At 71.2% G+C, this 230686-nt stretch carries 193 protein-coding genes, 6 pseudogenes and 2 riboswitches (1 of these 201 cut by a window edge); of the genes and pseudogenes, 74 read left to right on the plus strand and 125 right to left on the minus strand.

Going from position 1 to position 230686, the window contains the following annotated elements; all coding sequences use genetic code 11:
* Positions 1 to 146: 146 nt before the first annotated feature.
* Positions 147 to 1124, minus strand: coding sequence for a hypothetical protein (locus ACH4U7_RS17065; RefSeq protein WP_398528701.1), 978 nt, complete (start codon positions 1122 to 1124; stop codon positions 147 to 149).
* A 395-nt stretch (positions 1125 to 1519) separates the two neighbouring features.
* Here ACH4U7_RS17065 and ACH4U7_RS17070 point away from each other — a divergent pair, with 395 nt between their 5' ends.
* Positions 1520 to 1972 (plus strand): hypothetical protein, encoded by a 453-nt coding sequence (locus ACH4U7_RS17070; protein WP_398528702.1) that lies wholly within the window; start codon positions 1520 to 1522, stop codon positions 1970 to 1972.
* A gap of 45 nt (positions 1973 to 2017) precedes the next feature.
* On the opposite strand, the gene ACH4U7_RS17075 is transcribed toward ACH4U7_RS17070, so the two are convergent.
* Positions 2018 to 3061, minus strand: a complete 1044-nt coding sequence (locus tag ACH4U7_RS17075; RefSeq protein WP_398528703.1) for a hypothetical protein — start codon at positions 3059 to 3061, stop codon at positions 2018 to 2020.
* 126 nt (positions 3062 to 3187) lie between these two features.
* On the opposite strand from ACH4U7_RS17075, the gene ACH4U7_RS17080 reads away from it, so the two are divergent.
* From ACH4U7_RS17080 to ACH4U7_RS17100, 5 genes are all read left to right on the plus strand, one after another.
* Positions 3188 to 3589: an NTP pyrophosphohydrolase gene (locus ACH4U7_RS17080; RefSeq protein ID WP_398528704.1), complete on the plus strand. Its 402-nt coding sequence runs from the start codon at positions 3188 to 3190 to the stop codon at positions 3587 to 3589.
* 67 nt (positions 3590 to 3656) lie between these two features.
* The gene (locus tag ACH4U7_RS17085) at positions 3657 to 4658 is read left to right on the plus strand and encodes a FecCD family ABC transporter permease (protein ID WP_398528705.1); all 1002 of its coding nucleotides are present in this window, start codon (positions 3657 to 3659) and stop codon (positions 4656 to 4658) included.
* Positions 4655 to 5716, plus strand: a complete 1062-nt coding sequence (locus ACH4U7_RS17090) for a FecCD family ABC transporter permease (RefSeq protein ID WP_398528706.1) — start codon at positions 4655 to 4657, stop codon at positions 5714 to 5716. Before ACH4U7_RS17085 ends, ACH4U7_RS17090 begins: the two co-directional genes overlap by 4 nt.
* Positions 5713 to 6564 carry an ABC transporter ATP-binding protein gene (locus ACH4U7_RS17095; RefSeq protein WP_398528707.1) on the plus strand — a complete coding sequence of 284 codons (852 nt, stop codon included), beginning with the start codon at positions 5713 to 5715 and terminating at the stop codon, positions 6562 to 6564. Before ACH4U7_RS17090 ends, ACH4U7_RS17095 begins: the two co-directional genes overlap by 4 nt.
* A gap of 37 nt (positions 6565 to 6601) precedes the next feature.
* Positions 6602 to 7639, plus strand: a complete 1038-nt coding sequence (locus ACH4U7_RS17100) for an ABC transporter substrate-binding protein (protein WP_398528708.1) — start codon at positions 6602 to 6604, stop codon at positions 7637 to 7639.
* A 61-nt stretch (positions 7640 to 7700) separates the two neighbouring features.
* Here the strand turns inward: ACH4U7_RS17100 and ACH4U7_RS17105 are convergent, their stop codons facing one another.
* From ACH4U7_RS17105 to ACH4U7_RS17160, 12 genes are all read right to left on the minus strand, one after another.
* Positions 7701 to 9161 carry an amino acid permease gene (locus ACH4U7_RS17105; protein ID WP_398528709.1) on the minus strand — a complete coding sequence of 487 codons (1461 nt, stop codon included), beginning with the start codon at positions 9159 to 9161 and terminating at the stop codon, positions 7701 to 7703.
* A 279-nt stretch (positions 9162 to 9440) separates the two neighbouring features.
* On the minus strand, positions 9441 to 11429 hold the full coding sequence (gene dxs / locus ACH4U7_RS17110; protein ID WP_398528710.1) for a 1-deoxy-D-xylulose-5-phosphate synthase: 1989 nt from the start codon (positions 11427 to 11429) through the stop codon (positions 9441 to 9443).
* 239 nt (positions 11430 to 11668) lie between these two features.
* Positions 11669 to 12958: a sugar ABC transporter permease gene (locus ACH4U7_RS17115; RefSeq protein ID WP_398528711.1), complete on the minus strand. Its 1290-nt coding sequence runs from the start codon at positions 12956 to 12958 to the stop codon at positions 11669 to 11671.
* Positions 12955 to 13743 carry an ATP-binding cassette domain-containing protein gene (locus tag ACH4U7_RS17120; RefSeq protein WP_014175708.1) on the minus strand — a complete coding sequence of 263 codons (789 nt, stop codon included), beginning with the start codon at positions 13741 to 13743 and terminating at the stop codon, positions 12955 to 12957. Before ACH4U7_RS17120 ends, ACH4U7_RS17115 begins: the two co-directional genes overlap by 4 nt.
* Before the next feature lie 388 nt (positions 13744 to 14131).
* A complete protein-coding gene (locus tag ACH4U7_RS17125) occupies positions 14132 to 15235 on the minus strand; it encodes a substrate-binding domain-containing protein (protein ID WP_398528712.1) in 1104 nt (367 codons plus the stop codon).
* Positions 15236 to 15514: 279 nt separating this feature from the next.
* A complete protein-coding gene (locus ACH4U7_RS17130; RefSeq protein WP_089509173.1) occupies positions 15515 to 16714 on the minus strand; it encodes an ROK family transcriptional regulator in 1200 nt (399 codons plus the stop codon).
* Positions 16715 to 17043: 329 nt separating this feature from the next.
* On the minus strand, positions 17044 to 17808 hold the full coding sequence (locus ACH4U7_RS17135) for a hypothetical protein (RefSeq protein ID WP_398528713.1): 765 nt from the start codon (positions 17806 to 17808) through the stop codon (positions 17044 to 17046).
* A gap of 3 nt (positions 17809 to 17811) precedes the next feature.
* Complete coding sequence (locus ACH4U7_RS17140; RefSeq protein WP_358633209.1) at positions 17812 to 18069, minus strand: phosphopantetheine-binding protein; 258 nt, start codon at positions 18067 to 18069, stop codon at positions 17812 to 17814.
* A gap of 19 nt (positions 18070 to 18088) precedes the next feature.
* Positions 18089 to 19372: an alanine racemase gene (locus ACH4U7_RS17145; protein WP_398528714.1), complete on the minus strand. Its 1284-nt coding sequence runs from the start codon at positions 19370 to 19372 to the stop codon at positions 18089 to 18091.
* Positions 19359 to 20366, minus strand: a complete 1008-nt coding sequence (locus ACH4U7_RS17150; protein WP_398528715.1) for a 3-oxoacyl-[acyl-carrier-protein] synthase III C-terminal domain-containing protein — start codon at positions 20364 to 20366, stop codon at positions 19359 to 19361. The genes ACH4U7_RS17145 and ACH4U7_RS17150 overlap by 14 nt, the downstream gene beginning before the upstream one ends.
* Positions 20367 to 20371: 5 nt before the next feature.
* On the minus strand, positions 20372 to 21643 hold the full coding sequence (locus tag ACH4U7_RS17155) for an acyl-CoA dehydrogenase family protein (RefSeq protein WP_398528716.1): 1272 nt from the start codon (positions 21641 to 21643) through the stop codon (positions 20372 to 20374).
* Positions 21640 to 22359 (minus strand): acyl-CoA dehydrogenase family protein, encoded by a 720-nt coding sequence (locus tag ACH4U7_RS17160; RefSeq protein ID WP_398528717.1) that lies wholly within the window; start codon positions 22357 to 22359, stop codon positions 21640 to 21642. The genes ACH4U7_RS17155 and ACH4U7_RS17160 overlap by 4 nt, the downstream gene beginning before the upstream one ends.
* A gap of 188 nt (positions 22360 to 22547) precedes the next feature.
* Between ACH4U7_RS17160 and ACH4U7_RS17165 the strand changes: the two genes are divergently transcribed.
* The 3 genes from ACH4U7_RS17165 to ACH4U7_RS17175 are packed head-to-tail and all read left to right on the plus strand — an operon-like array spanning position 22548 to position 25960.
* Positions 22548 to 22796 (plus strand): acyl carrier protein, encoded by a 249-nt coding sequence (locus ACH4U7_RS17165; protein ID WP_089508721.1) that lies wholly within the window; start codon positions 22548 to 22550, stop codon positions 22794 to 22796.
* On the plus strand, positions 22789 to 24414 hold the full coding sequence (locus ACH4U7_RS17170) for an AMP-binding protein (RefSeq protein ID WP_398528718.1): 1626 nt from the start codon (positions 22789 to 22791) through the stop codon (positions 24412 to 24414). The genes ACH4U7_RS17165 and ACH4U7_RS17170 overlap by 8 nt, the downstream gene beginning before the upstream one ends.
* Complete coding sequence (locus ACH4U7_RS17175; RefSeq protein WP_398528719.1) at positions 24401 to 25960, plus strand: class I adenylate-forming enzyme family protein; 1560 nt, start codon at positions 24401 to 24403, stop codon at positions 25958 to 25960. Before ACH4U7_RS17170 ends, ACH4U7_RS17175 begins: the two co-directional genes overlap by 14 nt.
* Here ACH4U7_RS17175 and ACH4U7_RS17180 read toward each other — a convergent pair.
* The 8 genes from ACH4U7_RS17180 to ngcE form a co-directional block, all read right to left on the minus strand.
* Positions 25935 to 26891: a hypothetical protein gene (locus ACH4U7_RS17180; protein ID WP_398528720.1), complete on the minus strand. Its 957-nt coding sequence runs from the start codon at positions 26889 to 26891 to the stop codon at positions 25935 to 25937. The genes ACH4U7_RS17175 and ACH4U7_RS17180 overlap by 26 nt on opposite strands.
* On the minus strand, positions 26888 to 27949 hold the full coding sequence (locus ACH4U7_RS17185) for a glycosyltransferase family 2 protein (protein WP_398528721.1): 1062 nt from the start codon (positions 27947 to 27949) through the stop codon (positions 26888 to 26890). Before ACH4U7_RS17185 ends, ACH4U7_RS17180 begins: the two co-directional genes overlap by 4 nt.
* Positions 27939 to 29654 carry a hypothetical protein gene (locus ACH4U7_RS17190; protein ID WP_398528722.1) on the minus strand — a complete coding sequence of 572 codons (1716 nt, stop codon included), beginning with the start codon at positions 29652 to 29654 and terminating at the stop codon, positions 27939 to 27941. Before ACH4U7_RS17190 ends, ACH4U7_RS17185 begins: the two co-directional genes overlap by 11 nt.
* Positions 29654 to 29902, minus strand: a complete 249-nt coding sequence (locus tag ACH4U7_RS17195; RefSeq protein ID WP_385617542.1) for an acyl carrier protein — start codon at positions 29900 to 29902, stop codon at positions 29654 to 29656. Before ACH4U7_RS17195 ends, ACH4U7_RS17190 begins: the two co-directional genes overlap by 1 nt.
* Positions 29902 to 31374, minus strand: a complete 1473-nt coding sequence (locus ACH4U7_RS17200; protein WP_398528955.1) for a class I adenylate-forming enzyme family protein — start codon at positions 31372 to 31374, stop codon at positions 29902 to 29904. Before ACH4U7_RS17200 ends, ACH4U7_RS17195 begins: the two co-directional genes overlap by 1 nt.
* Positions 31375 to 31662: 288 nt before the next feature.
* The gene (locus tag ACH4U7_RS17205) at positions 31663 to 32622 is read right to left on the minus strand and encodes a carbohydrate ABC transporter permease (RefSeq protein WP_398528723.1); all 960 of its coding nucleotides are present in this window, start codon (positions 32620 to 32622) and stop codon (positions 31663 to 31665) included.
* A gap of 61 nt (positions 32623 to 32683) precedes the next feature.
* Positions 32684 to 33715 carry a carbohydrate ABC transporter permease gene (locus ACH4U7_RS17210; RefSeq protein WP_398528724.1) on the minus strand — a complete coding sequence of 344 codons (1032 nt, stop codon included), beginning with the start codon at positions 33713 to 33715 and terminating at the stop codon, positions 32684 to 32686.
* A gap of 57 nt (positions 33716 to 33772) precedes the next feature.
* Positions 33773 to 35209 (minus strand): N-acetylglucosamine/diacetylchitobiose ABC transporter substrate-binding protein, encoded by a 1437-nt coding sequence (gene ngcE, locus ACH4U7_RS17215; protein WP_398528725.1) that lies wholly within the window; start codon positions 35207 to 35209, stop codon positions 33773 to 33775.
* Positions 35210 to 35554: 345 nt separating this feature from the next.
* Between ngcE and ACH4U7_RS17220 the strand changes: the two genes are divergently transcribed.
* Both ACH4U7_RS17220 and ACH4U7_RS17225 read left to right on the plus strand, forming a co-directional pair.
* Complete coding sequence (locus tag ACH4U7_RS17220; protein WP_398528726.1) at positions 35555 to 36082, plus strand: hypothetical protein; 528 nt, start codon at positions 35555 to 35557, stop codon at positions 36080 to 36082.
* Positions 36083 to 36415: 333 nt separating this feature from the next.
* Positions 36416 to 40291, plus strand: a complete 3876-nt coding sequence (locus ACH4U7_RS17225) for a GH92 family glycosyl hydrolase (RefSeq protein ID WP_398528727.1) — start codon at positions 36416 to 36418, stop codon at positions 40289 to 40291.
* 59 nt (positions 40292 to 40350) lie between these two features.
* On the opposite strand, the gene ACH4U7_RS17230 is transcribed toward ACH4U7_RS17225, so the two are convergent.
* The gene (locus ACH4U7_RS17230; protein WP_398528728.1) at positions 40351 to 40665 is read right to left on the minus strand and encodes a hypothetical protein; all 315 of its coding nucleotides are present in this window, start codon (positions 40663 to 40665) and stop codon (positions 40351 to 40353) included.
* Between the two features lie 199 nt (positions 40666 to 40864).
* Between ACH4U7_RS17230 and ACH4U7_RS17235 the strand changes: the two genes are divergently transcribed.
* Together ACH4U7_RS17235 and ACH4U7_RS17240 are read left to right on the plus strand one after the other, a co-directional pair.
* Complete coding sequence (locus tag ACH4U7_RS17235; protein WP_398528729.1) at positions 40865 to 41719, plus strand: helix-turn-helix domain-containing protein; 855 nt, start codon at positions 40865 to 40867, stop codon at positions 41717 to 41719.
* A 12-nt stretch (positions 41720 to 41731) separates the two neighbouring features.
* Positions 41732 to 41935, plus strand: a complete 204-nt coding sequence (locus ACH4U7_RS17240; RefSeq protein ID WP_398528730.1) for a DUF397 domain-containing protein — start codon at positions 41732 to 41734, stop codon at positions 41933 to 41935.
* Between the two features lie 36 nt (positions 41936 to 41971).
* Here the strand turns inward: ACH4U7_RS17240 and ACH4U7_RS17245 are convergent, their stop codons facing one another.
* The 5 genes from ACH4U7_RS17245 to ACH4U7_RS17265 all read right to left on the minus strand — a co-directional run bounded on the left by ACH4U7_RS17245 (position 41972) and on the right by ACH4U7_RS17265 (position 53181).
* Positions 41972 to 42499: an Imm1 family immunity protein gene (locus ACH4U7_RS17245; RefSeq protein ID WP_398528731.1), complete on the minus strand. Its 528-nt coding sequence runs from the start codon at positions 42497 to 42499 to the stop codon at positions 41972 to 41974.
* Positions 42496 to 47184 (minus strand): putative T7SS-secreted protein, encoded by a 4689-nt coding sequence (locus ACH4U7_RS17250; RefSeq protein WP_398528732.1) that lies wholly within the window; start codon positions 47182 to 47184, stop codon positions 42496 to 42498. The genes ACH4U7_RS17245 and ACH4U7_RS17250 overlap by 4 nt, the downstream gene beginning before the upstream one ends.
* Positions 47184 to 47768 carry a hypothetical protein gene (locus ACH4U7_RS17255; protein WP_398528733.1) on the minus strand — a complete coding sequence of 195 codons (585 nt, stop codon included), beginning with the start codon at positions 47766 to 47768 and terminating at the stop codon, positions 47184 to 47186. Before ACH4U7_RS17255 ends, ACH4U7_RS17250 begins: the two co-directional genes overlap by 1 nt.
* Positions 47769 to 48175: 407 nt before the next feature.
* Positions 48176 to 48487, minus strand: coding sequence for a hypothetical protein (locus tag ACH4U7_RS17260; RefSeq protein WP_398528734.1), 312 nt, complete (start codon positions 48485 to 48487; stop codon positions 48176 to 48178).
* 11 nt (positions 48488 to 48498) lie between these two features.
* On the minus strand, positions 48499 to 53181 hold the full coding sequence (locus tag ACH4U7_RS17265; RefSeq protein ID WP_398528735.1) for a putative T7SS-secreted protein: 4683 nt from the start codon (positions 53179 to 53181) through the stop codon (positions 48499 to 48501).
* Between the two features lie 388 nt (positions 53182 to 53569).
* Between ACH4U7_RS17265 and ACH4U7_RS17270 the strand changes: the two genes are divergently transcribed.
* The 4 genes from ACH4U7_RS17270 (at position 53570) to ACH4U7_RS17285 (ending at position 56814) form a co-directional block, all read left to right on the plus strand.
* Positions 53570 to 54070: a hypothetical protein gene (locus tag ACH4U7_RS17270; RefSeq protein WP_398528736.1), complete on the plus strand. Its 501-nt coding sequence runs from the start codon at positions 53570 to 53572 to the stop codon at positions 54068 to 54070.
* On the plus strand, positions 54067 to 55833 hold the full coding sequence (locus ACH4U7_RS17275) for an alpha/beta hydrolase (protein WP_398528737.1): 1767 nt from the start codon (positions 54067 to 54069) through the stop codon (positions 55831 to 55833). Before ACH4U7_RS17270 ends, ACH4U7_RS17275 begins: the two co-directional genes overlap by 4 nt.
* A 15-nt stretch (positions 55834 to 55848) precedes the next feature.
* Positions 55849 to 56385: a hypothetical protein gene (locus ACH4U7_RS17280; RefSeq protein WP_398528738.1), complete on the plus strand. Its 537-nt coding sequence runs from the start codon at positions 55849 to 55851 to the stop codon at positions 56383 to 56385.
* 198 nt (positions 56386 to 56583) lie between these two features.
* A complete protein-coding gene (locus ACH4U7_RS17285) occupies positions 56584 to 56814 on the plus strand; it encodes a hypothetical protein (protein WP_398528739.1) in 231 nt (76 codons plus the stop codon).
* Between the two features lie 7 nt (positions 56815 to 56821).
* Here ACH4U7_RS17285 and ACH4U7_RS17290 read toward each other — a convergent pair whose 3' ends face one another.
* Positions 56822 to 58042 carry an MFS transporter gene (locus ACH4U7_RS17290; protein ID WP_398528740.1) on the minus strand — a complete coding sequence of 407 codons (1221 nt, stop codon included), beginning with the start codon at positions 58040 to 58042 and terminating at the stop codon, positions 56822 to 56824.
* A gap of 64 nt (positions 58043 to 58106) precedes the next feature.
* Here ACH4U7_RS17290 and ACH4U7_RS17295 point away from each other — a divergent pair, with 64 nt between their 5' ends.
* The gene (locus tag ACH4U7_RS17295) at positions 58107 to 58505 is read left to right on the plus strand and encodes a MerR family transcriptional regulator (RefSeq protein WP_398528741.1); all 399 of its coding nucleotides are present in this window, start codon (positions 58107 to 58109) and stop codon (positions 58503 to 58505) included.
* An 11-nt stretch (positions 58506 to 58516) separates the two neighbouring features.
* On the opposite strand, the gene ACH4U7_RS17300 is transcribed toward ACH4U7_RS17295, so the two are convergent.
* From ACH4U7_RS17300 to ACH4U7_RS17365, 14 genes are all read right to left on the minus strand, one after another.
* Entirely contained in the window at positions 58517 to 59974 is a 1458-nt protein-coding gene (locus ACH4U7_RS17300) for an NAD(P)/FAD-dependent oxidoreductase (protein WP_398528742.1), read from the minus strand.
* 16 nt (positions 59975 to 59990) lie between these two features.
* Positions 59991 to 60311 (minus strand): (2Fe-2S)-binding protein, encoded by a 321-nt coding sequence (locus ACH4U7_RS17305; protein ID WP_398528743.1) that lies wholly within the window; start codon positions 60309 to 60311, stop codon positions 59991 to 59993.
* Positions 60301 to 61506 (minus strand): NAD(P)/FAD-dependent oxidoreductase, encoded by a 1206-nt coding sequence (locus ACH4U7_RS17310; RefSeq protein ID WP_398528744.1) that lies wholly within the window; start codon positions 61504 to 61506, stop codon positions 60301 to 60303. The genes ACH4U7_RS17305 and ACH4U7_RS17310 overlap by 11 nt, the downstream gene beginning before the upstream one ends.
* Positions 61503 to 62141: a GntR family transcriptional regulator gene (locus ACH4U7_RS17315; RefSeq protein ID WP_385617499.1), complete on the minus strand. Its 639-nt coding sequence runs from the start codon at positions 62139 to 62141 to the stop codon at positions 61503 to 61505. Before ACH4U7_RS17315 ends, ACH4U7_RS17310 begins: the two co-directional genes overlap by 4 nt.
* Positions 62142 to 62207: 66 nt before the next feature.
* On the minus strand, positions 62208 to 63209 hold the full coding sequence (locus tag ACH4U7_RS17320; RefSeq protein WP_398528745.1) for a proline racemase family protein: 1002 nt from the start codon (positions 63207 to 63209) through the stop codon (positions 62208 to 62210).
* Positions 63206 to 64114: a dihydrodipicolinate synthase family protein gene (locus ACH4U7_RS17325; RefSeq protein ID WP_398528746.1), complete on the minus strand. Its 909-nt coding sequence runs from the start codon at positions 64112 to 64114 to the stop codon at positions 63206 to 63208. The genes ACH4U7_RS17320 and ACH4U7_RS17325 overlap by 4 nt, the downstream gene beginning before the upstream one ends.
* Positions 64115 to 64175: 61 nt before the next feature.
* On the minus strand, positions 64176 to 65714 hold the full coding sequence (locus ACH4U7_RS17330) for an aminopeptidase P family protein (RefSeq protein WP_398528747.1): 1539 nt from the start codon (positions 65712 to 65714) through the stop codon (positions 64176 to 64178).
* Complete coding sequence (locus ACH4U7_RS17335; protein ID WP_398528748.1) at positions 65711 to 66598, minus strand: ATP-binding cassette domain-containing protein; 888 nt, start codon at positions 66596 to 66598, stop codon at positions 65711 to 65713. Before ACH4U7_RS17335 ends, ACH4U7_RS17330 begins: the two co-directional genes overlap by 4 nt.
* Complete coding sequence (locus ACH4U7_RS17340) at positions 66595 to 67443, minus strand: ABC transporter ATP-binding protein (protein WP_398528749.1); 849 nt, start codon at positions 67441 to 67443, stop codon at positions 66595 to 66597. The genes ACH4U7_RS17335 and ACH4U7_RS17340 overlap by 4 nt, the downstream gene beginning before the upstream one ends.
* Positions 67440 to 68435 (minus strand): ABC transporter permease, encoded by a 996-nt coding sequence (locus ACH4U7_RS17345; protein WP_398528750.1) that lies wholly within the window; start codon positions 68433 to 68435, stop codon positions 67440 to 67442. Before ACH4U7_RS17345 ends, ACH4U7_RS17340 begins: the two co-directional genes overlap by 4 nt.
* A complete protein-coding gene (locus tag ACH4U7_RS17350) occupies positions 68435 to 69394 on the minus strand; it encodes an ABC transporter permease (protein ID WP_398528751.1) in 960 nt (319 codons plus the stop codon). Before ACH4U7_RS17350 ends, ACH4U7_RS17345 begins: the two co-directional genes overlap by 1 nt.
* Before the next feature lie 5 nt (positions 69395 to 69399).
* Complete coding sequence (locus ACH4U7_RS17355) at positions 69400 to 71097, minus strand: ABC transporter substrate-binding protein (protein WP_398528752.1); 1698 nt, start codon at positions 71095 to 71097, stop codon at positions 69400 to 69402.
* Between the two features lie 134 nt (positions 71098 to 71231).
* Positions 71232 to 73175 carry a glycoside hydrolase family 127 protein gene (locus ACH4U7_RS17360; protein WP_398528753.1) on the minus strand — a complete coding sequence of 648 codons (1944 nt, stop codon included), beginning with the start codon at positions 73173 to 73175 and terminating at the stop codon, positions 71232 to 71234.
* A 185-nt stretch (positions 73176 to 73360) separates the two neighbouring features.
* Positions 73361 to 74104, minus strand: coding sequence for an RNA-guided endonuclease TnpB family protein (locus ACH4U7_RS17365; RefSeq protein ID WP_398528754.1), 744 nt, complete (start codon positions 74102 to 74104; stop codon positions 73361 to 73363).
* Between the two features lie 187 nt (positions 74105 to 74291).
* Here ACH4U7_RS17365 and ACH4U7_RS17370 point away from each other — a divergent pair, with 187 nt between their 5' ends.
* Positions 74292 to 74423, plus strand: coding sequence for a hypothetical protein (locus tag ACH4U7_RS17370; RefSeq protein ID WP_398528755.1), 132 nt, complete (start codon positions 74292 to 74294; stop codon positions 74421 to 74423).
* Here ACH4U7_RS17370 and ACH4U7_RS17375 read toward each other — a convergent pair.
* The 5 genes and pseudogenes from ACH4U7_RS17375 to ACH4U7_RS17395 all read right to left on the minus strand — a co-directional run bounded on the left by ACH4U7_RS17375 (position 74417) and on the right by ACH4U7_RS17395 (position 77784).
* Positions 74417 to 74551 (minus strand): hypothetical protein, encoded by a 135-nt coding sequence (locus ACH4U7_RS17375; protein WP_398528971.1) that lies wholly within the window; start codon positions 74549 to 74551, stop codon positions 74417 to 74419. The genes ACH4U7_RS17370 and ACH4U7_RS17375 overlap by 7 nt on opposite strands.
* Positions 74552 to 74584: 33 nt before the next feature.
* Positions 74585 to 74656: pseudogene (locus ACH4U7_RS17380) on the minus strand (hypothetical protein); the annotation flags it as partial.
* A gap of 214 nt (positions 74657 to 74870) precedes the next feature.
* Positions 74871 to 75056: pseudogene (locus ACH4U7_RS17385) on the minus strand (Tat pathway signal sequence domain protein); the annotation flags it as partial.
* 97 nt (positions 75057 to 75153) lie between these two features.
* On the minus strand, positions 75154 to 76212 hold the full coding sequence (locus ACH4U7_RS17390) for an alpha/beta fold hydrolase (protein ID WP_398528956.1): 1059 nt from the start codon (positions 76210 to 76212) through the stop codon (positions 75154 to 75156).
* 129 nt (positions 76213 to 76341) lie between these two features.
* The gene (locus ACH4U7_RS17395; RefSeq protein WP_398528756.1) at positions 76342 to 77784 is read right to left on the minus strand and encodes an aldehyde dehydrogenase; all 1443 of its coding nucleotides are present in this window, start codon (positions 77782 to 77784) and stop codon (positions 76342 to 76344) included.
* Between the two features lie 186 nt (positions 77785 to 77970).
* On the opposite strand from ACH4U7_RS17395, the gene ACH4U7_RS17400 reads away from it, so the two are divergent.
* The 4 genes from ACH4U7_RS17400 to ACH4U7_RS17415 all read left to right on the plus strand — a co-directional run bounded on the left by ACH4U7_RS17400 (position 77971) and on the right by ACH4U7_RS17415 (position 81864).
* Positions 77971 to 78459, plus strand: a complete 489-nt coding sequence (locus tag ACH4U7_RS17400) for a TetR/AcrR family transcriptional regulator (protein WP_398528957.1) — start codon at positions 77971 to 77973, stop codon at positions 78457 to 78459.
* A gap of 161 nt (positions 78460 to 78620) precedes the next feature.
* Positions 78621 to 80240 (plus strand): long-chain-fatty-acid--CoA ligase, encoded by a 1620-nt coding sequence (locus ACH4U7_RS17405; RefSeq protein WP_398528757.1) that lies wholly within the window; start codon positions 78621 to 78623, stop codon positions 80238 to 80240.
* Between the two features lie 48 nt (positions 80241 to 80288).
* Entirely contained in the window at positions 80289 to 80849 is a 561-nt protein-coding gene (locus ACH4U7_RS17410; RefSeq protein WP_385617470.1) for a RidA family protein, read from the plus strand.
* A gap of 16 nt (positions 80850 to 80865) precedes the next feature.
* Positions 80866 to 81864, plus strand: coding sequence for an aldo/keto reductase (locus ACH4U7_RS17415; RefSeq protein WP_398528758.1), 999 nt, complete (start codon positions 80866 to 80868; stop codon positions 81862 to 81864).
* 70 nt (positions 81865 to 81934) lie between these two features.
* Here ACH4U7_RS17415 and ACH4U7_RS17420 read toward each other — a convergent pair whose 3' ends face one another.
* A complete protein-coding gene (locus tag ACH4U7_RS17420; RefSeq protein ID WP_398528759.1) occupies positions 81935 to 82666 on the minus strand; it encodes an ArsR/SmtB family transcription factor in 732 nt (243 codons plus the stop codon).
* Between the two features lie 326 nt (positions 82667 to 82992).
* On the opposite strand from ACH4U7_RS17420, the gene ACH4U7_RS17425 reads away from it, so the two are divergent.
* The 14 genes from ACH4U7_RS17425 (at position 82993) to ACH4U7_RS17490 (ending at position 106535) form a co-directional block, all read left to right on the plus strand.
* A complete protein-coding gene (locus tag ACH4U7_RS17425; RefSeq protein ID WP_398528760.1) occupies positions 82993 to 83868 on the plus strand; it encodes a ThiF family adenylyltransferase in 876 nt (291 codons plus the stop codon).
* Positions 83865 to 84839: a methionyl-tRNA formyltransferase gene (locus ACH4U7_RS17430; RefSeq protein ID WP_398528761.1), complete on the plus strand. Its 975-nt coding sequence runs from the start codon at positions 83865 to 83867 to the stop codon at positions 84837 to 84839. Before ACH4U7_RS17425 ends, ACH4U7_RS17430 begins: the two co-directional genes overlap by 4 nt.
* Before the next feature lie 389 nt (positions 84840 to 85228).
* Complete coding sequence (locus ACH4U7_RS17435; protein ID WP_398528762.1) at positions 85229 to 86416, plus strand: class I SAM-dependent methyltransferase; 1188 nt, start codon at positions 85229 to 85231, stop codon at positions 86414 to 86416.
* A 149-nt stretch (positions 86417 to 86565) separates the two neighbouring features.
* Entirely contained in the window at positions 86566 to 87771 is a 1206-nt protein-coding gene (locus tag ACH4U7_RS17440; protein WP_398528763.1) for a CapA family protein, read from the plus strand.
* Positions 87768 to 88214: a RidA family protein gene (locus ACH4U7_RS17445; RefSeq protein WP_358633377.1), complete on the plus strand. Its 447-nt coding sequence runs from the start codon at positions 87768 to 87770 to the stop codon at positions 88212 to 88214. The genes ACH4U7_RS17440 and ACH4U7_RS17445 overlap by 4 nt, the downstream gene beginning before the upstream one ends.
* A gap of 13 nt (positions 88215 to 88227) precedes the next feature.
* Positions 88228 to 88932 (plus strand): ArsR/SmtB family transcription factor, encoded by a 705-nt coding sequence (locus tag ACH4U7_RS17450; RefSeq protein WP_398528764.1) that lies wholly within the window; start codon positions 88228 to 88230, stop codon positions 88930 to 88932.
* A 121-nt stretch (positions 88933 to 89053) separates the two neighbouring features.
* Positions 89054 to 91060 carry an FAD/NAD(P)-binding protein gene (locus tag ACH4U7_RS17455; protein ID WP_398528765.1) on the plus strand — a complete coding sequence of 669 codons (2007 nt, stop codon included), beginning with the start codon at positions 89054 to 89056 and terminating at the stop codon, positions 91058 to 91060.
* Positions 91057 to 92508 carry a 3-carboxy-cis,cis-muconate cycloisomerase gene (gene pcaB, locus ACH4U7_RS17460; RefSeq protein WP_398528766.1) on the plus strand — a complete coding sequence of 484 codons (1452 nt, stop codon included), beginning with the start codon at positions 91057 to 91059 and terminating at the stop codon, positions 92506 to 92508. The genes ACH4U7_RS17455 and pcaB overlap by 4 nt, the downstream gene beginning before the upstream one ends.
* A 72-nt stretch (positions 92509 to 92580) precedes the next feature.
* On the plus strand, positions 92581 to 93996 hold the full coding sequence (locus ACH4U7_RS17465) for an MFS transporter (RefSeq protein ID WP_398528767.1): 1416 nt from the start codon (positions 92581 to 92583) through the stop codon (positions 93994 to 93996).
* Positions 93986 to 95437: an FAD-dependent oxidoreductase gene (locus ACH4U7_RS17470; protein ID WP_398528768.1), complete on the plus strand. Its 1452-nt coding sequence runs from the start codon at positions 93986 to 93988 to the stop codon at positions 95435 to 95437. Before ACH4U7_RS17465 ends, ACH4U7_RS17470 begins: the two co-directional genes overlap by 11 nt.
* Entirely contained in the window at positions 95434 to 96573 is a 1140-nt protein-coding gene (locus ACH4U7_RS17475) for a 3-oxoacyl-[acyl-carrier-protein] synthase III C-terminal domain-containing protein (protein ID WP_398528769.1), read from the plus strand. Before ACH4U7_RS17470 ends, ACH4U7_RS17475 begins: the two co-directional genes overlap by 4 nt.
* Complete coding sequence (locus tag ACH4U7_RS17480; protein ID WP_398528770.1) at positions 96570 to 98132, plus strand: AMP-binding protein; 1563 nt, start codon at positions 96570 to 96572, stop codon at positions 98130 to 98132. The genes ACH4U7_RS17475 and ACH4U7_RS17480 overlap by 4 nt, the downstream gene beginning before the upstream one ends.
* A gap of 17 nt (positions 98133 to 98149) precedes the next feature.
* Positions 98150 to 105967 (plus strand): SDR family NAD(P)-dependent oxidoreductase, encoded by a 7818-nt coding sequence (locus tag ACH4U7_RS17485; RefSeq protein WP_398528771.1) that lies wholly within the window; start codon positions 98150 to 98152, stop codon positions 105965 to 105967.
* A gap of 37 nt (positions 105968 to 106004) precedes the next feature.
* Complete coding sequence (locus tag ACH4U7_RS17490) at positions 106005 to 106535, plus strand: chorismate--pyruvate lyase family protein (protein WP_398528772.1); 531 nt, start codon at positions 106005 to 106007, stop codon at positions 106533 to 106535.
* A gap of 9 nt (positions 106536 to 106544) precedes the next feature.
* Here the strand turns inward: ACH4U7_RS17490 and ACH4U7_RS17495 are convergent, their stop codons facing one another.
* Complete coding sequence (locus ACH4U7_RS17495; protein WP_398528773.1) at positions 106545 to 107573, minus strand: pirin family protein; 1029 nt, start codon at positions 107571 to 107573, stop codon at positions 106545 to 106547.
* Between the two features lie 160 nt (positions 107574 to 107733).
* On the opposite strand from ACH4U7_RS17495, the gene ACH4U7_RS17500 reads away from it, so the two are divergent.
* Entirely contained in the window at positions 107734 to 108243 is a 510-nt protein-coding gene (locus tag ACH4U7_RS17500; protein WP_385617585.1) for a carboxymuconolactone decarboxylase family protein, read from the plus strand.
* 32 nt (positions 108244 to 108275) lie between these two features.
* Here ACH4U7_RS17500 and ACH4U7_RS17505 read toward each other — a convergent pair whose 3' ends face one another.
* From ACH4U7_RS17505 to ACH4U7_RS17515, 3 genes are all read right to left on the minus strand, one after another.
* Entirely contained in the window at positions 108276 to 109280 is a 1005-nt protein-coding gene (locus ACH4U7_RS17505) for an NAD-dependent epimerase/dehydratase family protein (RefSeq protein WP_398528774.1), read from the minus strand.
* A gap of 110 nt (positions 109281 to 109390) precedes the next feature.
* Positions 109391 to 110458 (minus strand): sulfotransferase, encoded by a 1068-nt coding sequence (locus ACH4U7_RS17510; RefSeq protein WP_398528775.1) that lies wholly within the window; start codon positions 110456 to 110458, stop codon positions 109391 to 109393.
* Between the two features lie 227 nt (positions 110459 to 110685).
* Positions 110686 to 113991 carry a GH92 family glycosyl hydrolase gene (locus ACH4U7_RS17515; RefSeq protein WP_398528776.1) on the minus strand — a complete coding sequence of 1102 codons (3306 nt, stop codon included), beginning with the start codon at positions 113989 to 113991 and terminating at the stop codon, positions 110686 to 110688.
* Between the two features lie 279 nt (positions 113992 to 114270).
* Here ACH4U7_RS17515 and ACH4U7_RS17520 point away from each other — a divergent pair, with 279 nt between their 5' ends.
* The 6 genes from ACH4U7_RS17520 to ACH4U7_RS17545 all read left to right on the plus strand — a co-directional run bounded on the left by ACH4U7_RS17520 (position 114271) and on the right by ACH4U7_RS17545 (position 120123).
* Positions 114271 to 115149 carry a GNAT family N-acetyltransferase gene (locus tag ACH4U7_RS17520; protein ID WP_398528777.1) on the plus strand — a complete coding sequence of 293 codons (879 nt, stop codon included), beginning with the start codon at positions 114271 to 114273 and terminating at the stop codon, positions 115147 to 115149.
* Positions 115150 to 115209: 60 nt separating this feature from the next.
* Entirely contained in the window at positions 115210 to 116361 is a 1152-nt protein-coding gene (locus ACH4U7_RS17525; protein WP_398528778.1) for a hypothetical protein, read from the plus strand.
* Positions 116358 to 117536: a hypothetical protein gene (locus tag ACH4U7_RS17530; protein WP_398528779.1), complete on the plus strand. Its 1179-nt coding sequence runs from the start codon at positions 116358 to 116360 to the stop codon at positions 117534 to 117536. The genes ACH4U7_RS17525 and ACH4U7_RS17530 overlap by 4 nt, the downstream gene beginning before the upstream one ends.
* 129 nt (positions 117537 to 117665) lie before the next feature.
* Positions 117666 to 118847, plus strand: coding sequence for a helix-turn-helix transcriptional regulator (locus ACH4U7_RS17535; protein ID WP_398528780.1), 1182 nt, complete (start codon positions 117666 to 117668; stop codon positions 118845 to 118847).
* Positions 118848 to 119383: 536 nt separating this feature from the next.
* Positions 119384 to 119623, plus strand: a complete 240-nt coding sequence (locus ACH4U7_RS17540) for a hypothetical protein (protein ID WP_398528781.1) — start codon at positions 119384 to 119386, stop codon at positions 119621 to 119623.
* Positions 119620 to 120123, plus strand: a complete 504-nt coding sequence (locus ACH4U7_RS17545) for a hypothetical protein (protein WP_398528782.1) — start codon at positions 119620 to 119622, stop codon at positions 120121 to 120123. Before ACH4U7_RS17540 ends, ACH4U7_RS17545 begins: the two co-directional genes overlap by 4 nt.
* 77 nt (positions 120124 to 120200) lie before the next feature.
* Here the strand turns inward: ACH4U7_RS17545 and acnA are convergent, their stop codons facing one another.
* The 5 genes from acnA to ACH4U7_RS17570 form a co-directional block, all read right to left on the minus strand.
* Positions 120201 to 122918 carry an aconitate hydratase AcnA gene (acnA, locus tag ACH4U7_RS17550; protein WP_398528783.1) on the minus strand — a complete coding sequence of 906 codons (2718 nt, stop codon included), beginning with the start codon at positions 122916 to 122918 and terminating at the stop codon, positions 120201 to 120203.
* A gap of 152 nt (positions 122919 to 123070) precedes the next feature.
* Complete coding sequence (locus ACH4U7_RS17555) at positions 123071 to 123967, minus strand: NAD-dependent protein deacetylase of SIR2 family (protein ID WP_398528784.1); 897 nt, start codon at positions 123965 to 123967, stop codon at positions 123071 to 123073.
* Entirely contained in the window at positions 123964 to 124899 is a 936-nt protein-coding gene (locus ACH4U7_RS17560) for a protein-ADP-ribose hydrolase (RefSeq protein ID WP_398528785.1), read from the minus strand. Before ACH4U7_RS17560 ends, ACH4U7_RS17555 begins: the two co-directional genes overlap by 4 nt.
* Before the next feature lie 151 nt (positions 124900 to 125050).
* A complete protein-coding gene (locus tag ACH4U7_RS17565; protein WP_398528786.1) occupies positions 125051 to 125812 on the minus strand; it encodes a nuclear transport factor 2 family protein in 762 nt (253 codons plus the stop codon).
* Positions 125813 to 125839: 27 nt separating this feature from the next.
* Complete coding sequence (locus ACH4U7_RS17570; RefSeq protein ID WP_398528787.1) at positions 125840 to 126502, minus strand: DsbA family protein; 663 nt, start codon at positions 126500 to 126502, stop codon at positions 125840 to 125842.
* A gap of 128 nt (positions 126503 to 126630) precedes the next feature.
* On the opposite strand from ACH4U7_RS17570, the gene ACH4U7_RS17575 reads away from it, so the two are divergent.
* Entirely contained in the window at positions 126631 to 127527 is an 897-nt protein-coding gene (locus ACH4U7_RS17575; protein WP_398528788.1) for a helix-turn-helix transcriptional regulator, read from the plus strand.
* Between the two features lie 132 nt (positions 127528 to 127659).
* Here ACH4U7_RS17575 and ACH4U7_RS17580 read toward each other — a convergent pair whose 3' ends face one another.
* Positions 127660 to 127872 carry a hypothetical protein gene (locus ACH4U7_RS17580; protein ID WP_398528789.1) on the minus strand — a complete coding sequence of 71 codons (213 nt, stop codon included), beginning with the start codon at positions 127870 to 127872 and terminating at the stop codon, positions 127660 to 127662.
* Between the two features lie 81 nt (positions 127873 to 127953).
* Entirely contained in the window at positions 127954 to 128928 is a 975-nt protein-coding gene (locus ACH4U7_RS17585; protein WP_398528790.1) for a hypothetical protein, read from the minus strand.
* Positions 128929 to 129013: 85 nt separating this feature from the next.
* Between ACH4U7_RS17585 and ACH4U7_RS17590 the strand changes: the two genes are divergently transcribed.
* The 3 genes from ACH4U7_RS17590 (at position 129014) to ACH4U7_RS17600 (ending at position 131540) form a co-directional block, all read left to right on the plus strand.
* Entirely contained in the window at positions 129014 to 129910 is an 897-nt protein-coding gene (locus ACH4U7_RS17590; RefSeq protein WP_398528791.1) for a YhjD/YihY/BrkB family envelope integrity protein, read from the plus strand.
* Positions 129911 to 129968: 58 nt separating this feature from the next.
* A complete protein-coding gene (locus tag ACH4U7_RS17595) occupies positions 129969 to 130883 on the plus strand; it encodes a LysR family transcriptional regulator (RefSeq protein ID WP_398528792.1) in 915 nt (304 codons plus the stop codon).
* Positions 130884 to 130973: 90 nt separating this feature from the next.
* Entirely contained in the window at positions 130974 to 131540 is a 567-nt protein-coding gene (locus tag ACH4U7_RS17600) for a Uma2 family endonuclease (protein WP_398528793.1), read from the plus strand.
* A 17-nt stretch (positions 131541 to 131557) separates the two neighbouring features.
* Here ACH4U7_RS17600 and ACH4U7_RS17605 read toward each other — a convergent pair whose 3' ends face one another.
* Together ACH4U7_RS17605 and ACH4U7_RS17610 are read right to left on the minus strand one after the other, a co-directional pair.
* Entirely contained in the window at positions 131558 to 131920 is a 363-nt protein-coding gene (locus ACH4U7_RS17605) for a GntR family transcriptional regulator (RefSeq protein WP_398528794.1), read from the minus strand.
* 1 nt (position 131921) lies between these two features.
* Positions 131922 to 132908, minus strand: coding sequence for a hypothetical protein (locus ACH4U7_RS17610; RefSeq protein WP_398528795.1), 987 nt, complete (start codon positions 132906 to 132908; stop codon positions 131922 to 131924).
* Between the two features lie 229 nt (positions 132909 to 133137).
* Between ACH4U7_RS17610 and ACH4U7_RS17615 the strand changes: the two genes are divergently transcribed.
* Positions 133138 to 134667 (plus strand): UDP-N-acetylglucosamine 1-carboxyvinyltransferase, encoded by a 1530-nt coding sequence (locus ACH4U7_RS17615; RefSeq protein ID WP_398528796.1) that lies wholly within the window; start codon positions 133138 to 133140, stop codon positions 134665 to 134667.
* A gap of 35 nt (positions 134668 to 134702) precedes the next feature.
* On the opposite strand, the gene ACH4U7_RS17620 is transcribed toward ACH4U7_RS17615, so the two are convergent.
* From ACH4U7_RS17620 to ACH4U7_RS17630, 3 genes are all read right to left on the minus strand, one after another.
* Positions 134703 to 135500, minus strand: a complete 798-nt coding sequence (locus tag ACH4U7_RS17620; protein WP_398528958.1) for an ABC transporter ATP-binding protein — start codon at positions 135498 to 135500, stop codon at positions 134703 to 134705.
* Positions 135501 to 135592: 92 nt separating this feature from the next.
* The gene (locus tag ACH4U7_RS17625; protein ID WP_398528797.1) at positions 135593 to 136606 is read right to left on the minus strand and encodes a FecCD family ABC transporter permease; all 1014 of its coding nucleotides are present in this window, start codon (positions 136604 to 136606) and stop codon (positions 135593 to 135595) included.
* The gene (locus ACH4U7_RS17630) at positions 136603 to 137661 is read right to left on the minus strand and encodes an ABC transporter substrate-binding protein (RefSeq protein ID WP_398528798.1); all 1059 of its coding nucleotides are present in this window, start codon (positions 137659 to 137661) and stop codon (positions 136603 to 136605) included. The genes ACH4U7_RS17625 and ACH4U7_RS17630 overlap by 4 nt, the downstream gene beginning before the upstream one ends.
* A 53-nt stretch (positions 137662 to 137714) precedes the next feature.
* Positions 137715 to 137929: riboswitch (cobalamin riboswitch) on the minus strand.
* A gap of 95 nt (positions 137930 to 138024) precedes the next feature.
* Between ACH4U7_RS17630 and ACH4U7_RS17635 the strand changes: the two genes are divergently transcribed.
* On the plus strand, positions 138025 to 138603 hold the full coding sequence (locus ACH4U7_RS17635; protein ID WP_398528799.1) for a histidine phosphatase family protein: 579 nt from the start codon (positions 138025 to 138027) through the stop codon (positions 138601 to 138603).
* A gap of 38 nt (positions 138604 to 138641) precedes the next feature.
* On the opposite strand, the gene ACH4U7_RS17640 is transcribed toward ACH4U7_RS17635, so the two are convergent.
* From ACH4U7_RS17640 to ACH4U7_RS17655, 4 genes are all read right to left on the minus strand, one after another.
* Positions 138642 to 139406, minus strand: a complete 765-nt coding sequence (locus tag ACH4U7_RS17640; protein WP_398528800.1) for a CbtA family protein — start codon at positions 139404 to 139406, stop codon at positions 138642 to 138644.
* Positions 139407 to 139428: 22 nt separating this feature from the next.
* Positions 139429 to 139650: a CbtB-domain containing protein gene (locus ACH4U7_RS17645; RefSeq protein ID WP_147998663.1), complete on the minus strand. Its 222-nt coding sequence runs from the start codon at positions 139648 to 139650 to the stop codon at positions 139429 to 139431.
* Between the two features lie 36 nt (positions 139651 to 139686).
* Positions 139687 to 139838, minus strand: a riboswitch (cobalamin riboswitch).
* A 59-nt stretch (positions 139839 to 139897) separates the two neighbouring features.
* Entirely contained in the window at positions 139898 to 140299 is a 402-nt protein-coding gene (locus ACH4U7_RS17650) for a RidA family protein (protein ID WP_398528959.1), read from the minus strand.
* Between the two features lie 68 nt (positions 140300 to 140367).
* Positions 140368 to 141492: an acyl-CoA dehydrogenase family protein gene (locus ACH4U7_RS17655; RefSeq protein WP_398528801.1), complete on the minus strand. Its 1125-nt coding sequence runs from the start codon at positions 141490 to 141492 to the stop codon at positions 140368 to 140370.
* A 138-nt stretch (positions 141493 to 141630) separates the two neighbouring features.
* Between ACH4U7_RS17655 and ACH4U7_RS17660 the strand changes: the two genes are divergently transcribed.
* Together ACH4U7_RS17660 and ACH4U7_RS17665 are read left to right on the plus strand one after the other, a co-directional pair.
* Complete coding sequence (locus ACH4U7_RS17660) at positions 141631 to 143328, plus strand: AMP-binding protein (protein WP_398528802.1); 1698 nt, start codon at positions 141631 to 141633, stop codon at positions 143326 to 143328.
* A gap of 29 nt (positions 143329 to 143357) precedes the next feature.
* Positions 143358 to 144200: a PaaX family transcriptional regulator C-terminal domain-containing protein gene (locus ACH4U7_RS17665; RefSeq protein WP_398528803.1), complete on the plus strand. Its 843-nt coding sequence runs from the start codon at positions 143358 to 143360 to the stop codon at positions 144198 to 144200.
* 30 nt (positions 144201 to 144230) lie between these two features.
* Here ACH4U7_RS17665 and ACH4U7_RS17670 read toward each other — a convergent pair whose 3' ends face one another.
* From ACH4U7_RS17670 to ACH4U7_RS17680, 3 genes are read right to left on the minus strand one after another with little or no spacing between them, the layout of a single operon-like run.
* Complete coding sequence (locus ACH4U7_RS17670) at positions 144231 to 144779, minus strand: DinB family protein (protein ID WP_398528804.1); 549 nt, start codon at positions 144777 to 144779, stop codon at positions 144231 to 144233.
* A gap of 8 nt (positions 144780 to 144787) precedes the next feature.
* Complete coding sequence (locus tag ACH4U7_RS17675) at positions 144788 to 147454, minus strand: bifunctional salicylyl-CoA 5-hydroxylase/oxidoreductase (protein ID WP_398528805.1); 2667 nt, start codon at positions 147452 to 147454, stop codon at positions 144788 to 144790.
* Positions 147451 to 148278, minus strand: a complete 828-nt coding sequence (locus ACH4U7_RS17680) for an enoyl-CoA hydratase family protein (RefSeq protein ID WP_398528806.1) — start codon at positions 148276 to 148278, stop codon at positions 147451 to 147453. The genes ACH4U7_RS17675 and ACH4U7_RS17680 overlap by 4 nt, the downstream gene beginning before the upstream one ends.
* A 321-nt stretch (positions 148279 to 148599) precedes the next feature.
* Here ACH4U7_RS17680 and ACH4U7_RS17685 point away from each other — a divergent pair, with 321 nt between their 5' ends.
* The gene (locus ACH4U7_RS17685; RefSeq protein ID WP_398528960.1) at positions 148600 to 149094 is read left to right on the plus strand and encodes an ATP-binding protein; all 495 of its coding nucleotides are present in this window, start codon (positions 148600 to 148602) and stop codon (positions 149092 to 149094) included.
* A 3-nt stretch (positions 149095 to 149097) separates the two neighbouring features.
* On the opposite strand, the gene ACH4U7_RS17690 is transcribed toward ACH4U7_RS17685, so the two are convergent.
* From ACH4U7_RS17690 to ACH4U7_RS17720, 7 genes are all read right to left on the minus strand, one after another.
* Positions 149098 to 149478 carry a VOC family protein gene (locus ACH4U7_RS17690; RefSeq protein WP_398528807.1) on the minus strand — a complete coding sequence of 127 codons (381 nt, stop codon included), beginning with the start codon at positions 149476 to 149478 and terminating at the stop codon, positions 149098 to 149100.
* A gap of 106 nt (positions 149479 to 149584) precedes the next feature.
* Positions 149585 to 150589: an ornithine carbamoyltransferase gene (gene argF / locus ACH4U7_RS17695; protein ID WP_398528808.1), complete on the minus strand. Its 1005-nt coding sequence runs from the start codon at positions 150587 to 150589 to the stop codon at positions 149585 to 149587.
* A gap of 112 nt (positions 150590 to 150701) precedes the next feature.
* Positions 150702 to 151925, minus strand: coding sequence for an arginine deiminase (locus ACH4U7_RS17700; RefSeq protein WP_385617385.1), 1224 nt, complete (start codon positions 151923 to 151925; stop codon positions 150702 to 150704).
* A gap of 131 nt (positions 151926 to 152056) precedes the next feature.
* Entirely contained in the window at positions 152057 to 152812 is a 756-nt protein-coding gene (locus ACH4U7_RS17705; protein ID WP_398528809.1) for a hypothetical protein, read from the minus strand.
* Positions 152813 to 152826: 14 nt separating this feature from the next.
* Positions 152827 to 155070 (minus strand): hypothetical protein, encoded by a 2244-nt coding sequence (locus ACH4U7_RS17710; RefSeq protein WP_398528810.1) that lies wholly within the window; start codon positions 155068 to 155070, stop codon positions 152827 to 152829.
* Positions 155071 to 155461: 391 nt separating this feature from the next.
* Positions 155462 to 156154 (minus strand): Crp/Fnr family transcriptional regulator, encoded by a 693-nt coding sequence (locus ACH4U7_RS17715; protein ID WP_089508637.1) that lies wholly within the window; start codon positions 156152 to 156154, stop codon positions 155462 to 155464.
* A 223-nt stretch (positions 156155 to 156377) separates the two neighbouring features.
* Complete coding sequence (locus ACH4U7_RS17720; RefSeq protein WP_398528811.1) at positions 156378 to 157943, minus strand: MFS transporter; 1566 nt, start codon at positions 157941 to 157943, stop codon at positions 156378 to 156380.
* A gap of 72 nt (positions 157944 to 158015) precedes the next feature.
* Between ACH4U7_RS17720 and ACH4U7_RS17725 the strand changes: the two genes are divergently transcribed.
* Positions 158016 to 158993 carry a GlxA family transcriptional regulator gene (locus ACH4U7_RS17725; RefSeq protein ID WP_398528812.1) on the plus strand — a complete coding sequence of 326 codons (978 nt, stop codon included), beginning with the start codon at positions 158016 to 158018 and terminating at the stop codon, positions 158991 to 158993.
* A gap of 105 nt (positions 158994 to 159098) precedes the next feature.
* On the opposite strand, the gene ACH4U7_RS17730 is transcribed toward ACH4U7_RS17725, so the two are convergent.
* The 7 genes from ACH4U7_RS17730 to ACH4U7_RS17760 form a co-directional block, all read right to left on the minus strand.
* On the minus strand, positions 159099 to 161807 hold the full coding sequence (locus tag ACH4U7_RS17730; RefSeq protein ID WP_398528813.1) for a polynucleotide kinase-phosphatase: 2709 nt from the start codon (positions 161805 to 161807) through the stop codon (positions 159099 to 159101).
* Positions 161804 to 163315 (minus strand): 3' terminal RNA ribose 2'-O-methyltransferase Hen1, encoded by a 1512-nt coding sequence (locus ACH4U7_RS17735; RefSeq protein ID WP_398528814.1) that lies wholly within the window; start codon positions 163313 to 163315, stop codon positions 161804 to 161806. Before ACH4U7_RS17735 ends, ACH4U7_RS17730 begins: the two co-directional genes overlap by 4 nt.
* A 115-nt stretch (positions 163316 to 163430) precedes the next feature.
* Complete coding sequence (mmuM, locus tag ACH4U7_RS17740; protein WP_398528815.1) at positions 163431 to 164357, minus strand: homocysteine S-methyltransferase; 927 nt, start codon at positions 164355 to 164357, stop codon at positions 163431 to 163433.
* A gap of 59 nt (positions 164358 to 164416) precedes the next feature.
* The gene (locus ACH4U7_RS17745) at positions 164417 to 165340 is read right to left on the minus strand and encodes an LLM class F420-dependent oxidoreductase (RefSeq protein WP_398528816.1); all 924 of its coding nucleotides are present in this window, start codon (positions 165338 to 165340) and stop codon (positions 164417 to 164419) included.
* 18 nt (positions 165341 to 165358) lie between these two features.
* Entirely contained in the window at positions 165359 to 165832 is a 474-nt protein-coding gene (locus ACH4U7_RS17750) for a DUF6099 family protein (protein WP_398528817.1), read from the minus strand.
* Between the two features lie 160 nt (positions 165833 to 165992).
* The gene (locus ACH4U7_RS17755) at positions 165993 to 166298 is read right to left on the minus strand and encodes a nucleotide pyrophosphohydrolase (RefSeq protein ID WP_398528961.1); all 306 of its coding nucleotides are present in this window, start codon (positions 166296 to 166298) and stop codon (positions 165993 to 165995) included.
* A 106-nt stretch (positions 166299 to 166404) separates the two neighbouring features.
* Positions 166405 to 167574 carry an AAA family ATPase gene (locus ACH4U7_RS17760; protein ID WP_398528818.1) on the minus strand — a complete coding sequence of 390 codons (1170 nt, stop codon included), beginning with the start codon at positions 167572 to 167574 and terminating at the stop codon, positions 166405 to 166407.
* 137 nt (positions 167575 to 167711) lie between these two features.
* Between ACH4U7_RS17760 and ACH4U7_RS17765 the strand changes: the two genes are divergently transcribed.
* Complete coding sequence (locus tag ACH4U7_RS17765) at positions 167712 to 168248, plus strand: hypothetical protein (RefSeq protein WP_398528819.1); 537 nt, start codon at positions 167712 to 167714, stop codon at positions 168246 to 168248.
* Positions 168249 to 168510: 262 nt separating this feature from the next.
* Here the strand turns inward: ACH4U7_RS17765 and ACH4U7_RS17770 are convergent, their stop codons facing one another.
* From ACH4U7_RS17770 to ACH4U7_RS17795, 6 genes are all read right to left on the minus strand, one after another.
* Entirely contained in the window at positions 168511 to 168846 is a 336-nt protein-coding gene (locus ACH4U7_RS17770) for an SH3 domain-containing protein (protein ID WP_398528820.1), read from the minus strand.
* Between the two features lie 379 nt (positions 168847 to 169225).
* Entirely contained in the window at positions 169226 to 170026 is an 801-nt protein-coding gene (locus ACH4U7_RS17775) for an amino acid ABC transporter ATP-binding protein (protein ID WP_398528821.1), read from the minus strand.
* Complete coding sequence (locus ACH4U7_RS17780) at positions 170023 to 171036, minus strand: amino acid ABC transporter permease (protein ID WP_398528822.1); 1014 nt, start codon at positions 171034 to 171036, stop codon at positions 170023 to 170025. Before ACH4U7_RS17780 ends, ACH4U7_RS17775 begins: the two co-directional genes overlap by 4 nt.
* 95 nt (positions 171037 to 171131) lie before the next feature.
* On the minus strand, positions 171132 to 172067 hold the full coding sequence (locus ACH4U7_RS17785; RefSeq protein ID WP_398528823.1) for an ABC transporter substrate-binding protein: 936 nt from the start codon (positions 172065 to 172067) through the stop codon (positions 171132 to 171134).
* Between the two features lies 1 nt (position 172068).
* On the minus strand, positions 172069 to 172902 hold the full coding sequence (locus tag ACH4U7_RS17790; protein WP_398528824.1) for a nitrilase-related carbon-nitrogen hydrolase: 834 nt from the start codon (positions 172900 to 172902) through the stop codon (positions 172069 to 172071).
* Between the two features lie 52 nt (positions 172903 to 172954).
* On the minus strand, positions 172955 to 173932 hold the full coding sequence (locus ACH4U7_RS17795) for a hypothetical protein (RefSeq protein WP_398528825.1): 978 nt from the start codon (positions 173930 to 173932) through the stop codon (positions 172955 to 172957).
* Between the two features lie 187 nt (positions 173933 to 174119).
* On the opposite strand from ACH4U7_RS17795, the gene ACH4U7_RS17800 reads away from it, so the two are divergent.
* Entirely contained in the window at positions 174120 to 175541 is a 1422-nt protein-coding gene (locus ACH4U7_RS17800; RefSeq protein ID WP_398528826.1) for an aminotransferase class I/II-fold pyridoxal phosphate-dependent enzyme, read from the plus strand.
* Positions 175542 to 175655: 114 nt separating this feature from the next.
* On the opposite strand, the gene ACH4U7_RS17805 is transcribed toward ACH4U7_RS17800, so the two are convergent.
* Positions 175656 to 177308 carry an MFS transporter gene (locus ACH4U7_RS17805; RefSeq protein WP_398528827.1) on the minus strand — a complete coding sequence of 551 codons (1653 nt, stop codon included), beginning with the start codon at positions 177306 to 177308 and terminating at the stop codon, positions 175656 to 175658.
* A 169-nt stretch (positions 177309 to 177477) separates the two neighbouring features.
* Between ACH4U7_RS17805 and ACH4U7_RS17810 the strand changes: the two genes are divergently transcribed.
* Positions 177478 to 178113 carry a TetR/AcrR family transcriptional regulator gene (locus ACH4U7_RS17810; RefSeq protein WP_398528828.1) on the plus strand — a complete coding sequence of 212 codons (636 nt, stop codon included), beginning with the start codon at positions 177478 to 177480 and terminating at the stop codon, positions 178111 to 178113.
* Between the two features lie 41 nt (positions 178114 to 178154).
* A complete protein-coding gene (locus ACH4U7_RS17815) occupies positions 178155 to 178958 on the plus strand; it encodes a DUF2993 domain-containing protein (protein ID WP_398528829.1) in 804 nt (267 codons plus the stop codon).
* Between the two features lie 25 nt (positions 178959 to 178983).
* Here the strand turns inward: ACH4U7_RS17815 and ACH4U7_RS17820 are convergent, their stop codons facing one another.
* Together ACH4U7_RS17820 and ACH4U7_RS17825 are read right to left on the minus strand one after the other, a co-directional pair.
* Positions 178984 to 179634 carry a TetR/AcrR family transcriptional regulator gene (locus ACH4U7_RS17820; protein WP_398528830.1) on the minus strand — a complete coding sequence of 217 codons (651 nt, stop codon included), beginning with the start codon at positions 179632 to 179634 and terminating at the stop codon, positions 178984 to 178986.
* A gap of 15 nt (positions 179635 to 179649) precedes the next feature.
* On the minus strand, positions 179650 to 180285 hold the full coding sequence (locus ACH4U7_RS17825; protein WP_398528831.1) for a TetR/AcrR family transcriptional regulator: 636 nt from the start codon (positions 180283 to 180285) through the stop codon (positions 179650 to 179652).
* A 118-nt stretch (positions 180286 to 180403) separates the two neighbouring features.
* Between ACH4U7_RS17825 and ACH4U7_RS17830 the strand changes: the two are divergent.
* Positions 180404 to 181018, plus strand: a pseudogene (locus tag ACH4U7_RS17830) (3-(3-hydroxyphenyl)propionate hydroxylase); the annotation flags it as partial.
* Positions 181015 to 183011, plus strand: a pseudogene (locus tag ACH4U7_RS17835) (acetoacetate--CoA ligase). The pseudogenes ACH4U7_RS17830 and ACH4U7_RS17835, both read left to right, overlap by 4 nt.
* Here the strand turns inward: ACH4U7_RS17835 and ACH4U7_RS17840 are convergent.
* A pseudogene (locus ACH4U7_RS17840) lies at positions 182983 to 183795 on the minus strand (VOC family protein); the annotation flags it as partial. The pseudogenes ACH4U7_RS17835 and ACH4U7_RS17840 overlap by 29 nt on opposite strands.
* Between ACH4U7_RS17840 and ACH4U7_RS17845 the strand changes: the two are divergent.
* Positions 183792 to 184115: pseudogene (locus tag ACH4U7_RS17845) on the plus strand (4-hydroxy-2-oxovalerate aldolase); the annotation flags it as partial. The pseudogenes ACH4U7_RS17840 and ACH4U7_RS17845 sit on opposite strands and share 4 nt — an antisense overlap.
* A gap of 108 nt (positions 184116 to 184223) precedes the next feature.
* The gene (locus tag ACH4U7_RS17850; protein WP_043486606.1) at positions 184224 to 184619 is read left to right on the plus strand and encodes a molybdopterin-binding protein; all 396 of its coding nucleotides are present in this window, start codon (positions 184224 to 184226) and stop codon (positions 184617 to 184619) included.
* Positions 184620 to 184648: 29 nt separating this feature from the next.
* Here ACH4U7_RS17850 and ACH4U7_RS17855 read toward each other — a convergent pair whose 3' ends face one another.
* Positions 184649 to 185131, minus strand: coding sequence for a molybdopterin-dependent oxidoreductase (locus ACH4U7_RS17855; protein WP_398528832.1), 483 nt, complete (start codon positions 185129 to 185131; stop codon positions 184649 to 184651).
* Between the two features lie 184 nt (positions 185132 to 185315).
* Between ACH4U7_RS17855 and modA the strand changes: the two genes are divergently transcribed.
* From modA to ACH4U7_RS17870, 3 genes are read left to right on the plus strand one after another with little or no spacing between them, the layout of a single operon-like run.
* Positions 185316 to 186113 carry a molybdate ABC transporter substrate-binding protein gene (gene modA, locus ACH4U7_RS17860; RefSeq protein ID WP_398528833.1) on the plus strand — a complete coding sequence of 266 codons (798 nt, stop codon included), beginning with the start codon at positions 185316 to 185318 and terminating at the stop codon, positions 186111 to 186113.
* Positions 186110 to 186958: a molybdate ABC transporter permease subunit gene (modB, locus tag ACH4U7_RS17865; RefSeq protein ID WP_398528834.1), complete on the plus strand. Its 849-nt coding sequence runs from the start codon at positions 186110 to 186112 to the stop codon at positions 186956 to 186958. Before modA ends, modB begins: the two co-directional genes overlap by 4 nt.
* Positions 186955 to 188040, plus strand: a complete 1086-nt coding sequence (locus tag ACH4U7_RS17870; protein ID WP_398528835.1) for an ABC transporter ATP-binding protein — start codon at positions 186955 to 186957, stop codon at positions 188038 to 188040. The genes modB and ACH4U7_RS17870 overlap by 4 nt, the downstream gene beginning before the upstream one ends.
* 10 nt (positions 188041 to 188050) lie before the next feature.
* On the opposite strand, the gene ACH4U7_RS17875 is transcribed toward ACH4U7_RS17870, so the two are convergent.
* The 8 genes from ACH4U7_RS17875 to ACH4U7_RS17910 form a co-directional block, all read right to left on the minus strand.
* The gene (locus tag ACH4U7_RS17875; RefSeq protein WP_398528962.1) at positions 188051 to 192076 is read right to left on the minus strand and encodes a molybdopterin-dependent oxidoreductase; all 4026 of its coding nucleotides are present in this window, start codon (positions 192074 to 192076) and stop codon (positions 188051 to 188053) included.
* A 222-nt stretch (positions 192077 to 192298) separates the two neighbouring features.
* Entirely contained in the window at positions 192299 to 193642 is a 1344-nt protein-coding gene (locus ACH4U7_RS17880; RefSeq protein ID WP_398528963.1) for a class I SAM-dependent RNA methyltransferase, read from the minus strand.
* A gap of 76 nt (positions 193643 to 193718) precedes the next feature.
* The gene (locus ACH4U7_RS17885) at positions 193719 to 195830 is read right to left on the minus strand and encodes an APC family permease (RefSeq protein WP_398528836.1); all 2112 of its coding nucleotides are present in this window, start codon (positions 195828 to 195830) and stop codon (positions 193719 to 193721) included.
* Positions 195831 to 195906: 76 nt separating this feature from the next.
* Positions 195907 to 197400 (minus strand): cytochrome P450, encoded by a 1494-nt coding sequence (locus ACH4U7_RS17890; protein WP_398528837.1) that lies wholly within the window; start codon positions 197398 to 197400, stop codon positions 195907 to 195909.
* Positions 197397 to 198008: a GTP-binding protein gene (locus tag ACH4U7_RS17895; protein ID WP_398528838.1), complete on the minus strand. Its 612-nt coding sequence runs from the start codon at positions 198006 to 198008 to the stop codon at positions 197397 to 197399. Before ACH4U7_RS17895 ends, ACH4U7_RS17890 begins: the two co-directional genes overlap by 4 nt.
* Positions 197986 to 198342, minus strand: a complete 357-nt coding sequence (locus tag ACH4U7_RS17900) for a DUF742 domain-containing protein (protein ID WP_089508596.1) — start codon at positions 198340 to 198342, stop codon at positions 197986 to 197988. Before ACH4U7_RS17900 ends, ACH4U7_RS17895 begins: the two co-directional genes overlap by 23 nt.
* On the minus strand, positions 198339 to 198770 hold the full coding sequence (locus tag ACH4U7_RS17905) for a roadblock/LC7 domain-containing protein (RefSeq protein ID WP_014175850.1): 432 nt from the start codon (positions 198768 to 198770) through the stop codon (positions 198339 to 198341). The genes ACH4U7_RS17900 and ACH4U7_RS17905 overlap by 4 nt, the downstream gene beginning before the upstream one ends.
* Positions 198767 to 200272, minus strand: coding sequence for an ATP-binding protein (locus tag ACH4U7_RS17910; protein WP_398528839.1), 1506 nt, complete (start codon positions 200270 to 200272; stop codon positions 198767 to 198769). The genes ACH4U7_RS17905 and ACH4U7_RS17910 overlap by 4 nt, the downstream gene beginning before the upstream one ends.
* Before the next feature lie 608 nt (positions 200273 to 200880).
* Between ACH4U7_RS17910 and ACH4U7_RS17915 the strand changes: the two genes are divergently transcribed.
* Both ACH4U7_RS17915 and ACH4U7_RS17920 read left to right on the plus strand, forming a co-directional pair.
* Positions 200881 to 201549 carry a TrkA family potassium uptake protein gene (locus ACH4U7_RS17915; RefSeq protein WP_014175852.1) on the plus strand — a complete coding sequence of 223 codons (669 nt, stop codon included), beginning with the start codon at positions 200881 to 200883 and terminating at the stop codon, positions 201547 to 201549.
* 157 nt (positions 201550 to 201706) lie between these two features.
* On the plus strand, positions 201707 to 202381 hold the full coding sequence (locus ACH4U7_RS17920; RefSeq protein ID WP_385629204.1) for a potassium channel family protein: 675 nt from the start codon (positions 201707 to 201709) through the stop codon (positions 202379 to 202381).
* Positions 202382 to 202508: 127 nt separating this feature from the next.
* Here the strand turns inward: ACH4U7_RS17920 and ACH4U7_RS17925 are convergent, their stop codons facing one another.
* The 8 genes from ACH4U7_RS17925 to ACH4U7_RS17960 form a co-directional block, all read right to left on the minus strand.
* Positions 202509 to 203357 carry a DUF3159 domain-containing protein gene (locus tag ACH4U7_RS17925; RefSeq protein ID WP_398528840.1) on the minus strand — a complete coding sequence of 283 codons (849 nt, stop codon included), beginning with the start codon at positions 203355 to 203357 and terminating at the stop codon, positions 202509 to 202511.
* Between the two features lie 3 nt (positions 203358 to 203360).
* Positions 203361 to 203771, minus strand: coding sequence for an OB-fold nucleic acid binding domain-containing protein (locus tag ACH4U7_RS17930; protein ID WP_398528841.1), 411 nt, complete (start codon positions 203769 to 203771; stop codon positions 203361 to 203363).
* A gap of 88 nt (positions 203772 to 203859) precedes the next feature.
* A complete protein-coding gene (locus tag ACH4U7_RS17935) occupies positions 203860 to 204543 on the minus strand; it encodes a response regulator (RefSeq protein WP_398528842.1) in 684 nt (227 codons plus the stop codon).
* A 44-nt stretch (positions 204544 to 204587) separates the two neighbouring features.
* Entirely contained in the window at positions 204588 to 207167 is a 2580-nt protein-coding gene (locus ACH4U7_RS17940) for a DUF4118 domain-containing protein (RefSeq protein WP_398528843.1), read from the minus strand.
* Positions 207168 to 207381: 214 nt separating this feature from the next.
* A complete protein-coding gene (locus ACH4U7_RS17945) occupies positions 207382 to 208281 on the minus strand; it encodes a hypothetical protein (protein WP_398528844.1) in 900 nt (299 codons plus the stop codon).
* 303 nt (positions 208282 to 208584) lie between these two features.
* Positions 208585 to 209379, minus strand: coding sequence for a DUF3710 domain-containing protein (locus ACH4U7_RS17950; RefSeq protein WP_398528845.1), 795 nt, complete (start codon positions 209377 to 209379; stop codon positions 208585 to 208587).
* A gap of 1 nt (position 209380) precedes the next feature.
* Positions 209381 to 209908, minus strand: a complete 528-nt coding sequence (gene dut, locus ACH4U7_RS17955; RefSeq protein WP_385629189.1) for a dUTP diphosphatase — start codon at positions 209906 to 209908, stop codon at positions 209381 to 209383.
* A 189-nt stretch (positions 209909 to 210097) separates the two neighbouring features.
* Entirely contained in the window at positions 210098 to 210676 is a 579-nt protein-coding gene (locus ACH4U7_RS17960) for a PaaI family thioesterase (protein WP_398528846.1), read from the minus strand.
* Positions 210677 to 210735: 59 nt separating this feature from the next.
* Here ACH4U7_RS17960 and ACH4U7_RS17965 point away from each other — a divergent pair, with 59 nt between their 5' ends.
* Positions 210736 to 211182 carry a DUF3093 domain-containing protein gene (locus ACH4U7_RS17965; protein WP_398528847.1) on the plus strand — a complete coding sequence of 149 codons (447 nt, stop codon included), beginning with the start codon at positions 210736 to 210738 and terminating at the stop codon, positions 211180 to 211182.
* Positions 211183 to 211209: 27 nt separating this feature from the next.
* On the opposite strand, the gene ACH4U7_RS17970 is transcribed toward ACH4U7_RS17965, so the two are convergent.
* From ACH4U7_RS17970 to ACH4U7_RS17985, 4 genes are all read right to left on the minus strand, one after another.
* Complete coding sequence (locus tag ACH4U7_RS17970) at positions 211210 to 211920, minus strand: hypothetical protein (protein WP_398528848.1); 711 nt, start codon at positions 211918 to 211920, stop codon at positions 211210 to 211212.
* A 14-nt stretch (positions 211921 to 211934) separates the two neighbouring features.
* A complete protein-coding gene (locus ACH4U7_RS17975; RefSeq protein ID WP_014175864.1) occupies positions 211935 to 212237 on the minus strand; it encodes a DUF4193 domain-containing protein in 303 nt (100 codons plus the stop codon).
* Between the two features lie 491 nt (positions 212238 to 212728).
* Positions 212729 to 213973, minus strand: a complete 1245-nt coding sequence (locus ACH4U7_RS17980; protein ID WP_398528849.1) for a sensor histidine kinase — start codon at positions 213971 to 213973, stop codon at positions 212729 to 212731.
* Between the two features lie 6 nt (positions 213974 to 213979).
* Positions 213980 to 214633, minus strand: a complete 654-nt coding sequence (locus tag ACH4U7_RS17985; protein ID WP_089508583.1) for a response regulator transcription factor — start codon at positions 214631 to 214633, stop codon at positions 213980 to 213982.
* A gap of 326 nt (positions 214634 to 214959) precedes the next feature.
* On the opposite strand from ACH4U7_RS17985, the gene ACH4U7_RS17990 reads away from it, so the two are divergent.
* Positions 214960 to 215130: a hypothetical protein gene (locus tag ACH4U7_RS17990; protein ID WP_179285212.1), complete on the plus strand. Its 171-nt coding sequence runs from the start codon at positions 214960 to 214962 to the stop codon at positions 215128 to 215130.
* A 150-nt stretch (positions 215131 to 215280) separates the two neighbouring features.
* Here the strand turns inward: ACH4U7_RS17990 and ACH4U7_RS17995 are convergent, their stop codons facing one another.
* Positions 215281 to 216099, minus strand: a complete 819-nt coding sequence (locus ACH4U7_RS17995; protein WP_398528850.1) for an inositol monophosphatase family protein — start codon at positions 216097 to 216099, stop codon at positions 215281 to 215283.
* 212 nt (positions 216100 to 216311) lie between these two features.
* Positions 216312 to 217466 carry a ferrochelatase gene (locus ACH4U7_RS18000; RefSeq protein ID WP_398528851.1) on the minus strand — a complete coding sequence of 385 codons (1155 nt, stop codon included), beginning with the start codon at positions 217464 to 217466 and terminating at the stop codon, positions 216312 to 216314.
* A 182-nt stretch (positions 217467 to 217648) separates the two neighbouring features.
* Here ACH4U7_RS18000 and ACH4U7_RS18005 point away from each other — a divergent pair, with 182 nt between their 5' ends.
* The 3 genes from ACH4U7_RS18005 to sepH all read left to right on the plus strand — a co-directional run bounded on the left by ACH4U7_RS18005 (position 217649) and on the right by sepH (position 221792).
* Positions 217649 to 218914: an MFS transporter gene (locus ACH4U7_RS18005; RefSeq protein ID WP_398528852.1), complete on the plus strand. Its 1266-nt coding sequence runs from the start codon at positions 217649 to 217651 to the stop codon at positions 218912 to 218914.
* Positions 218883 to 220193, plus strand: coding sequence for a D-arabinono-1,4-lactone oxidase (locus ACH4U7_RS18010; RefSeq protein ID WP_398528853.1), 1311 nt, complete (start codon positions 218883 to 218885; stop codon positions 220191 to 220193). Before ACH4U7_RS18005 ends, ACH4U7_RS18010 begins: the two co-directional genes overlap by 32 nt.
* A 510-nt stretch (positions 220194 to 220703) precedes the next feature.
* Positions 220704 to 221792 (plus strand): septation protein SepH, encoded by a 1089-nt coding sequence (gene sepH, locus ACH4U7_RS18015; protein ID WP_398528854.1) that lies wholly within the window; start codon positions 220704 to 220706, stop codon positions 221790 to 221792.
* 120 nt (positions 221793 to 221912) lie between these two features.
* On the opposite strand, the gene ACH4U7_RS18020 is transcribed toward sepH, so the two are convergent.
* Positions 221913 to 222749, minus strand: coding sequence for a sulfurtransferase (locus ACH4U7_RS18020; RefSeq protein WP_398528855.1), 837 nt, complete (start codon positions 222747 to 222749; stop codon positions 221913 to 221915).
* A gap of 276 nt (positions 222750 to 223025) precedes the next feature.
* On the opposite strand from ACH4U7_RS18020, the gene ACH4U7_RS18025 reads away from it, so the two are divergent.
* Entirely contained in the window at positions 223026 to 223829 is an 804-nt protein-coding gene (locus tag ACH4U7_RS18025; RefSeq protein WP_398528856.1) for a VOC family protein, read from the plus strand.
* Between the two features lie 257 nt (positions 223830 to 224086).
* Here ACH4U7_RS18025 and ACH4U7_RS18030 read toward each other — a convergent pair whose 3' ends face one another.
* The 4 genes from ACH4U7_RS18030 to ACH4U7_RS18045 are packed head-to-tail and all read right to left on the minus strand — an operon-like array spanning position 224087 to position 229695.
* A complete protein-coding gene (locus ACH4U7_RS18030) occupies positions 224087 to 224791 on the minus strand; it encodes a thymidine kinase (RefSeq protein WP_398528857.1) in 705 nt (234 codons plus the stop codon).
* 58 nt (positions 224792 to 224849) lie between these two features.
* Positions 224850 to 226088: an alkaline phosphatase family protein gene (locus tag ACH4U7_RS18035; RefSeq protein WP_398528858.1), complete on the minus strand. Its 1239-nt coding sequence runs from the start codon at positions 226086 to 226088 to the stop codon at positions 224850 to 224852.
* On the minus strand, positions 226088 to 226684 hold the full coding sequence (locus ACH4U7_RS18040; RefSeq protein ID WP_385629160.1) for a DUF5998 family protein: 597 nt from the start codon (positions 226682 to 226684) through the stop codon (positions 226088 to 226090). The genes ACH4U7_RS18035 and ACH4U7_RS18040 overlap by 1 nt, the downstream gene beginning before the upstream one ends.
* Positions 226685 to 226743: 59 nt before the next feature.
* Positions 226744 to 229695: a GNAT family N-acetyltransferase gene (locus ACH4U7_RS18045; RefSeq protein WP_398528859.1), complete on the minus strand. Its 2952-nt coding sequence runs from the start codon at positions 229693 to 229695 to the stop codon at positions 226744 to 226746.
* 211 nt (positions 229696 to 229906) lie between these two features.
* On the opposite strand from ACH4U7_RS18045, the gene ACH4U7_RS18050 reads away from it, so the two are divergent.
* Positions 229907 to 230188, plus strand: a complete 282-nt coding sequence (locus ACH4U7_RS18050; protein ID WP_014175879.1) for an HPr family phosphocarrier protein — start codon at positions 229907 to 229909, stop codon at positions 230186 to 230188.
* Positions 230189 to 230384: 196 nt separating this feature from the next.
* On the opposite strand, the gene ACH4U7_RS18055 is transcribed toward ACH4U7_RS18050, so the two are convergent.
* On the minus strand, positions 230385 to 230686 hold the final stretch of the coding sequence (locus ACH4U7_RS18055; protein WP_398528964.1) for a GntR family transcriptional regulator. It continues 439 nt past the right edge of the window; only the last 302 of its 741 coding nucleotides appear in the window; its start codon lies beyond the right edge, outside the window; its stop codon occupies positions 230385 to 230387.

A 230686-nucleotide genomic window follows, 5' to 3' on the forward strand; every position in this document is an offset into this window, starting at 1 on the left:
GCCGCGGGGTTGGCCCCCCCGGCCCGGCGGCGGCGCCGTGGTGTGGTTTTTGTGTGTTTGTGCGCCCGCCCCCCCCCGCGGGGCCGGGGGCGCCCCCCTAAAAAAACCCACCACAAATCCACCGGCATTGACGTTGGAGAACAAGCTCACACCTGGTCGGCCCAGAGGAGACGGCCGTCGGCCTGGATGTGCAGCGTCGGTGAGTGCTCCCGGTACCCCCACGCGGAAGCGTTCGCCTCGGCCACCCAGGCCCTTGCCTGGAATGCCTGGGCGGCGACGATGGGTGCGGCGCAGCCGTCGAGCGGGCTGGTCACGGTGGCACCGGCCGGGACGGTGACGTCGCGCGCGGTGCCCCACGGCGCGGGGCAGTCGTGCTGGGCCCCGGCCTGGACGTAAGCGATCCTGGCCTTCACCGTGGCCGCCCGGGTCGAGGAGTTGCTGAACTGGACGACGAAGGACAGGGAGTCCTTGCCGACTTTGGTGCAGGGCCGCCATGACACGGCGCCCACCGCCCGCACAGGTCCGCAGCGGTGATTGCCTTTCAGATCGGCCATCCGCGCGACGTCCCCGCCGCCCGATGCCCCGTCTCCTTCCGAGGCGCCGCTGCGCAGCGCCATGGTGCCGGTGATCAGCCCCACGGCGATCGCCGTCGCCACGGCGAATTGCCATCCTCTCCGCTTCGGAAGAGCCTGCGTTTCGGGGGCGGTGTTTGACTCGGTGGCGGTGTTTGTTTCGGTAGCGGTGTTCGTTTCAGAAACGGCGTGCGTCGCGACGGTGGCCGCGGGGGCGAGACAGGCGAGGACTTCATCCCTCCAGCCGGGACCCGCCTCCTCTTTCAACCGCCGTGCGAGGTCCGCGATTTCGACGCCGATCTTCGGCAGCTCCTGAGCGCTGCGCGGCGCCTTTTGCGCGAGCGCCCGCGCGATTGCTTCGCAGTCCTCCTGGCTGGGCAGTCGGTTCTTCTTGCTGCCGGGCAGCAATTGATCGCGGCCTTTGAGCCAGTACGACAGCAGAGGCAGATCGATTCTCTTACGGCTCCGACCGGCACGCTCGAACTCCAGGCGCTCTCGCGTCAGCTCCGCGACCAGACCGGCCCGGGTGGGGCGTCGCGCGGTGTCGGTCACCTGGCCGACCGTGGCCGCCCATGCGTCGAGGGCTTGGACCAAGGCGTGCGCCAAGTCCCTGAAGAGCTCGGTCGGTTCCCCCATGAACACCCCCGCAGTGAATGCCGTTAACTATAGAACACCACTTCATCGCGGGCCAGTCAGCGGCGGCCGAGCCGGTTCCGGTTGCACCGCAACGCGAGGGTCCGCAGGTCAGAGCGGTGCACATGGCAGTGCAACGAGCCACGCCGTTGCACCACGTGCCCACCCTCCCGGACCGGTGCACGGTGGTCTCCGTCGGCGCGGTTCGCACCGCCGACCACCCCGGACCCGAACGGAAGGACCTCCACCATGTGCCGGCGATGCAAAGGCGACGGGAAGTGCACGACCTGCGGCGGCTCCGGATACCGCGGCGTATGGAAGTGCGACAGCTGCCGCGGCAGCGGCGACTGCAAGGCCTGCGACGGCCGCGGCTAGCCCACCCCGAAAACCTGGAGCATTTCATGATGTACGAAGACGCACTGCTGGAAAAGCTCGTCAGCCGGGCCGACGACGAAGACTGCGAAGCCCCGCTCCCCATCACCATCATGGTGGGCGGCGTCATCATCACCGGCGCCATTCTCCCCCGGGACGAATGGCTCAGGCAGCACATGAGCCTGCTGTCCGAGAAGAGTTCGCTGACCGAATTCGCCAAGGATTTCGCCGCGGATATGCTGCGCCATGAGCCCGAGACCACCCATATACATCTGACCTGGGCGCGGATCGTCACCGGCGGCCCCGCCGTCCCCATCGACGATTACGGGCTGCTGCGGGTGCCGCTGTCCGAGGTGGGCGCCTGGACCATCGGCGATCTCAACCCCATCGGCTGAGGTACGAACCCGGCTGCCCACGGGTGGGGTGGGCGGCTGCCCGCCTCACTCCCCCACCCGCCCCCACGCCCGGAGCGCCAGCCCCGGCTCGTCCGTCTTCTGGCGGGCCACCAGCAGCGCGCCGTCGCCCGCGAGAGCGGCGAGTACGACCAGGCCCAGGCCGTCCAGGGCCAGCGCGGGCCATCCCGTGCCCGGCTGGCCCGAGGACGTCCACCACACCCCCGCCGCCTCGTCCTCCGTGGGGTGCGCCGCGACTCCGAGACGTCCGCTCTTGGCGTCGCGGTGGGCCAGCACCGTGCAGTCGTGGCCGTCCACGGTGGTACGGATCACCGCGACCGGCCCGGTGCCCGACTCCCCGCCCAGCGGCGCCGCCTCGTCCGCACCGGGCCGCCAGGCCAGCACGCCGCGTCCCTCCGCGTCGCGCCAGTAGTGCGTGACCGTGTCGCGGCCGCTGGCGAGGGCGGCGGCGGAGGCGGCCTCGGGGCGGGCGGGAATGTCCTCGGCGCGCTCGTACGCGGCGCCGGACTCGGGCTGGTACCAGCGCAGGGCACCGCCGCCGGCCGGAGCGAGCAGTTCGACGCGCCCGTCGGCGGTCGCGGCCGCGGACAGCCCGTCCAGTACGCCGACGCCCTTGAGGTCGGTCCACCCGCCCCACTTGCCCTTGCCGTCCTGCCGCCGCGCGCTGACCCCGCGTCCGGCGTTGCGTACGAAGACGTGCACGGCCCCCGAGGAGTCCACGGCCGCCGCCGGGGCCCCGGTGCGCTGTGCCTTGCCCCGGTCCTTGGGGTGCGGGGTGCCGAGGGAGTGCCAGGCCGTCAAGGGTCTGGCGGTCTGGAACTGGGTGGCGTGGACGATGTCCACGTCCGGGCCGTCGCCGCCGCCCTGCCGGTGCCGCAGCCCCAGCAGATGGGCATAGCCGTCGGCGCCCTGGGCCACCGTCAGCGCGGTCAGGCCGGGCACTTCGATCAGCCGCGGCCCGGTCCACCGCGGGCCCCCGGGCCGCTCCTCGGTCCAGCGGGCGATGCCGCCCGCCACCGGTGCGTAGGCCGTGAGCCTGCCGTCCTTGCCGCGGAGCAACCGCAACGCCATGGCCCGCTGCAACCCTTCCCTGACGTCGTTCCCCCTGGGTGAGCCCGGGTGGGCCTCCACGAGGTCCACGAGGCTTGCGCGTCACCCCTGCTGACGCGATGCCACCCATAGTATTTTGCCTCCCTTATGGAAGGTCTTGTCGTCGTGGACGCGGCGAATGTCATCGGTTCGGTGCCCGACGGCTGGTGGCGGGACCGGCGCGGCGCGGCCGAGCGGCTGCGGGACCGGCTCGCCGCCCTCGCCGAGAGCGGGCTGCCGCCCCGTCCCGGGGTCCCGGAGTGGGCCGGGCGGCCGCCCGTGGACATCGTGCTCGTGGTCGAGGGCGCCGCGCGCGATGTGGCGCCCGTGCCGGGGGTGCGGGTGGAGCGGGCGCCGGGCAGCGGGGACGACCGGATCGTGGAGGTGGTGGCGGCCCGCGAGCCGGGGCGGCCGTGTCTGGCGGTGACCGCCGACCGGGAGCTGCGGACGCGGGTACGGGCGCTGGGGGCCGAGGTCACAGGCCCGCGCTCGGTCCGCCCCGCCGACTGAGCGGCCCGCCGGCCCCACGTACTCTTAGGCAAGCCTTGGCTAAGAGCACGGAAGAGAGAAGGGGCGAATGTCGGGAGTCGCGCGCCGCCGCGTCGGCTGGATATCCGCGGCGGCGCTGCTGCTCCTGGCCGCCGTGGTGCTCAGCCTCGCGGTCGGCAGCCGCCAGATCGCCATCGGCGAGGTGTACGACGCCCTGCTGCACGGCGGTACGAGCGACAACGCCCAAGTCGTACGGTCCCTGCGGGTGCCGCGGACCGTCATCGGCGTCATGGTCGGGGTGGCCCTCGCCGTGGCCGGCACCGTACTTCAGGGGATCACCCGCAACCCGATCGCCGAGCCCGGCATCCTGGGCATCAGCCAGGGGGCCTCGCTGGGCGTGGTCTGCGCGATCGCGTTCTTCGGGGTGCACACGCTGAACGGGTACGTCTGGTTCGCCTTCGCGGGCGCGGCGCTCGCGGCGGTGTGCGTGTACGCGGTGGCCAGCAGCGGACGCGGGGGCGCGTCGCCGGTCAAACTCGCCCTGGCCGGTGCCGCGATGAACGCGTTCATCGCCTCGGTGGTCTCGGCGATCGTCACCACCAACGCCCGGGTCCTGGACGAGTTCCGGTTCTGGGACGTGGGCTCGCTCGGCGGGCGTGACGCCACGATCGCCGGCCAGACCTGGCCGTTCCTGGCCGCCGGGCTGCTGCTGGTGCTGGCGATGGCCCGCGGGCTCGACGCGCTCGCCCTCGGCGACGACGTCGCGCGGGGGCTTGGCCGCAATGTCGCGCTGCTGCGGATGGCGGGCACCGTGGGCGCGACCGTGCTGACGGGTGTCGCGGTCGCCGCCGCGGGCCCGATCGCCTTCACCGGCCTGGCCGTTCCGCATATCGCGCGCGCCCTCGTCGGCACCGGCCACCGCTGGCTGCTGCCGATGGCCGCGCTGCTCGGCCCGGTGATGATCCTCACCTCGGATGTCATCGGCCGTATCGTCTTCCCGCCCTCGGAGGTGCCGGTGTCCGTGATGACCGCCCTGGCGGGCGTGCCGTTCCTGATCGCTCTGGTGCGCAGGAAGGCGGTCACAGCGTGAGCAGCATCCGGGCCGTGCACGCCGCCGGGTACACCGTGGTCAGGGCCGGGCGGGGCAGCTTCCTCGTCCACCGCAGGGCCGTTGTGGCGGCCGTCGTCCTCGCCGCCGCGCTGGCCGTGGCCGTTGTGGCGTCGCTGTGCGTCGGCGAGTCGTTCGTGTCGCCGACGGAGGTCGTACGGGTGCTGCTGGGTCAGCCCAGCCCCGACGAGCTGGTGGTGGGCACCCTCCGGCTGCCGCGCCTGGTGACCGGGCTGCTGGTCGGCGTGGCCTTCGGGCTGTCCGGAGCACTGATCCAGACCATGGCCCGCAATCCGCTCGCCAGCCCCGATGTCATCGGGGTGACGCATGGCGCGGGCGCGGCCACGGTCGCCGCCATGACCTTCGGCATCACCTCGTACACCGCCCTGCCGTATGTGTCGGTCGGCGGCGGTCTCGCGGCTGCCGCGCTGGTCTACGTGTTCGCCTGGCGCAAGGGGCTCAGCGCCTCGCGCTTCGTCCTCATCGGCATCGGGATCTCGGTGGCCCTGGGCTCGCTGTCCCGGCTGTTTCTGACCAAGGGCGACTATCTGGTGGCCCAGCAGGCCAAGGTCTGGCTCACCGGGTCGCTCAACGGCCGCGGTTACGACCAGGCCGCGCCGCTCGCGACGGCGCTGCTGCTCCTGCTGGTGCCGCTGCTGTGGGCGGCCCGGGCGCGGCGCGGGGTGTCGCTGGACGACGATACGGCCACCGCGCTGGGCGTGCGGCTGGACCGGGTCCGGCTGGGGTTGAGCGGCCTCGGGGTGGTTCTCGCGTCTGTCGCCACCGGCGCCGCCGGTCCGGTGGACTTCGTGGCACTGCTCGCCCCGCAGATCGCGCGCCGGGTCGCGCGCACCGAGCAGCCGCCGCTGCTGTGTTCGGCGCTGACCGGGGCGCTGGTCGTGGTCACGGCGGATCTGCTGGCCCGCAGGCTCTTCTCGCCGACCGAGCTGCCGGTCGGCGTGTTCACCGCCCTGGTGGGCGCCCCGTATCTGATGTGGCTGCTCATCCGCACCCGTAGCCGTTCCGGAGGCACCGCGTGACCGACAACCGCCTGACCGCGCGGGAGCTGACCCTCGCGTACGAGGACCGCACGGTCGTCGACGGCCTCGATCTGGAGATCCCGCACGGCAAGGTCACGGTGATCGTCGGCCCCAACGCCTGCGGCAAGTCCACCCTGCTGCGCGCGCTCGGCCGTCTCCTCAAGCCGCGGCGCGGGTCGGTGCTGCTGGACGGCGCCGAGCTGTCCCGCCTTCCGACCAAGCGGATCGCCCAGGCCATCGGGCTGCTGCCGCAGACCCCGGTGCCGCCGGAGGGGATCACGGTGGCGGATCTGGTCTCGCGCGGCCGGCAGCCGCACCAGAAGTGGTGGCAGCAGTGGTCGGAGGACGACGAGCGGGCCGTCGGCGAGGCCATGGAGCGCACCGGGACCGCCGAGCTCGCACAGCGCCCGGTCGACGAGCTCTCCGGCGGCCAGCGGCAGCGCGTGTGGATCGCCATGGCGCTCGCTCAGGACACCGATGTGCTGCTGCTCGACGAGCCGACGACCTATCTCGACATCGCCCACCAGGTGGAGGTGCTCGACCTGGTCCGGCAGCTCAACCACGACCGCGGCCGCACCGTGGTCGCGGTGCTGCACGATCTGAACCAGGCGGCGCGCTACGCCGACCACCTGATCGCCATGCGGGGCGGGCGGATCGTCGCGGAGGGCGCGCCGGGGGACATCGTCACCGCGGAGCTGGTGCAGGAGGTCTTCGGGCTGGCCTCGGTCGTCGTACCGGATCCGGTGACGGGCGATCCGCTGGTGGTCCCGGGCACTCCGTGGGCGGCGGCTGGGGGCGGTGCTACCGGGGGTGGCGCTACCGCCGCACCCGTACGCAACATAAGGTAAGCCTCGCCTAAGAACTGCCTGTGACAGGAGCCCTGCCATGTCCCCTCGACGCCGCGGTACCGCCGCCGTCGCCCTCGCTGTCGCCGCCGCGCTGTCCCTCGCGGCCTGCGGCGGCTCCTCCGACGGCGAGAAGGAAGGGAGCGGCGGGCAGGGCGACAAGAAGTCCGTGTCCAAGGACGGCAAGGACTTCGCGAGCGCGGCCAAGAAGACCGCCGCGATGGGTACGGACGCCAAGGCCGGCCAGTGGCCGCGCACCATCACCCACGCCATGGGCAAGACCGAGCTGAAGGCCCAGCCCAAGCGGGTCGTCGTACTGGACGTCGGCGAGCTCGACAACGTGGTGTCGCTCGGCATCAAGCCGGTCGGCCTGGCGCCGACCGAGGGCTCCCCGGAGCTCCCGTCGTACCTGAAGAAGGAGGCGGGCGACCCGAAGAACGTCGGCACCATCAACAACCTCAACCTCGAGGCGATCGCCGGGCTCAAGCCCGATCTGATCCTCGGCAGCCAGCTGCGCGCCGCGGACAAGTACGACGAGCTGTCGAAGATAGCGCCGACCGTCTTCTCCATCCGCCCTGGCTTCACCTGGAAGCAGAACTACCTCCTCAACGCCGCAGCGCTGGACAAGACGGCCGAGGCCAAGGCGGAACTCGCCGACTACGACAAGAAGGTCAAGGCGCTGGACACCAGACTGGGTGCCAAGAAGCCGACCGTCTCCATGGTCCGGTTCATGCCCGACGGTGTGATCCGGCTCTACGCCAACGCCTCGTTCATCGGCACGATCCTGAAGGACGCGCACATTCCGCGGCCGAAGAACCAGGACGTCGAAGACCTCGCCACCGAGATCAGCGCCGAGAACATCGACAAGGCCGACGCCGACTACATCTTCACCGGCGTCTACGGGGACCCGAAGGCCACGGACCGCTCCAAGGCGCAGGGCAACCCGCTGTGGAAGAACCTCAAAGCGGTCAAGGCCGGTCACGCCACCGACGTCCCGGACGAGACCTGGTACCTGGGCCTCGGGGTGATGGCCGCGGACAAGGTCGTGGCGGACCTGGAACAGCGCCTGACCGCATAGCAACGCCTCACCACGGAGCAGCGCCTCACCGCATTGCGATGGCGCGGGCCGGGGCGGGGCCTCAGCTCCGCCCCGCCTCGGCGGCCTGGCCCATCCGGCTGTGGCGGCGCCCGTAGAGGAAGTAGACGACGAAGCCGATCGCCATCCACACCCCGAACCGCACCCAGGTCTCGGCGGGCAGGTTCAGCATCAGCCACAGCGAGGCGGCGACCGAGGCGATCGGCAGCACCGGCACCCAAGGGGCGCGGAAGGCGCGGGGCAGGTCGGGGCGGGTTCGGCGGAGCACGATGACGCCGAGGGCGACCACGACGAAGGCGAAGAGCGTGCCGATGTTCACCAGCGCCGCCAGTTCGGAGATGCTGGTGAACCCGGCGACGACGGCGATGACTGCGCCGAGCACGACCGTCGAGCGGTACGGCGTGGCGTACTTCGGGTGCACCTTCGAGAAGACCCTGGGCAGCAGCCCGTCCCGGCTCATGGCGAAGAAGACGCGGGTCTGCCCGAGCAGCAGGATCAGACAGACGGTGGTGAGCCCGATCGCCGCGCCGAAGCTGATGAGGCCCGCGTAGAAGGGGTGTCCGGTCGCCTTGAAGGCGTCGGCGAGCGGGGCGTCCACCGACAGCTCGGTGTACTTCTGCATGCCGGTGACGACGATGGACACCGCGACGTAGAGCACGGTGCAGATGAAGAGCGAGCCGAGGATGCCGCGCGGCATGTCCCGCTGCGGGTTTCTGGTCTCCTCGGCCGTGGTGGCCACGATGTCGAAGCCGATGAAGGCGAAGAAGACCACGGCGGCGGCGGTGAAGATGCCCTGGACGCCGAAGGAGGTCGGCTGATACTCGGACAACACCTCGATCAGCGGGGCCTTGAGCCCGGCGCTGGTGGCCGTCTCCCGGGCCGGCGGGATGAAGGGGTGGTAGTTCTCGCCGTGGATGAAGAAGGATCCGGCGATGATGACCAGCAGCACCACGGTCACCTTGATGGCGACCACCACTGCCGTGACCCGCGCGGACAGCTTCATGCCCAGGACCAGAATCCCCGTCAGCAGCAGCACCAGCAGAAAGGCGAGGATGTCGAAGCCGAAGCCGTGGGCCACATCGGGGCCCGACAGCACATCCGGCAGATGCCATCCCGCGTTGTCCAGCAGCGAGCGCACATAGCCGGACCAGCCGACCGCCACCACGGCGGTGGCCAGGGCGAATTCCAGGACCAGGTCCCAGCCGATGATCCAGGCGGGCAGTTCGCCCAGCGAGGCGTACGAGAAGGTGTACGCGGATCCGGCCACCGGCACGGTGGAGGCGAACTCGGCGTAGCACAGCGCGGCCAGCGCACAGACGACCCCGGCGGCCACGAAGGCGAGCGCGGTCGCGGGCCCCGCCTGCTGTTTGGCCACCGCTCCGGTCAGCACGAAGATACCGGTGCCGATGATCACGCCGACGCCGAAGACGGTCAGGTCGAGGGCGGAGAGCGTCCTGGTCAGGGCGTGCTCGGGCTCCTCGGTGTCCTGGATGGACTGTTCCACGGACTTCGTCCGGAAGAGTCCTTTGGGTCCCCTGCCTCCGGCCCTGTTCCCGGCGCCTCCGCTGTCTGGTTCTTGTCCGTTCACCGCGCCACCTCCACGCCTGCCCGTGCGCGCCATCGTTGTGGTTACCGGGCATGCGGGATGTATGCACACTCTCCGGCATTCCCGATTCACCCGATGGGGCGCGGCGGCGGGAAAAGGACTGGGCCGGTCGGAGCACCGCGCGTGTCGCGCGGCGGCCCCGACCGGCCCGGGTCGGAGGTGATGGTGCGGGGGGGATCAGTCCCGTACGGGCTCGGCCGCGGTGGACTGCGCCGCCGCCCCCGTCCCGGCGGGCTCGGCCGCGGCGGCCGACGCTGCCGGGTCGACCGACTCGTCCTCGTATCGTCCGCCGATCCTGGAGACCAGGCCGGTGACCTGGCGGGCGATGTCCGGGGCGGTCAGCCCGATCTCCGCCATGACCTCCTTGCGGGAGGCGTGGTCGAGGAAGCGGGGCGGGATGCCGAAGTCGCGCAGCGGCATGTCCACTCCGGAGTCGCGCAGCGCCTGCGCGATGGCGGAGCCCACGCCGCCGACCCGGATGTTGTCCTCGACGGTGACCACGACGCGGTGCCGCTCGGCGAGCGCGGGCAGCTCCTCGTCCACGGGCTTGACCCAGCGCGGGTCCACCACCGTGGCGGAAATGCCTTGTTTGTCGAGAAGGTCGGCGACCTCCAGACACATCGGGGCCAGCGCGCCGACCGAGACCAGCAGCACATCCGGCCGGTCCGCGTCCGCCGGGGCGGGCTCGCGCAGCACGTCCATGCCGCCGATCCGGCCCACCGCCCGGACCGCCGGGCCGACCGCGCCCTTCGAGTAGCGCACCACCGTCGGGGCCCCGTCCACCTCCACGGCCTCGCGCAGCTGGGCGCGGACCTGGTCGGCGTCGCGCGGGGCGGCGATCCGCAGCCCCGGGACGACCTGGAGGAGGGACATGTCCCACATGCCGTTGTGCGAGGCGCCGTCCGTACCGGTGATCCCGGCCCGGTCGAGGACGAAGGTCACCCCGCACTTGTGCAGCGCCACATCCATCAGGACCTGGTCGAAGGCGCGGTTGAGGAAGGTGGCGTAGACCGCGAAGACCGGGTGCAGCCCGCCGGTCGCCAGACCCGCCGCCGAGACGGCCGCGTGCTGCTCGGCGATGCCGACGTCGTAGACCCGGTCCGGGAACGCCTTGGCGAACTTGTCCAAACCGACCGGCTGGAGCATGGCCGCCGTGATCGCGACGATGTCCTCGCGCTCATGGCCGAGCTTGACCATCTCCTCGGCGAAGACCGAGGTCCAGTTGGCGCCGGACTCCGAGATCGGCAGACCGGTGTCCGGGTGGATCTTGCCGACCTGGTGGAAGCGGTCGGCCTCGTCCTGGAGGGCGGGCTGGTAGCCGCGGCCCTTCTCGGTCAGGCAGTGGACGATGACCGGACCGCCGAAGCGCTTGGCGCGCTGCAGCGCGGACTCCAGGGCCTCGATGTCATGGCCGTCGATCGGGCCCACGTACTTCAGGCCCAGGTCCTCGAACATGCCCTGCGGCGCGATGAAGTCCTTCAGCCCCTTCTTGGCCCCGTGCAGCGTCTCGTACAGCGGCCGGCCGACGACCGGGGTGCGCTCCAGGAGGTCCTTGCCGCGGGCCAGGAAGCGCTCATAGCCGTCGGTGGTGCGCAGGGTGGCCAGGTGGTTGGCGAGGCCGCCGATGGTCGGCGCGTACGAGCGCTCGTTGTCGTTGACGACGATGACCAGCGGGCGGTTCTTGGCCGCGGCGATGTTGTTGAGCGCTTCCCAGGCCATACCGCCGGTCAGCGCACCGTCACCGATGACCGCGACCACATGATCCTGCTTGCCCAGCAGCTCATTGGCCTTGGCCAGACCCTCGGCCCAGCCCAGCACGGTGGAGGCGTGGCTGTTCTCGATGACGTCGTGCTCGGACTCGGCGCGCGAGGGGTAGCCGGACAGCCCGCCCTTGCTCTTGAGCTTGGAGAAGTCCTGGCGGCCGGTGAGGAGTTTATGGACGTAGCTCTGGTGGCCGGTGTCCAGGAGCACCTTGTCCCTGGGCGAGTCGAAGACCCGGTGCAGGGCGATGGTGAGCTCCACCACGCCGAGGTTGGGGCCCAGATGGCCACCGGTCTTGGAGACGGCGTCGACGAGGAAGGTGCGGATCTCCGCGGCCAGCTGATCCAGCTGCTCCAGAGTGAGCCGGTCCAGATCACGCGGTCCCCTGATGTGGGTCAGCAGCACCCGTGCCTCCTTGCTGTCGAGTTTGCCGTCGTGCGTCTTTGCACTTGTGCCTGTCGAGCCTTGCCGGTCCGCCTGAGTCTAATGTTCTGTCCGGCGGGCGAAGGCCCGGTCCGTGCGATACGCGTCACGCGTTCGGCGGCAGAACACGCGTGCCCGGCACCGCCTGCGCGAGGCGGTGCCGGGCACGTGAGAAACGGCACAGCGGGTAACGGGGCTCCGCGCGTACGAGGCCCCTTGGCTCAGCCGCGTCCCGCCGAGCGCTGGGTCCTCCGCGAAACCGAGTCGATCACGACCGCGGCCAGCAGCACCGCACCGGTGATCATGTACTGCACGGAGTTGGCGACGCCCAGCAGCGCCATACCGGACGCGATGGAGCCGATGACGAGCATGCCCAGCAGCGCCGACCAGACCGAGCCGCGGCCGCCGAAGAGGCTGGTGCCGCCGATGACCGCGGCGGCGATCGCCTCCATGAGCAGGTTGCCGGTGCCGGCCTGCTGGCTCGCGGAGCCGATCCGGGAGGCGATCATGATTCCGCCGAACGCCGCCATCAGCCCGGACAGGGCGAACACCGAGATCCGCACCGCCGCCACATTGATGCCCGCGCGGCGGGCCGCCTCGACGCTGCCGCCCAGCGCGATCACCTTGCGCCCGTACGAGGTGCGGCGCACCACGAAGTCGAGGGCGAGCAGCACCACCACGAAGATGACGAGCGCCAGCGGCAGACCCTTGTACTCGTTGAGCCGCCAGGCCGCGGCGTAGGCGATGACGGCCAGCACCGCGGTGCGCACCAGGATCTCGCTCAGCGGCCGGGAGGGTATGCCGGCCGCCTTGCGGCGCCTGGCGTCCAGGAACTGGGCCAGGAAGAACGCAGCCACGGCGACCGTGGCCGCCCCGTACGCGGCGATCAGCTGTGAGAAGTAGTGACCGGACAGGGTCTGCACAAAGCCGTCGTCGTCGAGGTCGAGGGTGCCGGTGGTGCCCAGCACCTGCAGCATCAGCCCGTTCCAGGCCAGCAGACCGGCGAGGGTGACCACGAAGGCCGGGGTGCCGATCTTGGCGAAGAAGAAGCCGTGCAGCGCGCCGAGGGCGGCACCGAGGGCCAGCGCGATGACCACGGCGAGCACTTCGGGCACCCCGTGCCTGATGTTGAGCACCGCCATGGTGCTCGCGGCCAGCCCGCTGAGCGAGCCGACGGACAGGTCGATCTCGCCGAGCAGCAGCACGAAGACGATGCCGACCGAGATCAGGCCGGTGCCGACGATCAGGATCGACAGGTCGGAGAGGTTCTTGGGCGACAGGAAGGCGTCGTCCTTGATCTGGTAGACCGCCCAGATGATGGCGATGCCCACGATGACCGGGAGCGCGCCCAGCTCACCGCTGCGCAGCTTGCGGCCGAACTCCTGGAGGTAGCCCTTGAAGCCCTCCTGGCGCACCAGCAGCCGGGGGTCGACCGCGGTGACCGCGTCCTTGGCGACCGGGGCCACGTCCTCGGTGTCGCCGCCATTGGTCTCGTCGATCTTGGTGGTCACTTGGCGACCTCCGCGTTACGCGCCTTGCGGCGGGTCACGGCGTTGTCCGTGGCGCCGGTGATGGCGGAGATGATCTCTTCTTGAGAGGTGGTCTTCACATCGAAGGTGCCGTTGTTACGGCCGAGCCGCAGCACCGCGACCCGGTCCGCCACGGCCTTGACGTCGGCCATGTTGTGGCTGATGAGGATCACCGCGAGGCCACGCTCGCGCAGCCGCTCGACCAGGTCGAGGACCTGCGCGGTCTGCTCGACGCCCAGGGCCGCGGTCGGCTCGTCGAGGATGACCAGCTTGGGCTCGCCGAGCATCGAGCGGGCGATGGCGACGGTCTGCCGCTGGCCGCCGGAGAGCGAGGCGATCGGGATCCGCACACTGGGGATCCGAATGGACAGGGTCTGCAGCAGCTCGCGGGAGCGGCGCTCCATCTCGACCTCGTCGAGCACCCCGGCGCGCAGGATCTCGCGGCCGAGGAAGAGATTGCCGACCACGTCGATGTTGTCGCACAGGGCGAGGTCCTGGTACACGGTCGCGATGCCCAGCTCCTGGGCGTCGTGCGGGCGGCTGACCTGGACCGGCCTGCCCTCCCACTCGACGACGCCCTCGTCGGCGGGGCCGACTCCGGCGATCGCCTTGACGAGGGTCGACTTACCGGCACCGTTGTCGCCGACCAGGGCGACCACTTCACCGGCGCGGACCTCCAGGTCTATGTCCGTCAGCGCCTGGACGGCGCCGAACCGCTTGGAGATCCCGCGCAACGCCAACACGGGTTCATTCGGCACGATGGCCATCTCCGATCTGAGCAGGGGTGGACCCCTGCGGTGTTACGGGGAGGAGAGAACGCTCTCTCCTCTCGCCTTCTTGTGGGGGCTGTGGTGGTGCCGACAGCAGCGGCGGGCCGCCCGTGGCTCACGGGCGGCATTGGACCATCCGGCAGTAGGGCCCGCGGCGTCGCGTGCCGATGGGCGGCTCCCCCGTAGCTCCGCACGGGAGGTGCCCCCAGCCGCAACCCGCTCGTCGCACGCAGGGGGCACCTCCCAGCGGTAGCCGGGGGAGCCGCGGAGCTCTCCTCACGGGGCACGCCCATGCTTGCCCCTCGACCCTCCCCCTCGGCCCTGCGGGCCTGGGAGGTACTCCCTCCTTCACCCGCGCTCCCTACTCCCGGACGGTCTGAGCGCACTACTTGATGCCGAGCTTGTCGCACTCGGCCTTGAACTTGGCCGTGCAGATGTCGGAGACCTTGTACAGGCCGTCCTTGACCACGGTGTCCTTGATGTTGTCCTTGGTCATCGACACCGGCGGGATCAGCGTCGCCGGGATGCCCTTCTTGGTCGGGCTGTCGGCCGTGGCCTCGGCGGGGACCTTCTCACCGCGGCCGAGCGCGAGGGCCATCTTCGCGGCGGCCACCGCCTCCTGGCCGTAGGGCTTGTACACGCTCATGTACTGCGTGCCCGCCAGGACCCGCTGGACGCCCGCGAGTTCCGCGTCCTGCCCGGTGACCGGGGGCAGCGGGTCGACGCCACCTGCCTTGAGCGCGGAGATCGCGCCGCCGGCCATGGTGTCGTTGGCCGAGTAGACACCGATGATCTTGTCCTTGCCGAGCGAGTTGATCGCACCGGTCATGGCCTTGTTGGCCTCATCCGCCAGCCAGCGGTCGATGTCGTACTTCTTGGCGATGTCGACCTTGCCCTCCAGAACCGACAGCGCGCCCTTCTTGAACAGCGCCGCGTTCGGGTCGGCCTCCCAGCCGTTGAGCATGACGACCTTGCCGGACTTGGCCTTGCTGCCGAGCGCCTTGAGCAGCGCCTCGCCCTGCACCTTGCCGACCGTCTCGTTGTCGAACGAGGTGTACGCGGAGACCGGGCCCTCGGCGAGCCGGTCGTAGGCGACGACCGGGATTCCGGCCTCGTCGGCCTTCTTGACCGAGCTGGAGATGGCCTTGGAGTCCACCGAGTCGAGGATGATCACGTCCACCTTCTTGGTGATCATCGAGTCGACCTGCTGCTGCTGGACCGAGGTGTCCGACTTGGCGTTGGCGTACACGATCTTGCAGTCCGCACAGCCCGCCTTGATCTCCTTCTCGATCAGGGGGTGGTCCATCGCCTCGTATCTGGCGGTCTGGTCTTCCGGCAGGAGCAGGCCGATGGTGAGGGGGCCGGTCTTCTTCTTGTTGTCGTCCTTGCTCTTGTCGCCGGCCTCCTTGGCGGAGCCACAGGCAGCGAGCGAGACGGCCATCGAGACGGCGGCCGTGGCGACGACGACGCGACGCATCGTTGCGTTCATGTTGGGGGTGACCTCCCTGACGAGGCCGCGTCGTTGCGGCCGAGGTGGCTGGAAGTCAACTCGGCCGCCCGCATGACGTCAAGAAGTAAATCCTTAACGAGATGGCAACGGTGCCATTCGTTATCTGAGTGAACGCAGCGTGATCCGGTCCAGACCAGGCAGAAAAGCCGGGGCTCCGGGCACATTCAGTGCCCGGAGCCCCGGCTCGTTCCGGCGGTGAAGCGGGTCAAGTGGCCAGGCCCGCGGCGGCGGTGAGGCCGGTCAGGCCGGCGGCCCGGCTCAGGTGAGGGCGGGCGTGCCCGCCGACAGGGCGCCGTCGAGCAGCGTCGAGTCGCCCATCTCGCTCAGCACCAGCGCCAACGCGCCCAGCACCTCGGCCCGGCCGCCCAGCGCCCCCGGCATCACCGACAGCCGGCGGGCCGCGCTCGGGATGGCGTACCGCGCGACCGACTCCCGGATCGGGCCGAGCACCAGCTCCCCCGCCTCGGCGAGATGGCCGCCCAGCACCACCCGGCTCGGGTTGATCAGATTGCACAGATTCGCCACACCGCTGCCGATGTGCCGCCCCACGTCCGCGATCACCCGGCGGCAGCCGGGGTCGCCGTCCCGGGCCAGCTGCACCATGCGCTCCACGGTCAGGTCCGCGCCATGGCTGGAGTACAGCAGCGGCAGCACGTACCGGGCCGCGGTGAACGTCTCCAGACAGCCGCGGTTGCCGCAGCGGCACACCGGGCCCGACTCGTCCAGCGTGATGTGGCCGATCTCACCGGCCGTACCGCCGGGCCCGCGGTAGATATGCCCGCTGATCACCAGGCCCGCGCCGACACCGTCGGCGACCTTGATGTACGCGAGGTCGGCCACCCCGCGCCCGGCCCCCCACACCAGCTCGCCGAGCGCGCCCAGGTTGGCATCGTTGTCCACATGCACCGGCACGCCGAGGCGCTGGGCCAGGTCGTCGCGCGGATTGGTGCCCGCCCAGCCGGGCAGGATCGCGGTCGACCCGAGCGTGCCGGTCTCGACGTCGATCGGGGCCGGTACGCCGAGGCCGACCCCGACCACCTTGTCCTGGCTGATGCCGGTCGCCGCGATCAGCCTGCTGACCAGGTGTTCCGCCCGGTCCAGGCCCTGCGAGGCCGAGGCGTCCACGTCCAGCGGCTCGGACTCCTCGGCCAGCACCTGATGGGCCAGATTGCCGATCGCCACACGCAGATGCGTATGCCCGAAGTCCACGCCGACCACGATGCCCGCGTCCCCGCTGAGCGAGACGCTGCGCGCCCGGCGGCCGCCCGCCGAGGTCGGGGTGACCTCGACCGTGCCGCCGTCCTTGAGCTCACGGACGATATTGGAGACGGTGGCCGCGGACAGCCCGGTGGTCCGTGCGATCTCCGCCTGGGTGAGCGAACCCGCCATGCGCACCGCGCGGACCACCCGCTCGAGGTTGGCCCGGTGCAGCGACGACTGCGATCCCGGAGTCTCCACGCCTATCCGCTCCTGTCTCCACGCCTCCACGGGCGACACGACCGCCGCTCCGCCGGCCGGGCCGCAGCAATGAGGCCCGGCTTGTCTCCAACATGTGAACTCTAAGCTGAGCCGCCTCGGTTGTCCCCCGTCAAGTCCTTGACAGACCATGACGGAGCCAAGACGACTCCTTGATCGATTGGTGTGTACCAGGCCGGACGGTTGCGCTCCGCCGCGTCAGTGTGACTTGAGGCTTCCCGTGCCCTGCACCCACAATCTCGATATCGCGCCAGCGTACGACGGGCGCCGCCAGGCGGTAGGGGGCGTCCAGCACCTGAGCGATCGGGCGATCATGCCCCGACGAACACCGCGACATGCAGCCGGCCCAGCCCCCGGTCGCGGTCCGCGATCACCAGCCGCTCGGCGCCCTCCCCCGCCGCGTCCGCCGACGCATCGCGCAGCGCCCGCCACACCCCGGCGCAGCCGTGCGCCGCCTCGGCGGTCCGTACCGTGGCCCCCGCCGCCTCCAGGGGCCCCGCCAGGTCGCGCAGCCCGTCGCCCAGGACGTACGAGGTACGCGCGGCAGGCCCGAGCAGCGACAGGCAGTCCGCCGCCTCCCCGGCCCGCTCCTCCGCCACCGTCTCCAGGGCCCAGCCGCCTGTCCCGCCGAGGGCCAGCACCACCCCGGCCGCCGGGTCGAGCACGAACAGCGCGGCATCGCTCAGGCCCCCGCTCCGGTGGATACGGTCGAGCACCTTCAGACCGCTGAAGGGGGCGCCGATCCCCTGATCGGCGATCGAGAAGGCGCGCGGCTCGCCGGGGCATGCCTCGGCGAGGAAGCCGGCCGCCAGCCCGGCGGGGGCCGCGTCATACGCCTCGTGGGCCACCACCAGATAGTCCAGGGACCGCGACAGCCCCGGCCATGGCCCCGATGCCCCAGGGACGTACTGCCCGTCGCCGCCACCGGGCGTTCCCGCCAGCAGCTCGCCGCCCATCGCGACGAAGGAGCGCTCGCCGGGCGGCCCCGGAAAGTCCAGCCCCCAGGTCGCGCCCAGGCGCAGCCCCGCCACCCCCGCGACCGCCACGCCCGCGTCCGCCACCCCCGTATCCGCCATCCCTCACCGCTCGGCCGGGAGGCCGCGCATCAGGAAGTCGACGAGCGAGCCGACGGTCTCGAAGACGTCCGGTTCGATGGCGTCCGTGTCGACGACGACCCCCGCGTTGTCCTCCAGGTCGATCATGAGCTCGACGATGCTGGTGGAGTCGAGCCCCAGGTCCTCGAAGAGCCGCTTGCCCTCGTCCACCGGGGTGTCGGAGTACGGCACCATCGCGGCCACCGCCTTGCCGATCGTCTCGACCATCTGTGCGCGGTCCATCCCGGGCCTCCCGTGTCACTTACTGAACGAACTGGTGGTGTCGCTGCTTGCGCAGCAGGTCGTCGGCGGTGTCCCGGTCGCGGACCAGCAGCGGGCGACCCTCGTGGACCAGCACCTCGGCCGGGAATCCATGGCTGAGGAAGAGTCCGGGCGACGCCGTCGGGCCGTACGCGCCCGACCGCAGCACGGCCAGCACATCGCCCGGTGCGAGGCCGGGCAGGGGCACGCCGCGGGCGAGGGTGTCCTCGGGGGTGCACAGCGGGCCGGTGATGTGCCAGCGGCGCTCGGGCCCCGCGCCGTCGCCCGCGCCGTCACCCGCGACCGCCGCGACGGGGAAGTTGCGGCGGGCGTACGAGCCGACGCCGACCGCCGCCATGTGGTGGTGCGTACCGCCGTCGGTGACGGCGAACCACGTGTCGCGGGATTCCTTCACGTACTGAACCCGCACCAGGTAGGCCCCGGCGCGGGCGGTGAGGAAGCGCCCGGACTCCAGCAGCAGCCGGGTGCGCGGATGGCGGCGCGCGAAGTCGCCCACGACGGGCGTGAGCCCCGCGCGCAGCGCGTCGAGATCGAGGTCCTGTTCGTTCTCGAAGTACGCGACTCCGAGCCCGCCGCCGACGTCCACCGCCTCCAGCTCGATGCCCGTGGCCGCCGCGATCCGTTCGGCCAGCGCCAGCACCTGGGCGGTGTTCTCCACGATCGCCGCCGCGTCGAGGATCCGGGTGCCCAGATAGACGTGTACGCCCAGGGGCACGGCGTGCGTGAGCGCGCTCAACCGGTCCTTTCCGGCCAGCACTTGCTCCTCATCGATGCCGAACTGCCGGGGCTTGCCGCCCATGGCAAGACGCGAACCGGCCCCGCCGAAGGAGGGGTTGATCCGCAGCAGCACCCGCTGCCGCAGCCCCGCCTGACGCGCCGTCGCCTCGATGAGCTCCAGCTCTTCCCAGGACTCGCAGACGATGGCGTACACCCGGCCCTGGACGCAGGCGCGGATGTCCTCGGCGTTCTTTCCGGGGCCGAGGAAGATGATGTTCTCGGGGCGGGCCCCCGCCGTGCGGGCGGTGCGCAGCTCGACGAGGGAGGAGACCTCGGCGTGGGCGCCGTGCGCGAACAGCAGTGAGCAGACGCTGCTGTTGGGGTTGGCCTTCAGGGAGTAGAAGATCTCCATGGGGCGCGGCAGCGCCTCCGCGAGCGACCGGACCGCGCCCGCCAGCAGCTCGCCGTCGTAGACATACAGCGGAGTGCCGTAGTGGTCCGCCAGATCAGCGGCCCGGATCCCCTGGACGGCCTCAAAGCTCTCCATCGCGTCCTCCCTCGCTCCCTCGCCCGCCTTCTCGTTGCAGGACCGCGGCGCCGAAGGTGGCGCCGAGGCCGACGGTGGCCAGCACATACCGGTCCCCCGGCGCGAGCCGCCCGGAGGCGCGCAGCGAGGCCAGGTTGAGATACGGGTCGGCGCAGTTGGCGTGGCCCAGGCGAGGCAGATTGTCGAGGAAGACCTGGGAGAAGGGGATGCCCAGCTCCTTGGCCACGCCTTTCCAGGACAGGCGGTTGACGTTGTGCGGGACGATCCACCGTACGCCGTCGAGCCCGGTGCCCGCCTCCCCCAGCGCCTCCTGGATCACGGCGGCGAGGGCGGGGGCGTAGAACCGGGTGTACTCCCGCTCCCGGTCGGGGTCCTGGCCGCCGAGGCTGCGGTAGAACCGCCCGTACGTACGGAACGCGGAGCCGAGCAGCAGATCGCCCGGCACCCGCGGGCCCACCACACACGCGGCGGCGGCGTCGGCGACGACCGCGATCCCGGGGATGACGCCCCGCTCCGGGCGGGCCACCCGGTCGCCGGTGAGCAGCAGCGCGCTCCCGCCGGTCTCGGGTGTGAGCAGCTGTCCGGCCAGGAAGAGCGCGAACAGCCCGGCGGCGCAGTTCATCTGGCCGACCGCGAAGGCGGGGGCGTGGTCGAGGCCGAGGGCGGTGCAGACGCCGTCGAGCAGCTGGGCCCCCGCCGGGTCGGCCCCGGCGGAATCAGCCCCCGCCGGCCCCTGTCGCGGGCCCGCCTCCTCGCCGATCCGCGCGTACAGCACCTGGCGTATCTCGCGCGGGTCCGTGCCGCGCAGCGCCTCGCGGCCCGCCGCCGTGAGCATGTCGGCGAGCGAATGGCCGGTGCTTCGGGGGATATCGCGGAAGCCGAGATAGTCGCGGTAGAAGCGGGCCTTGGCGTCCGGGAGCCCGGCGCCCGCGGTGACGTCCGCGACCGTCAGCGCGGTGTGCGGGACGAAGGTGCCGACGGGCCCCAGGCGCATCGGCGTCACCCGCCCTCGCCCGCGGGCACGACATCGCCGACCACGGGCACGCCGTCGCCGACCGCGGGCACCGGATCGCTGCCCGCGGGCACGGCGCCCGACCGGGCGTAGTCCTGGGCCAGCCGCAGCCGTTGGATATCGCTGGTGCCCTCCATGAGCTCCAGCGCGGCGGCGTCGCGGACCCACTTCTCCAGCAGCGGATGGTCCAGCAGCGCGCCGCGCCCGAGGAGCGCGGGCAGCCGGCGGGTGACGTCCCCGGCCAGGCGGACCGCCTCCAGTTTGCACAGGGCGGAGGCGTCGCCGCGCCCCTGGTCCGCCTCGACGAGGAGCGCGGTGCGGTGGACGAGCCGGGCGGCGGCCGCGATGCGCAGCGCGGCCGTCTCCAGCACCCGCCGCTCGGCGGCCGGGGCCGGCGTCCGGCGCTCGGCGCGTACGTAGTCGTACACCGCCGCGGCGAGCCCGACGGCGGTCGCGGAGATCTGCACGCGCGCGCCGTAGAAGGCCGTGACCGCGCCCCACATACCCCGGCGGGTGGCGGGCAGATGGGCGCCGAGCAGCCGGTCCCGCGCGATCGGCACCTCGCGGAAGGTCATCTCGCTGATACGCGCGCCCCGCAGCCCGATCATGTCCAGCGCCTCGCCGTGCGCACCGGGCGCCGGGAGCTCCAGGAGCGCGGCGCGCACGCTCAGCGGCGAGTTGCCGGTCTGTGCGAAGACCACGCCGACGCCGCCGCGCGAGCCGTTCCCGACGTGCTTCTTGGCGCCGCTCAGCAGCCAGTCGCCGCTCCGGTCGGCGGGGTCGGCGGGGGTGAGCGCGGTCTGCATCCGGGTGGCGTCGCTGCCCGCCTGTGGTTCGGTGATGGCGCAGAAGGCCCAGGTCGCGCCGTCGGCGACGCGCTCGTAGAACGCGGCCTGCTGCCGTTCGTCGCCGAGGGTGCGGACGACCACGCCGGCGAGGGCGGGGGCGGGGCCGGCGAACATGGCGCCCGCGTCGCCGCGCGCCAGCTCCATGGAGCAGATCATCTGCGCGAGGAAGTCCCGCGGCAGGCCCTTCACTTCGGCCCGGTACCGCTCGTCCTGGAACCGCTCGGGGATGCCCATGGCGCGGAAGAGGCGGAAGGCGGGGTTGTCGAGGTGGTCGTCCATACGGGACGGGTCTGCGTCGATGGCGAGCGCGGCCTCCCGCAGCGCGGGGGCGACCTCGCGCGCACGGGCGCGCATACGCCTGTGCGCGGCGTCCAGGACCGGGTCCTCGGCGTCCAGGGCCAGGGCCGTCACGACCACTCCTGTTCGGGGTCCCGCGGCGGCGCCACCCACAGGCTGCCGACGTACGCCGCGACGTACAGGGAGCGCACGGGGTGGTCGGCCAGATAGCCGGCGCCGCCGAAGAGGTTCGTCAGGGCGGCGTCGGCCGCGTCGAGGCGCCGGTGCAGTTCCGGTGCGGCGTACGAATCGGCCCCGGACGTGGTCAGCAGGAGCTCGCAGGCGCGGACGGCGGCGACACAGTCGGCGATCTTGGCGCGCACCAACTGCCGCTCGATCAGCGGCCGTTCGCCGGAGCGCCGCCCCGCCACATGCGCCACGGCGCGCTCCAGCAGCGCCTCGGCCAGCCCGGCGCGCAGCGCGGCGAACAGGGTCCCGGCGAACGCGAGCCGGTCGTGCTGGTCGGGCCCCGGCCCGACGGCGTCATCGAGACCTTCCCGCGGAACGACCTGAAGGACCTCAAGACCCTCGCGCTCGGCCAACTCATGGCGCGGGCCCGGCCGTACCGTGACCCGCTCGCCGGGCACCACGCGCCCCGCCATCAGCCAGCCGCGTATTTCCGGGGAACTGGCCGCCGACCCGTCGGGCAGGACACAGAAGCCCTTGTCGGAGCAGGGTGCGAGGAAATCCAGGTGTCGCACGGCGGCCGCCAAAGCCGCCGAGAGACCGCTCTCGCGGGCGGTGCGCAAGACGTCCAATGCGGCGGAGAGGGGGTCCGCTCCCGGGTTCACTCCGGGGTCCGCTCCTGGGTCCACTTCGGGGTCCGCGGAGGACAATTCCGCAGCTTTTGCCGCCATATCCCCCAACCCCATATACCCCGGCCCCCGGTGATGGTCAATCGTGCGGCAAGACCCTAGGAGCCACCAAGATCCACGTCAAGACCTTGACACCTGATGGCGTATCCACTTCGATCCGGACCATGCGAAAGTCCTCCGCCGAGCAGAGCGTTCTAGCGGCGCTGCGACAAGTTTTGGGACGCGGCGAGCTGCCCGGCGTCGACACCGGCACCCGGCTCTTCGAGGACCTCGGGCTCGATTCCACCTCGGTTATTGAACTGCTCATGCTCATCGAGACACAGACGGGCGCCGAATTCGATACGGAAAGCCTGGAACTGGAGCATTTCGCCACCGTGGGAACACTTACGGAGTTTGTGAGCTCGCATGGCTAGCGCTCATCCGGCCGACGGGGGCGGGCCGGTCGGCCGACAGGGTATGCACGGCCATTTCCTGGCCTCGGTACGGGCCCATCCGGACCGGATCGCGCTACGGGTGTCCACGCGGACCTGGACCTACGACGAGATGCACCGGACCGCGCTGTCCTGGGCCTCGGCCCTGGTGGACGCGGCCAAGGGCAGGCCGACCACGGTCGGCGTCCTCGCGGCGCGCGGCGAGGTGGCGTACATCGGCATCCTGGCCGCGATGTACGCGGGCGCCGCCGCGATGCCGCTGAATGTGGAATTCCCCGCGGCGCGCACCGACGCCATGCTGCGGGCCGCCAACACGGCCCTGGTCCTTGTGGACGACCAGGGTGCGCGGATCCTCGATCAGCTGACCGATCACCCGCCGGTCGTGCATGCGGGAAGCATCAATACCGGAGGTGTGAATACCGGAGATCGTGCCGAGAGCGGCGAAAGCGCCCCGGCCGGAAATGGCCCGGCGGAAAATCCGGGCGCGACCGCGCCGTTCGAGCCGTGGTGCGTCGAACCGGACGACCGCGCGTACATCATGTTCACCTCGGGCTCCACCGGCCGCCCGAAAGGCGTGCCCATCTCGCATGCGAATGGCGAGCACTTTTTGCGGTGTGTGCGAGACCTCTACGACTTCGGGCCGCAGGACGTCTTCTCACAGACGGTCGACATCACCTTCGACCCCCTGATCTTCGATCTGTTCTGCGCCTGGAGCGCGGGCGCGTGCGTCGCCCACGTCCCCGGCCTCGGCTATGCCGATCTTCCCGCGCTGGTGAACGAGCTCGGCATTACGGTCTGGTTCTCCGCCCCCAGCACGATCTCCGTCGTCCGCAGGACCCGGCGGCTCACCGACGCGGCCATGCCCGGCCTGCGCTGGAGCTTCTTCGCGGGCGAGGCGCTGATGGAACACGACGCGGCCGACTGGCAGCGGGCCGCCCCCGGATCCACCGTGGTGAACCTGTACGGGCCCACGGAAGTCACCATGAACGTCACCGTCCACAAGTGGCGCGCGACGGACGTCCCACACCCCGAGGCACACGGCGGCGTGCCCATGGGCCGGCTCCACCCCGGGATGCGCGCCACGCTCCTCGACGCGGAGGGGAACCGGCATCCGGAACGGGGCGAACTGTGCGTCACCGGGCCGCAGATGTTCGCGGGCTATCTCGATCCGGCGGACGACGCCGGGCGCTTCCTCGACCTCGACGGCGAACGCTGGTACCGCACCGGCGACCTGGTCACCACTGCCCCCGGCGGCACCCTGCTGTACTCGGGCCGGCTCGACCACCAGGTGCAGATCCGGGGCGTACGGGTGGAGATCCCGGAGGTGGAATGGGCGCTGCGGCGCTGCTCGGGGGTGGACGAGGCGGTGGTGGTGGCGGTGCCCGCGGGCAACAGCCATGCCCTGCACGCCTATTACACCGGGGCCGCCACCGAGCGGGGGCCGGTCGTCGAAGAACTCGGCAAGCTGCTCCCCCGGGCCGCGATTCCACGCGTCCTGAAGCAGGTGGCGCGGTTCCCGCTGAACGCCAACGGCAAGATCGACCGCAAGGCGCTGGCCGCGGAGGCCGCGCAGGAGGCAGGGCGGGATGCCCGCCGGTGACCTGCCCGCCGGCGAACCCGAGTTCGGGCCTCCGGCCGTACCGCACGACCTGCCCGACTCCGGGCAGCCGGCCGTACCGCACGACGTACTCGCCTCCCGGCAGCCGGCCGTATTGCACGATCTGCTCGACGCGGCGGCCCGCCGCCACCCCACCCGCCCGGCCCTCACCCACGCCAAGCTGACCTGGGACTACGCCCGGCTGCGCACGGCCTCGCTGCGGGCCGCCGCGTGGCTGCGCGAGCGGGGCGTCGGGCGCGGCGACCGGGTGCTGCTGGCCCTGCCGTCCGGCCTCGCCATGGCGGCCCTGGTGTACGGCTGTTCGCGGGTGGGGGCCGCGTTCTGCGTACTGCACGAGCAGGTACGCGGCCCCGCCCTCGCCCATGTCCGCGAGGACAGCGAGGCGGCCCTCCTGGTCACCGCGGACGATGGCCCACCGCTGCTGGATGAGGACGACGAGGACGGCGAGGACCCGTGGGAGACCACCGGCCCGCTGTCCGTCGACCCCGTCTGCCTCATCTACACCTCGGGCTCCACCGGACCGCCCAAGGCCGTCGTATCCACCCACGCCCAACTGCTGTTCGCTGCCCGGGCCATCCACGGCGAGCTCGCGTACCGCACCGACGACGTCGTCTACTGCGCGCTGCCGCTCTCCTTCGACTACGGCCTCTACCAGCTCTTCCTCAGCACTCTGGCCGGCGCCCACCTCTGGCTCGGCGGCACCTCGGACGTGGGACTGGTCCTGCTGAAGAACCTCCGCCGCTCCGGGGCCACCGTGCTGCCCGTCGTCCCGTCGCTCGCGCAGGGCCTGGCCCGTATGCTGCCGCGCTACGGCCCCGACGGCGTACGGCTGCGGCTGCTCACCAACACCGGCTCCGCGATGCCCCCGCAGGTGCTGGCCGGGCTGCGCGCCGCGCTGCCCGGGCTGCGGGTACAGCTGATGTTCGGCCTGACGGAGTGCAAGCGGGTGGCCATCATGCCGCCGGACGAGGATCTGCGCAGACCGGGCGCGTGCGGGCGGGCGCTGCCCGGTACGGAGGTCCTGGTGGTGGACGAGCGGGGGCGGCGGGTGGCGCCGGGCACCGTGGGCGAGATCGTGGTACGCGGCCCGCATGTGATGGCGGGTTACTGGCGGCGGCCGGAGCAGACCGCACAGCGGTTCCCGCGCGCCGAGGGGCTTTTCCCCGAGCTGCGCACCGGGGACTTCGGCCGGCTGGACGAGGACGGCTATCTGTATTTTTCCGGGCGCCACGACGATCTGTACAAGCAGCGCGGGTTCCGGGTGAGCGCCGAGGAGGTGGAGACCGCCGCCCGCCGGGTGCCCGGGGTGCGCGGCGCGGCCGTCCTGCCGCCGTCGGGGGACGGCGAGGAGGCGGTGCTGTGCGTGGCGGGCTCCTCGCTGCGCCCCGGCGAGGTGCTGACCGCGCTCAAAGCGGAGATCGAGGCGTACAAGGTCCCGGCCCGCTGTCTGGTGGTCCCGGAGCTGCCGCTCACGGGCAACGGCAAGACGGATCGCAAGGCGCTCAGGTCGATCGCCGCAGAATCCTGACGGAGGTCTTCACGGGCCGGCCGTCGCTCGCCGTCGCCAGGAAGCACAGATCCGCGTAGGGGCCGCAGATCTTCCACACCGTCCCCGCGACCGACCGGTGGGGCGGCCATCGCTCGCCGTCGAGCAGCCCGTATCCGGCCATGCTGATGAGGTAGTACGGATCGGCGGGCAGCCAGCGATCGCCGCGGCGCACCTCGAGCCAGGCGTGCGGCAGCGGGAACGCGCCGGCCAGCAGCAGCCCGCCGGCCGGCCGCACGGCCGCCCCGGCGTCCTCCGCGACGCGCGCCAGATAGGTGGTGCCGGCGCGGCAGTCGGCCAGCCGGGTCTCCCGTACGAAGCCGACGTCGTCGCGGAGTTCGTCGGGCACGAGGTAGTACTCAAGCCGTGCGGCTTCCGGCAGTACCGGCCCCAGTTCCCGCGCGCAGTCGGCCGCGCCCTCGTCCGCGCCCTCGTCCGCGCCCTTGTCCGCGCCCTTGTCCGCGTCCGGCGCGTTCTCGCCGGCGGACACATGCAGGTCCGCCTCGAACACATCGGGCCCCATCCGCCGCAGCGTGCCGTCCACCACCCCGGAGGCGAGCTGCGACGAGGGCTCCAGGACCGCGCCGCCCACCCGCCCCTGGAACCGCGTCCGGTAGGTGGTCGTGGCGACCGCCTCCGCGTTGAAGGGCTGGGCCGACAGCCGCACCTGAAGCCAGGCCGGGGACGGGATGCGCAGGCCGAGGCCGAGGTTCTTCAGATCGAAGTCGTCGAAGCGGCGGTCCGCGCCGCTCCCCTCGTACGCGAGGCCGAGGTCCAGCGCCTCGTCCAACAGCGCCCCGTCGATCCGGTGCACCCGGGCCGCGGTCTCGGCGCCCACCTCGAACCGCCGGAAGCGGTCCGGGACCCGCGCGGCCCGCTCCAACACCTGCTTGACCGCCTGCTCTCGGCTCATCGCTCACCTCGCTCGCCGCGCTCGCCGCGCTCGCCGCGCAGGATGTCGCGCAGCGAGGACGCGTCGCGCCGCATCAGCGGATCGGCTATCTCCACGGCCTCGTAGTTCCCGTCCTTCTCGACCACGTGCACGATCACCCGGGCGTGGTCGTCGGTGACAGCCACTTCGGAGTCGAAGGCGAGGACCCAGCCCAGGTCCTGATCGCGGTACGCCCGTGTCAGGGGCCGTTCATGCCCCGCGGCGAAGGCCCGTACGGGCTCGGGCAGCGGGCCGCTCACCGGCGTGAGCGCGCCGAGCGCGGCGAGGCCCGTCCGCTGCAGCAGGGCCACCTTCACGGCCTGCCGGTGGACGGGGTGCTCGGCTTCCTCAAGGAATCGATTCAGCACTTCGGTCTCCGCCTCGTTCCGGGCGAAGCCCCCCGCATAGCTGGAGGCCCGCACCCGGTAGACATACGACGGCTCGTCCGGCTTGCTCACCCGCGCCCCCGCCGCCACCAGCCGCAGCCACAGGTCCCACTCCTCGCCGTACGCCACATGGCGGTAGCCGCCGATCCGCTCGTACAGCTCGCGCGCGAACAACGACCCCACGACGACATAGTTCTGCGCCAGCAGCTGGATCAACTGGTCGCCCGGGACCGGGAGCCCGCCCTTGGTGTACGTGGCGGGGCGGAAGGGGCCCTGGCCGGTCCAGGTGAGCGGGCGCGGGCTGATCAGGCCGGGCGAGGCCGCGTAGGTCTCGCTCATCGCGGCCACATGGTGCGGCAGTACGACGTCGTCGCCGTCCAGCTGGAGCACCAGATCCGTCTCCAGCGCCTCGATCGCGGCCCGCCGCGCGCCCCACACCCCCAGGCGGCGCGGGCCGTGGTTGCGCAGCAGCGTCAGCGGCAGGATGGCGCGCCAGCGCTCGACGAGTCGTACGGTGTCGTCCCCCGAGTTGTCGTCGACCACCACCACCTGGTCGGCGAGCGTGGTCTGCATGGCCAGGGAGCCGAGCGCCTGGTCGATGAACGCCGCGGAGTTCATCGCGGCGATCACCACCCCGACGGTGTTACGAGACATGAGCCGACAGCCGCTCGTCGACGTCCCGGTCCCGCGCCTCTCCTCGCCGCTCACCCGGCCCGCCGCCCGCCGCCCCGTTCACCACCAGCTCCTCCACGCCGTACAGCAGCCCGCGGAGGTCGGGCGCGGGCAGATACCGGGTGTCGGCGGCCAGGCTGATCACCCGCTCGCCGCGGTCCGTGGTGCGTACGCTGCAGTAGAGCTTGACCGAGGGCAGCCGGAAGGGCTCGGCCCAGCGGAAGGAGGTCTCCGCCGCGGCGGAGCCGCGCGCCGGGCGGCCGCTGTCCTCCGCGGGGGGCGCGAGGGCGCCGAGGTCGTTGTGCAGCACCGACAGGTCCAGCTGCTCACCGCGCTCCCGGCCGACCTCCGCGACCAGCCGCTCCAGACGGGCGGGGTCGTACTGGGCGCGGGCGTATCCGCGCAGCTTGGCGAGGTGGGCGGCGCGGACGCAGTCGTCGAACGAGGGCCCGGAGACATCGAAGCAGAGCAGCACATCCGAGGCGAGCGGGGTCACCATCGCCTGCCGCTCGGCGCCGATCCGGTTCGCGAAGATCGTCTTGAGTACGCAGTGGGAGAGGCCCGCCCGACGCGCCAGCAGCGTGCCGACGGCCGCGAGATACACGGTCTCTTCGCCTGCCCGGCAGCGCTCGGCCACCTCCCGCGCCGCCGCCTCAAGCCGCCCCGACCGGAACTCGCCGTGGGCCCACCCCTGCGGCCCCGCGGTGCCGGCGGGCGCGGTCGTGGTCGCGGTCGTGGTCATGGTCGCGGTCGCGGTCGCGGTCGTGGGAGGCGTCGAGGGGCGGGCGGGAAACATGGTCCGGGGCGCGCGCCGCAGCAGCGAGCGCTGATACGCGTCGGCGCGCCGGTCCGCGGTCCGCCCGATCTCCGAACGCTCGGTCTCGGCGAGGTCGGCGGGCTGCGGTACGGGCGCGGTGGGTGCGGGCGGGGTAGGTGCGGGCGCGGTGGGTGCGGGCGGGGTAGGTGCGGGCGCGGCGCGTACGGCCTCGGCGGACGCGGCGTGGGCAGGCGCAGGCACGGCGAGCGCGGCCCCGGCAGGCGCAGCCATGGCGGGCACGGCCCCGGCGGACACGCCCTCGCCTCGCGCCGCCTCGGCGGACGCGCCCTGGGCGGCCGCGGGCCCAGCAGGCGCAGCCTCGCCGGCCACGGCCTCGGCGCGTACGGCGGCGTCGTCCGCCAACAGGCCCTTCAGCCGGCGCACGACCAGGCCCATCGCCCAGCCGTCCACCGCGACATGGGACACGTACAGCGCGAGCCGACGCGGTTCGCCGCCGGGCCCGGTCAGCACCGCCACGCGGATGCCCCACTCCCGCGACAGGTCGAAGTCCGTCACGGCCAGGGCGTCGAGCGCCGCGGCCGGATCGTCGCCGTGGACCACCCGGACCGTCAGCCGCCCCTCCCCCTGCACCTCCTGGTACGGGGCGGAGTCGGCGGTCCCGTCGCGGTACACGGTGCGCAGGCTCTCGTGGGCGGTGACCAACTCCCGTACGGCGTCGATCACCTCGCGCAGGGAGCGGCCCTCGGGCACCGGCAGCGACATGCGCTGGTTGTAGTCGTAGTGGGCCCGCTGGGCACGGCTCTGCAGCGCGCGGTAGATGACCTGCTGCCCCCAGGTGAGCGGGGCGCGTACGGCGCGCAGCCCGCCGAACTCGACGACCTCCTCGCCAGGGAACTCCGCGCCGGTCATCAACGCTGCCTCAGCACGAAGTCCGCCATCCGGCCGACGGTCGAGAGGTTGTCCGGCGACATCTCTCCGTCGGGGACGTCGATTCCGTAGTTCCCCTGGAGCCAGACCAGCAGCTCCAGCATGGCCATCGAGTCGAAGTCGGGGATCTCCAGCAGGTTGGTGCCGGGGCCGGGCGGGGCCTCGGCCAGCGCGGGCACCACCACGGTGATCTGCCGGGCGATCTCCTCGACCAGGCTCTCGCGGTCCATCACGCGCTTCCTTCCTTGTCGTACTCCGGCCCGGCCTCGGGCCCAGGCGCGGCGGGACGCGGGGCGAGGACCTTGCCGGTCGTCGAGCGGGGCAGTTCGGCGGTCACCTGGATGCGCCGCGGAATCTTGTGCTCCATCAGCCGCTCCTGGCACCAGCGGATCAGCTCGTCGGCCGTCACCGGCCCGGGGGCGGCGACCCGGGCCACCGGCACCTGGCCGCGGCCGCCGTCCGCCTCCGCGAAGACCTGCGCGTCGGTGACGGCGGGGTGCTCGGCGAGCACCCGCTCCACCTCCACCGGATTGACCTTCTTCCCGCCGACGTTGATCATCCGGGCGAGCCGGCCGATCAGCTTGATGGAGCCGTCGGGGCCCAGCTTCGCCAGGTCCCCGGTGCGCAGCAGGTCCCCGTTCAGGGACAGCGGGCGCACCCCGTCGACATGGGCGTAGCCGTCGGCCAACGTCTCCGTGGCCAGCTGGAGTTCGCCCGCGCCGTCCTCCTCGTCCGCCTCCCGGAGGGTCGCCACGATCCCCGGCAGCGGCTGCCCGACGTCCCCCGGGCGGTCGGCCTCCGGGTCGACGGGCTTCACGGTGATCGCCCCGGCCTCCGAGCATCCGTACATGTTGAGCAGCGCGAAGCCGTGCTCCTTCATCACCGCCGCCGCGGCGCCGCTGGGAATCGGGGCGCCGGCGGACAGCGCGCGCTCCAGGCCGTCGAAGCGGGAGGTGGTGTCGGCCGCCATGAGCCGGTAGTGGAAGGGCAGGGCGATCAGCACCCGCGCCCCGCTGTCCCGGACCGCGGCCGCGATCTGGGAGGGCACCACGCGCGATCCGCACAGCGTCACCGGCGCGCCGCTGAGCAGCGGGGCGAGCAGGCCGAGCGTATGTCCGTACAGATGGAAGACCGGCGCCGCGCACACCACGGGGGTCGAGGGGCCGTAGCCCATGGCCTCGGCGCACCGCAGCGAGTCCACGATCTGGGCGCGCATCGACCGTACGGCGCCCGAGGGCTCGCCTGTCGAGCCGGAGGTGAGGAAGATCCCCGAGCGGGGGGAGGGGAAGGCGGCGCCCCCGCCGTCGCCCCCGGAGGCGGAGACGGCGAAGGAGAGCCCGTAACGTTCCCACACAGGCCCGGGCTCGGCGTCGTCGGGCCGGGGGTCGGCCAGCAGCAGATGGGGGCCGAAGGCGGCGGTGACACGGGCGTACTCGGCCTCCGGCTGGCCGGAGTCCAGGTGCATCAGCGGCACCTGGAGCAGATCGCAGGCGAGGGTCGCGACGAGGGTCTGTACGGGCCTGCCCGTACGCACCGCCGCCAGCCGCAGCGGCCCCTGCGGCCCCCGCGGCCGCAGGCGCTCGGCCAGGTCCTCGGCCGCCCCGAGCAGCCCGTCCCAGCTCCAGGTGTGACCGGCCTGCTCCCCGACGGCGACGCGGCCCGGATCGGCGATCCGGCTCGCGATCTCCTCGCACAGCCCCATGGACACCGCGGCTCCTCCCCGTTGTAAGCCTCGTCGCCTGAATGCCCCGTCGCCCGGGGATTCCGCCACAGGACGCGCAATGCCGCCATTGAGGAATTGCCGCCCGGAAACGGCGACTTGTCGCCCGGGTCAGCGCCGGGAAACTACGGGCACCATACAGGCGCGTACCGCGCGGGTGAGAGGGATTGGCAGCAACATCATCGGCAAATCAGTGACACCGCGACAGACCAAGGCCCCGCCCTCCCCGTGCTGGGGAAGAGCGGGGCCTGGAACGCCTGGAACGCCGGGTTACTTGAGCGCCCCCGCTGTCAGACCCGCCTGGACCTGACGCTGGAAGACGATGTACACGCCGAGCACCGGCAGCATCGCCAGCACCAGTCCAGCGAAGAGCGCGGACCAGTCTCCCTTGTACTGCTGGCTGGCCGCCAGCTGCACCAGGCCCTGCGTCAGCACCCGCTTGTCCTCCTCCGTGTTGAGCACGGTGGGCAGCATGTACTGGTTCCACTGCCCCAGGAAGTTGAAGATGCCGACGCTGATCAGGCCCGGCTTCGCCATCGGCAGCATCACCTGGAAGAAGGTCCGGGTCTGCGAGGCCCCGTCGATCAGCGCCGCTTCGGCCACCGATGAGGGCAGCGTCTTGAAGAAGGACGTGAGGAAGAAGACGGTGAACGGCAGCGAATAGGCGATATAGACCAGAATCAGCCCGTGGAAGGTGTTGAGCAGGTCCATGTTCCGCATGACGAAGAACAGCGGCACCAGCGCCAGAATGACCGGGAAGCTCATTCCGCCCACGAACATGAAGTAGATGATCCGCTTGCCCGGGAATTCGAAGCGGGCCAGGACGTATGCCGCCATCGATCCCAGCAGCATCGTACCGATGAGCGAACACCCCACCACCAGAACGGTGTTGAGGAAGAAGTCGCCGATGTTCGACTTGTTCCAGGCCCGCGACCAGTTGTCGAAGTGCAGGCTGGACGGCAGACCCCAGGGAGAGGTGAAGATCTCCTTGTCGGTCTTGAGCGAGCTCATCACCGCCCACAGCAGCGGCAGGGTGACCAGCAGTCCCCAGAGCACCAGCATGCCGTGCGAGAAGACGTTGAGGACCTTCCCCTCGGCGCCGATGCGGCCCTTGGGGGTGAAGTCCGGCACCTTGCGCGTTCCCGTGCCCGGCACCTTGCCCGCCGCCCCGGGCGCCTCGTCTGTCTTGGTGGCGCCCGGGAGCTCCGAGGGCTGTGCTTGCGCGGTCACTGTGCTACCCCCAGGTCAGCGGAGATACGGCGGTTCCGGTGTGCGAAAGAGAGCCTGGCCATCAGTACTCCAGCCGCTCGCGCCGGCCGAGCCTGCCCACGATGACCGCGAAGATCAGGGTCACGATCAGCATCGCGACGCCGATCGCCGTCGCACGCCCGGCCTGCCCGTCGCGGAACGTCTTCGTGTAGACCATGTAGCCCAGCACCTGGGTGGAGTCCGCGGGTCCCCCCGGCCCCACGGTCATGATCTGCACGACGGCGAACGCGTCGAGGGCGAGTATGCCCATATAGATCCAGCCGGTCTGGACCGTGTCCCACAGCAGCGGCAGGGTGATCCTGAAGAAGGTCGTGATGCGGTTGGCGCCGTCCAGCAGCGCCGCCTCGTAGAAGTCCTTGGGAATGGCGCTCATTCCGGCGGAGAACAGGACGACATAGAAGCCGACGTTGCACCAGACCATGACCACCATGAGGCACCACAGCGCGAGCTTGGGATCGGCCAGCCACTCCTGCTGCAGCGAATCCAGCCCGATGCCCCCCAGAAACGCGTTGAGCGCGCCGTTCCGCGGGTTGTACGTGAACTGGAACAGCAGGGCGACAATCGCGATCGAGAGCACCTGCGGGAAGAAGTACACCACCTTGTAGATGCTCGACCCGCGCACCCCGGAGACGGCCGCGTTCTTCTTGCTACGGCCGCCGACATTGAGCATGAAGGCGAAGAACAGGCCCAGGCCGAGCGTCACCAGCGGCACGACCAGCAGCAGGAGCACATTGTGCCCCACCGCTGTCCAGAACAGGTCGTCGTGCAGAAGCCAGTCGTAGTTTTCGAACCCGACCATCTTGAAGTCGGAGCTCAGTCCCGTCCAGTCCGTGAAGGAGTAATAAATGGACTGGATGAACGGCGAAATCACGAAGATCGCATAAATGACCACCGGCAGGGCCAGGAATCCCAGGGGAAACCCGTACTGCCGATAGGCACGCTCGATCTTCTGCCGCGTGGACAGCTTGACGCGCGGTTGCCTGACGCCCGGGTGTTTACCGCCCGGGACCTTCGCGACCACCGCCGTAGCCGACTGGTGCTTACCGTGCTGCATCTCTACCGACCTCGGTCTTTCCCTGCGCACAGGGCCGCTGGTGACGCTCGAACCTCATCAGGCGTGCTTGTACTTCTTCACGGCCTTGTCCTTGGCCGTGTCATCGGCGAACTGCTGGATCTTCTTGATCGTCTCGGCCGGGGTCATCCGGCCCGCGATCATCTCACCCAGCGCGCTGACGCCGATCTGCTGCTTCTGCAGCGCCACGTACCAGTCTTGGAGGCGCGGGTTGACGACGTTCGTCCCGGCCTTCTTCAGCGCCTCCTGGGCGGACGCCAGGCCCGGCGGCAGGCTCAGGCCGTCGGTGCCGCCGTTGAGCGAGGTGAGCGAGGAGACCTGCTTGACGAAGTTCTTGGTGGACTTCTCGCCGAGCATGATCCGCAGCAGCTCCATGCCGCCCTCGGGGTTCTTCGCCGCCTTGGGCACGATGAAGGGCTCACCGCCCGACGCCCAGATGGTGCCGAACGGCATCTTGTCGCCGCTGTCCAGGCTGGAGGGCGCGCCGACGGACATCTGGAAGTCCTTCGGCGTGGTCTTCTTCGCCTCGTTCTCCACCCAGGAGCCGTTCGGGATGAACAGCGCCTTGCCCTGGTTCCACGCGGTCTGCGACTCGATGTGGGTCAGGCCGGGGCTGCCCTTGAGGATGTAGCCCTTCTTGTAGAGCTCGTAGTACGCCTCGAAGGCGGCCTTGACGGCCGGGTGCTTCCAGGCGTTCGGCTCCAGGTTGTCGATCGCGATCAGGGTCTCGGGACCGCCGATCTTCGCGATGAAGGGGTAGAGGCTGAACGGCAGGTAGTACGGGAACTTGCCCGGGTAGGTCCAGCCGGCGATGCCCTTCTTCTTCGCCTTCTCGCAGAGCTTGAGCATGTCGTCCCAAGTCTCCGGGTACTCAGCGTCCAGCTTCTCCAGGTTGGTCTTGGAGTACCAGACGCCGTAGACGGTGTAGGCGTAGTACAGGATCCACACCGGCTTGCCGTCGAACTGGCCCATCTCCACGACACCCGGGCGAAGCGTGTCGCGCACCTTCTTGCTCGGGTCGTCCACGGAGGGCGCGTCCAGCAGCGGCGTCAGGTCGGTCAGCTGGTTCTTGGCGACAAGGGTGCCGAAGTCCATCTGCTCGGCGCCGGAGTTGTCGATCAGGTCCGGCGGGGTGCCACCGTTGAACCGCGGCTGCAGCACCGTCTGGATCTTCTGAGTGGCGGAGTGCTTGACCTTGCCGGCCGTCTTTGGATACGCCTTCTCGTACTCGGCCTCGGCGTCCTTTGCGTACTTCTGGCCGAAACCACCATCAAAAATGACGACGTCGAGCGCGGCGCTCTCATTGACGGCGAGCGGGTTCTTGTCGCTCTTCTTGCCCTTGTCGACCTTGTTCCCGTCGTCGTCACCACCGCTCGCGCAGGCGGTCAGGGTGCTGATGGACGGCACGGCAACCAGTCCGAGCGCCGCGGACCGCTTGATCAGGTCGCGACGGCCGAAATCTGGGGTGGATCCCATGCTCAAGTCCTCGCCTTCGTCAGGACTCAGGCGGTGTAGCGGTTTCCCGTACATACTCGCCTCCGGCGAGGGGCCCGACACCGCGGGTCAGTTGAAGCGTGAAACGGAGTATTGCTGAGTGTGCGCCGGGGAGCACGGAGGCCCGCTAAGGCGGGCGCGACGTGGGGCCGCACAGCGGCCTCCCCCCGGGGCGACAGGTATAGTCCACTGGGCCTCAAGTGGGCAAGATCGAATGGTCATTGGGCCACAGTCTTTCCCGAGTTGAGACCTGTCCGACATACCGTAGGGGACACAGCCCGTACGGCACGCCGCCGTGCGCGTGAACCAACAAGAAAGGCGGCCCCTGTGGTCCGGAAGCAATTCCCCTTCGCCACCGCGCTTGTCGTGGTCGCGACACTCGCGTCGATATCGGCGTGCGGCTCCGAAGGGGGCGGGTCCTCCGCCGGCGACGCCAAGGGCGGCGCGGCACTCGGAAAGGGCATGGCCGAGCTCCCGGTCGAGCCGACCGAGTCCCCCAGCCCCACCGAAGACCCGACGGACTACCCGACCGACGACCCCACGGACACGCCGACCGGCGGCTCCGCACTGGTCACCGCGGACGCGAAGATGGGCACCTGCGGATGGGGCTCGACCGGCATCCCGTACGCCAATGTGAAGATAACCAACTCCGATTCGACCACGTCCTACTACTCGCTGATGGTCAGCTTCGTCGACTCCAATGACGACTCGGTGACGTCGGGCTTCGAGTCGAAGGCCCCGGTGGCCGGAAACTCCACCAAGACCATCAAGGTGCTCGGGCTGCTGGCGGACTCGTCGAAGAAGGCGAAGAAGTGCAGGCTGACCCTGGGCACCAAGTCGAAGACGGCGTCCTGAGCGGCGGAGGCCCGGGTCCCGCCCGCGGATGACCGTGCTCTGAGCCACCGATGGCCGTGGCGCGATGAGCACCGGTGACCGTGCCCGAAGCCGCGGACGACCGCGCCGTGAGCCGCCGATGAGCACGGGAGGCGGGAGCGGCCCCACCCCCACCGCGGCCGGTCCCGCCCCGCCACCCCGTCGGCTCACCCACCCACCCGCTCACCCACGCACCCCGGTTCGGATTCCCCCACACATCCGTGACACCGCCTTGACACCGCTGGGGCGCAGCCTCCCTACTTAACTCTGCCCGACGCAACTGACAACGTTGTCTAGCTCGTGGAGAGGCGGAGCATGCGACTGAGACGCCCCAGCCCCAGACCATGGCACGCACCCCGACGACCGGCCGCCCTGGTGGCGGCCGTTGTGCTGACGCTGACGGCCCAGGGCGCGGCGGCAGCCGCGCACGCCGAGCCCACCGCCACGTCCGCCAAGTCGTCCGCCAAGTCATCCTTCGCGTCGTCCTTCGAATCGAACGACCCGCAACCGGACTGGCGCAACACGGTGGAGACGGGCCCCGACGGCGAGAAGAAGGCCTCGGGGGTCGACGGCGGCTACAGCAACGGCATCCCCGGCAATGTCACCGACAAGGTGACCGCGGTCCGGGCCAACGGGGAGAACAGCGAGGGCGGCGAGGTGAAGGAGAACCTCGTCGACGGAGAGTCCAGCACCAAGTGGCTGGTCTTCGAGAAGACCGCCTGGCTGGAATTCGACCTCAAGGACCCGGTCAAGGCCGTCCGCTACGCCCTCACCTCCGCCAACGACGTCCCCGGCCGCGACCCCGCCGACTGGACCCTCAAGGGCTCCGCCGACGGCTCCGACTGGAAGACCCTCGACACCCGCGAGAACCAGACCTTCTCCGCGCGCCAGCAGACCCGCGAGTTCGCCTTCGACAACGAGACGGCGTACCAGCACTACCGGCTGGAGATCACCCGCAACGCCGGCGAAGACATCGTGCAACTCGCCGAGCTGCAGCTCGCCACCGCCGACACCGCCCCGCCCGCCCCCGCCGATATGCGCACGCAGGTCGACAGCGGCCCGGCCGGCTCCCCCACCGCCAAGGCGGACGCCGGCTTCACCGGCACCCACGCCCTCCTCTACGCGGGCACCCACAAGCCGGACGGCCGGGCGTACTCGTACAACAAGATCTTCGACGTGAACACGGCCGTCACCCGCGACACCCTGCTCTCGTACCGGATCTTCCCCTCGATGCCGGAGACCGACCTCAACTATCCGGCCACCCACGTCTCCGTCGACCTCGCCTTCACCGACGGCACCTACCTGAGCGACCTGCCCGGCGCCGTCGACCAGCACGGCGCCCGGCTGAGCCCCCAGGGCCAGGCCGCCTCCAAGACGCTGTACGTCAACCAGTGGAACCACAAGGAGTCGCGGATCGGCGCGGTCGCGGCGGGCAAGACGATCGACCGCGTCCTGGTCGCGTACGACTCGCCCAAGGGCCCGGCGAAGTTCCGGGGCTGGGTCGACGACATCTCCATCGCCGCCAAGGCCCCCGAGAAGCGCCTCAAGCACCTCTCCGACTACGCGGTCACCACCCGTGGCACCAACTCCAGCGGCAGCTTCTCCCGCGGCAACAACTTCCCGGCCACCGCAGTCCCGAACGGCTTCAACTTCTGGACCCCGATGACCAACGCGGGCTCACGCAGCTGGCTGTACGAGTACGCCCGCGGCAACAATGACGACAACCTCCCCACCATCCAGGCCTTCAGCGCCAGTCATGAGCCGAGCCCCTGGATGGGCGACCGGCAGACCTTCCAGCTGATGCCGTCCACCGCCACCGGCACCCCCGACGCCGGACGCACAGCCCGCGCCCTCCCCTTCCGTCACACCAATGAGACCGCCAGGCCGCACTACTACGGTGTGACCTTCGAGAACGGCCTCAAGGCGGAGATCACCCCCACCGACCACGCCGCGCTGATGCGGTTCACATACCCCGGCGACGACGCGAGCGTCATCTTCGACAACGTCACCGGGGACGGCGGGCTGAGCCTGGACGCCGAGAAAGGCGTCGTCACCGGCTACTCCGACGTCAAAAGCGACCGCAACCCAGGGTCGGGCCGCATGTTCGTGTACGGCGTCTTCGACGCGCCCGTGAGCGCGGGCGGCAAGCTGTCCGGCGGGGGCGGGCAGGACGTCACCGGATACTTCCGCTTCAAGCCCGGCGCGGACCGTACGGTCACGCTACGGATCGCCACGTCCCTGATAAGCCTGGACCAGGCGAAAACGAACCTGGACCGCGAAATCCCCGCGTCCGCGTCCTTCACCCAGGTCAAGGACCATGCACAGACGGCCTGGGACAACATCCTGGGAAGGATCGAGGTAGCGGGCGCGACCCGCGACCAGCTCACCACCCTCTACTCGAACCTCTACCGGCTGTACCTCTATCCCAATTCCGGTTTCGAGAACACGGGCACCACGGACAAGCCCAAGTATCAATACGCCAGCGCATTCTCCGAGCCGGTCGGCGAGAACACCCCGACCCACACCGGCGCCAAGATCGTCGACGGCCAGGTCTACGTCAACAACGGCTTCTGGGACACCTACCGCACCACCTGGCCCGCGTACTCCCTGCTGACCCCGGCCCGGGCCGGAAAGATGGTCGACGGCTTCGTCCAGCAGTACAAGGACGGCGGCTGGATCTCCCGCTGGTCCTCCCCCGGCTACGCCGACCTGATGACCGGCACCAGCTCGGACGTCGCCTTCGCCGACGCCTACCTCAAGGGCGTCCGCTTCGACGCCGAGGCCGCGTACGAGGCCGCCCTCAAGAACGCCACCACCGTCCCGCCCTCATCGGGGGTCGGCCGCAAGGGCATGGACACGTCCGTCTTCCTCGGCTACACCACGACCAAGGCCCACGAGGGCCTGTCCTGGGCGCTGGAGGGCTATGTCAACGACTTCGGCCTCGCGAAGATGGGCAAGGCGCTCTACGAGAAGACCAAGAAGGCCCGCTACAAGGAGGAGTCCGAGTACTTCCTGCGCCGCGCCCAGAACTACGTCAAGCTCTTCGACGACAAGGCGGGCTTCTTCCAGGGCAAGGACGCGGACGGCCAATGGCGCGTGGAGTCCGAGAAGTACGACCCCCGGATCTGGGGCTACGACTACACCGAGACCAACGGCTGGGGCTACGCCTTCACGGCCCCCCAGGACAGCCGGGGCCTAGCCAACCTCTACGGCGGCCGGTCCGGGCTCGCCAAGAAGCTCGACACCTACTTCTCCACCCCCGAAACCGCCTCCCCTGAATTCGCCGGTTCCTACAACGGCGTCATCCACGAGATGACCGAGGCCCGCGACGTCCGCATGGGCATGTACGGCCACAGCAACCAGGTCGCCCACCACGCGGCATACATGTACGACGCGGCCGGCCAACCCTGGAAGACCCAGGAGAAGGTCCGCGAAGTCCTCTCCCGCCTCTACCTCGGCAGCGAAATCGGCCAGGGCTACCACGGCGACGAGGACAACGGCGAGCAGTCCGGGTGGTACATCTTCAGCGCCCTGGGGTTCTACCCGCTGGTCATGGGCGGCTCCGAGTACGCGGTGGGCTCCCCCTTGTTCACCAAGGCCACGGTGCACCTGGAGAACGGCCGCGACCTGGTCGTCCGGGCCCCGAAGAACAGCGCGCGGAATGTGTACATCCAGGGCCTGAAGGTGAACGGCAAGCCCTGGAACTCGACCGCTCTGCCCCATGACGTACTCGCCCGGGGCGGGACGCTGGACTTCGACATGGGCGCTAAGCCCACGAAGTGGGGCACGGGGAAGGGCGCAGCGCCTAGATCGATTACGACGGACGACAAGGTCCCGACGCCGCGCCACGATGTGACGGTGCCGCCGGGCGGGGGTTCGGCGTTGCTGGATGACACGTCGGGGACGGAGGCGTCGTTCGAGTCGGTTGACCTTCCGGTGGCCGAGCCCTCCCGGGCGGTCCAATACACGCTGACGTCACCCGGGGATCGGTCGAAGGCCCCATCGGGCTGGGTACTCCAGGGCTCCCACGACGGCGAGAAGTGGACGGACGTGGACCGGCGCTCGGACGAGTCCTTCGCATGGGACAAGCAGACGCGGGTCTTCTCGGTGCGGTCGCCGGGGTCGTACGAGCGGTACCGGCTGGTGCCGGAGGGGAAGGCGACGCTGGCGGAGGTTGAGCTGCTGGCGTAGCGGATGCGTTCAGGCTCGGGCCGCGTCGCCCCGTGGGGGTGGCGCGGCCCGTCGGTGTCTCAGGCAGCCTCGGCCGCCTCGAAGCTGGGCGCGGAGGGCGCGGCGAACCAGAGCAGCCGGGCGGTGGTGTTGTCCTGACGGCCAAACCACCAGGTGGCGCGGTCGGGCGACTTGAGGCTGAGGCGGTGTCGGCCGTCCAGGGTGACGACGTGGGCGCTTCCGTCGCCGTAGGCCAGCCCCCAGGCGGCGATGGTCGCGTCGGGCTCGCCTGGGGCCACCTCGTACTGGACGGTGACGGCGAAGACGCGCGGGGCGTTGTCCAGGGCGAGTTCGCACAGCTCTTTGTCGATGTCGAACGGGGGTTCATTGGCCATGGAAGTCTCCCGATCAGGAGGGGAATTGGACCAAGGCGAAGCCGTGCACATACGGTGGCGCGACATCGCCAGCCGAAAGTGGCTTGGGTCACACCGTAGCGTGAAATGTGGACTGCATCCCATGCCTAGCGCGAATGGAGCCCAAGTACGCCCGTTAGGGTGACAACGTACGCCTCGACCGATCAGGGAGAGATCGCTCATGGCCCCGACCAGCCGCCCACCGACCGTGCGACAACGGCGCCTCGGCGCCGAGTTGCGCAGGCTCCGCGAACGTACGGACATGTCCGCCACCGAGGCCGGTACGCACTTCGGCGCAAGCCAGTCACGCGTCAGCAGCATCGAGGCCGGGCGCTATGCGGTGAGCGCGGACCGGGTCCGAGCACTGGCCAGTCTGTACAACTGCGGGGATCAGGAGCTGATCGAGGCGCTGACTCAGATGACCGGGAGACAGACCCGGGGCTGGTGGGAGCAGGACCGGGAGGTGCTGCCGACGGGGCTGCTCGACCTCGCCGAGCTGGAGCATCACGCCACTTTCGTACGCGTCGCCACCATGGTCCACATTCCCGGACTGCTCCAGACCAGGGACCATGCTCGCGCGCTCTTCGACTCCACTGTGCCGCCACCTCCGGCACACGAGGTAGAACACCGCCTGTCATACAGGATCAAACGACAAGGCATCCTTCACGGGGAGGACCCAACACCCTTCACAGCGATCATCCACGAAGCGGCCCTGCACCTGGAGTATGGAGGCCCTGCCGTAGCCCGCGCTCAGCTTCGACATCTCATCGACATGAGCGAACGGGACAACATCAACGTAGTAGTGATCCCATTCGGCGCAGGACCCCTGCCTGGTTCCGGCCAGCCTATTGACTACTTCGGCGGTTCAGTCCCTCAGCTCGATACCGTCTCACTCGACACGGACCTCGGCGCACAACTACTCGACGCGACGGCACATCTCGCGAAATACCGAAGCGTGCTGGAACGGTTCGAGAGCTACGCGCTCAAGCAAGACGCGTCCCGCGACCTCATCCACCACATCGCACGGAGTATCTGACAAGGAGAGGCCATGCCCGCCCTCGCTGCCTGGCGAAAATCGTCCTACAGCCACGAAGGATCCAACTGCCTCTATGTGTCCGCCCCCACCTCGGACGCCATCTTGATCCGCGAGAGCGACGACCCCGACATCATCCTCACCACCACCCCCGCCGCCCTCGGCGTCTTCATACGCACGGCCAAATCGGGCCGCTTCGACCACCCATTTGACCAGTAACTCACACACTCTCCAACGAGAAGGGACCGATCAACCTCAGTCGGAGTTGGCAGAGATGTCGTGGCGTTGCCCATCCATTTCCCCTGTGACCCATCGGATTCTTTGGGGCCTGTTTCCTGTGCCCTCGCGACAGAATTCCTCAAGGGCCGCACGCACCTGGGCGATAGGAAGAGTGCTCCGCGGATCGTGGAACTTTGGATAACCCGGGTCGGAGACAACTCGCGGATCGAAATCCGGGGGATTCGGGTTATCCGACACCCAGAAGTGCTTCGAGATCTCGTCGTCAGGTTCGGCATGGCGTTCCGCGCTAACAAACCAGACCAATGCCCCGTAACCGGTCTCCGGATTAACCGCGATGCGCAGGTAATTGTCGGGCCACCACGAGAACGTCTCAGCGCTATGCCGATCGCGGGCAAACATAAAACAAGCATCCTCGCCCGGATTGATGCCCGGCCCAGGCTGCTCCGGAATCGAGTTCTCGACAACCTCGGCGATCAGCTCTTCCATTTCCACCCACGTCTGGGCGTAGTGATACCGCCCATGAATTACGGCATTGAGGATCAAGACGCTGCCACTCCCTTCAGCACGATCGGTACGTCTGATCCTACGTACCACACAGTCATGGTCGAGCCGCGGGGCAGCACCGCCGACACCATCGTCTGACACCCCATGGGTGGACCGCACACATAGTTGTTGTTGATGACTACCTGCATCTCGGTGACGTTGTTCTGCCTCATCCACATGGCATATTTCGTCTCAACGTGCGCAGCTGAGGCAAACTTCGCGCCCGGGACCGGTAGCTTGGGAACATCTGGAGAGTGGGCCAGATACCGATTGACAGAATCGGCCAAATCGTCATTTCCGCTCGTTATCTCAGGAGCGACAGGGTTCCCATTCTGATCGAAGCCGCGTCCCGTCGTCACACGCTTGTTTGCCAGCTCCTGCTGAGTGTCGGTGACATGTTGCGGTTTGCCTCCGTCGCAGGACGCTGCAAGGCCTAGTGAATCTGTTGCATGCGTGGGGTTGACAACGTAGCTCTGCGGATTGGGCGCAGGTTTTAGCCCGAGAGGGTCCGGGGTGAGGTAGCGGGCGGTGGTGGGGTCGTAGTAGCGGTGGTGGTTGTAGTGGAGGCCGGTTTCCGGGTCGTAGTACTGGCCGGGGAAACGGAGCGGTGTGTACGTGGTGCTGGTGGCGGCCCAGGTGGTGGTGCCCCACAGAGTGGCGCGGGTGTGCCAGGCAATGTCGCCGGACTCGTCGATGAGTTCCGTGGGCGTGCCGACGAGATCCGTGACGATGGCGAAGAAGCGCTGGTCGATCTCCTGCTGGGTGGTGGCCTCGGTGATGCGCTCGGTCTGGGCGATGGGGTGCAGGCCGTCGTGGTCCCAGGTGAGGGTGACGGGATGAGGAAGGTCGGGCGTGGTGGTGGTTTGTTCGATGAGGGTAGGGCCGTCCCAGGTGAAGTCCACCTGTTCGGCGATCGTTTCGCCGTCGGCCGCGAGGCGTTGTTTGGCAGTGCGGCGGCCGAAAGGGTCGTACAGGTAGCGCCACACCGTTCCGTCGGGTGTGGTGACAGTGGTGAGGCGGTCCTCAGCATCCCAGGTGTAGCGCCAGGTGTCGGGCTTCTTGGACAGCCGGGTCTTCTGGCGAAGGGTGAGACGGCCCGTGTCGTCGTGTTCGTAGCGGATGTTGCCCGCGCGGGTGATGCGCGTGCCGGTGTAGGCGCGGGTGCCGGTTGCTTCCTGGGCGGGATGCGCGCTGGGCCAACCGGCGTGGGTCTGGTTGCCCGCCTCGTCGTATGCGTACCTTTCAGTCCAGTCCAGCGCCTGAACTGTGGTGACTCGGCCTGCCGCGTCAAGTTCGAAGGTGCGCAGGCCAGAGAGCTGGTCGTCGATCGCCGTGACGTAACCATCGGCACGGTAGGTGTAGGCGCGGCGCTGGACCGTTCCGACGGTCGGTCCCGTCAGGGCCTGTTCCGTGAGGCGGCCAGCTGGGTCCCAAATCTGGGACAGGGACAGCTCGTCCCCGATGCGGCGGTTGACCTCGCGGCCTGCGGCGTCATGGTCAAAGGCAACGGTGTGGCCGGAGGCGGTGAGTGTGGTGCGGTTGCCCGCCGCGTCGTAGGTGTACGTGGTGGTGGCGCCGCTGGGGGTGGTGCGCCGGGTGCGGCGGCCTAAGGCGTCGTAGGTGTGGGTCAGGACGCGACCATTGATCATTTCGGCCTTGACCCGGCCCATGCGGTCCCGCTGGTAGACCACCTCGGAATCGGGGCCGGTGGCCTGGAGGAGGCGGCCTGCGGGGTCGTAGGTGTACTGGGTGACGCGGCCTTCGACGTTCTTGCTGGCGACGCGGCCCGCACCGTCGTGCTCGAAGTAGACGGTCTGACCCATTGGGTTGGTGTGCGTCGTGAGGCGGTCTGCCGCGTCATGGGTGTAGGTCAGGGTGCGGCCGTCGAAGTCCGTCTCCGCGACTAGGCGGCCGGCCGGGTCGTACTCGTAGGACCAGGTCAGACCCTGGGGGTTCGTGACCTGGGTCAGGTGCAGGGAGGCGTCGTGCTCGAACGCGTAGCGGACACCGTCCGGTCCCGTTCGGGCCGCCAGCAGGTCGAAGTGGGTGTATTCGTACGAGGTCACCCCACCCACCGCATCAACCCCCTGCGTGCAGTTGCCCTCGCCGTCGTACGTCCAGCTCTCCGTCGTCCCGTCCGGGTTGATGCGAGCGGCCAGCATGCCCTCGACCGTCCACCGCAGGTGTGTGGTGTGGCCCAGGGGGTCGGTGAGGACCACCGGGCGCCCGAAGGCGTCGCGCTGGTAGCGGGTGGTGGCGCCAAGTGGATCGGTGATCTCCACCGGCAGACCCGCCAGGTCACACATCACGCCTGTGGTTTGCCCTAGCGCATCAGTGACGGCGATCAATTGGCCGTGGTCGTCGTAGGCGTAGCGGGTCGTGTGGCCGGCCGGGTCGGTGACGCTGGTGCGGTGGCCCGCACCGTCGTAGGTCTGGCTCCACGTAGCGCCGTCCGGGCCGGTCAGGGACGTTGGTAAGCCCAGGGCGTTGTACGTGGCGGTGCTCTCATGACCGTCCGGGCCCGTGATCTTTGTGAGGTTGCCTGCCTCGTCGTACGTGTAGGCAGTGGTGTGACCCAGGGGGTCGGTTCGGGTCAGGACCCGGTCGTGGCGGTCGTAGGTAGTGCGGGCGGTGTGACCGAGGGGATTGGTCTCGGCAACAATCTGGTAGGAGTCGTTGACCAGGTAGCGGGTGGCATGGCCGTCAGCCGTCGTGAGGGTCGTAATGCGGTGGCCGGTGGCCTGGTCGATCTGGTCGTAGTCGACGCGCAGGGCCATGTGGCCCGCTTCGCCGCCTTCCGCGATGCAGCGGTCGCGGTTGTCGTAGACGTAGTCGTAGCGGCGGTCGTTGGTGTCGGTCCAAGAGATGACCCGGCGCTCGTCGTCGTACTCGAACCGCAGCGGCAGACCAGAGGAGTTGATGACCTCGGTGAGGTTGCCGTCGGCGTAGCCGTAGCGGATCAGCTCCTGGTCCGAGCCGTCTGGAGCCGCGGCTGCCAGGTGGAGAGCCGTGATTCTGCCGTCCTGAGTGGTCAGCTTCAGGTGGTAGCCGGCGGAGTGAACGATGCTCGTGGGCACATCGTCCTCGTATTCGAAGGTGATGAAGTTGCCGAAGCGGTCCGATATCTGCTCCAGCCGCGCGGTTCCATCAGCTCCGCCGCTCGGGCCGGTGAAGTGGAGGACGTGACCGGCAGACGGGTCGGTCACGGTGTAGTCACCGCGCTCGTCCCGATCCAGCGGCCAGCGGGGGCCTGTGTCAGGGCGGGTCGGCAGGCCGGGGGCGGGGTGCGGGTAGGACAGCATCATGCCGTCCTCGGTCAGGAAGACGACACCTTCGGCGTCGATCTCCAGGCGCTGGTCTGTGGTGCTCGACCATGAGGGGCCGAACCAGCGGCCTTCGGTGTAGCCGGACTCCACGCGGCGGGTGAACACCAGCGGCAGCACACCGGGCAGCGTCACGTCCGTCTGCGGCAGGAACATCTTTCCCGTCGCCAGGTCGATCGGGTCCGACCCTCCGGTCTCTTTCTCTTTGCGGCCGAGCGCCTTCCTCCCCCACTTGCGCAGCGATTCCCGGATCCTGCCCCGCGGTCGGGCGTACTTGCCCGCCGTGGCACCCTTCCGGGCCGCGCCGATTCCCTTGGCGCCCACCGCCTCGGGGACGAGCCTGCCCAAGCCCTCCGCTGGATCCTTGGCGAATCCGTCCAGCGCCTGCTTGCCCGTGCCGTAGGGGTCGTTGGCCAGGTTGACCAGCCCCGCCGCGGTGTTGTTCAGGCCCGTCGCGTACTCGGCTGGGTGCGTGATGTTGTACGGGTCCAGCGGGTTGAGGCTGCGCGCGAAGCCGAAGATCCCCGCGCCGCCCTTGATAACACCCGCCGTGAAATGCGTCGCATCCAGCTTCAGGCCGGTCAGGCCGTCCTCGGCCTGCTCGAAGTACGACGGCTTGGGCGGCGCAGCGTCCCGCGCGGCCTTCACAGCCGTACGGGCCGTGTCCGCCGCCTCGTTGCGCTGGCGGCGGGCCTCGTCCAGCTTCTGCTGCGCCAGCTTGGCCTTGCCCGGGCCCGGGTCGTGGAACTTCTCCGGCTTGCAGGCGTCCTTGCCGTCCTCGACGGCCGCGTTGTACGCCACGACCTGCTCGTTGTAAGCCGTCACCGCGTCCTTCGACGCCTTCTTCGCGGCCTTGTAGGCGTCAATCGCCTCCTGCGCCTGGAGCTGCGCCCACTCCACCGTGCCCGCGAACGTCTCCATCGCGAGCGCGGCCTTCTCACACGCGTCGGCAGCCTTGAACCACTTCTTCGGCTCGACCGCCACCTCCTCGCGGAACGCGTCCGCCGCCTTGCCCTTCCAGTGCGCGGAGTCCAGCCGCTTCAGGCCGTCCCCGACGTCGTTGAACGCCTTCTTGAAATCCCGCAGATGGCCTGCCGTCGAACGGATCTTGCCCGCACTGCCGAAGATCAGCTTCTTGGGATCCTCGGTCTCGTCCAACTGCATCTCGGCGACATCCGCACCCAGTTGATTCGCCGCCGAGCGGGACTTGTCGCGGACCCAGTCCGCACCGCCCTCCAAGCCCACCTTGTCCAGGCCGTCGGCGACCTTGTTACCGCCCCACTCGATGCCGTTGCCGATGACCTCCGTGCCCTTTTCGACCGCGTCATCGACCCAGTCGGGCGTCAGGTCGAGTCCACCCATCAGCCCTCACCGCCAGCCTGGTCGCCACCTTGCTCAGCGGGCGGGACGGCGTACTGGGCGATACGGCTGGTGCCACCGATCTTGTCGCCCGTGGCCTGCCAGGTGCCCTTGATCTCCTCGCTCGCCTTCTCGTACGACTCCTTGCTGTAGTCCGGGCGCCAGGTGTCCCCCGAGAACAGCTCACCCCACTCCTTCTGGGTGACTTCCTCCTCGCTCAGATGCGGGTTACCGGCCACCGAGTTCGCCACGACCTTGTACGTGCCCTCGATGTACCGGTCCTCCTCCCACTGCATCCCCGCCGCGAGGCCCACCTTCTTGGCCAGCTTGTTCGCGTCCTGGATCAGGCCGCGCACCCCCCACTCCCAGCGCTCACAGAAGTCCTCGAAGTCCTTCGCAAGGCCGTTGTGCCCCGCCTCCATCGACGTCAGCGACAACTCCTCGAACCCCGACCCCATCACCGCATCCGTCGCCGACCCGATGTCCTTCAACTCGCTGATGGCCGCCCGCAGACCCTTGGTGATGTCCTGTAAGGCTTCCTTGTCCAGCTTGAGGTCCGGCTCCTTGCTGCCGCCCCCACCACTCATCGGGTGCCCTCCCCGGGCAGGGCGACCCCAAGGGCGGGTCTGGGCTCCGCTACTCGCGTAGCGAGCTCACAGCAACCGCCCCATCGCGTCGCAATCTGCCCCGGCAGGCCCATCACGCCCCCTCATCCTCCCTGGTCGAACCCCCGTGCTACGCAACGGTATTCGACATACGACGGAGTGTCACCGCCATTTGGGGGCGTGTCGCGACGGCAGCGCCCTGGGGTGGGCTTCGTCTCGCACCCTCGGCCCAACGAGGCCGGCAGCGAGGAGGGAGGGGGCGGAGAGCCGGTATTGCCGGTGAACGTCGAGACCGAGGGAGCCGGAGACAATAGCCACAACCACTGCCAATCACCGTAGACCCCCGACCGAAGGAATCAGCGGGGCTTCCAGGCTCACCGTGAAGACACTCAGCTCTCCGTGTCGCGCGCTCGCTGACGCGCAACAGAGGAAGCACGGGCCGACAGGCGGAGTTCGCCCCCGGGCATGAAGTCCAGGGTCACGGCGTCGAATACGCTGCCGACCTCAGGAAAATCAGCCGGCTTCGGGTGTCGAATATCGTCACTCAGCATCACGAAATCGATGAAGGCCGGGACGCTGGACTCCGGGTCAGTGATCGAAACTTCGACACCGAAACGATCTCGATGCCCCGTCACAACACAGCGCACCACCTGAAACCGATGGAGCCCGCTGACACGCCACATCTGGTCATCTTCTGCCATGACTCGCCACCTTAGAAGTCGACCCCCTGTTTCCAGCGTACCCATTCGGTCTTGCTGTGATCGATGAAGGAATTGAAATCACCGAAGTCAATGTCTTCGATGATCCACTGAAGCCCTCCATTATCATCATGGAACCGACGATAGACACTTGGATGGAATTCATCCATAAATCCGGGCTTCATCGTGAATATATGATACCCGTCTTCATATACACCTTGTCCGGCATACTGTCGAACAACAGAATCAGAATCTCCCAGGTAGGCAAAGTTGCGCCCATTCGCGTCGGTTGCCGTGTGGTTTGCCGCGTTCAGGCCATGCTCCTCTGAGGCACGATTTCCCCTCTGGGGAGACCGATACAGCCTCGTCTCCTCCCCGTCGTACTCCGGCGCGAGGCCCAGGGGGTCGGCCCAGGTGTGGGGGTTGTGGATGTAGGTGGCGGGGTTGGGAGCTGAGGTGAGGCCGAGGGGGTCGGGGGTGAGGTAGCGGGCGGTGGTGGGGTCGTAGTAGCGGTGGAGGTTGTAGTGGAGGCCGGTTTCCGGGTCGTAGTACTGGCCGGGGAAGCGGAGGGGCGTGTAGCCGGTGCTGGCAGCGGCCCAGGTGGTGGTGCCCCACAGGGTGGTGCGGGTGCGCCAGGCGATGTCGCCTGACGCGTCGACGAGTTCCGTGGGGGTGCCGACCAGGTCGGTGACGATGGCGAAGAAGCGCTGGTCGATCTCGCGCTGGGTGGCCGTGTCGGTGATGCGCTCGGTCTGGGCTACGGGGTGGAGACCCCGGTGGTCCCAGGTGAGGGTAATGGGGTGGGAGAGGTCGGCCGTGGTGGTGGTCTGTTCGACCAGGGTGAAGCCGTCCCAGGTGAAGTCCACCTGCTCGGCGACCGTTTCGCCGTCGGGCGCGAGGCGCTGCTTCGCGGTGCGGCGGCCGAAGGGGTCGTAGAGGTAGCGCCACGCCGTGCCGTCGGGGGTGGTGACGGTGGTCAGGCGGTTCTCGGCGTCCCACGTGTAACGCCAGGTGTCGGGCTTCTTCGACAGGCGGGTCTTCTGCCGCAGGGTGAGGCGGCCCGCGTCGTCGTACTCGTAGCGGAGGCTGCCCGCACGGGTGATCCGCGTGCCGGCGTAGGTGCGGGTGCCGGTCGCTTCGGCACCGGGGTGCCGGTCCGGCCAGGATGCCTGGGTCTGGTTGCCTGCCTCGTCGTACGCGTAGCTCTCGGTCCAGCCCTGCGCCCGGACCGTGGTGACCCGGCCGGCCGCGTCGAGGTCGAAGGCGCGGCGGCCGGTGCGCAGGTCCTCGATGGCGGTGAGGTAGCCGTCCGCGCGGTAGGTGTACGCGCGGTGCTGGAGTGTGTCGGCGGTCGGGCCCGTCAGGATTTGGTCGATGAGACGTCCGGCGCGGTCCCAGATCTGGGCGAGGGAGAGGGCACTGCCTAATCTGCGGGAGGTTTCGCGGCCCGCGGCGTCGTGCTCGAATTCGAGCACGTGGCCGGAGGCGGTCAGGGCGGTGCGGTTGCCCGCCGCGTCATAGGTGTAGGTCGTGGTCGCGCCACTCGGGGTGGTCCGGCGGGTACGGCGGCCCAGGGCGTCGTACTGGTGCGTCATCGCCCGGCCCGCCACCGTCTCGGACTTCACCCGGCCCATCCGGTCCCGCTGGAATACGATCTCCGCATCCGGGCCGGCGGCCGCGATCAGCCGCCCCGCCGTGTCATGCCTGTAGGTGGTGGTCCGGCCGTCGGCGTCCTTGATGACCACGCGTCCGAGCACATCGCGCCCCAGCGCGATACGCCGGCCCAGTGGTGTGGTCCGCGCGATGAGCTGCCCGGCGGCGTCGTGCTCGTAGCGGATGGTGCGGTCGTCGAAGTCGGTCTCCGTGATCAGCCGGCCCGCTGGGTCGTACTCATAGTTCCAGGTGAGTCCGTGCGGGTTGGTGACCTTGGTCAGGCGCAGCTCTGCGTCGTGCTCGAACGCGTAGCGCGCCCCGTCCGGGCCGGTCTGCGCGGCGAGGAGGTCGAAGTGGGTGTATTCGTACGAGGTCACCCCGCCGGCCGCGTCGACATGGTTCGTGCAGTTGCCCTCGCCGTCATACGTCCACGACTCCTCTGCCCGGTCGGGGCCGACACGGCGCAGCAGCTTGCCCTCGACCGACCATGTCAGACGAGTCGTCGCGCCGAGCGGGTCGACGATGGCGACGGGGCGGCCGAAGGCGTCGCGCCGGTAGGCGGTGACCGCGCCGAGGGGGTCGGTGATCTCCAACGGCAGACCTGCCGGGTCACAGCGCACTCGTGTCGTCTCGCCCAGGGCGTCGGTGATCGAGGTCAGACGGCCGAAGTCGTCGTAGGTGTAGCGGGTGGTGGCCCCGACGGGGCCGGTCTCGGCGACGCGATTGCCGCGCTCGTCGTACTCCCGCGTCCATGTCGTCCCGTCCGCCCCGGTCATCGCGGTGGGCAGGCCCAGATGGCTGTAGACGGCGCTCGACTGCTTGCCATCGGGGCGGATGAGGCCCACCCGGCGGCCCAACTCGTCGTAACGGCACTCGCTCCGGCGGCCGAGCGGGTCGGTGTGGGCCAGCACCCGGCCGTGGCGGTCGTACTCGGTCCGGGTGTGCGCGCCCAGTCGGTCGATCTCGCCGACGACCTGGCAGGCGTCGTCGATCAGGTACTTGGCGGTGTGGCCGGCGGCCGTGGTGACGGTGGTGATCCGGTGGCCGGTGTGCTGGTCGACACCGTGGTAGTCCAGCCGGATGGAGAAATGGCCTTCGGTGCCGCCCTCCGATATGCAGCGATCGCGGTTGTCGTAGACGTAGTCGTAGCGGCGGTCGTTGGTGTCGGTCCAGGAGATGACGCGCTTCTCGTCGTCGTACTCGAACCGCAGCGGCAGACCGGAGGAGTTGATGACATCAGTGAGGTTGCCGTCGGTGTAGCCGTAGCGGACGATCTCCTGGTCCGAGCCGTCGGGGGCGGCGCCCGCGAGGTGGAGGGCGGTGATCCGGCCGTCCTTCGATGTCAGCTTCAGGTGGTAGCCCGCCGAGTGCACGATGTCGGTCGGCGTGCCGTCGGGGGCGTAGTGGAAGGCGATCCGGTTGCCGTTGCGGTCGCGGATCTCCTCGATCGGCGCGATCCCGTCGAGTTCGTGCCGGGGCGCGGTGAAGGAGTACGTCCAGCCGCTGTCGACGTCGGTGACGGTGTAGTCGCCGTCGGCCGTGCGCTCCAGCGGCCAGCGCGCGACGCCCGCCGTGGGCAGGGTCGGGAGGCCGGGTGCCGGGTGCGGGTAGTCCAGCAGGCGTCCGTCCTCGCAGACGAAGACCACGCCCTCGGGGTCGATCTCCAGGTGCTGGTCGGCCGTGCTCGACCACGACGGGCCGAACCACCGGCCTGCCCGATACCCCGACTCCACCCGCCGCCGGAAGGCCAGCGGCAGTACGCCGGGCAGCGTGACGTCCGTCTGCGGCAGGAACATCCTGCCTGTGGCGAAGTCGATCGGGTCCGAGCCCTTGCAGGGCTTTCGACTGTCGGGCCTGCCGCGGTCGGCGCGCCCGTCATTTCGCAGCTGGCCACGGCCCGGCGTCCTCGTCTCGGCCACGCGCCTGGCGGTGGTCGCGGCCCTTCTCGCACCGCCCATGCCCCTGGTGCCGATCAGCTCCGGCACCAGCCGGCCGAGCCCTTCCGAGGGATCCTGCTGGAAGCTGTCCCACATGGCGCCCGCCGTCCCCCACGGGTCATTGGACATCCGCACCAGGCCGGCGGCGGTGCTGTTGAGATTGGTGACGTACTCCGCAGGGTGAGTGATGTTGTACGGGTCCAGCGGGTTGACCTGCCGCGCGAAGCTGACGACGCCCGCGGTGCCCCTGACTATGCCGCCGTAGAAGTGCGAATAGTGCAGGGCCACCCCCGTGAAGCCGTCGTTCACCTGCTCCGCGTACGACGGCTTGTCGGGCGCCGCGTCGCGCGCCGTCTCGACCGCTTCCTTCGCTGGCGTGTGTGCCTCGTTCCGCTGCCGCCGCGCCTCGCTCAGAATCTCCTGCGCTACGTCGACATCCGCGATCCCCGGGTCGCGGAACTCCCCCGGCCTGTCCGGCAGCGACGAACGGTCACGCTCGCCGGCGGGCGCGGCTCTGTACGCGTCCAGCGCCGTGTTGTACGCGGACACCCGATCGTTGTGCGCCGAGCGGGCCTCCTCCGACGCCTGTTTGCCCTGCTTGTAGCGGGCGATGGCCTCCGCGGCCTGCCCCTGCGCCCACTCCACCGTGCTCGCGAAGCTGTCCAGCGCCCCGGCGGCCCGCTCGCAGGCGTCCGCCGCCGTGAACCACTTCCTCGGCTGGATCGACACGCTCTCCCGGAAGGCATCTGCCGCCTCGCCCTTGAGGTGGTCGGCGTCCAGGCCACGTAATCCCCTTCCCACGTTGTCGAACGCGGTCTGGAAATCACTCAGATGATCCGCCGTGGAACGCAGCTTTCCGGGGCTGCCGTGGATCAGCTTCTTCGGGTCCTCGGTCTCGCCGAGCTGCATTTCACCGACATTCGCGCCCAGCGCGTTCGCCGCCGAATCGGACGTCTCCCGGACCCAGTCCGCACCGCTCTCCCAGCCGACGTCATCCAGCCGGTCCGCCGTCCAGTCCCCCACACCATCGACGATTTCGCCGACATCCTCGGCCCGGTCTTCGGCCCAGTCCTCAATCGGGTCCGGAATAAAGTCCCCGATTCCCATGATCGCTTACCCCCCGGTCGGCGCCCATATGAGCAACTCCCCACACCATAGGGTCAAGGGACGGCAAAGTCGCGGTCAAGAAGGCCGCCGTTGCGAATCCCGTACATTCGGTATCCGCCTGCATCAGAGATCGCGCCGCGCAACAGCCGTGGCGCGGCGAGCCGCGATCCCGGCGTCGGCCGTCCCTCGCACCTCGGCCGAGCTGCGGCGTGCGGTCCGCTCGGCAGGGCAGCGTGCCGCCGGGTCGCCGGGGGCGTCGGCGAGCGCGGCTCGTCGTGCGGCGTGGAACACCGGCGCGGGCCTTCGAGTTCGAACTCCGGGGAGGAGTTCCCCCGGCAATTTCGCTCTGTTACCTTCCTTGTTCTGCCATGAAGCACATGGTGTACGGGTGGAGGAAGGCAGCATGGGGGACACAGGACTGTCTGAGCGTTGGCAGGCGTATTACGACGCGGCGGGCGGAACGGATAGCGGCGACAAAGACGTCCAAACCAGGCTGGCCAGTGCGGATGGGAATAAAGGGGACGGCAAGGGCGGCTCCGATGGCGATCTGAAATCATCGAAGGGGCCGTGGAATGCCGCGTCAAACGCCCTGGACGATCTGCGCCGGAATGCCACGACCGCGCTGGGTGACCTCAAGCATGGCCAGGAGGGCGCGGGAGTCGCCAGCAAGGGCGTCGAGGGGCTGGAGAGTACGTCCATGCAGCAGCGGGTCTTCAACTCCTGGGAGGCCCGGCTGACGGTCGTACGCGACGAATGTGCCGAGATGTCCGAAAAGCTGAAGAAGGCGGGTACCGACTTCGCCAACCAGGACGACGCCATATTTGATCTCTTCAACACGCAGAAAACCCGGCCGATACCCCCGCCAGGCGGCCCGTCGGGGAGTTGGTGACCCGCGTCATGGTCACTTTCGCGCAGTTGAAGGCGGTCGACCCCGCGCAATTCGAGCAGGCAGCAGACGGTTGGCACAAGGTCAGCAGCTGCGCCAGCGCTGCGAAGGACCGGCTGGACAATGAGATCAATGCGAAGCTTCGCGGCGGGCTGAAGGGCGTGGGGGCAAAGCAGGCGGAGGCCCGGCTGAGGCGCCTGAGCGAGAACTTCCACTACATGCAGGTGGAGTGCGCGCTGATCCTGACGGCGTTGAACGGGCTGGCCGCGGAGCTGCGCGCGGCGAAGAAGAAACTGGACAACGCCGTCCAGGACGCCCAGGACGCGGGGATGACCGTCAAGGAAGACGGTTCGGTGGAGTACAAGCCCCCGTTGGTGCTGCTGCCGGGCCAGGAGTACGAGCCGGCCGGGAACGGCCGGACACCGTTTGTCGTCACCACGCCGAAGCAGCAGGCGCAGGGTTTCGCAGACCGGATCGGTGACGCGCTCAAAGACGCCACGGAGGCGGACGGCAAGTACGCGAAGACACTGGCCAAACTGATCACGGTAGCCGATCTATTGGTGAACGAAGACCGGTGGAGCGACGCCGAGCAAGACCGCAAGGCCGTGAAGAAATCCGTCGGCGATTATCTGCGTGATATCCCGAAGGACAAGTCACCCAAGGACAACGCGGCCTGGTGGAAGAGCCTCAGCAAAGAGCAGCAGGCGGAGTACATCTCTCTCTTCCCGGCGAGCGTGGGCAAGCTGGACGGCCTGCCCGCCGAGGCCCGTGATGAGGCAAACCGCGTGTTCTTCCTTGAGGAGCGCGCAAAGTACCTGAACGAGTACTTGAACCCTCCGCCCGAGCCGAAACCGAGTCACATCCTGGCCGGGCGGTCGATGGTGCCCACCTCGGAGTGGACGGAGTGGAACAACAGGAAAAAGCACGTGAAATCTGTTCTCATCGGCATGACCCGGATTAACATGCGCTTCGATGACACGGGAAAGGTCGACGCCTTCGACAACACCCGGCCCTCCGGTTACAAGCCGACCGGCGACGGGCTACCGCCGGCGTATCTGCTGGATTTCGACCCCGAGAACAACGGGCGCGCGATCATCGCCAACGGCGACCCGGACAAGGCCGATCACACCGCCGTGATGGTCGGCGGCACCAAGGGCACGCTCGGCGGCATCAACAAGCCCGTCATCGCCGGCACCAACCTCTGGCAGGCCGCCACCGCGATGCCGGGCGAGCCAAAGGTCTCGACCATCACCTGGTTCGGCTACGACGCTCCGCAAAGCTTTGTCCCGGAAGCCATGAAGGACAAGTACGCGGACAAAGCAGGGCCGGATCTCAATCAATTCCTGTCTGGGCTGCACACCGCCCACGACCCGTCGGCCAAGGACCATGTGTCGGTGCAGGGACACAGCTACGGGACGGTGGTGGTGGGCTCCGCCGCCCGCCAGGGCACCCTGGAGGCGGATGACGTGATGCTCAGCGGCAGCCCCGGCGTCCAGGTCGGGCGGGCCGAGGATCTGGACGTGCCCTCAGGGCATGTGTGGAACCAGAAGGCGCAGGACGACTGGGTGCCCAAGTGGGGGGCGCCCACCCATGGACACCATGAGGGTCTGACGCAGTTCATCACCCCCAGCGACCCCATCTTCGGCGCCAACCAGATGGCCACCGACACCAAGGGCCACGGAAACTACTGGCTGGCCGGTTCGGAGAGCCTGGAGAACCAGGCGAGAGTCGTGGTGGGACGCTACGACGAGGTCCAGTTGAAGTAGCGGGGGTAATTTTCGATGTCCGAATCCGACTCCGGCTCCGACTCCGGCTCCGAATCCGACTCCGGCTCCGGCTCCGCTGACCTCGGTCTCGGCTATACGCCGGAGGTGCGGGAGGTCTCCGCGCTCCGGGAGGAGGCCAGGCGGCTCTCCAGCGAGCTGTACGACCTGCTGCGGGTGAAGGGGAAGACGTCCGCGCCCGGCCCGGGCGTGGACGTATGCGGCGACTTGGACCCCGAGACGTTCTACGTCATCCGCCATCTGTGGTCGCTGTACGGCCTGCCGGCCGGGGACCTCGAGGCCGGCTGGCAGGGCCTCAGGGAGGACCTTCCCCGGCACGGCTGGGAGATCGTCCACGAGGGGCGGGAGTCGACCGTCGCCCAGTCCCCGTTCCTGATGGCCGACTCCACCCGGAAGAAGTTCACCCTGAAGGCCACCTTGCTGATCCCGACCGCGAGGGACGCCGAGAGGAGCGGTGCGGAGCCCGGGATCATGTTCCATCTCGTCTCCGCCTGCTTCCGGGTCCCCGACGGCACCACGGTGGACGAGTACTGAGCCCTCGTACGGCAGAAACGGCCCCGGTCGCCCGACGACCGGGGCCGCCAACTCCGTGGCGTATCGGGCATCATGGACGCCATGACCTCTCCGACCCCGGACGCCTGGGTCACCATCGCGTCCTATGAGAACCTGCCCGGCTGTCCGCGCCCCCAGGCGGCCACGCGCGCTTGACTGCGCGACCGCGGCATCGACTGGATGCCCTTCACGCTGGTTGAGATCCGCTGGGACTTGATGTGCGGCGTCGGGCCCGACGGCCGTCGGCGCGGCTGGATCCAGGTCCACGTCCACCCCGACGCGCTGCGACGCCTCGGGCTCCATCCCGACCAGTCGACCGCGGCAATCCTGGGACCGTCCCCGCCCGGCTGGTGGCATGCCGCCGCGGAGCGCCACGCCCGCCGGGGTGCCGCTCGCCGACGGGCTCCGTAACCGCCGCTCAGGTCGTACGCGAGCGCTCCGCGGGGAAGCCGTGCGCGCGGGCGGCGATCACCACGGCCAGTACGGGCGCCAAGAGCGCCAGGGCGCTCCAGGGGAAGGCGTCGGGGCCGAGGCCGTCGAGGAGGATGCCGCCGGCGACTCCGCCGCCGGCCATGGCCGCGTTCCACAGGGTGACGAGCATGGCCTGCGCGGAGTCCGCCGCGTCGCCTCCCGCGTCGGCCACCGCGGTCTGCAGCAGCGTGGGGACGCCTCCCCAGCCCAGGCCCCACAGCGCCGCCGCGAGGTAGACCAGGGCGCGGCTGCCGGCCGGGATCGCGAGGACGGCGGCCGCGGCGGCGAACAGGACCGTGGCGGCGATGGTCAGGACCCGCAGCCGGCGGTCGATGCGGGCGCCCACGATCCAGATGCTCGCCATGGAGGCGGCGCCGAAGACCAGCAGGACGAGGTCGGTGGAGCCGCCCATGCCGAGCCCGTCGAGGTAGGTGGCGATGTAGGTGTAGAGGATCGTGTGGGCCAGCACATAGACCAGCGTGACGAACAGGACCGGCGCCACGCCGGGGACGGTCAGGGCCCGCAGGATCGGGGCACGGCCGTCCCGCCGCTGCCCGGGGTAGTCGGGGACCAGCGCGGCGATCCACCCGATCAGGACGGCGGCGAGCGCGGTGATGAGGGTGAACGTCACCCGCCAGCCGAGCACTTCGCCGAGGAAGGTGCCCGCGGGCACCCCCAGCGACAGGGCGATCGGTATGCCGGTCATCACGACCGCGACCGCCTTGCCCTGTAGGGCGACGGGCGCCATACGGCGGGCGTATCCGGCCAGCAGCGCCCAGGCCAGGCCCGCCGCGACCCCGGCGACGAACCGGGCGGCCATGGTCAGGGGATAGCTCCCCGAGGCCGCGGTGACCGTGTTGGCGACCGCGAAGCCCGCCATGGCCGTCAGCAGCAGCCGCTTGCGGCGCCACCCCGCGGTGGCCGCGGACAGCGGGATCGCGGTGAGCGCGGTCCCGATCGCGTAGATCGTCACCGACTGCCCCATCGCGGATTCGCCGACCCCCAGGTCGGCGCCCATCGCGGGCAGCACGCCCGCGGGCAGTGTCTCGGTCAGGCTGGTGATGAAGACGGCGGTGGCCAGCGCCAGCAGCGCGGGCAGGGGGAGTTTCGGGTTCTGGTCCTCGGTTCCGAGGCGGGAACCGGCTTGTGGTGTGGTGTCGTTGCGCACGCCGCATATGCTCGAACCATCACACAGATGTGAAGGTCAAGCGAGTGTGTACGAGGTGGAGCACATGCGCATCGGAGAGCTGTCGGAGCGCACCGGCACCCCCCGCCGGCTGCTGCGCTACTACGAGGAGCAGGGGCTGATCGCCGCGGACCGTTGCCCGAACGGCTACCGCGACTACGACGAGCGCTTCGTGGACCGGGTCCTGCAGATCAGGGGGTTGCTCGACGCCGGGCTGCCGACCCGGATCATCAAACAGATCCTCCCCTGTCTCGACAAGCCCCGGATCATCCACTTCTCGGACGCGACACCGGAGATGATCGCCACGCTGGAGCACGAACGCGACCGGATGACCGAGCGCATCGGCTGTCTGGTGCGCAACCGGGACGCCATCGCGGAGTACTTGGAGACGGTGCTCAGCAACGACCGCGCGCGGGCCGCCACCCGGCAGGCGTCAGACGGTTGAGTGCGCGCGCGTCAGGACTCCTCGTCCAGGGCGGCGATTTCGCCGAGCGTCACCGGTGTGGCCAGCGGTCGGCGGGCCAGCGGAAGGAGATCGTCCGCGCTGGGCGTGCCGGGCGCGCTGGGCGTGCCGGGTGATCCACCCATGAGCGCCGCCGCCACCTGGGCGGTCGCGAAGCCGCACACCCGGCCCTGGCACATCCCCATACCGGGCCGGGCCAGCATCTTCAGTGTCCGAGGGTCCTTCGCGCCGAGTTCGCGGGCCGCGTGGCACAGATCGCCGTACGTCACCTCCTCGCAGCGGCAGATGAGCGTGGACCCGTCGAGCCAGTCGGTCCAGCCCGGCGGCACCGGAGTGGCGGTGTGCAGGGCGGCGGCGAAGCGCCGGCCCCTGCGGATCGCGCGCTGGAGCCGGCGCATCCGGCCCTCGTCGATGGCCCGTCCCAGGTCGGCTGCCGCGGCGAGCCCGCTCAGCCGGCCCTCGCGGACGGCGAGCACGGCGCCACCGACCCCGGTGGCCTCCCCCGCGAGATAGACGCCAGGGCCGCCGGGCACATCGGCCCGCTGCCGGGCGTCGACCACGGCGACCAGCGAGCCGTCGGTGTCCAGCCGGGTGCGCGCGCCGACCATCAGCGGCAGTTCGAGCGACGGGGTGAACCCCCAGCCCAGCGCGACCAGATCGGCATCCACCTCGATCCGCACACCGCTGCGCGGGCGTCCGTCGCGGTCCAGCGGCGCGATACGGACGGACCGCACCCGGTCCTCGCCGCGGATCTCGGTGACCACCGTCCTGGTGCGGTACGGGATGCCGTGCCGGGCGAGGAGCGCGGCGTACTGGGCGCCCTCGACCGCCTTGGCCGGTTCCCGTAGCGCGCCACCCGGGTCGCGCAGCCAGCCGCGGAGCGGATTGGCCTCGCAGACCATGACGATCTCGGCGCCCGCCGCGGCGAGGCCGGTGGCCACCGGCAGCAGGAACGGCCCCGTCCCCGCCACCACGGCCCGCCGCCCGGCCAGGGTGCCACTCCCCTTGAGCAGGGCCTGCACCCCGCCGGCCGCCATGACGCCGGGCAGATCCCAGCCGGGCACCGGGAGCTGGCGGTCGTACGCACCGGGGCAGAGGATCAGCGAACGCGCGGTCAGCGTCCTGGTCCCGGGCCCGGTCCCCGGCGCGCGGCCGTCGTGCGTGGGCCGCAGGTGGAGGGTGAACCGGTCGGTGTCGCGGGTGATGAGCCACACCTGGTGTCCGAAGAGCGTACGGGTCCCCGTACGGACCAGGCCCGCGCGCAGGGTGGCGAACGTACGGCGGCCGTGCTGACCTCGTACGGGTCCCTCGTCGTGCGGACCGTGCCGCCAGTACTGGCCGCCGGGCCGCTCGCCGGCGTCCACCAGGGCCACGGTCAGCCCGGCCGCCGCCGCCTCGACCGCGGCGGCCATCCCCGCCGGGCCTGCGCCGACCACCGCCACATCTGCCACTACCTCTGCCGTTACGTCACCGTTCCCGTGCATCGGCGTCCCTCCCCGTACGTCCGGACTCCAGCCGCATCCCGTCGGCCGCGGGCACCAGACAGGCCCGCTGGTCGGGGCGGCCGTCGACGGTGATCAGGCAGTCGTAACAGACGCCGATCCCGCAGAACAGCCCGCGCGGCCTGCCCTCCCCGCGGGTGGTGCGCCAGGCGACCACCCCGGCCGCGACCAGCGCCGCCCCGACGCTCTGGCCCGGCCGGGCGTGGATGGTCCGCCCGTCGAAGGACAGGTCGAAGGACGGGTCGAAGGACTGTGACATCTCAGGGGGCATCGGGTCAGGGGGCATCGGGGCTCACCTCGTCGCCGGGCAGGGCTTGTTCGAATCGTTCGGGCGCGAAGGGGCTCAGGTCCAGGCCGGTCGGGCGGTCCGTCATGGCCTGCGCGAGCAGCTTGCCGGTCCCCACCGACAGGCCCACTCCGGCGCCCTCGTGGCCACAGGCGTGCCAGAGCCCGGGGGCCCGCGGGTCGGGGCCGATCACCGGCAGGTGGTCGGGGCAGTACGGCCGGAAGCCCAGATAGCTGCGGATGGCCTGGACGGAGGCCAGGAAGGGGAAGAGCGCGATCGCGTTGCGGGCCAGTGCGGCGAGGACGGACGGCGGGACCTCGCGGTCGAAGCCGACCCGTTCCCGGGACGAGCCGATCAGGACGGTGCCCGCGCGGGTGCCCTCGACGACGGGTGAGGTCTGCAGCGCCGCGTCCGAACTGGCCACGTCGCCCACGTACTCGGCCGCGTACACCTTGTGCCGGACCATGACCGGCAGCGGCTGGGTGACCAGGACGCATCCCCTCCGCGGCAGCACCGGCACCCGCACCCCGGCCAGTTCGGCGACGGCGCCGGCCCAGGTGCCCGCGGCGTTGAGCACGGCGGGGGCGCTGAGCGGGCCGCGGATGGTGCGGACCCCGGTGATCCGGTCGCCGGTCCGGAGGAACCCGGTGACCTCGGTGTCCGTCCGTACCCGTGCGCCCGCCTGCCGCGCCATCCGGAGCAGATGCGCCACCACCAGCATGGGCTGGACCTGTGCGTCCTGCGGGTAGAAGGCGCCGGAGACCAGCTCGGGCGACAGATGGGGCTCGTAGTCCGGCAGTTCGTCCTTCGGTACGTCGACGGCCTCGATCCCCTGGGCGCGCTGCTCCAGGACGAGCTTGGCGAGCGCGTCCGCACCGCCCGGGGTGGCGGCCACCACCAGACCGCCCTTGGCCTCGAACTCCCACAACCCGGCGTGTTCGGCCAGGTCCTCGCGCCAGACCCGCTGGGAGAACAGGGCCAGATCGAGTTCGGGTCCGGCCTCCTTGTCGGAGACCAGCAGATTGCCCTCGCCGGCGCTGGACGTACCGCCGGCGAGCGGGCCACGGTCGACGACGGTGACGCGGAGCCCGGCGCGGGCCGCGAAGTACGCGGCGGCCGCGCCGACCACCCCGGCCCCGATCACCACCAGATCCGTGGTCTCGGCGCGCGGCGAGTGCCCGGTGGGCCCGGTCATGTGCCGCCCGCCCAGATGCCCCGTACGTGTCCGATGTGGCGGTGCATGAACAGCTCGGCCGCCTCGGCGTTCCTGGACTCGACGAAGTCCAGCAGCTGATGGTGTTCCGCCGCGGACTCCACCAGGTTGCCCTTGCGGACCAGCGGTGCAAGACCCAGCAGCCGGGTCTGGGCCCGGAGGCTGGACACCACGTCCAGCAGCCGCCGGTTGCCGCCGTGCGCCAGCAGGGCGAGGTGGAAGACCCGGTCGGCCTCGACATAGCCGATGAGGTCCCCCTTCTCGGCGGCCTCCACGATCCGCTGGGCCAGCTCCCGCAGCTCGGGGAATGCCTCCGCCGGGACCAGCGGCACCACGGCCCGCACCGAGGGCGGTTCGACCAGCAGCCGCACCGCCGTCACCTCGTCCAGGTCCTGCTCGGAGACCTCGGTGATGAGGAAGCCCTTGTTGGGCTGCGCCACCACCAGCTCCTCCTTGACCAGGTCGATCATCGCCTCGCGCACCGGGGTGGAGGACACCCCGAACTTGGCGGCCAGCGTCGGCGCTGAGTACACCGTGCCTGGTGTCAGCTCTCCGGAGATGATCGCGGCGCGCAGGGCGTTCCGCACCCGGTCACGGAGGATTTCACGCTTTCCCACGGTGCGGAGGTGCGTCGTCGACTCCTCCGTGACCGGCCGTTCGCCGTCCAACTGGGTTGCCTCTTTCTAAAGCAGGAATCCGGCCGGAAAGGGGTCGTCCGGATCCAGGGTGTACTGGGCGGTGCCGGTGACCCATGCCCGCCCGGTGATGGTGGGCACCACGGCGGGTCGTCCGGCCACCTCAGTCTCCTCGATCAGCCGCCCGATGAAGCGCGTGCCGATGAAGGACTCGTTCACGAACTCCGCCCCCACGGCCAGTTCGCCCCGGGCGTGGAGCTGCGCCATACGGGCGCTGGTGCCGGTGCCGCACGGCGAGCGGTCGAACCAGCCGGGGTGGATGCCCATGGCATGCCGGGAGTGGGCGGCCGTCGAGCCGGGTGCCTTGAGGTAGACGTGGTGGCAGCCGCGGATGTCGGGGCGCTCGGGGTGGACCGGCTCGTCCTGCTCATTGATCGCGGCCATGATCCCCAGGCTGGCCGCCAGCAGTTCGGCGCCGGCCTGCCGGTCGAACGGCAGGCCCAGCTCCGCCAGCTCGACGATGGCGTAGAAGTTGCCGCCGAACGCCATGTCGTAGCTGACCTTGCCGAGGCCGGGCACATCGACCGTACGGTCCAGGGCGTGGGCGAAGGAGACGACGTTGCGCAGGGTCACCGAGCGTGCGCGGCCGTCCTCCACCGCCACCTCGGCCGTCACCGGCCCGGCCGGGGTGTCCAGCCGGATGACGGTGACCGGTTCGCGCACCTCCACCATGCCGGTTTCCACCAGCACGGTGGCGACTCCGATGGTGCCATGGCCGCACATCGGCAGCAGGCCGCTGACCTCGATGAACAGCACGCCCCAGTCGGCCTCGGGGGTGGTCGGCGGCTGCAGGATGGCGCCGCTCATCGCCGAGTGGCCACGCGGCTCGTACATCAGCAGGGTGCGTACGTCGTCGCGGTTGGCCATGAACCACGAGCGGCGCTCGGCCATGGTCTCCCCCGGGATGACGCCCACGCCGCCGACCACCACCCGGGTGGGCATGCCCTCCGTATGGGATTCGACGGTGTGGAAGACGCGGCTGGATCTCACTTGTATCCCTTGGCGACAGCGGCTTCGGTGTCCCGGACGACCCGCTCGGCGATCTCGGGCCGGAGCGGGGTGCGCGGCGGGCGGCAGGGGCCGCCGCGCAACCCGACGACATCCATGGACAGCTTGATGGACTGGACGAACTCGGTCTTGGAGTCCCAGCGCAGCAGCGGGTGCAGATCACGGTAGAGCGGCAGGGCCTTGGCGATGTCGGCGGATTCGCCGGAGGTGGCGAGCCGGTAGAGCTCCACGCAGCTCTCCGGGAGGGCGTTGGGGTAGCCGGCGATCCAGCCGACCGCCCCGGCCAGGCCCAGTTCGAGCAGGACGTCGTCGGCACCGATGATCAGGTCGAGGCCGGGGGCGAGTTCGGCCAGCTCATAGGCGCGGCGGACGTCTCCGCTGAATTCCTTGACCGCGACGATCAGGCCCTCGGCGTGCAGTTCGGCCAGCAGGTCGGGGGTGAGGTCGACCCTGGTGTCATGGGGGTTGTTGTAGGCGACGACCGGAAGGCCGGCCGCGGCCACCTCGCGGTAGTGCGCCACCACGCCCGCGCGGTCGGCGCGGTAGGTGTTGGGCGGCAGCAGCAGCACCGAGTCGGCGCCCGCCTCGGCCGCCTGCTCGGCCCACCGGCGGGCCTCCACCGCGCCGTACGCGCCCACGCCGGGCATCACGGTGTGGCCCTCCGGGGACGCCTCGACGGCGGTGCGCACCATGCGGGCGCGTTCCTCGTCGGACAGGGTCTGGTACTCGCCGAGGGAGCCGTTGGGGCAGACGCCGTCACAGCCGCCCGCGGCGAGAAAGCGGACGTGCTCCGCGTAGGCGTCGTAGTCGACAGAGAGGTCGCTGCGCAGCGGCAGCGGTGTCGCGACATGGACACCGCGCCAGGGTGTGTCGGGGCCGACGGTCATGGATCCTCCTCCTAGGAACAGTGCAATGTTACATACCACTGATGGTTACGAGTAATGCGGCTCAGCGGGTCGTCATCCAGCGCTCCAGACCCGTGGCGTCCAGCGGCAGCGCCGAGGACAGCACCTCCGCGCCCTCCTCGGTGACCAGCAGATCGTCCTCGATGCGCATCCCGATCCCGCGGAGCTCCGGCGGGAGGGTGCGGTCGTGCTCGTGGAAGTACAGCCCCGGCTCCACGGTGAGCACCATGCCGGGCGCCATCTTCGCCCCCTGGTACGCGGCGTAGTCCGCCCGCGCGCAGTCGTGCACATCGAGACCGAGGTGGTGGCCGATGCCGCAGACCAGATAGCGCCGGTGGTGCTGGCCTTCCGGGGACAGCGCCTCGTCGACGGAGACCGGCAGCAGCCCCCAGTCGGCCAGGCCCCGCGCCACCACCTCCATGGCGGCGGTGTGGAAGTCGGCGAAGTCCCGGCCCGGGGCGACGGCGGCCAGGCCCGCCCGGTGCGCCCGCTCCACCAGGTCGTGCACGTCGCGCTGGGCCTGGCTGAACCGGCCCGAGGCCGGGAAGGTGCGCGTCACATCGGCGGTGTAGTAGCTGTTCGTCTCCACACCCAGGTCGAGCAGCACCGCCTTGTCCTCCGCCACCGGGCCGTCGCACCGCACCCAGTGCAGCGTGGCCGCGTGTGCGCCGCTGCCCACGATGGACGCGTAGCCGGGGCCGTTGCCGTGGGTGCGGGCGTAGCGGTCGAAGGTGCCCTGCAGCCAGCGCTCTCCGCCGCCCGCGATGGCCGCCGGGAACTCGCGCACCACGGCGGCGAAGCCCTCGACGGTGCGGTCCACGGCCTGCCGCATCTGCTCGATTTCCCAGGCGTCCTTGACCATGCGCAGTTCGGACAGGGTACGGCCCAGATCGGCGGACGCGGTGAGGCCGTGGCGGTGTGCGGTGTCGGGGTCGAGCGCACCGGTCAGCAGCGGCTTGCTGAGTCCGGCCAGCGTGGTGTCGAGCTCGTCGAGCGGGCGGACGTCCAGGCCCAGCGCCTCGCTCCACTCTTCAAGACCGGGTGCGCCACCGACCCACAGCTCGCCGTGCGCGGCGTCGGCGAAGAACCCCGTCTCCCCGGGCCGGGCCGGGGCGGGCAGGTGCAGGGTCGCGTCATGGCCCCCCGGTACGGGGCGCAGCACCAGTACGCCGTGCTCCACCCCGCCACACCCGGTCAGCCAGTAGAAGTCGCTGTCCGGGCGGAAGTCGTAGTTGGTGTCGTTGGAACGCACCGGAGCGCGCCCGGCGGCCACCACGATCGCCGCTCCCGGGTGGGCGGCGCTGAGCCGCGCCCGGTGGTGTGCGGCGGCGTCCGCGGCTCCCGGCACGGTCCGGGCGCTGCGGTCGGGGGTGTCCCAGCCCTCCGCCATGAACGCCGCGAAGGAGGGCAGCTCGGCCAGCCGGGGCATCCGCGGGTCCAGCTTCGTGGACCGCGGCGAGGACTGCGGCGCGGGGGACTCCGTGGCGGTGGCGGGGGTTTCCGTGGCAGGGGTGTCCGTGGCGATGGCGGGAGCCTCCGTGGCGGTGGCGGTACGGGAGCGGGTTGTCAGGTCGTCGGTCATGGCAGCTCCTCGGATGAGGCGGTGGTGGACGCGTGCTCAGTGGCGCCCTCGCGGCGCCGGCGGTCCCATTCCGGGTCGATACGGGGTATCGCGGCCAGCAGGGTGCGGGTGTACGGGTCCCGGGGGCGATCGAAGACCTCCGCGCAGGGGCCGGACTCCACGATGACACCCTGCTTCATGACGGCGATACGGTGCGAAATCCGGCGCACCACGGCGAGGTCGTGGGCGATGAAGAGGTAGGAGAAGCCGCTCTCCCGCTGGAGGCGCAGCAGCAGGTCCATCACCTGGGCCTGCACCGACACATCGAGCGCGGAGACCGCCTCGTCGCAGATCACCAGCTTCGGGCCGACCGCGAGGGCGCGGGCGATGCCGATCCGCTGGGCCTGTCCGCCGGAGAACTGCGCCGGGTAGCGGTGCAGATGGTCGGGGTTGAGGCCGACCCGTTCCATCAGCTCCCCGGCGAAGGCCCGCCGCCCTCCGGGGATGGGGAGCCCCTGGTAGACCAGGGGTGCGGTGAGGATGCGCTCCACGGTGTGGCGGGGGTTGAGCGAGGAGAAGGGGTCCTGGAAGACGACCTGGACGTCGTTGCGGAAGCGGGCCAGGTCGGGCCCGCGGGCATGGGTGACGTCCCGCCCGTCGAACTCGATGGTGCCCTCGGTGGCTTCCATCAGCTTCGCCACCAGCCGCGCGGTGGTGGACTTCCCGCTGCCGGACTCGCCCACCAGCGCCAGCGTCTCGTGCGGAAACACCTCGAAGCTGACCGAGTCCACCGCGGTGAACACCGATTTGCGCCCCAGCGGACCGCCGCCGCCCCGCGTGGTGAAGCGCTTGGTGAGATCGTGGGCGCGCAGCAGGGGCCGTACATCAGCTCGGCTGCCGGTCACCGGACTTCCTCCTGTGCTTCGTCGTCGATGCGCGGGATGCTCTCCAGCAGCATCCGGGTGTAGGGGTGGCGCGGCGCGGAGAAGACCCGTTCCGTGTCGGCGTATTCGAGCTGTTCGCCCTCGCGCATCACCAGCACCCGCTGGGCGATCGTGGCGATCACTGCCAGGTCGTGGGTGATGAAGAGCATGCCGGTGCCGGTCTGCCGCTTCAGCTCGGCCAGCAGCTCGAGGATCTGGGACTGCACCGTGACGTCCAGCGCGGTGGTGGGCTCGTCCGCGATGAGCAGGGCGGGTTCGCACATCAGCGCCATCGCGATCATGATGCGCTGCCGCTGTCCGCCGGAGAACTGGTGCGGATAGCGGTCGACCCGCTCGGCCGGGTCCGGGATGCCGACCCGGCCGAGTGCGTCGACGGCCATCGCTCGCGCCGCGCGGCGCGAGCCGCCGCGGTGGCAGCGGTAGACCTCGGCGATCTGGAGGCCCACGGTGTAGTACGGGTTGAGTGAGGACAGCGGGTCCTGGAAGACCATGGACATCACGTTTCCGCGCAGCCGGCGCAGCTCGGCGTCCGGGCGGCCGAGCAGTTCGGTGCCCCGGAACCGGATGCTGCCGCTGGTGCGCGCGCCCCGTGGGAGCAGCCCCATGACGGCGAGGGCCGTCATGGACTTGCCCGAGCCGGATTCGCCGACGATGCCCAGGGTTTCGTTGTTCCGCAGCGTGAAGGTGTTGTCGCGGACGACGTCCACCGGTCCTCGGGTGGTCGGGAAGGTCACGGTCAGACCCTCGACCGCAAGCAGGTCCGCGGACTCGGCCGAGTCAGCCCGGTGGGCTGGGGATGCGGTCATGACGCGGTGATCCTTACGCGCGGGTCCAGCGCCGTATAGAGCAGATCGACCACGACGTTGCCGATCACCACGAAGAACGCCGCCAGCAGCGTGACCGCCATGATCACCGGCTGGTCGTTCTTCGCGATCGCGTCCGAGGCCATCTTGCCCACGCCGTTGAGGCCGAAGACGGTTTCGGTGATGAGGGCGCCGCCGAGCAGACCGGCGAAGTCCATCCCGAAGATGGTGACGATCGGGGTGAGCGCCGGCCGCAGCGCGTGCCGGCGGAGGATCAGGACCGGTCCGAGCCCCTTGGCGCGTGCCGTGCGCATGAAGTTCTCGGCGAGGGTGTCGATGACGTTGGCCCGCGTCATCCGGGCGTACAGACACGCGTATCCGATGGCGAGCACGATCCACGGCATCAGATACGACTGGAACCAGGCCACCGGATCGTCGCCGAACGGGATCGCCGCGGGGAACGGCAGCACTTGCCACTTGACCACCAGCAGGTACTGGAGCGCCAGGGCGAGTACGTACGGGGGGATGCTGGAGCCGCCGAGCGCCAGCGCCATGGTGGAGCGGTCCCACCACGTACCCTCCTTGACCCCGCTCAGCAGCCCGATGGTGACCCCGCCGAGCAGCCACAGCACGGCCGCGCCGACGGCGACGGTGACGCTCACCGGGAGCCGCTCGAGGACCATCTCCCACACCGACTGGCCGCTCTGGAAGCTGTAGCCGAGGCAGGGGGCGGGGCAGTGGACCAGATTGGCGCCCGAGCCGTAGTCCCGTCCGGCCACGATGCCGCGCAGGAAGTCCCACAGCTGCTGGAGGAACGGGCGGTCGAGGCCGAGGGAGGTGCGGATCGTGTCGATGCGCTCCGGTGTGCAGGTCTTGCCGCAGATCATCACCGCGGGGTCGGGTGAGAGCTGGAAGAAGATGACGTAGGTGAACACACAGACGGACAGCAGGATGACCAGCACCCATGAGAGCCGGCCGACGACGTAGCGGAGCATCAGGAGGCCTCCCCCGCGTCCAGGGCGTGCCGCAGCCGGTCGCCCACCACGGTCAGCGCGAGCACGGTGCCGAAGAGGAAGGTTCCGGGGATCACGAAGTACATCGGGTCCACCTGGTACCAGCTGACCGAGTTGGCGATCATCTGCCCCCAGGAGGCGGTCGGCGGGGTGACCCCGACGCCGAGGAAGGAGAGTCCGGCCTCGGTGCCGATGTATCCGGGCACGGCGAGCGTGGTCATCACGATGATGGTGCTGCGCAGATTGGGCAGGATCTCCGCGAAGATCAGCGCCCGGCTGCTCGCCCCGGAGGACCGCGCCGCCTCGACGAACTCCCGGCCCGTCAGGGTCAGCGTCTGGCCGCGCACCACACGCGCCAGATACGGCCAGCCGAAGACGCTCAACACGAACACCAGCAGCACCGGACGGTTGCCGGCCGGCAGCGCGGACAGCACCGCGATCATGAAGATCAGGGCCGGGAAGGCCATCAGGAAGTCCATCAGCCGGGAGATGACCTGATCCACCCAGCGGCCGTAGAACCCGGCCAGCAGGCCGAGCACGACGCCGATGACGGTGGTCAGAAGGGTCGCGGAGACGGCGATCAGCATCGAGATCCGCGCCCCGTAGGCGATCCGGACCAGGATGTCGCGGCCGTTCTGCGGTTCCACGCCCAGCCAGTGGTCGCCGCTGATACCGCCGAGCGATCCCTTGGGCAGCCCGCCCAGGTCCTTGTCGACGGCCGCGCTGTCGAAGGTGTCCGGGCCGTGCCCGGTCAGCGTGCCGATCAGCGGCGCGCACAGGGCCATCAGCACCAGCAGGGCGAGAAACGCGGTGCTGAGCACGGCCCCGATATCGCGCCGCAGCTCGCGCAGGACACGTCGCCCGGTGCCCCCGGGCGGCGCGGCGCCGGCCGGGGGCGAGGGCAGTCCCGGCTGCGCCTCGTGGAGGGTGGTGGTCGCCATGCCGGTTACTTCTTCGGGTCCGCGAGGCCGACGCCGACCAGGTCGATCCCGCCGCTGTACGAGATCGAGGTGTGGGCGCCCGCGATATTGGTGCCGACCACCAGCACGGTCTTGGAGTAGTTGAGCGGCACGATCGGGGCGAGCTTCATGATCTCGGCGTCGAGCTTGCCGTAGGCCTCGTTCTGCGCCGTCTCGTCGTCCATCGCCGCGATCTCGTCGATGCGCTTCTGGATCTTCTTGTCGTCGAGCATGGAGAGCACCGAGTTGCCCTTGTCGGAGATGAGCCGTCCGTCGAACAGCGGCGGCAGGAAGGTGGTGCCGCCCGGCCAGTCCGGGCACCAGCCGGTGAGCGCCGCGTCGTGCTGCTGCGAGGGCGTGCCGATGACCTCGTAGAAGGTCGAGGTGTCAATGGTGTTGATCTTCACCTTGATGCCCACCCGCTTCAGCCCCTGCTGGACGGCCACCGCGACCGCCTGCTCGGTGGCGGCGGCGCGGGTGTCCACGGTGAGGGTGAAGCCCTTGGCCAGGCCCGCCTTGGCCAGCAGTTTGCGGGCGGCGTCCGGATCGCCGGTGCCGTCCTTGGAGGGATACACATCCGTGGCGTCCCGCCCGGGGATCGACGGGGGCTCGATGGAGGTGGCCGCGGTGGCCAGGGCGGAGCCGCCGAGCGCGTCCACCGTGGTCTGCTTGTTGACGGCGTACTCGATCGCCTGGCGCACCCGGACGTCCTTGAGCGGCCCCTTGGTGGTGTTCAGGCTCATGTATGTGGTGCAGCCGGTCACCCCGGCGAGCGTGCGCTGCTTGAGCTGCGGCGTCTGGAGCCGGGCGATGGTCGCGGGCTGCACCTTGGGGCCGATGGCGTTGATGTCCTTGCCCTGCCCCGCGATCAGGCGCTCGTCGATGGTCGCCGCGTCCAGGCCGAAGGTCCACACGAAACTGTCCGGGCGGGCGGCGCGCACCGTGTCGGTGGAGCGCTTCCAGTGCTTGTTGCGGACCAGCTCGAGCGAGGAGCCCCGCCGGTAGCTCGCCACCTGGTACGGGCCGGACGCGATCGGCTTGGTGTCGAAGGCGGCCTTGGCGCCGGTGCCCTTGGGGAAGGGGGTGAAGTTCGGCTGGGCGACGACGCTGGAGAACTGCGGGTAGGACTTCTTGAGATGGAAGACGATGGTGCGTTCGTCGGGGGTCTCGATGGTGTCCAGATCGCCCGACTGGTACGGGCCCTTGTAGTCGGCGGGTGCGGCGATGACCTGCTTGGCGTACGGCGAGCCGATGCCGGCGTCGGGGTCCCAGGCCCGCTCCACGCCGAACTTGACGTCCTGGCTGGTGATCGGGGCGCCGTTCTGGAAGAACAGCCCCTTCTTGAGGGTGAAGGTCCAGGTCTTGTTGTTCTCGGACGGCCGGCCGGTGTCGGTGGCCAGATCGCCGACGATCTTCGTCCCGTCGTTGTTCGGACCGGTCGCCTCGCGGGTGGTGAGGGTGCGGTAGATCAGGCGGTAGAAGTTGTTGACCCCGCCGTCGAAACCGCGTGCCGGGTCGAGGTGCGAGAAGTCGGGCTTCTCCAGGAAGTGCACGGTGCCGCCGGTGGCGGGGTCCGCGGTGGGCTTGGCCTGGCCGGAGGCGGCGGGGCCGCCTCCGCTGCAGGCGGTGAGGGTCAGGGGAATGGCGGTACACAGCGCGGCGCAGGACAGGACGGCTCTTCTCATGGCACCTTCTCCGGAAGTGAGGGAGGACGGACAAGGGACGTACGCAGGGGGACGTACGCGTGGGGGAGATACAGGCAGGGGGATGTACAGGCGGAGGGATGTACAGGCAGGGGGGTTGATCAGGCGGCGGTTGATCAGGTGTTTCTGATCCACACCCGCATGGGGCCGGGCTCCCGGTTGCCCCATGTGAAGTACGGGACGAGGGTCAGCTCGGCGGTGTCGGTGTCGGTGTCGGGCCGGTCCTGTTGCGGACCGGTCGCGAGCACGGGGTACAGCTCGGGTGAGGGCGGCGGCGCGACGTCCGCGGTGATCCGGATCAGCGGCGCTCCCGACGGCACACCGTCGGATTCCGGGGCGGCGACGGTCCGGGCGGCCGCGATGTGCTCGGCGCCGATCAGCACGTCGTCGACGCCGGCCGTGCAGTCCTGCTGCTCCACGCAGTAGACCAACGGCCCCCGGGCCACCGCGACCGTACCGCGCGTCGCGTCCAGGTAGGGATGGGAGACATGGCCGCGGACCGGCATGGGCAGGCTCAGCCGCAGTTCGTCGCCCGGGCGCCAGTGCCGCTCGACGCTCAGCCAGCCGTCCGCCACGTCCCCGGCCACAGCCTCTTCGCCCACCGAGCCCACCGTGAGCCGGACTTGTCCGGCGTCCGCCCAGCCGGGCACCCGGAGCGAGATCCGGTACGGCCGGTCGGGCGCCCGGCGCACGGTGAGCCGCACCTCGCCGTCCCACGGATAGCCGGTCACCATGTCCAGCGCGACCTCCTCCCCGTCCACACCGGCCTCGGCGTACCCCGCGACCAGCAGCTCTCCCTCCCGCTCCGCGACGAGGAAATCCGCGAGCTGGGCCATCCAGCGCACCACGTTGGGCGGGCAGCAGGGGCAGCCGAACCAGGCCTGGCGCAGCGGTTCGCCGCTCTCCTCGGCCCCGCTGCGCTGCTCGTGGTCGGGGCGCCGCTGCAGTGGGTTGTCGTAGAAGAAGGCGCGTCCGTCCGCTGACAGGCCCACGGCGAACGCGTTGTACAGGACGCGTTCCAGCACGTCGGGATAGCGGGCGTCGCCGGTGGCCAGGAACATCCGCCAGGCCCACTGCATGGTGCCGATGGCCGCGCAGGTCTCGCTGTAGGAGCGCTCGGAGGGAAGTTCGTAACGGTCACCGACAGCCTCGTCGGAGTGGCGGCTGCCAAGACCTCCCGTCACATACAGCTTGGTGGCCACCATGTCGTCCCACAGCCGCCGCAGCGCGTCGAGCAGTGTCCGGTCGCCGGTCTCCCGGAACACATCGGTGGCGCCCGCGGCCAGGTAGACCATCCGCACCGCGTGTCCGGTCACCGACGGGAGTTCGCGCAGCGGCAGATGGTCCTGGAAGTACGCGGAGCCCATGCCCCGCGATGGCACGGTTCCCCGGCCGCGGCGGTCGACGAACAGCCGGGCCTGGGTCAGATACCGCTCTTCGCCGGTCTCCCGGTACAACTCCACCAGGGCCATTTCGACTTCGGGGTGGCCGCAGACCGCATCCTCGCCCCGCGGTCCGTAGCGCTCGACCACCAGGTCCGCGAAGCGTACGGCCACGTCCAGCAGCCGTCTGTCCCCGAGCTGTCGGTGCGCGGCGACGGCGGCCTGGATGAGGTGGCCGAGGTTGTACATTTCATGGCCCCAGGAAAGGTCTTCCCAGGGGGCCTTGGCAGAGTCGGGGTCCTGGAAGAAGGAGTTGAGGTAGCCGTCCGGCGCCTGGACGCGCTCCAGCAGGTCCACGGTCTCCTCGTAGAAGTCCCGCATCGTCTGCCGGCCGCCGTCGTCGTCCGGCCGCGCCAGTTCGTAGACCAGCCCCTCCAAGGTCTTGTAGAGGTCGGTGTCCAGGAACGGGTACCGCCCGCGATAGGGCGTGGTCCGCCGCTTCTCCTCGGGCACCTCGGGCAGCAGTCGGCGGAGGTTGTCGAGATTGCCCGCCTTCCTCAGCTGCTCCAGCGTATGCGGCGCGGTGGCTTCGCGGTTGCGCCGCTGCCAGTCGGCCAGCAGCCCCCCGGTGATGCGCACGCGTGAGCCCCGCAGGGGCGCCACGGTCTGGTGACCCATCCGTCCTCCAGTGACATGTAGCATTGCACTGCACCATAAACAGTGTCGCGCGCCCTGCCAAGAGTCATACGGAAGGGAAACCTCCGCGCCCGTATCGATATGCGGTTCCGCCGCGTGGCGGTGGCCAACAGGTCGGCTGGAGAAGCAGGCCCCGGGAGAAAGGTGTGGTACGTGTTCCGACGTCCTCACCGACGTGGACGTGGGTGATTCCCGCCTGCCCCGCCGCCTGCGGCGGCGGGGCTTCGGGTGGGTTCCTGCTTCGACGAGCACTGCCCCTGCTTGCGAGGTCTGACGTGCTCTCCACAGGCGTTTCGACGCTCCGCCTCGTGCCGCATCACAGCAGCACGTTTCCGTCCAGCGGCGCGTATGTTGACCTCGGCGTTCTCGTCCCGGTCGTGGTGGGTGCCGCATGCCGTGCAGGTCCAGGTGCGGACGTTCAGCTGCTCGCGGCCCCTGGGACCGGTGCGGCGTCCGCACTGGGGGTTGGAGCACAACTGAGTGGAGGGGAACCACCGGGCGACCTTGACGAAGGTCCGCCCGTACCGCTTGCACTTGGCTTCGAGGGTGCGGGCGAAGGTACCGAAGGACTGGTCATGGCCGCTCTTACCGAACCGGCCGTGCCGGGTGGCCATGCCCTTCACATTCAGGTCCTCCGCATAGACCGCTTGGCTCTCGCGGACGATGCGGGTGGTCTCCTGCTCGATGAAGTCGCGCCGCTGGTCAGCGATGCGGGCATGGATCTTCGCGACGACCCGCTTGGCCTTGCGCCGGTTGTTCGGTCCTTTCTCCTTGCGGGACAGGGCCCGCTGGGCCCGCCTGAGTTTCCTCTCCTGACAGCGGAAGAACTTCGGAGAGGCGATCTTCCGGCCGCGCAGCACGGCATAGGAGGACAGGCCCAGATCGATCCCGGTGTCCGTCTCTCTCCGCATCCAGCGCGGGCCAGGGCTTGTTGTCCACCTCGACCACAAAACTGGCAAAATACCTGCCGGACGAGTCCTTGACGATCGTCACGCTGGAGGGTTCACAGGGCAGCTCGCGGGACCAGCGCACCTCGATGTCGCCGATCTTCGGCAGACGCAGCTTCCCGCCTTCGGTGATCACCAGCGGGCGTTCCCGGTGAACCGGATCGCCTGCCGGGAGGTCTTCCTCTTCATCTTCGGCGGGCCCATCGCCGGCCCCTTGCGGGTGCCGTTCTTCGAAGCGAAGAAGTTGCTGTACGCCTTCTCAAGATCCCGCAGGGACTACTGAAGCACCACCACGGACACCTCGCCCAGCCAGGCCCTCTGCACAGTCTTCTTGGCCTCGGTGATGACCTGTTTCGACAGCTCGGCCCCCGTCGGGCGCGGCAGGCCCTTCGCATAGGCATCGCGCCTCACGCGCAGGGCGTCGTTCCATACGACACGAGCGCACCCGAACGCCCGCGCCAGACTGCCGCGCTGAGAAGCACTCGGGCACACACGAACGTTGCACCGAAGCTTCATACCGATCACCGTACGACGGTTGATCTATGACTGAGTACGGATCCAGCAGAACCGGCAGATATTGCGCTTTCTCTTGCATGCGCACTTGGCTTTCGTGACGAAGTGCCAGCATCAAGTGTTCACTGACGCGCATGGAGGAGATCAGGCGCAGCATATGCGCGGACTTCGAGACCGAGCTGGTGGAGTTCAACCGCGAGGCCGACCAGGCGGGCTGTCCGTATTCGGTGAGGTCGCCGAGGTGGGACAGGAAGACGATGTTCTCCTCGCGTGCGCGGCGGAGGAGACAGCGGAAGGACGCCTCCACCGGCGCCGGGTGGATGCTCTCGCCGTCGAAGAGGTATTGGGTGTCCGGCATGACGGCGACGGTGAATCGCGGGCTGTCGGCGTCGGGGCGCCAGGCGGGGGGCCTGTGGGGAAGTGCTCATGAATTGCCTCGGCGGACGGCCGCCGTACGGGCCGGGCCGGGCCGGGCCGCGGTCGGTGGCGGGCGGATCCGGTCAGAAGTGGTCCACGTCGACGACTGCTTGGGCGAAGGCCGTGGGTGCCTCCTGGGGCAGGTTGTGGCCGATGCCCTCCAGGGTGCGGTGCTCGTACGCGCCCGTGAACCTGTCCCGGTAGGTGCTGCCGTTGCCCGGCGCGGTGAACGGGTCGCGCTCGGGGTCGAGGGTGATGGTGGGCACCTCGATATACGGCCGGGCGGCGAGCCGCTTCTCGAAACCGTCGTAGCGGCGCTCACCGTCGGCGAGACTCAGCCGCCAGCGGTAGTTGTGGATGACGATGTCCGCGTAGTCGGGGTTGTCGAAGGCCGCGGCCGTGCGCTCGAAGGTGGCGTCGTCGAAGTCCCATGTCGGCGAGACGGTCTCCCAGACCAGCCTGGTCAGCTCGAGGCGGTGGGTCCGGTCCTCCATGGCCTGCCGGCCTCGCTCCGTTGCGAAGTAGTACTGGTACCACCAGGTGTGCTCGGCCTTCGCCGCGATGGGCTCGAGGTTGGCCTTGAGGTTGGTGATCAGATATCCGCTCACCGACACCAGCGCTTTGCACCGCTCGGGGAAGAGCGCGGCGATGATGTCGGCGGTGCGCGAGCCCCAGTCGAAGCCGGCCAGCACCGCCTTCTCGATCTTGAGGGCGTCCATCAGGGCGATGATGTCGAGGGCGACGGCCGACTGCTGGGCGTTCCGGAACGTGCGGTCCGAGAGGAAGCGCGTCGTGCCATGGCCGCGCAGATACGGCACGAGCACCCGATAGCCCTCCTCGGCCAGGAGCGGAGCGACGTCCACGAAGCTGTGGATGTCGTAGGGCCAGCCGTGCAGACAGATGACCGCGGGACCGCGCGCGGGGCCCAACTCGGCGTAGCCGACGTCGAGCAGACCGGCCCTGACCTGCTTCATCCGGGGGAAGGCGGTATGTGTGCCAGGGGCGGCCGATGTCGCGGCCCGGTGCGGTGCGGCGGCGTTCGGTGCGGCGGCGGAGGCGGTCGGGAGGCCCAGCGGGCCGGTCAGCGAGGCGGCCGCCGCACCCGTGCCCAGGGCCGTGCCGAAGGTACGCCTGTTGATCATCTGGAAGCCTCCGCGTTGTCCGGTGTCGACCTGCTGTCGCAGGAGATCCACGGGATGACTGTCACACAGGTTTCGTCACCAGTCAAACAGGTGACGCCATTCCCGCCATGGAGGCCCTGTCGGCGGCGGTCACAGGGTGACGGTCTTGTACTCGACGTACTGAGCGAGCCCAACAGCCCCGTACTCGCGGCCGATCCCGCTCGCCTTGTAGCCGCCGAACGGGCCGTCGAAGGCGATGGGCGCGCCGTTGACGGTGACCGTGCCGGTCCGCAGACGGCGGGCGACATCGAGCGCACGGTCCTGGTCGGCGGACCACACCCCACCGGAGAGGCCGTACGCCGAGTCGTTGGCGATCCGTACGGCGTCGTCCTCGTCGTCGTACGCGATGACGACGAGCACCGGGCCGAAGATCTCCTCCTGCGCGATCCGCATCGAGTTGTCGACGTCGGCGAACACGGTCGGGGTGACGTAATTGCCCCGTTCGAGCCCCGGCGGGACCTGGGGGCCGCCGGTGACGAGTCGGGCGCCTTCCCCGATGCCGAGTTCGATGTAGTCCCGTACACGCTGCTGCTGATCGCGGCGGATCATCGGGCCGATGAACGTATCGGGGTCGCTCGGATCGCCGACCTTGAGCGATTCCACGAGGTCCTTGAGCGCGGCGACGACCTCTTCGTACCGGCTGCGCGGCGCCAGGACGCGGGTCTGCGCGATGCACGCCTCGCCGTTGTTGAGCAGGGAGGCGAACTTCAGCCCCCGCACCGCCGCCTCGATGTCGGCGTCGGGCAGGATGACGGCGGCCGACTTGCCGCCCAGCTCCAGGCTGAACCGCTTCAACCGGTCGCCCGCGATGGAGGCGATCCTGCGGCCGGCCCGGGTCGAGCCGGTGAACGCGATCTTGTCCACGTCGGGGTGTGACACCAGGTACTCACTGGTCTCCCGGTCGGCGGGCAGCACGCTGATCACTCCCTCCGGCAGACCGGTCCGCTCCAGCAGCTCGGCGAGGAATCCCATGCTCAGCGAGTTCTCCGGGCACACCTTGAGGACGACCGTGTTGCCGGCGAGCAGCGCAGGGATGATCTTGGCCATGGCCGCGGAGAACGGAGAGTTCCACGGAATGACGGCGGCCACGACCCCGATGGGCTCGCGGCGCACCACGCTCCGGGTGGGGGAAGCGGGGTCGGAGGGCGTCAGGGCCTCCTCCCAGCCGAACTCCTCGGCCGCCCTGAGGTAGGCGCCCGCCTGCCGGGTGAGCCCCGGCTGCCCGGCCCGGGTGAACCATCCGGCCGAACCGTTCTCGGCGGAGATGAGGGCGGCGACCTTCTCGGCGTCGGCCTCGCGCAGCGCGTTGAGCCGCCGGACGGCCGCGATCCGCTCCGCCGGCGCCGTACGGGGCCAGGGGCCCTCGTCGAAGGCGGCGCGGGCGGCGGCCACGGCACGGTCCACATCGGCGGGCCGGGCCTGTGCGGCGCGCCCGATGACCGCCTGGTCGTGCGGTGAGCGGATGTCTAGCAGTTCCGGGCTGCTCGGCGCGGTCCAGGAACCCGCGATGAAGAGTCGGTCGTAGGTGATCATGCGTTCACTCCCGAGGGTCTGAAGGGGCCACTCCGATTATCTGTCACTCCAATGTAGCAGTTACAGCTTGCATAGCCTCGCAAGCGAGGCAGTACCTGGGGTAGGTTCCACACGCCGGGCTATGCTCGCCCCGTGAGAGCAGACGCAGCACGCAACCTGGAAGCCGTCCTGACGACCGGGGCGCGCATGCTCGCCGACGATCCGGCCGCGAGCATCGCCGCCATCGCCGCCGAGGCCGGCGTCGACCGGCGCACCGTCTATCGGCGGTTCGCCTCCCGTGAGGAACTGCTGGCGGCCATCTACGAGGCACGTTACGAGGCCGTCGCGCGGGCCATCGAGGACTCCAGGCTGCGCGAGGCCCCCGTCGCCGTGGCCCTGCACCGGTATGTCGAAGGGATCATCGGCGTCAATCGCAAATGGCCCGTGGAGCTCACCCGGTTGCGGGCGGAGGAGACGATCCGTGAACGGCGCGACAGCCTGATCCGGGAGGTCGACGCCTTCCTCGAGCGCGCCGCCGCCGAAGGGCTGCTCCGCGCGGACACCCCTGTCGCCTGGGCGAGTTCGCTGCTGCCGCAGCTCATGCACCTGGCCGCACAACAGCTGCCCCAGCTCAGCGACGCCCAGGCCGCCGACATGGTGGTCGACACCTTTCTGCGCGGGCTCGGCGGGCGGTAACCCGCACGGTAACCCGCAGTCGCCGCGCCATCACCAACACACTTCGGCCCCGGCCAAACGGTAATTCCGAATACTTGGAACGGGCAGCCGGTACGCACCCCGTACCGGAGCTCAAGGACCGACCCCGCAGGCAGAGTGCTCTTCATGTGAAAGGTAGTCGGATGCAGCAGGCAGTGCCGGAGGTCCCGCTCACCATCCCGTCGATGATCATGAGTCGGGCCGAAAAGCTGTTTGCCGGCCGACCGGTGGTCAGCCGGGTCGGGGAGGGCCTGCACCGCTCGACGTGGGGCGAAGTGGTGGAGCGAGCCAGGCGGTTGGCCGGGGCGTTGCGGGAGCTGGGCATCCGGCCGGGCGACCGTGTGGCGACCTTCGCCGGGAGCACACACCGGCACGTCGAGACCTATCTCGCCGTACCGTCGATGGGCGCGGTGCTGCACACGGTGAACACCAGCCTCCCCGCCGAACAAGTCGCCTACATCGTGGACCACGCCGACGACTCGATCGTGCTCTGTGACCGCAGCCTCCTCCCCGAGTGGCGGCTTGCCGAGAAGTATCTGAGCCGCCCGCGACGCGTCATCGTCCTGCCGGACTCCACCGACACCGCTCGGGACGGAGACGCGCTGGACTACGAGGCGCTGCTCGCCGCGGCGGAGCCGGTGGAGACCTGGCCGGTGCTGGAGGAGAGCGCCCCGGCCCACACCAGCTATACGACCGGTACGACAGGGCGCCCCAAGGGCGTGGTCTTCAGCCACCGCAGCACCGTTCTGCAGAGTTTCTGCACCGGCCTCACCGACGCGGAGGGGCTTTCCTCGTCCGAGACCCTGCTGGCCCTGGTGCCGTTGGGGCTCAGCCAGGTCGGGCTGCCCTTCGCCGCCGCGCTGCACGGCTCGGCGCTGGTGCTGCCGGGCCGCGATCTGACCCCGGCCGGGGTGTGCGAACTGGTGGAGAAGGAACGCCCCACCGTCGCCGTCGGGTTCGGCGCCGCGCTGACCGGGCTGCTCGACCACTGGCGGGCCCAGCACCCGGACCTGTCGTCGCTCAAGCGCATGGTGTGCGGCGGCTCTCCGGTCGCCCGGCCGATTTCGCGCGCGTTCGACGAAGAGGTGGGGTTCCCGATCGTCCAGGTCTTCGGCATGACCGAGACCAGCGGCCACGGCAGCTTCAGCGGCCTCCCCGCGGAGGTGGGCGACGCGCCCACCGAGGAGACCCGCGGGTACTACGCGACCTCACAAGGCCGTCCGCTGCCGCTGGTGGAGATGAGGATCGCCGACGACGCCGGGACGGAGATGGCGCGGGACGGCCACACCATGGGGGAACTGCAGGCGCGTGGCCCCTGGGTCGCCCGTGAGTACTCCCGCGAAGGCGCCCAGCCCGACAAGTTCATGGACGGCTGGCTGCGCACCGGTGATGTGGCCGTCATCGACGAGCTGGGCTACATCCGCATCGTCGACCGGATGAAGGACCTGGTGAAGTCCGACGGTGAGTGGATCTCCTCGCTCAAGCTGGAGGAGCAGCTGCTCAACCACCCCGCCGTGGTGGAGGCCGCGGTCGTCGCGGTCCCCGATGCCAAGACCGGAGAGCGTCCGCTGGCCTGTGTGGTGCTCCGGGCGGAGGACGGCGAGTCGGTGACGGGTGAGCGGCTGCGCGAGTTCCTGGCCTCCCGGGTCGCGGCCTCATGGGTCCCGGACACCATCGAGCTGGTCGCCGCACTGCCCAAGACCAGCATCGGCAAGATCGACAAGAAGACCCTGCGGGCGCGGTACTCCGAGGGCACCGCCTGAGGTCGCACACACATCAGCCGCACAGAAGCCGAGAAGAGGAAACTCATAGTGGCGCAGAGCGCGACGACCAGCGAGGAAGTGCACCATCAGGTGCCGGCCGCCGATCGGGTGTCGAGCCAGGAGGTGTCCAAACGGCTTGCGGTGCGAGGACTGTCGCTGCCGGAACCCTGGCGCATCCCGATCAGCCCCGATGTGAAGATTCCGGCCCAGCTGGTGCGGGTGGTCGGCTCCCGGGTTTTCATCTCGGGGCATGTCCCGATCAGCAAGGAGGGGCAGCTCACCGGACCGTACGGCAAGATCGGTGACACCGTCGGCCTCCCCTCGGCACAGGACGCCGCGGTGCGGACGGTCCTGTCCATGGTCGCGAGCGTCGAGCGCACGGTGGGGGACCTGGACCGGGTGAAGGCGTGGTGCCGACTGCACTGCATGGCCAACGCGGTTCCCGGCTTCTTCGACTTCCCCGCCGTCTTCAACCCGGCTTCGCAACTGCTGCTCGACATGTTCGGCGAGGACATCGGCTACCACGCCCGGGTGGCGGTCGGCGTGGCCGGGCTGCCGTGGGACGTACCGGTGGAGATCGCGGCCGAACTCGAGTTGCACCCCGAGTGAGAGTGAGGACACCACGATGAAGACACGCATGCTGGGCGGACTCGAGGTCTCCGCCATCGGTCTCGGCTGCATGGGCATGTCGCAGAACTACGGTCCCGCCGACCGGGGTGAGTCGATCGCCTCCATCCACCGGTCGCTCGACCTCGGCATGACGTTCCTCGACAGTTCGGATATGTACGGGGTTTCGAGCGTGTCCGGGATGGGCCACAACGAGGAGCTGATCGGCGACGCGATCGCCGGACGCCGGGACGAGGTGACGATCGCCACCAAGTTCGGCATCAAGGGCTGGTCCAAGGACGGCAGCTTCGTTCTCGACTCCAGCCCGGAGTATGCGAAGCAGGCGTGCGAGGCGTCCCTGCGCCGGCTGAAGGCCGATGTCATCGACCTCTACTACCTGCATCGCAGGGACCGTTCGATGCCCATTGAGGAGATCATCGGCGGCATGGCCGAGCTGGTGGCCGAGGGGAAGGTCCGCCACATCGGCCTGTCCGAGGTCAACGAGGACACGCTCCGGCGCGCGCACGCCACCTATCCCCTGGCGGCCCTGGAGAGCGAGTACTCGCTGTTCGCCCGGCACAACGAGCCCGCCATTCTGCCGGCGTGCCTGGAACTGGGCATCGGACTGGTCGCCTTCTCACCGCTGGGGCGGGGCATGCTCACCGGCACGGTCCGCACCCTGGAGGGGCTGTCCGACGACGACTACCGGCACACCGACCCCCGGTTCCAGGGCGAAAACCTCGTCCGCAACCTCGCCCTGTTCGACCGTATCCAGGTCTTCGCCAAGGAGGCCGGAGCGACCCCCGGGCAGATCGCACTCGCCTGGCTCCTGGCCAAGAATGAGCACATCGTTCCGATCCCCGGCACCAAGCGAGTGCGCTACGTGGAGGAGAACGCGGCGGCGGCCGACGTCGTACTGACCGCCGACCAGGTCGGTGAACTGGACGCGCTGGTGCCCGGTGACGCGGTGTCGGGAGACCGGTATCCGGAGGGAATCATGCGGACGATCGACGCCTGACCGCTACAGGCGCGGCGTTGCCGCTGAATGGGCTGGGGCAAATGGACTGGGGCCTGGTCGATGACGGTGGTCATCGACCAGGCCCCAGTTCGCACAGTGTCAGACCGAAGGTGCGCCGTAACCCGGCCAGACCGACCCTCGTCGGGGCGACGGTGCGGTCGTCCTTGGAGGCCCGCGTCAGCCATCCGAGGCTGAAAAGACGCTGGGTCATGGCCGCGGCCAGACCGCCGGCGATGTGGTGGCTCGGCCCGCTCCAGTCTGCGCAGCCACGGACGATGGGCCGTCGGGAGTCCTTCAGCGGCTCACAGGTGATGCCCAGGGGGCGGCGTTCGTCCCATGTCTCGAATTCGACCTCCCATTGCTGGGCATCCCGGCGGATCAGGCCCTGTTCCTGCAGTGCTTCGGTGAGCGCCACCCCGAGCTTCCCGCCGAGATGGTCGTAGCACGTTCTTGTCTCGCTCAGAACACTCGAACCGTGAGCCGGCGGGGCGGGCGGCGTCAGATCCGGGGCCACCGAGGCCAAGGCGTCCAGCGCGGTGGCGACGTCGTGGCTCGCGAGCCGGTAATAGGCGTGCCGCCCGACGCGCTCGACATGCAATATGCCTCCTTCAACCAGCTTGCCCAGATGTTCGCTGGCGGTCGGCCTGGAAATTCCGACCAGGGCCGCCAGCGAACTGGCTGACAATGGCTGGCCGGTTGTCAACTCACCGACCATGAGGGCACGCGTCCGATCCCCTAACAACTGTGCCACCGTGGCGATATCAGGCCCGAACTCCGTTGGTCGTCCCATGTCGATCACCATAACCTCGGCCCCACAGAAGCCAACTGAGCGACACGCCGAAGTAGGGAATTCCACAGTCATTTTCGGCCTCGCCCACAGGAACGGAATCTTTACTTCCAACGAATCCAGAGAGATCGATGGATTCATCCCGCATCGGAACGGAATAGAGTATTCCGCTTGCCCAGTCGGGCCAACACCCTGCACCTTTCGCACACTTAGGCGGCTCCCTAACTGTTCTTCAGGTAACTTTTCTGCAGCAGGCGCCGCAGGGGAAAATGAGCAATCGATCCCCTTGGCCGCGCCCAGGTGCGTTGAGTTTTCCGCTCATTCACGAGAGGACCCACGCGATGGCTGACAGGATCACCTATCGGGGCACCTACGACGAGAAATTCTACTGGGAGCGCGTCGACCGCAACCTCGGCTGGCTCGGCAACACCCCAGAAGAGCAGCGGGCTCGCCAGGAGAAGCTTCGCGACTCCGTCATCGGAATCGTCGGCACCGGCGGAATCGGCGGCGCGGTCGCCATGCGGCTCGCCCGTATGGGAGTCCGCAATCTCAAGCTCGCCGACCCCGACATCTTCGAGCTCTCCAATGTGCAGCGGCAGATGGGGGCGGATGTCAAGACCATCGGCCGCAACAAGGCCGAGGTCGTCGCGGAAATGACGTACGACCTGACCAAGGACGTGAATATCGACGTGTTCCCCGAGGGGATCACGCCCGATTCAGCCGAAGAGTTCATGGACGGCTGTGACTACGTCATGGACCAGATGGAGTTCTACCAGGTAAAGAATCGGTATGCTCTGCACCGCGCCTTCCGAAAGTCCGACCGGTGCAAGTTCATGCTCAAGATACCGACGGTGGGCCACACGGTCATCGTCTACAAGTACACCAAGGACTCGATGACCATCGAGGAGGTGTACGACATCCCCGAGGACGCCGAGTTCACGCCCGAGGTCATCAACAAGCTGGTGGAGCGCGCCATCGCGGTCATGCCGCCCTATCCGGGGCGCGAGATGATCGACCACTGGTTCGTCGACATGGAGCGCATGCCCATCTTCGGCGCCTGTCCGCCGATGGCCGAGGGCATCCTGACCGAGCGGCTCGCCCTGGAGATCCTCGAGATCCCGGGCCTCGAACCCCTCCCCGTCCAGCCCGGCTACGCCATCTTCGACTCGGTGAGCTGGACGGCGAAGATGGTCCCGGGGAAGTGGTGGGCTGAGTGAGCGAGTTACACCCGATCCGGGTCGTACTCTTCTCCGAAGTCAACTCAAAGCTCGGTTCGCCGTTCCTGTCCATTCTCGCCGAGCACCCGCTGGTCCAACTCGTCGGTGTGGTCACCAGCCCGCCCGGAAAGCTCTGCCCCTACTTCATCGGGGAAGAGGATCAGGTCGACCTCGAGAAGCAGGCCAGCGAACGAGGCATTCCGGTGTTTCGCGCGGCCAAGGTCAACGACCCCGCGGTGATCAGTGAACTGGCGGCCCTGGAGCCGGATTACTTCCTGATCGGCAACTACCAGCAGATCCTCCGGCCCGACATTCTGGCGGTGCCGACCGTCACCACGGTCAACTTTCACCCAAGTCCGCTGCCGCGCTATGCCGGCTGGGCACCCTTCTTCTGGATGGTCAGAGAGGGAGAGCTCGACAGTGGGGTGACCGCGATCGATGTGACACCGGAAATCGACGGTGGGCCGGTCATCATGCAGAAGCCGATCCGGCTGACCGGCCATGAAACGGCCCTCGAGGTCAGGGAATCCCATACGATGGCCAATGTGGCGCTGCTGCGGCAGCTCCTCCCCCGGCTGATCGCACGGGATTATACGACCTCCCCCCAGGTGGCCGACTTGCGCAGCTACTTCAGCAAGCCGGAGGATCGTGACTACTGGCTGGACTTCACCCAGTCGAGTGCGGCGATCGCGAGGACCGTCCGTGCGGGATACCGCAGACCCGGTGCGTATGTCTCCACCGACCACGGGGACCAACTCACCATCCTGACCGTGGAAGACGTCGGCCGTAAATTCCCCGAGCCCGATGCTCCGGGAATGCTGCGGGTCGAATCCGGCGCGGTTTATGCGGCGAGCCGGGACGGCTGGCTGCGACTGTGGTCCATCGACGTCAAGGGTGAAGAAAGGCTCGCCCGAGTTCCGGACGGCACCGCGCGTTTCGACACCCGATTCCAGGCCCGCGACAACACCTAGCGGCGCCCTTCACCCCAGCGTGTCCGGCCGCGGCCGCGGCTGCGGCCGGGCGCGCCGTTCCCTGCCCGCACAGCGGCTGTTACATCCCGCCTGTCCCTTCCCGCCGGCCATTCCCCGGGGCCAAGCGACCCCGAGGAAGTAGAGGCAGGCCCCCACGCCGCCTGGCACGGCACCTCGCTGCGTTGTCGGAGTCGCCCGAGTAGGCCCTTCCCCAAGCTCTCGGCTTCGCTCGAGCAGGGGATACCCCATCCAAGGGCGATCCTCCGCCTTGCGATGCTCCCCCAGCTACCGCTGGGAGGTGCCCCCTGCACCAGACGACGCGGGAACCCACCCCTACTCCCCCCGGGGCCGCTTAGGCCCGTGTGGTCGGCAACGAGAGGAACACCCACATGGTTGAGCAATCCCCCACTTCTGTCATCGGACTCGACGACCGCGCGTACGCCTCCGGCGCCCCCACCCGCCGTGACGACAGCATCAGGACATTGGTGGACTTCAACTTTCTGTCCGCCACGACCGGCGAGCAGAAGACGGTCCGCGCGGCTCATCAGATATACGAGCATCTGATAGGTCTCTGGGCGCCCGCGGTCATCGAGGCCGCCCACGACCTCGGGGTCTTCTCCTGGCTGGCCAACCGGTCCGGCACGGTGGAGGAGATGTCCGCCGAGCTCGAAACCGATCAGCGGGCCACCCGCGTCCTCCTGGGCGGGCTCCTCGCCTACGGGGTGATCGAACGCTCCGAGCACGACGGCGAGGTCCGCTACTCCCTTCCGAGTGAATTCCGGCAGGCGCTGCTCCCCGGCGGGACCTTCAGCCTGGTGGGCAAGATGCTCCATGACCGGCATGTCGCCTGGGCCGGGTGGCGAAACCTCGGCGACGCCGTCCGGCACGGCACCCGCGACCAGTCGGGCAACGACCGTACGAACCAGATCTCGGAGGCCAACTACGAGGATCTGACCTCCGGCATCAATTTCTGGGCGCCGCCGATCGTGGACGTGCTGTCCGCCGCCCTCGCCGAGACCGGCTGGAAGAAGGACGAAGCCGTCTCGGTGCTCGACGTCGGCTGTGGGACCGGCCTTTACAGCCAGCTGCTGCTTGAGCGGTTCCCCGCCTGGAAGGCGGAGGGTATCGACGCTCCGCGCATCATCCGTCTGGCCACGGCGCAAGCGGAGCGGCTCGGCGTCGGCTCGCGCTTCACCGGCACGGTCCGCGACTTCTGGAAGGACGGCTGGGGCGAGACCGTCGACCTGATCCTGTTCGCCAACATCTTCCATCTGCAGACGCCCGACTCCGTGCAGAAGCTGATGCGCAGCGCCGCCGACGTCCTTGCCCCCGACGGCCTCATCTGCATCGCCGACCAGATCGTCGTGGACGAGGCGCGGCCGGTGACGGCGCAGGACCGCTTCGCCATGCTGTTCGCCGCCTCCATGCTGGCCACCGGCGGCGGTGACGCCTACACGCTGAGCGCCTACGACCAGTGGCTGGCGGAGGCCGGGCTCGAACGTGTGGCGGTGCTCGAGGCGCCGATGCACCGTCTCCTCCTGATCGGCCACGCGGGCCGGCACCCGTTGCCCGCCTGAACCCGCGCACCGCGGGGCAGTGACCGACCGCCGCGCCCGACGACGGTTAGGCCGCCCCCGAATCACGGAGCAACTAGGCTTATTCGGCAAAACGGAGTGGACACATTCCACGCCCGTCCCGCCCGTCTCCAGCGTCCGAAAGAGTGAGCATGGCAGTCTCCTTATTCGCGGTTGGCGATGTCTTCATCGACCGGGAGAATCCCGGGACCGCGTTTGATGTGGCCAAAAACGTACTGAGCGCCGGGGATGTCGTCTTCGGCAACTGCGAAGGAGTTTTCAGCGACACCTGGGAAAGGGCGCCGAGTTCCGGTTCTCCCGTCGTGGCCCCGACCAAAAACGCCGCACCGCTCGCGGAAGCGGGATTCCATGTGATGTCGCTGGCCAACAACCACAGCGTGGACGGCGGTCACCAGGCGCTGCTCAACACCCGGGACACGCTCCACGACCTGGGCATCGCGACGGTCGGCGCGGGCGCCAGCATCGCCGAGGCGCGTACGCCGGCGATCGTCGAGCGGGACGGGCTGCGCATCGCCTTCCTGGCCTACTCGTCGGTCTTCCCCCACGGCTATGAGGCCCGCGCCGGGGTTCCGGGACTCGCCCCGCTGCGCGCCCACACCCGCTATACGCCGTGGGAGCTCAACGAGTGGAATCCCGGGCTGCTCCCCCGCGTCACCACCGAGAACTTCCCCGAGGACGTGGAGGCTTTCACCCGTGACGTACGAGCCGCGCGCGAGCAGGCGGACATCGTCGCGATCAGCTTCCACTGGGGGGACTTCACCCGCCCGTTCGTACTGACCGACAACGAGCGCCGGCTGGCCCGGCTGGCCGTGGATTCCGGGGCGGACATCGTCCTCGGGCACCACCACCACATGCTGCGCGGCATCGAGTGGTACGAGGGCAAGCCGATCTTCTACGGGCTCGGGCACTACGTCTTCGATCTGCCCAACCTGCCCCAGCGCCTGGCCAAGGACGGCTACCTCAGCGCGGCGCGGCCGCAGGACGAGATCGAGCTGAGCCGCCGGTTCGGCGAGTTCCGTATCAGCCCCAAGGAGGAATACCCGCTGCTGCCCTTCCACCCGGATGCGCGGATGACCGGCGTGGCCGTGGTCCGCGTCGGCTCCGAGGGAGTGCTCTCCGCCGGGTTCTGCCCGGCGCTGATCGACGCCCGTAACGAACCGGTGCCGGTGGCGCCCGAGAGCGAGACCGGGCGCCGGATCGTCGAATACCTCACGGAATGCTGCTCCCAGGAGCGGCTGCCGACCCGCTTCAGCGCACCGCTGGACGGCTCGGGACTGCCCGCCGACAGCATCCAGGCCCTCCCCGTACCCGAGTCCGAGATCGGAGCCAAGGCATGACCACTGACCGTCGAGAAGCCGGAGCGGCGGCGGATGAGGAGGTCGTCCGGTATGTGGAGGTGCCCGGTGTCGGCGATCCGCGCAGGTTCGGGTACGCACAGGCGGTCAGCGCCGGCGGACTGCTCTTCGTCTCGGGTCAGCTCGGGATCGACGAGGACTACAAGCCGGTCAGTGACAGCTTCGACGAGCAGGCGTACCGGGCGATGGAGAACATCCGGCGCGTGCTGAGCGCGGCGGGCGGTGGCATGGAACACCTGGTGTCCATGACCATCTATCTGACGGATATGCGCAATGCCCCGCGTTTCTTCGACATTCGAAGGGAGATCCTTGGGGAAATTCTGGTCTCGAGCACCGCGGTGGCCGTTTCCGGGCTACCACTGCCCAACCTCCAGGTGGAGGTGCAGTGCGTAGCGCATATTCCCCCCTCACAACCCACGGCGTGACAACGGAGAAAACATGCTGGACCCCGGGCAGCCACGGCCCGATATCGCGACCGTAGCCGAGCTTTTGGGCAATACGACACGCGCCACGATGGTCAGCGCGTTGGCGGGAGACTTTGTGATGCCCGCCGGTGAACTCGCCTCGATCGCGGGCGTCTCCAGGCCCACGGCGAGCGAACACCTCTCGCGTCTGGTGGACCGCGGTCTGCTGTCCGTCGACCGCATGGGGCGGCACGCCTACTACCGGATCTCGAGCCCGCAGGTGGCCGAGTTGATCGAGGCGCTGGCGGTCATCGCACCGCTGCGGCCTCCCACCTCGCTGCGATCCGCGCGGCTGCTGAAGACCCTCAGCCACGCACGTACCTGCTACCGGCACCTGGCCGGGCGCATCGGGGTGGAGCTGGCGGGCGCGTTGCTCGACCGGGGGCTGGTGCGCCGCGAGGAGAGCGGCCTGGAGATCGACACGGAGCGCTGGGACGCGGACAAGCCGCTCGGCCTGGCCTCCGGCCCGTTGAAGATCGAGGGACAGCCGCTGATCAAAGGGTGCGTGGACTGGAGCGAGCGCCGCCACCACCTGGCCGGGACCGCGGCAACGGCCCTGACGGACCAGCTGTTCGAGCTGGGCTGGATCGCCCGAGCGCGTGAGCACAAGCGGGCGGTCGTGGTGACCCCCGCGGGCGCGGAAGGGCTGTCGAGAGAGTTCGGATTGAACCTCCTGTGAATCGCCCCTCGCCGCCCAGGACAACTCCCGGGCGGCGAGGCGGTGGAGTGTGCGCAGACGGCCGTCCACGCTCTGGGCTGCTGTCCGTCGGTTTGACGCAAGCAACCCATTGGAGAATGTGATGGCTGGCCGACGACTCGACATCTGCATCATCGGCATGGGGCCTCGAGGACTCTCGGTGCTGGAGAGAATCTGTGCCAACGCCCGGCACACGGGACCCGATACGCAGATCACCGTGCATGTCGTGGACCCCCACCCGGCGGGTGCGGGCAAGGTGTGGCGCACCGCCCAGTCGCGACACCTCTTGATGAACACCGTCGCCTCGCAGGTGACCATGTTCACCGACGACAGCGTGGACCTCGAAGGCCCGCTGGCGCCCGGTCCGAGCCTGTACGAATGGGCCAGGTTCCTCACGCTGATGGGGCCCTTCGACCGGTACCAGTACCGGCCCTTGATCCTTGAGGAGGCCGCCGCGCTGGGGCCGGACTCGTATCCGAGCCGGGCCTTCTACGGGCACTATCTGGAATGGGTGTTCCACCGCGTCGTGGGCGCGGCACCGGACCATGTCCTGGTCCAGGTCCACGAGGCACGCGCCGTCGCCCTGGACGACGCCGCTCCCCCGACGACAGCGGCCGGGGAGGACACCCGGACCGCGCAGCCCGGGGCCGGTGATCTGCAAACCGTGCAGCTGGACGACGGCAGCTGGCTCGACGGGCTGCACGCGGTGGTGCTCGCCCAGGGCCATCTGCCCACCGCCGCCACCGGACGCGAGGCCGCGCTGAGCCGGTTCGCGGCCGAGCGCGAGCTGCTGTACTTCCCACCGGCCAACCCGGCGGACGCGGATCTCGGCCAGGTGCGCCCGAAGGAGCTCGTCGCCCTGCTCGGTCTCGGCCTCTGCGCCTTCGACTACATCGCCCTGTTCACCGTGGGGCGCGGCGGGCGGTTCGAACGTGAGGAGGACGGCTCCCTCACCTATCTCGCGTCCGGCAACGAGCCGCGTCTGTACGCCGGTTCCCGGCGCGGCATCCCCTTCCACTCCCGGGGCGAGAACGAGAAGGGCCCGCATGGGCGGCACATTCCCGTCGTACTCACCCCCGAAGTGATCGACGGTCTGCGCGCCCGGGCCTCGAACGGTGGCATCGACTTTCGCCGCGACATATGGCCGCTGGTGGCGAAGGAGGTGGAGACGGTCTACTACACCACCTTTCTCGCCGCCGCACAGGGCGTACGGGCAGCCGAGGCATTCCGCAGACGCTATCTCGCCCTCCCCTGGGGCACGCCGGAGGAGACCCGGCTCCTGGACACCTTCGGCTTCCCCCGCGACCGCAGATGGGACTGGGAGCGGATCGCCCGCCCGTACGGCGACCGGCAGTTCACCAGCCCCACCGACTTCCGCGACTGGCTGCTGGACCATCTGCGCCAGGACATCGCCGAGGCGCGGGCGGGCAATGTCCGCGGTCCGCTGAAGGCCGCGCTGGATGTGCTGCGCGATCTGCGGAACGAGGTGCGGCTGCTGGTCGACCACCGGGGTCTCAGCGGACGCTCCCACCACCAGGACCTCGAACGGTGGTACACGCCGTTGAACGCCTTCCTCTCCATCGGCCCGCCCGTCCAGCGGATCGAGGAAGCCGTGGCCCTGATCGACGCGGGCCTGCTGGAGGTCCTGGGCCCCGATGTGACCGCGCACGCCGACGACGATGCCGGGGTCTTCGCCGTCAAAGCGGGGTCCGTACCGGGGTCCGAGGTGTGGACCACGGCCCTCGTCGACGCCCGGCTGCCCGATATCGACGTACGCAGGACCGCCGATCCCCTGCTGACGTATCTGCTGGTCAGCGGCGCGTGCCGACCGCACCGGATACCCAACCCCGACGGCACTGCCTACCAGACCGGCGGCCTGGACGTGACCGAGGGCCTTTTCCATCTGCTCGACGCGTCAGGCCGGCCGCATCCGAGGCGGTTCGCCTTCGGTGTGCCCACGGAAGCGGTGCACTGGGTGACCGCCGCGGGCATTCGTCCGGGCGTCAACTCGGTGACGCTCAGCGACGCCGATACGATCGCGCGGGCCGCACTCTCGCTGGCCACCGAGGTATCCGAGACGGAAACCGAGACCACGAAGGCCACGGTATGAGCGCGCAGGACGACCCCACTCCGGCCGTCGAATGCGGCCTGGACTCCGGACTGCTGTCCCCGGTGCGCGCGGGCGCGCCTGCGGAAGCCGCGACCTCCGACGAGGCATGGCTCCAGGCGCTGCTGGACGCGGAGGCGGGCCTGGTCCGGGCCCAGGCCCGGCTGGGTGTCGTGCCCGAGGATGCCGCCGCGGCCATCACCCGTACCGCGCAGGCCGGTCGGCTCGACCTCGTACGGCTGGCTCACCGCAGCCGCGGTGCCGCCAACCCGGTGGTGGCGTTGGTGGAGGAGCTGACCGCCGCCGTCGCCCTGACCGACCCGGACTCGGCCGAGTACGTCCATCGGGGCTCCACGAGCCAGGACATCATGGACAGCGCCGCGATGCTGGTCGCGCACCGGACCACGGGCCTGATCCTGGCCGACCTGGGCCGGGTGGCCGCGGCGCTGGCCCGGCTCGCCGAGGACCACCGGGACACCGCCATGCCGGGGCGCACCCTCGCGCTGCACGCGGTGCCCGTCACCTTCGGGCTGAAGGCGGCGGGCTGGCTGCAGGCCGTCCTGGAGGCCGGGGAGCGGCTGCGCGGGCTGCGCGCACAGCTGCCCGTTCAGCTCGGCGGTGCGGCGGGCACCCTGGCGGGCTATCTGGAGTACGCGCGCCTCGCGGAGTCGGGGTACGTCGCGGAGTCGGGGTACGTCGCGGGGTACGGGGACAGGCTCATCGCCGCCTTCGCCGCCGAGCTGGGGCTGGCCGAGCCGGTGCTGCCCTGGCATACGGCGCGCGCCCCCATCGCCCGGATCGGATCGGCACTCGCCGAGGTCACCGGCGCGCTCGGCAAACTCGCCGTGGACGTCCAGACGCTCTCCCGCACCGAGATCGCCGAGGTCGCCGAGCCGGCGGCGGCAGGCCGCGGAGTGTCGTCTGCGATGCCGCACAAGCGGAACCCGGCGCTGGCCACGCTCATTCGCTCCGCCGCCCTTCAAGTCCCCGCTCTGGCCATGGTGCTGGCGCAGGCCATGCTGGCCGAGGACGAGCGGCCCGCCGGGGTCTGGCACGCCGAGTGGCAGCCGATGCGCGAGTGTCTGCGGCTGGCGGGAGGCGCCGCGCACACCGCCGTCGAACTGGCCGAAGGGCTGAGCGTGCGCCCCGGGCGGATGCAGGACAACTTGGGGATGACCGGCAGTCTGCTGATCACCGAGCGGCTGGCCGCCGTGCTGGCGCCCGTGGTCGGCAAGGCCACGGCGAAGTCGATGATGAGCCGGGCCGCGGCGGAGACGACGCGCACCGGCAGACCGCTGAGCGCGGTCCTGCTGGACCTTCCCGATCTGGACGGCCACTTCGACGCGACCGAACTGGCCGAACTGCTCGACCCCGGCCGCTACACCGGTGCCGCCGGCGAACTCGTCGACCGGACCCTCGCCCACTACCGGGAGACCCGCCGGCCGGTCTGACGCCCCGACGCTCCCACAGTCCGGATCAACGCCCACGCACGCCCGTATCCGCACAGGCAAAGGGGTATCGCGATGTCTCGGCTCGACCCGGGATCCGGCACGGAAAACCGTGCGCAGATCCGCCGTGTCGTGCTGTCCGGCTGGCTCGGCAGCACGATCGAGTACTACGACTTCCTGCTCTACGGCACTGCCGCATCCCTCGTGTTCGACAAGCTCTTCTTCACCAACCTCTCCCCCGTGGCCGGGACGATCGCCTCCTTCGGCACCTTCGCCGTCGGCTATCTGGCCCGCCCCCTGGGCGGGGCGATCTTCGGTCACTTCGGGGACCGGCTCGGCCGCAAGGCGATGCTGGTGGTCTCGATGGCGATGATGGGCATCGCCAGCACGCTCATCGGCCTTCTCCCCACACATGACCAGGTCGGCAACCTGGCACCCACGCTCCTGATCGTGCTGCGGCTCATCCAGGGTGTCGCCGTCGGCGGTGAGTGGGGCGGGGCCGCGCTGCTCACCGCCGAGCACGCGTCGTCGCGCCGGCGCGGACTGCTGACCAGTCTGGTGCAGATGGGAGGGCCGGCCGGCACGGTGCTGTCCACGCTCGCCCTCATGCTGTTCTCCACCCTGCCCGACGACGAGTTCCTGTCCTGGGGCTGGCGGATCCCGTTCCTGCTGAGTGCAGCCCTGCTCACGATCGGCCTGTTCGTACGGCTGAAGGTGGCCGAGAGCCCGCTGTTCGCCGAGGTCCAGCGGAGCGAGTCCGTGGTGCGCAGACCGCTGGTCGAGATCCTGCGCAAGCCGGGGCCCCTGCTTCAGGCGTGCTTCGTGGTCTTCGGGGCCACCGTGTCCCAGGCCCTGACCAGTGTCTTCGCCATCAGCTTCGCGAAGGACGTGGGCTATGGGCGCACCGAGATCCTGATCGGCCAACTCGTCAACGGCGTTGCGGCGGCTATCGCGATACCGGTCTCCGCGGCCTGGTCCGACCGGGTCGGCCGGCGTCCGGTCCTGCTGGGCGCGGCGCTCACCCTCGGCGCCATGGCGTTCCCGGTCTTCGCCCTGATCAACACGGGGTCGCTGCCGCTGATGCTGATCGCGCTGGGAATCCTCGCGCCGCTGCCGATGGGCTCGCTGCTCGGCCCGGTGCCCGCGCTGTTCTCCGAGATGTTCGGCACCAGCACCCGCTACACCGGGGTGTCCATGGGCTACCAGCTGGCCGCCGTCGTCGGCGGCGGCCTCGCGCCGCTGATCGGAGCGCTTCTGCTGTCGGCCAACGGAGGCGACGACCCCTGGCTGGTCGCGCTGTACATGCTGGCCACCTGCCTGGTCAGCGCCACCGTGGTCTGGCACACCGCCGAGACCCGGGGACGGGATCTCGCGCTTGAGTCGACTGCTCCGCCGTTGGGAGAAAGTGTGGACAACGAGGCCAAGGCGGCAGTGCTCGCCGCTCCTTACAAGGCGCGTGGCGAGGTCGCGGGTGATCTCGATGCCCGGTAGCCAGGCTTGTCGCCACGCCGGCGAGGTGGCCATCGTCGGTGGCGGTATCGCGGGGGCCTGGCTGGCCTACCGACTGGCTCAGCGAGATGTGCCGACGGTGCTGATCTCCACGGAGGAGCATGCGCCGGCGACATCCCGGCAGTGGGCGTTCGGCCTGGTGGAACAGCGGGTTCTCGACTGTGCCACCGCGCCCGCGGCAGAAGTGTTCGCGGACGGCTCCGGCACCCAGGATCCGGGCTACGCCCCCATGATGGCCGAGTACTTCGCCGAGGAATTCGAGGAACTGAACCGGCTGGTGGAATACGGGCCCTTCGGTCCGTATCTGTACCCGCGCCTTGCCGAACCGGGTATTCATATGGGCGGCGGCGGCAGCGTGGTGGACGCGGTGCTGGCCCGGTTCGAGGCACTGGGCGGGACCACAATCCACGGCCGGGTGACCGATCTCGTCGTCGACGGTGACGTCTGTCTCGGCGTGCGTTATGAACACCATGGCGTGCCCGGCAGGATTCTGTGCACCCAATTGGTCTTCGCGTCGGGCGGGTTCTGCGGATTGTTCGCGGACGGGGTCGGCAGCAACACCGGGTATCTGCTGGGCACCTATGCGCGGCACGGCGGCCGTCTGGCCAGTCTCGAACTGTTCAACCGGTTCCCGCTGGGCCTCCCCGACCGCAACCGCCCCCTCTACCCCTCGGATTTCGACGGGGCGCCCCGGCTGCTGCGGGCCGGGGAACGGGCGGGCGAACTGGAGAAGGCGCTCGACGCGTACCAGGGAGACCGGTGCGACGTGGACGTCTTCGCGCACTACTGGACACGCAACCTCGATGTGCCGCACACCGTGGAGTTGGCGGACGGCTCGTTCCGGCTGGGGCCGGTCAGGGGATTCAGCATGGGGGGCATGGCGACGCGGTTGGCCCCCACCTTGCGGAACGTCCACGCCACCGGCGAATGCGCCTACGGCCTGGCCGTCGACTCGATTTCCGGTAAACCCTTCCCGTCGTTCCTCGCCAAGGGCCGTATGCTCGCCGACGCGCTGGCGCGACACTCGACCGGCGTCGCCGAGACCGACTTCGACTCCGGCGGGGCCCAGCCGGGTGCGGATGCGTCCTTGCGCCAGGAGACCCGGCACCGTCTGGACACCTTTCAGGACAGCAGATTCTCCACGGCCTCGGCCGAGGAATTCGCGCGGTGGTGCCGGAGTGAACGAGCGCGGCGCCGGACGGACGGCACGCCGGACAACGAAGACGTGGATCTGCTCATCCTGGCCGAGGCATACACACGGTCGACCCTGGCGCGCGGGGAGAGTCGCGGATTCTTCTTCCGCCCCGATCTGCCCACCGCCGATCACAGCCTGGACAACCAGGTGACCCTGGCCCATTACGACGCGGCCGACGACCGGATACACGTGACGCTCTCCCCCCGAGAAACAGGAGCGAGTGCATGACCGCCGTCACCGGAATCGATCCCCGACTCATCTCGATCGCCACCGAAATGCCTCGCCCCGAGTACTCGACCGAGGAATTACTCACGGCCGCCCGGGGGCACTGCTCCGACAAGCTCGCGGCGATGCTGGGCAGCCTGGGGGTGGAGAAGAGGCATTCAGTCCTCGCCAATTACACGGACGTCCTCTTCCAAGGTGCCGAACCGAAACTGGACACGCTCGCGGTCGACCTCGCGGTCGGCGCCGCCCGCAAATGTCTGGCCAAGGCCGATGTGCCGGTGGAGTCGATCGGCCTGGTGCTGGGCGTGAGCAGCACCCCCGGCCGACTGCTGCCCAGCCTGGTGTGCGATGTGTTCGCGCGGATGCCGGAACTGCCGCGGACCGCGGCAAATCTGAGCATCGAATACATGGGCTGCTCCGCGATGTCGAAGGTCGTCGATACGGCCCGTTGGTATCTGAGCTGCAATCCCGGCAAACGGGTCCTTGTCTGCTTCATGGAAGCGATCACACCGCTGTCCCCGGAGCTTCCGGGCTTCTACTCGCACTTCTCCGAGGTGGGCAAGGACGAGCACCAGGACACGGTGAACGTGCTGCACGGCTTTCTCTTCGCGGACGCGGCTGTGGCGATGCTGCTCGGCGCGGAGGGCGAGGGACCGTCGTTCGGGCCGGTGTCCAATCTGACGAACGAGCAGCCGGAGGACGCCGAACTCGGCACCGTCCCCGACGGCGGATCGGACATTCCGGTGGTGCACGGGCGGCGGGCCTACACGCTGGGCCCGGACGTCACTCCGCGCGGATCCTTCTACGCCCGGGAAACCGTCCGTATGGCGCTGGCCGACGAGTCCTGCACCCTGTCCGATCCCCGTGACGCCTCGGTGCTGCTTCTGCACACCGGCAGTGTGCGCATCCTGGACACCCTGTGCGAGCAGTTCGGCCATCCCAAGAACGCCGAATCCGTCGCCTCGTCGTACCGGGTGCTGCGCGACTACGGCAATACGCTGGGGTGTTCGGTCCCCCTGATGGTGGCCGACCCGGTGCACCGCCCGGCGGGACAGGGCCTTCTCGTGGCGTTCGGCCTCAGCTTCAGCTGCGGCGCGTTCACGATGACGGTTCCCGACGGCGGTTGGAGCCCCCGGTGACGGCCGTGGGGTGGAATGTCGACGCCGCCGTGGGGCAGCGGAACCTCGCCGACATCGTATGGGGAGCGGGGCAGGGCGACGGGGTCGCGCTGATCGAGCACCCGACCGGCCGGACCCACCGGTACCAGGATCTGCTGCTCGACAGCCGGCGGTTCGCCGCCGCCCTGCTGCGTCGGGGACTGCGCCCCGGCGAGAGTGTGGCGATCATCTGCGACAACAGCGGCGAATTCATCGCTTCCTACTACGGCACGCTGTGGGCCGGGGGCGTGGTCCTCCCCCTGGAGCCCCTGGGCAGCGGGAACGAGTGGCACATGGCGCTGGAGCACAGCCGCCCACGGTTCGCGGTCGTGACCGCCGCGGTGTGGCAGAAGCTCGAGGGGCAGGCCTTCGCGGACTCGTTCCAGCATGTCTTCGTCATCGGGGAAGGCGGCACACGGTCGGCGTCCCCCACGGTCGAAGCGGCCGACTGGGATCAGATGCTCGGCGCGGAGACAGATACCGCGGTGGCCGAGGGAGGCGGCCGGACGGCGGTGCTGGCCGCGTCCAGCGGCAGTTCGGGCATGCCCAAACAGATCGTGCTGACCCATCGCAACCTCGCCGCGAACATCCTCCAGGTCAACTACGTACACCGGCTGACGGCCGACGACGTGGTGCTGGGCATCACTCCGTTCCGGCATCTGTACGGGATGCAGATCTCGCTGAACCGCACCGTGCACGCACGCGGCACGCTGGTCTCCCTGGCCACGCCGTTCAGCGCCGAGAACCTGCTCGACGCCGTGCAGCGCCACCGCGTCACGGTCGCCTATGTGGTCCCCAGCGTGCTCGCCGAACTCGCCCGGTTCCCCGATATCGAGCGGTACGACACCTCCAGCCTGCGGATGCTGCACTCGGGCGGGGCACCGCTCCCCCTGGCGATCGCCGAGACCTGCGCACGCGTCCTGGGGGCCGAGGTCGTCCAGAGCTACGGCATGACCGAGGCCGGGGGCTGCACCCACGCTCCGCCCGACGGCAGCCCCAGCCCTCCGGGGTCGATCGGGGTCCCCATCCCGGGCACGCAGACGCGGTTCGTCGACCCCGACACCGGCCTCGACGTCGGAAACGGGGCAGCCGGCGAGATCTGGATCCGCGGTCCGCAGATCTCCCCGGGCTGCCTGCGGGGGCCGGACAGCATCGTCCCCGTGGCCGACGCCGACGGCTGGCTGCACACCGGTGACATCGGCCGCAGCGACGCGCGGGGGTACGTCACGATCACCGGTCGGTGCAAGCAACTGATCAAGTACAAGGGGCATCAGGTCGCGCCCGCCGAGCTCGAAGCGATCCTGCTCGGCCACCCGGATGTCGGCGACGCCGTCGTCGTGGGCGTACCGGACGAGGCCGTCGGAGAAATCCCCAAGGCATACGTGGCCCTCAGCGCTCCGGTCCCGCTCGACGAGGTGTTGGCGTATGTCGCGGAGCGGGTGGCGCCGTACAAGAAGATCCGGCGCATCGAAGCCGTGCCCCGCATCCCCAGGTCCCCCATGGGCAAGGTGCTGCGCGGCGCACTCGGGTCCGACCGGTGAACACCTCAGGAGCGAGCATGCGTTACACGCTTCCCTCACTGTTCGCCGCGGCCGCGGACGCCGCCGCGGACCAACCCGCGGTGTTCACCGACGACGGACACCGGACCTGGGCGCGGTGGCGTGCGGAGGCGGACGCGCTGACCCGCGGCCTCCAGGAGCTGGGCGTCGGGCGGGGTGACGTGGTCGCCGTGCACCTGCCCAACTGCTGGGAGTTCCTCACCGTCCACGTCGCCGTCGCCGCCACGGGGGCCGTGATGCTTCCGCTGCACATGGGCCTGGGGGTGAAGGAACTGCGCTCGCTGCTCGAACGCACCCGGGCCAGGACGCTGGTCCTCACCGCCGGCCACCAGGGCCTGCCGTGCGGTGAGTTCGTCCGGCGGCTTCTGGACGGATCGACGGCGCTCCAGCATGTGCTGGTCGCCGACGAGGCGGATGCCGATGGCGACGGGACCGGCGATGTGCTGTCCCTCGATGCGTTGGTGCGCCGGTGGCGGGGGACCGAGCCGCTGTCCGCGCAGGTCTCGCCGGAGGATCCTTTCGTGCTCCTCCCGTCCTCCGGTACGACCTCGCTCCGCCAGAAGATCTGCGTGCACACCCATGACGGCCTGCTGGCCAACGCCGCCGCCGTGGCCGCCGACGGCAAGGCGCTCGGCACCGACACGATCGTCAGCGGCAGCCCGTTCACCCATCTTTTCGGGCTCCTCTCGCTCCATCTCAGCCTGGTGACGCGGGGCAGGCAGACGCTGCTGCGCCGGTGGGACGTGTCGGACTTCCTCCGGTTGGCCGGGCAGAGCGAGCCGACCGTGCTCTTCGCCGTACCCGCGCAGCTGCGTGATGTCGTCTCCCGGCTGCGCTCGTCGGCCGACTCGGACGGAGCGGACAGACTGCGGCTGCGCGAGGTACGGGCCGCCGGCGCGGCCGTGCCCGCCACGCTGGTCGAGGACGCCCGGCGGCTGCTGGGCGCGCGGATGGTCACGCACTGGGGCATGTCCGAGTTGGGCGCGGGCCTGTACACCCGGCCCGATGACCCGCCGGAGGCGGCGACCGGCAGCATCGGCCGCCCGGTCTCCGGTGGCCGGGCGCGCGTGGTCGCGGCGGACGGCAGCCCGTGCGCCACGGGCGAAACCGGGGAACTCCAGTTCCGCGGGCCGTCCCTCTTCCAGGAGTACTTCGAGGACCCGGAGCTGACACGGAACGCGTTCACCGGCGACGGCTGGCTGCGGACCGGTGACCTGGCAAGCGTGAACGAGGACGGCACGATCGCCTTCCGGGGCCGCGACGCCGAGGTGATCAACGTCGGCGGGGTGAAGTTCAGCGCGGCGGAGATCGAGGCGCTGCTCGACGACCTGCCCGGTCTGGGGCTGCTCGCCGTCGTCGGCCGCCCGGACGACCGGCTCGGCGAGTATCCGTGCCTCGCCGTCACCTTGCGCGAGGGCGCATCCGTCACCTTGGACGAGATCACCGGGCATCTGGCCGCCAAGGGGGTGGCCGAGTACAAGGTCCCCGTCGAGCTGATCGTGCTCGACGACATGCCGTGCACCCCGACCGGAAAGATCGCCAAAAGCCGCCTCGCCACGATGCTCGACCACGAGGGAGCGGTTGAGCACACGCCGTGGGCCCGACGGGTCCTGGCGCTGCCCCCGTCCGACCGGCTCCAGCCGGCGCTGGACCTGGTGGCCGAACTCCTGTCCTCGGTGCTCGGGCGGTCCGACCGGATCGGCCCGGACCAGGTGTTCACGGAGTACGGCCTGAAGTCGCTGACCGCGGTCAGGCTGCGCGCCGCACTCGTCGAGGCCACCGGGCTCGATCTGCCGACGACCGTCGCCTTCGACCTGCCGACTCCGCATCTGCTGGCCCGGCATCTGACCGGCCTCCTCACCGGAGAGCGGCCCGAAGAGCGAGACGGGGATGGGGCCGAGGCCGGCGCCGCAGTCCTGTCGTGGTCCTCCGACGAGGAGGATCCGGTCGTCGTCGTGGGCATGGGGTGCCGGCTGCCGGGCGGTGGCGGGTCGCCCGAGGAGTTCTGGGACCTCCTGGCCGCCGGAGAGGAGGCGATCTCCGGGTTTCCCTCCGATCGCGGCTGGGATCTCGACCCGGATGCCTCGTTCACCTCTCGCGGTGGCTTCCTCCCGGCCGCCGCCTGGTTCGACTCCGACTTCTTCCGGATCGCCCCGCGGGAAGCCATGACGATGGATCCCCAGCAGCGGCTGCTGTTGGAGACGGCGTGGGAGGCGCTGGAACACGCCCGGATCGACCCCGACTCGCTCAAGGACAGCGAAACCGGGGTCTTCGTCGGCATGATGGCCTCCGACTACGTATCGCGCTGCGCCGGAACGGCCGAGGACGCCGACGGCGGCACGGTGACCGGAAACACCGGCGGCGTCGCATCCGGCCGGATCTCCTATGTGCTGGGGCTTCGCGGCCCGTCCCTCACCGTGGACACGGCGTGCTCCTCTTCGCTGGTGGCCCTGCACCTGGCGGCGCGCTCGCTGCGGGACGGTGAGTGCTCGCTGGCGCTGGTCGGCGGCGCGACGGTCATGTCGACCCCGGCCACCTTCACGGAGTTCACCCGGCAGCAGGCCCTCGCGGCCGACGGGCGGTGCAAGGCGTTCGCTGCCGCGGCCGATGGGACGGGCTTCTCGGAAGGGGTCGGGGTACTCGTCCTCGAACGCCTCTCCGACGCCCGCCGGACCGGCCATCGCGTACTCGGTGTCATCCGGGCCACGGCCGTCAACCAGGACGGCGCCTCGAACGGCCTGACCGCCCCCAACGGCCAGGCACAGCAACTGGTGATCCGCCGCGCCCTGGCGCAGGCCGGACTCCAGGGGGCCGACGTGGACGTGGTGGAGGCCCACGGCACGGGCACCAGGCTCGGCGACCCGATCGAGGCGCGGGCGATCCTGGCGGCCTACGGGGAAGACCGCGAAAGCCCGCTGCTGCTGGGCTCGGTGAAGTCGAACATCGGCCACACCCAGGCCGCAGCCGGCGTTCTCGGGACGATCAAGATGATCATGGCCTTGCGGCGCGGAATGGTGCCCAGGACCCTGCATGTGGACGAGCCCACCCCGCACGCGGACTGGACCGCGGGGGCGGTGCGCCTGGTCACCGACCCGGTGCCCTGGCCCAAGACCGGACGGCCGCGCCGTGCCGGTGTCTCCGCGTTCGGGATCAGCGGTACGAACGCCCACGTCATCGTCGAGCAGGCCCCACCGGATGACGAAACGGTGGCGGGGCAGGGAGCGGCCCTCGCCCGTCAGCCGGCCTCCGCGGTGCCACTGGTCCTCTCGGCAGCGACATCGCAGGCACTGAGCGACCAGGCCGCACGGGTGCTCGCCCTCCTGGAAGCGGGTGCCGCACCCGCGGATGTGGGCTACTCGCTGGCCGCCACACGCGCACGGCTCGACCATCGCGCCGTCGTGCGGGGCGCCGATCCGGCCGACCTGGCCGCGCTCGCCGCCGGGGCGCCCGGGGGCGCGGTGACCGGTCAGGCCGACCTGCGGGGCCGGACGGTGTTCGTCTTCCCCGGCCAGGGCACGCAATGGGTCGGCATGGGCATCGAACTGCTCGGCTCCTCCCCCGCCTTCGCCGCCTCGATGGCGGAGTGCGAGCGCGCCCTGGCCGAGTTCGTCGACTGGTCGTTGACCGATGTCCTCGGCGACGAGTCGGCCCTGCGCGGAGACGAAGTCGTCCAGCCCGCCCTCTTCGCGGTCATGGTCTCGCTGGCACGCCTGTGGCAGTGCCACGGCGTCGTGCCGGACGCGGTGGTCGGCCATTCGCAGGGGGAGATCGCGGCCGCTCACATCGCGGGCGTGCTGTCACTGCGCGACGCCGTCCGGGCGGTCGTCCGCCGCAGCACGCTCTGCTCCTCCCTGGCCGGTACCGGTCTGCTGCTGTCGGTCGAGTCGGCACATGACGTCGAGCAACGGATCTCCGGAATGCCGGGAGTGAGCGTCGCCGCGTACAACGGGCCCTCCTCCGTGGTCCTGGCGGGAGACACCGCGTCCGTCACCGCGCTGGCCGAGGAGTACCAGGCCGAGGGGGTACGGGCCCGGGTCATTCCGGTCCGCTACGCCTCGCACTCCGTCCACGTCGAGCCCATCCGTGACCGTCTGCTGGAAGAACTCGCCGACATCCGCCCGCAACCGGCGCGCATCCCCTGGTATTCGACGGTGACCGGCCGGGTGATGGCGGGCCCGGAGGCCGACGCCCGCTACTGGTACGACAACCTCCGCCAACCGGTGCGGTTCGCCCAGGCCGTGGAGACCCTGGCGTCAGCGGGGTTCAGCCACTTCGTCGAGGCCGGCCCCCGCCCCGTACTCGCCGCCGCGATCCACGAGACGGTGGGCGAATCCGGCCTGGCCCTGGCCACGTTGCGCCATGATCAGGGCGGCGCCGACCGGTTCGTGACATCGCTGGCAGAGGGGTACGTACGCGGGCTTGCCGTCGACTGGACGAGCCTGTTCGACGGCAGCGGAGCCCGCCATATCGACCTGCCCACCTACCCCTTCCAGCGCCGCCGCTACTGGGTCGACACGGCGGCGCGGTCGTCCGCGGCCGGACTCGGCCAGCGGACCGTCAACCACCCGCTGCTCGCGGCCCTCGTTGAGCAGCCCGCCCACGGAGCCGACGGCGGCGCGGTGTTCACCGGCCGGATCTCGCTGGCCGAGCACGCCTGGCTGGCCGACCACCGGATAGCCGGCACGGCGGTGCTCCCGGGCACGGCGCTGCTGGAGCTGGCGGCCCATATCGGGGACCACTTCGGCCGCGGGCGGGTGGAGGAGTTGATCCTCCAGGCCCCGCTGGCCATCCCCGACGACGTCGGTGTCCAGGTGCAGGTACGGGTGGGCGACACCTCGCCGGCGGAGCCGGGCGAGCGGCTGGCGCTGACCGTCCACGCGCGGAACGAGGGACAGGAGCCCTGGACGACCTGCGCGACTGGGGTGGTCACGCCGGACATGGAACCCCCCGGGGCCGCCGGGTTCGAGCCGGCCTCCTGGCCGCCCGCCGACGCACAGCCCGTGCCGCTGGACGCCGTGTACGCGCCTCTCGTCGAGGCCGGTGTGGTGCACGGGCCGGTCTTCCGCGGGCTGCGCGCGGTGTGGCGGCGGGGCAGCGAGCTGTACGCCGAAGTCACCCGGCCCGAGGACCTGCGGGACGGCCCGCTCCCCTTCGCCTTGCACCCCGCGCTGCTGGACGGAGCCCTTCACCCGACGGCGCTGGCCCACGACCACTCCGCCGGGCCCGCGCTGCCGTTCTGCTGGCGGGGCGTGAGCCTGTTCGCGACGGGGGCCACGGCGCTGCGGGTGCGCCTGTGGCCGGACGAGCGGACCGGTGGGACCGCCCTGGACATCGCCGACGACCGGGGTCTCCCGGTCGCCCGGGTGAACTCCCTGGTCACTCGCCGCCTGGCGGGCGGCCGTCTCCAGCAGGACACGGTCGCCCGGCAGTCGCTGTTCCGGATGGACTGGACAGCAGCCGCAGGCCGGTCGGCCGACGACCGCGAGGTGCTGGACGTGAGCGCCGAGCGGGACCCGCGGACCGCGCTCACCCGGGTGCTGACCGCGCTGCGGGACAAGGCGGCGCGAGGGGCCGGACTGGTGGTGCTGACCAGCCGTGCGGTGGCCACCGCGGACGGGGAGGACGTCGATCCCGCCCAGGCCGCCGTATGGGGCCTGGTCCGCTCGGCCCAGCGGGAGGACCCCGGACTCTTCCTCCTCGCCGATACCGACGACCCGGCGTCGTTCGAGCGGGCCGTGCCCCTCCGGGAGCCCGAATTCGCCGTCCGCTCCGGCTCAGTGCTGGTGCCCCGGCTGGCCCGGCAGGCGGCGGGCGGCGAACCGGTGACCGTGGACCCGGACGGCACCGTACTGATCACCGGCGGGACCGGGACGCTCGGCGGACTGCTGGCCAGGCACCTGGCCGACCGGTACAAGGTGCGCCATCTGCTGCTGGTCTCCCGGCAGGGGCCCGCCGCCCCCGGGGCGGCGGCGCTGCGCGAGGAGTTGGCCGCCGCCGACTGCCAGGTGGACATCGTCGCCTGCGACGTCGGCGACCGTGCCGCCCTCGCCGCCGTACTGGCCGGCGTCGACCCGGATCATCCGCTGACCGGTGTCGTCCACGCGGCGGCCGTGCTCGACGACGGCGTCATCGGCTCGCTGAGCGCGAAGCGGCTCGACGCGGTGCTGCGGGTGAAGGCCGATGCCGCCCGGCATCTCCACGAGCTCACCCGGGACCGCCCCCTGGACCTGTTCGTCCTCTTCTCCTCGGTCGCGGGCCTGCTCGGCAGTTCCGGCCAGGGCAACTACGGCGCGGCCAACGCCTATGTGGACGGGCTGGCGGCACACCGCAGGGCGCAGGGCCTGCCGGCCGTGTCCGTGGCCTGGGGCCTGTGGCAGCAGACCAGCGGTATGACCGGTGCGATGACGGACGCCGACCGGCACAGGCTCTCCCGGAGCGGTATCGGCGCCCTGGCCGACCAGGACGGGCTCGCGCTCTTCGACGCCGCCCTCACCGCCGGCCCGGCGCTGCTCGCGGCGGTGCGCGTCGACCTCACGGCGCTGCGGTCCGGCCTGCCGGCGCCGATCTGGCACGGCATCGTACGGCCCCCGAGCACACGGACCACGGCCGCCGCGGCCGGTACGGGGACGGGTGCCGGTGCCGAGACACCGGACTCGTTGCGCCGGCGGCTCGCCGGGCTCGACGAGGCCGAGCGGATACCGATCTTCCAGGAGCTGGTGCGGTCCCGTGCCGCCGCCGTGCTGGGCCATCGCGATGCGTCCGACGTGGATCTCCACCGTCCATTCCTGCAGAACGGATTCGATTCGCTCTCCGCGACCCAACTGCGCAACAGGCTCAACGAGGCCACCGGTCTGCGGCTGACCCCCATGACGGTGTTCGACGCCAAGACCCCCGCCGCACTCGCCGAGTGGCTGAGCGGCGCGATGAGCGGAGCAGCGGACCCGGGCCTCCGGTCGACGGATCCGCCGACGGCGGCACCGCACTCCGACCCCGGCTCCGACTCCGTCTGCCTGCTGATTCGGCGCGCGGCGGAGGAAGGGAAGACAGAGCGGGCCTTTCACCTCATGCGTGCGGTGGCGGACCTCAGACCGACGTTCGCCTCCGTCCCCGATCTCCAGCGGCTTCCCGCACCGACGGCCCTGGCCGAAGGGCCACCCGGCACCCGGCTGATCGCCCTGAGCTCGCCGATGGCGAACGGCGGGGTGCACCAACACGCACGGCTCGCCGCGCATTTCCAGAACTCCATGCCTGTCTCGGCGGTACCCCTGCCGGGATTCGCACCGGACGAGAGACTGCCCGAGACCTCTGAGGCGGCGGTCTCGGTGGCGGCCGAATGCGTACGGAAAGCCGCTGACGGCGATCCATTCGTCCTGCTGGGATATTCCTCGGGGGGAGCGCTGGCCTACGCCGTGGCCCGCCGTCTGGAGACGGAACACCAGGTCCGGCCCGCCGCGGTCGTCATGATCGACACATTCCGGCCCGGCGACGCCGCGGCCCCCGTCGGCTCCGTACTGCGCCGGATATTCGCCGATGGCCACGCCTTCGGCGGAATCACCGGCGACTCGCTGTCCGCCATGGGGCGCTGGCTCGCGGTGATGTCCGAGCTGAGCTTCGATCCGGTCGCCGCGCCGGTCCTGTTCGTCCAGGCCGAGCAGCCGCTGTCGGCGGATGACCCGGATACGGACCGCCGGCCGGCGGAGCCCTTCGAGCGGACACACGATCTCCGAACCGTACGGTCCGACCATTTCGCCATGGTCGGCACGGACTCGTCTCAGACCGCCCAGGTGATCCAGGAATGGCTCACATCCACACTCTGACCACACTGCACGGCTGCTCATGGAAAGGAGGTGGGTGGTGAAACTCTCATCGGTTTCACGTACTTTCAGCCCCGCGATAACCCGCATGCTCTTGGCCTCGGACGGTTCGACCACCTTGCTGCTCGAGGCGCTGACGGGTGGCGAGCTCACAATCGATGTCCTCTACCAGGGCAGGGCGTACGCCCGGGATTTTCCGCCGGAGATATCGGATTCCATCGGCGTCGGCACGGAATCCGAAATACTGGTCCGCCGGTCGCGGTTGCGGACCGCGACCGGGGAACCGATCTCCAAGAACCTCGTCGTGGCACGACGTGAGCACCAAAGCCCGATGCTGGGCCTGTTGAGCGACAGGCACGCGCCGCTGGGCCGCGGGCTGGTCTCACTCGGCCTGAGTCAGGCCCGTCACATCGTCGCGACAGGAGAGGACCGGTGGGACGAATCGCTGGACGGCGAGCCCTGCGCCTACAAGGCGTACGTCCTGGTCGAGCAAGGCAATCCCGTGTTGTACATCCACGAGAAATTCAACCCTTTGTACGTGCCGCTGAAGCAAGCGTCGTGCTGTGGCTAGGCTTATCCGTCAGCGCGCCTGACCCCGCGGTTTCAGCGGCGCATTCGGCAGCTCGGGCGCGGGCAGCCGGTCGCCGTCGTACCCCGTCACCTCGCCGAAGCGCGAGCCCGTCATCCAGTCCTCGCGGGCCTGCGCGATGTCCTCGTGCGACCGCCCGATGAAGTTCCACCACATCACGATCCGCTCCCCGAACGGCGTCCCGCCGAGCAGCACCATCCGGGCGGTGGAGTCCGTGGTGTTCGTCAGCTCGAGCGTCCCGTTCCCGGGGGCGAGGTAGCCGAGTTCGGCGGGGCGCAGGAGCGTATCGGCCATGCGGACCTCACCGCGGTCCACGAGGAGGCCGTGCTCGAAGCTCGTGTCGATGGTCAGGCAGACCGTGGCGTGCGGCTCGAGGATGATCTCGGCGCCCAGCAGGGGGCTGAAGGTGGGCACCGGTGAGGTGTCGCCCGCGAGGGAGCCGAGGAAGACCCTGGCCTCGCCCACGGGCCCGTCCGCGACCGCTCCGCCCTCGGCCGCCCCGTCCCCGGCCGCCCGGTTTCCGGGCAGGGCGATGGGGCTCGGCACATAGTGCTGGAAGTCACGGTCGGTGTGCCGGTGTGCCTCGGGCAGCGCCACCCACAGCTGTACGCCGTGCAGGATCGTGGTCCGGGCGGTGGAGACCTCGGAGTGGCTGATCCCGTGGCCGCCGGTCATCAGGTTCAGCTCGCCCGGCCGTACGAAGGCGTGGCTGCCCAGGCTGTCGCGGTGCTCGATCTCCCCGCTGAACAGCCAGCTCACCGTCTGCAGACCGGTGTGCGGATGCGGGGCGACGTCCATCCCGCCGCTGACGGAGACGTCGTCGGGGCCGTAGTGGTCCGCGAAGCACCAGGCGCCGATCAGCGACCTGGCCCGCTGTGGCAGGGTGCGTCGTACGGTCATCGCGCGCGGGCCGCCCAGCGGGACGTCGCGCGGGGTCAGCACTTCCACGCGCGGGGCGGCGTCTCCCTCGGGGGAGACACCGCAGCGCTGCACGGCGGGCTGGGTCTCGGTGTTGCTCATGGCGCGACGCCTCCCAAGCGGGCGATAGTTGTACGCTCAACAATAATAACGATGATAGATCGACACCTCGGTGAGGTGCGCAACATACCGGAAGCGGCCGACGCGGCCCGGTGAAGGAGTGCAGGTGACGGACACGGCAGCGACCTCCGCGGCGACCTCGATCGACAAGGCGGCCTCCGCCGGGGGGCGGGGGAAGCGGATCTTCGTCGACAAGCAGAGCCCGCAGGCCTATGGCGCGCTGGTGCAGACCGCCGAGGCGGTCCGGGAGACCGCCGCCGAGGCCGGGCTCGACCGGACGCTCGTGGAGCTGGTCAATCTGCGCGTGTCCCAGATCAACCGCTGTGCCTTCTGCCTGAACCTGCACACCAAGGCCGCGCTGCGGGCCGGTGAGACGACACAGCGCCTGGGCGTGCTGGCCGCGTGGCGCGACACCGAGGTGTTCACCGCGCGGGAGCGGGCCGCGCTCGGCCTCGCCGAGGCGACCACCACCCCCGCGGACGCCGCCGCGCAGGAGGCGGCCTACGGCGAGGCGCGCCAGGTGCTGTCCGACGACGAGATCTCGGCGGTGATCTGGGTGGCGATCGCCATGAACGCGTTCAACCGGGTCTCGATCATGAGCAAGCACCCCGTACGCCCGGTCCCGGGGCCGCGGCAGACGCCCTCCGCCTAGCCTCCACGGGCGGCGCAGTCGGCCGGACACCCCTATGCGTGTCCGGCCGCCCTCAGCAGCTTCGCCTCCCGCTCCGGGTCGAGGCCCACCGGCGGGCGGTCCGGGCGGTGGGGTGCCGGGCCGCCCAGCTGTCGCAGCCACTCCCAGGTGGCGGCCACGGTCTCGGCTACGGGACGGCAGTGCAGGCCCGCGGCGAGCGCCCGGGACACGTCCGCGCCGTACATCGCGTCGCACAGCTCCCCCGGTGGCAGCCACACCGGCAGCTCGGTCCACGGCTCGACACCGGCCGCCAGGACCGCCTCCGGGTCCGTCCAGCACAGCTCGGCGTCCGACCCGGTGACGGCCGCGCACGCCTCCAGCAGTTCGCCGAAGGTCGTCTGCCCCAGCGGGCTCACCAGGTCGTACGGGCCGCCGAGACCGCGCTCGGCCGCGTCCAGCACCCAGATGGCCAGGTCGCGGACGTCGATGTACTGCAGCGCCAGCTCGCGCGGCCCCGGCGCCAGGACCGGGCCGCCCTGGGAGATGCGCGTCAGCCACCAGGGCAGCCGGCCGACGTTCTCGTACGGGCCCAGGATCAGCCCCGCCCGGGCCAGCAGCGCCCGCTCGCCGAACGCCGCCTGCGCCGCCAGCTCCCCGCCCCGCTTGGCCTGGGCGTACTCAACCTCGCCCGCGTCCGGCGACGCCTCCACCACCGGGCCGTCCTCGTCGAGCCCGGCCGGGGCGGGGTAGGCGTAGACGGACCGGCTGGAGATGTAGACGTAACTCCCGGCGCGCCCGGCCAGCAGCCGGGCCGCGTCGCGCACGGCGGACGGCGCGCCCGACCAGGTGTCGACGACGACGTCCCACTCCCCCGCCCCGGGCGCCTCCAGGGCCGCCAGGCCGCCCACGGCACTCCGGTCGCCCCGCAGGGCGGCCACGCCCGGCGGCGGGTCGTGGCGTCCGCGGTGGAACGCCGTCACCTGCCAGTCGCGCGTCAGCGCCTCCTCGGCGATGGCGCGCCCCACGAATTCCGTACCGCCCAGCAGCAGAAGTCTCATGACGGTGACTCTGCCCGCCGGGTGGCGCCGGCGGAATCGCCGCATGCTGTGAGCAGAATCGCTGTGGGCGGAATCCCCGCGGGGAGCGAATCCCGCGGAGAGCCGGAGCGCTACGCCCCCGCCAGGACCGTGCGCAGCGCCTCGGTGCCCGGGGCGCAGGACTTCCGCAAGGCGGACAGCTCGTCCGGGGGGAGGCGGAGGGCGGAGCCGCGCCGGCCGTGGTCGAGCGTGGCCTCGGCCACCGTCAGCCACTCCTCCGTGGGCTCGACGCCGACGAACTCCGCCAGCCGGGTCAGCTCGGACCGGGGCGCGTCGAGCAGTCCCTCGTAGGACAGGGCCGTACGGGAGCCCTCCGGGACCCGTGACAGCGCCGTCAGGCCCCGGCTGATCAGGCGCGACCACATCTCGCCGAACCGGGCGACCGGCACGGGCGCCGCCATCAGCAGCGCGGGGTCGAACCGTTCGGCGAACAGCCCCGCGAGGTCCGGCGGCAGGGTCTTCAGGTGCTGGTCGGTGAGCCGGGGCACCAGCGGGCCCGCCCCGGACGCGCTCCTGGCGTCCATGGTGCGCAGGATCATCCGGAAGCCGGGGTGGCGGCTCATCGACAGCGCGCAGTCCGGCCCGTCCCGGAACATATGGACGAACCGCGCCTCGGGAAACGCCTCCCGGATCCAGGGCACCCAGTTCAGCGAGCCACCGGAGCGCTCGACGACCACACCGCCGCCGAACCGGTCGGCCAGCAGCTCGAACAGCGCCTCGTAGTGCCGGGCGACGGGGCGGCCGGGCCAGGCCGAGACGCGCGGCGCGAGCTCGTCGAAGAGCGCGTCCGGGTCGTCGGTGAGATGCGGCAGGACCATCATGCACAGGGCGGGGATGCCGGTGGTCTCGGCCGAGAAGCGGCCGGGGCGCCGGGGGTAGAGGAATTCCGGCGACGGGGTGCCGCTGCGGATCATCCGGTCGAAGTCCTCGTTCGGCCGGGTGATGAGCTGCCAGAAATCCGCGCCGGCCAGGACCCGCCCGGGCAGCGGATGACGGTGGGGCTCCGCGCCGAGGGAGGTGAACAGCTCGTTGACGCTGAGGATGCCGGGGTGCAGGTTCAGGACGTGCGACAGCGCGGTCGAGCCGCTGCGTCCGGTGCCGACGACGAACGTCAGGGGCCGCGTGCTGATGTGGTCCACCTCCGGTGTTGGCCTGCCGTCGCGGGAGGGCGGTACGGCGGGGCGGGCGGTACGGCGATACGGGTGGCGGCCGTCGCGCGGGCGGCCGCCGGGCAGCGATCAAGTAAAGGGCGTGGCGTCGCCGGGGCGCAAGGGCGTTGCCGGGACTGGGTGTTCACCGGCCGGGTGGGCCGGTGAACACCCCGTACGTCCCGTACACCCCGCCTCGAAGCCTCGACGCCCGGCCGTCAGCCGCGGGCGATCGCGAAGACGTGGAGGTCCGCGTTGTCCGGCAGCGTGACGCTCTTGATCGTCTTGCCGTCCGGCGCCCGGAACGCCTTCGTCGCGAAGATGTAGGCGTCCACGACGTCCTTGTCCCCGCCGCTGATGTTGCGGTACGGGGTCCTGGCGACGGTCACGTTGCCGTACTGGACCGTCCCTCCGCCGCCGCCCACCGTCCAGTCGGTGAAGGACAGCTCGGCGCTGTCCGAACTGCCGTCGGTGTAGGTGATCTTGGCGGTGGTCTCCTGGTTGCCGTTGACCGCGCTGCCGACGAACGACAGGGCGGTGGATGCCGGCAGGTCGATGGTCTGGCCGTCGGCCGAGGCGTTGTCGGGGCGGCCGGCGGGCGAGCCGGGCCAGGTGAACTCCAGGCCCTGGACGGTGCCCCGGGCGCCCGGCGCGAGACCGGCCTCGGTCAGGGCCTGGCGCGAATAGCTCCAGCCGCCGCCGTCGTAGTCGCCCTCGTCGTGCTCGCCCGCGTCGTCGGTGGCACCGACGTTGTTGTACGCGGCGAGCAGACTGCCGGGCCCGGCGACGGTCACCGTGACCGGCTGGACGACGTCCGTGCCCTCGCCGGTCACCGTCACCTTGGCGTCGTAGAAGCCCTCGGCGGTGTCCTTCCCCGCGCGCAGGGTGATCTCGGCCGTGCCGTCGGGTCCCACCGTCCCGGAGGCGGGCGAGGCGGTGAGCCCGTCCGGAGCGTCGGCGGTGAAGCGCACCTCGGGGCGGTCACCGTCGCGGACGGGGACGGCGGCCACCTTCACCGTCAGGCTCTCGCCGGGCGCGACGGTGCCGGTGGTGGGCCCCACGCCGATCTGGTACGGCTGCTCGCCGTCACGGAACGACGGGGGCGCGTCGGCCGCGGCCGAGCCCCAGGAACGGTTGGGCGCCTCGCCGAGGGCGTACTCCAGCGTGCCGCCGCGCCTGACGAACGACTCCGGCAGCCAGGGCCGGCCGCTCGCCCGGCCGTCGACCTTCAGCGACTGGACGTACGGCGCGTCCGGCGCCGCCTGCGGGGCCCGGATGGAGATGTCACGGCCGCCGCGCTCGATCTCCACGCGCGGGAACAGCGGGGAGGCCAGCACCAGTTCGGCGCGGGAGGGGACCTGCGGATACATGCCGAGGGCGGAGAACACGTACCAGGACGACATCTCGCCGAGGTCGTCGTTGCCGGGGATGCCGCCGGGCTCGGTGCTCCACAGCTGCCGCATCGCCGCGCGGACGGTCTCCTGGGTCTTGTACGGCGCTCCGGCGTAGGCGTACAGATACGGCACGTTGATCGACGGCTCGTTGTCCAGTTCGGCCTTCTCGCCGCCCGCGCCGGTGAGCGCCCAGCCGCCGTCGGCGTCGTGGAAGAAGGAGTCCAGGCGCTTGACCGCGGCGTCCCTGCCGCCCAGGGCGGCGAACAGGCCCGCCGGGTTGTGCTGCACCATCCAGGTGTACTGGGCGCTGGTGCCCTCGACGAAGCCGTTGCCGGTGGCCGGGGTGAAGCCGGTGACCCAGCTGCCGTCCGCCTTGCGGTTGGCCATGTATCCGCCGGTGTCCGGATCGGCGGCCGCGTTGAAGTTGTTCTGCCACCACTGGGCGCGGGCCGCGAAGGTGCGGGCGGTGTCCGGCTCCCCCGCCGCCTCGGCGAGCTGCGAGATCGCGAAGTCCGCGCCGGACATCTCCAGGGTCTCGGCCGCGCCGCCCCAGGCGTTGGAGACGGACGGCATGTAGCGCAGCTTCAGATACTTGTCGAGGGAGGGCCGCTGGCCCACCGACATGATCGGCTTGCCGTCCGGTCTTGTGTCCTTCTCCGTCGGCACGGTGGCGGCCTGGACCAGCGAGTCGAGGGCGCCGTCGAGGTCGAAGCGGGTGCCGCCGAAGGCCCGGATCCCGGCGAGGGCGGCGGCCGACGGGTCGCCGTTCATGACATGGGTGCCGGAGGAGTTGTGGATCCACCGGTCCCATACGCCGCCGTTCTGGCGCGCGAAGTTCAGCAGCGACTGCGCGATGTCGGAGCCCCGGCCGGGGTCGAGGAGCGTGAGCAGCTGAACCTGGGAGCGGTAGACGTCCCAGCCGGAGAAGGTGCCGTACTGGGCCCGGTGGCCCGGGGTCACCGAGTGGACCTCGCCGTCGCTGCCCCGGTAGCGGCCGTCGGTGTCGCTGATGACGTTGGGGTGCAGCAGCGAGTGGTAGAGCGCGGTGTAGAACGTGGTGCGGTCCGTGTCCGAGCCGCCGCCGACCCTGATGTCGGCCAGCCGGCGGCGCCAGGCGTCGTACGCGGCGTCGCGCACCTGCCCGAAGCCGCGCCCCGGCGGGTTCTCGGCGGCCAGGTTGGCCTTGGCGCCCGCCTGGCCGACGTAGCTGATGCCGACCTTGACCCCGACCCGGCGGGTGCCGTCGGGGAAGCGGAGGTAGCCGCCGGAGCCCTTCCCGGCGACGGGGCGGCCGTCGGTGCCGTACCCACCCGTGCCGCCCTCGGCGGTCGTGGTGCCGGGGCGCAGCCGGTCGTCCTGCCAGGTGCCGTGGGCGGTGAACGCGGTGTCGAAGGTGGCGGTGAAGTGGAGTGTGTAGTAGCTGCGGCGCCCTTCAGGGTCGAGGTAGCCGCAGAAGTTGCCGCTGGTGACCGAGCCGGAGACGGTGCGGTGCGCCGGGTCGATCGTGATGTCCGCGTCCGTGCTGCCGACTTCGGACGCGGAGGTGCGGATCAGCAGCGAGGCCGCCTTGCCCTCGGGGTAGGTGAAGCGGGCGGACCCGGTGCGGGCGGTGGCGGTCAGATCGGCTCCGGCGCCGGAGGCGAGGGTGACCTGGTACCGGCCGGGCCGGACGGTCTCGTCCTCGTGCCGGAAGTCGGACGCGTACACCTCGTCCTTGGTGTCCGCGGCGGGGGACGAGGTGACCTCGCCCGGGAAGGGGAGGAACGGAATGTCGCCGGAGCCGCCCGCGCACCCGGTGCCGGACATGTGAGTGAGGCTGAAGCCCCGGATGCGGGTCGCGTCGTACTGGTAGCCGCCGGGGGCGGCGGTGCGGGTGGCGTTGCCGCGGGTGTTCTCGGGGCTCCAGGAGAGCATGCCGAAGGGGACGACGGCGCCGGGATAGGTGTTTCCGCCGTTGCGGCTGCCGATGAGCGGATCGACGTAGGCGGCGGGGTCCTTGACGAGTTCGGCCGCCGCCGCGGTCGGCTTGGTGGTCGGCGCGGCCGTCGCGGGGGCGGCGGTCAGCGCGGACGCGAGCAGTCCGGCGGTCAGGGCCACGGCCGCCAGGGCGGCCGGGGGTCTTGAGGGCATCGCGGTCCCATCTTTCGCGCAGGGCCGCGTTCACCAGGTCGAGCAAGCCGCAGGGACCGTACCGCACGGGGCGCGTCGGCCGTAAGGGCGCCTCAGGCCGGTTGGCCCGCTCGAACTGCCATCGGTGGACGGGCACTTGACAGCGCGGGCCGGTTGGCGGCGTACTGATCCCTAGAGCCCCTTTGACAACGTTGTCGCGTTCGTGGGTCGACCAAGCCACGTCCACACAACCGACAACACGCTTCGCGCGCCCGCCAACCCGCCCGCCATCATGGACACATGATTGTCCGCCAGCTACGCGACACCGAGGAGGACGCCGAGGCGGTACGGACCGTGGCCACCGCCGCTTTCGGCGCCTCCCGCGCCCTCCCCGGCGAGACCGACGAGGAGTGGCCGCCGCGCCGCATCGCCTCCGTGCACGGCCGCAACCGGCACCTCGCCCGCACCGACCCGGGCGGCTGCTGGCTCGCCGTGGACGACGACGGGATGCCGGTCGGCGCGGCGCTGTCCCACAGACGGGAGGGCACCTGGGGTCTTGCGCTGTTCGCGGTGCTGCCGCGGGCGCAGGGGCGCGGCCTGGGCCGGGAGCTGCTGGCGGCGGCGCTCGCGTACGGGCGGGCGTGTCTGCGCGGGATCATCGTCGGCTCCGAGGACCCGCGGGCGGCCGCCACGTACCGGCAGGCGGGTTTCACCCTGCACCCGGCCATCCGCATGCGCGGAATCGTCAACAAGGAGCGGCTTCCGGCGCCGGACGGGGCGGTCTTCGAGGGCGGGCCCAGGCAGCGGGACATGATGGACTCCGTGGACCGCCGCACCCGGGGCGGGGCACACGGCCCCGACCACGAGCTGCTGCTGCGCCAGTGCCGGCTGTTCGTCTCGGACGACCTGGCGGGCAGCGGATACTGCTACGTCGGCGACGACGGCAAGGTCGAACTGCTGGCCGCGACCTCCCGACGGCTGGCCACACGGCTGCTGACCGCCGCGCTGCTCAGCCTCCCCGAGGGCACCGAGGCCCGGGTGCCGAGCCTGACGGCCGAGCAGGAGTGGGCGGTGGACGTGGGTCTGGCGGCGGGGCTCGAGCTGTACACCCGGGGCTATGTGTGCCTGCGCGGGATGCGGCCGCCGACTCCGTACATCCCGTCCAGCACCTTTCTCTGATGTACATGTCAGTACCGCCCGATACGATCTACGGCACACATGTTTGCGGGGGGAAACTACATGGACGAACAGACGACGGGCGACGGTGACACCGTCGGGGCCGATGCCGGTGCCGGACGGCTGCGCCGCGCCCTGGCGGCGCGGCGCGCACGCGCGGCGCTGGCGGGTGGACTCGCTGCCGCGCTGGTGGCGGGATGGCTGGTCATCAGGGCCGGCGACGATGCGGCGAAGAGACACTGCTGGGGCGCCTGGTCACAGAGCGACGAGCCGTCGCTCCTCCTCGAGAGGGACGACCGCAGCTTCCGGGAGACGGCCCCGACGCCCGAACGCCCGCGCGGCTCGTGCACGATCACCGCGAGCTGGACCTACGGCACCGACGAGACCATCCACGAAAAGATCTCCGTCAGCTACGGCACCGGCCCGAAGGACGCGAAGAAGCGCCGCGCCTGGCTGGCCGCGCTCTTCGCCGACGCGAGAGACCAGCTTCCCGAGGGGCTGCCGGGCTTCGTCAGCAAGGGCTCCGCCGCGCTGGTGCTCCCCGAGAAGTGCGATGTCGACGGCCGCCCCTCGGTCGTGACCGTCAGCGGCGTGCAGAGCGACAACGAGGGCAACACCGCCAGTCTGCCGGGCGTCTCCTCCGAGCCGTGGCAGGCGGGGCAGGTGCTCGTCGACGTCGCCAACCGGGGCATGGAGAAGGCCGGTTGCGCGCCGGAGAAGCCGCTGGGATTCACCGCGCCCATAGTGTCGGTACACGCGCCTGACGGCACCTTCGACACCAGCTTCGCCCCGGGCGCCTGCCGGATCGACGGGCTCGGACCCGCACCCCGCCATGGCGAGGAGGACGAGGACGGCCTGCACTCCGCCGTGGGCCCGGTCGGCGACGACCTGCAGACCTGCGTCGTCTACTGGTCCGACAACATGGCCGCCCAGTTCAGCATGACCGCCCACCCCCGGCTGCTGAAGCTCTTCGACGGCCTCACCGGCGGCGCCCCGCTCGCCCGGGGCTGGCGCGGCCAGGGCTATACGGACGCGGATGGCGCGCTCGTCCGGACCCGGTGCGCGGGCCGTACGACGGTGATGTTCATGCAGAACACGGCCATCGCCAAGAGCACCCCGTTCGCCACCCCGTCCCGCGTCTTCCCCGTCTACGCCGCCGCGGTGGCCAAGCGCCTCGGCTGCGCCGCCGTCACACCACACGGAGAGCCGGCATGAGCAGCCCCGACGAGTGGCAGCGACAGGAGCACATCCGCCTCGCCACCGAGGCGGCGCGCAAGGGCCGGTGGGCGCGGCGTGGCCGACGAGCCTGGGGCCTGCTGCGGTCGCGGCCCGGTCAGCTGATCTCCGTGGGGGTCGTGGGCGCGCTCATCGGCGGCCTGCTGACCGCCTGGCAGACGACCGGCCTCCGGTGGTCGGACGAGAATGAGACCGTGTGCTGGGGGACACTCCCCAAGAAGGACGCGGAGGCGTTGTTCCGCTCCGAGCTCTCGGTCCGCGCGGAGGAGATCCGCCCGGACTACGGGAACGACAGCTCGCCCGATGCCCAGGGTGCCTGCCGGCTGGTGGCGCTGCGCGACGGCAGCCCCGTCGCGCATATCGACTTCCGGCTCCACCAGCTCGACGGGCGGTACGACCCGCAGGCCACGGGTTGGCTGGCGGACTTCCTCTCCCCGCTGGCGGTTCCGTTCGGCAAGGGATTCGTCGGGATGACCTCGGAGAACCGGACCTGGGTCGCGCTCCCCAGCGGTTGCTCCGACGGGGGGCTCTCCGACGGGCCCGCGGTCGTCGACGCGTCCTGGGGCAGGCTGCCGATGAGCTCCCGCGACAAGCCCCGCTGGCGGGATGCGGTGGCGCGGGCGACCGTCCGGCTCGCGAACGGCGCCATGCGCGCCCTGCACTGCGACGGCACGCTCCCGCTCCCCGGGAAACTTCCCGCGACCCCGCGCGAGAAGGACACCGAGCCACGACGGCTCTGCGGCGTCGACGGGCTGGCACTGGCCCCCCTCTCCAAGGACGAGCGCTACCAGCTCGAAGGCACGCTGCTCGCGCACAGCCCCGGGACGGCCCGCGTCTGCGGCGTCGGTCTCGGTGCCGCCGCGACCCGGGCGCGGCTGCGGCTGGTCACCATCGAGGACCCGCGGCTCGCCCAGGTCCTCGCCGACCTGGGCGCGGCCTTCGGGCGGCGCGAGTTCGACAAGAGAGGCGGCAGTTCCGCCGGCCCGGGCCTGGCTCTGTACCAGACCTCGTGCCAGACCGGTCTGGTCGTCTTCCTCGTCCAGGACGAGGGCACCCGCATGGACGACCTTCCGCGCAGGCTCCTCCCCCGCTACGCCGCCGCCGAGGCGGAGCGGCTCGGCTGCGGCCCGGTGAAGGTCGAGCTGCCGCGCTGACCGCCGGACGCCGAGGAAGCCGCCACTCGCAGGAGGCCACTGACCACGGCAGCCTGCGGGTTACGCGCTGGTCTCGCGTTCGGAACATCGGAGGCATGTATGGCCCAATACCAGGGCTACGCTGGACACATGAGTGCAGACCTGGCAAGGCGAGTCAGAGAGGCACGGAAGCGCGCTGGACTGACACAGAAGGAGTTGGCGCGGCTGTCGGGCGTGTCCCTGTCCTGGATTCGAGCGCTGGAACAGGGGGCCTACACGGACACCCGGTTGGAGACCGCACGCAAGATCGCGGCGGCTGTCGGCGTTCCCACAACGGCGCTGATAAAAGATCACGCCGAGGAACCGGCGGACGCGGCGACTGCCGCCCAGTGGGAGCCCGTAAGCGCTGCCATCCTGAACCCGCTCAGCGTCCCCGAGGAACCTGCCCAACCACCCACCGTCGAAGGTGTGCGGGACGCGCTGACTGCTGCTACTCCGCTCTTCTCGGATGACGCCTTCAGTGAACTTCGCGCAATTCTCCCGCACTTGCTACGAGACGCGGACAGACTTGCGGAACTCGAACCGGCTGGACAGTCGGTGCATGCCAGGCTGTTGCAATTGACCGGCTGGTTGCTGACGCAATCCCGCGAGTTCGATGCTGCGGAAGTCGCTCTGAGCCGTGCGTTCGATGCAGCTCCCGACGCACTTCACGCAGCTACCACCGTAAGCACGCAATGTTGGCTACTCCTGCGGAGGGGGCGATTGGCTGATGCTCGGGAACTGGCGATTCGGTGGGCCGATGATGTCGAGCCACGCATGTCCCGAGCAACGACGGATGAACTGTCCGCTTGGGGTTGGCTTCTGTTGCGGGTATCAGCCGCCAGCATCCGAGACGGCCGGGATGATGAGGCGAAGGCAGCTTTGCGGCTGGCTAAGTCAGCAGCCGTAGCCATGGGAAAGGAAGCAGTTCCTAGCCAGGATTTCCTCAGGGCATTTGGGCCCGTGACTGTGGACTTGAAGCGTGCCGAAAATGCGATGGTGTCAGATCATCCGGACGAGGTCCTGCGGATTGCGTGCAGCAATCCGGCCGAACGGCTCAGCTCAACGTCGAATAACCGTAACCGGCATCTACTAGATGTCGCTGACGCGCACTCGCAGATGCGCGAATATTCGGAAGCCATCGACACACTGACGCGAATCCGAGTCGCGTCCCCGCAGTGGTTGCCAAATCAGCGGTACGCACGTGACATCCTCGGGAGAATTGTTGAGAAGCGCCGGACGCTGACGCCGGAGATGCGCGAGTTGGCTATGGCTGTCCGTCTGCCCCTGTAGCTCATGCATTCACTGGTACTTCGAACCGGCGGGCGCTCCAACTACCAGTGACATGATTAGTGGGTTTCGTCACCCTGGGGCTACCCCGACCCTCAGGGAGGCACCCGTGACCCTCGAAACCGCTCCCCCGTCGACGACTCCCCCCAGGCAAGAGACACACCGCGCACTGGATGAGCTGCGTGCGGCGCTGGACATGCACTGCGCGCGGGGGGGGGTTGCCTTGCCTGAGCGCGAAGTCTCCGAGCACCCCCGCGCCGCTGACATTGAGCAACTTCAAGCGGCGTACCTCATGCACCGGGCCGAGTGCGAGACGTGCACGCCCGACCAGTCGTGCGCCATAGCGCGTCGGCTGGAAGAGGCGCGGCGTGCGGCGGGAGCGTCATGAGCGCGAACTGTGCGGAGTGCGCCCGCCTGGAGCGCGAGAAGGAAGCGGCGCGCAGGGCCGGAGACCTGAGCAAGGTCACCGACTGTGCCGTGTTATTGAGGCGGCACCCGGACCACGGCAAGGAGAGCGCTCGCGCTGGAGGGGAGCGGGTATGACTCGGGCTGTCTACCGATTCCGTGAGTTCCAGCTCATCCCCGACACCGAGCCTGACGCCGAACCGCTCACGTTCGCCATGCAGTGCGCGGTGTGCGAGCAGACCGGGGACCCCAGCGACGAGCAGGCCGCCGCGCACACCTGGGCGACCGGCCATCTGAAAGCGCAGCCGGAGCACTACACCTATCGGGAGATCATCACCCGTCCCTGCCGGTTCGAGCCAGGGGCGTGGCAGTGACGCGAACCATCCTGAAAGGCTCGGATCTGGTGCTCAGTGCCGAACGCGCGCAGGGTGCGCCGGACGGGATTTATCTCGCCGAGTGCATGACGTGCCCGGCCACGTCGGGGCGGGTGGACAGCGATCCCGGTCCCGTCGCGCGCTGGGCCATCCTCCACGCCCAGCAACAAGGGCTGAATCATGGGCAGTTCCTCGTGACTGTTGAGCGTCACTGGCGCGTGGACCCCGTACGCACCCCGGACGGCCACGGCACGGCCATGCTGCCCCCGGCCCGCAGTGCCGGCACCGCCGGCCGGGCGGCGCCCGCCGCGCACCGCGCCCCCGGACGCTGGGGCCCCTGCTGGCGGCGCACTGCGGCGTGGCTGGGGCGACTCGCCGGGCCGCTGGTCCTGACCACGTTCATGGTGGCTGCCGCACTCGGCGGCTACCTCATCGGGACCGGCCAGGACACCGGCCGACCCGCCGATGACGCCCGCACGGTCGGGGACCTCCGCCCCTGATCCCGGCAGCGAACGGCGAACGGGCCGCACCCCCTCACCGAGGTGTGCGGCCCGTCCGTCTGGCTTCCGCCCGGGACTTACTTCCGGATCAGCGAGCGCAGCACGTACTGCATGATGCCGCCGTTGCGGTAGTAGTCCGCCTCACCGGGGGTGTCGATGCGTACGACCGCGTCGAACTCGACGCCGGTGTCCGTGGTGACCTTGACGGTGCGCGGGGTGGTGCCGTCGTTCAGCTCGGTGACGCCCGTGATGGAGAAGGTCTCCTCGCCGGTCAGGCCCAGCGAGAGCGCCGAGGCGCCCTCCGGGAACTGGAGCGGCAGCACGCCCATGCCGATGAGGTTCGAGCGGTGGATGCGCTCGTACGACTCGGCGATGACGGCCTTGACGCCCAGCAGCGCGGTGCCCTTGGCGGCCCAGTCGCGGGAGGAGCCGGAGCCGTACTCCTTGCCCGCCAGGATCACCAGCGGGATGCCCGCGGCCTGGTAGTTCTGCGACGCGTCGTAGATGAAGGAGACCGGGGCGCCGTCCTGGGTGAAGTCGCGGGTGAAGCCGCCCTCGGTGCCCGGCGCGACCTGGTTGCGCAGCCGGATGTTGGCGAAGGTGCCGCGGATCATGACCTCGTGGTTGCCTCGGCGCGAGCCGTAGGAGTTGAAGTCGCGGCGCTCGACGCCGTGCTCGGTGAGGTACTTGCCGGCCGGGGTGTCGGCCTTGATGGCACCGGCCGGGGAGATGTGGTCGGTGGTGACCGAGTCTCCGAGCTTGGCGAGCACCCGGGCGCCGGTGACGTCCTGGACCGGCGCCGGGTCCATCGTCATGCCCTCGAAGTACGGGGGCTTGCGGACGTAGGTGGACTCCGGGTCCCACTCGAAGGTGTTGCCGGTCGGGATGGGCAGCGCCTGCCACTGCGCGTCGCCCGCGAAGACGTCGGCGTAGCTGGTGTTGAACATCTCCTGGCCGATCGCGGAGGCGACGACCTCCTCGACCTCCTTCTCGGAGGGCCAGATGTCGGCCAGGTGGACGGGGTTGCCGTCCTGGTCGGTGCCGAGCGCGTCCTTGGTGATGTCCACCTTCATGGAGCCCGCGATGGCGTACGCGACGACCAGCGGCGGGGACGCCAGGTAGTTCATCTTGACGTCCGGGTTGATCCGGCCCTCGAAGTTGCGGTTGCCGGACAGCACGGAGGTGACGGCGAGGTCGGCCTCGTTGACGGCCTTGGAGACCTCCTCCGGCAGCGGGCCGGAGTTGCCGATGCAGGTGGTGCACCCGTAGCCGACGAGGTTGAAGCCGAGCTTGTCGAGGTACGGGGTGAGGCCGGCGCGGTCGTAGTAGTCCATGACGACCTTGGACCCGGGGGCCAGGGTGGTCTTGACCCACGGCTTGCGGGTCAGGCCCTTCTCCACGGCCTTCTTGGCCACGAGGGCGGCGGCGACCATGACGTACGGGTTGGAGGTGTTGGTGCAGGAGGTGATCGCGGCGACGGTGACGGCGCCGTGGTCGATCTCGTACTGGCTGCCGTCGGGGGCGATGACCGGGGTCGGCTTGGTCGGCATGCCGTTGTGGTCAATGGCCGGGGAGTCGGAGGCCGGGAAGGACTCCTTGCCCGTCTCCTCGTCCTCCGAGACGTAGTTGCGCACGTCCTGGGCGAACTGCTCGGCGGCCTCGGCCAGCACGATCCGGTCCTGCGGGCGCTTGGGGCCGGCGATCGACGGGACGACCGTCGACAGGTCCAGCTCCAGCTTCTCGGAGAAGTCGGGCTCGGCGGCCGGGTCCAGCCACAGGCCCTGCTCCTTGGCGTACGCCTCGACGAGCGCGAGCTGCTGCTCGCTGCGGCCGGTGAGCTTGAGGTAGCTGATGGTCTCGCCGTCGATCGGGAAGATCGCGGCGGTGGAGCCGAACTCCGGCGACATGTTGCCGATGGTGGCGCGGTTGGCGAGCGGGATGGACGAGACGCCCTCGCCGTAGAACTCGACGAACTTGCCGACCACACCGTGCTTGCGCAGCATCTCGGTGATCGTCAGCACCAGGTCGGTGGCGGTGGTGCCGGTCGGCAGCGAGCCGGTCAGCTTGAAGCCGACGACGCGCGGGATCAGCATCGAGACCGGCTGGCCCAGCATCGCGGCCTCGGCCTCGATGCCGCCGACGCCCCAGCCCAGCACGCCCAGGCCGTTGACCATGGTGGTGTGCGAGTCGGTGCCGACCAGGGTGTCGGGGTACGCCTGTCCACCCCGGACCATGACGGTGCGGGCCAGGTGCTCGATGTTGACCTGGTGGACGATGCCGGTGCCCGGCGGGACGACCTTGAACTCGTCGAACGCGGTCTGGCCCCAGCGCAGGAACTGGTAGCGCTCCTTGTTGCGCCCGTACTCCAGCTCCACGTTCTGGGTGAAGGCCTCGGGGGTGCCGAAGCGGTCGGCGATGACCGAGTGGTCGATGACCAGCTCGGCGGGGGCGAGCGGGTTGATACGGGCGGCGTCGCCGCCCAGCTCCTTGACGGCCTCGCGCATGGTGGCGAGGTCCACAACACACGGCACGCCGGTGAAGTCCTGCATGATCACGCGGGCCGGCGTGAACTGGATCTCCTGGCTGGGCTGGGCGCTCGGGTCCCAGTTGCCCAGCGCGCGGATGTGGTCGGCGGTGATGTTCGCGCCGTCCTCGGTGCGGAGCAGGTTCTCCAGCAGCACCTTGAGGCTGTACGGCAGACGGGCGGACCCCTCCACCTTGTCCAGCCTGAAGATCTCGTACGACTCGTCGCCCACCTGCAGTGTGCTACGGGAGTCGAAGCTGTTCGCCGACACGACAGTCTCCTTCATGCATGATCTCGCGCGTACTACCGCAATCCTGCCGCCCCATGCCCTCGCCCATCAGGTAAGGTCAGGCTTAGTTAGGCAAGCCTTACTGGCGCGGCCGCGGTGCGCCTTCCGGCGGATATCTCGATGTCAAGATAACCCTAATACATGGACCGCCGCACGGCGGGCTCGCACTGCCGTTGACTGCCGGCCATTCCGAGCAGGTGTTGGGCGTCGGCGGGGACGGGCAGGGCCCGGTCGGCGAGGTCGGCGGGGGTTTCGGGGTGGGCGGGGTTGATACGCACGAGGCGTGCATGGGGGAGGCTGCGGGTGAGGTGTTCGCCGGGCCATCGGATCACGCCGGGGGTGTTGAATCCGGCGCCGAACTCCAGGATGAGCAGACGGGTGCCGGAGGGGGCCGTGCCCAGCCAGTCCTGGAGGCGGCGGCCCGCGGGGAGATAGGGGGAGTCGATGAACTCGGGTCCGACGCGGACGTTGATCTCGACCTCGCCGCCGCAGTTGGGGCAGCGGGGCAGGGCGTCGGGGTCGGTGACGGCGCCGGTGTCCGGGTCGTACGCGGCGAGGAGCCGTGCGACGAGAGGCTCACTGTCCCAGACGGCGGGGGCGCAGGGGGTGGTGCACTGGTATCGGCCGTAGTCGCCCTGCGGGGTGAATATCCGGTCGGGAGCGAAGCCGTTGCGGGCGAAGAGGCCGTCCACGTTGGACGTCATCACCCAGTGGTCCTTGTCGCCGACCAGTTCGCGCAGCCGCTGGTAGAGGGGGTTGGGGGTGGGCGAGAAGCGGATGTCGTCGATGTGGACGGCCCAGTAGCCCCACAGCAGGTCGGGCGGCAGGGGCACGCCGACCAGGTAGCGGGAGCGCAGGCCGAGGCGGTGCAGGGCGGGGAAGAGCTCCTGGAAGCGGTCTTCGTCGCCGTAGTCGTATCCGGCGGCGGCGCTGAGTCCGGCCCCGGCCGTGATCAGGACGCGGTCGGCCTCGGCGAGCCAGCTGCGTATCGTGCCGGCGGCGCCTTCCGGGTCGAAGGTGGGATGGTTCATCGGGGCTGGATCCCTTCGGTCAGCGCACGGACGTAGGCGGCGCGGTCGTCGTCCGTGTACACGTTGAAGATCACGCGGTCGAGGCGGGCGGGGTGGCGGTCGAACCAGTCGGCCACGGTGTCCAGGGCGATGCGGGCGGCGGGCGTCTTGGGGTAGCCGTAGACGCCGGTGCTGATTCCGCAGAACGCGACGGTGCGCAGGCCGTCCACCTCAGCGGCGAGATCGAGACAGGCGCGGTACGAGGCCGCCAGAGCTCGCTGGTGCCGCGGGAGCACGGGGCCGTCGACGATCGGGCCGACGGTGTGCAGGACGTAGCGGGCGGGCAGGTGGTAGCCCCGGGTGATCTTGGCGGTGCCGGTCGGCTCCGGGTGGCCCTGCAGGGACATGATCGTGTGGCAGTCGGCGCGCAGGCGGGGGCCTGCCGCGGCGTGGATGGCGTTGTCGATACACGGGTGCATCGGGGTGAAGCAGCCCAGTAGGGCACTGTTGGCGGCATTGACGATGGCGTCCGCGTCAAGGGTGGTGATGTCGCCCTGCCACAGCGCCGTACGGTCGGCGGCCGAGTACGTGGTGCCGGGAAGCGTGTCGCGGACGGTGGGGAGCGAGGCCGCGCCGGTGGTGTCGCGCGCCAGGCGTTCACCAGCCAGGAGCGCGTCCAGCACCCGGGCGGCCCCGGCGGGCAGCGGGTCAGGTTCCCGGACGGTCAGCACGGCGCGCAGCAGCCGCCGGGCGGTGGCTTCGTCGACCCGGTCCGCCGCGCCGGGTCGCCATCCGGCCCGCGCTGCCGCCGGGTCGTCGCCCAGCAGACCGAGGACCTCGCGGACCTGGTCGGCGGGGTGAGTGGCCGGGGCATGTCGGGCGACGGGCCGGAAGGGTTCATCCAGGGTGATGGCGGTGGTGTAGGCATCGAGCGGCAGTGCGGTGGTGTACACGGGAGTCTCCGGCAGTGGGGACGCGCCGCCGCGGCCACCCGGCGTTGCCTGGTCGGCGCGGCGGCGCGTCCGTTCGTTCGGGCGGGTTCGCGGGTTCGAGGGTTTGGTGTGGAGTTCGGCGACGCGGCCGCCGCCCGCCCGGTCGCGGGCGTCAGAACAGACCGTTGTCGTGGGGGAGCTCGGCCGCGATCGGGGCGATGACGTCCCAGTGCTCGACGATCTTGCCGTCGGCCACGCGGAAGAGGTCGTAGTACGCGACGGGGACACCGAACTCGCCCTCGGACTGGAGCAGGACGAACTCGCCCTCGGCGATGACCTTGTGGACGGTCTTGTAGGCGAGGTTCTTGCCCTGCTCGGCCCACTTCGCGGCGGCGGCCCCGAAACCGTCCAGGCCGTCGGCGGCCTCCGGGTTGTGCTGGTGGTAGGTCTCGGTCGAGATGTAGTCGGTGAGCACCGAGTAGTCGGCACCGACCAGGACCTTCTGCGCGAACTCGGCGACCAGGGCGCGGTTGGCCTCGGTTGTCTCCGGCGCGGTGACCTCGGCGGGGCCGTCGGTCTGCGAACGGCCGGAGGCGGTGTCCTCGACCACCGGGGTCAGGGCGTCCCAGTGCTCGGCGAGCCTGCCGTCGGCGTCGACGCGGAAGATGTCGAAGGCGGCCAGCGGCTCGGGGCCGAAGCCGTGGTACGTGCCGTGCAGGGCCACCAGGTCGCCGTCGGCGATCACCCGGGCTCCCTCGTAACGGAAGCCCTCCGGCAGCCCGGCCACCAGCCCGCGCAGGGCCTCGGGGCCATCGGCGGCCAGGGCGCTGTGCTGGCGGTAGTCGGCGGCGACCCAGCGGTCCACCGCGCTCGGGTCCTTCCGGCCGAACAGCTCGCCGGCGGCGGACAGGACGGTGTTCTTGGCGTTGCTCATGACGGGTCGTCTCCTTGTGCGGTCAGGTCATTGGGTGGAGGGCTTGCGGACGGCTGTCGTCAGGCGCTGGTCGAGTGCGGCGGTCAGGGCAGCTGCCGTGGACGCCGCGCCGCCCATGTGGTCGGCGCCGTCAGCGGTGTGCAGCAGCAGCGTCGGGTAGGAGGTGACGCGCAGGCGGCGCAGCGCACGGAAGTCGGCGCGGGCCTTCTCCCGGCCGCCCGAGGACGCGTATGCCGTGGTCACGGCGTCCGCGTCCGCGCCGAGCTCGTCGGCTATATCCCGGTAGACCTCGGCGTCGGACAGGCTTCGGCCGTCGACGAACCACGCTCGTTGCACGGCCTCGGCCACATCCAGTTCGCTGATGCCCGGCTGGTCGCGCAGCGCGGACACTCCCGCCGCCGCGGCGGCCGAGTCCAGCACGGCCGTCCCTTGCGACAGCGCGCGCTCATGGCCCGCGCCGAAGACGACACCGGTCAACCGCGCGATACGGCCGTGCTCGGCCGGCAGGTGCGGGTAGTCCGCCACCCGCCGTGCTCGAGCACCGGTGTAGAGGCCGGCCGACAGGACATCGAGCCGGATGCGGTGTGCGTTGTCCTCGGCGAAGGCCCGCAGGGCCGGGCCGAAGCCGTAGCACCAGGGGCAGTACGCGTCGAAGGCGTACGTCAGCGAGGCTCGCTCCGCCGAAGGCATCACACTCCTCCCCTCTCGTCTCTTGCTTTTCCCTTACTGCTTTCCGACATCGTCTCGATGCCGGATCGGCTGACACCTCCAAGTTAGGGGCGATGAACAGGCCGAATCAGATACGCTGACGACTCACGATGGTCAAAAAGCGACATGATGCCGATCGCGGCATCCCGGAGATCTCCTTCGCCGCGCCTGCCGGAACCCCCGCGGGCGTCGAAGTGCTGCCCCTCGCCGGCCTGCGCCACCGCGTACGCGCCGAGCGGCTCACGGCCCCCCAGCGCCCGGACTTCCACCACCTGCTCACCCTCACCGGCGGAACCCTGTGGCACACGGTCGACTTCACCGCCTACGCCCTCGACCCCGGCTCCTGGCTCTGGGTGCGCCCCGGCCAGGTCCAGCAGTGGGGCGACCTGACCCACGCCGAAGGCACCCTGTTCCTGTTCCGCCAGGACTTCCTCGATCCGGCCACCACCGACGGCGCCCGCACGGAGGACCCGCACGCCCCGGTCCTGCGCCGGCCCCTTCCCGACGACGCCGCGGCCCTGCGGCTGGCCGCCGACCACCTCACCGCCGAGTTCCACGCACTCGGACAGCTGCCCCTGGAGGTCCACACCGCGGTCCTGCGCCACCTGCTGGCCGTCCTCGTCCTGCGCCTGACCCACCTCACCACGCCCGCCGGCAGTCCCGCACCCGAACCCGACCCCACCTACCTGCGCTTCCGTGACGCCGTGGAGAAGGACTTCACCCGCACCCGCCGGGTCGAGGACTACGCCGAGGCGCTCGGCTACTCGGCCCGCACCCTCTCCCGCGCCACCCTCGCCACCGCCGGCCTCGGCGCCAAGGAGTTCATCGACCGTCGCGTCGTCCTCGAAGCCAAGCGCCTCCTGGCCCACAGCGACCGGACCGCCGCCCGCATCGCCGGCCACCTCGGCTTCTCCAGCGCGACCCACTTCAGCAAGTACTTCCACCAGCGCACCGGACAGGCCCCGATCGCCTTCCGCGACACGGTCCGCGGGCACCCCGCGAAGTGAAACCCGGCGGCCGTAGGCCCGCGGGCGCCCCGCGTGGCGATCACCCGCGCCTCCGCGCACCATGAGGATCATGCGAAGGAGGACCGCATGGACTCCTCGGGCACTCCCTCCGAACCGCCTTCAGAACCGCCTTCAGAACCTCCGCTGAGCGCCACCGAGCGCCAGGAGTACGAGCGGCTGCGCAAGGCGGTCGCCGTCCGCCACCGCCGACTGCGGTACGCGGGCGCGTCGGTGCTGCTGGTACTTGCCGTGCTGCTGGCACCGCTCGCCATGGTCGCCACCTGGGCGCATGAGGAGGTCTCCGACACCGACCAGTACGTACGGACCGTTGCGCCGCTGGCCCACGACCCCTCCGTACAGAACGCCGTGACCGACCGGCTCACCAAACGCGTCGTCGACAACGTCGACGTCGCCGGGGTCACCGCCTCACTCACCAAGGCCCTCGACCGGGTCGGCGCCCCGCCCCGGGTGGCCGACAGCGCCCGGCTGCTGACCGGGCCGCTGAAGACGGCCCTCACCACCGCCGTCCACGACGTGGTGGCCAAGGTGGTGCACAGCGACCAGTTCGCCCAGGTGTGGACCGCCGCCAACCGCCGGGCGCACGCCGCCGTGGTGAAGGTCCTCACCGGCGAGGGGCCCAGCGCCGTCCAGGCCAGGGGGAACACCATCGTCCTGGACATCGGCACCCTCATCGACAACGTCAAACGCAGACTGGTCGACGCGGGCTACGAGAAGGCCGCGCACATCCCCACCGTGGAGCGGACGGTTCCGCTGCTGCGGACCGACAAGCTCGACAAGGCGCAGGACGCCATGCGGCTGCTCAACGTACTGGGCGTCTGGCTGCCGATCACGGCGCTCGTGCTCGCCGCCCTCGCCGTGGGGACGGCCCCCGCGCACCGGGTGGCGCTGATGAGCGTGGGCATCGGCGTCGCGGTGATGATGCTGGTGCTGCTCGTCGGCCTCGCCGTAGTGCGCCGGGTCTATCTGGACTCCGTCCCGCCCACCACGCTGCCCGAGGACGCCGCCGCCACCATCTACGACACCTTCGTGCGCTTTCTGCGCGAGAGCACCCGCACGATCCTGGTCATCGCGGTCATCACCGTGCTGTCCGGCTATCTGTACGGCCCCGGGCGCGGCGCCCGCGCCGTGCGCTCGGGGGCCGCCCGCGCCACAGGCGCCACCGGCCGGGCCCTGGCCCGCGCCGGTGTGCGTACGGGCGTTACGGGCCGCTGGCTGGACGGCCACCGCGGCTGGACCACCGGGGTCGTCATCGGCGGCGGCGCGCTCGCCCTCGTCCTGTGGAACCACCCCACCCCGGCGTCCGTGGCGCTCGTCCTGGGCCTCGTCGTCCTCGTCCTGGTGCTGCTGGGCGTCGCCGCGGCGGCGGCGAACGGCGGTCACAAGCACCCGTTATCGGCGGTGGCGGCAGCTGGGGTGAACTCCTGGGACCGTCCGAGGTGGCAGCCTGGAACGCAGGAGGCAGGCGGTGAGTTCCGACGGAGACGAACACCGGCCACCCCGGTTCGGCGGAGCACGGAGTGTCCTGGCCGCGGCGCGCTCCCTGTCAGTCGCCGGGCCGGTCGCCCGGCTGACGGAGCGGCTGCTGGCGGTCAACACTCTGGAGGCCGCCAGCCGACTGGCCGCGCAGGCGTTCCTGACTGCCTTGCCGCTGCTGATGGTGGTGGCGGCCTTCGCTCCCGAGGGCTGGAAGGGCCTGCTGGCGGACTCCGTGCGCTCGGTGGTCGGTGTGCGCGGCAAGGCGCTGGAAGAGCTGCGCCGGGCGCTCGCCGCGTCCGGTACGACGAGGAAACCCTCGGGCGCCGTGGGTCTCCTGGTCGCGCTGGTGTCGGCCACGGCCTTCAGCCGGGCCTTGCAGACGGTCTGCGAGCGGTGCTGGAACCTGCCCAGGGCGAGGATGCGCGTGGCGGCGTGGCGCTGGCTGCTGTGGGTGCTGGTCTGGCTGGCGGTGCTGTTCGTCCAGGCGCCGGTGCGCAGGGGCTTCGGCACCGGGATCGTCTCGGGGCTCGTGCTGTCCCTGCTGTCGGCCGTCCTGCTGTGGTGGTGGACCCAGCACCTGCTGCTGGGCGGCCGGGTCGGATGGCTGCCGCTGCTGCCGGGCGCGGTGCTCGCGGGCACCGGCACCGTCGCGCTGGGCTATGCCTCCCGTCTGGTCATGCCGCGTGCCATGGACCGCAGCCTCGCCGACTTCGGCCCCCTCGGCCCCGTCTTCACGCTGCTGTCCTGGCTCATCGTGGTGTTTCTGATCGTGGTGGCGGGACTGGCGATCGGCCAGCTGGTGGCCTCCTCCGCCTGGTACGCGCGGCTGGTCGCCCGGCCGCCGGACACCCCGGATTCGAACGCTCGCCCACCTGACGCTCCCTGAGCGTCAGGCGCCCGGAGATGAGGTCATCGGGTGCCGGGCGAGCCGGAATACTGAAGCGATGGATCCGCACCTGCTCCGCACCTTCGTGTCCGTGGCCCGCCGCGCGTCCTTCTCGGAGGCCGCGCGCGACCTGGGGTTCCCCCCGTCAGCCGTGTCCCGGCACATCGCCACGCTCGAAGCGGATCTGCGGACCCCGCTGCTGACCCGGCGTCCGGTGGCGCCGACCGCGGCGGGCGCGCGGCTGCTGGAGCACGCGGGCCCACTGCTGCACCGGCTGGACGCGGCCCGCGCGGATGTCGAGCGCCTCGCCGGAGCCACCACCGCGCGCCTTACGCTCGGCGCCTCGCCGCCCGCCATGACGCCCCGGGTCGCGGCGGCCCTGGCCGAGGTGCGCCGGGCCCACCCGGGCGTGCGGACGGCCGTACGGCTCCTGGGCCGCGACGAGATCCCCGCGGCCATGGCCACCGGACAGCTCGACCTCGGTCTGACCGACGGCCTGACGGCGCCCGGCGACCCCCTGCCGCTGCCCGACCTCGGCCCGCTGTCCACCCTGCCCATCGCCGAGGGCGCGCTCGTCGTCCCCCTCCCCGTCGGCCACCCCCTGACCCGCCGCCTCGGCCTGCGCCTGACCGACCTCGCCGGCCCCCGCTGGCGCTGGCTCGACGCCCCCGACGCCGCCGTCCCCCTGCGCCACCTGCGCGCCGTCGGCGGCACCGACGGCTTCCGCGCCGCCCTGCGGTACGAGGGCACCGACGTACGGGCCCTCCTCACCCTGGTCGCAGCGGGCCACGGCCTGACCCTCCTCCCCCACTCGGCCACCAAGGGCGCCCCCGGCATCGTCGCGATCCCCCTGGTCTCCCCACGCCTCGTACACCGCGTCGAACTCCTCCACGGGACGCCCCTGGACGACCCGGCCGCGGACTTCGCGGAGCTGGTGGCGGGGATGAGGGCGGGTGGTCACCTGTACGAGTGATCGCCGGGGCGAAACACCCCAGGTCGTGAAGGATTGCGATAGACCTTGCGCAGTCGTCATGCTGCAGTTACGTCGCCTGGTGGAGGACCGATGAGCGCACAACCCCATTCGGACACGGCTTCGTACGTGGCCGACGACCCCGAAACCGCGCTGAAGTACGCGATCCAGCACATCGAGGGAGACCGAGTGCAGATCGTCGAGGGGGTCATCCAACACATCGTGCCGTCGTGGGATCATGAAAATGTCGCTGACAAGATCCGTCGGCAGATCAGTCCTGTAGTCGACAAACTGGAGTGCTTGACAGGTTCGGGAGATCTCGATCTCCCTGGCACCGCTAACTGGTTCGTACCAGATCTCGCCGTCGTGCCCGGAGATCTGGCAAAGGGCGCCGGAGCGCTGTTGCCCGGCCAGACCCTACTGGTCGTCGAGGTCACCTCAGACTCGAACGGGGACACCGATCGGATCGTCAAGCGCCGCCGCTACGCCGAGTACGGCGCCCCGTTGTATCTGCTGGTCGACCGGCAGGAGCGCACCTGCACCCTCTACAGCCAGCCCGGGGATCTGGGCTACACCGAGGTGCACGGCCCGCATCCGTTCGGGACACCCATCCACCTCCCCGACCCGTTCGACCTGGAGCTGGACACCTCCGAGTTCTGACCCCCGCTCTCACCGCCTCAACCGCCCGTGAGGCCGTTGCGCACCAGGGCCAGCAGTTCGTCGTCGGAGAGCCCGATCGCGCGGGCCTGGCTGACCAGGCCGTGGACGCCCTCGACGAGGCGGGCGCGGCCGGCGGAGGTGGGGGTGCCGGTGACGACGGCGCCGCGGCCGCGGCGCAGTTCGATCAGGCCCTCTTCGCGGAGCCGTTGGTAGCCGCGCAGGACGGTGTGCACATTGACGCCGAGGGAGTCGGCGAGGGCGCGGGCGGCGGGGAGGCGTTCGCCGGGGTGGACCGTGCCGTCGGCGATGGCGCGGCGTACGGAGGCGGCGATCTGATCGCCGAGCGGGACCGGGGAGCCGGGATCGACCGTGAACAGCATGTCAGCTCGCGTCCACGGGGCGGCCAGCGCCGCGGGCCGCCCGGTCGATGAGCGTGTTGAGCAGCGCCGCGGCGGTGCGGGCGTCGTCCACTGTCACCACGAACTCCTTGCCGGTGGTCAGCCGCAGACACAGCGCGTCCCCGGAGCGCAGCACCAGGCCGCTGCGCCCCGCCCTGATCCGGTAGCCCCAGCCGCCGAAGTCGTCGTACGCGCTCACCTGTCGGCTGGTGGCCTCCTCGATACGGCCGAGCGGCACCCGCAGCCGGGGCAGCCGGACGACGGGCGGGGACACGGTCAGGCCGCGCCGGTCGACGGTGACCCGGCAGCCGGACAGCAACACGGCGATCACCCCCATCACGGCCATCGGCAGCCCGCTTCCTGGGCTCACCGTAAAGGCCAGCACCGCGCCCACGCACGCGAGGGCCAGCCCGACGCCGAGCAGCACGCGTGAGGTGACGGTGCGGGTCCAGCTGGCGACCTCGCTCTCGCGGAGCGGCAGGCGGTGCGGCTCTTCGGCGGGCTCGTCGGCGGGCGTGGCGTCCGCCCCGGCCAGCAGCCAGCCCAGCGCCGCGGCGGGCAGCGCGCAGGCCAGGGCCACGGCCAGCTGCCACATGGGGAGGCGGACGTCGGCGGCGTCGGGGACGTCGGCGTTGGCGAAGAGCGTGGCGGGGAAGAGGTAGCCCAGCAGCCCCGACTCCCCGTACGCGAACGCGGCCATCAGGCGCAGCGAGCCGATGCCCCGGCTGCCCCGGCTCGAGCGGTGCACGAGGACGGCGAAGACCGCCCCCTGGACCCCGAGCAGGGTCAGGGCCACCCCGACGAAGGAGCCCGCGCTGGAGAAGCCGTCGGCCTTGCCGCTCGCCGGGAAGTGGGTGGCGAGCGGGTCGGGGAGCCGGTCGCGCAGGGCCGCGTACGTCGTGAGGACGGCGGCGCAGGCGAGGGCGAAGGGGAGGGCGACCACCAAGGTGCGACGTAGCGGTTGATGCACGGATGCCTCCTGTGAGCTGCCGCCGTGGGTCGGGCGCGGCGTGCGCCGAGTCGTTCACTGAGTCGTTCGCCGAGCTGTTCGCTGAGCCGTTCGCGTATCAGCTGTTCGCATCGTAGTTGTTCGCATTCAATTAGAACAACTGGTTTGCCGGGCAGGGTGCCGGCCGGCCCCTCACCCGAACGCCACCCCCGTCGCGCACGCATCTCATATTTGAGATAGCCTCTGCCGTATGACTGACGACTACCTCTCCCGTATCGGCAAGCTCATCCGCGACGCCCGCCAGCATCGCGGCTGGACCCAAGCGCAGCTCGCGGAAGCGCTCAACACCAGCCAGAGCGCGGTCAATCGCATCGAGCGAGGCAACCAGAACATCAGTCTTGAGATGATTGCCAGGATCGGCGAGGCCCTTGACAGCGAGATCGTCTCGCTCGGATACGCGGGGCCGATGCATCTGCGGGTCGTCGGCGGCCGGCGTCTCTCGGGCGCCATCGACGTCAAGACGAGCAAGAACGCATGCGTCGCTCTGCTGTGCGCCACGCTGCTCAACTCGGGCCGTACGACCCTGCGGAGGGTCGCCCGGATCGAGGAGGTCTACCGCATCCTGGAGGTGCTGGGCAGCATCGGCGTCCGCACCCGCTGGATCAACGACGGGGCCGATCTGGAGATCGTGCCGCCCGCCGAACTGGACCTCGACTCCATGGACACCGAGGCCGCCCGCCGTACCCGCAGCGTCATCATGTTCCTCGGCCCGCTGCTGCACCGTATGCGGCAGTTCAAGATCCCGTACGCGGGCGGCTGCGACCTCGGCACCCGCACCGTGCAGCCCCACATGACCGCGCTGCGCCCCTTCGGCCTCGAAGTCACCGCCACGGACGGGATGTACCACGCGCGGGTGGACCGCGAGGTGTCCCCGACCCGCGCGATCGTGCTGACCGAGCGCGGCGACACCGTCACCGAGAACGCGCTGCTGGCCGCGGCCCGGCACGACGGCGTCACCGTGATCCGCAACGCCTCCCCCAACTACATGGTCCAGGATCTGTGCTTCTTCCTGGAGGAGTTGGGGGTCAAGGTCGAAGGAATAGGGACCACCACGCTCACCGTGCACGGCCTCGCCGATATCGACCGGGACGTGGACTTCGCCCCGTCCGAGGACCCGGTCGAGGCGATGAGCCTGCTGGCCGCCGCGGTGGTCACGGAGTCGGAGCTGACGATCCGGCGGGTGCCGGTGGAGTTCCTGGAGATCGAACTGGCCGTACTGGACGAGATGGGCCTCGACCACGAGCGCAGCGCCGAGTACGCGGCGGACAACGGCCGTACGCGGCTGATCGACCTGACCGTACGGCCCTCCAAGCTCCAGGCGCCCATCGACAAGATCCACCCGATGCCGTTCCCCGGCATCAACATCGACAACGTGCCCTTCTTCGCGGCCATCGCCGCGTCCGCGCAGGGCTCCACGCTGATCCACGACTGGGTCTACGACAACCGGGCCATCTACCTCACCGAGTTGAACCGCCTCGGCGCCCACGTCAAGCTCCTCGACCCGCACCGGGTACTGGTCGAGGGCCCGACGCGGTGGCGGGCGGCCGAGATGATGTGCCCGCCGGCGCTGCGCCCCGCGGTGGTGGTGCTGCTGGCGATGATGGCGGCGCCGGGGACGTCGGTGCTGCGCAATGTGTATGTGATCAACCGGGGTTATGAAGACCTGGCGGAGCGGCTGAACTCGATCGGCGCGCAGATCGAGATCTTCCGGGACATCTGATCGGCCGGCGTGCCCCAACCGCCCCGGCCCGTCGATCAGGCGGGCCGGGCCGACGGTTGGGCCCCTCCGGCACCGCGGCGCAGGAAGCGGATCACGGGGTGGCCGGGTTCGGTGGTGACCTCGGTGCGGACGGCGTAGACCTGCTCGATGAGGGCGGGAGTCAGGACCTCGGCCGGGGTGCCCTCCGCGACGGCGCGGCCGTCGCGGAGGACCAGCAGCCGGTCGCAGTACATCGCGGCGAGGTTGAGGTCGTGCAGGGCGATCACGGTGGTGGCCGGGAGGCCCGCGACCAGTTCCAGCAGGTCGAGTTGGTGCTGGATGTCGAGGTGGTTGGTGGGCTCGTCGAGCAGGAGTTCGCGGGGTTCCTGGGCGAGGGCGCGGGCGATCTGGGTGCGCTGGCGTTCGCCGCCGGACAGGGTGTGCCAGGACTGGGCGGCCCGGTCGGTCAGTCCGGTGCGGGCCAGGGCCGCGGTGACGGCCTCGGCGTCGGCCGCCGTGGGCGGGGTCCAGGCGCGGCGGTGCGGGATCCGGCCGAGGGCCACGACGTCGCGGACGGTCAGTTCGGTCTGGGTGTGGGCGTGCTGTTCGACGGTGGCGATACGCCGGGCGGTGGCGCGGCGGCCGACCTCCGGCAGCGGGCGCCCGTCCAGGGTGACGACCCCGGCGGTGGGGGCGAGGACGCCCGCGAGCAGTCTGAGCAGCGTCGACTTGCCCGAGCCGTTGGGGCCGAGCAGGCCGACCGTCTCGCCGGGGCCGAGGGTGAGGGTGAGGCCGTCGACGATGACCTTGTCGGCGGTGCGGCGGCTGACCCGGTCCGCGCGCAGACCGGTCATGCCTGGCTGCGCTCGGCCGGTCATGCCTGGCTGCGGTCGACCGGTCATGTCTTGCTCCGCTCGGCCGGTCATGTCCCGCTCCGGCAGGGCCGTCATGCCTTGCTCCGGCCGCGGTAGAGCACGGCCACGAACGCCGGTACGCCGATGAGGGACGTCACCACGCCCACCGGGACCTCCTGGGGATCGAGGGCGGTGCGGGCGAGGGTGTCCACCCACACCAGGAAGACGGCTCCGGTCAACGCCGTGACGGGCAGCAGGCGGGCGTGGCCGGCGCCGGTGAGGGCGCGCGTGGCGTGCGGGAGGACCAGGCCTACGAAGCCGATCGCCCCGGCACAGCTGACCAGGGCGGCGGTGAGCAGCGCGGTCGCCGAGAGCAGCACCAGACGGGTACGGGCGACGCGGACGCCGAGTCCGGCCGCGGCCTCGTCGCCGAAGGCGAACGCGTCCAGAGTGCGGGCGTATCCGAGGCAGACGGCGAGGACCACGGCCAGGACGAGGGCGCACAGCAGCACCTGCCCCCAGCCGGCGCCGGTGAGCGAGCCGAGCAGCCAGAACAGCACGGCCCGGGTGGTGTCGGCGTCGGCGGAGGTCAGCACGGTGAACGAGGTCAGCGCGGAGAACAGCTGCATGGCGGCCACCCCGGAGAGCACGACCCGGTCCGTGCTGCCGCCCAGGGCGTGGCTGAGCAGCAGCACCAGCGCGAAGGAGAGCAGCGCGCCGAGGAAGGCGCCCGCGGACAGCGACACGGCTCCCCCGCCCACCCCGAGCACGACCACCGCGACGGCCCCCGTGGACGCGCCGGAGGACACCCCGAGCACAAACGGATCGGCCAGCGGATTGCGCAGCAACGACTGCATCACCGCCCCGCATACGGCAAGCCCGGCCCCGCATACGGCGGCGAGCAGGGTGCGCGGCATCCGCAGATTCCACACGATGCCGTCGCGCAGCGGCGTCAGCGTGCTCTCGCCCACGCCGAGGTGTGCGGCGACGGAGGCCCACACATCGCCCGTGGAGATGTCGGCGGGTCCGATCGTCACCGCGACGGCGACCGACATCAGCAGCGCGGCCACCCCGCCGCCGGTCAGCAGCAGCGTACGGGCGCTCATTCGGCGAGCCCGAAGTCGCGCAGCCCCGCGGCGACCTTCTCGATCCCTTCGACCGTGCGGATGGACGGGTTCATCGACTGCCCGCTCAGCAGCACGTACCGCTTCTTCTTCACGGCCGTCAGGTTGCGGGTGGCGGGGTTGCTCTCCAGGAAACGGATCTTGGCCTGGGCGGTCTCCGCGGTCTGCTGCTTACGGGTCAGATCGCCGAGGACGATGACGTCGGGGTCGCGGTCGGCGACGGTTTCCCAGTTGATCTGGGGCCACTCGTCGTGGGTGTCGGCGAAGGCGTTCTCCGCGCCGACCGCCCGGGTGATCGCGCCCGGCGCCCCGCAGCAGCCGGCCAGGTAGGGCGACTGGGAGTTGGCGAACCAGTACATGAGGGAGACATCGGAGGCGTCGAGCCCGGCGGTGGCCTTGCTCACCCGCCCCTTCAGCTCCGCGATGAGCTTCTTCCCCCGCTCCGCCACCCCGAACGCCCGGGCCAGGTCGGCTATCTCGCCGTAGACGCTGTCGAGGGTGAGCGGGGTGGAGCGCGATCCGTCGCCGCCGCTGTCGTTGTCCTTGCCCGCCGAGCAGTCGGAGGGCGAGACATACGTGGGCACGCCCAGCTTCTCGAACTGCTCACGGGTGGCCACGCCGCCCTTGCCGAGGGTGGAGACGAACGAGGCGGTGACGAAGTCGGGGTCGGCGTCCAGCACCTTCTCGAACGAGGGCGCGTTGTCCGCCAGCCGCGGCACGGACGCGTTGGCCTTCTCCAGGCCCTTCAGCACCGGGTCCGTCCAGGTCGCCGTACCGGCCATACGGTCGGCGAGGCCGAGGGAGAGCAGGATCTCCGTGGTGCCCTGGTTGAGGGAGACGGCCCGCTCGGGGGCCGACTTCAGGGTGACCTTGCGGCCGCAGTTGTCGATGGTGCGCGGATAGCCCGAACCGGTCGAGCCGGCGGACTTCCCGGCGCCCTCGGCACCGCCTCCCGAGCCACCGCACGCGGTGAGCAGAAGGGCGGGAGCGAGCAGCAGAGCCGCGGGACGGAGAGCGGTACGGAGCAGCACGGGCATGCCTCGGTGGTCGGGGCTCGTACGCGGAGCCTGGCCTACGGACGGCCTCCCCGCCGGGGCGCGGAGGTGCCAGCAGGTCTTCGGACTCGGGTTCGCCCGGACGAGGCGCCTTCCCGGCACGGTCCCGCGCCCGCCCTTCGGCCGGCCCGTTCCCCTCCCAGTGGCATGCTGTGCCCCGCCCGTCCCCCTCACCGCTGCGCGTCAGTTCCGGATTCGCACCGGATTCCCTGGCCTCGGATGTGGCTCGACTGGCCCCCAGAGGCTATCAAGCCCGGCCTGCGGTCGGATGTGTGGCAGGTGCGGGCCCACCGGTGGTTACGTATGTGCCGTACCGCCCATGGCACAGGTAGGAGGAGCGAGCGCGTGACCAGCCGCGTCACCTTCATCTCAGCCGCGATGAGTCCATCGCTGCGCCAGGCCCGGTTCGACGACGGCACGACCCCTCTTGAGGACGGCGGCGCGGCGCGGGCCCGCGCCGTGGCCGGGGCGCTGCCCTCGGCCGCCCGCGCCGTCACCTCCCCCAGCCTGCGCTGCCGGGAGACCGCCGCCGCGCTGGGACTCGGCGTGGCCGAGCCCCGTACGGAGCTGGCCGGTCTGGACGCGGGCCGCTGGCGGGGCCTCGCCCTCGACGAGGTCGGTGCCGCCGAACCGGAGGCGGTGGCCCGGTGGCTGGCCGACCCGGCGGCCGCGCCCCACGGCGGGGAGTCGGTACGGGACCTGTGCCTGCGGATCGGACGGTGGCTCGACGCGGCGTCGCTGACGGACGGCCATACGCTCGCCGTGGTGGAGCCGGACGTGGTGCGGGCCGCGGTGGTGCATGTGCTGGGCGCGCCCGCGGCGGCCTTCTGGCGTGCCGACGTGCCGCCGCTGACCGTGACCGGGATCAGCGGACGGGCCGGACGCTGGAACCTCGGGCTGGGGCGGCCACTCGACCGCCCCTGAAGAGGGCCCCGACCGGTGAGGTCAGGGCGACGGTCGGATCACGGTCGGCTGGGGGCGGCCACCGGCGATGCCGGGGCCCTGGTGGCGGGCTTGGGACTCAGCAGGCGCTCGGCCAACTCGCCGAAGACCAGCCCGAAGCCTCCCCACAGGGTGACCTGGACGGCCAGCGCGGAGAGCCGGAACCGCCACAGCACGGTGGCCGGGAAATCGGCGGGCACCTCGTTGACGGCCGGCAGAAACGCAAACGCCAGGCCGATCAGCAGGGCGAAGGCGGCCACCGCGGCTACGGTGGCGTACCAAGTGCCCAGTTTCGGGGCGAGCCGCTTGCCGAGGATGGTCGCGGCGATCGCGAGGAGCACGCTGCCCACCATCATCAGCAGATACAGATTGGTCCGCTGGGAGATGGTGTCGGGGTCACCGACGGCGGGCGGATTGGCCGGGTACTTCAGGAACGGCACGACGTAGACCGCGAGCAGGGCGCAGCCGGACAGCAGCAGCGCGGTGGCCCGCGGGGTGAAGCGGCCGATGCGGCCCAGGGCGAAGCAGTAGGCGAGGGCGGCGATGCCGCCGAAGGCGACCCCGTAGATCAGAACACCGGTGGCCAGGCCGGCGGTGGACTGCAGGCTGCGGGAGACGAGTTCGACCTCGTGCTCATGCGCCGGGGCGTGGGACTCCTCGAAGCCGATCGCCTTGTCGACATTCGGTTCCCCGAGGAGATAGGCGACGATCAGGGCGAGCACGCCGGCCCCGAGGCCGGCGAGCATGCCACGGACGAGCAGGTTCCGTACCGTTGCGGAATTCATGAGGGTGTCGGCGTCCCTGGCGTCAGTGGCAGGGGAAACCGAGCAGGTGGCGGGCGTCGTGCACCCACTCGTGGACGTCCTCGCCGGAGACGACCGAGGTGGCGCCCTGTTCGGCGCCGACGAAGTACAGCAGGACCAGCATCAGGATGCCGAAGAACACCGCCCACGGGACGATCGCACCGATCGGCAGCTTGGCGGGGAGAGCGGGGGTGGTGGCGGTCGGCTGTGCGACATGCTGCGCCATGGCAGGGCCTCCTTAAGGGAGTTCGCGTCCCATTTCGGTGGTGCACTGGACGACGGCTACGGGTCTGACTCACAAGACGTCCCTTGGATCGTGTGGAACGTCTCGTTCACAGTGGCGCGACCGTGCCGGGTTCCCACCGGCTTCCGTCTTGCCGTCGTCGATATCGCACCGACGGTACCGCGTGGCGCGGGCCTGGCCAATACCGCACCAACCGGTGTGACGAGCGGAACGATGGGCGGGCGCGCCGCTACGGCAGCACCGCGATGCCGTCCAGCTCGACCATCGCCGCCTCGTCCCACAGCCGGACGACGCCGATGACCGCCATCGCGGGGTAGTCGCGGCCCGCCAGCTCCCGCCAGATGCGGCCGAGTTCGGGGGCGGACGCGCGGTAGGCCGCGACGTCGGTGGTGTGCACGGTCAGCCGGGCCAGGTCCGCGGGGGTGCCGCCGACCGCGGTCAGGGCGGTGAGCAGGTTGGCCAGTGCGCGCCGGAACTGGGCCGGAAGCGTGGCACCGACGACCGCGCCCGCGCCGTCCAGCGCCGTCTGACCCGCCAGGAAGACCAGACGGCCGCCGGTGGCCGTGACGGCGTGGCTGAAGCCGGTGGGCGGGGAGAGCTCGGGCGGGTTGGTGCGCAGCAGCGTGGACAGTTCGGACGACGCTTGCGGCTCTTGCGGCTCTTGCGGCTCTTGCGGCTCTTGCGGCTCTTGCGGCTCGGTCACCGGTACAGCTCCTTCGCGATGATCGTGCGCTGGACCTCGGTCGCGCCCTCGTAGATCCGGGGCGCGCGCACCTCGCGGTACAGGTGCTCCAGAAGATGCCCGCGGCGCAGCGCCCGCGCACCGTGGATCTGTACGGCGGCGTCCACGACGTACTGGGCGGTCTCGGTGGCCAGGAGCTTGGCCATCGCCGAGCTCCTGGCGATGCCCGGCGCGCCCTCGTCGTACGCGGTGGCGGCCGCGTAGACCAGGAGGCGGGCGGCCTCGGTGCGGGTGGCCATCTCGGCGAGCTGGTGGGAGACGGCCTGAAGGTCCTTCAGCGGCCCGCCGAATGCGGTGCGCTCCCCGGCGTGGGCCACGGACGCGTCGAGCGCGGCCTGGGCCATGCCGACGGCGAACGCGCCGACGCTCGGCCGCAGCAGGTTGAGGGTGCGCATGGCGACCCCGAACCCCTTGTCGGGCGCGCCCAGGACGTCCTCGCGGGTGACGGGGACGCCGTCGAAGGTGAGGCTGCCGATGGGGTGCGGGCTGAGCATGTCAAGACGCTCGCCGCTGAGCCCCGGCCGGTCGGCGGGGACGAGAAAGGCGGTGACGCCGCGCGAGCCCGCGCCCTGGGTGGTGCGGGCGAAGACGACGGTGAAGTCGGCCTCCGGGGCGTTGGAGATCCAGCACTTCTCGCCCTCCAGCCGCCAGCCACCCGCCCCGTCGGGGTCGGCCCGCAGGCCGAGCGCGGCGGCGTCGGAGCCGGCCTGCGGCTCGCTGAGCGCGAACGCGGCGACCGCGCGGCCCGCCCGGACCTCGGGCATCCAGCGCGCGTACTGCTCGGGGCTGCCGGAGAGCACGATCGGGTAGCCGCCAAGACCCTGGAGGGCGAGCGCGGTCTCGGCCTCCGTGCACTCCCGGGCGAGCGATTCGCGCAGCAGGCACAGGTCGAGGGCGCGCACCGGCCCGTCGTCGGGGAACAGCCGCCGCAGCAGGCCGAGTTCGCCGAGCGCGGCGGTCAGCGGCCGGTTGACCCGGCCTGGCGGGCCGCTCTCGGCGAGCGGGCGCAGCAGGTCGCGGGCGAGGGACCGGACCCCGGCGCACCAGCGGCGCTGCTTCGGATCAAGTGCGAACGACGGCACCGGTCACCCTCCCATTGGAGTGTTTATCGCGGTCTGTTGACTGTCGTCACCATCACGTTACGCTGGCAAGGCGACTTCAGGCACGGCATGTGCGAACACCGGGCGTATGCCCGGGCAGGCATAGGGGGCGCGTCCTCGATGGAGCTCAGGCCTTCGGCGCACATCGACACCTTCGCCCGGGACCATCTGCCACCCGCCGAGCAGTGGCCCGCCTTCCGCCTCGACCTGCCAGGACCGCCCTACCCCGACCGCCTCAACTGCGGCGCCGAGCTGCTGGATCGCACCGTCGAGCGGTTCGGCGCCGACCGGGTCGCGGTGCGCGCCGCGACGGGCGAGGTGTGGACGTACGGCGAACTGCGCGCCCACGTCGACCGGATCGCGCACACCCTCACCGGCGCGCTCGGCGTCGTGCCCGGCAACCGGGTGCTGCTGCGCGGGGTCACCTCGCCCTGGCTGGCCGCCTGCTGGCTGGCGGTGCTGAAGGCGGGGGCGGTCGCCGTGACCGTGCTGGCCGCCCACCGGGCCCGGGAGTTGGCGACGATCTGCGAGCTGGCCCGGGTACGGCACGCTCTGTGCGACGTACGGTGCGCGGACGATCTGGTGAAGGCCGGGGTGCCGGGGCTGCGGACGACGTACTACGGCGGGGACGGCCCCGAGGATCTGCTGCGGCTCGCGGCCACCGCGCCCGCGTCGTACGAGGCGGTGGAGACCTCCGCCGACGACGTGGCGCTGATCGCCTTCACCTCGGGGACGACCGGGCGGCCCAAGGGCTGTATGCACTTCCACCGCGATGTGCTGGCCATCGCCGACACCTTCTCGGCGCAGGTGCTGCGGCCCCGCCCCGAGGACGTGTTCGCGGGCAGCCCTCCGCTCGGCTTCACCTTCGGCCTCGGCGGCCTGGTCGTCTTCCCGCTGCGCGCGGGCGCCTCCGCGCTGCTGTCCGACTGGGGCGGCCCGGAGCGGCTGCTGGCCGATATCGCACGCCACCGGATCTCCGTGCTGTTCACCGCGCCGACCGCCTACCGGGCGATGCTGGGTCGGCTGGACGGCACGGCGCCGGACGGCGGCGCGTACGACACCTCCTCGCTGCGCCGCTGCGTCTCGGCCGGCGAGAACCTGCCCGCCGGCACCTGGCACGCATGGCAACGGGCGACCGGGCTGCGGATCATCAACGGCATCGGGGCGACCGAGCTGCTGCACATCTTCATCTCCGCCGCCGACGACGCGATCCGGCCGGGCACGACCGGGGTCCCGGTGCCGGGGTTCGAGGCGCGGGTGGTGGACTTCGGAAGCACAGACGCGGACGCCGGGCTGCAGCCCGTTCCGGACGGCCGACCCGGGCTGCTCGCGGTGCGTGGGCCCACGGGCTGCCGCTATCTGGCGGACGAGCGGCAGCGCGAGTACGTACGGGACGGCTGGAACCTCACCGGAGACACCTACATCCGCGACCCGGACGGCTACTTCCGGTACGTGGCGCGCGCCGACGACATGATCATCTCGGCCGGGTACAACATCGCGGGCCCCGAGGTCGAGGAGGCGCTGCTGCGTCACCCGGATGTCGTGGAAGCCGCGGTGACCGGGCGGCCGGACGAGCGGCGGGGCATGGTCGTGGTCGCACATGTGGTGCTCAGGCCGGGCGTCACGAGTACGGACGGCTGTGATCAACATGCGGCTACCGCCGCGTGGCAAGCCGCGCTGCGGGAGTTCATCGCCGCCGAGCTGGCCCCGTACAAGTGCCCGCGCGAGTTCGTCTTCCTGGACGCCCTGCCCCGCACCCCCACCGGCAAGCTCCAGCGCTATCTGCTGCGGGACGGGACAGCGCAGCGCGGGAAGTAGAGGTGCGAGCGGCGCCTTACAGTAAGCGCGTGACCGGCCAGCCCACCCCTCGCTCCTTGATCGTCACCTTCTACGGCGCCTACGGCCGCGGCGGCGCCGACCGCCCCGCCGGACCCGTCCCCATCGCCGCGCTGATCCGGCTGCTGGGCGCGGTGGGCGTGGACGCGCCCTCCGTACGGTCCGCCGTCTCCCGCCTCAAGCGGCGCGGGCTGCTGGTCGCCGACCGCACGGACGCCGGGGCCGCCGGATACGCGCTCTCCGAGGACGCCCGCCAGCTGCTCGACGACGGCGACCGCCGCATCTACGGCCGCCCGGGGGCGGAGGAGAATACGGACGGCTGGCTGCTCGCCGTCTTCTCGGTCCCCGAACAGGAGCGCCACAAGCGGCATCTGCTGCGCTCGCGGCTGGCCCGGCTCGGCTTCGGCACCGCCGCGCCCGGGGTGTGGCTCGCCCCCGAACACCTCTACGACGAGACCCGCCACACCCTGGCCCGCCTCGAACTCTCCCCGTACGTCGACCTCTTCCGCGGCGCCCACGCGGACTTCGAGCCGACTGAGCGGGCGGTGCGCCGCTGGTGGGACTTGGAGCAGCTGGCGAAGCTGCACCGCGCCTACCTGGACGCCCAGGAACCGGTGCTGGAGCGCTGGGCGGGACGCGCCATACCGGACCCCGAGGAGGCCTACCGCGACTACGTCCTCGCCCTGGACTCCTGGCGCTTCCTCCCCTACGCCGACCCCGGCCTGCCGCCCGCGCTGCTGCCGCGGGCCTGGCCCGGCGTCCGGGCGGCGGAGGTGTTCACGGCGCTGCACGACCGGCTGTACGACGCGGGCGCCGGGTACGTACGGGAGGTGCTGACGGCGACGCGCGCCTGACACCTGACACCTGACGCCGAACGCCTTGCCTCATACGCCGATCGCGCCGTCGATCCGCTCCCGCAGCAGGTCGGCGTGGCCGTTGTGCCGGGCGTACTCCTCGATCATGTGGATGATGACCCAGCGCAGCGAAACCGCCCCGAGCCACCCGTCGTCGCGCGTGATGTCCAGGTCGGGTGCCTCGGCGACGAAGCGCTCGGCGAAGGCCACCTCCGCGCGCCAGGCCTCCCACGCCTCCGCGACGACCGCCGGACCGGGCACCGCGCCGTCGAAGTCCTGGTCGGGGTTGTCCTCGGTGGAGAAGAGCAACGGCACGTCCTGCCCGGCCATGACCCGCCGGAACCAGCGGCGCTCCACATCGGCGAGATGCCGGACCAGTCCGAGCAGCGAGAGCGTGGAGGGCTCCACCGAGCGCTGGGACAACGCGTCCTCCACGCCCGCGCACTTCAGCTCCAGGGTCGCCCGCTGCTTGGCCAGGAAGTCGACGAGGACGCCCCGTTCGTCACCGGTCCTACGGGCGTCGAGCCTGCGGTCCTGCTCCTCGGGGACGAACAGCTCGGCCCTTCTGCGTATCGTCATGCCGCTCATCATCGTCCATCGGCGCGGCCCGTCGGGGGTCTGCGGCTGCCCGCGCGGTACGGGAGCGGCCAGGGCGCGCCGGGGCCGGTGTAGCCCTGTTCGGCGGCGGCGTGCAGGGTCCAGTGCGGGTCGTAGAGATGGGGGCGGCCGAGTGCGCACAGGTCGACGCGGCCCGCCAGCAGCAGGGAGTTCACATCGTCCCAGGAGGAGATGGCCCCGACCGCGATGACGGGGACGCCGAGTTCGTTGCGGATCCGGTCGGCGTACGGGGTCTGGTACGAGCGGCCGAAGTCGGGGCGCTCGTCGGGGACGACCTGGCCGGTGGAGACGTCGACGGCGTCCGCGCCGTGGGCGGCGAAGGCGGCCGCGACGGCTACCGCGTCATCGGCGGTCGTACCGCCCTCGGCCCAGTCGGTGGCGGAGATGCGGACCGTCATCGGGGAGTCGGCGGGCCACACCTCCCGGACGGCGTCGAAGACTTCGAGCGGATAGCGCAGCCGGGCCGCGAGGGTGCCGCCATAGGCGTCGGTGCGGTGGTTGGTGAGCGGGGACAGGAAGCTGGAGAGCAGATAGCCGTGGGCGCAGTGGAGTTCGAGGAGGTCGAAGCCGGCGCGGGCGGCGCGCCGGGCGGCGGCGACGAACTGCTCGCGGACGGCGGCGAGCCCGGCGGTGTCCAGGGCCTGGGGGACCTGGCTGACGCCGGGGCGGTAGGGCAGCGGGGAGGGAGCGGCCAGCGGCCAGTTGCCACCGGGGAGGGGGTCGTCCATGCCCTCCCACATCAGCCGGGTGGAGCCCTTGCGGCCGCTGTGGCCGAGTTGGACGCCGAGGGCCGTGCCCGGGGAGGCGTCGTGCGCGAAGTCGACCACCCGGCGCCAGGCGGCGGCGTGCGCGTCGGCGTACAGGCCCGTACAGCCGGGGGTGATACGGCCCTCGGGGCTGACGCACACCATCTCCGTCATCACCAGGCCCGCGCCGCCCAGCGCCCGCGCGCCCAGATGGACGAGGTGGAAGTCGCCGGGCGTGCCGTCCTGGGCCGAGTACATGTCCATGGGCGAGACGACCACGCGGTTGCGCAGCGTCAGTCCGCGCAGCCGGAAGGGGGTGAACATCGGCGGGGTGTCCGGGGGCAGCTCGGCCTCGCGCTCGACCGCCGTCACGAAGGCTGCGTCGCGCAGCCGCAGATTGTCGTGGGTGATCCGGCGGCTGCGGGTGAGGAGGTTGAAGGCGAACCGGCGGGGCGGCTGGTCCACGTACAGCGACAGGTTCTCGAACCACTCCAGGCTGGCGCGGGCCGCGCGCTGGGTCGACTCGACGGCCGGGCGGCGCTCGGCCTCGTACGCCGCTAATGCCTCGGACACCGAGGAGCGCTCTTGGCGGTGGTCCGCGAAGTGGCCCGCGCGATGGCCCCCGGGGTGGTTGGCGAGATGGCTCGCGACATGGTTCGCGAGCGCCACGGCGTCCTCGATGGCGAGCTTGGTGCCGGAGCCGATCGAGAAGTGCGCGGTGTGCGCGGCGTCGCCGAGCAGCACCGTGTTCCCGTGCCACCAGCGCTCGTTGACGACCGTACGGAAGGCGGTCCACTGGGAGCGGTTGCCGCGCAGCGGGCGGCCCCCGAGGGCGTCGGCGAAGAGCTCGGCGCAACGCCGCGTGGACTCCCGCTCGTCCAGCCGGTCCAGTCCGGCCCGGCGCCAGACCTCCTCGCGGGCCTCGACGATGACGGTGCTGGCGTCCGGTGCGTAGGGGTAGCCGTGCAGTTGCAGCACGCCGTGTTCGGTCTCGGCGATCTCGAAGCGGAAGGCGTCGAAGGCGAAGTCGGCGGAGAGCCAGATGTAGCGGCAGCGGTGAGTGGTCAGCCGGGTCCCGAAGACGTCGGCGCAGTCCTGGCGGGTCGCGCTGTGCACCCCGTCGGCGGCGATCACCAGGTCGTACGAGCGGGCCAGTTCGGCGGCGGGGGGCGCGTGGGTACGGAAGTTGAGCCGGACGCCCAGGGCGCGGCAGCGCTCGTGCAGGATCCGCAGCAGGCGGCGCCGGCCGAGGGCGGCGAAGCCGTGGCCGCCCGAGGTCAGCGTGCGTCCGCGGTGCACGACATCGATGTCGTCCCAGCGGACGAAGTCCTCGCGCAGGGCGGCGTAAACGGCGGGGTCGGCGTGCTCGATGCCGCCGAGGGTCTCGTCGGAGAGGACGACGCCGAAGCCGAAGGTGTCGTCGGGGGCGTTGCGCTCCCAGACGGTGACCTCGGGCGCGGGGGTGAGCCGGCGCAACAGCGCGGCCGCGTACAGGCCACCGGGTCCGCCGCCGACGACGGCGATCCGGAGGGGGCGGGCCCTGGGCCGCTGGGGCGGCGACAGCCGCCCGCCCGGCAGGGCCTGCGGCGCCCGGGCGGGCCGCGGGACCTGCGGCGGCCGGGCGCGCGCCTGGCCGACGGGGGCCTCGGTCAGCGGGGGCGGCGGAGTCCGCTGCGCCCGCTGAGGCGGCGGCTGCGCCCCCTGGGGCGGCTGGGTCGACGGAGTCGGCTGGGCCCGCTGGGTCGGCTCGGCCCGCTCGGGTTGCGGAGGCCGCCGGGGCGGCCGGGGCGGCTGCGCCCGCTGAACCCGCTCGGACGGCGGCGTCGGCTCGGCCCGCTCGGGCGGCCGGGGCGGCTGAGCCGGCTGAGTTGGCCGGGGCGGCTGGGTCATCGGCCCTGCCAGCCGGGCGGGCGCCGAGCCGTGAACGCGGCGTGGAACTCGGCGTAGTCCGCGCTGTTCATCAGCAGCGCCTGCGTGGCCGCGTCCATCTCGATCGAAGCGCCGAGCGGCATGTCGAGCTCCGCCGTGAGCAGCGTCTTGGTCTGTGCGAGGGCGAGCGCGGGCCCGTCGGCGAGGCGCCGGGCCAGCGCCGCGGCCTCGGCCGCCGCCCGGCCCTCGTCGACGAGCTTGCTGATCAGCCCGATGCGCTCGGCCTCGGCCGCGCTCACCGGCTCGCCGAGCATCAGCAGCCGGGTGGCGTGCCCGAGGCCCACCACGCGCGGCAGCAGATACGCGGCACCCATGTCGCCGCCGGACAGCCCGACCTTGGTGAACAGGAACGAGAAGCGCGCCGACGGGTCGGCGACCCGGAAGTCGGCGGCCAGGGCCAGCACCGCGCCGGCGCCCGCCGCGGCCCCGTGCACCGCGGCCACGACGGGGAAGGGGCACTCCCGCAGGGCGCGTACGACCTGCCCGGTCATACGGTTGAAGTCGAGCAGCTGACGGGTGTCCATGGCGAGGGTGGCGCCGATGATGTCGTCGACGTCGCCGCCGGAGCAGAAGCCGCGGCCCTCCCCGCCCAGCACCAGGGCCCGTACGGAGCCCTCGCGGGACAGTTCGGCGAGCAGGTCGCGCAGATCGGCGTAGGCGCCGAAGGTGAGCGCGTTGAGCTTTTCGGGACGGGCGAGGGTGACGGTCGCGACTCCGGCGTCGAGGGTCAGGCGCAGATGGCGCCACTCCTTGGTCCCGGTCGCGGAGCCGGTGAACGGACTCATGGGCCAGGGCCTCCTTGAGCCGGGCGGCTGGTGCCTGCCCTCCGAAGTTATCACCCGACTGTGACTATCGTCACGAGTGCGCGATAAATACGGGCAGGAGAACCGCCGGAGAGGCCGCACCCCGTCAAGTGAGTGGTAATAAGTCACATCAAGAGTGGTCCATAGCCTCTTACGGCGCTATCGTCCGCTTCATACCTTCCCCGGCCGCCCACCGCGGGGAGGCGCCCCCAGGGTCGAAGGACGGAGGACGCCCACCGTTTGCCTTAAGACCGTTGCCCTAAGACCGCGAGGTTTCGACACCGACTGGACCGAGCCGTGCCCGTGCCCGACCCCGCCTCCGCGATCGCCTCCTGGCGTTTCGCCCTCCCCCACACCCCGGTGGCCGTCCCACTGGCCCGCGCGCTGGTCCGCAACACCCTCGCGGACACCGGCACACCGGTGGACCGCCATGCCGCGGAGCTGCTGACGGCCGAGCTGGTCGCCAACGCGGTGCAGCACACGGACGGCGACGAGCCCATAGAGCTGGTGATGGGGCTGGCGCCGACCGGCCAGTGGCAGGTCGAGGTGCACGACCGGGACCCGGCCCCACCGGCCGCCCTCCGCGACCCCGGCGCGCAGAGCGGCCCTGGCGCACAGGACGGACCCGGCACACAGGACGGACCGGACACGCCGAACAGCGGCGCCCCCGACCCGCGCGAGGTCTCCGAGCGCGGCCGTGGCCTTCAGCTGCTCCGGACCCTCAGCGCGGAGGCGGGCTACCGCTCCACCCCCGAGGGCAAGGCGGTCTGGTTCACGCTCCCGACCGGGGCGCGTTAGCCGTCAGAGCGGGTTGAGGCGGCGCCTCAGCAGGCAGAACTCATTGCCCTCGGGGTCGGCGAGAACGTGCCAGGACTCCTCGCCGGTCTGGCCGATGTCGGCCGGGCGCGCCCCGAGCTTCAGGAGGCGTTCGAGCTCGGCGTCCTGATCGCGGTCGGTGGCGTTGACGTCGATGTGCAGCCGGGGCTTCCCCTGCTCCGGCTCGTCCCTGCGGCTGAGGATGATCGTCGGCTGCGGGCCGCCGAACCCTTCGCGGGGCCCGATCTCGATGCAGCCCTCCTCTTCGCGATCGAGCACCACGAAGTCCAGGACCTCGCACCAGAACCGCGCCAGCGCCTCGGGGTCGCGGCATTCGAGCACGAGTTCACTGATACGACATGCCATGGAACCTACTCTCAGCGTGGGAACTGCTCTCGAGATCGAGACCGTACCGGGCGAGGCGAGCAGGTGCGAAGGGTTAAAGGGTTATACGGGCCTCGCCTTGGGCGCGCTACGGCCGCCCGAGCGTGGCGACCAGCACCGCCTTGATCGTGTGCATCCGGTTCTCGGCCTCGTCGAAGACGACGGAGTGCGCGGATTCGAAGACCTCGTCGGTGACCTCCAGCGAAGTCAGCCCGTGCCGCTCGTGGATCTCGCGGCCGACGGCGGTGCCCAGGTCGTGGAAGGCCGGCAGGCAGTGCAGGAACTTCACGTCGTCGTTGCCGGTGGCGCGCAGCACGTCCATGGTGACCGCGTACGGGCCGAGCAGCGCTATGCGCTCGTCCCAGACCTCCTTCGGCTCGCCCATCGACACCCAGACGTCGGTGGCGACGAAGTCCGCCCCGGCCACGCCCTCGGCGATGTCCTCGGTGAGCGTGACGCGGGCGCCCGACTCCTTCGCGAGCCCGTGGGCCCGCTCCACGACCGCCTCGTCGGGCCACAGCCCGCGGGGGGCGACGATCCGTACGTCCATGCCCAGCAGCGCGCCGGTGATCAGGTAGGAGTTGCCCATGTTGTACCGGGCGTCGCCGAGGTAGGCGAAGCGGATCTCCGCCAGCGGCTTGTCGCTGTGCTCGGTCATGGTGAGCACGTCGGCGAGCATCTGGGTGGGGTGCCACTCGTCGGTGAGGCCGTTGTAGACGGGCACTCCGGCGTGCGCGGCCAGCTCCTCGACGACGTCCTGTCCGCTGCCGCGGTACTCGATCCCGTCGTACATCCGGCCCAGCACGCGCGCGGTGTCCTTGACCGACTCCTTGTGGCCGATCTGGGAGCCCGACGGGTCCAGGTAGGTGGTGGAGGCGCCCTGGTCGGCGGCGGCGACCTCGAAGGCGCAGCGGGTGCGGGTGGAGGTCTTCTCGAAGATCAGCGCGATGTTCTTGCCCGTGAGCCGCCGGTCCTCGGCACCCGCGCGCTTGGCCGCCTTCAGCTCGGCGGCCAGGGCGATCAGGTGGCGGAACTCCTCGGCGGTGAAGTCCAGCTCCTTGAGGAAGTGGCGGCCGGTGAGATCTGTCGCCATATCGGGCTCCTAGGGTGCGATCGCGAGAGGAACGATGGAAGTCTATACGAGCCACCGTATATATACGGAAGCCCGTTCGGCTCCGCGATCGTAGCCGTGCCCTTGGACCACGTCAGACGGCGTCCCGCTCGACCGGGCAGCTCATACAGCGCGGGCCGCCCCGCCCCCGTCCCAGCTCGCTGCCCGGGATCGTGATGACCTCGATCCCGCATTTGCGCAGATGGGTGTTGGTGGTCGCGTTCCGCTCGTAGGCGAGAACCACCCCCGGCTCCACGGCCAGCACATTGCAGCCGTCGTCCCACTGCTCGCGCTCCGCCGCGTGCACGTCCTGTGTGGCCGTGAGCACCCGGATGGCGTCCAGGCCGAGCGCGGCCGCTATCGCCCGGTGCATATGCTCCGGCGGATGGTCGGTGACCTTGAGCTCCTGGTCGGCGCCGCCCGGCTCGATGGTGTACGAGCGGAGCATCCCCAGGCCCGCGTACTGCGTGAAGGTGTCCCCGTCGACCATGGTCATCACGGTGTCCAGGTGCATGAACGCCCGTGCCTTGGGCATGTCGAGCGCCACGATCGTCCGGGCGGAGCCGGCCGCGAACAGCCCGCGCGCCAGCATCTCCACCGCCTGCGGCGTGGTCCGCTCGCTCATTCCGATCAGCACCGCGCCATTGCCGATCACCAGGACGTCGCCGCCCTCGATCGTCGACGGATAGGCCGCCTGCCCCTCCGACCAGACGTGGAAGCCGCCGTCCGCGAAGAGCGGGTGGTGGCGGTAGACGGCCTCGTAGTGGACCGTCTCGTGCCAGCGGGCGGGCCAGCGCATCGCGTTGATGGACACCCCGTCGTACACCCAGGCGGAGGCGTCCCGGGTGAAGAGGTGGTTGGGGAGCGGGTCCACCACGAAGTCGTCCGGCTCCATGGTGTGGAAGCGGATGGAGACCGGCTCCGGATAGCGCTCCAGATACTCCCGCTTGGTCATCCCGCCGATCAGCGACCCCGCCAACTCGGCGCCGCCCAGTTCGTCGAAGGCCGCCCGCAGATGGTCGGTGGCCAGCGGACCGTACTCCTTCTCGTCGAAGACGCGGTCCAGCACCAGCGCCCGCGCCGCCGGGACGGCCATGCTCTCGGCCAGCAGATCCCCGAAGAGATGCACCTCGACGCCGCGGTCGCGCAGTACGTCGGCGAAGCCGTCGTGCTCCTGGCGGGCGCGGCGCACCCACAGGACGTCGTCGAACAGGAGCGCGTCCTTGTTGGAGGGGGTGAGCCGCTTCAGCTCCAGGTCGGGGCGGTGCAGGATGACGCGGCGCAGCCGCCCGGCCTCGGAGTCCACATGGAAACCCATGCCTCCATCTTCGCCGCTGCGGCCCCGCGGTGAACCACTGCGGCCCGCGGTGAACCACTGCGGCCCCGCGGTGAAGGCCGTACGGGCGTCCCGGCGATGTGCCGCCGGTGTACTGCCCCTCTGGACCGACGCTACCGGGCGGCCAGGACGACGATCAGGACCAGGGCCACGGAGATCACCCCCAGCAGGACGGACACCCACAGCTGGCCGGGCTGGAGATCGATCCGGCCGCCGTCCTCACCGCGGCGCGGCCGCCGGCGGCGCATCCCGCGCCGGGCGGCGGTGGCCGCCGCGGCCTCGTGTTCGCGGCACTCCTCGGCCGCGCTGGTGAACAGCTCCTTCCAGGCCCGTTCGCCGAAGCCCGTGGACTGCCGCGAGTCCACGATGCGGCGCACCACCTCGCGGCCCGCGCCGCCCCGTGCGGCCCACAGCGCGGGCACCACGCAGGCCAGCAGTTCCGGGGTGCCGCCGCGCTGGGCGCAGGGGCGGACCAGGCCGTCGTACAGCATCAGCGCATTGCGCACCCGCAGCCGGTCGTCGGCGCCCGACGGCTCCCCCGCGTCGAGGTAGAGCCTGGCCAGCAGCACCTTCTCGCAGACCGCGTCCGCGAGCTCCGGCCCGCGCTCGGGGGCGCGGCGCACCAGCTCCACGACGACGCGGGTGGCCCGGTCGGCGGGCATCCCGTCGTCGAGCGCGCTCAGCAGCAGGCCGTCGTCGGCCTCGCGCAGCGCCGCGGGGAACGCCTCGCCGCCCTGGCGCAGCGCCTCACGCAGTCTCCGCGCTCCCGCCACCGGGGCGGCCGGACGCGCCTGATCCGCTTGCTCCGCCGCCTGGTCTGCCCCCTGCTCCTCCAGCATTGCTTCGTCCAACATCTCCTCATCCACCATCGCCGTCGTTCTCCTCACAGCGCTTCCAGCACCTCCCGTATCCGTGCGGCCGCCCGTGCGTCGAGCGGTTCATGACCCTCCTGCGCCAGCAGCGGCAGGAAGTCGCACAACACCGCCAACTGCCGCTCGTCACCGGCCGCCCGTCGCATCCAGCCCACGAGCGCGTCCTCGGCCGCCTCGGCCGATCTGGCCCAGGTCAGCGCGGCCCGCAGCAGTTCCGCCAGCGCCGCGCGGCACTGCGGACGGGCCGCCAGCAGCGCCGTGGCCAGCGGCCAGGCGGCGTACGGCGCCAGCTCCGGCACCTCCCGCAGCCCCCACAGATGTGAGGTGCGGGTCCCGACCGCGCGCAACACGGTCAGCAGCGCGAGGTCGCGGCGGGAGCGGCGGGTGTCGCCCAGCCAGTGGGTCAGCCGCGCCAGTACGGTCCCGGGCTGCGCCCCGGCCAGCAGCCGCACGGCGCTGTACGAGGCGGTGGAGCCGCCGTCCGTGGCGGCGATCCGGGCCAGTTCCTCCAGGGACGCGGTGACCGAGCCGGCCGCAAGGCCGTAGCCGTGGGCGAGCGCGGCGGTCTCGCGCTCCCGCTCGTCGCCGCCCGCCGCCCAGCCGCTCAGCAGGCCCGCCACGGCGGGCCGTACATCGGCGTCGCGCGACGCCTCGGCGAGCGCCGTCGCCGCCGCCATGCGCTGCACCGGGCTGTCGCCGCGGGCCAGCGGGAGCAGCAGTTCGGTGAGGCCGTACAGATAGTCACGTGCGCTGAGCACGCCCGCGGTGACGGCGGCGCGCACCCACACCTGGGGCCGCGGGTCGTCGCACAGGCCGCGCAGCCAGCGTGCCATCGGGCCACGGGTGTTGTGGTGGTGGTCCCACACCTCGAAGAGCACCGCGGGCGCAAGACCGCGCCCCTGGAACCACACCGTACGGACCGGCACGGCCGCCTCGCCCAGGTCCTCCACGCCCTCCCCCGGCACCGCGCGGGCGGCGGTCGGCAGGGCGTCGGCGGGCGCGGTGAACGGCGGGCGCCCGGGCGCGTACTGCGGGTCGAGGGTGACCGCCAGCTCCCAGGCCAGCAGCTCGGCGGCCTCGGCGGTGAGGCTGTGGGCCGAGCCGTTGAAGACGGCGAGGGCGATGCGCTGCGCCGCCCGGCGCAGCGCGGGCAGCGCGGCGGGCAGCGTGCCGGGCCGGGCGGCGTCCGCGAACCACTCGCGCGCCTGGCGCGGGGCGAACGACCGGCAGCGCGCGAGCAGTTCCGCCTCGGACAGCGCGCCCCGGGCGTGCTCGGCGAGATGGCCGGCCAGCCGGGCCGCCTCGCCGGGCAGCGGCTCATCCAGGCCCAGGGCCTCGGTCACCTCGGCGCTCACGGCGCTCGCGCGGGCCCGGCTGATCAGCTCCGGCGGCTCGTCGGCCAGCAGGTCGGCCAGGTGGGCGTCGAGCACGTCGGCGGCGGCCGGGGGCTCGTACGGTATGGCGTGCCGGCGACCGCGCAGCAGGCGGTCGGCCGCCTCGCCGCCGGAGACTCCGGAAACAAGGACGACGCAGAACGCCTCGTGCTCGGCGAAGTGCGCGCGCAGCCGGTCGAGCCGGGCCTCCGGGCCGGTGGCCCCGAAGTCGGGCAGCTCGGTGGGCAGTTCGAGCAGATAGCCGTGGCCCCGCGCGGTCTTCTCGCCCACCGGGGCGGGGTGTTCGGCGCCGGAACCGGCGCCCGGGCCGGGCGCCGTACCGAGCCGCCACACCCCGCCGCCCGTCGTCTCGGCCAGCTCGGCCAGCAGCGCGAGCGCGGTCCAGCCGCGCCCGGAGCCGGGCTCGCCGCACAGCGCGAGGAGGTGGGTGCGGCGCAGGTGTTCGCGCATGGCCACGTAGCCCGGGCCCCGGCGGTGGATCCGGCGCAGACGAGCCAGCTCGTCGTGGGCGACCGGCCCTTCGGGGAGCGGGCCCGCCGGGGCGCCCTCGAACGGGTGGCGGGCGGCGTGGCCGTGGTCGCTGTCGTGGTCGTGCTCGTGGGGCTGCGCGGTGGTGTGCGGATGTGTGCCGGTACGCGGATCCGTGGCGGTGCGGGGATGTGCGTCCGTGTGCAGATTCGCGCATGCCTCGCGGGCCGCCCGGGCGCCGCCCGCCTCGCCTACAGTGCCCAACGGGCTGTCCATACCGCCCATGGGCAGGTCCAGCCGTGCGCCGGCCCGCTCCTCCTCCGGAGTGCCCGGAGTGCCCGGAGTGGTCCGCCGCGCCCAGCTGTCCGTGTGAGTGGCTTCCGGTCCGCTCATCGCCCCGCCGTCCTTCGTGCCTGGTGCAGTCCGTGTGTCGCGGCTCGGGGGCGGGTCCGCTGATCCGTCAGCGCCGTACGGCTGTCCTGTGGTGGCTGTCGTACGGCTGTGGTGACCGTCGCGCGGCCGTCATTCGGCTGTCGCCGGCCTGTCGTTGGGCTCTGGCTCTGGCCGAAGTGGGCGGCGGGGCTCTGCCCCCGTGCTCCGCTCCGCCGCCCTCCTCCGGTGCCGGGCGCTGGGCCGCGTGCACCCCCGTCGCACACGGTCCCGCTCCCCGTACCTTCTTCAGAGTCGCGGCCCGGGGCTCGGGCGGCTGTAGCCGTTTACACAGTCGGCGGAAATTGCCGGGGGCTCACGCGCGGGCGCGCGCTCGCGGGCCGGCCGCGGCCGGTCACCCCGTCGCGCGCCCCTCGGCCAGCAGGCGCAGCAGTGCGGTGTCCACGACGACGAAGCGGCGCGAGGCGGTCTGTACCACGCCCTGGTCGCGCAGCAGCCGCAGCGCCTTGGCGACCGCTTCCCGGGTGGAGCCCACGGCGGCGGCGATGTCGTGCTGTGGCAGCGGCAGATCCACGGAGATACCGCCGTCGGCTTCCGGGCGGCCGGTGCGTTCGGCGAGTTCGACGAGTCGGGCGGCGAGACGCTGCAGCACCTTCTCGGAGGCCAGGGAGCGCCGTTCGCCGTCGGAGCTGCGCAGCCGGGAACTGAGCTGGCGCATGATCAGTACGGTGGCGGTGGGGCGGGCGGCCAGATACGCGCGGAAGCGGTCGCCGGAGACGACGACCGCCTCCAGCCGCCCGAGCGCGGTGACCGTGGCGCTGCGCGAGCCGTGGTCGACGGCGGCCTGGTCGCCGACCACCTCACCCGCCCCGCGCAGGGCCAGTATCAGGCGGACACCGCGCTCGGTCTCCACCGAGACGGTGGCCCAGCCGGAGGTGATGGCGACGACGAAGGTCGTACGGTCGTGCTCGCGCAGCACGACCTGCGAGGGCTCGTACGTCCGGTGTCTGCCGAGCGCGAGCAGCGCGCGCCGGTCCTGTGCGGGGAGTGCGTCAAGGAAGGGCCTGCCGCCCTCGAAGAGACTCATCCGCCCTCCCCGCTCGGTGCCACGCGGCGGAGCCGCATATCGATACAAGTGCGTCGTCCGGCTCGCGGAGCACGCCCTCGCTGTTTCAGTTATTCGGGGCTGTTCCAGTTATAGGCGCGGCGGGCGGGTGTTGCGGAACCCCGCGACAGTCCTGAAACAGTCCGGCGAGAACCCTGCGACCGAGACATGAGCGACAGCACGGTAGGCACATGTCACAGGCACGTCAATGGCGCCTCGCCGCCCGGTGCTGCCCGGTACGGAACACCGCGCCCGCGAGCGCCGCCACCGCGGCGGTCAGTGCCGCGAAGACCCAGCCCGCGCGCAGCGCCCCCAGGTCCGGCTGCCGGGCGCCGCCGGTGACCACCACCAGGGCCGCGACGCCCAGCGCGGTGCCGCCCTGACGCGACATCATCAGCACCCCCGAGCCCAGGGACAGCCGGTGGGCGGGCAGCAGACCGGCCGCCGCGAACATCACCGGCTGGTACAGCCCGGCGCCGATCCCGGCGAGCACCAGCCCGGGCATAAAGTCGGCCGCGTAGTGCGCCCCGTCGCCGGACGGGCCCGCCGCCACCAGCCACCACACCGGCGCCGCGGTGAACGCGGCGGCACCCAACACGGCGCTGCGCCGCTCCCCCAGCGCCCGGACGATCCGCCCCGACAGCATCGAGACGACCAGCACGGTCAGCGGCCACGCGGCGATGGCCACACCCGCGCGGCGCGTCGAGTAGCCCCAGACGCCGGTGAACAGCCAGGTGGCGGAGAGCAGCATCGCCGAGTAGGCGAGGAAGTAGCTGAGCAGACCGAGGGCGGCGGTGGTGAACCCGCGTGTGCCGAACAGCGCCGGGTCCACCACCGGGTCCGGGTGCCGCCGCATATGCGCCACGCACAGCGCGGCGGCCGCAAGGCCCGCGGCCAGGAAGGCGAGGGTGGCGGGCGCGGCGTACCCCCAGTCCGGCGCCTCGACGCAGGCGGTGGTCAGGGAGCCGGTGACCAGCAGCACCAGTAGGGTGCCGAGCGGATCGAGCCGACGGGCACGGCTGCGCACCGGCTCGGTACGCACCGGCTCGGTACGCACCGGCTCGGTACGCACCGGCTCGGTACGCACCGGCTCGGTACGCACGGACTCGGTGCGCACTGACTCGGCGCGCACTGACTCGGTACGCATCGGCTCGCCGCGCGGCAGGATCCGTACGCCCGCCGCCACCGCCACCAACACCACCGGGACGTTGATCAGGAAGATCCACCGCCAGTCGGAGGCCGCGAGCAGTCCGCCCACCACCGGTCCCGAGCTCGCCGCCACCGCGCTGACCGCGGTCCACACCCCCACCGCCGTGGCCCGCTCGTGCGGCGCGAAGGCGGGCAGCGCCAGGGAGAGCGAGGTGGGCACCACGACCGCCGCCGCGACCCCCTGCACCACCCGTGCCGCGATGAGCCAGCCGAGGCCGGGGGCGGCCCCGCAGCCGAGCGAGGCCACCCCGAACAGGGCCATGCCCAGCAGGAAGGAACGGCGCCTGCCCGTCTCGTCGGCGAGCCTGCCCGCCGGGACCAGCAGCGCCGCGAGCACGATGGTGTAGGCGTTCAGGACCCAGGAGAGCGCGGCGGTGGAGGCCGAGCGGAAGTCGGCGCCGATCGCGGGGAAGGCGATATTGACCGCGATCAGGTCGAGTACGGCGAGGAATTGGGCCGCGGACGCCACGGCGAGGATCAGCCAGCGGCGGGGATCGGGGCCCGGGGAGATCGCGGGTTCGGGCACACCGCTCCCCTGGGCCTTTGTGGAAGGGATCGTCATGCCCATCCAGCATCGACGGCGCGGCACGGGCTCACGAGCGGCAAGAGTGACAGCACCCGCTACATTTCTGCCATGCCTTCGATAGCCGTCGCCGTCACCGCCGGTATGCCGATCTTCGATCTGGCCGTGCCCTGCCATGTCTTCGGCACCGACCGGCCGGAACTCCCCGACGGCTGGTACGACTTGCGCGTCTGCGCGATCGGCCCGGACAGCGGCCCGGTCGCCACCCGCTCCTGGTTCGCGGCGCATACGCCGTACGGGGCCGAGGAGCTGATCGCCGCCGACACGGTGATCGTCCCCGCCTCCGCCGATGTACGCGGCGATCCGCCCGGCGAACTCATCGACGCCCTGCGCGAGGCCCACCGGCGCGGCGCCCGCGTGGTGTCGCTGTGCTCGGGCGCGTTCACGCTCGCCGCGACCGGCCTCCTCGACGGCCGTACGGCGGCCACCCACTGGATGTACGCGGCGCTGTTCGCCGAGCGCTATCCGGCGGTGCGGCTCGACCCGATCGTGCTGTACGTGGACCACGGCGATGTCCTCACCGGGGCGGGGTCGACCGCGTGCATCGACGTGTGTCTGCACATCGTGCGCGAGGACTTCGGCAGCGCGGCCGCCAACACCCTGGCCCGGCAGCTCGTCGCGCCCGCCCACCGGCCGGGCGGCCAGGCCCAGTACATCGAGGCGCCGCTGCCGGAGCGCACCGACGACTCGCTCGCCCCGCTGCTGCACTGGGCCGCCGAGCGCCTGAACACCCCCCTGACCGTCGCCGACCTGGCCCGGCGCGCCCACACCAGCCCGCGCACCCTGGCCCGCCGCTTCCACGCCGCGACCGGTACGACGCCGCTGCGCTGGCTGCAGGCCCAGCGGATCGCGCGCGCCCGCGAGCTGCTGGAGGGCGGGGACCTGCCGGTGGACCGGGTGGCGGAGCTGTGCGGGCTCGGCACGGCGGCGAATCTACGGCGCCACTTCACCCGGGCGGTGGGGGTGCCGCCGCACGACTACCGCCGCGCCTTCCGCGCCCGCCGCCCGGCCGAGGCCCAGCAGACCTGACCCGGCACCCCGGCACCCCGGCACCCCGGCACCCCGGCACCCCGGCACCCCGGCACCCCGGCACCCCGACCGTCCGACACCCCAATGGCCCGACGGCAGGTGGCGCTAGAGCCGGGGGTCCACCGGCTCCGACTCCAGGGCCAGCACGCCGAACACCGCCTCGTGGACCCGCCACAGCGGCTCCCCCTCCGCCAGCCGGTCCAGCGCCTCCAACCCGAGCGCGTACTCACGCAGCGCGAGCGACCGCTTGTGGCCCAGGTGCCGCTCCCGCAGCCGGTCCAGGTTCTCCGGTCGGGTGTACTCCGGGCCGTAGATGATCCGCAGGTACTCGCGGCCACGGCACTTGACGCCCGGCTGGACGAGCCGACCGTCCGTACCGTCCTTGCGCACCAGCCCCGCCAGCGGCTTGACCACCATGCCCTCGCCGCCCGCTTCCGTCAGCTCCAGCCACCACCGCACGCCCTCGGCGACCGACGCCTCGTCCTCGGTGTCGACGACCAGCCGGCGGGTGGGGGCGAGCAGCCGGTTCACATACTTCGGGACGTAGGCGCAGATGCCGTTATTCGCATCGGCGTCCAGCTCCTCGCGCTCGACGATCCGGTCGATCAGCGCGAGCTGCTGATCGTGCGGGAGCGCGGCGAGGCTGCGGCCGCGCACCGCCAGGATCTGGAACGGCGCCAGCCGGATGCCGTCCAGGCCGTCCGTGCCGCGCGCCCCCACCGTACGGCGCCTGCCGGTCTCCTGCCGCTCCCCCGGCCAGCCGCGCCGCGGATCCCCCACCGGCCAGCAGTAGCGCCGGTATGCCTCGGTGAACGCGGTCGCGTCGGCGGCGCGTTCACGCTGCTTGCCGAGCAGGGCGGCCACCTCCACGCCGCGCGCGGCGGCCGACTCCAGGGCCGCGAGCGCCCCGGGGAACGCGGCGCCCGAGGCCGCGCCCACGGCCGCGTACTGGTTGCGCAGCAGCCCCTCCGCCTTCAGCGACCACGGCATCAGCTCGGCGTCGAGCAGCAGCCAGTCGGTGTCCAGCTCCTCCCACAGGCCCTCGCGGCCGATGGTGCCGCGCAGCCGGTGCAGGATGCGCTCGGTCACCGTCGGGTCGTCGAAGAACGGCCGGCCCGTACGCGTGTACAGCGCGCCGGACACGCCCTCCGGCGCGCCGAAGCGCTCGCGCGCGACCTCCTCGTCGCGGCAGACCAGCACCACCGCGCGCGAGCCCATGTGCTTCTCCTCGCAGACGACCTGGCGCACCCCGTCCGCCCGGTAGGCGGCGAACGCCTCCGCCGGGTGCTCCAAGAAGCCCTCCTCCCGTGAGGTGGCGCAGGGGGCCATGGTCGGCGGGAGGTAGGGCAGCAGCCCCGGGTCGATGGCGAAGCGGCTCATGACCTCCAGCGCGGCCGCCGCGTTCTCCTCCTTCACCGCGATGCGGCCCATGTGCCGGGTCTCGATGACACGGCGGCCGTGCACATCCTTCAGGTCGAGCGGCCGGCCGTCGGCTCCGCCCGGGCCCTCGGTCGTCAGCGGCTTGACGGGCTCGTACCAGACCCGCTCGGCGGGGACGTCCACCAGCTCGCGCTCGGGCCAGCGCAGGGCGGTCATCCGGCCGCCGAAGACACAGCCGGTGTCCAGGCAGATGGTGTTGTTCAGCCAGGACGCCCGAGGGGTCGGGGTGTGGCCGTAGACCACGGCGGCCCGGCCGCGGTAGTCCTCGGCCCACGGGTAGCGCACGGGCAGCCCGAACTCGTCGGTCTCGCCGGTCGTGTCGCCGTACAGCGCATGCGAGCGGACCCGGCCTGAGGTGCGGCCGTGGTACTTCTCGGGCAGCCCGGCGTGGCAGACCACCAGGGCGCCGCCGTCCAGCACGTAGTGGCTGACGAGCGAGGCGATGAAGTCCCGCACCTGGTCGCGGAAGGCCGGGTCGGTGGCGTCCTCCTTCTCCAGCTGCTCGATGGTCTGAGCCAGGCCGTGGGTGTGCTGGACCTTGCGGCCCCCCAGGTAGCGGCCCAGCTTGTTCTCGTGGTTGCCGGGCACACACAGCGCCGCGCCCGAGGCGACCATGCCCATCACCAGGCGCAGCACACCGGGGCTGTCGGGCCCGCGGTCCACGAGGTCGCCGACGAAGACGGCCGTGCGTCCCTCGGGGTGGGTGGCGTCCACGGGGCGGCCGAGGGGGTCGCGGTCCAGCGCGTAGCCGAGCCGGCCGAGCAGGGTCTCCAGCTCCGAGCGGCAGCCGTGGATGTCGCCGATGATGTCGAACGGGCCGGTGAGGTGGCGCAGATCGTTGTAGCGGCGCTCGGTGACGATCCCGGCGGTCTCGACCTCCTCCTCGCCGCGCAGGACATGCACCTTGCGGAAGCCCTCGCGCTCCAGGGACTTCAGCGATCGGCGCAGCTCGCGGCGCTGACGCGGGATGACATGGGCGGGCAGGTCCGCCCGGTCGGGGCGCTCGGCGTTGCGCCGCACGCAGACGCTCTCCGGCACGTCCAGGACGATGGCCACAGGCAGTACGTCGTGCTCGCGGGCCAGCTCGATCAGGCTGCGGCGGGCCTGGGACTGGACGTTGGTCGCGTCGACGACGGTGAGCCGCCCGGCGGCGAGCCGCTTGCCCGCGATGTAGTGGAGCAGGGCGAAGGCGTCGGGGGTGGCGCTCTGGTCGTTCTCGTCGTCGGCGACCAGCCCGCGGCAGACGTCGGAGGAGACGATCTGGGTGGGCAGGAAGTGGCGGCGGGCGAAGGTGGACTTGCCGGAGCCGGTGGTGCCGATCAGGACCACGAGAGCCAGGTCGGGCACGGCGAGGCCGCGCTTGGCGGAAGTCATGCGGCCGTCTCCTTCGCGGTCGTGGTGTTGGTCTCAGGGGTGGTTTCTGTGTCGGTCCCGGTCCCGGTCCCGCTGCCGAGGCGGAACAGCGCGAGCTGGGTCGGCGGGCCGACCTCCGGGTCGTCGGGGCCGACGGGCCGGAACTCCACGGCGTACCCATGGCGTTCGGCGACGGTCCGCGCCCAGCCCTGGAACTCCTCTCGCGTCCACTCGAAGCGGTGGTCGGGGTGGCGCACCCGCCCGGCGGGCAGGGTCTCCCAGCGCACGTTGTACTCCACGTTCGGCGTGGTCACCACGACCGTACGGGGCCGGGCGGCGCCGAACACCGCGTACTCCAGGGCGGGCAGCCGCGGCGGGTCCAGATGCTCGACCACCTCGCTGAGCACCGCGGCGTCATACCCGCGCAGCCGGCTGTCGGTGTACGCCAGCGACCCCTGGAGCAGCTTCACGCGCGCCGAGCGGCGCTCGCCCATCCGGTCCAGGCGCAGCCGCCGGGCCGCCTCGTTCAGCGCGCGCATCGACACATCGACGCCGACGATCTCGGTGAACCGCGTCTCCTTGAGCAGCGCGCCCACCAACTGCCCCTGCCCGCAGCCCAGGTCGAGCACCCGGGCGGCGTCGGCCGAGCGCAGCGCGTCGAGGATCGCCTCGCGCCGCCGCACGGCCAGCGGCACCGGCTTGTCCTCGGTGTCGGACCGCTCGTCGACCGCGTTGTCGATCTCCTCCACCTCCGTATCGTCCGCCTCAGCGAGCCGCACCAGTTCAAGACGCTCCAGGGCGCTGCGCGTGAGCGTCCAACGGCGGGCCAGATAGCGGCTGGTGATGAGCCGCTGCTCGGGGTGGTGCTCCAGCCAGCCCTCGCCGGAGTCGATCAGCTTGTCCACCTCGTCCGGGGCCACCCAGTAGTGCTTGGCGTCGTCGAGCACCGGCAGCAGCACATACAGATGGCGCAGCGCCTCGGCCAGCCGCAGCTCGCCCTCCAACACCAGCCGTACGTACCGCGAGTCGCCCCACTGCGGGAACTGCTCGTCCAGCGGAACCGGCTCGGCGGTCACCTCCCAGCCCAGCGGCTCGAAGAGCCGCACCACCAGCTCTGCGCCACCCCGCGCGGGGAGAGCGGGCACCTCGATCCGCAGCGGCATCGCCCGCTCCGGCAGCTCGGGCCGCGCCTTGCAACGGCCCTTGAGGGCACTGGAGAAGACGCTGCTGAGGGCGACGGAGAGCAGCGAGGAGGCGGCGTAGGGGCGGTCGTTGACGTAGTTCCCGAGGGCCGCGTCCGGGGCGCCGCCCCGGCCCTTGCCCCGGCCCCGGCGCACCAGCGCCACCGGGTCCACCTCCAGCAGCAGCGCCGCCGTACAGCGCTCGACGTCCGCCTCGGGGTAGAAGACGTGCGCCGTGCCGTGGGAGGTCGAGAACCGCTGCGCCTTGTCGGGGTGCTTATGCAGCAGGAACCCGAGGTCGGTCGCGGGGCGCTCGGCGGTACCGGTGGTGGTTATCGTCAAGAACACCCGTCCGAGTATCGCCGGACCACCACCGCGTTTCTAATGGTTTAGTCCCACGCTCTCCCCCCCTCCGCCGGCTACTGACGCCGGCCACTTCCGCTCGCCGCTTTCATATGTTCAGTCACTTCCGCTCGTCGGCCATCACTGCCGCCAGCTCCGCGATCCGGTCCGGCCCCACCCGGCAGCAGCCGCCGATGAGTCGCGCGCCCGCGTCGCGCCACGCCTTCACCCGTGCCGGGTCGAACGTCGCCCGGCCGCGCCAGCCGCGGGCCTTGGCGTCCCACTCCTCGCCGCTGTTCGGATAGACCACCACCGGCTTGCCCGTGGTCGTCGCGGCGATCTCCACCGCCCGGTCGGCGTCGCCCGGCTCACAGCAGTTGACGCCCACGGCCAGCACCTGGTCGTTCCCCGCCGCCAGGGCGAACGCCTCGCGCAGCGGCTGCCCGGCCCGGGTGTGCTCTCCCGCGATGCTGTACGACAGCCACACCGGTATCCCACAGTCCTCGACCGCCCGCAGCAGCGCCTCGGCCTCATCGGTGTCCGGCACCGTCTCCAGCGCGAGCACATCGGGTCCGGCCGCGGCCAGTGCCTCGATCCGCGGCCGGTGGAACCGCTCCAACTCGCCGACGCCCAGCCCATAGCGCCCGCGGTACTCGCTGCCGTCCGCCAGCATCGCCCCGTACGGACCGACGGAGGCGGCCACCCACACCGGCCGGTCGGCGGTGCCGCCCGCGCCCTCGGCCGCCCGGCGCGCCAGCTCCACGCTGCGCTCCAGCAGCGCCGTGGCCTCCTTCTCCAGCACGCCCCGACGGGCGAAGCCCTCGTAGGTCGCCTGATAGCTGCTGGTGATCAGCACCCGTGCGCCCGCCCGCGCATACGCCGCATGGGCCTCCTCGATCTGCCGCGGGTCATCGGCCAGCAGCCGGGCCGACCACAGCTCGTCGGAGAGATCGCAGCCCTGCGCCTCCAGCTGATTGGACAGCCCGCCGTCGAGGACGAGCGGCCCGAGCTCCAGGGCGGCGGCCAGTGGCGTACGGCGGGCAGACATCACGGGTGCTCCTTGCTCAGGGTGGTGCGGTGGCGCAGTCATGCGGTGGTGCGGGTGGTTCAGCCCAGCTGGGCCTGGACCTGCGAGGAGATCAGCTCCAGGTGGTCGAGGTCGTCGAGGTCCAGAATCTGGAGATAGATCCGCGACGAGCCGGCCTGCGCATACTGGCCGATCTTGTCGACGACCTCGGCCGGCGAGCCCGCCAGACCATTCTCCTTCAGCTCGTCCACCTTGCGTCCGATGGCATCGGCCCGCCGGGCGACCTCGGCGTCGTCCTTGCCCACGCAGACCACCAGCGCATTGGAGTACACCAGGTCGTCGCCCTTGCGTCCCGCGGCCTCGGCCGCCGCCCGCACCCGGCCGAACTGCCGCTCACTGTCCTCGGCCGAGGCGAACGGCATGTTGAACTCGTCCGCGTACTGCGCCGCGAGGCGGGGGGTGCGGGTCTTGCCGTGGCCGCCGATCAGCACGGGCACCCGGTCCTGCGCGGGCTTGGGGAGCGCGGGCGAGTCGGCGAGCTGGTAGTGCGTCCCCTCGTATCCGAAGGTCTCGCCGACCGGCGTGCGCCACAGACCGGTGACGATGGCCAGCTGCTCCTCCAGCCTGGCGAACTTCTCCGCCGGGAAGGGGATGCCGTACGCCCGGTGCTCCTCCTCGTACCAGCCCGCGCCCAGGCCCAGCTCCACACGGCCACCGGACATCTGGTCCACCTGCGCGACCTGAATCGCGAGCACGCCAGGCAGCCGGAAGGTCGCGGCCGTCATCAGGGTGCCGAGCCGGATCCGCCGGGTCTCGCGGGCGATCCCGGCCAGGGTGATCCACGCGTCGGTGGGGCCGGGCAGCCCGTCGACGTCTCCCATCTTCATATAGTGGTCGGAGCGGAAAAACGCGTCGAATCCAAGATCCTCGGTGGCCTTGGCGACGGAGAGCAGGGTGTCGTAGCTCGCCCCCTGCTGGGGCTCGGTGAAGATTCGCAGATCCATGGATCCCATCCTGCACTGTCATGCCGCGCCACCCCACTCCAGCACCGTCATGTGCCTCAGCATCCCGTGCACCCGGTCCCTCGCCTCGTCCGCCGCGTCGATCGCCTCGACGCACTGCCAGTACAGCGCCTCCTCGTCTGTGTTGGAGGCGACGCCGACCAGCGCGAAACCCGCCTCCGCGAGCAGATCACCGAGGGCCAGCAACACCTCCCTCGGATCCCTCACCTCGGACAGCTGGCCGGCCCGTAAGCCCCCGCTGTGCAAAGCCGGGTGATGCAGCGCGGGGTGGAACAGGGCGCCGCGCGCCCTGCTTCCCGCCTCACACAGGCCGCGCGCCTCCGCGCGCGCGGCCGCCGGACCACTCACGACGAAGTGGCCACCGATCGCCTCCGCAAGGGCCTGTATCTGCCAAGCCTCGGCCACGATGTCATGCACGGTCCCGGCCTGCGCCAGAGCGTGCCGCGTGACACCGATCAGCCGCATCGCGTCCATGCCCCGCTCCCCTCTCAAACGGACTTCCCACACCCGTCACTCCTCCACTACCCAGAGTGATGACTAACAGGCAGAAAAGCTAGGGGAATTCAGGAATCTGTTGACAACAGTTGCGTTGTGGATAACTTTTTCACTACAGAGAGTGACGAAACGAAGATCCCTAACGCCTGGTGGCCGGAAAACGGACCTCATTGCGGTCGATCTTGGCCGCGAGAGCCGCCAGCGCGTCGATCCCCAACACCTCGCAGAACTGGAGCAGATACGCCAGTACGTCGGCGACCTCGTCCTCGACCCGCGCCGCGCTCCCCGACTCCTCCATCACCCGCGCCGACTCCTCGGGCGTCAGCCACTGGAAGATCTCCACCAGCTCCGACGCCTCGACGCTCAGCGCCGTGGCCAGGTTCTTGGGCGTGTGGTACGGCTGCCAGTCGCGCGCCGCGGCGAACGCGGCCAGCCGAGCCTGCAGCGCCCGTACATCCCGCCCCTCGGCCTGCGATCCCTCAGCCTCCGACCCCCCGACCGCGGACTCACCGGGCTGCGCCCCCTCGACCTGCGACTCCCCGGCCTGCGACTCATCGGGCTGTCGGTACTCTCGTGCCTCGCTCACACCCCAGGTGTACCACTGTCGCCCCAGCCGCCTCCTCCGCACCCGGCAGATCCGCCACCGGCGGCTCCGCCACCGTCCCCACCAGCCGGATGTGCCCCCGTGCGCACATCCGCGCCGCGACCCTCAGCAGCGCCCGCGCCTGCCGCCGGTCCAGGCACCGGTCGAACCCGTCGGCCAGCACCGTCAGCACCTGCCGCGCCGAGAGCACATCCGCCGCCGGGTCCATCTCCAGCACCCCCGGCCCGGTGAGCAGCACCAGCGCGAGCGCGATATAGCGCAGTTCCCCGTCCCCCAGCCGCTCGACGGGCATCGCCCCCAGTTCCCCCTGCGCCAGCAGGGCCCGTACCACCCCGCCCGCCGGCCCCTCCGTGACCAGGTCCTCCACCGGCCCGGTGCACCCTGCCCGCACCGCCGCGACCAGCGCCGCATGCCGGGAGCCGCACTCCCGGCTGGTGCGCCGCAGCACCGCCGCCAGGTTCTCGCAGCCGCCGCGCAGCCGCCCGTCCCGCGGCGGCGCCGGTGCCCGCATCCGCTCCGGGCGCGGATCGCAGACGAAGACGGACCGCAGCGCGACGACGACCTGCTCGGCGGCGGCCAGGGCGAGCCGCTGCCCCTCGGTCTTGCCCGCCACCCGCAGCGGCAGCAGCGCGGTGGCCAGCCGGTCGTCGGGCAGCGGGGCGCGGGTGACCGCGACCGCCCCCGCCGTATGCCAGGCGGCCTGCACCCGTCGCCGCCCCGGGTCGCGCAGCGCTGTCTCCAGCAGAGTCTCCCCCGCACCCGTCATCCGCTCGCCCACGATCCGCAGCTCGGGCTCCGCCTGCACGGCCACATCCAGCCGCACCGGCCCGACCGGGCCGTCCACCGTGCAGCCGATCCGGAAGCCGCGCCGCCCCTGCCCGTCCGGCCGGGCGCGCCGCGGGATGTACCCGGCGGGGTCGCGGAAGACCTCCTCCAGCCGCTGGCCACCCGCCAGGCGCGCGAGCGCCGCGTACGCCTCCAACACGCCGGACTTACCGCTTCCGCTCGGCCCGGCGATCAAGGTCAGCGGCCCCAGGGGAAAGGCCGCGCGGCAGTGCGTCTTGAAGGCCGACAGCCTCAACTCCGTGACGACCGGCCGCAGTCCGGATGCGCTCATGCCCGGGAACGTATCTCCCGCGCCGCACCGCCGAACCGTTCCGTCTTCCGCATCTTCTTTATTTTCCTACGATCGGGCGATAGTGACCGCCCACCTGACATGACGAATGGCCTGACGAACCCCGGGAGCTTTGCACCGTGTCCGACAGCACGTTCTGGATCGCCGCCCTCACCGGCGGCACCGCAGTCCTGGCCAGCTGGGTCACCAGCCGGGGCAACACCCGGGCCGCCCGGATCCAGGCGGACACCGCGGCACGGGCACAGCAGTCGGAGCGGCGGCGCGAGAGCAGGCGCACCGCGTACCTCGATCTGATCGAACACGCCCACCAGACGGTCGAGGTGTACTGGGAGATATCGGCCGTCCAGCGGAACGCCGACGCGGAGCGCCGGGCCGCCGCCCTCGAGGAGCTGGTCGAGCGGGAGCTCGAGGCGTACGGGAAGCTGCGCCGACGCGTGCGCGTGGTCGAGCTGGAAGGGCCGCCCGCCGCGGCCACGGCGGCGAATGCCCTGCAGAGGGCGACCGGCCCGTTCCACCGGGCCCTGCGGGTCATGCGCTCCGACGACCACCCCGACCACTCCGAGGCCGTACGCCGCTTCGAGGCCTCCTACCGCCCGTTCTGGGCCGCCCTCACGGACTTCATCGACGCGGCGCGGGACGCCCTGCGCGAGGAGTGACGGGCGAGGTCAGCCCGTAGGAGTGAGCCGCGCAGGCCCGTCAGCGAGGCAGTCCAGTTCGGCACGGACCGTTTCCCGGCCGGCACGCGATGGAGACAGATGCGGCGGGCAGGCGGGCGGCCAGGGTCCCTTCGCCGCAGGCGAGCGGAGCCTGGCCGCCCCGAGCGACAAGGTCACTCAACGGAAACGACGTTGGGCTTTGACCTGGCTCTGCTATGGCTTCAGAAAGTGTTTTGCGCGCGTGACGGAATTACGGCGCGGATCAGCGCTTTTCGACGGGGTTGAGGAGGGAGTACTTGACCCAGCCCTTCTTCCCCTTGTTGGCCCCGCTGGTGACCTTGCCGTAGCTCCACTTGTAGTCCTTGGTGCAGTACTCGGTGAAATCGGTACCCTTGTACAGGACTCCAAGGGAGGAATAACTCGTCCCGGGGCCGCTGCGCAGGTTCACGGCCTCCGAAACGTCCTTGGTCTGCGTATTGATCAGGTTGCACGCCCTCGGCAGGGATGCCGCCGAGGCGGTCGGGGCGGTGAGCACGGCGCCACCGAGGATTACGGCAGCGGATGCGGCAGCCGCGCCTATTCGCCGGGCAATTCGCACTTCTCGTCTCCTTGATTCGTCAGATGATCGCGATGGATTGTCAGCTGAAGCAAGGGGATTCCTGACTCATGAAGCCCCCGTAGGTCAGCGACCCGAAAAAAATTACTCCCCCAACACCAACCGGGACATAATCCACCTGGTCGCCCGAATGCGTTGGGTTGCGCCGGCTTGGTCCTCGCTCAGCGCGTCGAGCGCGCTTGGTCTTCACGCGCGCGAAGTAGACCCTACCCGATGGGGTAGACGGACTTTCGCCAACGTCGTTTCCGTTGCGTGGCCTTGAGCGGGTAGCTGCGTACGCCACCAAGCCCTGACCGTTCACGCCTCGCCCCGCGCCGGGAATCCCGGCACGGGGCGAGGTGGTGGTGGCGGGGGCACCCGCTCACAGGAAGCGGCTGAGGAACGCCCGGGTGCGCGGGTTGGCCGGGTTGTCCAGCACTTCCTCGGGGCTGCCGCTCTCGACGATGCGACCGCCGTCCATGAAGACCACCCGGTCGGCGACCTCCTTGGCGAAGCCGATCTCGTGGGTGACCACCAGCATGGTGAGGCCGCCGCGCGCCAGGTCCCGCATGGTGGCGAGGACTTCGCCGACCAGTTCGGGGTCGAGGGCGCTGGTCGGCTCGTCGAAGAGCATCAGTTTCGGCCGCATGGCCAGGGCGCGGGCGATGGCCACCCGCTGCTGCTGGCCGCCGGACAGCTGGCGCGGGTAGGCGTCCGCCTTCTCGGCGAGACCCACCTGCTCCAGCAGCCGCAGCGCCGTCTCCCGCGCCTCAGCCTTTGGCATGCCCAGGACGCCCACCGGGGCCTCCATGACGTTGCCGAGGACCGTCTGGTGCGGGAACAGGTTGAAGTGCTGGAACACCATGCCGATGTCGCGCCGCTGCCGGGTCGCCTCGCGGGGCCGCAGGTGGTGGACGCGGGAGCCGGTCCGGCGGAACCCGATCAGCTCGCCCTCGACGTGGACGGAGCCGGAGTCGATCCGCTCCAGGTTGTTGACGCAGCGCAGGAAGGTCGACTTGCCCGAACCGGACGGGCCGAGCAGCACCACCACCTCGCCCGAGTGGACCTCCAGGTCGATGCCCTTGAGGACCTCGACGTGTCCGAACCGCTTGTGCACCTGGTGCGCCCGCACCATCGGCCAGGTGGTGGCCGGGTCCGCCGCCTTGGTCGTCATCGTCGTCATGAGGGGGTCTCCGATACGGGTTCCGGCCCTGCCTTGCGTGTCGTACGGCGGCGGAAGAGCGCGAAGTCCCAGAAGCTCTGAGGGGAGTTACGGCTGCTGCCGCGGGCGTAGTAGCGCTCGATGAACGACTGCCCGATGTAGAGCACGGAGGTCATGACCAGGTACCACAGGCAGGCGACGACGAGCAGCGGGATGGTTTCGAAGGTGCGGTTGTAGATCGACTGCGCCGTGTACAGCAGGTCGGCGAGGGCGATCACGCTGACCAGCGAGGTCGCCTTGAGCATGTTGATGACCTGGCTGCCGGTGGGCGGCACGATGAAGCGCATCGCCTGCGGCAGCACGATCCGGCGCAGGATGCGGGCCCGGCCCATGCCGAGCGCGGAGGCGGCCTCGGTCTGACCGTGGTCGACGCCGAGCAGACCGCCGCGCACGATTTCGGCCATGTACGCGGCCTCGTTGAGGCCGAGGCCGAGGATGGCGGCGAGCCAGGGGCTGATCAGGGTGTTGGTCTCGGCGCTGATGAACTCGGGGCCGAACGGGATGCCGAAGGAGATCCGGGGCAGCAGCGCCGAGAGGTTGTACCAGAAGATCAGCTGCACCAGGACCGGGATGCCGCGGAAGAACCAGACGTAGGCGCCGCAGACCGTGCTGAGCACCCGGTTCTCCGACATGCGGCCCACCGCGACGAAGACGCCGCCCACGGTGCCGATCGCCATGGCCACCACGGTGAGTTCGATGGTGGTGGCGATGCCCTGGCCGAAGACCCGCGCGCCGAAGTAGGCGCCGACCGTGCCCCATTCGAAATTGGGGTTGGTGATCAGGAAGTGCCCGAGCTGGGCGGCGAGCACGGCCAGGACCACCACGGAAAGCCAGCGCAGCGGATGCCGTACGGGAACGGCGTGGGCCACGTCCACGGGTTGGTCGGGCGCGTGCGGGTGCTCCGTCCGTTCCTTGACGGCGACGACCGCCGGGGGGTGGTCCGGGGAATCCGGGGAGGGGGCGGTGGCCATGGCGGCTCACCTCCTTTCGTGAGTCATCCTTCGTAAGTCATCCGTCGTGAGTCATCCGTCGTGAGTCATCCGTCGTGAGTCATCCGGCGCCGGGGCTAGGACTTGGCGAGGTTGACGCCCGCCTGCTTGAGCTCGTTGTCCTTCAGCCCCCACTTCTGCATGATCTGGTCGTAGCTGCCGTTGTCGATGAGCTTCTGGATGGCCTTGAGCAGGACATCGCGCAGCGGTCCGCCCTTGGGGACGACGGCGCCCTGGTACAGGTCGTCGAACCCGTTGGACTGCCCGGTGCCCGCCAGCTCCAGCTCTCCCTTGGACTGCTGCACGAAGTACGTCAGCGGGGCCTGCGAGGAGAAGAACGCGTCGGCGCGGCCGGACTTCACGGCGAGGATGGAGGACGGCTGGTCCTTGTACGACTGGACCTGGACGGCGGCCTTGCCCTTCTTCGTGCACGCCTCGGACTGCTTCTTGATGACGCCCTCGGCGGAGCCGCCGGCCATGACCGCGACCTTCCGGCCGCAGGCGGTGTCGAGGGAGGTGATGTTCTTCGGGTTGCCCTTGGGCACGGCGAAGACGACGAACTCCCGGACCCAGTCCACGAAGTCGTTGGCGCCCTGCCGCTCCTTGAAGTCGCCGATCGGGCCGATGGCGAAGTCGTAGCGGCCGGCCTTGATGCCCGTCAGCTCGCTGGGCAGCCCGTCCGCGGTCACATGCTCGATCGTGACGCCGAGGACCTTCCCGAGCGCGGCCGAGAGGTCCGCGGAGGCTCCGGTGAGGTTGTGGCCGTCGGAGCCGGCGATCTCGTACGGCGGGAAGGAGCCGTTGTTGACCGACACCAGCTTTCCGGACTTGCGCGCCTTCTCGGGCAGTTGGTCGTGCAGTTCCTTGTCCTCGGTGAGCTGGGACCCCGCCGCGGCGGCCGTCTTCTCGCTCACCGCGCCGTCGGCCTGGGGCGGGTTGGCGCCGCAGGCGGCGAGCAGGACGGTGCAGGACAGGGCGGCGCCGGCGGCGAGGACGAGTCGTCTGGGGGACATATCAGGCTCCGAGGGGAAGGGTGCCGAGGGGAAGGGTGCCCAGGGGACGGACGGTCGGGTCGATGGCGAACCGCCGGTTGGCGAGGACGGGGAGGGTGGAGCGGGCGGCGGCGGTGACGCCCGGGTCGGCTTCGGCCCAGGCCAGGCCCTGGCCGGTGGCGAGCCGGGAGCGCACGGTGCCGAGCGGGTCGACGATCAGGCTGTTGCCGATGTTGCGCGGGCCGGACTCGCCGCTGGCGGCGACCCAGCAGGTGTTCTCCAGGGCCCGCGCGGCGATCATGACCTCCCAGTGGCGTTCCTTGGCCGGGCCGCGCACCCAGGCGGCCGGGAGCGCCAGCACCTCGGCGCCCGCGTCGGTCAGCAGCCGGGCCAGCTCCGGGAAGCGGACGTCGTAGCAGGTCATCAGGCCCACCTTGGTGCCGGCCACCTCGACGACGACGGGCGGTTCGTCGGCGGGGCGGACGTTGGCGGACTCCTGGTCGCCGAAGGCGTCATAGAGGTGGATCTTGCGGTAGCGGGCGATCAGCTCGCCCGCGCGGAGCACCACCAGGGTGTTGAAGACCCGGCCGTCGTCGGAGGGCTCGTGGATGCCCACCACGATGGTGGTGGAGCTGTGCGCGGTGGCGGCGGCCAGTTCGGTGACGAACGGGCCGTCCAGCGGCTGGGCGACCTCGCGGATGCGGTGGCGGTCCTCGGTGAAGCGGGCCAGGACACCCTCGGGGAGGACGAGCAGGTCCGCGCCGCCCCGGTCCGCCTCGGCGGCGAGGTCGAGGCACGCGCCCAGGTTCTCCTTCCAGTCGGGGCTCGCGGCGAACTGTCCTACGGCGATGCGCATGGGGCGGTGCTCCAAGAAGTGTCGGTCGGTGAGGTGGGCAGGGCCGGCGGCGTCACGCGGCGGCGACGGTGGCTGAGGCCGGCGGCAGCGGGAAGACGACGGCGGGGTCGATGGGCTCGGGCGCGATGCCCTGCGCGTACAGCTCCGCGCAGAAGGCCCGGGTCATCGCGGCGTTGTTCTCGGTGCCGTACGGCATCCAGTCCGCGCCGAAGACCTCGGCCGACTCGGTGAGGGAGTGCAGCAGCCAGGGCGTGGTGTCGGCGAGCAGCCGCCGCCGCTCCAACCAGTGGCGCTTGGACGTCTCCAGGCCCGCGAGAAGGGCGGCGGGCAGCTCCGGATGGGCCTCGACGACCTCCTTCTTCAGCGTCACCAGGTGGATCCCGGGCACGAACCCGGTGGCCGCCCAGTAGGCGCGCTCCGCGGCCGGGTGATCGTCGAGCAGATGCCGGAAGCGGCTGTCGGGGGTGAAGAACTCCGGCGGCATGAACGGCGTGAGGATCGCGTCCAGTCGCCCCGCGGCCAGCTCCCCGACCAGGGACTCGCCCTCGGCCATGGCTGTCACGTGTCGCGGCAGCGGACGGTCTCCCAGCCGGTCCTTGCCGACCTCCCCGGCGGCCAGCGGCCCCACCCGCCACTCGATGCCGGACAGGTCCACGCCCGCGGCCCGGATCAGCGCCCGGGTCCAGGTGTTGCCGGAGTCGGGCCAGCCGGTGAGGCCGATTCGGGCACCGGCCAGCCGGTCGAACGAGCGCAGCGGGCTGTCGGCGCGCACCAGGACGCAGCGGTGGCGGAAGCCGCGCATCACGAACGCGGGCAGGCCGACCAGCCGGTCGTCGCCCGCCGCGCGGGCCCGTACGTAGCGGCTGAAGGAGGTCTCCCCGCCGTCGAGGCCAGGCTCGGCGAGCACGTCGGGGGTGACGTCCCGCGCGTCGATCTCGACCCGGAAGCCCGGCACCTGCACCCGCCCGGACATCAGCGGCACCAGGTGGTCCCAGTCGCGGAGTCCCAGACGGATCGTGGGCGATGACACAGCACGCACTCCTAGCGGTTGGTACATGACACGCAAAGCTCATTCATGACGCACATGGCTTGTTTTCATCCATGCGATGACCGGCAGGCTATTGTTCAGAACAGAGGCCAAACAAGATCTAGTTTGTTACTGAACATAGTTTTTCCGTGTCGTAACCTGTGGGCACACAAGCGGCGACGGAGCGCGGATGCGGGCGCAGATGTGGGGGAACGAGCTGGTGAGCGACGGAAACGGCAGAGCCGAGGGACCGGGCGGCAGCTGGTCGACCAGCAAGCTGGCGGGGCACATCAAGGACGCGAGCGCCCGCGGCATCGCGGTCGCCATGACCGATCTGATCCGGTCAGGGGAGCTGGCCCCCGGCAGCTCGCTGCCCACCGTGCGGGCCCTGGCCGGTGAACTGGCCGTCAGCCCCAGCACCGTGGCCGAGGCGTGGGCGGTGCTGCGCCGGCACCGGATGATCACCACGCTCGGCCGGCGCGGAAGCGTGGTCAGCGGCCCCCCGTCGGTCCCGCACCCGGTGCGCTACGAACGCGTCGGCGACTTCGGCACCCATCTCACCCTCGACCTCGCCGTGGCCGCACCGGACCCCGCCCTGCTGCCCCCGCCGGCCGACGCCCTGCTCGCCGGGGCGCGCACCCCCCTGCTCAACGACTACTCCCGCACCGCCATCACGGACGGGCTCCTCGACGCCGTGCGGGACACCTGGCCGTTCGCGCCCGAGGCGTGGATGGCCGTCGACGGCGGCTACGCGGGCGTACAACTGCTGTGCCAGGCGCTGATCGTCCCCGGCGACCGGGTCATGGTGGAGGACCCCACGGCGGCCCGCCTGCTGGACATCCTCGAAGCCCTCGACGCCCAGGTCGTGCCGGTCGCCTGCGACGCCGAGGGCCCGCGCGCCGACGCGCTGGCGCGCGCCCTCGACCAGCGCCCCGCCCTGTTCCTGCATCAGTCGCGGGCCCAGGCCCCCTGCGGCTGGACGCTCAGCGAACAACGGGCCGCGGCCCTCGCCGCCGTCCTGGAGGACGCCCCGAACATCACCGTCATCGAGGACGACGGCATCGGCCCGCTCGCCACACTCCCGGGCGCCAGCATGGGAACGCACCTCCCGGGGCGCACCGCCCTGGTCCGCTCCTACTCCAAGGCGTACGGGCCCGATCTGCGCCTGGCCGTGGTCGGCGGCCCGGGGGAACTGGTCGAACGCGCCCGTGTCCTGCGGACCTTCGGCTCCGGCTGGACCAGCCGCATCCTCCAGGACGCGCTCGCCCACCTGCTCACCGACGCCGCCACCACCCGCCGGGTCCAGGAGGCCGCCGAGCGGTACGGGCTGCGCCGCGGCGCGCTCGCCGAGCGGCTCGCCGGGCTCGGCGTGCCCACCCTCAACCAGGACGGCCTCATGCTCTGGGTGCCCGTGGCCGACGAGACCTCCGCACTGGTCACCCTGGCCGCCCGGGGCGTCACCGTCTCACCGGGCGGCCGCTTCTGCGTCTCCTACTCCCAGCCCCACATACGGGTCGCCACCAGCAGGCTCTCCGAAGACCCGGCCACCCTGGACGACACGGCCGCCCTGCTCGCCCTGGCGGCAGCGGCCACGGCGGACCACCTGCGCTGAGCCGAAAACGCTGAACCGAAAACGCTGAGCTGAAAACGACGCCGCCCCCGTTCGCCCGGCCTGAGAAACGGCCGGGCGAACGGGGGCGGGCGGGAATCCCGGGGGCGGGGCGGATCAGCGGACGGCGTCGGCCCACTCCTGTCCTTCGTGCGCCTCCTCTTCGTACGCCTCGTCCGGGTCGACTTCCGCCGCCGCCGGCGCCTCCTGGCGGTGCTTACCCGCGGCCTTGCGGGCGGGCAGGACCGCGACGACGACCAGGGTTCCGGCGGCCATGATGATGGCACCGATCAGGCTGGTGTGGGCGACGGCGTGGGCGAAGGACTCGTGGACCGCGTCGACCAGGGCCTGGGCCTGTTGGGGGCCGCCCTGCGGGTTCTTCGCGACCTGCTCGGCGACGGCGAGGCCGCCACCCGCCGAGTCCTTGGCGGTGTCCAGCGCGGCGGCCGGGAGGTGGCCGCCGACCAGGTCGGTCAGCTTGTCGCGGTAGGCGGTGCCCAGCAGCGAGCCGAGGATCGCGATGCCCAGGGAGCCGCCGAGCTCCAGCGCGGTGTCGTTGGCGCCGCCGCCGACGCCCAGCTCCGATTCGGGGAAGGAGCCCATGATGGTGTCGGTGGCCGGGGACAGGCTCAGGCCGATCGCGAAGCCGAGCAGCAGCAGAGGCGCCAGGAAGTCGGTGTACGTCGAGCCCGACTCGATCCGCGTGAGCAGCAGGACGCCGACCGTGCCGATCGCCATACCGGTCCCCACCACGAGCTTCACACCCAGCTTCGGGGCCAGTCGGCCGGTCACCGCGGCGCCGACGAAGACGGCTCCGGCCAGCGGCAGCAGTCGGACGCCGGTGTCCAGCGCGTTGTAGCCGAGGATGAACTGCAGGAACTGGGTGGCGTAGTAGATCGAGCCGAAGGTGCCGAAGAAGAAGAACAGCACCGCGAGCATGGAGCCGCTGAAGAGGCGCTCCTTGAACTTGCGCACGTTCAGCATGGGGTGCGGGTGGCGCAGCTCCCAGGCGACGAAGGCCAGCAGGCCGACGCCGGCGACCACGGCCGCGGCGATGGGGCCGGTGCCCCAGCCGAAGTGCGGGCCCTCGATGGTCGCGTAGACCAGGCTGCCGACGGAGACGATCGAGAGCAGACCGCCGACGAAGTCGATCCCGCCCATCTTCTCCGCCTTCGACGGCGGCACCAGAAGCAGTGCGCCGACGACGCCGAGGACCGCAATGGGGACGTTCATCAGGAAGGTGGAGCCCCAGGCGTGGTCCTGCAGCAGCCATCCGGCGGCCAGCGGGCCGGCGGCGATGGCGAGTCCTGAGGTGGCGCTCCAGGCCGTGATGGCCTTCGCGCGCTCCGCCTTCGGGAACATCGCGACCAGCAGGGACAGGGTGGCCGGCATCACGACGGCGGCGCCGACGCCCATGATCGCGCGGGCGGTGATGACCAGGTTGGTCTCGTCGACCAGGCCGCCCATCACCGAGCCGCCCGTGAAGATCAGCAGGCCCAGGATCAGCGCGCCGCGGCGGCTGTACTTGTCGCCGATCGAGCCGAGCACCAGCATCAGCGCGGCGTAGGGGACCGTGTAGCCGTCGATGACCCACTGCAGGTCGCTGCTGGACAGGCCCAGGTCCCAGGTCATGTCCGGCGCCGCCACGATCAGCGATGTGTTCGCCATGACGACGATCAGCAGGCTCAGGCACAGCACCAGCAGGGCCCACCAGCGCCGTGGATAGGGAGTCGTCATCTTCTCGGCGGGCGTGTTGGCAAAGAGCGGCATCAGAAGCTCCTCGGGGCGAAGCGGCGGAGGTGAGAGGGGATGCGTGGGCGCGGCCGCGACGCTGCGGGCGGCACTGTGAGCAGTTATTTGCCCAACGATGTGCAGACTAGTTTGTTGCCCATCGATGTGCAAATATCGAGGCGCCCTCCCCGTCGACCGGAGGTCCGACATGACCAGCCCACGCGCCGGCGGCCCCGGTCGCCGCCGGACGCGGCCCACCCGGGCCCGCATCCTCGAAGCGGCGAGACAGGAGCTCGGCCGCGATCCCGACAGCAGCCTCAGCGATATCGCCGAGGCCGCCGGCGTGGTGCGCCGTACCGTCTACGCGTACTTCGCCGGCCGGTCCGCGCTGATCGAAGGGCTCGCCGCAGAAGCCGCGGAGGCACTGCGGCGCGCCCTGGCGGCCGTGGCGGCCCCCGATCCCGACGCCGGCACCGCGCTGGCACGGTTCGTCCTCGCCCTGTGGCCCGTCGGCGACCGCTATCGCACGCTGCTGAGACTCGCGCCCCAGGACCTGCGGGCGGAGCGCGTGGACGAAATGCTCGCCCCCGCCCGCGAGATGGCGACAGCGATCATCGAACGCGGGCAGCGGCAGGGCGTCTTCCGGACCGACGTCCCGGCCGCGCCGCTCAGCAGAGCGCTCGAAGCGTTTCTCCTGGCGCTCCTGGAGTGTGTGAACGCCGGGAGTTGGAGCGACGACGGCACACGCGCCGCGACAGCCGCCCTGATCGCGGTGGGGGCGGACGGCGGCCACGCCGCCGCACAGGTCCATGGGCTCAGCCGCCCCGAACCCGTCGGCGCCTGAAAGCCCCGCGCCCGAATCCCCGTACGCACGAGAGGAATGCCATGTACCACTACCAGCACGACGACGAGCCCCTGTACCGGGAGCCCAAGTACGAAGAGCCCGGGCAGTACGATCACGCCGCCGGGTACATGAGCCCCCCGACCCCGGCCCGGCGGCGCAAGATCATCGCTGTCGCGTCCCTGACGGCGCTGTTGATCGGCGGTGTCGTGGTCGACCGGGTCGCCGCGACCCGCGCGGAGAGCCGTACGGCCAAGGCGTTCCAGGAGGGCATGGGGACCGCCGAGCCGCCATCGGTGCACGTCAGCGGCTTTCCCGTACTGACACAGCTGGCCCGGGGCAGCCTCCGGCACGTCGACATCACCGCCCACGACGTGCCTGCCCGGGGGACGTCCCGGCCGCTGCCGGTGACAAAGCTGACCGTCGGCCTGGACGGGCTGAAGACCTCGGGGAGCGCCGACGACGCCCATGCGCGCAGCGTCGAGGCGACCGCCTTCCTGTCGTACGAGGACGTGTCGGACGCCCTCAGCCTGGAGGTCTCACCGGGCGACGAGCCGGGCCGGATCGACGCGGCGGTCAGCCTGCCGCTCGCCGGTGACATGACCGTGAGTGCCGCCGTCTCGGCGGCGAGCGGCAACCGCATCGCCTTCACGGACGTACGCGTCACCCGGGGCGAGCTGATCCCTCCCGCGAAGGCACTGCTCGACCGGGCGCTGCGCGAACCCGTACCGCTCCAGAACATCCCCGAGGGGCTGCGGCTGCGGTCGGTCACCGCCACGGAGAGCGGGATCAGCGCCCATTTCACCGGCAAGGCGGTCACCTTCCGTCCCGGTGCGACATCCGCGTGATCGCCTGGCAGCGTCCGGTACGCGCTCAGCCCTCGGCGGCCTCGGCCCGCGCCTCCGCCGCCACGCCCTCGACGGTCGCGGTCGCCGCCGGCTCCGACACGCCCGCCGCGAGCAGCGTGGTCACCGCGGTGCGCGTCCCGTCGTCGTCCCACGTGCCGGTGTTGACGCTCTCCAGCAGGGAGAGGGTCAGGGCCTCCAGGGCGGCGCTCAACACGGCCGCGGGCAGATGGTCGTGGAACACCCCGGCGCGCTGGCCTCGTTCGAGGATGGCGGTGGCCTCGTCGCGGGCCGGGGCGACGATCTCGGACACCCGTTGCGTGCCCAGGTCCTGACGGGCGAGCGCGAGGAGCAGCCGGTAGCGGTCGCCCACGGGCCAGATCGACAGGACGAAGCGGGCCAGGGCGCGCTGGGGCGGCTCGTCAGTGTCGGGGGCGGGCTCCCGGCTCACGGCGCCGCGCAGGGCCTCGGACGCCTCCTCGGCAAGAGCGTCCAACAGGGCCGCGCGGCCCGGAAAGTGGCCGAAGAGCGTACGGCGGACGACGCCGGCGGCGCGCGCGATCTCCTCCAGGGTCACATCGGGGTTCCGGCCGAGCTCCTGCCGGGCGGCGGCCAGGATGCGAGCCCGGTTGGAGCGCGAGTTGCGGCGCATCGGTTCGCGGATGACGGGCTTGCTCACGGCGCTCACCCCTTGTCAGTCGAGTTCGGGCAGTGGGCGCCGGGCGACGTCGCGGGCGTCGTCCGGTGGGACGCCCAGCATGCGCAGCAACATCTCGGCCAGGTTCGACGCGGCCTCGTCACCGTCGAGTTCCGGGCGGGCGAACCGCAGCTCCACGAGCGCCAGCAGCGAACCGCCCAGGGCGGTCACCGCGACGGTCGGGTCGGCGATGGCGAACCGGCCGGAGGCGACGCCGGCCTCCAGATCACGTACGGCGCGCGGGGCAAGACCCGAGGCGGACTGGATGTGGCTGAGGCCGCGGTGGCGCAGGACCTGCATCAGCTCGGGCCGGGAGTCGGCAAGGCGCGTGCTGAGGCGGAAGCCCGCCGCGACGAGTTCCGCCGGGTCGTCGATGCCCTCCAGGCGCTCGTCGAAGGTCTGGCCGAGCTCTTCGAGCGCGTCCCGCACCGCCGCGTCGAACAGTTCCGCCTTCGACTCGAAGTGGTTGTAGAAGGAGCCGAAGCCGACGTCCGCGCGCTCCGCGATCGCCTGGATGCTCGCGCTGGTGTCCCCGGTCTCGGCGAGTACCTGCCGAGCCGCCCGGACGAGCGCCTGACGGGTCTCGGCGCGACGCCGTTCGAATCGGTTGCGGGGCGGGGCTGACGTCGGCATACGCGCGAGTCTAGCAACGGGGATCGCGATGCCACAGTTCTGATGAATACATCACTTTACTTAACTTCACCGTTGACGATTGATGAGTCAATGCTGATGATTTCCTCATCTTGGCAATGATGCTTACGAGGGCGAACGCAAGCCCCACGCCCGCCATATGATCCGGCTCGCGGTCGCCATGGGCTGGGCCATGACCGGCGGCCAGGACGGTGCCGCCGTCGTCCGCCGGGGCGCCCTGGGCGCGGCCGTCCGCGTCCCCGGCCTGAGCGCGGCAGCGGCCCGCGACCTCAGCCCGGCCCTGACCGCCGGCCCGCTCGTACCCCGTCGCGCCCTCCCCCACAGCCGCGCGCTCATGGGCCGCTTCTGCCCGCAGCCATGGGTGACCGCCGACGGGCGGCGCGCCCGCCTCGACGAACTGCTCGGCGACTCGTTCGCCGTGCTGACCGCCGTACCGCTGTCCCCCTCGCTGAAGGCGGTGGCCGACGGCCTCGGCGCCCGGACCGTCGCCGTGGCCGGCCTCGGCGACGACGGCCACCTCGCCGACTGGCTGCGCCGGGGCCGGGCGGACGCCGTGCTGCTGCGGCCGGACCGCGTCGTGATGGACGTCGTCCCGTCCGGCGGCCGCGGCTTCACGGCCACGGCCGACTGGGCGTCCCTGCTGCACAGCGCGCGAAGCCCCCTTCCTTCCCCATGGACCGACCGGACACGCCTGTTGAGGAGCGCGACGCGATGAGCACGCCGTACCCGGAACCGTTCTTCACGCCCGATCCGGAGGCCGTCGCCGCCGGCCGCATCGCGGAGTTCGCCCACCGCGTCGGGGTGGACGGCTCCGACTACGCCGCCCTGCACCGCTGGTCGGTCACCGATCTGGAGGGCTTCTGGGGCGCGGTGTGGGAGTACTTCCACATCGCCGCGGACACCCCGTACGAGCGGGTCCTGGCCAAGGAGACCATGCCCGGTGCCCGCTGGTTCCCCGGTGCCACCCTCAACTACGCCCACCACGCCCTGCGCAACCTCGGCGACGACGACGTGGCGATCGTCGCCCTCGACGAGACCGGCGCCGGGTACGAGGTGACCGGGGAGCGGCTGCGCTCCCCGGTCGCCTCGGTGGCCGCGACCCTGCGCGACCTGGGGGTGGGGCAGGGAGACAGGGTCGTGGGCCATCTGCCCAACACGCCGCACGCCGTCATCGCGTTCCTGGCCGCCGCGAGCCTGGGCGCCGTTGGTCGGTGTGCGGGCAGGACTACGCCCCCAGGGCCGCCGCCGACCGGTTCGCCCAGCTCGAGCCGACGGTGCTGATCGCCACCGACGGCTATCTCTTCAACGGCACCACCCACGACCGCCGCGAGGCCGCCCTCGAACTGGCCCGCGCGCTGCCGACGTTGAAGGCCACGCTGCTGGTGGACCACATGGGCCTGCCCTGGCCCGATGCCGATCCCCCGTCCCTGATGGTGCCGTGGGAGGACGCGGCCGCCCGCGCCGAGGAGCTGGTCTGCACGCCCGTGCCGTTCGACCACCCCCTGTGGGTCGTGTTCTCCTCCGGCACCACCGGCCTGCCCAAGGGCATCGTCCACGGCCACGGCGGTGTGCTGCTGGAGCATCTGAAGACCCTCGGCCTGCACTCCGACCTCGGCCCCGGCGACCGCCTCCTGTGGTACACCACGACCCACTGGATGATGTGGAACCTCGTCGTCTCCACACTGCTGACCGGCGCGACCACCTGCACCTACGACGGCAGCCCGGCGCCCTCCGCCCGCCCGGACCTGTGGGAGCTGGCGGCCCGGCACCGGGGCACGGTCTTCGGCACCAGCCCCCAGTATCTGCTGGGCATGGCCAAGTTCGGCATCGACCCGTCCGTGCACGACCTGTCATCCGTCCGGGTCGTCGGCTGCACCGGCTCCACCCTGCCGGCCTCCGCCTACCCGTGGGTCCGCGACCACGTCGGCGACCGCGTGCTGCTCGCGTCCATCAGCGGCGGCACCGATATCGTCTCGGGCTTCGCCGGGAGCGCGCCCACGACCCCCGTGTGGGCGGGCGAACTGTCGGCCCCGCACCTCGGCGTGGCCCTGGCCGCGTACGACGCCGAGGGCCTGCCGGTCGTGGACCAGGTCGGCGAGCTGGTCGTCACCCGCCCCCTGCCCTCGATGCCGCTGTACTTCTGGAACGACCCCGACGGCACCCGCTACCGCGACGCCTACTTCTCCTGCTATCCGGGCGTCTGGCGGCACGGCGACTGGATCACGGTCACAGGCCGCGGCTCGGTCGTCGTCCACGGCCGCTCCGACTCCACCCTCAACCGCAATGGCGTGCGTCTGGGCAGCGCCGACATCCACGACGTGGTCGAACGCCTCCCGGAGATCGCCGAAGCGCTCGTCATCGGCGCCGAGGAACCCGATGGCGGCTACTGGATGCCGCTGTTCGTGGTCCCGGCGGCCGGGGTGACGCTGGACGACGGGCTGCGCGAGAGGATCAAGGAGGCGATCCGCACCGGCGCCTCACCGCGCCATGTCCCCGACGAGATCATCGATGTCCCGGCCATCCCGTACACCCGTACCGGCAAGAAGCTCGAAGTCCCCGTGAAACGCCTGCTCCAGGGCGCGCCCGCCGAGCAGGTCGTCAATCCGGCCGCGGTGGACGCCCCCGAACTCCTCGACCACTACGCCCGGCTGGGTGCCGACCGCCGCGGCCGAAGGGCCCTCAGTCGTCGGGAACCCCCGGGCCGCTGAGGGCCGGGACGGTCTTCTCCGGGCGGGCGAGGGAGCGGGCGCCGAGCCGGAACTGGGTGAGTTTGTCGATGATGGTCCGGCCGACCGGGGCGTGGCCCCAGACGGAGATGCCCTGGTGGGTGCTTGGCTCCCAGGTGGTCTCGTCGATGACGAGGGGGTTCCAGCCGACCTCCCATTCGAAGCCCGACGGGGTGCGGGCGTAGTAGGAGAGCTCCTTGTCGTTGGTGTGCTGCCCGACCGACAGGGCCATCTCGAAGCCGAGTTCGTGCACGCGCTCGTAACTGCGGGCCAAGTCGTCGAGACCGGCGGCCTGAATGTTGAGGTGCTGGACGCGGGTGCGGACCGGGTCGATGGGCAGACCGCGGACGGCGGCGATCGCGATGGAGTGGTGGCGTTCGTCGACCCGCAGGAAGCGGATCTTGAGTTTGACGCCGCTGATGGTCTCGTCGATGTAGTCGGTGAGCCGGGCGTCGAAGACGGTGTTGAAGTAGCCGCGCATCAGGGTCGGCTTGGCCGAGGTGATCGCGACATGGCCCATGCCCGAGTCGCCCGTGACCCATCCGGACGCGAGCATCCGCAGGGGTTCCGGGGAGATGACCGGCGTGGTGTAGATCTCCTGGGCGATGCCCTTGGGGCCAGGGAAGCGCAGCAGTCGTTCCACGCCGCGCGCCTTCGCCTCCTCGGCGGTGCCCTCGACGACGGGGACGCCGTGGGCGCGTATACGGGCCTCGATCTGCTCGAAGGTGGTGTGGTCGTCGAGGTGCCAGCCGGTGGCGACGGCGTCTGGAGGCGTTCATCGCCGTCGCCGACCTGATGGGCTGGGAGCACGCCTGCGACCTCTTCCCCCTGATGGACGCCGCCGACGACCTCGTACGGCCGCTCCAGGACCGCGAGGTCCGGGTGGACCGCGAAACCCTCAGCCTCGGCTACGCCGGTGTCTACTCCAGCTTCCTGCGCCACGCCGAGGCCGCCGCCGCCCGCTACGGCCTCGGCACCCGCGCCATCCTCGTCGAGGTCGGGCGGCGGGGCATGGTCGGCGGCCAGGAGGACATGATCACCGACGTCGCGCTGGACCTGGCCGCCGCCGCACAGGCCGCCTCCTGATTCGTACGGCGGCACTGCGCCGAGCCCCGGCCGAAGCTTGGGTTCCAGCGGCCGGGGCACGGCGGACCCGCAGGTCAAAGGAGTCCCTGTGGCCTTATCTTGGCGCGCATGCAGTCATACACGATCGGCCAGGCGGCACGGCTCCTCGGCGTGAGTCCGGACACCGCACGGCGGTGGGCGGACGCGGGCCGGGTGGCGACCCACCGCGACGAGAGCGGGAAACGGCTCATCGACGGAAAGGACCTGGCCGCGTTCTCCGTGGAGCTCGCCAAGGGCGGGAGTACGGAGGAAGAGGCGCCCTACACCTCGGTCCGCAACGCCTTTCCCGGCATCGTCACCGCGATCAAGCTCGGTGATGTAGCGGCACAGGTGGAGATCCAGGCCGGACCGCACCGGCTCGTGTCGCTGCTCACCCGGGAGGCCGTGGAGGAACTGGGGCTGGAGGTCGGTATGGAGGCCACCGCCCGGGTGAAGTCGACGAACGTGCACATCGACCGCGTCTGACACCCGGCCCGTTCCCCGATGCGTCGCCGTCAGGTCCACGCGGTGTATCCGCCGTCCACCCGGATCGCGTCGATACCGCTGATGTACCGGGTGCCACAGCGGTCCTGGGGCAGGACCAGCTGAGGGCCCGCGCGGTCGAGCGGGGTGTCGTCGAGGGTGACCGCGAGCAGGACGGGGGCGCGGCCGAAGTCCGGGTCGATCTCGGCCCAGGACAGCAGCGCGCGGTGGCCGTCCGTGCCGCGTACGGCGATCAGGAAGCGCAGCCGGTCCTTGCGGCGGGCCGCGTCGAAGACGGGACCGGCGTCGGTGAGGACGTCGTGCAGAAGCGGTCCGGTGAAGTGGTGCTGCTGGACACCGCTGGTGGCGCATTCGAAGGCGACCTGTGCCCGGTGCTGGGGCCAGGCGAGAAGGTCGGGCACGGTCAGACGGGCCGGACGGGCCAGATCACCTGCGAGGACGAGTTCGGCCACCGGACCGGCGGCCGTACCGGCGGCTGTGAGGGACTGGCTCACGAGGTACCACCTCCCTGGTGACCCGTACCCGTACAGCCATCCCGTACAAACGCATATGCCATGCCAACGCACGGAAGATCCAGCTCATGCAATGGGACGGCAGGGTTTCCCCTCGCAAGTGCGGAAGTATCATCAACGCCTGACCAGAGTCAGGACCAGCAGGACCAGAGGGAGTGGACCCGTGATGACCCGTTCCGCGCGCCGGACCCGCCGGATGCTTCAGGTGGCCGGCGCAGGTGCCGCCGCCCTGCTGACCCTGAGCGCCTGCTCCTCGTCCGACTCGGACTCCTCCGCCTCGGACAAGCTGTCCGGCGAGGTGACGGTCTTCGCCGCGGCCTCGTTGCAGGAGAGCTTCGGCACGCTCCGCGACACGTTCGAGAAGGAGCACCCGGGCACGAAGGTCACCTTCAGCTTCGGCGGCAGCGACAGCCTCGCGGCCAGCATCACCGGTGGCGCCCCGGCCGATGTGTTCGCCGCCGCCAGCCCCAAGACGATGAAGATCGTGACGGACAAGGGCGACGCGGCCGGCACCCCGGCCACCTTCGTGCGCAACCAGCTGGAGATCGCCACTCTGCCGGGCAACCCCGACAAGGTCGCTTCCCTGAAGGACCTCACCAAATCGGGTCTGAAGGTCGTGCTGTGCGACAAGACGGTGCCCTGCGGCGCCGCCGCGCAGAAGGCCCTGGACGCGAGCAAGCTCAAGCTCACCCCGGTCTCCTACGAGCAGGACGTCAAGTCCGCCCTGAACAAGGTCGTGCTCAAGGAGGCCGACGCCGCGGTCGTCTACAAGACCGATGTGAAGGCGGCGGGTGACAAGGTGGAGGGCGTGGAGTTCCCCGAGTCGGCCAACGCCATCAACGACTACCCGATCGCCCTGCTCAAGAACGCCCCCAACGCCAAGACGGCCAAGGCGTTCATCGAGCTGGTGCGGTCCGCCGAGGGCCAGAAGGTCCTCGCCGAGGCCGGGTTCCTCAAGCCGTGACCGCACCGGAGAAGACCGGCGCCGCCGCGGACACCCTCATCAGGGGCCCGCGGCGGCGCCGCGTCCGCGGGGGCGTACCGCTGCCCCTCCTGCTGCCCTCGCTGATCGGCCTGGCCTTCCTGCTGGTCCCCCTCGTCGCCCTGCTCATCCGGGCTCCCTGGAGCAGCCTCCCCGACCTGCTGACCAGCACCGAGGTCTGGCAGGCCCTCCAGCTCTCGCTGGTCTGCGCCACCGCCGCGACCGCAGTGAGCCTGGTCCTCGGGGTCCCGCTGGCCTGGCTGCTCGCCCGCGTCGAGTTTCCCGGCCGCGGCCTCGTACGCGCCCTGGTGACCCTGCCGCTCGTCCTGCCGCCGGTCGTGGGCGGTGTGGCCCTGCTGATGGCGCTCGGCCGCAACGGCGTCGTCGGACGCTGGCTGGACTCCTGGTTCGGGATCACGCTGCCGTTCACCACCACGGGCGTCGTCGTGGCCGAGGCGTTTGTCGCGATGCCGTTCCTGGTGATCAGCGTCGAGGGCACCCTGCGCGCCGCCGACCCGCGCTATGAGGAGGCCGCCACCACCCTCGGCGCCTCCCGCTTCACCGCCTTCCGCCGGGTCACGCTGCCGCTGATCGCTCCGGGCATCGCGGCGGGCGCCGTGCTCGCCTGGGCGCGGGCGCTCGGCGAGTTCGGCGCGACGATCACCTTCGCGGGCAACTTCCCCGGCCGTACGCAGACGATGCCGCTCGCGGTCTACCTGGCCCTGCAGAACGACCCGGAGGCGGCCATCGCGCTGAGCCTGGTGCTGCTGGCCGTGTCGATCGCGGTGCTGGCCGGGCTGCGCGACCGCTGGATGGCCCCCGCATGACCGACGCCGCCAAGACCGCCCACCACGCGGTCACCCCAACCATCCACGGGCTGGATGCCCGTCTCGTGGTCGAGCGCGGCTCCTTCCGCCTCGATGTGGCGCTGACCGCGGCGCCCGGTGACGTGGTCGCGCTCCTGGGGCCCAACGGCGCGGGCAAGACCACCGCCCTGCGCGCCCTGGCCGGCCTCGTCCCGCTCACGGACGGCCATCTGCGGCTGGACGGCGCCGTACTGGACCGTACGCCGCCGGAGTCCCGCCCGGTCGGCGTGGTCTTCCAGGACTACCTGCTGTTCCCTCATCTCTCGGTGCTCGACAACGTGGCCTTCGGCCCCCGTTGCCACGGCGCGAGCAAGGCACAGGCCCGCGCGCAGGCCGCCGAATGGCTGGACCGCATGGACCTGGCCGCCCACGCCGGGGCCAAGCCCCGCCGGCTCTCCGGCGGCCAGGCCCAGCGCGTCGCCCTCGCCCGCGCCCTGGCCACCCGTCCGCGGCTGCTGCTCCTCGACGAACCGCTCGCCGCCCTCGACGCCCGCACCCGGCTCGACGTCCGGGCCCAACTCCGCCGCCACCTATCCGACTTCGAGGCGGTCGCGGTCCTGGTCACGCACGATCCGCTGGACGCCATGGTGCTGGCCGACCACCTCGTCGTCGTCGAGGACGGCCGCGTCGTCCAGGAGGGCACCCCCTCCGACATCGCCCGCCGCCCCCGTACGGACTACATCGCCCATCTGGTCGGCCTCAACCTCTACAAGGGCCGGGCCGAAGGGCACACGGTCAGCGTCGACGGCGGCCCCGGGATCACGACCACGGAGGACCTGACGGGCCCGGCCTTCGTCGCCTTCCCGCCGAACGCGGTGACCCTGCACCGGGACCGCCCCACCGGCTCCAGCGCCCGCAACCTCTGGCGCTGCGAAGTCGCCGGTCTGGAAACCCACGGCGACCAGATCCGCGCCGCCCTCACCGGCGAACTGCCCCTGGCCGCCGACCTGACCACGATCGCCGCCGCCGAACTCGACCTCCGCCCCGGAGCCACGGTGTGGGCCACGGTCAAGGCGGCCCAGACACACGCGTACCCCGCCTGAGGTCCTGAGGTCAGTACACGTCGCGTACGTAGCGCTTATCGGCAGCGAGCTGTTTGACGTATGCCTCCGCCTCGGCCTCGTCCAGGCCACCGTGGACGGTGGCGATCTCCCGCAGGGCCCGGTCGACGTCCTTGGCCATACGGGAGGCGTCGCCGCACACGTAGAGATGGGCGCCGTCCAGCAGCCAGGACCACAGCTGCGGACCGTGTTCGCGCATCCGGTCCTGGACGTAGATCTTGGCGCGCTGGTCACGGGAGAAGGCGGTGTCCAGGCGGGTGAGCGTGGACTCGGCGAGGAACGCGGCCAGCTCCTCCTCGTAGTAGAAGTCGGTCGCGCTGTGCTGTTCCCCGAAGAACAGCCAGTTCGGGGCGCGGTGGCCGCGGGCCCTGCGCTCCTCCAGGAAGCCGATGAAGGGCGCTATGCCGGTGCCGGGGCCCACCATCACCACCGGTGTGGCGGGGTCGGCGGGCGGGCGGAAGTGCGGCGCCGGCTGGACGCGGACCGGCACCGGGGCGCCGGGCTCGGCGTCGGCGAGGAAGGGGGAGCACACGCCCTGGCGGGGGCGGCCGCGCAGATTCTCATAGCGGACGACGGAGACCGTCAGCGACACCAGATGGGGGTCCGTGAGGGGGCTGGAGGATATGGAGTACAGGCGGGGCTGCAGCCGCCCCAGCACATCGGCCCACTCCTGCGCCCCGGCGCGTAGCGGAAATTCAGCGGCCACGTCGACGGCCTGGCGCCCCCAGGACCACTGCGCCAGCCCGCCCTTGTTGTCCGGGCGCAGCAGCTTCCGCAGCTCGCGCGGGTCGCGAGCGCGGTCGGCGGCGAAGCGCAGCAGATCGGGGGTGATCCGGGTGATGTCCAGGTGGCGCAGCAGGGCCTCGGCGAAGGGCATGTCTCCGACGCCGGTGAGCGACACGGTCGCGGCCGCGTCCAGACCGGTGACGGCCAGCCACTCCGCCACCAGCTCCGGCCAGTTGACGGGGTGCACGGACAGGGCGTCCCCGGCCTCGTAGCGCAGCGGGATGTCGCTGTCGCGGGTGTCGAAGGTGAAGCGCCGGACCTCCTTGCCCGCGCCGGGCAGGCTCAGCAGGCGGTTGCCGGTCAGGCGTGCGGTGACGGGGGCGGCTCGGCCCGACCGGGGAGCCGCCGAGGCGGCGGGGGCCGGGGCGGGCGCCGGGGGCTCGGTGCTCTGCAGCGCGATGATCACCTGGTCGAGCCAGGCCTTGGCCTCGTGCTCGTAGTCCGGTTCGCAGTCGGCGCGCGGGGCCAGCCGTACCGCGTCCAGCTCCTCCAGGCGCCGGTCGAGGCGGCGGCCGTGGCCGCAGAAGTCGTCGTACGAGGAGTCGCCGAAGGCCAGAACGGCGTAGCGCCTGCCCTTGAGGCGCGGGGCGTCGGGCGAGGCGAGGGCGTCCCAGAACCCGGCGCCGTTGTCCGGGGCGTCGCCGTCGCCGAAGGTACTCGTGATCAGCAGCAGGTCGGCGTCGTACGGCAGCGCGGCGGGGTCCGCCTGCTCCATGGGCAGGAGGGAAGCGAGGTGGCCGTCGGCGGCGAGCCGCTGCGCCGCGGCGTTCGCGAACTCCTCGGCGTTCCCGGTCTGCGACGCCCAGAGGATCACGACCTGGCGGCGAGAGAGCCGCGCGGGGCCGCCGGGGCTGTGCGCGGTGGCATGCGTGGCCTGGGCCCTGGAGTACATCCCGGCCAGCACGCCGTTCACCCACAGCATGTGCTCCGGGCTGAACGGGGCGTCCGGCGGCAGCACCGGTACGCCCGGGGCGCCGGACGGGATACCGGTCAGGAAGCCGGTCAGATAGCGGCGTTCGTGTTCGGCCAGGACCGGCGGCGGCGCGGGGTCAAGACCGAACGGGGCGGGACCGGACGCCGGAGGCAGCGCGACGGAGGCCGGAGCCGTGACCTGTGCGCCCGCCGTGACCGGGGCCCGCACCGTCACCGGGGTGGCCACCTTGGTCAGCGACACCGCGCACACCTTGAGCTCGGGCTGGAACGACAGCGGATCGACGGCGTCGCTGGTCACCGCGTTGACGCTCAAGTACTCCCCGAACAGGTCGTTCCAGTGGAACGGCGCGAAACAGCAGCCCGGCCGCACCCGGTCCGTGACGACCGCGGGCAGCACGGCCCGCCCGCGCCGCGAGGCGACCTCCACCGAATCCCCCTCGGCGAGGCCCAGCCGGGCCGCGTCCCGGGGGTGCACCTCCACGAAGGGGCCGGGGTTGAGCTTGTTCAGCTTGGGCACCTTGGCCGTCTTGGTGAGGGTGTGCCACTGGTGCTGGAGGCGGCCCGTGTTGAGCACGTACGGGTAGTCGTCGTCCGGCATCTCCGCCGCCGGGAGGTGCGGACGGGCGTAGAAGACCGCCCGGCCGCTCGGGGTCGGGAAGGTCGGCGCACCGTCCTCGCCGACGTACCGTATCGGGTTGCGGTCGGGCCCGTCCGCGGTCGCCGCCGGCCACTGCACCGGGGTGGTGCGCAGCCGCTCGTAGCTCACCCCGCGCAGATCCCAGCCGGTCGCCGGGTTCCAGGCGCGCTTGATCTCCTCGAAGACCTCCTCGGCGCTGTCGTACGCGAAGCCCTGCTCGTAGCCCATCGCGCGGGCCACAGCCGCGATGATCTCCCAGTCCGCCATCGCCTCGCCGGGCGGATCGGCGGCCGGCCGGGCGAGGGTGAGGTTGCGCTCACTGTTGATCAGGACGCCCTCCGCCTCGGTCCACAGCGCGCCGGGCAGGACGACATCGGCGTACGCGTTCGTCTCCGTTTCGGCGAACACGTCCTGGGTGACGACGAACTCGGCGGCCTCCAGGCCCTCGATGACCGTCTTCCGGTTGGCGACGGACGCGACCGGGTTGGTGCAGATGATCCAGCACGCCTTGATGTCCCCCTCGGCCATCTTCTGGAACATCTCGACCGTGCCCTTGCCGACGCCGTCGGCGCGCAGCGCGCCCGGCTCCAGCGCCCACAGCTCCTCGACGAAGTCACGGTCGGCGTCGGCGAGCACGGACCGCTGTCCGGGGAGCCCCGGGCCCATGTAGCCCATCTCCCGGCCGCCCATGGCGTTGGGCTGCCCGGTGAGGGAGAAGGGCCCGCTGCCGGGGCGGCAGATCTTGCCGGTCGCAAGGTGGAGGTTGATCAGGCTATTGGTGTTCCAGGTGCCGTGCGTGGACTGGTTGAGCCCCATCGTCCAGCAACTCGTCCACTCCCCCGCCTCGCCGATCAGCCGGGCCGCCTCGCGGATGTCGTCCTCCGGGATACCGGTGATCTCCGCGACGGCGGACGGCGGATAGTCCGCGAGGAAGCCGGGCATCGCCTCCCAGCCCTCGGTGTGCGCGGCGATGAACTCGGGGTCGGTGTGGCCGTTCGCATGCAGCAGATGCAGCAGCCCATTGAGCAGCGCCAGATCCGTACCCGGCTTGATCTGCAGAAACAGATCGGCCTTGGCCGCGGTGGCGGTGCGCCGCGGATCGACGACGATCAGCTTGGCGCCCGCCGACTTCACCCGGTCCATCATCCGCAGGAAGAGGATGGGATGGCAGTCGGCCATGTTGGCGCCGATGACGAGGAAGACGTCCGCCGCATCGAAGTCCTGGTACGAGCCGGGCGGCCCGTCCGCGCCCAGCGACAGCTTGTAACCGGTACCGGCGCTGGCCATGCACAGCCGGGAGTTCGACTCGATCTGGTTGGTCCGGATGAACCCCTTGGCCAACTTGTTCGCCAGATACTGCGCTTCCAGGCCCATCTGCCCGGAGACATAGAGAGCGACCGCGTCCGGCCCGTGCTCGTCGATGATCGCCCGCAGGCGGCGGGCGGTCTCCGCGACGGCGTCCGCCACGGGCGCGGGCTGCGGCTCCTCACCGCGGTCCGACCGGACGAGGGCCGTGGTCAGCCGCCCCGGGGCGGCGAGCATGTCCGCGGTGGTGGCGCCCTTGGTGCACAGTCGGCCGAAGTTCGCGGGGTGCTCCTTGTCCCCGGCCGCCTTCAGCACCGTACGCCGCCCGTCCGGCCCCCTGCCGACATCGAGGACCATGCCGCAGCCCACCCCGCAGTACGAGCAGACCGTCCGCACCTTCGTCGTGCCCTCACTCCGCGAGCCCGGCACGGCCACGGGCGCCTCCCTTGCTGTGCTCGGTCCGATCCCACCGGAGGTGAGGGTACGGGCCGAGGATTACAGGGGTGTCTCCGCACCCGAGCGTCAGGGGTTAAGGCGACCGCACAGGGCGTGACGTGCGGATGTGAGCGCAGGGCCTGGTCAGAGGCTGTCTTTACGCGGCTCCAGGATCGCCACGCACTCCACGTGATGCGTCACCGGGAACAGGTCGAACGCCCGGAGCCGCCGCGGCGCATAGCCCGCCTCGCGGAAGTAGGTGAGGTCGCGGGCCAGGGCCGCCGGGTCGCAGGCGACGTAGGCGATGCGGCGGGGGCCGAGGGAGGCCAGGCGGGCCACGGTCTCCTTGCCCGCGCCGGCGCGGGGCGGGTCCAGGACGATCAGGTCGGCCTCGGTGATGCCGGTGCGGGGCAGGACCTGCTCGACCTTGCCGTGCTCGATGCGGACCCGGTCCAGGTCCTGGAGGTTGTGGCGGGCGTCCTCGACCGCGCGCTTGCCGGACTCGATGCCCAGCACCGCGCCGCGTTCGCCGACCCGCTCGGCGAGGGCGCCCGCGAAGAGGCCGACGCCGCAGTACAGGTCGAGGGCCATCTCGCCCTTGCGCGGCATCAGGCCCTGCATGACGGCCTCGACGAGCAGATCCGCGGCCTTGGGGTGGACCTGCCAGAAGCCGCCCTCGCCGACCCGCCAGGTGCGGCCGGCGGCGCGCTCGCGGACGAAGGGGCGGCCGTGGACCCGGTGCACCGGGCGGGTGCCCTCGCGGCTCTGGGGCTCGCCCAGCCGGAGCACGGAGACCGGCCGGTCCAGCTCCACCAGCGGGAGCCGGCCGCCGGGGCGCGGGGTGAGGACGACCTGGCGGTCGGAGGAGCCCGTGGCGGCGATCGCCTCCACGGTCGCGATCTGCGGCCATTCGCGCTTCTCGACGCCGAGCTCGGTGACGCCGGGGGCGGCGATCAGGCAGTGGTCGACGGGCTCGACCTCGTGCGAGCGGTGGCGGCGCAGCCCCGGCCGCCCCTGCTCGTCCACCGCGTACTGCACGCGGGTGCGCCAGGCCGGGACCTCGCCCCGGGCGACCTTGTCGCCGGGGGCGGGCTCGACGGTGCCGTCCCAGCGGGCCTCCTCGGGGGTCAGCCCGGCGAGCCGGCTCAGCTGCTCGGTGATGACCTCCGCCTTCAGCCGGCGCTGGGCGCCCGGGGCCGCGTGCTGCCAGTCGCAGCCGCCGCACCGGCCGGGGCCGGAGAACGGGCAGGGGGCCTCGACCCGGTCCTTGGACGCCTCCAGCACCCGTACGGCGTCGGCGCGCAGGAAGCGCGAGTCCGTCTCGCCCTCGGTCACCCGGGCCACCACGCGCTCGCCGGGCAGCGCGTGCCGGACGAACAGCACCCGGCCCTCGGCGGTGCGGGCGACGCAGTGGCCGCCGTGCGCGACCGGCCCGACCTCGACCTCGTACTCCTCGCCGACCAGCGACGCCTTGGGTTCACGGTGCATGGCGGCTCGGCTCCAGGTGCGGTTGGGGGTGGTGGGGCTGCCGTGGACGAGAGCGCCCACCGGTCAGCCCACCAGTCTAGGCCCTCGGCTGCCCGCCGCCGACCGGCCGCTCCTCCGCCGCCGCCTGCCGGCTCGGCGTGCTGTCGGCCTTTGCCTTGTCGCCCTTGGGCGGCCCCACCGGGCCACGCCGCACCGCGCCCGGCGCATGCCACTCGGCCCGCTTGCGGGCGCGTTTGCGGGCCAGCTCCGAGGAGTCCAGCTGCCAGGGCACGGACGTCACCATGACGCCCGGGGTGAACAGCAGCCGGCCCTTGAGCCGCAGCGCGCTCTGGTTGTGCAGCAGATGCTCGTACCAGCGGCCGACCACGTACTCCGGGATATAGATCGAGATCACGTCGCGGGGGCTCTCCAGGCGCAGGCTCTTGACGTATTCGATGGCCGGCCGGGTGATCTCGCGGTAGGGCGAGTCGAGGATCTTGAGGGGGACGTCTATGCCGCGCTCGGTCCACTCCTCCTGCAGCGCCTTGGTCTCGGCCGGGTCCACGCTGATGCTCAGCGCCTCCAGCTTGTGGGAGCGCATCAGCTTGGCGTAGGCCAGGGCGCGCAGCGTCGGCTTGTGGATCTTGGAGACGAGGACGATGGAGTGCACCCGGGAGGGGCGCACGGTCTCGGACTCGTCTTCCTCGTACGCCGACAGCTCGCCCGAGACGCTGTCGTAGTGGCGGCGGATCGCGGTCATCAGGACGTAGAAGACGACCATGCCCAGCAGGGCGACCCAGGCGCCGTGGGTGAACTTGGTCAGCAGCACCACGGCCAGCACCAGGCCGGTGAAGAAGGCGCCGAAGGTGTTGATCGCGCGCGAGCGGAGCATCCGGCGGCGCACCGCCGGGTCCTGCTCGGTCCGCAGATGGCGGTTCCAGTGCCGCACCATGCCGGTCTGGCTGAGCGTGAAGGAGACGAAGACGCCGACGATGTAGAGCTGGATCAGCCGGGTCGAGTCCGCGCCGTAGATGTAGACCAGGATGGCGGCGGCGCCGGCGAGCAGCACGATGCCGTTGGAGAAGGCGAGCCGGTCGCCGCGGGTGTGCAGCTGGCGCGGGAGGTAGCGGTCCTGGGCGAGGATCGAGCCGAGCAGCGGGAAGCCGTTGTACGCGGTGTTGGCGGCCAGGAACAGCACCAGCGCGGTAGCCGCGGCCAGCACCACGAACAGCAGCGAGCCGTCACCGAAGACGGCCGCCGCGACCTGGGTGATCACCGGGTCCTGGGTGTAGTGCTCGCCGAGCGCCACGCCCTTGTTCAGCAGGTCCTTGGCCGGGTCCTCGGCCATCTTCACATCGGTGGCCATCGCGAGGGCGATGATCCCGCAGAACATGGTGACGGCGAGGCCGCCCATCAGCGCCAGCGTGGTGGCGGCGTTCCGGCTCTTGGGCTTGCGGAAGGCGGGCACGCCGTTGCTGATCGCCTCGACGCCGGTGAGCGCGGCACAGCCGTCGGAGAAGGCCCGCAGCAGCAGGAAGACCAGCGCGAACCCGGCGAGCCCGGTGTGCTCGGCCTTGATCTCAAAGCCGGCGGTGGGCGCCTTCATGGAGTCGCCGAGGACCAGCCCGCGGTAGGCGCCCCAGGCGATCATGATGAAGACGCCGGCGACGAACACATAGGTGGGGATCGCGAACAGCTTGCCGGACTCGCGCACGCCCCGCAGGTTCATCAGGGTCAGCAGCAAGATGATGCCGATCGCGCACAGGGTCTTGTGCTCGACGAAGAAGGGGACCGCGGATCCCAGGTTCTCCACGCCCGAGGAGATCGACACCGCCACGGTCAGGACGTAGTCGACGAGCAGGGCGCTCGCGACGGTCAGCCCCGCCCGGGAGCCGAGGTTGGTGGTGGCGACCTCGTAGTCCCCGCCGCCGCTGGGATAGGCGTGCACGTTCTGGCGGTACGAGGCGACCACCGTGAACATCAGCACGATGATCGCGACCGTGATCCAGGGGCTGTAGTGATAGCCCGACGCACCCGCCACCGACAGAACGATCATCACCTGCCCTGGCGCATACGCGACGGAGGACAGCGGGTCGGAGGCGAAGACGGGGAGCGCGATGCGCTTGGGGAGGAGCGTTTCTCCCAGCTTGTCGCTGCGCAGCGCCCGCCCGATGAGGATCCGTTTAGGAACGTCGGTCAGTTTGGACACGGAGAGGATCGTAAGCGGTAGCCCGGGCCGCCGCCCACCCCGCCCGAGGCATGACGGCGGGACCCGGTGAACCCGTTTACTGCCCGCGCCACCACGCCGCGAGCGAACCCCACCGGCGGCGCTGGGCCGCCCGCGCGGACTGGCCGGGCGGGTCGGACTCGGCCGGTGCGGTCTGCGGAGACCCGTGGGGCTCCGCCGGGGCCGCCGCCGGGGCGGGCGCGGAAACCGCCGCGGGGACGGCTGCGGCCGTGGGCCGGGCCGTGACGGGGAAGCGGACGGGCAGCGCCGCGAGCGCGCGGTGGAAGGGGCCGGTGCGCCAGGCCAGCTGGTCGACCGGAACGGCCAGTTCCATGTCCGGGAGCCGGTCGAGAAGCTTCTCGATGGCCACCGAGGCGATCACCCGCGCCGGGCTCTCGGCCGGGCAGCGGTGGGCGCCGATGCTCCAGGCGAGGTGGGCGCGGTTGCCGAGCCGGCCGTCGGAGGTCAGCTCGGGGTCGGTGTTGGCGGCGGCGTAGCTGGTGAGGATCGGCTCGCCCTGGCGGATCCGCAGGCCCGCGAGGTCCAGGTCCTGGCGGGCGAACCGGGTCCCGAAGTTGGCCAGCGGGGGGTCGGTCCACAGGACCTCGTCGATGGCGTCCTGGACGGGCAGGCTGCCCCCAGAGAGCTCACCGGCGAACCGGTCGTCGGAGAGCAGCAGCCGCAGCGCGTTGGCGATCAGGTTCAGCTGGGGCTCGGTTCCGGCGGCCAGGATCAGCATGAGCTGCTGCAGCAGTTCGTCGTCCGCCAGCCGGGAGGGGTGGGCGAGCATCCAGGAGGTGATGTCGGCCGCGGGCCGCCGGCGCTTGGCGGCGATCAGGCTCGCCATGTAGTCCAGCAGCTCCTGGTTGGCCTCGGCCGCGTCCTCGCCGCTGTCGAAGAGCCTCGCCATGGTGCCGACGAGGCGCAGCCCGTGTTCGGCGGGGTAGCCGAAGAGCTCGTTGAAGACGAGCAGCGGGATGGCCGCCGCGTAGTCGGCGAGCAGGTCCGCTTCGCCCCGGTCGGCGAACGCGTTGATCAGCGTGTCGGCGCTGCGCTCGACGTATTCGCTCAGCGCGTACGGGTCCAGCCGGGTGAGGCTGTCCGTGATGGCCCCGCGCAGCCGGGCATGCGCCTCGCCGTCGTTGAACAGGGCGTTGGGCCGGTACATCATCATCGGGCCCACCGGGCAGTCCGGCGGGATCCGTCCCTCGTTCAGCGCGCGCCAGCCGCGGGGGTCCTTGGCGAACCGCTCGGTGTCGCGCAGCACCTCGAGCGCGAGGGAGTAGCTGGTGATCAGGTACGCCTCGACGCCGGGGGACAGCTCGACCGGGGCGATGGGCCCGTACTGCCGCAGCCGCTCGTAGAAGAGGTGCGGATCGGCGGCGAACTCGGGTCCGTACAGGGGCAGGCCCTGGGCGGCGGGGCGGGCGGGTCCCCCGAAGCGGGCTTGGCCCGCATGCGCGGGGCAGCCCGGCGGCGGTACGACTCCGACTCCGGCCTCGGTGTCGGGGCGGTACCCGACTGCGGCCGTGGTGTCGGGGCGGTAGGTCACGCATGCTCCTGGGAGGGTGGGGCCTGGCGGTTCTGCAGATACTGCACGAGGGCGATCAGGGCGTGGGTCGAGGAGATCCGGTCCCGGGCGTCGCAGGTGACCAGCGGGGTCTCCGGCAGCAGGTCGAGCGCTTCCCTGACCTCCGCCTCGGCGAACCGCGGCGCTCCCTCGAAGTGGTTGACGGCGACCGCGTACGGCAGGCCGTGCTCCTCCAGGATGGCCATCACCGGGAAGGACTGATCGAGCCGCCGGGTGTCGGCGAGGACCAGGGCGCCCAGGGCTCCGCGCGTCATGTCCTGCCACAGCCGGGTGAAACGCTGCTGTCCGGGGGCGCCGAACAGATACAGGACCAGCGTGTCGCTCAGGGTGAGGCGGCCGAAGTCCATGGCCACGGTGGTGGTCGTCTTGTCCTCGATCCCCTCGAGGTCGTCGACGAGCGCACCGGCCTGGGTCATCGTCTCCTCGGTGCGCAGCGGCTTGATCTCCGACAGCGAGCCGACGTAGGTGGTCTTGCCGACCGCGAAGTGCCCGACGACCAGCAGTTTCACCGCTGTTCGGACGGTCTGCGGCAGATAGACCGCTCCCTCAGAGGCGAGCGCGGAGTCCATCGAGCACCTCCTGCAGAAGCTGGATGTCGGGCAGCTCGGCCGTGGGGATGGGCGACCGCGTGGTGATGTGGCCGCTGTCCACGAGGTCGCCGAGCAGAACCTTGGTGACGCTGACCGGCAGCTGCAGATACCCGGCGACCTCGGCGACCGAGAGGGCGCCGCCGAGGCACAGCTCCATCAGCCGGCGCTTCTCCGGGCTGAGGCCGGCGAGCGGCCGGTCCGGATGCGCCATGACCAGCGTCACCAGGTCGAAGGTGTTGCGGGTCGGATAGGCACGGCCGTCGGTCACGACATACGGCCGTACCAGTCCTCGTTCGCGCCTGGCCGGGGTCATGCCGGGCTGCCGATGCCCTGTCGGGTGGTGCCCTGGCGGGGCGGGCTGGTCAGCTCCTTGCCGAGCCGGTCGACCAGCTTCTGCATCCGGTAGCTGACCGCCTCCATGTCCACGTTCTCGGTGGCGGAGACCGCGAGATAGGCGCCGGGGCCGGCGGCGATCAGGAAGACATAGCCGCCGACGAACTCGATGAGCGTCTGCTGCCAAGGGGTCTCGTCGTCCGGGTCGCAGAACTCGGCGGTGGAGCGGCTGATCGACTGAAGACCGGAGAGCGCCGCGGCCTGGCGCTCCGCCTCGTCCCGCGCGATGCCCTCGGAGTGCGCCCGCAGCATCCCGTCCGCCGAGAGCAGGATCGCGTGGCGCGCCTCCGGCATCTTCACGACCTCGTCGAGCATCCAGCCCAGCTCGTTGTTTATGTGGTCGTTCATGCCTGGCGATTCCCTTCTTCGGTTTGGGGGGCGGCGTCCTGGTGACCGGAACGGCCCGAGCGGGTGCCGCGTGCGAAGGCACCCATGCGCTGGGCCGTCTCCTCGGCCGAACGGACGCGGTGCGAGCCGGTGTCGGGCTCCGGGGTGGCCGTGGGCCAGTCGTCCGCCGACTGCTGAACGGTGGGCTGCCGCCGACGGCGCTTGGGCAGTCCGCCGGCCGTCGAGCCGTACGTACGTGACGCTTCATCGATCGCCGACGGATGGGTCAGCGCGGAGGGCGCCTGGTCCGCCGGGGCGGGCGCGGCCTGCTGGGGAGCGGGCTGCTGGGGCACGCCCTGCTGGGGCGCGGCCTGCTGATGGGGGATCTGCCCCACGGCGGGCTCGGTCCGGCGGGCGGAGCGGGTCTTGCGGGTCGGAAGGGAGGGGAGGGTGTGCAGACCCGAATCCAGGCCCGACTGCTGGGGCTCCTGCGGTACGGCCTGCCGGTTGCCCGGCTCCTCGGCGTCGACGTGGGTGAGCAGCGCGGTGGGCAGGAAGAGCACGGCGCGCACACCGCCGTACGGGGACCTGGTGTCCACGGAGACGCTGAAGCCGTACCGCGCGGCGAGCAGGCCGATGACGGCGAAGCCGAACTGCGGCGGGTCGCCGAGCCGGGCGACGTCCACGGCGCGCTCTCCGGACAGCAGCGTGGCGGCGCGCTGCACCTCCAGGCCGTCCATGCCGACGCCGGCGTCGTCGATCACGATGACCGCGCCGTTGTGCACCGGCTGCAGGCTGACCTCGACGTTGGTGTTGGGCTGCGAGTGGCGCGCGGCGTTGTCCAGCAGCTCCGCGACGGCGAGCACGACCGGCTCCACCGCGCGGCTCATCACGGCGACGTCGACCAGGGCGTGCACCTGGACCCGGCGGTAGTCACGGATCCGGGACTTGGCGCCCCGTACCACGTCGGTCAGCGGAGAGGAGACCCGCTGGCGGCCGGGCCAGGAGCCGCAGAGCACGGCGATGGCCTGGGCGCGGCGGCCGAACTGGGAGTTGGCGTGGTCGATCTCCAGGAGGTCCCGGAGCACATCGGGGTTGTCGTGCCGGTCCTGCATCTGGGAGATCGACAGCTGCTGCTCGTTTGCCAGACCCTGGATGGCGCGCATCGACGCCTTGAGCGCCGCCTTCGCCGAGGCGTCGGCCCTCGCCTGCGCCTTGTCCACCGCGCGGGTGAACAGTTCCACGACTCCGTGAAGACTCTGCGCGAAGGCGGTGCCGGCCAGCCTTTCGTCCCTCAGCCCGGGCAGCTGCGAGGGCTGGTTGATGGCGTCCGCGATGACCGGAAGGCGCATCTCGACGAGGTGTTGGAGCTCTTCGTCGCGCGACTTCAGGCTTTCCTCAAGCGTGGCGTTACGCCTGCGCACGCCGGCGGTGATCGTTCGCTGGCGCATCAGCAGGACGAAGACGACGAGCAGGACAACACCCAGGCACCAGCTCACCGCCTCCCATATGTGATCTGTCATCAGAAACCTCGTGCCAGGAGAACGCGGGCGCGGACGATTCAGTGCCCTGATGTCCCGTCCGGAAACGGAATACGGCGATCATCTTAGCCACGCCCGTGTCTTGGCGCCCGATGCCCGTAACAACATTCGAACTGTCAGGGCACCATTGCCAATTCTGGTGAAGATCCCATGAAGATCGGGAAGGCCGCGGGGAGATGGCGTCCCCTCAGTCCGGGGCAAAAACGACCACGCCGCCATCTTGCCGCGATGAGGCCACGCCGCGCGCTCCGGCGACCGGCGACACGCCGACGGGAAGAGCGGCCGCAGCGCGCCGGGACCGCTTCCGCACCACCGGAACGTTCGCAAGCGGCGTTCGCCGTTCCGGGGCGCCGCCGCCCCCTTGTACACCGTACGGCGCCAGCTCTCCACCCGGACCTGAGCAGGGGACTCGGGCCCGTCACACAAGTGCGGATACGGTGGTGACAGACGCCGTGGCGGACAGCCTTCCGCTGCCCCGCGGCCTCGACAACGGGGCCCCTACCCCGCTGTCGCCCCGTAGGCCTGGAAGGAAGATGTGAGCAGGGTGTTTGTGCGGTTCAGCACGGTAATGAGGAGTGCGGGGTAGTCGCATGCATATCGTGATCATGGGCTGCGGCCGGGTGGGTGCGGCACTCGCCCAGACCCTGGAGCGACAGGGACATACCGTCGCCGTCGTCGACCAGGACCCGACCGCCTTCCGCCGCCTCGGCGCCGGCTTCGGCGGACGCCGGGTGACCGGCGTCGGCTTCGACCAGGACACCCTGCGCGAGGCGGGCATCGAGGAGGCCGGCGCCTTCGCCGCGGTCAGCAGCGGCGACAACTCCAACATCATCGCGGCCCGGGTGGCGCGCGAGATGTTCGGCATCGAGAACGTCGCGGCCCGTATCTACGACCCCCGCCGCGCCGAGGTCTACCAGCGGCTCGGCATCCCCACCGTGGCCACCGTGCGCTGGACCGCGGACCAGATGCTGCGGCGGCTGCTGCCGTCCGGCGCGGAGCCGCTGTGGCGCGACCCCAGCGGCGGAGTGCAGCTCGCCGAGGTGCACACCTCCCCCGCCTGGGTGGGCCACAAGGTCAGCAAGCTGCAGGAGGAGACCGGCGTGCGCGTCGCGTTCCTCACCCGGCTCGGCGAGGCGATGCTGCCGACCTCGGAGACGGTGCTGCAGGAGGGCGACCTGGTGCACGTGATGATGCGCACCGACGAGGTGGAGAAGGTCGAGGCGGCGTTCGATGAGGGACCCGAGGAGGCCGGACGGTGAGCAGGGGGCACCTCCCAGCGGTGGCTGGGGAAGTACGCACGGCGGCCGGGCCGAAAGCGAAAGCCGCACCTTTGCTCCGTGCGGGCGACGGTGCCCGCGGCGGAGCCGCTGATGTGACGAGCAGCCGCTGGCGCGGCGGGGCGAACGAGGAGGCGCTGTGAGGGTTGCCATCGCTGGAGCGGGCGCCGTGGGGCGTTCCATCGCGAGCGAGCTGCTGGAGAACGGGCACGAGGTGCTGCTCATCGACAAGGCGCCGACGGCCATCTCCGTGGAGCGGGTGCCGCAGGCCGAGTGGCTGCTCGCCGACGCCTGCGAGATCACCTCGCTGGACGAGGCCGCGCTGCAGCGCTGCAACGTGGCGATCGCGGCGACCGGTGACGACAAGGTCAACCTGGTCGTCTCGCTGCTCGCGAAGACCGAGTACGGGGTGCCGAGGGTGGTCGCCCGGGTCAACAATCCCAAGAACGAATGGCTGTTCAACGAGGCGTGGGGCGTCGATGTCGCGGTCTCCACGCCACGGCTGATGTCGGCGCTGGTCGAGGAGGCGGTGAGCGTCGGCGACCTGGTGCGGCTGCTGCGCTTCAGCCACGGCGACGCCAACCTGGTGGAGCTGACGCTGCCGCCGGAGGCGGCGCTGGCCGGCACCCGGGTCGGGGACGTGGAGTGGCCGGAGGACACCTCGCTGGTCACCATCATCCGCGGCACCCGCGTCCTGACGCCGAGCAAGGACGACGTCCTGGAGGCGGGCGACGAGCTGCTGTTCGTCGCGGCCCAGGCCCGCGAGGAACAGCTGGAGGAACTGCTGTCCGTCCAGCGCGCGGACGCCTCCTAGCGCTCTCCTGGCGCCCGTACGCCTCCTGGCGCCCGTACGCGACACAAAAGCGCCGGGCGGGCCACATCGGCCCACCCGGCGCTTTGTCGGTCTCTCAGAGGCCTCTCGGGGGCCTCTCAGGGGCCTCTCAGGGGCGCGGCGGATAGCGCCGGTCCGCGGACTCCTGCTGGGCCTCGCTGACGATCTGGTCGGTCCACTCCGCCAGCAGCGGATCGCCGATCTTCTGGGCCTGGGCCTGCGCCTCGGCCTCGGCGGCCTTCGCCCGCTCCCGCTCGCGCTCCGCCTTCTCCTCCGCCTCCATCTCCGCGATGACGTCGATCGGCGGCGGGGCCTTGGCCAGGAATATCCACGTCAGATAGACGGCCAGCAGGAACGGCGGAATGCCGAGCGCGACCTTGACCCAGCCGAGCTGGGTGGCGTCGCCCCACCAGTACAGCGGGAAGAGGATCGCCGACTTGGCGAGCAGGATCAGCCCCCAGGCCCAGGTGGACTTGGTGTACGCGCGGAACCGGCCGGGGTTGCGGGTGCGCCAGGAGAGGTTCTCCTTGAGCATCGGCCCGAGCAGCACGCCGATCAGCGGATAGCGGAAGATCGCCGAGAGCACGTAGGCGATGGCCAGGCCCAGGGTGTAGAGCATGCCCGGCAGATAGAAGTTCTTCGCGTCGCCGGACATCATCGCGAAGATCGCGCCGAAGGCGACCCCGAAGACCCCGCTGAAGGCGTGCTTCAGGGTCTCCTTGCGGATCAGCCGCGCCAGCGCGAGGAGCACCGTGAGCCCCAGCGACGCCAGGGCCGCGAGATGGATATCGCGCTTGATCGTGTAGAACAGGACGAAGACCAGCCCGGGGACGGTGGTGTCCACCATGCCCCGTACCCCGCCGAACGCCTCCAGGAGCGCGGTGTCCGCCGCCGCTCTGCTCTGCGCGGCGGCCGCGGAATCCTCTTCGGTCGCCGTCGGCTCGTCGTCTCTCGTCACCGGCTATTCCTGTCCGAGCGGTCGGAGTTCGTACTTGGGGTTGAACAGCACCCGGCGTCCGTGGCTCATGGAGATCCGGCCGGTGGCGATCAGCTTGCGGCCCGGCTCGATCCCGAGGATGGAGCGCCGGCCCAGCCACACCACGTCCAGAGCGGCGGTGCCGTCGAAGAGCTCCGCCTCCAGGGCCGGCACCCCGGCCCGGGGCCGCAGCGTGACGGTGCGCAGTGTACCGGTCACCTTGACTATCTGCCGGTCGCCGCATTCGCCGATCTTGGTGCAGCCGGCGGCCTCGGCGTCCTGCTGCAGCTCCGCGGAGTGAAGCTCCTCCTGGGAGCTCGACAGCCGGTCCAGCATCCTCCGGAATCGGCCGGCCGGCTTATCGGATTTGCCAGGGGGCTCGTCTACGGCACTCATACGGCCAGCGTACCGGGGAGCCCTCACGGGGTCGCCGCCCGAACCGGCGCTCAGCACCCGAACCGGCGCTCAGCGCTCGAACCGGCGCTCAGCGCTCGAAGCGGTAGCCCATGCCCGGCTCGGTGACGAAGTGGCGCGGATGCGAGGGGTCGGCCTCCAGCTTGCGGCGCAGCTGGGCCATATAGACCCGCAGATAGTTGGTCTCGGTGCCGTACGAGGGGCCCCAGACCTCCTGCAGCAGCTGCTTCTGGCTGACCAGCCGGCCCGTGTTGCGGACCAGGACTTCCAGCAGATGCCATTCGGTGGGCGTCAGCCGGACGTCCACGCCGCCGCGGTTGACCTTCTTGGCTGCCAGGTCGACCGTAAACCCGTCGGTCTCCACGACCGCGCCGCCGTCGGCCGCCCCGACGGGCTCGGCCCGACGGACGGCGGCGCGCAGCCGGGCCAGCAGCTCGTCCATGCCGAAGGGCTTGGTGACGTAGTCGTCGGCCCCGGCGTCCAGGGCCTCGACCTTCTCGTCCGAGGTCTGGCGGGCCGAGAGGACGAGGATCGGGACCCGGGTCCAGCCCCGCAGCCCCTTGATCACCTCGACACCGTCCATATCGGGCAGGCCCAGGTCGAGTACGACCACGTCGGGGTGGCGGGTGGCGGCGAGCCGCAGGGCGGTGGCGCCGTCGGAGGCGGCGTCGACCTCGTATTTGCGCGCCTTCAGGTTGATCACGAGCGCGCGCACGATCTGCGGCTCGTCGTCCACCACGAGCACCCGGTTCATCTGACGGCCTGCCTTTTCGCTTGTGTCTGGTCCATAGTCGCTGATCACGAAGTGACCTGGGCGGGCAGCGGGGAGCTGACCGGCTCGCGGCCGGCGGCGGCCCGCAGGGTGAGCACCATGGTCATCCCGCCGCCGGGGGTGTCCTCGGCGGCCAGCCGGCCGCCCATCGCCTCCACGAAGCCACGGGCGACCGCGAGCCCGAGGCCGACCCCCGCGCCGCGCGGGGCGTCGCCGTACCGCTGGAACGGCTCGAAGATGCGGTCCTTGGCGCTGTCGGGGACGCCGGGGCCGCGGTCGGCGACCCGCAGCTCGACGCGGTCGCCCAGGGCGCTGGCGGACACCAGGACGGGCAGGCCGTCCGGGCTGTACTTCACGGCGTTCTCCACGATGTTGGCGACGCTGCGCTCCAGCAGGCCGGGGTCGACCGCGACCATCGGAAGCTCCTCGGGGATCTCGAGGCTGACGCAGGTCTCCGGGACGCCGACCAGGGCCATCGGGACCACCTCGTCGAGGTCGATCTCGCGGATCAGCGGCGTGACGGTGCCGGTCTGCAGCCGGGACATGTCGAGGAGGTTGCCGACCAGGTGGTCGAGGCGGTCGGCGCCCTTCTCGATGCCCTCCAGGAGCTCGGCCTCGTCCTCGGGCGACCAGGCGACGTCGTCGGAGCGCAGCGAGGACACGGCCGCCTTGATGGCCGCGAGGGGGGTGCGCAGATCGTGGCTGACGGCGGCCAGCAGCGCGGTGCGGATGCGGTTGCCCTCGGCCAGGTCCCGGGCCCGCTCGGCCTCCAGGGCCAGCCGCTGCCGGTCCAGGACCACGGCGGCCTGGGCGGCGAAGGCGGCGAGCACCCGGCGGTCCTCGGCGGGCAGCACCCGGCCGGAGAGCGCGAGCGCCATGTGGTCGCCGACCGGCACGTCGACGTCCGCGTCCTCGGGCCGCTCGGGCAGCGGCGCTCCCCCGTTGCCGCCGACGCTGCCCGCGCAGGTCCAGGGGGCGACATCGCTCTCCCGCTCCAGGAGCGCCACCGAGTCCATGCCGAAGGTCTCGCGGACCCGCTCCAAAAGCGCCTCCAGACTGGTCTCGCCGCGCAGCACGCTGCCGGCGAGGAAGGACAGCACCTCGGATTCGGCGCGCAGCCGGGCGGCCTGGTGGGTGCGGCGCGCGGCGAGGTCCACGACGGAGGCCACACAGACGGCCACGGCCACGAAGACCGCGATGGCGACGATGTTCTGGGGGTCGGCGATGGTGAGGGTGTGGGTGGGCGGGGTGAAGTAGTAGTTCAGCAGCAGCGAGCCGACGGCCGCCGAGGCGAGGGCCGGCAGCAGCCCGCCGAGCAGCGCCGCGACCACGGTGAGGAACAGGAACAGCAGCACCTCGTTGGCGAAGCCCGGTCCGCCGTCGGTGGCCAGCGCGCCGCCCGAGTGGGTCAGCAGCAGGGTGAGCAGCACCGGCCCGGCGACCCCGGTCAGCCAGCCCGCGATCAGCCGGGCGCGGCCGAGCCGGGCGCCGCGCGCGACCGGCAGACCGCGGCCCTTGGCGACCTCGTCGTGGGTGACGATGTGGACGTCGAGGTCGGGCCCGGAGTCACGGGCGACCGTGGCGCCCACACCGGGCCCGAAGATGTACTGCCAGGTCTTGCGGCGGCTGGAGCCGAGCACGATCTGGGTGGCGTTGACCCCGCGTGCGAAGTCCAGCAGCGCACGGGGGATGTCCTCCCCGATGACGTGGTGGAAGGTGCCGCCCAGGTCCTCGACGAGGGTGCGCTGGAGAGCGAGCTCTTTGGGCGAGACGGAAGTCAGGCCGAGGCCGTCGCTGCGGGCGACATAGACGGCCAGGACCTCGCTGCCTGAGCCCTTGGCCGCCATCCGGGCGGCGCGGCGGATCAGGGTGCGCCCCTCGGGGCCGCCGGTGATGCCCACGACGATGCGCTCGCGGGCCTGCCAGGTGGAGCGGATGCTGTGCTCGGAGCGGTACTGCTGGAGGTATTCGTCGACCCGGTCCGCCGTCCACAGCAGGGCCAGCTCGCGCAGCGCGGTGAGGTTGCCGGGCCGGAAGTAGTTGGACAGCGCGGCGTCGACCTTGTCCGGCTTGTAGATGTTGCCGTGCGCCATCCGGCGGCGCAGCGCCTGGGGCGACATGTCGACCAGCTCGATCTGGTCGGCGCGGCGGACGACCTCGTCGGGCACGGTCTCCCGCTGCCGTACCCCCGTTATCGACTCCACCACGTCGCCCAGCGACTCCAGATGCTGGATGTTGAGGTTGGAAACAACATCAATGCCCGCCCGCAGCAGCTCCTCGACGTCCTGCCAGCGCTTGGCGTTCCGGCAGCCGGGAACGTTGGTGTGGGCGAGTTCGTCGACGAGGACGACGGCGGGGCGGCGGGCCAGGACCGCGTCCACGTCCATCTCCGTGAACTGGGCACCGCGGTACTCCATCTCCCGGCGGGGCACCTCCTCGAGGCCGCGCAGCATCACCTGGGTGCGCGGCCTGCCGTGGTGCTCGACGAATCCGACGACGAGGTCGGTGCCCCGCTCGACCCGCCGGTGGCCCTCGGACAGCATGGCGTACGTCTTGCCGACGCCCGGCGCCGCGCCGAGGTAGATACGAAGCTTCCCGCGTCCCATGGTCTCATTTTCCCCGTTGGGCGTTTTCTTGAGGAAACCTGCCGTCCGGCCGCTTTCGATCGCCGTTGACGGCTCTCTGACGGCTGTGACCACGCTCTTGACGCTTCTTTTACGCCCCCCTGGCTTGCGGAGCAAAAAGCCGGTGAGCCGCACTCCGAGGGAGGGAGTGCGGCCCACCGGCGCCGCTGGCGTCAGGCTTTGCCGACGACCTGGATCAGCCGGATGCCAGCGAGCAGCCCGCCAGGGCGTCAAGACCAGAGGGGGCGGTCGCGCCCTGGCGGGAGATCGAGATGCGGATGCGGTCGATGGTCGAGGTGCGCTTGTCCTTCAGCGGGCCGAGGATCGCGTTCTGGACGAAGTTCGGCCCACCCTGGCCCACGGACGAGGCCAGCCGCTTGTTGGCCTCGTTGATCTGCGTCTGGAGCAGCGCGATATTGCGGTCCACCTCCGCCTGGGCGGCGGCGGGCACCGCGCCGACCTTCGAGGCGACGTCCGGGCAGCTGATCGACTGCCCGGTCCCGGTGCCGGCCCCGGCGTCCGAGCCCGCGCCGTCCTCCGCCCCGGAGCCCGGATCCGTGGGCTCGGCGGTGCCCGGAGCGGTCGCGGGGGGCTCCGCCGCGCCGCCTGAGCCCGCGTCGGAGCCCTGCCCGGCGCCACCCTGCCCGGCGCCCGCGTCACCGCCCAGGGAGCACTCGGCGAGCGCGTCGAGGCCCTGTGGCTTCTCGGCCTGGCGGCCGATGGAGATCGCGATCCGGTCCAGGGTGGACTTCCGCTTGTCCGCCAGCGGGCCGAGGATCGCGTTCTGGACGAAGTTCGGCCCACCCTCGCCCGCGGACGAGGCCAGCCGCTTGTTGGCCTCGTCGATCTGCGTCTGGAGCAGTGCCAGGTTGCGGTCCACCTCGGCCTTGGCCTTGGCGGGGATCTCGGGCAGGGAGCCCGTCACATCGGGGCAGCTGATGGTGGACGCCGCTTTGGTGCTCGCATCGCTGCTCGATCCCGAGCCGTCCTGCCCGGCCATGGCGGCTCCCACCGCGACAGCCGCACAGGTAACACCGCCGATGGCACCGACAACCAGGACGCGCCGACGGTGCAGTAACGGAAGGCCACGGGACATCTGATCACCTCGTGAGGTCACAAACAGCAACGGTCTACTGGTGGCGCCCCGTCCTGCCCCTGCTCCGGGTCGCGCAAGGTCTCGCGCCCATCAGTACGGGCCGGGTGACAGCTGTGTTCAATGTGCCTCAAGAAAAAATCCGCCCGTGCAAAGCCGCCGCGGAAAGAGCGGGAAGAGCTGCGGAAAGAGCGGGAAGAGCCGCCGCCAGGAGCGGCGTCCGGAAAGCCCGAGGGGCCCGGGAGACTGGCTCCCGGGCCCCTCGGACTCGGCCGGCGACAGCGCCGGCGCGCGGCGCGCGTGCGCTCAGCGCACCTCGCTGATCTCCGGCCCGCGCTGCAGCCGATCGGCGCCGCCCGCGAACCGCGAGCCCTGCGCCTCCTCCTGCTGCACCCCGTCGGGCACCATCTGCGCATCGTCCGGCAGCTTGAGGACGATCGGGTCGCGCGGGGCCATCGGGCCCTCGCCGCGCACCACGACCGTGTCCCGGAAAATCGCTTCCAGCAGGCTGCCGGTCTCGGGCTGCACCGCGCCCTGCCCGGAGATCACCCCGCGCAGGAACCAGCGCGGCCCGTCCACACCGACGAAGCGGACCACCTGCACGCCGTTCTTGCCGTCCGGCAGCTGCACCGGCACCTGGGCGCGCAGCTCCCAGCCGAGCGGGCCCTCGACCTCGTCGACGACCCCACCCTGCTGGGTGATGCCGGTCGCGATCTCGTCGCGCACCTCGCCCCAGATGCCTTCCTTCTTGGGCGCGGCGAACCCCTGGAGCTGGACGGCGCTGTCCCGCAGCACCACGGTCGCGGCGACGATCGCGTCACCCGCGACCTCCACCCGCAGCTCCATGCCCTCGACACCGGGCACGAACAGGCCGCCCAGGTCCACTCGGCCCTCGCCGGGCTGACGCACCTCGGACACGTCCCACGGCCCTTCGGGGCGCGGCGCCGGGGGCAGGCTCACCCGCTCGGCGACAGCGTCCTCCTCGGGGTCCGCGGCAGCACCCGCATCCTCGGCGCTTTCGCCGTTCTCGGCCAACTCCTCGGAGGCCACGTCGAGCGGCTCGACGTCCTCCTTGCTGCGCTTGCGGCGACGTCCGAACACGTCATCGTCCTTCCCGGTCGGAACCGACCGAAGCGTACCTATTCCCACCCGATGCCCTACCCGTTGAACCGTCCACTGCGGCATGACCGCCGGTGGACCCGAAGCCCCCGTCGGCCCGCGCCGAACCGGGAAGCTCCGCCACCTCGTGGAAGCGCACCTTCTCGACCTGCTGGACGATCAGTTGGGCGACCCGGTCGTAGCGCTCGAACCGCACACTCTCGCGTGGATCCAGGTTGACCACGATCACCTTGATTTCTCCACGGTACCCGGCATCGATGGTCCCGGGCGCATTCACCATGGCGACCCCGCAGCGGGCGGCCAGTCCGGACCTCGGATGCACGAAGGCGGCATACCCGTCCGGGAGCGCGATAGACACTCCGGTCGGCAGTACCGCGCGCTCACCGGGGGCGAGCTCGGCCGCCTCGGTGGTGACGAGGTCGGCGCCGGCGTCGCCGGGATGGGCGTACGCCGGGATCGGCACCTCGGGGTGCACCCGGCGGATCAACACATCTACGGGCGTCACAGTCACTGCATCCCCTTCGTTCGCCCCGCCGCGCCAGCGGCTGCTCGTGACATCAGCGGCTCCGCCGCGGGCACTGTCGCCCGCGAGGCGCAAAGTGCTGCTTGCGTAGCCCCCTGCGGCCCGGCGGCCTCGCCTGCGTCCCTCACGCCATCCCCTTCGCCCGTGCCTTTGTTCGCTTCGTTCGCCATGCGTCGCTCACGGATTCACCTCGAACGCGCGCGCGACCTTCACCTGGTCCGGATCGGCGAGCGCCGCGTCGATCTCCTCCGAACGGCCGTTCTTGATGAAGTGGTCGACCTTGACCTCTATGAAGAGCGCGTCGGCCCGCACCGCGACCGGGCCCTCCGGGCCGCCCATCCGGCCGGTGGCCGTGCAGTAGATCTTGCGCCCGTACACCGCCGTCACCCGCGCGTCCAGGTGCAGCACGGTGCCCACGGGCACGGGCCGGAGGAAGTCCGTCTCCAGCCGTCCGGTCACCGCGATGACCCGCTGCAGCCAGTTGAGCGCCCCCAGCGCCTCGTCCAGCGCCGCGGTCAGCACCCCGCCGTGGGCCAGGCCCGGCGCCCCCTGGTGGCCGGTGCGCACGGTGAACTCGGCCGTGACGCTCACGCCGTCGCCCGCCCGGGGTTCGAGGCCGAGACCGTGCTCCTGGCCGCAGCCGAAGCACGCCTCGTAGTGCGCGCCGAGGACGCCCCCGGGCGCGGGGGCGTCGGGGTGCCGCACGGGTGCCCTGGCGCCGTCCGGCGGCTTCAACGCGGTCTGTACTCCACTCACATCGGCTGACCTTACCCGCGCGGGAAGCGCCGGTCGGCGGCCATGCCAAGCTTGGCACCATGCAGCCTTACGAAGAACGCCTGACCGCACCCCGTTCATGGTGGTTCATCGCATTTCTGGTCGGGGTCGCGGGGGCACTGATCATGCTGCCGTTCGGGACGCTGCCGATGCTCGGCGGTCTGATCGGCGGGGCGGCGGCCGCCGCGGTCGTGGTGAGCTCCTACGGTTCGGTGCGGGTCCGGGTGGTGGCGGGCTCACTGGTCGCCGGTGAGGCGAAGATCCCGGTGTCGGCGCTGGGGACGGCCGAGGTGCTGGACCGCGACGAGGCGGCCGCCTGGCGCACCTACAAGGCCGATCCGCGGGCGTTCATGCTGCTGCGCAGCTACATCCCGACCGCGCTGCGGGTGGAGGTCACCGATCCGCAGGACCCGACCCCGTACGTCTACGTCTCGACCCGCGACCCCGAGGCCCTGTCCGCCGCTCTCTCGGCCGTACGGGCCCAGTAACCGCCCGACCCCCACCGGCTCGGTGGGTCAGGCCTCCAGCGGCGGAAGCGCGCCCCAGGGCACCTGCCGGGCGCGCAGATCCTTGCGGATCTTCCGGGCGAGCTTCTTGGTGTCGCGCCGGTTCATCGCGGCGCCCACGGTGGCGCCGATCATGAAGGGCGCGAGGTTCGGCAGATTGCGGAAGCTGCGCTTGAGGACCTGCTGGCGCAGCTCACGCTTCGCTTGAACGCCGAGCGCGGCGTTCACACTCGCCGGGACGGCGGCGGCGTCGATGCCGCGCTCCTCGGCCCATGACCCGAGATAGGCGATGGCGCGCTGCCGGCCGGTGCCGGGCGCGCGCACCCCGTAGACCTCATGGAGCTCGGCGATGAGCTTGATCTCTATCGAGGCGACGCCGATGATCTCGGCGGCCAGCTCGGTGGGCATGGCGGGCGGGGCCGGCAGCATCGCCGCGGCGCCAACGCCCGCGCCCACGGTGGAGGTGCCGTTTGCGGCACCGGCCACCAGTTTGTCCGCGATCTCTTCCGGGCCGAGCCCGGGGAACTGCTTGCGCAGCGCGGCGAGGTCGCGGACCGGAATCCGCGGAGCGTTCGCGACGATCCGATCGGCGACCGCGTAGACCCCCGCTCTAGCGCGCTCGCCTCCCTTACGGGCACCTCGGCCGACAGCGGCCGCGAGCGAGGCCAGCCGGCCTCGCTCGACGTGCGCCTCGGTCACGTCGCCGTGCCCCGCATCCACGCCGGACCCGCGGCTTACGCCGCGCAGTCGCGGCAGATCGGCTGGCCGTTCTTGGTCTCGTTGGCCAGCTGGCTGCGGTGGTGCACAAGGAAGCAGCTCATGCAGGTGAACTCGTCGGCCTGGCGGGGCAGGACCCGCACGGACAGCTCCTCGTTGGAGAGGTCCGCGCCGGGCAGTTCCAAGCCCTCGGCCTGTTCGAACTCATCCACGTCGACGGTCGACGCGGACTTGTCGTTCCGCCGGGCCTTCAGCTCCTCAATGCTGTCCTCGTTGACATCGTCGTCGGTCTTGCGTGGGGTGTCGTAATCCGTTGCCATGTCGCTCTCCCCCTCTGGGTGTCTGCGGTGTCTCCAGCGCACGTAACGCGTGAGAGGCCGGACTTGTGCCCGACCCGAGGCGGAGATTTTGCCTCACATCAAGGTCTGTTACTCAATCGACACCCAACCGCACCCCTGAAGAGGTGATCGGCTTGGATGGCGATCGGGACCGTACACGGTCCGAATGTCGCACTCACATGCGCCCTCACGTGTACTTCCCGTGATCACGGCCTCCGGAAACCCGGACTTTCCCGGCTTTCCACCAGTCGTGACGATCACACAGAGTATATGGCTTGAAATTCGTCCATGTGATCGATCACACAGGATACAGGTGGGGGTCGGATCGCCAAAATTCCTCCCAAAGCGAACAGGGAACCTCCCAGCGATAGCTGGGGGAGCTGCGGCTGCGTCCCGGAACTTCTCCTCGGCCTCAGCCGACTCTCAGCTGGTCTTCAACCAGGGGCGCCTGCAGCCTGGCGCCCCAGCCAATATCAGACCGGGAGCACGACCCGCATCACCAGGCCGCCGCCGTCCCTCGGCTCGGCGGTGATCCGACCGCCGTGCGCGCGGGCCACGGAGCGGGCGATCGACAGGCCGAGCCCGACGCCCTTGTCGCTGCCCGTGCGCTCGGTGCGCAGCCTGCGGAAGGGCTCGAAGATGTTGTCCAGCTCGTACGCGGGGACCACCGGCCCGGTATTCGCCACCACCAGCACCGCCTGTCCCGCCCCCTCCTGCACCTCCGTGGTCACCTCGACCCAACCGCCCTGAGGGATGTTGTACCGCACCGCGTTCTGGATGAGGTTCAGCGCGATCCGCTCCAGCAGCACGCCATTGCCCTGGACCACCGCGGACTGCCGCACCCCGCGCACCGCCACGCCCTTGTCCTGCGCCTCCGTACGGACCTGCTCCAGCGCCTGGGAGGCGACCTCGGCGAGATCCACGGGCTTGCGGTCGACGATCTCGTTGTCGCTGCGGGCGAGCAGCAAGAGGCCCTCCACCAGTTGCTCGCTGCGCTCGTTGGTGGCCAGCAGCGTCTTGCCGAGCTGGGCCAGGTCAGGGGACGCCTGCGGATCGGAGAGCTGCACCTCCAGCAGGGTCCGGTTGATCGCCAGCGGAGTGCGCAGCTCATGCGAGGCGTTGGCCACGAACCGCTGCTGGGCGGTGAACGCGCGGTCCAGGCGCTCCAGCATCTCGTCGAAGGTGTCGGCCAGCTCCTTCAGCTCGTCGTCCGGGCCGTCCAGCTTGATCCGGCGGGACAGGTCCGAACCCGCCACCTGGCGTGCGGTGCGGGTGATCCGGCCGAGCGGCGAGAGCACCCGCCCGGCCATGGCGTAGCCGAACGCGAAGGCCACCACGGCCAGGCCCAGCAGCGCCAGCAGCGACCGGCGCAGCAGGGCGTCGAGGGCGAGGGCGCGCTGGTGGTTCATGCAATTCGCCACCGCCTGGTTGAACAGCGTGGTGCTGGACTGGCTGGGCAGCTCACAGGTGGGGTCGGTGAGGCTGTAGTCCATCTTGACGATCTGGAACGGGAGCTTGCTGCTCCCCTGCAGGACGTCCGCCGCCAGCAGATAGATGATCGTCAGCAGCACCACGCCGGCGATCAGGAACATCCCGCCGTACAGCAGGGTCAGCCGTATCCGGATCGTGGGCCGCAGCCAGGGACGCGGGCTCGACACCGGCCGCGGGTCCCAGCTGGGCTTGGGTGGTGCGGTGGGCGGAATCGGGGTCGTGGCCATGCCCGATCAGATCCGGTAGCCGGAGCCGGGCACCGTGACGATCACCGCGGGCTCGCCGAGCTTGCGGCGCAGCGTCATGACAGTGACCCGGACCACGTTGGTGAACGGGTCGGTGTTCTCGTCCCACGCCTTCTCCAGCAGCTGCTCGGCGGAGACGACGGCGCCCTCGCTGCGCATCAGCACCTCGAGCACCGCGAACTCCTTGGGCGCCAGCTGGACCTCCCGGCCGTCCCGGAAGACCTCACGGCGGTTGGGGTCCAGCTTGATCCCGGAGCGCTCCAACACCGGCGGCAGGGCGACCGTGGTGCGGCGGCCGAGCGCCCGTACGCGGGCGATCAGCTCGCTGAAGGCGAAGGGCTTGGGCAGATAGTCGTCCGCGCCGATCTCCAACCCCTCGACGCGGTCGCTGACGTCGCCGGAGGCGGTCAGCATCAGCACCCGGGTGGGCATGCCGAGCTCGACGAGCTTGCGGCACACATCGTCGCCGTGGACCAGCGGAAGGTCCCGGTCGAGGACGACCACGTCGTAGTCGTTGACCGCGATGCGCTCCAAGGCGGCGGCCCCGTCGTACACGACGTCGACGGCCATGGCCTCCCGGCGCAGTCCGGTGGCCACCGCATCGGCGAGCAGCTGCTCGTCCTCGACGACGAGTACACGCACGTTCGTGGGTCCTTCCCTTGGGTGCCTTACGGGCGACATGGAATGCCCGGCGGGCTCGATCCGGCCGGACTCGATCGGCGCCCGGCGTCTCCATCCTGCCTCGAAGGCTCATAAACCGGCGGTAAGGGGGATCCGGAAGGGTCTGCTCAAGATTCTTTTTGTGCGGAGGTTTCCCCTCACAGAGCGATGGGGAGGACGACTGCACACCCCGATCACGCCCTGTATGTGGCATCCCACAAGCATCTCTGTCACCAGCAGGGACCACGCACGTGATCGTCCCGCCCCGGCACACCCCCGTGCCACCGACCCACGATGAGGGGGCGCACATGGACGCGTTCACCGCAGGCATTCTGCAGCGTATAGAGACCACCCAGTCCGATCTCACTCGCGCCCGTGAGACGGGCGACGACTACCTTGCCGATGTCGAGCTGTCGGAGCTCGAAGACCTGCGTCGGCTTGCCGCCGAGCACGGCGTGGAGGTCGGCGCGATCGCCTGACGGCGATCTCCCGGCACCCGCGCTCAGCAACTTTGCGACGCCCCGGCTGCCCTTGCGGCACCGGGGCGTCGTGCTGCGTTCAGACCGCGTTCAACGGGTCTGAACGCCCGGACGGGCGCCTGTACGGGCAGCCGTACGGGCGTCACAGGATCAGTCGTGCCAGGCGCCCAGGTCCTCCAGGAGCTCCTGCAGCGGCTCGAAGAGGCCAGGGGGCGCGGCGATGATGAGCTCGCCCGAGGCCGCGATCCCCGGCCGCCCGCCGGTCAGCGCGCCCGCCTCGCGAGCTATCAGCGCACCGGCCGCGTAGTCCCACGGATTCAGCCCACGCTCGTAGTAGCCGTTGAGCCGGCCGCACGCCACATCGCACAGATCGATGGCAGCCGACCCGCCGCGCCGGATGTCGCGCACCTTGGGCACCAGGGAGCGGACCACCTCGGCCTGGCCGATGCGCCGCTCGGTGCGGTAGCCGAAGCCGGTGCCCACGAGCGCCTGATCCAGCACGGGCGCGGGACGGCAGCGCACCCGCTCCCCCCGCTCCTGCCCCTCGGCTACGAGGTACGCACCCCCGCCGAGCACCGCGTGGTACGTCTCGCGGCGCATCGGGGCCGTCACCACGCCCACGACCGTCTCGCCGTCCCGCTCGGCGGCGATGCTCACCGCCCAGGCCGGCAGGCCGTAGAGGTAGTTGACCGTGCCGTCGAGCGGGTCGATCACCCAGCGCACCCCACTGCTGCCCTCGGTGCTCGCGCCCTCCTCCCCCAACACGCCGTCGTCGGGGCGGCGGTCGGAGAGGAAGTCCGTGATCAGCTTCTCGGCGGCCAGGTCCATCTCGGTGACCACGTCGATGGGGCTGGTCTTGGTGGCGGCCACGCCGAGGTCGGCCGGGCGGCCGTCACGGAGCAGGTCTCCCGCCCGGCGGGCGGCCTCCAGGGCGACGTCGAGGAGTTCGGTCGTGAGCGGGTCGGTCATCGTGCTCCTTAAAGGCATGCGGGCGGACGGCACTGTGTCCCCCGCTCAATCTTGGCGCGCTTCAATGTGCGGGCTTCCCTCGTCTCCAGCTCGCTCCTTCGTCGCTGCGCGGCTCCTCGGTCCAGCCCGCACAGGGCGCCAAGACACGCTCGCCACGACGTTGGCGGGCCGGTGCTCGAGGCTCGGCTCCCAGGGGCGGTGCGGTCGTGCGCTCAGTCCTCGCCCGCGGCGGCGGGCCGCGGCGCCCGGGCCGGGCAGCAGCCCGCCGGGCAGAGGTCGTGGCTCGGGCCGAGCGCGCCCAGCGCGCAGCGCGTCGGCGCGGCCGCCTCCCGGCCGGCGGCGAAGCGCTCGGCGGCCGCGCGCTCCAGGACCAGATCGCGCACCGCGGCCGCGAAGCGCGGGTCCGCGCCCACCGTCGAGGCGCGCGCGACCGGCAGCCCCAGCTCCTCGGCCTTGGCCGCCGCCTCCGTGTCGAGGTCGTACTTGACCTCCATGTGGTCCGAGACGAAGCCGATCGGGATCATCACGGCGGCGGGGGCGCCCGCGCCGTGCAGCTCCTCCAGGTGGTCGCAGATGTCCGGCTCCAGCCACGGGATGTGCGGGGCGCCGCTGCGCGACTGGTAGACGAGGCGCCAGGGGTGCTCCACACCGGTTTCCTCGCGCACCGCGTCGGCGATCAGCCGGGCCACGTCCAGGTGCTGGGCGACATACGCGCCGCCGTCCCCATGGCCCTGGGGCGGGCCGGAGGTGTCGGCGGCGGCGGTCGGGATGGAGTGCGTGGTGAAGGCGAGGTGCGCCCCGGCGCGTACGGCCTCGGGCAGCTCGGCGAGCGCGGCGAGCGTCGCGTCGACCATGGGCCGGACGAAGCCGGGGTGGTTGAAGTAGTGCCGCAGCTTGTCGACGCGCGGCGTCTCCAGGCCCTCCGCCTCGAGCGCGGTCAGCGCGTCGGCAAGGTTCTCGCGGTACTGGCGGCAGCCGGAGTACGAGGCGTACGCGCTGGTGGCCAGCACCAGCACGCGGCGGTGGCCGTCGGCGGCCATCTCGCGCAGGGTGTCGGTCAGATAGGGCGCCCAGTTGCGGTTGCCCCAGTAGACCGGCAGGTCGAGGCCGTGCTCGGCGAAGTCCTTGCGCAGCGCCTGGAGCAGCTCGCGGTTCTGCCCGTTGATCGGGCTGACGCCGCCGAAGAGGAAGTAGTGCCGGCCCACCTCCTTCAGCCGCTCCCGGGGGATGCCGCGGCCACGCGTCACGTTCTCCAGAAACGGCACCACGTCCTCGGGGCCCTCCGGGCCGCCGAAGGAGAGCAGCAGCAGGGCGTCGTACGGAGCGGAAGATCGAGCGGGGGATGGCTGGGCTGGCTGTTCCGGCATGCCTCCGATCCTGCCACCCGGCACTGACGGGCGGGAAATGGACCTGCGCAGCCCTGTGGATGGCCGTAATCTGTCTCGGCGCCTACGTTCCTTACCGGCTTGACCGCTTATCCGCTCACCTGCCCATCACCCCTGTCACCCCTGGCACCCCTGCCAGGACTTGCCCACCGCGGAGCCCTCCCTTGCCCAGCCCCGGCCCCTATCGCGCGATATTCGCCGCCCCCGGCACCAAAGGCTTCGCCGCCGCGGGGTTCCCCGGCCGGCTGACGATCTCGATGACCGCCATCGGCGTGGTCACGATGATCTCCGAGCTCACCGGCCGGTACGGACTGGCGGGCGCGGTGTCGGCCGCGCTCTCGATCTCCTCGGCGGCGCTGGGCCCTCAGGTCTCCCGGCTGGTGGACCGGCACGGCCAGCGGCGGGTGCTGCGCCCGGCCAGCCTCGTCGCGCTCACCGCCGTCGCCGGGCTGCTGCTGAGCGCGCATCTGCGCTGGCCGGACTGGACGCTGTTCGCGTTCGCCGCGGCGGCCGGGTGTGTGCCGAGCATCGGGGCGATGGTGCGGGCCCGCTGGGCGGCGATCTACCGTGACACGCCGGACCGGCTGCATGCCGCGTACGCCTTCGAGTCCGTCGTCGACGAGGTCTGCTTCATCGTCGGCCCGATCCTGTCCGTCGGTCTTTCCACCGCCTGGTTCCCGGAGGCGGGCCCGCTGCTGGCCGGCTGCTTCCTGGCGGTCGGGGTGCTGGCGCTGACCGCGCAGCGCGCCACCGAGCCCGTACCGCATCCGCGCGAGCACCACACCGGCGGCTCGGCTCTGCGCTCGGCCGGGCTCATGGTCCTGATGACCGCCTTCGCCGCCGTGGGCGCGCTCTTCGGGGCGATCGACGTGGTGACGGTGGCCTTCGCCGAGGAGCAGGGCAACAAGGCCGCGGCCAGCGTGGTGCTCGCCATCTACGCGGCGGGCTCCTGCCTGGCGGGCGCGGTCTTCGGGCTGCTGCGTCTGAAGGGTTCGGCCCCCCGCAGGTGGCTGCTGGGTGTCTGTGCGATCGCCGTGAGTATGATCCCCCTCCAACTGGTCGGGAACCTTTCGTTTCTGGCCGTGGCGCTCTTCGTCGCGGGCCTGGCCGTCGCACCGACGATGGTCACCACCATGGCCCTGGTCGAACAGCTCGTGCCACGCGCGAAACTGACCGAGGGCATGACCTGGGTGAGCACCGGGCTCTCGGTCGGGGTGGCGCTCGGCTCGTCGGCCGCCGGATGGGTGGTCGACGCCGCCGGAGCGCGCGCGGGGTACGCGGTGCCGGCCGTGGCCGGGGCGTTCGCGGCGGCGGTGGCGTTCCTCGGGTACCGCCGGCTGCGGCCGGCGCCACAGCGGGAGGGGTCGGGCGCGGATGGCCGTAAAGACCGTAAGGACCATGAGGACCAGCCGGAACGGCGTGTGGCGTAACTGGGCGGGCAATGTGGTCGCCCGGCCGGCCCGGAGCATCGCCCCCTCGTCGACCACGGAGCTGGCCGAGGTGGTGCGCCAGGCGGCCGAGGAGGGCCTGCGGGTCAAGGCCGTGGGCACCGGCCACTCCTTCACCGCCGCGGCCGCCACGGACGGGCTGCTGATACGCCCCGAGCGACTGGCCGGGATCCGGGAGATCGACCGGGAGGCGGGGACGGTGACCGTCGCGGCGGGCACCCCGCTGTGGCAGCTCAACCACACCCTGGCGGCGCACGGCCTGTCGCTGACCAATATGGGCGACATCATGGAGCAGACGGTGGCCGGGGCCACCGCCACCGGCACCCACGGGACGGGCCGGGCCAGCGCGTCGATCGCCGCTCAGATCAGAGGTCTGGAGCTGGTGACGGCGGACGGCTCGGTGCTGCGCTGCTCGGCCGAGGAGAATCCGGAGATCTTCTCCGCCGCCCGGATCGGGCTCGGCGCACTGGGCGTGGTGAGCGCGATCACCTTCGCCGTCGAGCCGGAGTTCCTGCTCACCGCGCACGAGGAACCCATGCCCTTCGCCCGGGTCATGGCGGATTTCAACCAACTTGTCGCGGAGAACGAACACTTCGAGTTCTACTGGTTCCCCCATACGGGCAGCTGCAACACCAAGCGCAATAACCGCACCGACGGGCCCGCCGCCCCGCTGGGCCGGGTGAGCGGCTGGGTCGACGACGAGCTGCTGTCCAACGGCATCTTCCAGGTGGCCTGTTCGGTGGGGCGGGCGGTCCCCGCCACCATCCCCGGCATCGCCAAGATCTCCAGCCGCGCGCTGTCGGCCCGCACGTACACGGACATCCCTTACAAAGTCTTCACCAGTCCGCGCCGGGTCCGCTTCGTCGAGATGGAGTACGCGGTGCCGCGCGAGGCCGCGGTCACGGTGCTGCGCGAGCTCAAGGCGACCGTGGAGCGCTCGGGGCTCAGGGTCAGCTTCCCGGTGGAGGTGCGCACCGCACCGGCCGACGACATCCCGCTGTCCACCGCCTCGGGCCGGGACACCGCCTACATCGCGGTGCACCTGTACCGGGGCACCCCGCACCGGGCGTACTTCACGGCGACCGAGCAGATCATGACCGCGCACGGCGGGCGCCCGCACTGGGGCAAGCTGCACAGCCGCGACGCCGCGTATCTGGCGGAGGCCTATCCGCGGTTCGGGGAGTTCACGGCCGTCCGCGACCGGCTGGACCCGGAACGGCTGTTCGGCAACGACTATCTGCGGCGGGTCCTGGGCGACTGACGCGCCCCACCCTGACCCCCACTCTCGGCGCCCACTCCGACCCCATCTGCCCCTGCCCGCACATTCGTTCCCATCCGGGAAGAGAAGCGAACAAAATCGAAGGAGATCGTTCCGTTTCTGTCGATCATGTGAAACTTGCCACCCACATCACGCCCCACGCCGCCCAGCTCATGGCCCACAGGCCCGCCACGGCGAGAACTTGACTGGCGCGCCGCTCCACCTGAGCGGCCCGAATGGAGTACTGTTGCGGTCCCTGGCCCCGCTTTCCCGTCCGGCCGCCCGGACCCAACGGGAGGGGTCAAAAGGCGGCAACTCAACCGGCGGCGCCGCGACATGACATGGGGATCGCTGCCCCGAGCGACGGCGCCGTCGCTTTGGGCTGCAAACAGGTCACCGTGCCATAACGGCGGATCGGGGCGCAGGCCCGACACGCCGGGCAACTCGGCAAAGTTGTGGCAGGCTGCACCCGGGCACGCCACACTCGTCTAGCGGGAGAGCAGCGACGCAACCGTGACGTCGGCAGGCACCACCCGGGAGGTCCCCATGCCCGAACTGCGTGTCGTGGCCGTCAGCAACGACGGCACACGGCTGGTGCTCAAGGCTGCGGACAGCACGGAGTACACACTTCCCATCGACGAGCGTCTGCGCGCCGCCGTGCGCAACGACCGCGCTCGGCTCGGCCAGATCGAGATCGAGGTCGAGAGCCATCTGCGGCCGCGCGACATCCAGGCCCGTATACGCGCCGGCGCCTCGGCCGAAGAGGTCGCGCAGATGGCGGGCATCCCCGTCGACCGCGTGCGCCGCTTCGAGGGTCCGGTGCTCGCGGAGCGCGCCTTCATGGCCGAGCGCGCCCGCAAAACACCTGTGCGCCGCCCCGGTGAGAACGCCGGGCCCCAGCTCGGCGAGGCCGTCGCGGAGCGGCTGCTGCTGCGCGGTGCGGAGAAGGACACCGCGCAGTGGGACTCCTGGCGGCGGGACGACGGCACCTGGGAAGTGCTGCTGGTCTACCGCGTGGCCGGGGAGCCGCACTCGGCCAGCTGGACCTACGACCCGCCCCGGCGGCTCGTCCAGGCCGTGGACGAAGAGGCCCGGGCGCTGATCGGCGAGGCCGACGACACCCCGGAGCCGAGCTTCCCGTTCGTACCGCGGATCGCCCGGCTGCCGCGGGACCGTGATCGAGAGCGCGACCGGGACCGGCCGGGCTCGTTCGAGCGCGGCGACGGCGAGTCCGACTCCACGGCGGCGTCCGCCTCGGTGGAGGACGGCCTCGGCGGCGAGCGGGACTCGCTCACCAGCCTGCTGGAAGCCGTGCCGAACTTCCGGGGCGACATGATCGTGCCGGACGCGCCCAGCCCGGCCTCCCCGGCGGACGAGCCCGTCGAGGAGCCCGAGCCCGTCGAGCCCCCGGCCCCGGCGGCCAGCGCCGGCTCGGCGTACGCGGACGTCCTGATGCCCCGTTCGGTCGCCGGCCACCGCGATCGGCTGACCGGCACCACGGACCGTCAGGCGGAGGCGGACGGCGTGCGTCCGGGCCGCCGGGCGGCGGTGCCGAGCTGGGACGAGATCGTGTTCGGCACCCGCCGCAAGAAACAGGAGTAGCGGCGGCACTTTCACGCTGGCCGGGCCTCGCCGTCGTACGCCGACGGCGAGGCCCCCCTTTGGGGCTCGGCTCTCCCCCAGCTACCGCTGGGAGGTGCCCCCGGCCGGCGCATGTGCCCCTCAGCCGCGGTCGGGGCCGGTGGCCACCGGGCGGGTGGAGTCGGCGGACCACTCACTCCAGGAGCCGACGTACAGGGCCGCCGGGACGCCCGCGACCGCCAGCGCCAGCACCTGGTGAGCGGCCGAGACGCCCGAGCCGCAGTAGACCCCCACCTCGGCCTCCTCGGTGGCGCCGAGCCCGGCGAAGCGCTCGGCCAGCCGCTCGGCGGGCAGGAACCGGCCCTCGGGGGTGACGTTCTCCATCGTCGGCGCCGAGACCGCCCCCGGGATATGCCCGGCCACGGGGTCGATCGGCTCCACCTCGCCTCGGTACCGCTCGGCTGCCCGCGCGTCCAGCAGCAGTCCGCGCCGGGCGAGCGCCGCCGCGCCGTCCGCGTCCAGCAGCGGGAGGGCGCCGGGCCGGGGCTCGAAGTCGCCCTCGGGCGGGGCGGTGGTCTCGGTGCTCAGCGGGCCGTCGTGCTCGGTCCAGGCGGCCAGGCCGCCGTCGAGGACGCGTACGGACGGGTGGCCCGCCCAGCGCAGTAGCCACCAGGCGCGCGCCGCCGCCCACCCCTGTCCGCCGTCGTACGCCACCACGCGCCGGTCCGCACGGACTCCCGCCCGGCGCATCGCGGCGGCGAAGATGGACAGGTCCGGCAGCGGGTGGCGGCCGGCCGCGCCCGCGGGGCCCGCGAGTTCGGCCTCCAGGTCGACGTAGACCGCACCGGGGAGGTGCCCGGCCTCGTAGACGGGGCGGCCGGGCGGGCCGCCCAGCTGGTAGCGGACGTCCAGGAGGAGCGGCGGTTGCTCCCCCGCCAGCTCGTCCATGAGATCGGATGCGGTGATGATGGCATTCATGGGCACCATCTTTGCGTAGATACGTCTGCGACGATTGGCCCACTCGATCACCCTCCGTACAGATGACGGACACCTCGCGGCCATGGCCTGGAAACGGATGCGGGGCTCGAAAGCGGGCATTGTCCTGGCAGGAGCCGCGAATTGCGGCGCGGCCAGGGCGCGCGTTGCGACAGGGGGTGCGAATATCTGTCGGGCGCCACCCCCATCACCGCCCCGCGCACCAGCGGGCCGGCCGGAGCCGCACGGACACCACAACGGTCCGAGGAGAGAGTGACGATGACCGAGGCAGCGACTCGGCACACGCCGGGCACGCCTTGCTGGACGAGCCTGATGGTGCACAGCCTGGCCGCGACGCAGGAGTTCTACCACGCCTTGTTCGGCTGGGAGTTCACGCCGGGTCCTGAGCACCTGGGCGCGTACGTACGCGCGCGGATCGGCGACCGGCCGGTCGCGGGGCTGGGTGAACTGCCTCCGGAGCGCCACCTCCCGGTCGCCTGGACGACGTATCTGGCCTCCGACGACGCCGACGAGACGGCGGAGCTGATCCGCGCCTGCGGCGGCACCGTGGCCGTGGGCCCGCTGGACGCGGGCGAGGCGGGCCGGATGGCCCTCGCGGCCGACCCGCAGGGCGCGGCCTTCGGCGTATGGCAGGCGCGCGAGCACCTGGGAGCCGAGGAGATCGGGTCGCCGGGCTCCCCGGTCTGGCACGAGCTGATGACCTGGGACTCCTCGGCCGTCGGCAAGTTCTACGACATGGTCTTCGGCTGCCACAGCGAGCCCTCGTCCCGTCGTCCTGACGGCCCCGGCCCGGCGCCCGAGCCCGGGTCCGATGCGCTGACCCTGCGAGTGGCGGGGCGGCCGGTGGCCGCGATCCACGGCATGGGCGGCGCCCTGCCGCGCGACCGGGGCCCGCACTGGCGGACGTACTTCGCGGTGGCCGACGTGGACAAGGCGGTGCGCCAGGTGACCGAGCTGGGCGGCTATGTCGTCCTGCCGCCCCAGGACGGCGTGGCGGGGCGTACGGCCACCGTCACGGACCCGGAGGGGGCGGCCTTCGCCCTGGTCGGGACGGACGGCTGACGGGCGGCTGAGAGGCCGCTGAGGGGCGGCTGAAGGTCGTCTGGGGTCTGTCGTCAAAGGGGGCGTCCGGCCGCGAGCGGCGTCTGGTGCGGTGCCTCGCAAGGCGGAGCATCGTCCTCGTACTGGGCGCTGCGGTCGATATGCCGCTGACGCGGCGTGGCCGGGCGGTGCGACAACGCGGCGAGGCGCCGCCCGCCGCGGTAGCGGCTGATGTCACTGCGGCGTCGGGAGCAGGGCGCCCCCTTTGACGACAGGCCCTAGGGGGCGGTCCGGGGCGTTGTTCGGGCGTCGTGTGGCACGGGGGCCGGGGCCGCCGCCGGGTCGACGGGGAGCACATCCGGCGACAGCGTGGCGGCGCGGGCGGCCGCGGCCGTCATGCGGCGCCGGTGGTGGCGCCGGCACAGCACCTCGTAACCCACCTCGGCCCCGGGCTGGTTGACGTCGCCGACGACGACTTGGGCGCCCTCGACGACCATCTCGCCGCCGACGGTACGGGCGTTGTGCGTGGCGCGGGCCCCGCACCAGCACAACGCCTCGACCTGCAGCACCTCGATCCGGTCCGCGAGCTCGACCAGCCGCTGGGAGCCGGGGAAGAGCTTGCTGCGGAAGTCGGTGGTGATGCCGAAGGCGAAGACGTCGAGCCCGAGGTCGTCCACGACGCGGGCGAGCTGATCGATCTGGGACGGGGCGAGGAACTGCGCCTCGTCCACGATCACATAGTCGGCGCGGCCCCCGGCCGTGAGGATCCCGACCACATGGGCGCAGAAGTCGAGGTCGTCCCCCGCCTCGACGGCCTCGGTGACCAGCCCCAGCCGCGAGGAGAGCTTGCCCCGGCCCGCCCGGTCGTCCCGGGTGTAGATCATGCCCTGCAGGCCGCGCGCCGAGCGGTTGTGCTCGATCTGCAGAGCGAGGGTGCTCTTTCCGCAGTCCATGGTTCCGGAGAAGAACACCAGCTCGGGCATGGGGTGGCGGGGCCTTTCGTACGGTCGGGACGGGCGAGGCGGAGGGGAGCGGGACGGCTCAGGAGCGTACTTCGAGCAGCGGGACAAGCTGCTCGACGGGGGTCATCGAGCCGTGCAGCCCCACCATCGCCGACTCCTTCGGCTCGGTCCGCGACGCGACGATCGCGACATCCGCGCTGGCGGCGGCCACCACATCGCCGATCCGCCGGTACACCCGCTCATCCACGCCGCCGCCGTCCTCCGGCCGCCCGAACCAGCCCGCCTCGATGGCCTCGTCACGGCTCGCCACCCACATCTGCTCGCCGAGCACCTCGCGCCATACCGCCAGCACATCGCCCGCCGCGCCGGGGACCGCGTACACATGACGGGCGCGGCCCTCGCCGCCCAACAGGGCGACTCCGGCCCGCAGCTCCCAGTCCTCGTCGAAGTCGATCCGCGACTCCGGGTCGAAGGGGACGTCGATCATGCCGTGGTCGGCGGTCACGTAGAGGGCGGCGCGGGGCGGCAGTTGCTCGGCGAGGCGCTGGACGAGCCCGTCCACGTAGCGCAGCTGGGCACGCCACTCGTCGGAGTCGACGCCGAAGCGGTGCCCCTTGCCGTCGACTTCGCTGTAGTACGTGTAGACGAGCGAGCGGTCGCCCGCGGCCAACCGCTCGGCCGCGAGGTCCATCCGCTCCTCGCCGGAGAGCCGGCCGAGGAAGGTGCCGCCGCTCAGCGCGATCTTGGTGAGCGGGGTCTCGGCGAAGGTCGGCGCGGACACCTGGCAGGTGTGCACACCCGCGGCGTCGGCCAGTTGGAAGACGGTGGGGTACGGCTGCCAGGCGTGCGGATCCGTCCACGGCTGCCAGCGCAGCTGGTTCATCAGCTGGCCGGTGGCGGGGTCGACCACCGTATAGCCGGGCAGGCCGTGGGCGCCGGGCGGCAGGCCCGTGCCGACGGAGGCCAGCGAGGTCGCGGTGGTGGAGGGGAAGCCTGCGGTGATCGGCGCCCCGGTGCCGCCCAGCGAGCCGGGCAGCAGCGAGGTCAGAAAGGGCGCTTCGGCGGGGTGGGCGCGCAGCAGCTCCCAGCCGAGGCCGTCGACCAGGAACACGCATACGCGGTCGGCGGGCGCTAGGGCGAGCCCCGAAGACAGCGAGGGCAGGCCCGGGACGCCCTGGCCCGCGGCGACGGCGGGCAGCAGATCGGCGAGCGAGCCCGTGCCGTAGCGCGGCACGGGGGCGGAGCGCGGGTCGAGCGGCTGGGGATCGGGCTCCTGCCAGAGGGAGGCGGTGGCGGAGTCCGCGATGGAGTCGGACATCAGCGGCCTGTGTCCGGCGTTTCCGCGGTGGCTTCCGAGAGCGACTGGGCGAAGGCGAGGGTCTGCCGGACGCTGTCGGGGCCGTCGCCCGCCTCGCTGACCCGCAGGCTCAGGTCGTCGGCGGTGGAAGAGCCGGTGTAGCCGTGGTCGGCCTCGCAATTGGGGTCGCCGCAGGCGGCGGGCTCGAGGTCGAGGCGGTTGACCGCGCCCCAGCCGATGGTGAGGACCACCTCGCGGGGCAGCGTGCCGGGGGTGTACGACTCGGGGTTGGCCACGACCCGGCTCAGCACGACCGAGGAGATCCGCTGCAGCTTCACGGACTCGGTGGAGGTGGTGGCGTACGGCGACGGGGAGGTGCCGTCGGCGGCCTGCTCGTCGGTGTGGCTGACGATGAAGCGGGTGCCGGTCAGGACGAGGACCGTGACATGGCGGCGGACCTCGTTGGAGTCGAAGGTGGTCTCCTGATGGACCAGATACGAGACGACCGGCTCACCACCCACGGCGGCCTCCACCGCTTCGGCAACGAGTGCCGGGTAATAGCCACTGCGCTCGATCGCCGCGCGCAGCCCCTGGGTCGTCGTACCGGTCTTCGCCATGTGCCCATCCTACGGGGCCGCACCGACACCGGCGCCCATGCCGGCCATGGCCGCGGACGTCAGTAGCTGGGCAGGTGGCGGGGGCCGAGGTCGGTGCGCGGGGGCGGCGGGGCCAGCCGGACGGCCGCACCGAGCACGGACAGGCCGTGCGGGGCGACGACGACCGGTTCGAGGTCGACGGAGACCACCTCGGGATGGTCGTCCACCATGCGGGACACCCGCAGCAGGAGTTCTTCGAGCGCCGCGGTGTCGACTGGTCTTGAGCCGCGCCAGCCGAACAGGAGGGGTGCGGTCCGGATGGATCTGATCAGCTCGGCGGCGTCCCGGTCGGTGGCCGGGACGAGCCGGTGGGCGGTGTCCCCGAGCAGTTCGGAGGGGGCTCCGGCGAGCCCGAACGAGAGCACCGCCCCGGCGGCGGGGTCGATGGCGGCCCGTACGACGGTGTCGACGCCGCGCGGGGCCATCCGCTGCACGACGAGCCGCAGCTCTTCGGGGGCGCCGAGGTAGTCCGTCAACTCGGCGTAGGCGCGTCGGAGTTCCGCCTCGCCGCCGAGGTCGAGGCGCACACCGCCCAGGTCGGCGCGGTGGCGCAGATGGGGGGCGGTGGTCTTGAGCGCGACGGGGAAGCCGAGCCTGGCCGCGGCCCGTACGGCGGCGTCCGGGTCGGGGGCGGGGAGCGCGGGCAGCACGCTGACGCCGTAGCGGGCGAGGAGGCGCTGGGCGTCGGGGGCGGAGAGGGTGACGGTGTACGGGGCGGGGGCGTCCGCCGACGCGTCGGGCGGCGCGGCGGCGGCCTGGGGGGGGGGGGCGCCATCGGCCGGGGCGGCTTCGGCCGGCGCACCCTCGGCCGGGGCCTCCTCGGTCTGGGCTTGCGCCGTCGGCTCGCCCTCGGTCGGCGCGAGCAGTACGTCGATGTCGGCCGCGGCGCCCGCCTCGTCGATGTCCTCGTACTCCGGGACCCGGCCGGGCTCCTCGGCCTGGCGCCGCCACCGCGCGTACCCCACGGCCTCGGCGAGGGCTCGTACGGCGCGCTCCGCGGCCGGGTAGGCGGGGATCCGCGGGGCCGGGAAGGGCGCCTCGTCAGCCGCGTCGCCCCCGGCTGCGCCCCCGACCCCGTCTTCCCGGCCCCCGGCACCGGGGGCGTCCCAGGGCGCGGCCAGGGCCTCGGCGAGCCCTGGGATCTGCAGGTGGACCACCGCCACCGGCTTGGCCGCGCCGCGCGCCGCGGCCCCGGCGGCCGCGCCGCGCATCGCCCGGGCGAGGTCGGCCGCGGCGGCGGCGCCGACGCCGGGGATGGCGGTGACGACGACCGCGTCGCACGCGTCGTCGGCGAGGGACGCGGCGAGGGCTCGCCGGAAGTCGTCGGGGGCGGCGGCCGTGGTCAGGTCGCGGGGCGGCAGCGGGCGCAGCCCGTCGGTGAGGCAGGCGTCGTAGGTGAGCAGCCCCAGGGAGTCGGAGTTGCCCAGAATGGCGATGCGCGGGCCGCCGGGGAGCGGCTGGGAGGCGAGCAGCAGCCCGGCGTCGACGAGCTCGGTGACCGTATCGACCCGGATGACGCCCGCCTGCCGCAGCAGGGCGGAGACGGTGGCGTCCGGGATGCCGGGGGCGGGGACGGCGTGGCCGGTGGGGGCGCTGCCGCTGTGGCGGGCGCCCTTGACGACCACGACCGGTTTGACCGCGGCCGTGCGCTTGGCGAGCCGGGTGAACTTGCGGGGGTTGCCGATGGACTCGAGGTACATCAGGGCGACGTCGGTCCGCGGGTCGTCGTACCAGTACTGCAGGACGTCGTTGCCGGAGACGTCGGCGCGGTTGCCCGCGGAGATGAAGGTGGAGACCCCGGCGGTCCCCGCGCCGCGCAGGTCGAGCCCTGACAGCAGCGCGATGCCTATCGCCCCGGACTGGGTGAACAGGCCGAGCCGCCCGGGGGCGGGCAGCCGCGGCGAGAGGGAGGCGTTCAGCCGCACGCCGTCGGCGGTGTTGATGACGCCGAAGGCGTTGGGGCCGATGATCCGCATGCCGTAGGTGCGCGCCTGGCGGACCAGCTCGCGCTGCCGGTCGCGGCCCTCCGGCCCGCTCTCCGCGTAGCCGGCGGAGACCACGACGAGGCTCTGGACGCCGCTGTCGCCGCAGTCCGCGACCACGGAGGGCACCTGGGCGGCGGGGACGGCGACGACGGCGAGGTCGACCGGGCCGTCGATCTCGTGGATCGAGCGGTGGGCCGGGACGCCCTCGGGGTCCAGCCGGTCCTGTTCCCCGGGAAAGGCGCGGTTGACGGCGTACACGCGCCCGCTGAACCCGCCGTCGAGGAGGTTGCGCAGCACGGTGCGGCCGACGCCGCCCGGGGCGCGTCCGGTGCCGATGACGGCGACGGAGCCGGGGGCGAGCAGCCGCTGTACGGAGCGGGCCTCGGCGCGCTGCTCTCGGGCGCGCATGACGGCCAGGGAGCGGTCGGTGGGTTCGAGGTCGAACTCCAGGCGGACGACGCCGTCCTCGAAGCTGCGCTTCTGGGTGTAGCCCGCGTCCGTGAACACCTTGATCATCTTGGTGTTGGCGGGCAGCACCTCGGCGGCGAAGCGGCGGATCCCGCGCTCGCGGGCGACGGCGGCGATGTGCTCGAGGAGGGCGGAGGCCACCCCGCGGCCCTGGTGGGCGTCCTGGACGAGGAACGCGACCTCGGCCTCGTCGGCCGGCGCCGTCGAGGGCAGGCCGTGGCCGTCGATCCGGTCGTAGCGGACGGTGGCGATGAACTCGTCCCCGACCGTGGCGGCCAGGCCCACCCGGTCGACGTAGTCGTGGTGCGTGAAGCGGTGCACGTCGCGGTCGGAGAGCCGGGGGTAGGGCGCGAAGAAGCGGTAGTACTTGGACTCGTCCGAGACCCGCTCGTAGAAGCTGACCAGGCGCTGCGCGTCATCGACGGTGATGGGGCGGATCCGGGCGGTGCCACCGTCGCGGAGCACCACATCGGCCTCCCAGTGGGCCGGGTAGGCGTGGGTGTCGGACGGCTGCCGCATGCGGCCAAGACTACGGCCCGGGCGGACATGGGTCCGGACGTCCGAATGGCGGACACCCTTGCGTTACGGGGAGGTGTCGAGGGAAAGTCCATAATCGGACCTGTACGGGCATGGCCGGGCCTACTCGGACACCGTTCCGGACAGACCCAGACACGCACGACCGTATGATATTGGTCTAGACAACGGCAACCCGCACCTGAAGGGCAACACCATGGCTGAGCGCCGCGTCAACATCGGCTGGGCCGAGGGCCTGCACGCCCGCCCCGCGTCGATCTTCGTCCGGGCGGCCACCGCCGCCGGCGTCCCCATCACGATCGCCAAGGCGGACGGCACCCCGGTCAACGCCGCTTCCATGCTCGCCGTGCTCGGCCTGGGCGCCCAGGGCGGCGAGGAGGTCGTCCTGGCCTCCGCGTCGGACGACGCCGAGGTCGCGCTCGACCGCCTGGCCAAGCTGGTCGCGGAGGGGCTGGAGGAGCTTCCGGAGACCGTCTGACTGGCTCCGCCCGATAAATTCACACGGCGCGGCCGCGGTGACCCATGACAGGGGACCGCGGCCGCACTGTTTATCCAACGCAATACGGGGACGAATACCGGGACCGCGCAATACGGGAACGCGAAATACGCGGCCGCGGAAATCCACGGCCGCACACACCGGCGGTAATTCTTAGAAGTTGTATACGGGGCCGCTGTTAATTCCGGACGCCCGCCGTGTTTACGGAATGTTTCGAACTCCTCACACGGACGGGGCGACGCAGCCGGTATTCCGACATCGAGCGCTCGGCATGCGCCGCGGCCAGTGCCCGCGCGCGGTCGGCGTCGCCGCGCGCCACCGCGTCGACCAGCGCACCGTGCTCGTCCCAGGAGGCCACGGCCCGCAGCGAGAAGTCGGAGCGCAGGGCGGTGCCCGGGGCGGACGGCGCCGGTCTGTGGGCCGGTTCCACCGCATACACCCAGGCGATCTTGCGTCTCAGCTGCACCAGCAGCCCGGCCA

Origin of the sequence: Streptomyces sp. NPDC020845 (genome assembly GCF_044334165.1) — a bacterium.
Taxonomy (GTDB): Bacteria; Actinomycetota; Actinomycetes; order Streptomycetales; family Streptomycetaceae; genus Streptomyces.

Bases quoted from the DNA above. Each gene is read 5' to 3' on its own strand.
- ACH4U7_RS17070 (WP_398528702.1), top strand. From the start codon at position 1,520: ATGGAAGTGCGACAGCTGCCGCGGCAGCGGCGACTGCAAGGCCTGCGA.
- ACH4U7_RS17075 (WP_398528703.1), bottom strand. From the start codon at position 3,061: ATGGCGTTGCGGTTGCTCCGCGGCAAGGACGGCAGGCTCACGGCCTAC.
- ACH4U7_RS17080 (WP_398528704.1), top strand. From the start codon at position 3,188: ATGGAAGGTCTTGTCGTCGTGGACGCGGCGAATGTCATCGGTTCGGTG.
- ACH4U7_RS17085 (WP_398528705.1), top strand. From the start codon at position 3,657: ATGTCGGGAGTCGCGCGCCGCCGCGTCGGCTGGATATCCGCGGCGGCG.
- ACH4U7_RS17100 (WP_398528708.1), top strand. From the start codon at position 6,602: ATGTCCCCTCGACGCCGCGGTACCGCCGCCGTCGCCCTCGCTGTCGCC.
- ACH4U7_RS17120 (WP_014175708.1), bottom strand. From the start codon at position 13,743: ATGGCCATCGTGCCGAATGAACCCGTGTTGGCGTTGCGCGGGATCTCC.
- ACH4U7_RS17125 (WP_398528712.1), bottom strand. From the start codon at position 15,235: ATGAACGCAACGATGCGTCGCGTCGTCGTCGCCACGGCCGCCGTCTCG.
- ACH4U7_RS17135 (WP_398528713.1), bottom strand. From the start codon at position 17,808: ATGGCGGATACGGGGGTGGCGGACGCGGGCGTGGCGGTCGCGGGGGTG.
- ACH4U7_RS17140 (WP_358633209.1), bottom strand. From the start codon at position 18,069: ATGGACCGCGCACAGATGGTCGAGACGATCGGCAAGGCGGTGGCCGCG.
- ACH4U7_RS17145 (WP_398528714.1), bottom strand. From the start codon at position 19,372: ATGGAGAGCTTTGAGGCCGTCCAGGGGATCCGGGCCGCTGATCTGGCG.
- ACH4U7_RS17150 (WP_398528715.1), bottom strand. From the start codon at position 20,366: ATGCGCCTGGGGCCCGTCGGCACCTTCGTCCCGCACACCGCGCTGACG.
- ACH4U7_RS17165 (WP_089508721.1), top strand. From the start codon at position 22,548: ATGCGAAAGTCCTCCGCCGAGCAGAGCGTTCTAGCGGCGCTGCGACAA.
- ACH4U7_RS17170 (WP_398528718.1), top strand. From the start codon at position 22,789: ATGGCTAGCGCTCATCCGGCCGACGGGGGCGGGCCGGTCGGCCGACAG.
- ACH4U7_RS17175 (WP_398528719.1), top strand. From the start codon at position 24,401: ATGCCCGCCGGTGACCTGCCCGCCGGCGAACCCGAGTTCGGGCCTCCG.
- ACH4U7_RS17180 (WP_398528720.1), bottom strand. From the start codon at position 26,891: ATGAGCCGAGAGCAGGCGGTCAAGCAGGTGTTGGAGCGGGCCGCGCGG.
- ACH4U7_RS17185 (WP_398528721.1), bottom strand. From the start codon at position 27,949: ATGTCTCGTAACACCGTCGGGGTGGTGATCGCCGCGATGAACTCCGCG.
- ACH4U7_RS17190 (WP_398528722.1), bottom strand. From the start codon at position 29,654: ATGACCGGCGCGGAGTTCCCTGGCGAGGAGGTCGTCGAGTTCGGCGGG.
- ACH4U7_RS17195 (WP_385617542.1), bottom strand. From the start codon at position 29,902: ATGGACCGCGAGAGCCTGGTCGAGGAGATCGCCCGGCAGATCACCGTG.
- ACH4U7_RS17200 (WP_398528955.1), bottom strand. From the start codon at position 31,374: ATGGGGCTGTGCGAGGAGATCGCGAGCCGGATCGCCGATCCGGGCCGC.
- ACH4U7_RS17210 (WP_398528724.1), bottom strand. From the start codon at position 33,715: ATGCAGCACGGTAAGCACCAGTCGGCTACGGCGGTGGTCGCGAAGGTC.
- ngcE (WP_398528725.1), bottom strand. From the start codon at position 35,209: ATGGGATCCACCCCAGATTTCGGCCGTCGCGACCTGATCAAGCGGTCC.
- ACH4U7_RS17225 (WP_398528727.1), top strand. From the start codon at position 36,416: ATGCGACTGAGACGCCCCAGCCCCAGACCATGGCACGCACCCCGACGA.
- ACH4U7_RS17230 (WP_398528728.1), bottom strand. From the start codon at position 40,665: ATGGCCAATGAACCCCCGTTCGACATCGACAAAGAGCTGTGCGAACTC.
- ACH4U7_RS17235 (WP_398528729.1), top strand. From the start codon at position 40,865: ATGGCCCCGACCAGCCGCCCACCGACCGTGCGACAACGGCGCCTCGGC.
- ACH4U7_RS17240 (WP_398528730.1), top strand. From the start codon at position 41,732: ATGCCCGCCCTCGCTGCCTGGCGAAAATCGTCCTACAGCCACGAAGGA.
- ACH4U7_RS17250 (WP_398528732.1), bottom strand. From the start codon at position 47,184: ATGGGTGGACTCGACCTGACGCCCGACTGGGTCGATGACGCGGTCGAA.
- ACH4U7_RS17255 (WP_398528733.1), bottom strand. From the start codon at position 47,768: ATGAGTGGTGGGGGCGGCAGCAAGGAGCCGGACCTCAAGCTGGACAAG.
- ACH4U7_RS17260 (WP_398528734.1), bottom strand. From the start codon at position 48,487: ATGGCAGAAGATGACCAGATGTGGCGTGTCAGCGGGCTCCATCGGTTT.
- ACH4U7_RS17265 (WP_398528735.1), bottom strand. From the start codon at position 53,181: ATGGGAATCGGGGACTTTATTCCGGACCCGATTGAGGACTGGGCCGAA.
- ACH4U7_RS17280 (WP_398528738.1), top strand. From the start codon at position 55,849: ATGTCCGAATCCGACTCCGGCTCCGACTCCGGCTCCGAATCCGACTCC.
- ACH4U7_RS17285 (WP_398528739.1), top strand. From the start codon at position 56,584: ATGCCCTTCACGCTGGTTGAGATCCGCTGGGACTTGATGTGCGGCGTC.
- ACH4U7_RS17295 (WP_398528741.1), top strand. From the start codon at position 58,107: ATGCGCATCGGAGAGCTGTCGGAGCGCACCGGCACCCCCCGCCGGCTG.
- ACH4U7_RS17305 (WP_398528743.1), bottom strand. From the start codon at position 60,311: ATGCCCCCTGACCCGATGCCCCCTGAGATGTCACAGTCCTTCGACCCG.
- ACH4U7_RS17310 (WP_398528744.1), bottom strand. From the start codon at position 61,506: ATGACCGGGCCCACCGGGCACTCGCCGCGCGCCGAGACCACGGATCTG.
- ACH4U7_RS17325 (WP_398528746.1), bottom strand. From the start codon at position 64,114: ATGACCGTCGGCCCCGACACACCCTGGCGCGGTGTCCATGTCGCGACA.
- ACH4U7_RS17330 (WP_398528747.1), bottom strand. From the start codon at position 65,714: ATGACCGACGACCTGACAACCCGCTCCCGTACCGCCACCGCCACGGAG.
- ACH4U7_RS17340 (WP_398528749.1), bottom strand. From the start codon at position 67,443: ATGACCGCATCCCCAGCCCACCGGGCTGACTCGGCCGAGTCCGCGGAC.
- ACH4U7_RS17345 (WP_398528750.1), bottom strand. From the start codon at position 68,435: ATGCTCCGCTACGTCGTCGGCCGGCTCTCATGGGTGCTGGTCATCCTG.
- ACH4U7_RS17350 (WP_398528751.1), bottom strand. From the start codon at position 69,394: ATGGCGACCACCACCCTCCACGAGGCGCAGCCGGGACTGCCCTCGCCC.
- ACH4U7_RS17355 (WP_398528752.1), bottom strand. From the start codon at position 71,097: ATGAGAAGAGCCGTCCTGTCCTGCGCCGCGCTGTGTACCGCCATTCCC.
- ACH4U7_RS17360 (WP_398528753.1), bottom strand. From the start codon at position 73,175: ATGGGTCACCAGACCGTGGCGCCCCTGCGGGGCTCACGCGTGCGCATC.
- ACH4U7_RS17365 (WP_398528754.1), bottom strand. From the start codon at position 74,104: ATGCGGAGAGAGACGGACACCGGGATCGATCTGGGCCTGTCCTCCTAT.
- ACH4U7_RS17390 (WP_398528956.1), bottom strand. From the start codon at position 76,212: ATGATCAACAGGCGTACCTTCGGCACGGCCCTGGGCACGGGTGCGGCG.
- ACH4U7_RS17395 (WP_398528756.1), bottom strand. From the start codon at position 77,784: ATGATCACCTACGACCGACTCTTCATCGCGGGTTCCTGGACCGCGCCG.
- ACH4U7_RS17400 (WP_398528957.1), top strand. From the start codon at position 77,971: ATGCTCGCCGACGATCCGGCCGCGAGCATCGCCGCCATCGCCGCCGAG.
- ACH4U7_RS17405 (WP_398528757.1), top strand. From the start codon at position 78,621: ATGCAGCAGGCAGTGCCGGAGGTCCCGCTCACCATCCCGTCGATGATC.
- ACH4U7_RS17415 (WP_398528758.1), top strand. From the start codon at position 80,866: ATGAAGACACGCATGCTGGGCGGACTCGAGGTCTCCGCCATCGGTCTC.
- ACH4U7_RS17420 (WP_398528759.1), bottom strand. From the start codon at position 82,666: ATGGTGATCGACATGGGACGACCAACGGAGTTCGGGCCTGATATCGCC.
- ACH4U7_RS17425 (WP_398528760.1), top strand. From the start codon at position 82,993: ATGGCTGACAGGATCACCTATCGGGGCACCTACGACGAGAAATTCTAC.
- ACH4U7_RS17435 (WP_398528762.1), top strand. From the start codon at position 85,229: ATGGTTGAGCAATCCCCCACTTCTGTCATCGGACTCGACGACCGCGCG.
- ACH4U7_RS17440 (WP_398528763.1), top strand. From the start codon at position 86,566: ATGGCAGTCTCCTTATTCGCGGTTGGCGATGTCTTCATCGACCGGGAG.
- ACH4U7_RS17445 (WP_358633377.1), top strand. From the start codon at position 87,768: ATGACCACTGACCGTCGAGAAGCCGGAGCGGCGGCGGATGAGGAGGTC.
- ACH4U7_RS17450 (WP_398528764.1), top strand. From the start codon at position 88,228: ATGCTGGACCCCGGGCAGCCACGGCCCGATATCGCGACCGTAGCCGAG.
- ACH4U7_RS17455 (WP_398528765.1), top strand. From the start codon at position 89,054: ATGGCTGGCCGACGACTCGACATCTGCATCATCGGCATGGGGCCTCGA.
- pcaB (WP_398528766.1), top strand. From the start codon at position 91,057: ATGAGCGCGCAGGACGACCCCACTCCGGCCGTCGAATGCGGCCTGGAC.
- ACH4U7_RS17465 (WP_398528767.1), top strand. From the start codon at position 92,581: ATGTCTCGGCTCGACCCGGGATCCGGCACGGAAAACCGTGCGCAGATC.
- ACH4U7_RS17470 (WP_398528768.1), top strand. From the start codon at position 93,986: ATGCCCGGTAGCCAGGCTTGTCGCCACGCCGGCGAGGTGGCCATCGTC.
- ACH4U7_RS17475 (WP_398528769.1), top strand. From the start codon at position 95,434: ATGACCGCCGTCACCGGAATCGATCCCCGACTCATCTCGATCGCCACC.
- ACH4U7_RS17485 (WP_398528771.1), top strand. From the start codon at position 98,150: ATGCGTTACACGCTTCCCTCACTGTTCGCCGCGGCCGCGGACGCCGCC.
- ACH4U7_RS17495 (WP_398528773.1), bottom strand. From the start codon at position 107,573: ATGAGCAACACCGAGACCCAGCCCGCCGTGCAGCGCTGCGGTGTCTCC.
- ACH4U7_RS17505 (WP_398528774.1), bottom strand. From the start codon at position 109,280: ATGAGACTTCTGCTGCTGGGCGGTACGGAATTCGTGGGGCGCGCCATC.
- ACH4U7_RS17515 (WP_398528776.1), bottom strand. From the start codon at position 113,991: ATGCCCTCAAGACCCCCGGCCGCCCTGGCGGCCGTGGCCCTGACCGCC.
- ACH4U7_RS17520 (WP_398528777.1), top strand. From the start codon at position 114,271: ATGATTGTCCGCCAGCTACGCGACACCGAGGAGGACGCCGAGGCGGTA.
- ACH4U7_RS17525 (WP_398528778.1), top strand. From the start codon at position 115,210: ATGGACGAACAGACGACGGGCGACGGTGACACCGTCGGGGCCGATGCC.
- ACH4U7_RS17530 (WP_398528779.1), top strand. From the start codon at position 116,358: ATGAGCAGCCCCGACGAGTGGCAGCGACAGGAGCACATCCGCCTCGCC.
- ACH4U7_RS17535 (WP_398528780.1), top strand. From the start codon at position 117,666: ATGAGTGCAGACCTGGCAAGGCGAGTCAGAGAGGCACGGAAGCGCGCT.
- ACH4U7_RS17540 (WP_398528781.1), top strand. From the start codon at position 119,384: ATGACTCGGGCTGTCTACCGATTCCGTGAGTTCCAGCTCATCCCCGAC.
- ACH4U7_RS17555 (WP_398528784.1), bottom strand. From the start codon at position 123,967: ATGAACCATCCCACCTTCGACCCGGAAGGCGCCGCCGGCACGATACGC.
- ACH4U7_RS17565 (WP_398528786.1), bottom strand. From the start codon at position 125,812: ATGAGCAACGCCAAGAACACCGTCCTGTCCGCCGCCGGCGAGCTGTTC.
- ACH4U7_RS17570 (WP_398528787.1), bottom strand. From the start codon at position 126,502: ATGCCTTCGGCGGAGCGAGCCTCGCTGACGTACGCCTTCGACGCGTAC.
- ACH4U7_RS17575 (WP_398528788.1), top strand. From the start codon at position 126,631: ATGGTCAAAAAGCGACATGATGCCGATCGCGGCATCCCGGAGATCTCC.
- ACH4U7_RS17595 (WP_398528792.1), top strand. From the start codon at position 129,969: ATGGATCCGCACCTGCTCCGCACCTTCGTGTCCGTGGCCCGCCGCGCG.
- ACH4U7_RS17600 (WP_398528793.1), top strand. From the start codon at position 130,974: ATGAGCGCACAACCCCATTCGGACACGGCTTCGTACGTGGCCGACGAC.
- ACH4U7_RS17605 (WP_398528794.1), bottom strand. From the start codon at position 131,920: ATGCTGTTCACGGTCGATCCCGGCTCCCCGGTCCCGCTCGGCGATCAG.
- ACH4U7_RS17615 (WP_398528796.1), top strand. From the start codon at position 133,138: ATGACTGACGACTACCTCTCCCGTATCGGCAAGCTCATCCGCGACGCC.
- ACH4U7_RS17620 (WP_398528958.1), bottom strand. From the start codon at position 135,500: ATGACCGGTCTGCGCGCGGACCGGGTCAGCCGCCGCACCGCCGACAAG.
- ACH4U7_RS17625 (WP_398528797.1), bottom strand. From the start codon at position 136,606: ATGAGCGCCCGTACGCTGCTGCTGACCGGCGGCGGGGTGGCCGCGCTG.
- ACH4U7_RS17630 (WP_398528798.1), bottom strand. From the start codon at position 137,661: ATGCCCGTGCTGCTCCGTACCGCTCTCCGTCCCGCGGCTCTGCTGCTC.
- ACH4U7_RS17640 (WP_398528800.1), bottom strand. From the start codon at position 139,406: ATGAATTCCGCAACGGTACGGAACCTGCTCGTCCGTGGCATGCTCGCC.
- ACH4U7_RS17645 (WP_147998663.1), bottom strand. From the start codon at position 139,650: ATGGCGCAGCATGTCGCACAGCCGACCGCCACCACCCCCGCTCTCCCC.
- ACH4U7_RS17660 (WP_398528802.1), top strand. From the start codon at position 141,631: ATGGAGCTCAGGCCTTCGGCGCACATCGACACCTTCGCCCGGGACCAT.
- ACH4U7_RS17670 (WP_398528804.1), bottom strand. From the start codon at position 144,779: ATGACGATACGCAGAAGGGCCGAGCTGTTCGTCCCCGAGGAGCAGGAC.
- ACH4U7_RS17675 (WP_398528805.1), bottom strand. From the start codon at position 147,454: ATGACCCAGCCGCCCCGGCCAACTCAGCCGGCTCAGCCGCCCCGGCCG.
- ACH4U7_RS17680 (WP_398528806.1), bottom strand. From the start codon at position 148,278: ATGAGTCCGTTCACCGGCTCCGCGACCGGGACCAAGGAGTGGCGCCAT.
- ACH4U7_RS17690 (WP_398528807.1), bottom strand. From the start codon at position 149,478: ATGGCATGTCGTATCAGTGAACTCGTGCTCGAATGCCGCGACCCCGAG.
- argF (WP_398528808.1), bottom strand. From the start codon at position 150,589: ATGGCGACAGATCTCACCGGCCGCCACTTCCTCAAGGAGCTGGACTTC.
- ACH4U7_RS17700 (WP_385617385.1), bottom strand. From the start codon at position 151,925: ATGGGTTTCCATGTGGACTCCGAGGCCGGGCGGCTGCGCCGCGTCATC.
- ACH4U7_RS17705 (WP_398528809.1), bottom strand. From the start codon at position 152,812: ATGGTGGATGAGGAGATGTTGGACGAAGCAATGCTGGAGGAGCAGGGG.
- ACH4U7_RS17710 (WP_398528810.1), bottom strand. From the start codon at position 155,070: ATGAGCGGACCGGAAGCCACTCACACGGACAGCTGGGCGCGGCGGACC.
- ACH4U7_RS17715 (WP_089508637.1), bottom strand. From the start codon at position 156,154: ATGAGTCTCTTCGAGGGCGGCAGGCCCTTCCTTGACGCACTCCCCGCA.
- ACH4U7_RS17720 (WP_398528811.1), bottom strand. From the start codon at position 157,943: ATGACGATCCCTTCCACAAAGGCCCAGGGGAGCGGTGTGCCCGAACCC.
- ACH4U7_RS17725 (WP_398528812.1), top strand. From the start codon at position 158,016: ATGCCTTCGATAGCCGTCGCCGTCACCGCCGGTATGCCGATCTTCGAT.
- ACH4U7_RS17730 (WP_398528813.1), bottom strand. From the start codon at position 161,807: ATGACTTCCGCCAAGCGCGGCCTCGCCGTGCCCGACCTGGCTCTCGTG.
- mmuM (WP_398528815.1), bottom strand. From the start codon at position 164,357: ATGTCTGCCCGCCGTACGCCACTGGCCGCCGCCCTGGAGCTCGGGCCG.
- ACH4U7_RS17745 (WP_398528816.1), bottom strand. From the start codon at position 165,340: ATGGATCTGCGAATCTTCACCGAGCCCCAGCAGGGGGCGAGCTACGAC.
- ACH4U7_RS17750 (WP_398528817.1), bottom strand. From the start codon at position 165,832: ATGGACGCGATGCGGCTGATCGGTGTCACGCGGCACGCTCTGGCGCAG.
- ACH4U7_RS17760 (WP_398528818.1), bottom strand. From the start codon at position 167,574: ATGAGCGCATCCGGACTGCGGCCGGTCGTCACGGAGTTGAGGCTGTCG.
- ACH4U7_RS17775 (WP_398528821.1), bottom strand. From the start codon at position 170,026: ATGACGACGATGACGACCAAGGCGGCGGACCCGGCCACCACCTGGCCG.
- ACH4U7_RS17780 (WP_398528822.1), bottom strand. From the start codon at position 171,036: ATGGCCACCGCCCCCTCCCCGGATTCCCCGGACCACCCCCCGGCGGTC.
- ACH4U7_RS17785 (WP_398528823.1), bottom strand. From the start codon at position 172,067: ATGTCCCCCAGACGACTCGTCCTCGCCGCCGGCGCCGCCCTGTCCTGC.
- ACH4U7_RS17790 (WP_398528824.1), bottom strand. From the start codon at position 172,902: ATGCGCATCGCCGTAGGACAGTTCGCCGCGAGCCCCGACTGGAAGGAG.
- ACH4U7_RS17800 (WP_398528826.1), top strand. From the start codon at position 174,120: ATGCGGGCGCAGATGTGGGGGAACGAGCTGGTGAGCGACGGAAACGGC.
- ACH4U7_RS17805 (WP_398528827.1), bottom strand. From the start codon at position 177,308: ATGCCGCTCTTTGCCAACACGCCCGCCGAGAAGATGACGACTCCCTAT.
- ACH4U7_RS17810 (WP_398528828.1), top strand. From the start codon at position 177,478: ATGACCAGCCCACGCGCCGGCGGCCCCGGTCGCCGCCGGACGCGGCCC.
- ACH4U7_RS17815 (WP_398528829.1), top strand. From the start codon at position 178,155: ATGTACCACTACCAGCACGACGACGAGCCCCTGTACCGGGAGCCCAAG.
- ACH4U7_RS17825 (WP_398528831.1), bottom strand. From the start codon at position 180,285: ATGCCGACGTCAGCCCCGCCCCGCAACCGATTCGAACGGCGTCGCGCC.
- ACH4U7_RS17850 (WP_043486606.1), top strand. From the start codon at position 184,224: ATGCAGTCATACACGATCGGCCAGGCGGCACGGCTCCTCGGCGTGAGT.
- modA (WP_398528833.1), top strand. From the start codon at position 185,316: ATGACCCGTTCCGCGCGCCGGACCCGCCGGATGCTTCAGGTGGCCGGC.
- ACH4U7_RS17870 (WP_398528835.1), top strand. From the start codon at position 186,955: ATGACCGACGCCGCCAAGACCGCCCACCACGCGGTCACCCCAACCATC.
- ACH4U7_RS17875 (WP_398528962.1), bottom strand. From the start codon at position 192,076: ATGGTCCTCGATGTCGGCAGGGGGCCGGACGGGCGGCGTACGGTGCTG.
- ACH4U7_RS17880 (WP_398528963.1), bottom strand. From the start codon at position 193,642: ATGCACCGTGAACCCAAGGCGTCGCTGGTCGGCGAGGAGTACGAGGTC.
- ACH4U7_RS17895 (WP_398528838.1), bottom strand. From the start codon at position 198,008: ATGGACTCCGCGCTCGCCTCTGAGGGAGCGGTCTATCTGCCGCAGACC.
- ACH4U7_RS17900 (WP_089508596.1), bottom strand. From the start codon at position 198,342: ATGACCCCGGCCAGGCGCGAACGAGGACTGGTACGGCCGTATGTCGTG.
- ACH4U7_RS17905 (WP_014175850.1), bottom strand. From the start codon at position 198,770: ATGAACGACCACATAAACAACGAGCTGGGCTGGATGCTCGACGAGGTC.
- ACH4U7_RS17910 (WP_398528839.1), bottom strand. From the start codon at position 200,272: ATGACAGATCACATATGGGAGGCGGTGAGCTGGTGCCTGGGTGTTGTC.
- ACH4U7_RS17915 (WP_014175852.1), top strand. From the start codon at position 200,881: ATGCATATCGTGATCATGGGCTGCGGCCGGGTGGGTGCGGCACTCGCC.
- ACH4U7_RS17930 (WP_398528841.1), bottom strand. From the start codon at position 203,771: ATGAGTGCCGTAGACGAGCCCCCTGGCAAATCCGATAAGCCGGCCGGC.
- ACH4U7_RS17935 (WP_398528842.1), bottom strand. From the start codon at position 204,543: ATGAACCGGGTGCTCGTGGTGGACGACGAGCCGCAGATCGTGCGCGCG.
- ACH4U7_RS17940 (WP_398528843.1), bottom strand. From the start codon at position 207,167: ATGGGACGCGGGAAGCTTCGTATCTACCTCGGCGCGGCGCCGGGCGTC.
- ACH4U7_RS17945 (WP_398528844.1), bottom strand. From the start codon at position 208,281: ATGTCCCGTGGCCTTCCGTTACTGCACCGTCGGCGCGTCCTGGTTGTC.
- ACH4U7_RS17965 (WP_398528847.1), top strand. From the start codon at position 210,736: ATGCAGCCTTACGAAGAACGCCTGACCGCACCCCGTTCATGGTGGTTC.
- ACH4U7_RS17975 (WP_014175864.1), bottom strand. From the start codon at position 212,237: ATGGCAACGGATTACGACACCCCACGCAAGACCGACGACGATGTCAAC.
- ACH4U7_RS17980 (WP_398528849.1), bottom strand. From the start codon at position 213,973: ATGGCCACGACCCCGATTCCGCCCACCGCACCACCCAAGCCCAGCTGG.
- ACH4U7_RS17990 (WP_179285212.1), top strand. From the start codon at position 214,960: ATGGACGCGTTCACCGCAGGCATTCTGCAGCGTATAGAGACCACCCAG.
- ACH4U7_RS17995 (WP_398528850.1), bottom strand. From the start codon at position 216,099: ATGACCGACCCGCTCACGACCGAACTCCTCGACGTCGCCCTGGAGGCC.
- ACH4U7_RS18000 (WP_398528851.1), bottom strand. From the start codon at position 217,466: ATGCCGGAACAGCCAGCCCAGCCATCCCCCGCTCGATCTTCCGCTCCG.
- ACH4U7_RS18010 (WP_398528853.1), top strand. From the start codon at position 218,883: ATGAGGACCAGCCGGAACGGCGTGTGGCGTAACTGGGCGGGCAATGTG.
- ACH4U7_RS18020 (WP_398528855.1), bottom strand. From the start codon at position 222,749: ATGAATGCCATCATCACCGCATCCGATCTCATGGACGAGCTGGCGGGG.
- ACH4U7_RS18025 (WP_398528856.1), top strand. From the start codon at position 223,026: ATGACCGAGGCAGCGACTCGGCACACGCCGGGCACGCCTTGCTGGACG.
- ACH4U7_RS18030 (WP_398528857.1), bottom strand. From the start codon at position 224,791: ATGCCCGAGCTGGTGTTCTTCTCCGGAACCATGGACTGCGGAAAGAGC.
- ACH4U7_RS18035 (WP_398528858.1), bottom strand. From the start codon at position 226,088: ATGTCCGACTCCATCGCGGACTCCGCCACCGCCTCCCTCTGGCAGGAG.
- ACH4U7_RS18040 (WP_385629160.1), bottom strand. From the start codon at position 226,684: ATGGCGAAGACCGGTACGACGACCCAGGGGCTGCGCGCGGCGATCGAG.
- ACH4U7_RS18045 (WP_398528859.1), bottom strand. From the start codon at position 229,695: ATGCGGCAGCCGTCCGACACCCACGCCTACCCGGCCCACTGGGAGGCC.
- ACH4U7_RS18050 (WP_014175879.1), top strand. From the start codon at position 229,907: ATGGCTGAGCGCCGCGTCAACATCGGCTGGGCCGAGGGCCTGCACGCC.